General features: G+C 70.2%; 205 protein-coding genes, 5 tRNA genes and 2 pseudogenes (1 of these 212 cut by a window edge). 60 read left to right on the top strand and 152 right to left on the bottom strand.

Going from position 1 to position 230,686, the window contains the following annotated elements:
* From ABD355_RS33775 to ABD355_RS33790, 4 genes are all read right to left on the bottom strand, one after another.
* On the bottom strand, positions 1–386 hold a 386-nt coding region (locus ABD355_RS33775), incomplete at its 3' end, for a WXG100 family type VII secretion target (protein WP_344404713.1).
* Positions 387–639: 253 nt separating this feature from the next.
* A complete protein-coding gene (locus ABD355_RS33780; protein WP_344404714.1) occupies positions 640–888 on the bottom strand; it encodes a WXG100 family type VII secretion target in 249 nt (82 codons plus the stop codon).
* Between the two features lie 384 nt (positions 889–1,272).
* The gene (locus ABD355_RS33785) at positions 1,273–1,569 is read right to left on the bottom strand and encodes a YrhB domain-containing protein (RefSeq protein WP_344405022.1); all 297 of its coding nucleotides are present in this window, start codon (positions 1,567–1,569) and stop codon (positions 1,273–1,275) included.
* A 90-nt stretch (positions 1,570–1,659) separates the two neighbouring features.
* Positions 1,660–2,364 (bottom strand): hypothetical protein, encoded by a 705-nt coding sequence (locus ABD355_RS33790; RefSeq protein WP_344404715.1) that lies wholly within the window; start codon positions 2,362–2,364, stop codon positions 1,660–1,662.
* A 196-nt stretch (positions 2,365–2,560) separates the two neighbouring features.
* Here ABD355_RS33790 and ABD355_RS33795 point away from each other — a divergent pair, with 196 nt between their 5' ends.
* Positions 2,561–2,755, top strand: coding sequence for a hypothetical protein (locus ABD355_RS33795; protein WP_344404716.1), 195 nt, complete (start codon positions 2,561–2,563; stop codon positions 2,753–2,755).
* A 180-nt stretch (positions 2,756–2,935) separates the two neighbouring features.
* Here ABD355_RS33795 and ABD355_RS33800 read toward each other — a convergent pair whose 3' ends face one another.
* The 4 genes from ABD355_RS33800 to ABD355_RS33815 form a co-directional block, all read right to left on the bottom strand.
* Positions 2,936–3,961, bottom strand: coding sequence for a WXG100 family type VII secretion target (locus ABD355_RS33800; protein WP_344404717.1), 1,026 nt, complete (start codon positions 3,959–3,961; stop codon positions 2,936–2,938).
* Positions 3,958–4,320 (bottom strand): hypothetical protein, encoded by a 363-nt coding sequence (locus ABD355_RS33805; RefSeq protein WP_344404718.1) that lies wholly within the window; start codon positions 4,318–4,320, stop codon positions 3,958–3,960. The genes ABD355_RS33800 and ABD355_RS33805 overlap by 4 nt, the downstream gene beginning before the upstream one ends.
* A gap of 430 nt (positions 4,321–4,750) precedes the next feature.
* Positions 4,751–5,953, bottom strand: coding sequence for a S8 family peptidase (locus ABD355_RS33810; RefSeq protein ID WP_344404719.1), 1,203 nt, complete (start codon positions 5,951–5,953; stop codon positions 4,751–4,753).
* Positions 5,950–6,639 carry a hypothetical protein gene (locus tag ABD355_RS33815; RefSeq protein WP_344404720.1) on the bottom strand — a complete coding sequence of 230 codons (690 nt, stop codon included), beginning with the start codon at positions 6,637–6,639 and terminating at the stop codon, positions 5,950–5,952. Before ABD355_RS33815 ends, ABD355_RS33810 begins: the two co-directional genes overlap by 4 nt.
* 531 nt (positions 6,640–7,170) lie before the next feature.
* Here ABD355_RS33815 and ABD355_RS33820 point away from each other — a divergent pair.
* The 3 genes from ABD355_RS33820 (at position 7,171) to ABD355_RS33830 (ending at position 8,562) form a co-directional block, all read left to right on the top strand.
* The gene (locus ABD355_RS33820) at positions 7,171–7,416 is read left to right on the top strand and encodes a hypothetical protein (RefSeq protein ID WP_344404721.1); all 246 of its coding nucleotides are present in this window, start codon (positions 7,171–7,173) and stop codon (positions 7,414–7,416) included.
* Positions 7,409–7,960, top strand: a complete 552-nt coding sequence (locus ABD355_RS33825) for a hypothetical protein (RefSeq protein ID WP_344404722.1) — start codon at positions 7,409–7,411, stop codon at positions 7,958–7,960. The genes ABD355_RS33820 and ABD355_RS33825 overlap by 8 nt, the downstream gene beginning before the upstream one ends.
* 71 nt (positions 7,961–8,031) lie before the next feature.
* Positions 8,032–8,562 (top strand): SUKH-4 family immunity protein, encoded by a 531-nt coding sequence (locus ABD355_RS33830; RefSeq protein ID WP_344404723.1) that lies wholly within the window; start codon positions 8,032–8,034, stop codon positions 8,560–8,562.
* A gap of 51 nt (positions 8,563–8,613) precedes the next feature.
* Here ABD355_RS33830 and ABD355_RS33835 read toward each other — a convergent pair whose 3' ends face one another.
* Both ABD355_RS33835 and ABD355_RS33840 read right to left on the bottom strand, forming a co-directional pair.
* The gene (locus ABD355_RS33835) at positions 8,614–8,823 is read right to left on the bottom strand and encodes a DUF397 domain-containing protein (RefSeq protein ID WP_344404725.1); all 210 of its coding nucleotides are present in this window, start codon (positions 8,821–8,823) and stop codon (positions 8,614–8,616) included.
* Between the two features lie 8 nt (positions 8,824–8,831).
* Positions 8,832–9,683, bottom strand: a complete 852-nt coding sequence (locus ABD355_RS33840) for a helix-turn-helix domain-containing protein (protein WP_344404726.1) — start codon at positions 9,681–9,683, stop codon at positions 8,832–8,834.
* A 237-nt stretch (positions 9,684–9,920) separates the two neighbouring features.
* On the opposite strand from ABD355_RS33840, the gene ABD355_RS33845 reads away from it, so the two are divergent.
* Entirely contained in the window at positions 9,921–10,328 is a 408-nt protein-coding gene (locus ABD355_RS33845; RefSeq protein ID WP_344404727.1) for an ATP-binding protein, read from the top strand.
* Between the two features lie 68 nt (positions 10,329–10,396).
* Here the strand turns inward: ABD355_RS33845 and ABD355_RS33850 are convergent, their stop codons facing one another.
* The 13 genes from ABD355_RS33850 to eccB all read right to left on the bottom strand — a co-directional run bounded on the left by ABD355_RS33850 (position 10,397) and on the right by eccB (position 22,771).
* On the bottom strand, positions 10,397–10,948 hold the full coding sequence (locus ABD355_RS33850; protein ID WP_344404728.1) for a hypothetical protein: 552 nt from the start codon (positions 10,946–10,948) through the stop codon (positions 10,397–10,399).
* Entirely contained in the window at positions 10,945–11,571 is a 627-nt protein-coding gene (locus tag ABD355_RS33855; protein ID WP_344404729.1) for a hypothetical protein, read from the bottom strand. Before ABD355_RS33855 ends, ABD355_RS33850 begins: the two co-directional genes overlap by 4 nt.
* 187 nt (positions 11,572–11,758) lie before the next feature.
* Entirely contained in the window at positions 11,759–12,271 is a 513-nt protein-coding gene (locus ABD355_RS33860; RefSeq protein WP_344404730.1) for a hypothetical protein, read from the bottom strand.
* A gap of 59 nt (positions 12,272–12,330) precedes the next feature.
* Complete coding sequence (locus ABD355_RS33865; RefSeq protein ID WP_344404731.1) at positions 12,331–12,828, bottom strand: hypothetical protein; 498 nt, start codon at positions 12,826–12,828, stop codon at positions 12,331–12,333.
* 44 nt (positions 12,829–12,872) lie between these two features.
* Positions 12,873–14,201: a hypothetical protein gene (locus ABD355_RS33870; RefSeq protein ID WP_344404733.1), complete on the bottom strand. Its 1,329-nt coding sequence runs from the start codon at positions 14,199–14,201 to the stop codon at positions 12,873–12,875.
* A gap of 72 nt (positions 14,202–14,273) precedes the next feature.
* A complete protein-coding gene (locus tag ABD355_RS33875; RefSeq protein ID WP_344404734.1) occupies positions 14,274–14,501 on the bottom strand; it encodes a hypothetical protein in 228 nt (75 codons plus the stop codon).
* Positions 14,502–15,431: 930 nt separating this feature from the next.
* Positions 15,432–16,661, bottom strand: a complete 1,230-nt coding sequence (gene mycP, locus ABD355_RS33880; RefSeq protein ID WP_344404736.1) for a type VII secretion-associated serine protease mycosin — start codon at positions 16,659–16,661, stop codon at positions 15,432–15,434.
* 198 nt (positions 16,662–16,859) lie between these two features.
* Positions 16,860–18,278 (bottom strand): WXG100 family type VII secretion target, encoded by a 1,419-nt coding sequence (locus ABD355_RS33885; protein ID WP_344404737.1) that lies wholly within the window; start codon positions 18,276–18,278, stop codon positions 16,860–16,862.
* Positions 18,279–18,317: 39 nt separating this feature from the next.
* Entirely contained in the window at positions 18,318–18,665 is a 348-nt protein-coding gene (locus ABD355_RS33890; protein WP_344404739.1) for a hypothetical protein, read from the bottom strand.
* 92 nt (positions 18,666–18,757) lie between these two features.
* The gene (gene mycP / locus ABD355_RS33895) at positions 18,758–19,957 is read right to left on the bottom strand and encodes a type VII secretion-associated serine protease mycosin (RefSeq protein ID WP_344404740.1); all 1,200 of its coding nucleotides are present in this window, start codon (positions 19,955–19,957) and stop codon (positions 18,758–18,760) included.
* A gap of 274 nt (positions 19,958–20,231) precedes the next feature.
* Entirely contained in the window at positions 20,232–20,522 is a 291-nt protein-coding gene (locus ABD355_RS33900) for a WXG100 family type VII secretion target (RefSeq protein ID WP_115905531.1), read from the bottom strand.
* Positions 20,523–20,617: 95 nt separating this feature from the next.
* Complete coding sequence (locus ABD355_RS33905) at positions 20,618–20,929, bottom strand: WXG100 family type VII secretion target (RefSeq protein ID WP_115905532.1); 312 nt, start codon at positions 20,927–20,929, stop codon at positions 20,618–20,620.
* A 264-nt stretch (positions 20,930–21,193) separates the two neighbouring features.
* Positions 21,194–22,771 carry a type VII secretion protein EccB gene (gene eccB, locus ABD355_RS33910; RefSeq protein WP_344404741.1) on the bottom strand — a complete coding sequence of 526 codons (1,578 nt, stop codon included), beginning with the start codon at positions 22,769–22,771 and terminating at the stop codon, positions 21,194–21,196.
* Positions 22,772–23,144: 373 nt separating this feature from the next.
* Here eccB and eccE point away from each other — a divergent pair, with 373 nt between their 5' ends.
* From eccE to ABD355_RS33925, 3 genes are all read left to right on the top strand, one after another.
* Positions 23,145–24,470: a type VII secretion protein EccE gene (eccE, locus tag ABD355_RS33915; protein ID WP_344404743.1), complete on the top strand. Its 1,326-nt coding sequence runs from the start codon at positions 23,145–23,147 to the stop codon at positions 24,468–24,470.
* Positions 24,470–25,315 carry a hypothetical protein gene (locus tag ABD355_RS33920; RefSeq protein WP_344404744.1) on the top strand — a complete coding sequence of 282 codons (846 nt, stop codon included), beginning with the start codon at positions 24,470–24,472 and terminating at the stop codon, positions 25,313–25,315. Before eccE ends, ABD355_RS33920 begins: the two co-directional genes overlap by 1 nt.
* A gap of 218 nt (positions 25,316–25,533) precedes the next feature.
* Complete coding sequence (locus ABD355_RS33925) at positions 25,534–28,383, top strand: SCO5717 family growth-regulating ATPase (protein WP_344404745.1); 2,850 nt, start codon at positions 25,534–25,536, stop codon at positions 28,381–28,383.
* Between the two features lie 81 nt (positions 28,384–28,464).
* On the opposite strand, the gene ABD355_RS33930 is transcribed toward ABD355_RS33925, so the two are convergent.
* From ABD355_RS33930 to rimP, 9 genes are all read right to left on the bottom strand, one after another.
* The gene (locus ABD355_RS33930) at positions 28,465–29,412 is read right to left on the bottom strand and encodes a bifunctional riboflavin kinase/FAD synthetase (RefSeq protein WP_344404746.1); all 948 of its coding nucleotides are present in this window, start codon (positions 29,410–29,412) and stop codon (positions 28,465–28,467) included.
* 161 nt (positions 29,413–29,573) lie between these two features.
* A complete protein-coding gene (locus ABD355_RS33935) occupies positions 29,574–33,212 on the bottom strand; it encodes a trypsin-like peptidase domain-containing protein (protein WP_344404748.1) in 3,639 nt (1,212 codons plus the stop codon).
* 256 nt (positions 33,213–33,468) lie between these two features.
* Entirely contained in the window at positions 33,469–34,374 is a 906-nt protein-coding gene (gene truB / locus ABD355_RS33940; RefSeq protein ID WP_344404749.1) for a tRNA pseudouridine(55) synthase TruB, read from the bottom strand.
* Complete coding sequence (gene rbfA / locus ABD355_RS33945) at positions 34,371–34,823, bottom strand: 30S ribosome-binding factor RbfA (protein WP_344404750.1); 453 nt, start codon at positions 34,821–34,823, stop codon at positions 34,371–34,373. The genes truB and rbfA overlap by 4 nt, the downstream gene beginning before the upstream one ends.
* A 32-nt stretch (positions 34,824–34,855) precedes the next feature.
* Positions 34,856–35,149, bottom strand: a complete 294-nt coding sequence (locus ABD355_RS33950; protein ID WP_030944944.1) for a DUF503 domain-containing protein — start codon at positions 35,147–35,149, stop codon at positions 34,856–34,858.
* Positions 35,150–35,293: 144 nt separating this feature from the next.
* Positions 35,294–38,404, bottom strand: a complete 3,111-nt coding sequence (gene infB / locus ABD355_RS33955) for a translation initiation factor IF-2 (protein ID WP_344404751.1) — start codon at positions 38,402–38,404, stop codon at positions 35,294–35,296.
* Between the two features lie 148 nt (positions 38,405–38,552).
* Positions 38,553–38,831, bottom strand: coding sequence for a YlxR family protein (locus ABD355_RS33960; RefSeq protein WP_344404752.1), 279 nt, complete (start codon positions 38,829–38,831; stop codon positions 38,553–38,555).
* Between the two features lie 101 nt (positions 38,832–38,932).
* The gene (gene nusA / locus ABD355_RS33965) at positions 38,933–39,943 is read right to left on the bottom strand and encodes a transcription termination factor NusA (protein ID WP_344404754.1); all 1,011 of its coding nucleotides are present in this window, start codon (positions 39,941–39,943) and stop codon (positions 38,933–38,935) included.
* 2 nt (positions 39,944–39,945) lie between these two features.
* Positions 39,946–40,449, bottom strand: a complete 504-nt coding sequence (gene rimP / locus ABD355_RS33970; protein WP_344404756.1) for a ribosome maturation factor RimP — start codon at positions 40,447–40,449, stop codon at positions 39,946–39,948.
* 349 nt (positions 40,450–40,798) lie between these two features.
* Here rimP and ABD355_RS33975 point away from each other — a divergent pair, with 349 nt between their 5' ends.
* Genes ABD355_RS33975 through ABD355_RS33985 form a run of 3 tightly spaced genes read left to right on the top strand, consistent with a single transcriptional unit; the run spans position 40,799 to position 42,701 of the window.
* Positions 40,799–41,311, top strand: a complete 513-nt coding sequence (locus ABD355_RS33975; protein WP_344404757.1) for a hypothetical protein — start codon at positions 40,799–40,801, stop codon at positions 41,309–41,311.
* Positions 41,308–41,766 (top strand): ferritin-like domain-containing protein, encoded by a 459-nt coding sequence (locus ABD355_RS33980; RefSeq protein ID WP_344404758.1) that lies wholly within the window; start codon positions 41,308–41,310, stop codon positions 41,764–41,766. The genes ABD355_RS33975 and ABD355_RS33980 overlap by 4 nt, the downstream gene beginning before the upstream one ends.
* A gap of 26 nt (positions 41,767–41,792) precedes the next feature.
* Positions 41,793–42,701, top strand: coding sequence for an aminoglycoside phosphotransferase family protein (locus ABD355_RS33985; protein ID WP_344404760.1), 909 nt, complete (start codon positions 41,793–41,795; stop codon positions 42,699–42,701).
* A gap of 22 nt (positions 42,702–42,723) precedes the next feature.
* Here the strand turns inward: ABD355_RS33985 and ABD355_RS33990 are convergent, their stop codons facing one another.
* From ABD355_RS33990 to ABD355_RS34040, 11 genes are all read right to left on the bottom strand, one after another.
* Entirely contained in the window at positions 42,724–44,178 is a 1,455-nt protein-coding gene (locus ABD355_RS33990; RefSeq protein WP_344404761.1) for a sodium:solute symporter family protein, read from the bottom strand.
* Positions 44,175–44,372: a hypothetical protein gene (locus tag ABD355_RS33995; protein WP_344404762.1), complete on the bottom strand. Its 198-nt coding sequence runs from the start codon at positions 44,370–44,372 to the stop codon at positions 44,175–44,177. Before ABD355_RS33995 ends, ABD355_RS33990 begins: the two co-directional genes overlap by 4 nt.
* Positions 44,354–45,580, bottom strand: a complete 1,227-nt coding sequence (locus ABD355_RS34000) for a M20 metallopeptidase family protein (RefSeq protein ID WP_344404763.1) — start codon at positions 45,578–45,580, stop codon at positions 44,354–44,356. The genes ABD355_RS33995 and ABD355_RS34000 overlap by 19 nt, the downstream gene beginning before the upstream one ends.
* A 104-nt stretch (positions 45,581–45,684) precedes the next feature.
* A complete protein-coding gene (locus ABD355_RS34005; RefSeq protein WP_344404764.1) occupies positions 45,685–45,933 on the bottom strand; it encodes a hypothetical protein in 249 nt (82 codons plus the stop codon).
* Between the two features lie 73 nt (positions 45,934–46,006).
* Positions 46,007–47,710 (bottom strand): proline--tRNA ligase, encoded by a 1,704-nt coding sequence (locus tag ABD355_RS34010; RefSeq protein ID WP_344404765.1) that lies wholly within the window; start codon positions 47,708–47,710, stop codon positions 46,007–46,009.
* Between the two features lie 73 nt (positions 47,711–47,783).
* Positions 47,784–48,350 carry a GNAT family N-acetyltransferase gene (locus tag ABD355_RS34015; protein WP_344404766.1) on the bottom strand — a complete coding sequence of 189 codons (567 nt, stop codon included), beginning with the start codon at positions 48,348–48,350 and terminating at the stop codon, positions 47,784–47,786.
* Between the two features lie 78 nt (positions 48,351–48,428).
* The gene (locus tag ABD355_RS34020; RefSeq protein WP_344404767.1) at positions 48,429–49,277 is read right to left on the bottom strand and encodes a GNAT family N-acetyltransferase; all 849 of its coding nucleotides are present in this window, start codon (positions 49,275–49,277) and stop codon (positions 48,429–48,431) included.
* Between the two features lie 239 nt (positions 49,278–49,516).
* Positions 49,517–50,674, bottom strand: a complete 1,158-nt coding sequence (gene ispG / locus ABD355_RS34025; protein WP_344404769.1) for a flavodoxin-dependent (E)-4-hydroxy-3-methylbut-2-enyl-diphosphate synthase — start codon at positions 50,672–50,674, stop codon at positions 49,517–49,519.
* A gap of 214 nt (positions 50,675–50,888) precedes the next feature.
* Positions 50,889–52,181, bottom strand: a complete 1,293-nt coding sequence (locus tag ABD355_RS34030; RefSeq protein ID WP_344405023.1) for a M50 family metallopeptidase — start codon at positions 52,179–52,181, stop codon at positions 50,889–50,891.
* Positions 52,182–52,189: 8 nt separating this feature from the next.
* Positions 52,190–53,455, bottom strand: coding sequence for a 1-deoxy-D-xylulose-5-phosphate reductoisomerase (dxr, locus tag ABD355_RS34035; protein ID WP_344404770.1), 1,266 nt, complete (start codon positions 53,453–53,455; stop codon positions 52,190–52,192).
* Positions 53,456–54,176: 721 nt separating this feature from the next.
* Entirely contained in the window at positions 54,177–56,120 is a 1,944-nt protein-coding gene (locus ABD355_RS34040) for an acyl-CoA dehydrogenase family protein (RefSeq protein WP_344404771.1), read from the bottom strand.
* Positions 56,121–56,420: 300 nt separating this feature from the next.
* Between ABD355_RS34040 and ABD355_RS34045 the strand changes: the two genes are divergently transcribed.
* Positions 56,421–57,437, top strand: a complete 1,017-nt coding sequence (locus ABD355_RS34045) for a LacI family DNA-binding transcriptional regulator (RefSeq protein ID WP_344404772.1) — start codon at positions 56,421–56,423, stop codon at positions 57,435–57,437.
* A 55-nt stretch (positions 57,438–57,492) separates the two neighbouring features.
* On the top strand, positions 57,493–59,571 hold the full coding sequence (locus ABD355_RS34050) for a glycoside hydrolase family 31 protein (protein WP_344404773.1): 2,079 nt from the start codon (positions 57,493–57,495) through the stop codon (positions 59,569–59,571).
* Between the two features lie 121 nt (positions 59,572–59,692).
* Here ABD355_RS34050 and ABD355_RS34055 read toward each other — a convergent pair whose 3' ends face one another.
* The 8 genes from ABD355_RS34055 to ABD355_RS34090 all read right to left on the bottom strand — a co-directional run bounded on the left by ABD355_RS34055 (position 59,693) and on the right by ABD355_RS34090 (position 71,268).
* On the bottom strand, positions 59,693–60,271 hold the full coding sequence (locus ABD355_RS34055) for a chorismate mutase (protein ID WP_344405024.1): 579 nt from the start codon (positions 60,269–60,271) through the stop codon (positions 59,693–59,695).
* A gap of 35 nt (positions 60,272–60,306) precedes the next feature.
* Positions 60,307–61,020 (bottom strand): glycoside hydrolase family 12 protein, encoded by a 714-nt coding sequence (locus tag ABD355_RS34060; protein ID WP_344404774.1) that lies wholly within the window; start codon positions 61,018–61,020, stop codon positions 60,307–60,309.
* 37 nt (positions 61,021–61,057) lie between these two features.
* Entirely contained in the window at positions 61,058–63,253 is a 2,196-nt protein-coding gene (locus ABD355_RS34065; RefSeq protein WP_344404775.1) for a glycosyl hydrolase family 95 catalytic domain-containing protein, read from the bottom strand.
* The gene (locus ABD355_RS34070) at positions 63,250–65,220 is read right to left on the bottom strand and encodes a beta-galactosidase (protein ID WP_344404776.1); all 1,971 of its coding nucleotides are present in this window, start codon (positions 65,218–65,220) and stop codon (positions 63,250–63,252) included. The genes ABD355_RS34065 and ABD355_RS34070 overlap by 4 nt, the downstream gene beginning before the upstream one ends.
* Positions 65,220–67,475, bottom strand: a complete 2,256-nt coding sequence (locus ABD355_RS34075; protein ID WP_344404777.1) for a 1,4-beta-glucanase — start codon at positions 67,473–67,475, stop codon at positions 65,220–65,222. Before ABD355_RS34075 ends, ABD355_RS34070 begins: the two co-directional genes overlap by 1 nt.
* A gap of 104 nt (positions 67,476–67,579) precedes the next feature.
* Complete coding sequence (locus tag ABD355_RS34080; RefSeq protein WP_344404778.1) at positions 67,580–68,515, bottom strand: carbohydrate ABC transporter permease; 936 nt, start codon at positions 68,513–68,515, stop codon at positions 67,580–67,582.
* Positions 68,512–69,546: an ABC transporter permease gene (locus ABD355_RS34085; RefSeq protein WP_344404779.1), complete on the bottom strand. Its 1,035-nt coding sequence runs from the start codon at positions 69,544–69,546 to the stop codon at positions 68,512–68,514. Before ABD355_RS34085 ends, ABD355_RS34080 begins: the two co-directional genes overlap by 4 nt.
* A 27-nt stretch (positions 69,547–69,573) precedes the next feature.
* Positions 69,574–71,268: an extracellular solute-binding protein gene (locus ABD355_RS34090; protein WP_344404780.1), complete on the bottom strand. Its 1,695-nt coding sequence runs from the start codon at positions 71,266–71,268 to the stop codon at positions 69,574–69,576.
* A gap of 326 nt (positions 71,269–71,594) precedes the next feature.
* On the opposite strand from ABD355_RS34090, the gene ABD355_RS34095 reads away from it, so the two are divergent.
* The gene (locus ABD355_RS34095; protein ID WP_344404781.1) at positions 71,595–74,435 is read left to right on the top strand and encodes a glycoside hydrolase family 3 C-terminal domain-containing protein; all 2,841 of its coding nucleotides are present in this window, start codon (positions 71,595–71,597) and stop codon (positions 74,433–74,435) included.
* Positions 74,436–74,539: 104 nt separating this feature from the next.
* Here the strand turns inward: ABD355_RS34095 and ABD355_RS34100 are convergent, their stop codons facing one another.
* The 3 genes from ABD355_RS34100 to ABD355_RS34110 all read right to left on the bottom strand — a co-directional run bounded on the left by ABD355_RS34100 (position 74,540) and on the right by ABD355_RS34110 (position 80,097).
* Complete coding sequence (locus ABD355_RS34100) at positions 74,540–75,985, bottom strand: aldehyde dehydrogenase family protein (protein WP_344404783.1); 1,446 nt, start codon at positions 75,983–75,985, stop codon at positions 74,540–74,542.
* 273 nt (positions 75,986–76,258) lie between these two features.
* On the bottom strand, positions 76,259–77,860 hold the full coding sequence (locus ABD355_RS34105) for a PucR family transcriptional regulator (protein ID WP_344404784.1): 1,602 nt from the start codon (positions 77,858–77,860) through the stop codon (positions 76,259–76,261).
* A 122-nt stretch (positions 77,861–77,982) separates the two neighbouring features.
* Complete coding sequence (locus ABD355_RS34110) at positions 77,983–80,097, bottom strand: ATP-binding protein (RefSeq protein ID WP_344404785.1); 2,115 nt, start codon at positions 80,095–80,097, stop codon at positions 77,983–77,985.
* Between the two features lie 249 nt (positions 80,098–80,346).
* Here ABD355_RS34110 and gabT point away from each other — a divergent pair, with 249 nt between their 5' ends.
* Both gabT and ABD355_RS34120 read left to right on the top strand, forming a co-directional pair.
* Complete coding sequence (gene gabT / locus ABD355_RS34115; RefSeq protein WP_344404786.1) at positions 80,347–81,681, top strand: 4-aminobutyrate--2-oxoglutarate transaminase; 1,335 nt, start codon at positions 80,347–80,349, stop codon at positions 81,679–81,681.
* A 221-nt stretch (positions 81,682–81,902) separates the two neighbouring features.
* Positions 81,903–82,739, top strand: coding sequence for a phosphatase PAP2 family protein (locus ABD355_RS34120; protein ID WP_344404787.1), 837 nt, complete (start codon positions 81,903–81,905; stop codon positions 82,737–82,739).
* Between the two features lie 68 nt (positions 82,740–82,807).
* Here ABD355_RS34120 and ABD355_RS34125 read toward each other — a convergent pair whose 3' ends face one another.
* From ABD355_RS34125 to ABD355_RS34155, 7 genes are all read right to left on the bottom strand, one after another.
* Positions 82,808–83,260 carry a bifunctional DNA primase/polymerase gene (locus ABD355_RS34125; RefSeq protein WP_344404788.1) on the bottom strand — a complete coding sequence of 151 codons (453 nt, stop codon included), beginning with the start codon at positions 83,258–83,260 and terminating at the stop codon, positions 82,808–82,810.
* A gap of 131 nt (positions 83,261–83,391) precedes the next feature.
* A complete protein-coding gene (locus ABD355_RS34130; protein WP_344404789.1) occupies positions 83,392–84,810 on the bottom strand; it encodes an NAD(P)/FAD-dependent oxidoreductase in 1,419 nt (472 codons plus the stop codon).
* 29 nt (positions 84,811–84,839) lie between these two features.
* Positions 84,840–85,640: an ABC transporter permease gene (locus tag ABD355_RS34135; RefSeq protein WP_344404790.1), complete on the bottom strand. Its 801-nt coding sequence runs from the start codon at positions 85,638–85,640 to the stop codon at positions 84,840–84,842.
* On the bottom strand, positions 85,641–86,564 hold the full coding sequence (locus ABD355_RS34140; RefSeq protein ID WP_344404791.1) for an ABC transporter permease: 924 nt from the start codon (positions 86,562–86,564) through the stop codon (positions 85,641–85,643).
* On the bottom strand, positions 86,564–87,715 hold the full coding sequence (locus ABD355_RS34145; RefSeq protein WP_344404792.1) for an ABC transporter ATP-binding protein: 1,152 nt from the start codon (positions 87,713–87,715) through the stop codon (positions 86,564–86,566). Before ABD355_RS34145 ends, ABD355_RS34140 begins: the two co-directional genes overlap by 1 nt.
* A 5-nt stretch (positions 87,716–87,720) precedes the next feature.
* Entirely contained in the window at positions 87,721–88,968 is a 1,248-nt protein-coding gene (locus ABD355_RS34150; RefSeq protein ID WP_344404793.1) for an ABC transporter substrate-binding protein, read from the bottom strand.
* Between the two features lie 51 nt (positions 88,969–89,019).
* A complete protein-coding gene (locus ABD355_RS34155) occupies positions 89,020–90,555 on the bottom strand; it encodes a gamma-aminobutyraldehyde dehydrogenase (RefSeq protein WP_344404794.1) in 1,536 nt (511 codons plus the stop codon).
* A 210-nt stretch (positions 90,556–90,765) separates the two neighbouring features.
* Between ABD355_RS34155 and ybiA the strand changes: the two genes are divergently transcribed.
* Positions 90,766–91,350: a riboflavin biosynthesis intermediates N-glycosidase gene (gene ybiA / locus ABD355_RS34160; protein ID WP_344404796.1), complete on the top strand. Its 585-nt coding sequence runs from the start codon at positions 90,766–90,768 to the stop codon at positions 91,348–91,350.
* 438 nt (positions 91,351–91,788) lie between these two features.
* On the opposite strand, the gene ABD355_RS34165 is transcribed toward ybiA, so the two are convergent.
* Positions 91,789–92,508: a DUF4190 domain-containing protein gene (locus ABD355_RS34165; RefSeq protein WP_344404797.1), complete on the bottom strand. Its 720-nt coding sequence runs from the start codon at positions 92,506–92,508 to the stop codon at positions 91,789–91,791.
* A gap of 107 nt (positions 92,509–92,615) precedes the next feature.
* Between ABD355_RS34165 and ABD355_RS34170 the strand changes: the two are divergent.
* Positions 92,616–93,772, top strand: a pseudogene (locus ABD355_RS34170) (adenosine deaminase); the annotation flags it as partial.
* 34 nt (positions 93,773–93,806) lie between these two features.
* A complete protein-coding gene (locus tag ABD355_RS34175; RefSeq protein ID WP_344404800.1) occupies positions 93,807–94,493 on the top strand; it encodes a glycerophosphodiester phosphodiesterase in 687 nt (228 codons plus the stop codon).
* A gap of 4 nt (positions 94,494–94,497) precedes the next feature.
* Here the strand turns inward: ABD355_RS34175 and ABD355_RS34180 are convergent, their stop codons facing one another.
* From ABD355_RS34180 to ABD355_RS34205, 6 genes are all read right to left on the bottom strand, one after another.
* The gene (locus tag ABD355_RS34180; RefSeq protein ID WP_344404802.1) at positions 94,498–96,177 is read right to left on the bottom strand and encodes an RNA polymerase sigma factor; all 1,680 of its coding nucleotides are present in this window, start codon (positions 96,175–96,177) and stop codon (positions 94,498–94,500) included.
* 1,175 nt (positions 96,178–97,352) lie between these two features.
* Entirely contained in the window at positions 97,353–97,877 is a 525-nt protein-coding gene (locus tag ABD355_RS34185; RefSeq protein WP_344404803.1) for a hypothetical protein, read from the bottom strand.
* Positions 97,878–97,924: 47 nt separating this feature from the next.
* The gene (locus tag ABD355_RS34190) at positions 97,925–98,374 is read right to left on the bottom strand and encodes a hypothetical protein (protein ID WP_344404804.1); all 450 of its coding nucleotides are present in this window, start codon (positions 98,372–98,374) and stop codon (positions 97,925–97,927) included.
* Entirely contained in the window at positions 98,358–98,849 is a 492-nt protein-coding gene (locus tag ABD355_RS34195) for a sigma-70 family RNA polymerase sigma factor (protein ID WP_115905582.1), read from the bottom strand. The genes ABD355_RS34190 and ABD355_RS34195 overlap by 17 nt, the downstream gene beginning before the upstream one ends.
* Before the next feature lie 99 nt (positions 98,850–98,948).
* The gene (locus ABD355_RS34200) at positions 98,949–99,563 is read right to left on the bottom strand and encodes a class F sortase (protein ID WP_344404805.1); all 615 of its coding nucleotides are present in this window, start codon (positions 99,561–99,563) and stop codon (positions 98,949–98,951) included.
* Complete coding sequence (locus ABD355_RS34205; RefSeq protein ID WP_344404806.1) at positions 99,560–99,937, bottom strand: LPXTG cell wall anchor domain-containing protein; 378 nt, start codon at positions 99,935–99,937, stop codon at positions 99,560–99,562. The genes ABD355_RS34200 and ABD355_RS34205 overlap by 4 nt, the downstream gene beginning before the upstream one ends.
* A gap of 218 nt (positions 99,938–100,155) precedes the next feature.
* Here ABD355_RS34205 and ABD355_RS34210 point away from each other — a divergent pair, with 218 nt between their 5' ends.
* Positions 100,156–100,821, top strand: coding sequence for a YceI family protein (locus ABD355_RS34210; protein WP_344404807.1), 666 nt, complete (start codon positions 100,156–100,158; stop codon positions 100,819–100,821).
* 29 nt (positions 100,822–100,850) lie between these two features.
* Here ABD355_RS34210 and ABD355_RS34215 read toward each other — a convergent pair whose 3' ends face one another.
* Both ABD355_RS34215 and ABD355_RS34220 read right to left on the bottom strand, forming a co-directional pair.
* Positions 100,851–102,041: a polyamine ABC transporter substrate-binding protein gene (locus ABD355_RS34215; RefSeq protein WP_344404808.1), complete on the bottom strand. Its 1,191-nt coding sequence runs from the start codon at positions 102,039–102,041 to the stop codon at positions 100,851–100,853.
* 140 nt (positions 102,042–102,181) lie between these two features.
* Positions 102,182–103,621 carry a gamma-aminobutyraldehyde dehydrogenase gene (locus ABD355_RS34220; RefSeq protein WP_344404809.1) on the bottom strand — a complete coding sequence of 480 codons (1,440 nt, stop codon included), beginning with the start codon at positions 103,619–103,621 and terminating at the stop codon, positions 102,182–102,184.
* 178 nt (positions 103,622–103,799) lie between these two features.
* Here ABD355_RS34220 and ABD355_RS34225 point away from each other — a divergent pair, with 178 nt between their 5' ends.
* From ABD355_RS34225 to ABD355_RS34255, 7 genes are all read left to right on the top strand, one after another.
* On the top strand, positions 103,800–104,318 hold the full coding sequence (locus tag ABD355_RS34225) for an Lrp/AsnC family transcriptional regulator (RefSeq protein ID WP_266961142.1): 519 nt from the start codon (positions 103,800–103,802) through the stop codon (positions 104,316–104,318).
* Positions 104,319–104,337: 19 nt separating this feature from the next.
* Complete coding sequence (locus tag ABD355_RS34230) at positions 104,338–105,702, top strand: aspartate aminotransferase family protein (protein WP_344404811.1); 1,365 nt, start codon at positions 104,338–104,340, stop codon at positions 105,700–105,702.
* Positions 105,703–105,900: 198 nt separating this feature from the next.
* On the top strand, positions 105,901–106,641 hold the full coding sequence (locus ABD355_RS34235; RefSeq protein ID WP_344404812.1) for an ABC transporter ATP-binding protein: 741 nt from the start codon (positions 105,901–105,903) through the stop codon (positions 106,639–106,641).
* Entirely contained in the window at positions 106,623–108,026 is a 1,404-nt protein-coding gene (locus tag ABD355_RS34240) for a hypothetical protein (protein WP_344404813.1), read from the top strand. The genes ABD355_RS34235 and ABD355_RS34240 overlap by 19 nt, the downstream gene beginning before the upstream one ends.
* 97 nt (positions 108,027–108,123) lie before the next feature.
* The gene (locus ABD355_RS34245) at positions 108,124–108,531 is read left to right on the top strand and encodes a VOC family protein (protein ID WP_344404815.1); all 408 of its coding nucleotides are present in this window, start codon (positions 108,124–108,126) and stop codon (positions 108,529–108,531) included.
* Positions 108,532–108,569: 38 nt separating this feature from the next.
* Positions 108,570–109,691, top strand: coding sequence for an LOG family protein (locus ABD355_RS34250; RefSeq protein ID WP_344404816.1), 1,122 nt, complete (start codon positions 108,570–108,572; stop codon positions 109,689–109,691).
* 162 nt (positions 109,692–109,853) lie between these two features.
* Complete coding sequence (locus ABD355_RS34255; RefSeq protein WP_344404817.1) at positions 109,854–110,543, top strand: LAETG motif-containing sortase-dependent surface protein; 690 nt, start codon at positions 109,854–109,856, stop codon at positions 110,541–110,543.
* Between the two features lie 62 nt (positions 110,544–110,605).
* Here the strand turns inward: ABD355_RS34255 and ABD355_RS34260 are convergent, their stop codons facing one another.
* The 5 genes from ABD355_RS34260 to rlmN form a co-directional block, all read right to left on the bottom strand.
* Entirely contained in the window at positions 110,606–111,403 is a 798-nt protein-coding gene (locus ABD355_RS34260; RefSeq protein WP_344404818.1) for a maleylpyruvate isomerase family mycothiol-dependent enzyme, read from the bottom strand.
* Between the two features lie 25 nt (positions 111,404–111,428).
* The gene (locus tag ABD355_RS34265) at positions 111,429–112,448 is read right to left on the bottom strand and encodes an ABC transporter ATP-binding protein (RefSeq protein ID WP_344404819.1); all 1,020 of its coding nucleotides are present in this window, start codon (positions 112,446–112,448) and stop codon (positions 111,429–111,431) included.
* The gene (locus ABD355_RS34270) at positions 112,449–114,050 is read right to left on the bottom strand and encodes an ABC transporter permease (protein WP_344405025.1); all 1,602 of its coding nucleotides are present in this window, start codon (positions 114,048–114,050) and stop codon (positions 112,449–112,451) included. It abuts the gene before it with no gap.
* Positions 114,051–114,094: 44 nt separating this feature from the next.
* Positions 114,095–115,171: a thiamine ABC transporter substrate-binding protein gene (locus tag ABD355_RS34275; protein WP_344404820.1), complete on the bottom strand. Its 1,077-nt coding sequence runs from the start codon at positions 115,169–115,171 to the stop codon at positions 114,095–114,097.
* A gap of 218 nt (positions 115,172–115,389) precedes the next feature.
* The gene (rlmN, locus tag ABD355_RS34280; RefSeq protein WP_030943230.1) at positions 115,390–116,496 is read right to left on the bottom strand and encodes a dual-specificity RNA methyltransferase RlmN; all 1,107 of its coding nucleotides are present in this window, start codon (positions 116,494–116,496) and stop codon (positions 115,390–115,392) included.
* 804 nt (positions 116,497–117,300) lie between these two features.
* Here rlmN and ABD355_RS34285 point away from each other — a divergent pair.
* From ABD355_RS34285 to ABD355_RS44890, 3 genes and pseudogenes are all read left to right on the top strand, one after another.
* Complete coding sequence (locus tag ABD355_RS34285) at positions 117,301–117,846, top strand: MarR family winged helix-turn-helix transcriptional regulator (RefSeq protein WP_344404821.1); 546 nt, start codon at positions 117,301–117,303, stop codon at positions 117,844–117,846.
* Positions 117,843–118,835 (top strand): DMT family transporter, encoded by a 993-nt coding sequence (locus tag ABD355_RS34290; protein ID WP_344404822.1) that lies wholly within the window; start codon positions 117,843–117,845, stop codon positions 118,833–118,835. The genes ABD355_RS34285 and ABD355_RS34290 overlap by 4 nt, the downstream gene beginning before the upstream one ends.
* Positions 118,836–119,284: 449 nt before the next feature.
* A pseudogene (locus ABD355_RS44890) lies at positions 119,285–119,774 on the top strand (phage integrase central domain-containing protein); the annotation flags it as partial.
* 115 nt (positions 119,775–119,889) lie between these two features.
* Here the strand turns inward: ABD355_RS44890 and ABD355_RS34300 are convergent.
* From ABD355_RS34300 to rpsB, 6 genes are all read right to left on the bottom strand, one after another.
* Positions 119,890–120,339 carry an SRPBCC family protein gene (locus tag ABD355_RS34300; RefSeq protein ID WP_344404824.1) on the bottom strand — a complete coding sequence of 150 codons (450 nt, stop codon included), beginning with the start codon at positions 120,337–120,339 and terminating at the stop codon, positions 119,890–119,892.
* A 172-nt stretch (positions 120,340–120,511) separates the two neighbouring features.
* Positions 120,512–121,648, bottom strand: coding sequence for a phosphatidate cytidylyltransferase (locus tag ABD355_RS34305; protein WP_344404825.1), 1,137 nt, complete (start codon positions 121,646–121,648; stop codon positions 120,512–120,514).
* On the bottom strand, positions 121,648–122,205 hold the full coding sequence (gene frr, locus ABD355_RS34310) for a ribosome recycling factor (protein ID WP_030943211.1): 558 nt from the start codon (positions 122,203–122,205) through the stop codon (positions 121,648–121,650). Before frr ends, ABD355_RS34305 begins: the two co-directional genes overlap by 1 nt.
* 147 nt (positions 122,206–122,352) lie before the next feature.
* Positions 122,353–123,114, bottom strand: a complete 762-nt coding sequence (pyrH, locus tag ABD355_RS34315) for a UMP kinase (RefSeq protein WP_344404826.1) — start codon at positions 123,112–123,114, stop codon at positions 122,353–122,355.
* A gap of 185 nt (positions 123,115–123,299) precedes the next feature.
* Positions 123,300–124,136: a translation elongation factor Ts gene (tsf, locus tag ABD355_RS34320; RefSeq protein ID WP_344404827.1), complete on the bottom strand. Its 837-nt coding sequence runs from the start codon at positions 124,134–124,136 to the stop codon at positions 123,300–123,302.
* Positions 124,137–124,293: 157 nt separating this feature from the next.
* Complete coding sequence (rpsB, locus tag ABD355_RS34325) at positions 124,294–125,193, bottom strand: 30S ribosomal protein S2 (protein ID WP_344404829.1); 900 nt, start codon at positions 125,191–125,193, stop codon at positions 124,294–124,296.
* A gap of 273 nt (positions 125,194–125,466) precedes the next feature.
* Between rpsB and ABD355_RS34330 the strand changes: the two genes are divergently transcribed.
* Complete coding sequence (locus tag ABD355_RS34330) at positions 125,467–126,030, top strand: M23 family metallopeptidase (RefSeq protein WP_344404830.1); 564 nt, start codon at positions 125,467–125,469, stop codon at positions 126,028–126,030.
* Between the two features lie 104 nt (positions 126,031–126,134).
* On the opposite strand, the gene ABD355_RS34335 is transcribed toward ABD355_RS34330, so the two are convergent.
* From ABD355_RS34335 to proS, 18 genes are all read right to left on the bottom strand, one after another.
* Positions 126,135–126,692, bottom strand: coding sequence for a TetR/AcrR family transcriptional regulator (locus tag ABD355_RS34335; protein WP_344405026.1), 558 nt, complete (start codon positions 126,690–126,692; stop codon positions 126,135–126,137).
* A gap of 74 nt (positions 126,693–126,766) precedes the next feature.
* The gene (gene whiG / locus ABD355_RS34340) at positions 126,767–127,609 is read right to left on the bottom strand and encodes an RNA polymerase sigma factor WhiG (RefSeq protein WP_344404831.1); all 843 of its coding nucleotides are present in this window, start codon (positions 127,607–127,609) and stop codon (positions 126,767–126,769) included.
* A gap of 271 nt (positions 127,610–127,880) precedes the next feature.
* Positions 127,881–129,041, bottom strand: coding sequence for a DNA-processing protein DprA (dprA, locus tag ABD355_RS34345; protein WP_344404832.1), 1,161 nt, complete (start codon positions 129,039–129,041; stop codon positions 127,881–127,883).
* The gene (locus tag ABD355_RS34350) at positions 129,038–130,663 is read right to left on the bottom strand and encodes an ATP-binding protein (protein WP_115905635.1); all 1,626 of its coding nucleotides are present in this window, start codon (positions 130,661–130,663) and stop codon (positions 129,038–129,040) included. Before ABD355_RS34350 ends, dprA begins: the two co-directional genes overlap by 4 nt.
* Positions 130,663–131,067, bottom strand: a complete 405-nt coding sequence (locus ABD355_RS34355; protein ID WP_344404833.1) for a YraN family protein — start codon at positions 131,065–131,067, stop codon at positions 130,663–130,665. The genes ABD355_RS34350 and ABD355_RS34355 overlap by 1 nt, the downstream gene beginning before the upstream one ends.
* Before the next feature lie 87 nt (positions 131,068–131,154).
* The gene (locus tag ABD355_RS34360; RefSeq protein WP_003965949.1) at positions 131,155–131,463 is read right to left on the bottom strand and encodes a DUF2469 domain-containing protein; all 309 of its coding nucleotides are present in this window, start codon (positions 131,461–131,463) and stop codon (positions 131,155–131,157) included.
* A 56-nt stretch (positions 131,464–131,519) separates the two neighbouring features.
* Positions 131,520–132,053 (bottom strand): NUDIX hydrolase, encoded by a 534-nt coding sequence (locus tag ABD355_RS34365; protein ID WP_344404834.1) that lies wholly within the window; start codon positions 132,051–132,053, stop codon positions 131,520–131,522.
* Positions 132,043–132,819, bottom strand: a complete 777-nt coding sequence (lepB, locus tag ABD355_RS34370; RefSeq protein ID WP_344404835.1) for a signal peptidase I — start codon at positions 132,817–132,819, stop codon at positions 132,043–132,045. Before lepB (ABD355_RS34370) ends, ABD355_RS34365 begins: the two co-directional genes overlap by 11 nt.
* A gap of 91 nt (positions 132,820–132,910) precedes the next feature.
* Positions 132,911–133,918: a signal peptidase I gene (gene lepB, locus ABD355_RS34375; RefSeq protein WP_344404837.1), complete on the bottom strand. Its 1,008-nt coding sequence runs from the start codon at positions 133,916–133,918 to the stop codon at positions 132,911–132,913.
* Complete coding sequence (gene lepB, locus ABD355_RS34380; RefSeq protein WP_344404838.1) at positions 133,806–134,918, bottom strand: signal peptidase I; 1,113 nt, start codon at positions 134,916–134,918, stop codon at positions 133,806–133,808. Before lepB (ABD355_RS34380) ends, lepB (ABD355_RS34375) begins: the two co-directional genes overlap by 113 nt.
* Positions 134,911–135,639, bottom strand: a complete 729-nt coding sequence (gene lepB / locus ABD355_RS34385; protein WP_344404839.1) for a signal peptidase I — start codon at positions 135,637–135,639, stop codon at positions 134,911–134,913. Before lepB (ABD355_RS34385) ends, lepB (ABD355_RS34380) begins: the two co-directional genes overlap by 8 nt.
* Positions 135,640–135,684: 45 nt before the next feature.
* Positions 135,685–136,035, bottom strand: a complete 351-nt coding sequence (rplS, locus tag ABD355_RS34390; protein ID WP_030866123.1) for a 50S ribosomal protein L19 — start codon at positions 136,033–136,035, stop codon at positions 135,685–135,687.
* Between the two features lie 134 nt (positions 136,036–136,169).
* Complete coding sequence (gene trmD / locus ABD355_RS34395; protein ID WP_344404840.1) at positions 136,170–137,003, bottom strand: tRNA (guanosine(37)-N1)-methyltransferase TrmD; 834 nt, start codon at positions 137,001–137,003, stop codon at positions 136,170–136,172.
* Positions 137,004–137,006: 3 nt separating this feature from the next.
* Entirely contained in the window at positions 137,007–137,549 is a 543-nt protein-coding gene (gene rimM / locus ABD355_RS34400) for a ribosome maturation factor RimM (protein WP_344404842.1), read from the bottom strand.
* Positions 137,550–137,643: 94 nt separating this feature from the next.
* Positions 137,644–137,883, bottom strand: coding sequence for an RNA-binding protein (locus ABD355_RS34405; protein ID WP_003973401.1), 240 nt, complete (start codon positions 137,881–137,883; stop codon positions 137,644–137,646).
* A gap of 2 nt (positions 137,884–137,885) precedes the next feature.
* Positions 137,886–138,314 carry a 30S ribosomal protein S16 gene (rpsP, locus tag ABD355_RS34410; RefSeq protein WP_344404843.1) on the bottom strand — a complete coding sequence of 143 codons (429 nt, stop codon included), beginning with the start codon at positions 138,312–138,314 and terminating at the stop codon, positions 137,886–137,888.
* 378 nt (positions 138,315–138,692) lie between these two features.
* The gene (locus ABD355_RS34415; protein WP_030943152.1) at positions 138,693–139,289 is read right to left on the bottom strand and encodes a hypothetical protein; all 597 of its coding nucleotides are present in this window, start codon (positions 139,287–139,289) and stop codon (positions 138,693–138,695) included.
* Positions 139,290–139,550: 261 nt separating this feature from the next.
* Positions 139,551–140,966: a proline--tRNA ligase gene (proS, locus tag ABD355_RS34420; protein WP_344404844.1), complete on the bottom strand. Its 1,416-nt coding sequence runs from the start codon at positions 140,964–140,966 to the stop codon at positions 139,551–139,553.
* Between the two features lie 199 nt (positions 140,967–141,165).
* Here proS and ABD355_RS34425 point away from each other — a divergent pair, with 199 nt between their 5' ends.
* Positions 141,166–142,032: an MDR/zinc-dependent alcohol dehydrogenase-like family protein gene (locus tag ABD355_RS34425; protein WP_344404845.1), complete on the top strand. Its 867-nt coding sequence runs from the start codon at positions 141,166–141,168 to the stop codon at positions 142,030–142,032.
* On the opposite strand, the gene ftsH is transcribed toward ABD355_RS34425, so the two are convergent.
* From ftsH to nsdA, 6 genes are all read right to left on the bottom strand, one after another.
* The gene (gene ftsH / locus ABD355_RS34430; RefSeq protein ID WP_344404846.1) at positions 142,029–143,981 is read right to left on the bottom strand and encodes an ATP-dependent zinc metalloprotease FtsH; all 1,953 of its coding nucleotides are present in this window, start codon (positions 143,979–143,981) and stop codon (positions 142,029–142,031) included. The two genes, ABD355_RS34425 and ftsH, sit on opposite strands and share 4 nt — an antisense overlap.
* A 50-nt stretch (positions 143,982–144,031) precedes the next feature.
* Positions 144,032–145,585, bottom strand: a complete 1,554-nt coding sequence (ffh, locus tag ABD355_RS34435; RefSeq protein ID WP_344404847.1) for a signal recognition particle protein — start codon at positions 145,583–145,585, stop codon at positions 144,032–144,034.
* Between the two features lie 95 nt (positions 145,586–145,680).
* Positions 145,681–148,128 carry a [protein-PII] uridylyltransferase gene (locus tag ABD355_RS34440; protein ID WP_344404848.1) on the bottom strand — a complete coding sequence of 816 codons (2,448 nt, stop codon included), beginning with the start codon at positions 148,126–148,128 and terminating at the stop codon, positions 145,681–145,683.
* A 27-nt stretch (positions 148,129–148,155) separates the two neighbouring features.
* Positions 148,156–148,494, bottom strand: coding sequence for a P-II family nitrogen regulator (locus tag ABD355_RS34445; RefSeq protein ID WP_003997576.1), 339 nt, complete (start codon positions 148,492–148,494; stop codon positions 148,156–148,158).
* Positions 148,491–149,828, bottom strand: coding sequence for an ammonium transporter (locus tag ABD355_RS34450; RefSeq protein ID WP_344404849.1), 1,338 nt, complete (start codon positions 149,826–149,828; stop codon positions 148,491–148,493). Before ABD355_RS34450 ends, ABD355_RS34445 begins: the two co-directional genes overlap by 4 nt.
* A 314-nt stretch (positions 149,829–150,142) precedes the next feature.
* Positions 150,143–151,633, bottom strand: a complete 1,491-nt coding sequence (gene nsdA, locus ABD355_RS34455; RefSeq protein WP_344404850.1) for a transcriptional repressor NsdA — start codon at positions 151,631–151,633, stop codon at positions 150,143–150,145.
* Positions 151,634–152,077: 444 nt separating this feature from the next.
* Between nsdA and ABD355_RS34460 the strand changes: the two genes are divergently transcribed.
* On the top strand, positions 152,078–152,734 hold the full coding sequence (locus ABD355_RS34460; protein WP_344404851.1) for a bifunctional DNA primase/polymerase: 657 nt from the start codon (positions 152,078–152,080) through the stop codon (positions 152,732–152,734).
* Between the two features lie 113 nt (positions 152,735–152,847).
* Here ABD355_RS34460 and ftsY read toward each other — a convergent pair whose 3' ends face one another.
* The gene (ftsY, locus tag ABD355_RS34465) at positions 152,848–154,050 is read right to left on the bottom strand and encodes a signal recognition particle-docking protein FtsY (protein ID WP_344404853.1); all 1,203 of its coding nucleotides are present in this window, start codon (positions 154,048–154,050) and stop codon (positions 152,848–152,850) included.
* A 304-nt stretch (positions 154,051–154,354) separates the two neighbouring features.
* On the opposite strand from ftsY, the gene ABD355_RS34470 reads away from it, so the two are divergent.
* On the top strand, positions 154,355–155,326 hold the full coding sequence (locus ABD355_RS34470; RefSeq protein ID WP_344404854.1) for an LLM class flavin-dependent oxidoreductase: 972 nt from the start codon (positions 154,355–154,357) through the stop codon (positions 155,324–155,326).
* A gap of 75 nt (positions 155,327–155,401) precedes the next feature.
* Here ABD355_RS34470 and ABD355_RS34475 read toward each other — a convergent pair whose 3' ends face one another.
* The 4 genes from ABD355_RS34475 to ABD355_RS34490 all read right to left on the bottom strand — a co-directional run bounded on the left by ABD355_RS34475 (position 155,402) and on the right by ABD355_RS34490 (position 161,723).
* Entirely contained in the window at positions 155,402–156,820 is a 1,419-nt protein-coding gene (locus ABD355_RS34475) for a sugar porter family MFS transporter (protein ID WP_344404856.1), read from the bottom strand.
* A gap of 202 nt (positions 156,821–157,022) precedes the next feature.
* Positions 157,023–160,631: a chromosome segregation protein SMC gene (smc, locus tag ABD355_RS34480; protein WP_344404858.1), complete on the bottom strand. Its 3,609-nt coding sequence runs from the start codon at positions 160,629–160,631 to the stop codon at positions 157,023–157,025.
* A gap of 223 nt (positions 160,632–160,854) precedes the next feature.
* Positions 160,855–161,058 (bottom strand): hypothetical protein, encoded by a 204-nt coding sequence (locus ABD355_RS34485; protein WP_016432419.1) that lies wholly within the window; start codon positions 161,056–161,058, stop codon positions 160,855–160,857.
* Positions 161,059–161,441: 383 nt separating this feature from the next.
* Entirely contained in the window at positions 161,442–161,723 is a 282-nt protein-coding gene (locus ABD355_RS34490; protein ID WP_266960861.1) for an acylphosphatase, read from the bottom strand.
* A gap of 168 nt (positions 161,724–161,891) precedes the next feature.
* On the opposite strand from ABD355_RS34490, the gene ABD355_RS34495 reads away from it, so the two are divergent.
* The gene (locus ABD355_RS34495; RefSeq protein ID WP_344404860.1) at positions 161,892–162,995 is read left to right on the top strand and encodes a CAP domain-containing protein; all 1,104 of its coding nucleotides are present in this window, start codon (positions 161,892–161,894) and stop codon (positions 162,993–162,995) included.
* Between the two features lie 80 nt (positions 162,996–163,075).
* Positions 163,076–163,477, top strand: coding sequence for a winged helix-turn-helix transcriptional regulator (locus ABD355_RS34500; RefSeq protein WP_344404861.1), 402 nt, complete (start codon positions 163,076–163,078; stop codon positions 163,475–163,477).
* On the opposite strand, the gene mutM is transcribed toward ABD355_RS34500, so the two are convergent.
* The 8 genes from mutM to recG all read right to left on the bottom strand — a co-directional run bounded on the left by mutM (position 163,450) and on the right by recG (position 170,735).
* Complete coding sequence (mutM, locus tag ABD355_RS34505; RefSeq protein WP_344404862.1) at positions 163,450–164,310, bottom strand: bifunctional DNA-formamidopyrimidine glycosylase/DNA-(apurinic or apyrimidinic site) lyase; 861 nt, start codon at positions 164,308–164,310, stop codon at positions 163,450–163,452. The genes ABD355_RS34500 and mutM overlap by 28 nt on opposite strands.
* A gap of 106 nt (positions 164,311–164,416) precedes the next feature.
* The gene (gene rnc, locus ABD355_RS34510) at positions 164,417–165,265 is read right to left on the bottom strand and encodes a ribonuclease III (RefSeq protein ID WP_344404863.1); all 849 of its coding nucleotides are present in this window, start codon (positions 165,263–165,265) and stop codon (positions 164,417–164,419) included.
* Positions 165,266–165,272: 7 nt separating this feature from the next.
* Positions 165,273–165,446 carry a 50S ribosomal protein L32 gene (gene rpmF / locus ABD355_RS34515; protein WP_003951102.1) on the bottom strand — a complete coding sequence of 58 codons (174 nt, stop codon included), beginning with the start codon at positions 165,444–165,446 and terminating at the stop codon, positions 165,273–165,275.
* Positions 165,447–165,448: 2 nt separating this feature from the next.
* A complete protein-coding gene (locus ABD355_RS34520; RefSeq protein ID WP_344404864.1) occupies positions 165,449–166,093 on the bottom strand; it encodes a YceD family protein in 645 nt (214 codons plus the stop codon).
* 132 nt (positions 166,094–166,225) lie between these two features.
* Complete coding sequence (locus ABD355_RS34525; RefSeq protein WP_344404865.1) at positions 166,226–167,278, bottom strand: F0F1 ATP synthase subunit B; 1,053 nt, start codon at positions 167,276–167,278, stop codon at positions 166,226–166,228.
* A 58-nt stretch (positions 167,279–167,336) separates the two neighbouring features.
* The gene (gene coaD / locus ABD355_RS34530) at positions 167,337–167,816 is read right to left on the bottom strand and encodes a pantetheine-phosphate adenylyltransferase (RefSeq protein WP_180292546.1); all 480 of its coding nucleotides are present in this window, start codon (positions 167,814–167,816) and stop codon (positions 167,337–167,339) included.
* A gap of 26 nt (positions 167,817–167,842) precedes the next feature.
* A complete protein-coding gene (rsmD, locus tag ABD355_RS34535) occupies positions 167,843–168,484 on the bottom strand; it encodes a 16S rRNA (guanine(966)-N(2))-methyltransferase RsmD (RefSeq protein ID WP_344405027.1) in 642 nt (213 codons plus the stop codon).
* Positions 168,485–168,515: 31 nt separating this feature from the next.
* Positions 168,516–170,735, bottom strand: coding sequence for an ATP-dependent DNA helicase RecG (gene recG, locus ABD355_RS34540; RefSeq protein WP_344404866.1), 2,220 nt, complete (start codon positions 170,733–170,735; stop codon positions 168,516–168,518).
* Positions 170,736–170,903: 168 nt separating this feature from the next.
* Here recG and ABD355_RS34545 point away from each other — a divergent pair, with 168 nt between their 5' ends.
* Both ABD355_RS34545 and ABD355_RS34550 read left to right on the top strand, forming a co-directional pair.
* On the top strand, positions 170,904–172,751 hold the full coding sequence (locus tag ABD355_RS34545) for an HSP90 family protein (protein WP_344404868.1): 1,848 nt from the start codon (positions 170,904–170,906) through the stop codon (positions 172,749–172,751).
* Positions 172,751–175,678, top strand: coding sequence for a tetratricopeptide repeat protein (locus ABD355_RS34550; protein ID WP_344404869.1), 2,928 nt, complete (start codon positions 172,751–172,753; stop codon positions 175,676–175,678). Before ABD355_RS34545 ends, ABD355_RS34550 begins: the two co-directional genes overlap by 1 nt.
* Positions 175,679–176,032: 354 nt before the next feature.
* On the opposite strand, the gene ABD355_RS34555 is transcribed toward ABD355_RS34550, so the two are convergent.
* Positions 176,033–177,727 (bottom strand): DAK2 domain-containing protein, encoded by a 1,695-nt coding sequence (locus tag ABD355_RS34555; RefSeq protein ID WP_344404870.1) that lies wholly within the window; start codon positions 177,725–177,727, stop codon positions 176,033–176,035.
* A 254-nt stretch (positions 177,728–177,981) separates the two neighbouring features.
* Between ABD355_RS34555 and rpmB the strand changes: the two genes are divergently transcribed.
* The 3 genes from rpmB to ABD355_RS34570 all read left to right on the top strand — a co-directional run bounded on the left by rpmB (position 177,982) and on the right by ABD355_RS34570 (position 182,530).
* Complete coding sequence (gene rpmB, locus ABD355_RS34560; protein ID WP_003993230.1) at positions 177,982–178,167, top strand: 50S ribosomal protein L28; 186 nt, start codon at positions 177,982–177,984, stop codon at positions 178,165–178,167.
* Positions 178,168–178,278: 111 nt separating this feature from the next.
* The gene (locus ABD355_RS34565) at positions 178,279–181,275 is read left to right on the top strand and encodes an ATP-binding protein (protein ID WP_344404871.1); all 2,997 of its coding nucleotides are present in this window, start codon (positions 178,279–178,281) and stop codon (positions 181,273–181,275) included.
* 34 nt (positions 181,276–181,309) lie between these two features.
* Entirely contained in the window at positions 181,310–182,530 is a 1,221-nt protein-coding gene (locus ABD355_RS34570; RefSeq protein WP_344404872.1) for an FAD-dependent monooxygenase, read from the top strand.
* Here ABD355_RS34570 and thiD read toward each other — a convergent pair.
* Together thiD and ABD355_RS34580 are read right to left on the bottom strand one after the other, a co-directional pair.
* Positions 182,505–183,311 (bottom strand): bifunctional hydroxymethylpyrimidine kinase/phosphomethylpyrimidine kinase, encoded by an 807-nt coding sequence (gene thiD, locus ABD355_RS34575; protein ID WP_344404873.1) that lies wholly within the window; start codon positions 183,309–183,311, stop codon positions 182,505–182,507. The two genes, ABD355_RS34570 and thiD, sit on opposite strands and share 26 nt — an antisense overlap.
* Positions 183,308–184,273, bottom strand: coding sequence for a thiamine-phosphate kinase (locus tag ABD355_RS34580; protein ID WP_030943058.1), 966 nt, complete (start codon positions 184,271–184,273; stop codon positions 183,308–183,310). Before ABD355_RS34580 ends, thiD begins: the two co-directional genes overlap by 4 nt.
* A gap of 206 nt (positions 184,274–184,479) precedes the next feature.
* On the opposite strand from ABD355_RS34580, the gene ABD355_RS34585 reads away from it, so the two are divergent.
* Both ABD355_RS34585 and ABD355_RS34590 read left to right on the top strand, forming a co-directional pair.
* Positions 184,480–184,713, top strand: a complete 234-nt coding sequence (locus ABD355_RS34585; RefSeq protein ID WP_003997603.1) for an Lrp/AsnC family transcriptional regulator — start codon at positions 184,480–184,482, stop codon at positions 184,711–184,713.
* Between the two features lie 20 nt (positions 184,714–184,733).
* Entirely contained in the window at positions 184,734–185,225 is a 492-nt protein-coding gene (locus ABD355_RS34590) for a DUF3515 domain-containing protein (protein ID WP_344404874.1), read from the top strand.
* A gap of 109 nt (positions 185,226–185,334) precedes the next feature.
* Here ABD355_RS34590 and ABD355_RS34595 read toward each other — a convergent pair whose 3' ends face one another.
* From ABD355_RS34595 to ABD355_RS34605, 3 genes are read right to left on the bottom strand one after another with little or no spacing between them, the layout of a single operon-like run.
* Entirely contained in the window at positions 185,335–186,492 is a 1,158-nt protein-coding gene (locus ABD355_RS34595) for a D-alanine--D-alanine ligase family protein (protein ID WP_344404875.1), read from the bottom strand.
* A 59-nt stretch (positions 186,493–186,551) separates the two neighbouring features.
* Positions 186,552–187,562: an NAD(P)H-dependent glycerol-3-phosphate dehydrogenase gene (locus ABD355_RS34600; protein WP_099931539.1), complete on the bottom strand. Its 1,011-nt coding sequence runs from the start codon at positions 187,560–187,562 to the stop codon at positions 186,552–186,554.
* Positions 187,559–188,341, bottom strand: coding sequence for a lysophospholipid acyltransferase family protein (locus ABD355_RS34605; RefSeq protein WP_344404876.1), 783 nt, complete (start codon positions 188,339–188,341; stop codon positions 187,559–187,561). Before ABD355_RS34605 ends, ABD355_RS34600 begins: the two co-directional genes overlap by 4 nt.
* A 156-nt stretch (positions 188,342–188,497) precedes the next feature.
* Between ABD355_RS34605 and cofC the strand changes: the two genes are divergently transcribed.
* A complete protein-coding gene (gene cofC, locus ABD355_RS34610) occupies positions 188,498–189,136 on the top strand; it encodes a 2-phospho-L-lactate guanylyltransferase (protein WP_344404877.1) in 639 nt (212 codons plus the stop codon).
* Between the two features lie 143 nt (positions 189,137–189,279).
* Positions 189,280–189,483, top strand: a complete 204-nt coding sequence (locus tag ABD355_RS34615; RefSeq protein WP_344404878.1) for a hypothetical protein — start codon at positions 189,280–189,282, stop codon at positions 189,481–189,483.
* 89 nt (positions 189,484–189,572) lie between these two features.
* Here ABD355_RS34615 and ABD355_RS34620 read toward each other — a convergent pair whose 3' ends face one another.
* The 4 genes from ABD355_RS34620 to leuC all read right to left on the bottom strand — a co-directional run bounded on the left by ABD355_RS34620 (position 189,573) and on the right by leuC (position 192,883).
* Entirely contained in the window at positions 189,573–190,220 is a 648-nt protein-coding gene (locus tag ABD355_RS34620; RefSeq protein WP_344404879.1) for an HU family DNA-binding protein, read from the bottom strand.
* A 137-nt stretch (positions 190,221–190,357) separates the two neighbouring features.
* Positions 190,358–190,588, bottom strand: a complete 231-nt coding sequence (locus ABD355_RS34625) for an SCO5555 family protein (RefSeq protein ID WP_344404880.1) — start codon at positions 190,586–190,588, stop codon at positions 190,358–190,360.
* Between the two features lie 265 nt (positions 190,589–190,853).
* Complete coding sequence (gene leuD / locus ABD355_RS34630; RefSeq protein ID WP_344404881.1) at positions 190,854–191,447, bottom strand: 3-isopropylmalate dehydratase small subunit; 594 nt, start codon at positions 191,445–191,447, stop codon at positions 190,854–190,856.
* 5 nt (positions 191,448–191,452) lie between these two features.
* Positions 191,453–192,883, bottom strand: coding sequence for a 3-isopropylmalate dehydratase large subunit (gene leuC, locus ABD355_RS34635; RefSeq protein ID WP_344404883.1), 1,431 nt, complete (start codon positions 192,881–192,883; stop codon positions 191,453–191,455).
* Between the two features lie 188 nt (positions 192,884–193,071).
* On the opposite strand from leuC, the gene ndgR reads away from it, so the two are divergent.
* Positions 193,072–193,788, top strand: coding sequence for an IclR family transcriptional regulator NdgR (ndgR, locus tag ABD355_RS34640; protein WP_015036427.1), 717 nt, complete (start codon positions 193,072–193,074; stop codon positions 193,786–193,788).
* An 83-nt stretch (positions 193,789–193,871) separates the two neighbouring features.
* Here ndgR and ABD355_RS34645 read toward each other — a convergent pair whose 3' ends face one another.
* On the bottom strand, positions 193,872–194,381 hold the full coding sequence (locus ABD355_RS34645) for a DUF4188 domain-containing protein (protein ID WP_344405028.1): 510 nt from the start codon (positions 194,379–194,381) through the stop codon (positions 193,872–193,874).
* A gap of 83 nt (positions 194,382–194,464) precedes the next feature.
* On the opposite strand from ABD355_RS34645, the gene ABD355_RS34650 reads away from it, so the two are divergent.
* Positions 194,465–195,109, top strand: a complete 645-nt coding sequence (locus ABD355_RS34650; protein ID WP_344404884.1) for a MerR family transcriptional regulator — start codon at positions 194,465–194,467, stop codon at positions 195,107–195,109.
* Between the two features lie 50 nt (positions 195,110–195,159).
* On the opposite strand, the gene ABD355_RS34655 is transcribed toward ABD355_RS34650, so the two are convergent.
* The 6 genes from ABD355_RS34655 to ABD355_RS34680 form a co-directional block, all read right to left on the bottom strand.
* Positions 195,160–195,232: transfer RNA gene (locus tag ABD355_RS34655), tRNA-Glu, on the bottom strand.
* A gap of 44 nt (positions 195,233–195,276) precedes the next feature.
* Positions 195,277–195,348: transfer RNA gene (locus ABD355_RS34660), tRNA-Gln, on the bottom strand.
* Positions 195,349–195,368: 20 nt separating this feature from the next.
* A tRNA-Glu gene (locus tag ABD355_RS34665) sits at positions 195,369–195,441 on the bottom strand.
* Between the two features lie 29 nt (positions 195,442–195,470).
* Positions 195,471–195,543 (bottom strand) — tRNA-Glu (locus ABD355_RS34670).
* A 39-nt stretch (positions 195,544–195,582) separates the two neighbouring features.
* A tRNA-Gln gene (locus ABD355_RS34675) sits at positions 195,583–195,654 on the bottom strand.
* A 91-nt stretch (positions 195,655–195,745) separates the two neighbouring features.
* Entirely contained in the window at positions 195,746–196,477 is a 732-nt protein-coding gene (locus ABD355_RS34680) for an HAD family hydrolase (RefSeq protein WP_344404885.1), read from the bottom strand.
* Between the two features lie 89 nt (positions 196,478–196,566).
* On the opposite strand from ABD355_RS34680, the gene ABD355_RS34685 reads away from it, so the two are divergent.
* Positions 196,567–196,797 (top strand): hypothetical protein, encoded by a 231-nt coding sequence (locus ABD355_RS34685; RefSeq protein WP_344404886.1) that lies wholly within the window; start codon positions 196,567–196,569, stop codon positions 196,795–196,797.
* Between the two features lie 58 nt (positions 196,798–196,855).
* Here ABD355_RS34685 and gltX read toward each other — a convergent pair whose 3' ends face one another.
* The 3 genes from gltX to ABD355_RS34700 form a co-directional block, all read right to left on the bottom strand.
* On the bottom strand, positions 196,856–198,340 hold the full coding sequence (gltX, locus tag ABD355_RS34690; protein ID WP_344404887.1) for a glutamate--tRNA ligase: 1,485 nt from the start codon (positions 198,338–198,340) through the stop codon (positions 196,856–196,858).
* Positions 198,333–199,118, bottom strand: coding sequence for a fumarylacetoacetate hydrolase family protein (locus ABD355_RS34695; protein ID WP_115905685.1), 786 nt, complete (start codon positions 199,116–199,118; stop codon positions 198,333–198,335). The genes gltX and ABD355_RS34695 overlap by 8 nt, the downstream gene beginning before the upstream one ends.
* 127 nt (positions 199,119–199,245) lie before the next feature.
* Positions 199,246–199,434, bottom strand: coding sequence for a hypothetical protein (locus ABD355_RS34700; protein WP_344404888.1), 189 nt, complete (start codon positions 199,432–199,434; stop codon positions 199,246–199,248).
* Positions 199,435–200,037: 603 nt separating this feature from the next.
* On the opposite strand from ABD355_RS34700, the gene ABD355_RS34705 reads away from it, so the two are divergent.
* The 8 genes from ABD355_RS34705 (at position 200,038) to ABD355_RS34740 (ending at position 210,588) form a co-directional block, all read left to right on the top strand.
* Entirely contained in the window at positions 200,038–203,739 is a 3,702-nt protein-coding gene (locus tag ABD355_RS34705; RefSeq protein WP_344404889.1) for a sensor histidine kinase, read from the top strand.
* Between the two features lie 9 nt (positions 203,740–203,748).
* Complete coding sequence (locus ABD355_RS34710) at positions 203,749–204,162, top strand: roadblock/LC7 domain-containing protein (RefSeq protein WP_003973453.1); 414 nt, start codon at positions 203,749–203,751, stop codon at positions 204,160–204,162.
* 109 nt (positions 204,163–204,271) lie between these two features.
* Positions 204,272–204,667 carry a DUF742 domain-containing protein gene (locus ABD355_RS34715; RefSeq protein ID WP_030943001.1) on the top strand — a complete coding sequence of 132 codons (396 nt, stop codon included), beginning with the start codon at positions 204,272–204,274 and terminating at the stop codon, positions 204,665–204,667.
* A complete protein-coding gene (locus ABD355_RS34720) occupies positions 204,648–205,223 on the top strand; it encodes a GTP-binding protein (protein WP_115905688.1) in 576 nt (191 codons plus the stop codon). Before ABD355_RS34715 ends, ABD355_RS34720 begins: the two co-directional genes overlap by 20 nt.
* Positions 205,224–205,610: 387 nt before the next feature.
* Positions 205,611–208,910 (top strand): sensor histidine kinase, encoded by a 3,300-nt coding sequence (locus ABD355_RS34725; protein ID WP_344404890.1) that lies wholly within the window; start codon positions 205,611–205,613, stop codon positions 208,908–208,910.
* Between the two features lie 10 nt (positions 208,911–208,920).
* Complete coding sequence (locus ABD355_RS34730; protein WP_004983065.1) at positions 208,921–209,334, top strand: roadblock/LC7 domain-containing protein; 414 nt, start codon at positions 208,921–208,923, stop codon at positions 209,332–209,334.
* Positions 209,335–209,432: 98 nt separating this feature from the next.
* Entirely contained in the window at positions 209,433–210,026 is a 594-nt protein-coding gene (locus ABD355_RS34735) for a DUF742 domain-containing protein (RefSeq protein ID WP_344404891.1), read from the top strand.
* Entirely contained in the window at positions 210,007–210,588 is a 582-nt protein-coding gene (locus ABD355_RS34740; RefSeq protein ID WP_026248371.1) for a GTP-binding protein, read from the top strand. The genes ABD355_RS34735 and ABD355_RS34740 overlap by 20 nt, the downstream gene beginning before the upstream one ends.
* 174 nt (positions 210,589–210,762) lie before the next feature.
* On the opposite strand, the gene ABD355_RS34745 is transcribed toward ABD355_RS34740, so the two are convergent.
* The 3 genes from ABD355_RS34745 to ABD355_RS34755 all read right to left on the bottom strand — a co-directional run bounded on the left by ABD355_RS34745 (position 210,763) and on the right by ABD355_RS34755 (position 215,050).
* Positions 210,763–210,951, bottom strand: a complete 189-nt coding sequence (locus ABD355_RS34745; protein WP_344404892.1) for an acyl-CoA carboxylase subunit epsilon — start codon at positions 210,949–210,951, stop codon at positions 210,763–210,765.
* Positions 210,952–211,008: 57 nt separating this feature from the next.
* Positions 211,009–212,592 (bottom strand): acyl-CoA carboxylase subunit beta, encoded by a 1,584-nt coding sequence (locus ABD355_RS34750; protein WP_344404893.1) that lies wholly within the window; start codon positions 212,590–212,592, stop codon positions 211,009–211,011.
* A 154-nt stretch (positions 212,593–212,746) separates the two neighbouring features.
* Entirely contained in the window at positions 212,747–215,050 is a 2,304-nt protein-coding gene (locus tag ABD355_RS34755) for a polysaccharide lyase 8 family protein (RefSeq protein ID WP_344404894.1), read from the bottom strand.
* A gap of 158 nt (positions 215,051–215,208) precedes the next feature.
* On the opposite strand from ABD355_RS34755, the gene ABD355_RS34760 reads away from it, so the two are divergent.
* Positions 215,209–215,763, top strand: coding sequence for a YceI family protein (locus tag ABD355_RS34760; RefSeq protein WP_344404895.1), 555 nt, complete (start codon positions 215,209–215,211; stop codon positions 215,761–215,763).
* A 32-nt stretch (positions 215,764–215,795) separates the two neighbouring features.
* On the opposite strand, the gene ABD355_RS34765 is transcribed toward ABD355_RS34760, so the two are convergent.
* From ABD355_RS34765 to ABD355_RS34775, 3 genes are read right to left on the bottom strand one after another with little or no spacing between them, the layout of a single operon-like run.
* On the bottom strand, positions 215,796–216,479 hold the full coding sequence (locus tag ABD355_RS34765) for a DUF899 family protein (protein WP_344404896.1): 684 nt from the start codon (positions 216,477–216,479) through the stop codon (positions 215,796–215,798).
* A 56-nt stretch (positions 216,480–216,535) separates the two neighbouring features.
* On the bottom strand, positions 216,536–217,081 hold the full coding sequence (locus ABD355_RS34770; RefSeq protein WP_344404897.1) for a hypothetical protein: 546 nt from the start codon (positions 217,079–217,081) through the stop codon (positions 216,536–216,538).
* Positions 217,011–218,171, bottom strand: coding sequence for an FUSC family protein (locus ABD355_RS34775; protein ID WP_344404898.1), 1,161 nt, complete (start codon positions 218,169–218,171; stop codon positions 217,011–217,013). The genes ABD355_RS34770 and ABD355_RS34775 overlap by 71 nt, the downstream gene beginning before the upstream one ends.
* Positions 218,172–218,248: 77 nt before the next feature.
* On the opposite strand from ABD355_RS34775, the gene ABD355_RS34780 reads away from it, so the two are divergent.
* Entirely contained in the window at positions 218,249–218,674 is a 426-nt protein-coding gene (locus tag ABD355_RS34780; protein WP_344404899.1) for a MarR family winged helix-turn-helix transcriptional regulator, read from the top strand.
* 4 nt (positions 218,675–218,678) lie between these two features.
* Here ABD355_RS34780 and ABD355_RS34785 read toward each other — a convergent pair whose 3' ends face one another.
* From ABD355_RS34785 to ABD355_RS34795, 3 genes are all read right to left on the bottom strand, one after another.
* On the bottom strand, positions 218,679–220,031 hold the full coding sequence (locus ABD355_RS34785; RefSeq protein WP_344404901.1) for a hypothetical protein: 1,353 nt from the start codon (positions 220,029–220,031) through the stop codon (positions 218,679–218,681).
* 69 nt (positions 220,032–220,100) lie between these two features.
* On the bottom strand, positions 220,101–223,109 hold the full coding sequence (locus ABD355_RS34790) for a glycoside hydrolase family 3 protein (RefSeq protein ID WP_344404902.1): 3,009 nt from the start codon (positions 223,107–223,109) through the stop codon (positions 220,101–220,103).
* A gap of 74 nt (positions 223,110–223,183) precedes the next feature.
* Positions 223,184–223,597, bottom strand: a complete 414-nt coding sequence (locus ABD355_RS34795; RefSeq protein ID WP_344404903.1) for an ATP-binding protein — start codon at positions 223,595–223,597, stop codon at positions 223,184–223,186.
* 112 nt (positions 223,598–223,709) lie between these two features.
* Here ABD355_RS34795 and ABD355_RS34800 point away from each other — a divergent pair, with 112 nt between their 5' ends.
* Both ABD355_RS34800 and ABD355_RS34805 read left to right on the top strand, forming a co-directional pair.
* Positions 223,710–224,516: a helix-turn-helix domain-containing protein gene (locus ABD355_RS34800; protein WP_344404904.1), complete on the top strand. Its 807-nt coding sequence runs from the start codon at positions 223,710–223,712 to the stop codon at positions 224,514–224,516.
* On the top strand, positions 224,513–224,719 hold the full coding sequence (locus tag ABD355_RS34805) for a DUF397 domain-containing protein (protein WP_344404905.1): 207 nt from the start codon (positions 224,513–224,515) through the stop codon (positions 224,717–224,719). Before ABD355_RS34800 ends, ABD355_RS34805 begins: the two co-directional genes overlap by 4 nt.
* Here the strand turns inward: ABD355_RS34805 and ABD355_RS34810 are convergent.
* The 5 genes from ABD355_RS34810 to ABD355_RS34830 form a co-directional block, all read right to left on the bottom strand.
* A complete protein-coding gene (locus tag ABD355_RS34810) occupies positions 224,701–225,663 on the bottom strand; it encodes an outer membrane protein assembly factor BamB family protein (RefSeq protein WP_344404906.1) in 963 nt (320 codons plus the stop codon). The two genes, ABD355_RS34805 and ABD355_RS34810, sit on opposite strands and share 19 nt — an antisense overlap.
* Positions 225,664–225,777: 114 nt before the next feature.
* Positions 225,778–227,382: a citramalate synthase gene (gene cimA / locus ABD355_RS34815; protein ID WP_344404907.1), complete on the bottom strand. Its 1,605-nt coding sequence runs from the start codon at positions 227,380–227,382 to the stop codon at positions 225,778–225,780.
* 318 nt (positions 227,383–227,700) lie between these two features.
* Positions 227,701–228,312: a TetR/AcrR family transcriptional regulator gene (locus ABD355_RS34820; protein WP_344404908.1), complete on the bottom strand. Its 612-nt coding sequence runs from the start codon at positions 228,310–228,312 to the stop codon at positions 227,701–227,703.
* Positions 228,313–228,425: 113 nt separating this feature from the next.
* A complete protein-coding gene (locus ABD355_RS34825) occupies positions 228,426–229,463 on the bottom strand; it encodes an agmatine deiminase family protein (RefSeq protein WP_344404909.1) in 1,038 nt (345 codons plus the stop codon).
* Positions 229,464–229,499: 36 nt separating this feature from the next.
* Positions 229,500–230,686, bottom strand: partial view of an urease subunit alpha gene (locus ABD355_RS34830; protein ID WP_344404910.1) — the 3' portion only. It continues 508 nt past the right edge of the window; 1,187 of the gene's 1,695 nt are visible here — the last part of the coding sequence; its start codon lies beyond the right edge, outside the window; its stop codon occupies positions 229,500–229,502.

The following is a 230,686-nucleotide window of genomic DNA, read 5'->3' on the forward strand; positions in this document are numbered from 1 at the left end:
GTCGCCACCGCCGCCGCTTGATCGGCGATGAACGTCGCTGCCAGCACGGCCAGTTCGGCGATCACCTCGACCTTCATCCCCACGATGACGTCGGCCGCCACGTCCAGCGCGGTGGCCACGGTGTGGCAGGCCTGGATCAGCTCGCTCATATGACCGTTCGACAGCTGCGCCCACTTCGCCAGCAGCGCCTCGTAGGAGGCTCCCTGGTAGTGATCACCCAGCCGCTTGATCGTCGCGGTGGAGTCCTGATGGGTGTTGTCCACGCTCTCGGCGAACTCCCGCACATGCGAGGCAAGTTCACGGACCTTGTCCTCATTGACGTTCGGCCAGTTCACCCCGATGAACTGAAGGAACGACACCACTTCATCAGGCAGTTCGATCGCCACAACGCCCCCATCACAAGACTGCACGCTCCTGTTCATCATCGAACCTAGATCCGAGCACGCAATGAGAGAGCAAAGTGTTCGTCTCGGCACCGTGACGACTATCAGTACCGGACAGTCGGTGGTCTGTCCGGTGCCACGAGGCGCTTGACCAGCTGGCCCATCGCGTCGGTCTCCGGCCGAGGGTGGTCACCGCGGCGGCCTGGTCGGCGACGAAAGCTGCGGCCAGCGCGACGAGTTCGGCGATCGTCTCGACTTACATCGCCACGATCACATCCGCCGCCACGTCCAGGGCAGTCGCCACCACATGAGATGCCTGCACCAGTTCGTTGAAGTGTTTGTCCGAAACCGCAGCCCACTTCGCGAGCAGCGCCTCATAGGACGCACCCTCGTACGCTTCGCCGAGTTGCCGGACGGTGGCGCTGGAGGCGTTGTGCGCGCGCTCCACATTCTGCGCGAACTCCCGCACGTGACCGGCAAACCCGCGGACGTTGTCCTCGTTCACTGTCGGCCAGTTGATACCGATGACGACAGGAACGAGACCACTTCACCCGGCCGTTCGATCGCCATGCACACCCTCCCCCGCCGAATGCATGTGCACGTCAGACCGTGGCATCACGGGGTGTGTCGAGGAAACCCGGCCCTGAGGGCCAGCAACTTGGCGCTTTGAGCAGGACCCGCTTCGGGAGGTAAGCACAAGAAGGACGAGTCAAGGTGACAGGGCCACAGCTTCGACTACCTCAATCGACGCCTACCGGTGGTAGGCCAGGCGCGGGAGCCTTGGGCTCCGTGGTCGCTCCCAGCCGTCACGACCGGCCAAGCCCCCTCTATCCGACAGGAGTTCCGCCATGCCGGAAACCATGGGGGTACTCCCTGCACATTCATGGGCTCAGAAGGGCTTCCTGGGCCGCTGGCCCGTGGCCAGCCACGTCTTCGACTGCTCAGTCGTGTACGCAGAAGGAGGGAATCCGACGAACGACCCGTCCTTGAAGACGACGACCATCCGCACCATCGGCGCATGGGTGATATCCCCGGTGTCGAGGTGCTCCTGACTGTCGAACCGCACGGCCCATGCCATGTCGTGCTCGACGGAGAGTTCTGGCTGCATCACGATGGCCGGCGGGCCGTCTCCGTAAATTTCCCGCAGGTGGACACGGGCCGCCTCGACGGCTTCGTCTCTCGTCATTCTCACGATCCGATCGCTCCTTCCACAGGGCTTGATGCTTCAAGGGAACTACGCTCGCGTTGCCCAGCCACCCATGCGTCCGGCCCCCGCTCAGTTCGTCGGACGCGACAGCAACTCGGCGAAACGCGTGCCGGCGATGGCGTCCGGGGCCGCGGTGACTGACGATCCATCATGGAAGACCAGGTCGACGTGCGGCTCCGCCATACCCTTTGCGCTCTTCGCGGTGGGGACGATCTGCACGGACGCGATCTCACCGGGGGCGTACTGGAGCAGCGGATACAGCGGATCACGGCCCTTGTACGCATGGCCGAGGACCAGAAGCCTGCGGTCTGTCGCCGCTACCACGAAATTGCCGCTGTAGCCGTCCAGTTGCTCCACCGCGAGGGTCAGCAGGACCAGCCGCGCGGCTGTGGTCGACCAGTCGGCGCGCCGGTCGACGGCCAGGTGACCGATGACCTTGTCGGGCACGTACCACAGAGCGTCGGAGAGCGCGTCCCCGAGCACCTCTCCGGCTGCCTGGAACGGGTGCGCGGCCACATACGCCCAACCCGCGGCGCGTGCGAGGCCCGATTCCCTGGCCTGCTCGACCGGCGCGGATGCGGGCGGCGGCAGGCGGGGGATGAGCCGGTCCGGGGGTGTGGGGGCGCCGATCAGGTGGGCCTGGGCGGTGCCGACGAGGGTTTCGCCGGGTGCGAGGAAGGCCGAGACGCGGGCTGCGTGCTCGGCGAGACGCTGCTCACGCAGCTGTTCGATGTCGTCGGTCGTCAAGCCCAGCAGCCTGCGGATCATGCCCATGACCCAAGCCTATCCGTCGAGGCCACCGCCGAAGTGCGGGGCCGCACCTTGCTCCCACCGGCGTTGGCCTAGCCTTCCGCGGTGACCTTCTTAATGCGAGGCAGCAAGGTACACCTGCCGAAACTCCGTAGGGCGCGCACAGCCGCTGGGCCCGCTACGCGTCAGGTACGGCAACTGGCCGTGTGCCATCGTGGCCGTGCAGTCGCCGCAGATACCACCCGTCACCATCCTGCCCGACCGCGATGTCGGCGCCACGAGTTTCAAAGAGCAGATGAGCCCCCGCAGGAGCACCGACCTGCAGCGGCGGGTACCCGCACCGCCCTTGTGGGCGACCGCGCCCACGACGGTTGCGCTGGCCGTGTCCCGCGTCGTGGTGCAGGGGATCAACTAGCGGGAGTGTTCGAGGCCTTGGGGACGACGGCGCGCTTTCTCGGGGAGCTCGGCATAGCGCTTGTCCAGGCTGCCTTCGGGGAGGTAGCGGCGGGGGAGGCAATCCATTCGGACCTGGTCGTTGAAGAGGTTCGGGTGCGCGGCACTGTGCGCGCCCGACGAGGACGCAGTCGAGGCCCGCTCATCCGAAGTCCTCCTCGATGCGCGTCTTCGGGACACGGTACGGGGTCTCGTTCTTGCGGCCGTCAAGCTGACCGGCCACGGCATCGATGGCGGGGTCCTTGCTCAGCCCGTCCGTGACCGGGCTCATCGGGCCGTCGGCACCGATCACCGCTCCGACGCCGCCTGCGATGACGCCCTTCTCAGCGCCGATTACGGCCTTGACGCCCTTGGCGGCAGCGAATTCCCCGAGGTTCTCCATCGACGGGGATCTGAGCAGGTTCCCGCCTCTCTCCAGCCTGTTGCTCATGCCGCCGATCTTCCGCACGGCCTTGGCCGCCGTCCGGGCTTCCTTGAGACCTTTCTTGATCTCACTGAAAGACTTGCCGGCCTTCCTGAGCTCGCGGACCTTGTCCATCAGCTCCTTCAGCGTCCGCTCCAGGTCGGCGGAGACCTTTCCTACCCGCTCGATGAACGCGGCGATCTCGGCATCCGCCACGAGAGCGTCGGCAACGGTCGCAAGGCCGACGGTCAGGATGTCGACCACGACCATCGCGGCGAGCGAGGCGATCAGCGCCTCGATCGCCTCCCGGATGATCCCAATGATCATGTTCTCGGCGAGCTGGCAGGCCGCAGCCGCCTGGCTGATGATCTGCGCGATCTCGTCCATGTCCTTGGCGGTGCCGTCGATCGCCTCGACCACCTGGCCCATGTGCCGGCCGAACGCGTTCGACGCGACGCCTTCCCACTGCCCGGCAAGTGTGCCGCCGCCCTCACGCAGAGCGGTGCTGACCGCCCGCATCGCCTTCGCCTGGGCCTGCCACTCGTGGGCGGCCGCAGTGAGTCCGGCGAGGTTGCCGGTGACCTCCTCCAGCATGCCCATCAACCCGCTGGAGTCCAGCGCCCACTTGACGGCGCTGTCCAGACCTGCGTCCAAGCCGTCCGCAACGGGATTGTTGATCTCCGGCAGTGGGATCAGCGGCTGGTCCATGAAGTCCCGCGTCCACTTGTACGCGTCGCCGACCTGCTGGAAAGTGCCGCCGCTCACTGTCCGCCTCCGAACGAAGCGTCGATGTGATGGTCCTGGCTCTCGTAGTTCGTCGCCGAGTTCTGGAGCCCGTCACCGGCGTGGCGAAGGATCTCGAGCAGGTCGGCGAAATTGTGCTGCTCGGCCTCCACATGCTCGTGGTACGCCTCGTAAAGGTTGTGCGCGTTCGGCAGCTTGCCGAAGTCGTCCGACGAGAGCGGCACCGCCGCCAGCTTCGGCCAGATCCGCGAGATCTGCTCAATCTGGTCCTGGATGACCTTGTCGTACGCCTTCAGCGCGTCCGGATGGACCCGGAATCCTTCATCCCCCACAGCTTCTCCCTGATCACGGAACTGGCACATCGTCTCACTGGCGATCACTGAGGCTTCCGTTGGCATCGAGGTCCTGACCGTCTTCCAATTCGTCGTGGCGGCCCGGGCGGCCGAGGAGTTCGGGGCCGCCCCGCACTGGCCGGCCCTGCTGAGCCGGGCCCTGGGGCAGAGGGAGGCGAACCAGCTGCTCGCCGCCGCGTGGGCGGCCATCAAAACACGCCTTCGTGTACCTGCAGGTATTGGCGGATCTTTACCAATCTCTGTCTGTCGGCCCGTTAGGGAAGCACGATCCTTCGAGCCCGGCTCGTGCCGACACCGAAATTGCCGCATAACTGACGGACTTGAGCTCCGGCACCGCCTGTGGCCAACGCGAGCGCACCACGCATGGCCCGTAGGTCAAGGAAGCGAAAGCCCCCGCTGAACGGAAGGCCACAATGACTTCCGGCCAAACAGGAGCTTTCTGAAACCCGCCGAGGCATCAGCCTGTGAAGGACCCCTGAGGCTGCACCATACCGACCGCTCCCGCCGAGACCTTGCGCCGACCAGACAGAGCGAGGAGTACACCGCCGAGCAGAAACGCCAGTCCCACTCCGGCAGCGACCAGGCCCGTCATCCACAGGCTCTGCTCCATTGGCACGTGCTTGGTCTTCGGTGTGCCGTCCGGAGTCGCCAGGTGCTCCTTGCCCTTGTAAGCCACCGACCCTGTCATGTCCTTGGGGGGCGAGGCGGCGGCCTTGACAGCAGCGGCCGCGTTGATCAGGCCGTAGCCGAGCACAGCGCTGCCGCCACCCGCGGGACGGTGGGTGGTGGCGATCAGGACGTCGTTCACCTGGGCCGGGGTCAGCTTCGGGTTCTTCGCGTACATGAGCGCCACGACGCCGGCGGCGAGCGCGCAGGCCGGCGAAGTGCCATCGACCGGCCTGTAGCCGCCGGTGTTCGACGCGCTGATGATGGCGATGCCGGGCGCAGCCACGTCGTTGTAGGTGTGCACCGTGGAGAACTCGGCGCGCCTGCCATTCTGCTGGGTGGCGGCCACCGCGATCACACCCGGGTAACCGGCCGGGTACGACACCCCGTTGAGGACGTCGCCCGCATTGCCGGCCGAAGCGAGGACCGTCACGCCCTCGCGAGCGGCATGCGCCAGGGCGGCGGCCTCCTCCTTGTCGTAGGAGCCGAACATGTCCTCACTGCCGAGCGACATGGAGATCACGTTGGCGCCGTGCTGAACCGCGTACTCGATCCCCTGGGCGATCGGGTTGCCCTTCCGGAAATCCTCCAGCTCCTTCTGGCTGAGTTCCTCCTTGTGCTTGTCGTCGATGACGCGCACCGAGAGGATCTTGGCCTTCGGGGCCACCTTGAGGACGTCCGAGGCCATGGCGGTCCCGTGCCTTCCCCACTTCGGGTCCCCCTCCTTCAGTCCATCCTTGCGGTAGTCGGGTCCGGTGGTGACCTTGCCCTTCAGGGCGGGATGGTTCGCGTAGACACCACTGTCGAGGACCGCAACCGTCACTCCCTCGCCCTGGCTGAGCTGTTGTGCCGCGGACAAGGCGAGGGCGGTGCCTTCCCAACCAATCGGCGTGGCCGCCAGTGCCGGCGCGGTGGCCAGCGTGCACATCAGACCGGTGAGAGCGACCGCGGTGCAGGTGGCGCGTAGGATCCGGAACTTCACTGCGGGGCTCACTTCTCCAGGTTCCCGATGTTGTTGTAGACCATCTCGCTGAGGGCATGGGCCGCGCCCATCCACGGGATCTTGTCCTCGTCGTTCGCGGCGTAGCTACCGAAGTCACCGGGCAGGTTGCCCGAGGTACGGCCGTCAACCGCGCCGGTCGTGACGGCGACGGCGTACGGGAACGTGTCGTCTCCGAGGCCGTATCCGCCCATGCCGTTGCGCCGGTTCTCCTGCCACTTCGCCGCGAGCGTGCCGGGCACCGCGAAAGGCACCACGGCGGCGTCCGGGACATCCTCCTGCTCCTGGCCCTCGAGATACTCGCCCATCTTCTGGGCGCCGGTCGAGCCGGTGGGCAGCACGATGATTGCGACGGTGGCGACCATCTCCCCGGTGAGATCGACGTACGTGGCGCGCAGGACGGCCTGGCAACCGAGCCGTTTCGCAGTCTCCTTGGTCTTGCCGCTCAGCCCCTTGGCGCAGGAGGTGTCCTGGGAGATACCCATCCGACTCCACTGCGCGATCTTCCTGTCCGACGCCTTGTAGGTGTAGTTGGGCGGGTCACCAATGGTCGCCGGGAAGAGCTTCTCGACGCCCTCGTTGCGCCACACCACCGCACCGTAGGCAGAGTTGGGTATCGACTGTCGGCTGTTGCTGTACGCGTGAGCCGCGAGCGCGCCACCGCCGAGCGTGCCGAGCACGCCGAACACCCCGAGCAGACTTCCGATGACCTTGCGAGCAGCGCCACCCCCAGCCGCGGGGGGCACCGGCGCCCCGGGCACAGGGTTTCCAGGCAGATAGGGCGCGCCATACTGAGGCGGCCCCGGTTGGGCTGGAACAGTCCCTGGAGCCACCCCTGGGTGTGTCGCAGGCATGGGAGGCACGGGCGCCTGCCCCTGCCACTGCGGGGGCTGTTGCGGTTGCGGCTGCCAACCACTCTGCGGGGGCGGCTGCCCATACGGATTGCCGCTTCCCGGCGGCGTCGGGTAAGACATGAGTTCCCTCTCACAGGTCAATCTGCGAGGGAGCACGATGGGTGGTCCGGCCCTTTAGGCACAGAGCCCGCATCTCAACTGACCCGCACCCCAGGTTGCTGCGAGGCACAACTACAGCCACTCGCGCACCTTCCGGCGCCCCCGCGAATCTCACGACAGCTTATGACCTTCGCAGACGCAAGGCACATCCCGCCTGTGGAGCTCAGATAACGATCTGATTGAAGGGCTTGGCTGAGCGTGACCGATGTGACGATTCGACCTGATCGGGTCGCTGCTGGCGCACTGGCCCAGCGGGTAGCCCGCCAAGCAGCGTCGTCGATCACGCGGACGTCACCGGTCCACGCACCGGGCTACTTCGTGGCTACGGGTCCAGGGGCTGTCACGCCCCTCACCCACGCGCTGCAGCAGATACGCCAGCAGATCAAAATTCTTCCGGACGGCAATCCGATCAATATCGACATCAAGTGGTGGCGAGATGACTAACACGAGCCCGGGATCGTCCCGTCTGATCGCTACGGTGGACGCTTTGCGGTCGGCGCTGGCGGAGAGCCCCGACTTTTTCCGGTTCACTCTCGGCGGGACGATCGACGAGGAGACGGCAGCCGCTGCGGAGGCCGACGGGGTGCCGCGGGAGTTCGTGGACTTCTGTCGCGTGCTGGACGGCGCAAGCTGCGGGCCGAACGTGCAGCTCTTCAGCCTGGAGGAGGCGGAGGAGCACCAGTTCTACTGCGGGCCGGTGGTCGACTCCCCGCTGGCACTTTCCCCGGACAAACTGTTCTGCATCGGGTTGATCGGCGACACACCGGTCTTCCTCGACCGCGCGGGCGGCGGCGTCCTCGGTATCCCGGACGAGCATCGGGAGTGGGTCGACGCGGAACGCTTCGAGCAGCTCGCGCCCGGGCTGGAGGCGTTCTTCCTGGAGCGGTTGGCCACTCCGGAGTGCGCGCGGCTCGCGCTGGTCGACGACGATCTGGAGGAGTACGACGACTGGCTGAAACTGCTGTGGCGAGCCGGTCTCGCCCCCTGAACCGCCGGCGCACCCTGGAAATGGCCGGCCCCGGCCGGACGAGTGCATGACGAAAGGGATCAAGAGGACGCATGGCCACCCATGACGAGATGACGGAGCTGTTCGGCGTTGGCCACGTGGTCACGCTGGACCGTTCCGCCGCCGAGGAGCGCGGGCTGTCACAGGCTGACGCCGAGGTGCTCTGCGACGTCGGAGTGCCCAAGTACGTTGACGTCCTGTTCACCCTCGACACCGCCGAGGAGGGCCCTGATCCCTTCACCGTCGTGCCGGTGGCTGTCGGCGACGAGGAGACACGCATCCTCGTGCTGGGCGGCCCCACCGACGACCCCGCGATGCGGTACTGCCTCGACATGGAGCGCGGCTACGTGATTCTCATGTCCTTCGGAGAGGAACCACAGGCCGAGATCGTTAACCGGACCCTTGCCGACCTCGTCGAATTCCTGTACCGCTTCGCACTGCGGACCAAGCACCTGGAGCGCGCCGCGCCACAAGACCGCGGCCCGTACACCGACAAGCTCGTGGAATACCTCCGTGCCCGCGACCGGTACGCGTTCGCGCAGCCGGACAGCTGGTGGTCGATGGTCTTCGAACAGGTCGGCTGAGCCCTGGGCAGATCGGCAGGCGGCCAGCCGGGAATCCCGGCCCTCAGCACGCTACGGACCTTGGAGGTCACGACCGGGGTTGGCTTTGAGGTCGCTGATGAACGCCGTGAAGGCTCCAGCCGGGAAGGAGAGCGTGCCCCAGGTCGGGATCTTCGAGTCGCGTATCGCGACTCGGGAGTGGAAGTTCGCTACCTCTACGCAATTGTTGCCGTCGGCGCCGCCGGAGAAGGACGACTTCTGCCAGTTCTCAGGGGTGGTCACGGCTCGCCTCACAGTTCCTTCGCCAACCTGTGGATGAAGTCACGCGAACGTGCTGGTTCGAGTGATACTGCCTCCACTTTACGGAAGAGCGTTCGAAAGGCAGCAAGTTGAGCCTCGGAGTCGATGAAGGCCGTGCCGTGGGCCGTGTCGCGCAGCGCCGTGTCCAATTTCGGCACAGCCCCACCCGCGTAAGTCATGCCGCTCCAGGCTCCGCCGAAGTCGTCCAGGTCGAAGGGGATGACCCGCACGGTGACGTGGTCCGCTTCAGAAAGTTCCAGGATGCGGATGAGCTGGGTTCGCGAGGCGGCCCGGTTGCCGACTCTGATGCGCAGAGCCGCTTCGTGGATCACGGCCTCGTACGGGATAGGGGCGGGGCCCGTAATGATCACCTTGCGTGCCATGCGGTGACGGACTCGCAAGGCAAGGTCCTTCTCAGGGAGTTCGGGAACGCGGTACGAGAAGATCCCACGGGCGTAGTCCTCCGTCTGAAAGAGGCCCGGGACGTGCAGGAACTCGACGTCGAACCGGTAAGTGGCGTGGTGCTCCAACTCGGCGATATCCAGAAACGAAGCGGGCAATAGACCCTGATACTCCTCCCACCAGCCGCGCGTCCGATCAGTCGCCATCGCCACTAGGGCTTCGATCAAATCGGCGTCGGTGCAGGCGTAGTGAGCAGCAAGCCTTCGGACGCGCTCCCCGCTCACCCCTGCCGTACCGAACTCGATCTGGCTCATCTGAGCTGAGTCGGTCCCTAGTAGTGCGGCGGCTTCACGCCCCTTGAGCCCTGCAGCCTCGCGCAGTTTCCGCAGTTCCGCGCCGAGACGCTCCTGGCGTGCGGTGGGCTGTCTCCTGCGGGCCACGACTTCCTCCTTGCCCCCAACTGCCCTGGAGGCAGTGGCTCGTTCGAGGGTCAGATTACGGCAACGACTTGCACGGTCCCAAATTGTGGCTCTACCGTCAGTGACGCGACGCACACTCTGCGGATCCCGGGGTCACCGGAAGCGCACTGCTCCGTCCTGCCATGACGGCTGCGGCAACGCCACCGCCCGCCACCCGCAGTTCTCCGAAAGCCCCACCCACCGAACCGGAGTTGCCGCATGCCCGAAACCGAACCCTGGGAGTACTCCCTCTACATCCCGAACGACCCACGCGCCGTTACCATCTGCCGCCGTACCGTCCGTCTGATCCTCACGATGCACGGCCTCATCCATCACGCAGACACCGCTGAACTCCTCGCGACAGAGCTGACCGCCAACGCCGTACTCCACACCAAAGGGCCGGCCGCTCTGCGCCTGCGGTGGCGCAGCGGGGTGCTGCGCATCGGTGCCTGGGACGCCGACCCTGAGCCGCCCGAACCTCCATCGGACCTGGCCGCCTTGGTCGACGCGGAACAGGGCCGCGGCCTCGCACTGGTCCGCGCCTGCGCCGACGTATGGGGCTGGCAGCCGTTGACCAGAAACGGCAACCGGGGAAAATACGTGTGGTGCGAGCTCGCTGCCGCATAGGTCGCGTGGTCAGGTCTACCGGAGTCACCCATCCGGTACGAATAGACGCTCACCCAGGGCCGACCCACCTACGGGGTCGGCTCCGCGAGCATGGCCATCCAGCTCAGGATGCCCACGGGGATCGCGATTACGACGACATAGACCATCCAGTCGGCTACCTGCTGGCGCCGCGAGCGCTGCCTGGTATGGGATTCCCGGCGCCGGGACGCTCCGCGTGGCTTGATCGCTTGGTACGCGAGGCACCCAAGGACGGCCACGCAGACCGAAACCTGCCACAGCTCGCCCACGACGCCCCAGAACCCGACCCGCTGAATCGTGTGCGGTTCGATCCCCTGCCGTGCGTCGAACTCGGTGCCGTCCGGGTAGTCATGCCCGGTGTGTTTGAGGTGCACGTAGACGGCGTCCTCGGCGCTGCCGCCATCCGGCGTGAAGTGGCCGTCGCACTCGTAGTTGGAGTTCCTACGGCTGTTGCTGGTGTCGACGCAAGTGCCGACCTTGTACTTGCCAGGGGTGCCGTAGATACCGGCGGACAGAGCGAGGTCGGCGGTCGCCGTGACGCACCAGAAGACGGTCACGAGGGCGAGGACGACGCCGCACACCCAACCGAATGCGCGCTTCATCCGTACACCACGATGTTCGGTTCCTTCTCCAAAAGCCCGGAGATACCAGCCCGTTCAGCAAGGGCTCGGCGCTGGGGGTCGGCCTGGGCGCGCTCCTGCTTGTACTTCTCCCAGTCCGCGGGCTGCACGAAGAGCATGTCGTTGCTGCCCGGCACGATCATGACACCCCCGAAGGCCAGGTCACCGGCGAACCAAGCGCCGCCCTCCTCAGCCTCCTTGGGCCAGCGGCGCACCGTCGAGGCGTTGATCGCTCGTAGAGAAGGGGCGCCGTGCTGCCCGCGCACCGACAGGCGGACAGTGTGCACATCTCCCAGGTACTTCCACTCCGTGTCCTTCTTGGACACCCGGGTCCGGTACTCCAGGGGGTAGGTGTGCAGCACCTTCTCGCACACTTTGAACCGCGACCCGTGACGCAGTCGGAGGACGAGGAAGATCAGCACGAGCACGGCCGCAGGGGCATAGAAGGCAGGTAAGTCAGCCTCCCGGCTGACCACATGAGCCACGAACGGCACAGCGGACAGCATCAAGGCGAGAACGAGGCGCGGGGCGATGTGCCGGTACAGGAGCGTGCGGTTGTGTTCGAGGACCTGCGCGATGTCGGGCGCCTCGGACGGTTTGTTCATGACGGCGGTTCCGTCCTTATCCGAGGTCGTTGGCCCATGTCCCTCTCGTCCGCGCACGCTCGCGGTTCGCTGCCCCGTGTCAGCGCCAGCTTCGCCGACAGTGATCTCCGCGTACGGGCCGGCCCCGAGACGGATGGCCCGCTGCCCATCCGCGAAATGGGAAGCGGGCGGAAGGGGAGCATGTGTTTCACAGTTTGCCGGTGATGACTCCGCGCCAGGTCCAACCCGCGCCGAGGACGGTGTCCTGTAGCGGGTTCTTCAGGTCAGCACTGTCGAAGCGGAACGTCTCGGTCGCTTCGAGGCCACCATCCTCGCCTCGGCCGAGCGTCCAGCGCTTCGAGACCGTCTGCACCTGGCCACGTTGGGCCTCAGCCACGAAGGCCAGCCTGGGAGTGCCGTCGACCCACGTGACTTCGAGTTGCTGGTCGATGGAGCGGATCTCGTGCTTCTCCGGGACCAGGCGCATACGGACCTGGAACATTCGACTCACCTGAGTGCGGGCGAAGAAGGTCTGCCAGGCCGGATCCAGGATGCGCCACTCAGCCACCAGGTCGGCGCCTTCCGCACGGCCGTCCCGGATGACGTACGGGACGTCAGGGCGGTTGAGACCCAGCAGGGCCGCCTCCACCTCTGCCGCAGTTCGCCGGGCGACACCGTCGGCGGGGCGCCTGGTCCCGGTCAGCTTGTCGAAGAGTCCCATGAAATCAACCTTTGAGAAATCGGATTGCCGGTGCAAGATCTGCCGTTCCGCGGACGGCGCTACGTAGCTGGACTGGTGTCCGGGCGAACTGTGCGCACGAAGTCCTGGAAGTCGTTCACGATGGCGGGGTATTGGGACGCTGTGGCTGTGAGGACCAGGCGGATCACTGCCCGCTCACGCGGATCGGCAACGTCGAGCAGGGAAAGGTACACCTGTGACTGGACGAGGTGGCGGCCCACGCCGCCGATGTCCGCCGAGACGGCAAGTGTCTGTGTGAAACCGGGCGCATCCGCAGAGCCGATCTCACGACGGCCGGTGACCACGACCGATGTGGCGGCCTGGCGCAAACGCTCCACGGACTCATGGGCGATCTCGGACAGCGTCGCCCCACCCGGGCGGTATTCACCATCGATCGTGATGTTCGCGGTGAATCCGTGATCCGGTTGCGGATGCAGCGCGATGAACGCCGCCCCCGGTGCGCCGACTTCATCCGGCGGTGCGGCGCGCCAGCCTTCCGGAAGTTCGAACTCAATCGGTACGGGAAGGGGGGTGGGCATCTCAGGCGCTCCTTAACTACGGCAGGGGTCTGTGGAAGCGTGCATCAGAACACGCTGCCGATCGCGTCGCCGACCGCCCCGGCCGCATCGCCCACGGCGTCGGCAGCATCGCTCGCGGTGTCGGCGATCTTCCCTGGATCAACGGTGACCTCACACCCCACCTCGCCGCCGAGTCCGACGGCGAGGCCCACCGTCGAGCCGATGTGCCACTTGCCGTCTTCGCCCTTGCCGAAAGTCGCCTCGGCCTCGGCGCCGATGCCGTACCAGCCCTCGGCTGTCGCGCCCGCCCCAATGCCCCCGATGTCCGCTCCTCCCGCGGCGCCGACCTTCGCGCCGGCGAATGCCTCTGCGCCGGCCTGCAGCCCCTCGAGGCCAGCCCCAGCGTTGACACCGGCCTCACCGCCAGCCATGGCCTCCGTCCGTCCATACACCCCGACGGGGCCGACGTCAGCACGGCCGTGTGCCGACGCTTCGCCTCCTGCGAAGACTCCAGCCTCGCCCTTGATGCCTTCGTTGGTGATGCCACCGGCTGCGGAAGCCTTGGCGCCCGCATAAGCTTCGGCTCCTCCGTCGAGTTTCATCGCCCCCTTGGTGAGCGAACCCTCGGCGGTCGCGCGGCCTAGGTCGGCATGCGCCTCAGCTTCGCCCAGCTTCCCAGCGCCGGTGTCAGGCCCCGTAGACGATTTCCCGAGCCCGGGTCCGGTGGCGTCAGCATCGCCTTCGGCGACCCACCCGCCATTCTTCGTACGGGCTTCTTTCTTCTTCAACTCGGCTTCGCGCGTGGCCTTGGCATCGTCGAGAGAGGTGACGACCCTGGAGTTGAAGTGGGCTCGGCTTCCACCGAGATCGCGGCGGAGGGCCCAGCAGGCGGTTTCATCAGCGTCGGCGGCACGCTGGAGGACCCGTTCGATACGGCGGGCGAAGGCGTCGCAGACCTCCTGGTCTTGGCGGGTGAGGCCCTGAGTGTCGGGGTCGTAGAGGGCGCCGGCATCTTGCGAGGAATCGTTGCGCAGGGTGACGAGACCGGTGGCACTGACTTGGAGGCCCTGTTCCTTGGCCTCAACGTCGGCGAGGTGTTGGAGGTCGTTCTTCGCCTTATTCAGCTCGGCGTGCAGTGTCGTGAGGACACCGGCTATGCCCTGTGCCTCCCTGTGGGCATCCCCGAACTGCTGCTGGGCGGCACGTACATCGTTGTCAGCCTTGGCTGCCGTCAGGACCGGCTGGGTCCAGCCGGCCTGCCGGAAGGGACGGGCCACGTGATCACTGTAGGAGGAGTGCAGGCCCTTGAACTTGGTGGCCGTCTCATGCCAACGGTCAGCGGCCTCCTTGAGGTTGCTGAGGTTGAGGTGGTACAGCTGCTCGTACTTCGGCATGAGCTCGGCGAGTCCCCCGTGGAGTGGTGAGTCCTGTCAGGCTGACGCTGTGCGGTGAGTGGAGGGCCTGGTTCAACCGAAGTCACTCGCCAGAGAGTTCATGGTTTGCGTGTTCGCGGCTTCGGTGCGCTGATACAGCAAACCCGTGCCGCCGCACTGGCTGGCGAGGTTGTCGCAGCTGGCCGCGAGTGCGGAGACCTGGAAGTGCCAGGTCTCCGCCAGGTTGGTGAGTGCCCCCTCCAGCCCGCCGTCCCAGTTGCCGCTGCCGAAGTCCCGTGCTGTCGACCGCGTCTCGTCCACCGGATGAGCGCCGGCGGTTCGCGTCTGCCCTGCGATCTCGCGTGCGCCGGAGCTAGCACGATTGAGCGCTGCAGGGTCCTCAATTTCCGTCCCAGCTGCCACGACTTATCCCCAGGTCCTTTACATTCCGCATGGAGCGGAATGTATCCGCGCTCGGCGCGAACACGTCGGCAATGCCTGAGTATAGCCCTGCCCATGAGTGGGCATAGTGCTGGCCATTAATGGACTGCAGTGCGGTCTTTCACCACTGCCAGTCCAGGGGGATGACGACCGCGACACTGATCGAAATGGCACAAGTAGCCCTATATGCCCTTTGAGGTGATCCCCTGTGAACCATTCCCCACCCGGCGTTGCCGCACTCGCGCAAGACATCAACGGTACGTACAGCAAACTCAAGGCCAGAGCCTGGGCGCATGCCTTCTGGATGAACCCGACGATCGTCTTGGCAAGCTCGTCGTGGCGCTGGCCGATACCGTACTTCCAGGCATCCCTGAATTCGCACCGGGCCGACGCCGGTCCTGCTCTCTATTGCCCTGGGGGCGGAGGCTGCTGCGTGTAGGGATTGGGCTGCTGTGGAGCCTGCGCAGGGGGAGCAGGGTAGCCGTATCCCTGGTTGGGAGCTGGCGCAGAGTAATACGGCGGTTGGGCCGGGGGCATCGATTGCTGGGGCGGGTGGGCCATGTTCTGCGGGTACGTTCCGCCGCCAGGGCCTCCCATCCCGGAGTTGCGGCGACTACGGGTTACGGCGAAGACGACGACGGCGGCAATGACGGCTGCGAGGCCTACAACGCCGATGAGAAGGACGATGGCGCCCATTGAAGAGGTTCCATTCTTGTTCTCGGGAAGGTTCGCTGCGTAGTCGTTATGCATGCCGCGGAGGAACGCGATGGCCCAACATCTCCGCCGCCACCCCTGGACGGTGAGCTATTCCTACTGCCCTTGGTGCGGCGGCTGCTGGCTGTATGGGTTGGGGTTGTGCGGGTACTGCCCCGGAGAAGGTGGGGGCCCCTGGTTGGTAGCTGAACTGGGGTAAGGCTGCTGGGCAGGCGGATAGCTGGCGTACTGAGAGGAGGCGCCACCTCGTGAGCCAGGGCCACCACTGCCACCGTTTCGACGGCTTCGGACCACCACGAGGGCGATTACGCCGATCACCACGATCGCTGCAATCGCGCCAACGACGACAAGGATGCTGCTGGAAGAGGAGTCCTTCTTCTCGGCTTGGGTCGAAGAGCCCGTTGCCTTGGACGATTCGGTTGACGTGGAGGTGGAGGACTGAAGTTGGCCGAGGGGGTTCGTCTTGGGGCCGGGGGGGATGTTCATTGTGACCGCCTGGCGAGGGCGGATGATCCCGTAGCCATATTCCTCGTCAGGCGCCTTCAGTCCCTTATGACCAAGGAACGAGGCCGACTTGATTAGGCGATTGATTACTTGGCCTGCCGTGAGATTGGGATATTTTGCACGGACCAGAGCAGCGGTGGCAGATACGAAGGCTGTCGCGTCCGAAGTTCCGTCAGATAGGCTGTATTTCTGGGACTCGGTGTTATCTGCAGAGAGGACTTGAACACCAGGAGCCATCAGGGCGAGCCCTTTGCCGCTGTTAGAGCCGTTCCACCGGTTCGCTTCTTTGTCTACAGCGCCAACGGAAACAACTCCGGGAAGTGCTGCTGGCTCCTCAACGGCGACAGCACCAGTATTTCCCGCAGCGGCGACGACTACGACATCGTGGGCTTCCGCATACGCAATGGCTTCACGGCCGACTGGTGAAGTTTTGCCACCATCGGCACCGAAAGATAGATTGATGACCTTCGCGCCCTGATCGACCGCATACCGAACAGCGGCAGCCCATGCCTCATCCGGATTCTTGTCATTTTTCTTTTGGTACGTGCGAAGCGGCAAGATCTTCGCCTTCGGCGCAAGCCCGATCATGCCAGAAGAGTTTCCCGTTCCATGGCCATGCGCAGCGATAATACTTGCCATGCCCGTTCCATGGCCCGACAGATCATCTTGGGCATTGCCGCCGCCCGTGAAATCCTTCCCCTTTAGGACCTGGCCAGTTAGATCAGGATGGCTGCCATCTACGCCGGAATCGACTACAGCAACCGTCACCCCTTGACCCTGAGTTACTGCCCAGGTGTCTTTCATCGCGAATACGTCCAACACCCACTGTTGGTCTCTGACATAGTCAGCTGAGGCTGTCGAGGCCGAGGTGAGGAGCAAGGCGCCTGTCAACGCCACAACTCCTGTCGTGGACCAGACTCGCTTGAAACCCAATTCCTTGCTCCTCACTCACAGCTACGGCTGGGGGTGCCAGCCTATACATGGGCAGACGACGGCTTTCCGTCCAGCCCGCTTGTTTGCTTACTCGATGGTCCGCGGCACGTTCCGGTTGCGGTCCTCTTCCGAGATCCAGGTCTCTTCGTCCTCGACCAAGTAGTCGGGGCGGTCGCCCTGGCTGTTCTCCTTCTTGCGGCGGTCCTTGCCACCCGCCCCAGCAGCGCCGGCCTGCGTTCCACCCCGGCTGCCGTGCAAACCTGCACCGCCACCGGCGCCCTTAGTGACTCCCTTAGCCGCGCCGATCACGCCGCCACGGGCCCTCGCGAGAGCTCCACGTCCACCAGCGCTGGCACCACCTCGGCCGGCCGCGCCGAGGCCTCCGCCGCCCATGCCGCCCATACCGGCTCGCCCTCCAGCAGCGCGGCCTGCCGCTGCGCCACCGGTCATGCCCCCGCGGCCACCCGCGAAGCCGATCCCACCGCCGAGGCCGGACGTTCCACCGGGAGCACCGACGCCGGAACCTGGGGATCCGCTGACGCCGAAGTTGCCATTGCCGCCGCTGGGGACACCCGTATTAGGGCCGGGACCAGCCCCCGTCATACCGGTGGGGATGCTGTCCACATTCGTACCGGTCGTCGGAAGACTTGTCTTATTCGTCGGAAGCTGCGTGCCTCCCGTGATGCCCGGGTCACGGGGCACCGTGGGTGCTGGCTTCACGGTGGCTGTCGGGCCAGCACTCCATGGTTTACTGCCCGACTGCGAGACGCTTGGCCGGGACGCGCCGGCGCCGCTTGGGGTCACAGGCGGCGGGTACTCCACATTGCCGCTGGGCTCCTTGATGTGTCCTTTGTCATCTTGGTACGCACGGTTGTTTTGCAAGTTCCGTGTGACCCGCATGTATTGCGCACCAAGGTTCTCCATGACAGCCACGCCATTCAGTTGAGCTTCTCGGCTGGCGCCGATCTTGCCCTCGTCCTTCTGCGCAATCTGGGCGGTGGTCAACTTGCTGTCTTTGAGATCGTTGGCTACCGTTTCGCCGTTGTCCCAACTCCAGTCGCTAAGAGCGTCACCGATCTTGTCCATGGTGCTGGGTTCTTTGATCTCATCCAGTTGCTGCTTGTACGTACGCAACTGTGTGGCCGCGTCAGCCATCTGAGAGCTATTGAGATCCGCATGCCAAGCCGCATTCCGGATACTCTGCGCAATCTTGCGCGCCTCTTTCTCAAAGGCCTGGGCGGCATCGCCGCTCCAGTGCTCCAAGACATTGTCGACCGCCTTGTCGAGCACGCCAGCGATCCCCCCGTCCTGGCCTCCGGCGAGGATTTCGTTGACCTTTCCCCAGTGACGACCTGTTTCCTCAATTAGACCCGGGTCGGTACCCTCAAGCATCTGCTTGAGCTCTTTGAGTGAGTAGTCGATGAATTGAGTCTTGGTCTTGGGACGTCCCGCGATGCACATGGGCTGCTCAAGGACTGGCTTTGGCTGCTCTTTGTCACCGGCCATTTTGAACTCCTCCTCGTAGGTGATTCTCGATCCGGACTACTAGTCCCACTTGCCGCTCGAGCCCCCGGAGCCACCACCCATTTGGTGCTTGTTCGCGTACTCCTGCTCGGTGTACTTGTCTTTCACCTTGGAAGTACTCCTGCCGAACCTGTCGATCAGGTCGTGCAGCCCCTTGATCGCCCCCTCAAGGTCACTCTTGGCGTCTTTGTGGGCGGAAAAGAGCTCACCCGCCTCCAAGAACGTGCAGTTACCCCCGAACGCAGCCATCGAGATCTCGGTGTTGTACCGAGACGTCTGCCCCGCCTTATCCATATCGTCCAGCAACGTCCAGAGCTTCCGGATGACCTCATCCAGCGCGCTCAGATCAACCCGCATCCCGTCGCTCATACCCCGTTGTCCTCTCCCCTGTACCTCAAGTTGTCGGCACCGCTCGGTGCCAAGTCATCGGCCACATCGGCCGATTCGGCCGGTGTGGCCGCCTACCCGACCCGCCCAGCTCTTCCTACCCGCCGACTCCGCCAGTCCCGCACAGCCACCCCGCTCCCCGCAATCACCAGCACCGCCGCGAGCCCCGCCCCCACCACATAAATGGCTGTGCGGCGCTCCCGTTCCGCCTCGCTCTCGCCCATGGTCACCGCCATGGGGACGACCCCGCCAGAGCCGGCCTTCACCGCTGGGTCCGGGGTTGGGGAGGACGCCGGTTTTGAGTTGTCCGTCAGGGCGGCCACCGGGTCGATCACGCCCCAGCCGATGTAGCGGTTGGGGCCACGGCCCGGGCGCTGGGCCGTTTCCTCGATCCGTGTGGCGATCTGGTCCGCCGTCCAGGTCGGGTGCTTCTGCTTCAGCAGGGCCGCGACGCCCGCGACATACGGCGCCGCGAAGCTTGTGCCGTCGGCCGTGCACTGGCCCTTCTTGGGGACCGTCGAGACCATGTCGACGCCCGGTGCCGCGACGTCCACGAAGTCGCCTGCCTGTGAGAAGTAGGCGCGTTCGTCGTTGCGGTCCGAGGCGGCGACCGCCAGGACGCCCGGGTACGACGCGGGGTAGGTGTTCGCGGACTTGCCGTCGGCTCCGTCGTTGCCGGCGGCCGCCACGATCAGGGCGCCCCTCCGCACGGCTGCCGCCACGCTGTCCCGGAGCAGCTGGTTGTCCTGCTTGTCCGCGGTGTCGGAGGAGATGTTGATGATCTTCGCGCCCGAGACGGACGCGTCGTGGATCGCCTGGGCCATGGTCTTCGAGTCGCCCTGTTTGTTCTCGCCGCCCGTATAGCGGTAGGAGACGATCTTCGCGTCCGGTGCGATGCCCTCGAAGCCCGTGCCGTCGATCGGACGGGCGGCGATGATGCCCGCCACCCGCGTGCCGTGGCCCTCGATGTCCTTGTTCGCGGCACCGTCGACGTAGGTCTTGCCGGCGCCGGCCATGGCATCGCGAAGCTGCGGATTCGAGCTGTCCACGCCCGTGTCGATCACGGCGACCGTCACGCCCTTGCCCGTCGCCTGGCCCCACATCTGGTCCAGGAGGATCCGCTGGAGGGACCAGGGCGTGGACTTGATGACGTCGCCGCCGAAGACGCATTCCGTGCTCGCTGCCAGGCCGAACTTCGCGCCGCCGGAGGCGGGACCGTCGGATGCGAATACCGGCGGGGCCGAGGCGATGCAGATCCCGGTTGCCGCAAGCACGCCGAAAACCCGCTGCAGTGCGCGGGTTCCACTGTTGCGGTCGTTGCGGCTACGCGAACGGGCTCTGCGGCCCTCCACGTTCAGGCCCCTCATGATTCAGGCCCCCAGGGCTTCCTGACGTACCGATGCCGGACGTCCCGATGACGAGTGTGAAGGTTTGCTGAATTTGCTGTGTACGGGCCCGAAGCAGAGGACGGCCCAGCTGACGCCGTGGCGTCGGCTGGGCCGATTCTCTTCATCTCAGGTCCCTCATGTGCCTCGGGTCGCCGACGGCTCAGCCCCAGGTGGAGGCGTTGCTCTTCTCCGTGGCCTGGTAGTTCTCGGCGGCGCTCTGCAGCGCCGTGGAGATCTTCAGGAGGGTGTTGTGCAGGTCCTGGGCCGTCTTGTCCCACTCGGTCTGCTTGCGCTGGTAGCCCTCCTGCGCCTCGCCTTCCCAGGTAGCGGCGACGCGCTTGACCGCGGCCTCGAGGTCGTCGAGCTGCTGCTTGATGCGGCCGGCGGTGGTGCGCACGTCCGTGGAGGCGTTGGTGATGGTTGCGTAATTGACGAGGATCGACATCGTCATTCCCTTTCAGGAAGAGTCGTTAGGAAGTCGTTCGGGATCGATCAGGATCAGTGGGCCCCACAGGCCCAGTGGATCGGTCGGAGCCGGGGTACGGCTCAGCCGAAGTCCGACATGATCTTGCTGATCTCGGAGTTCTGCTGCTCTTCCGACGCGGAGTAGTTGCTCCGCGTGGAGTCCACGGCTTCCTTGATGTCGTTGAGGATGTCGCTCATCTTCTTCGCGTCCTGGTTCCAGCGCTCCTGCAGCTGGTGGTAGGACGTGGCCGCCTGGCCCTTCCAGCCGCCGGCGATCTGCTCGATGACGCCGTTCAGACGGCGGATCTCGCCCTGCAGCTGGCCGTTGACAGTGCTGATGTCACCGGAGAGCTTGGTGAGTTCGTCCTCTGTTACCCGGAACTGGCCGGCCATGATGACCTTCCCCCATGTCGTCGTTCATGTTGACTGATCCGGGAAACCTACTTGGTGCCCGGAGAAGCTTCGCACCGTTGAGCGCTGCAAACACTCTATCGTCAGCCTGTCTCACATCCACAGGCAAGACCAATCAGTTACACGGCTCACACACTTGGGCGATCATCTTGTGATCAACAACCCTGTGCGCTCAAGTGCCCGCGCATGTCCGGCCGTTGACAGTCGGCGACCGCAACCGCCGACCTGGCTACGGTAGTTGCACGGTCACTGGCTCTGTTCCTGCGACGCGCTGCCCGTGTCCAGCGTCGGGCCCTTGGGGATGAACTCCGCCCAAGTCTGCGGCACCAGTGCGGGGTTGGTGATGTCCTCGTAGCCGAGTCGCGTGCGGGCCTTGTCCGTCTCGCTCGCGTTCTGCGACGACCCGTCGGAGCCGGAGGAGGACGAACCGGCGACCTTGCCCTTCGCCGCACTGTCGTTGTTCGACGGCAGCGAGTAGCGCAGGCCCGTGTCCGTCAGCAGGTACTGCGCACCGCCGCCGCCCGCCACGCCCGTGAGTTCCTTGAAGAGCAGGCCCGAGCCGGAGGAGACGTAGGCGCTCACCGAACCGGAGACGACCTTCTTCGGGTACGCCGTTCCGGCCCAGGCGGCCAGCTGCGGCTTCTTGTCGGCGCCGAAGGTGCCGTCGTAGACGCTGCAGGAAGTGGTGCGGGCCTGGCCGTTCGCCGTGGACGCGGGGTTGGCCTGGTGCGGGACGGCCTCCGGCCAGCCCTTGTCGCCGTAGAACTTGTCCGGCGCGCCGCCGTTGGCCGCGATGATGACGTTCTGGGGGACTTTGGTGACTCCGGGCGCCTGGGCCTTGGGTGACTGCTTGAGCAACTCCGCCACGAACGGGGTGACGGAGGCGACCTTGTCGCGGAGGACCACGTAGTACTGCTTGCCCTGCGCGTCCTCCGACTCCAGTACCTGGCCCACCGTGGTCGCACCGGCGGGCAGGCCCTTGGCCGTCGTCGTCCCGCCCGCGTCCGGGACGGTCGGGAAGGTGATGGCCCCGCCGTTGTTGAAGGTGGCCAGCCACTCCTGGCTCACCGGCTGCGGCTCGGCGGACGTGCCGATGACGGCCGAGAGCAGCTGCGCCATGGTCGTCTTGTCGAAAGCCGGTCCACCCAGCAGGAATCGGTTCCCGTCGCGGTCGATCAGGTAGCGCGCACCGGTCTTACTGTCCTTGACGTACAGCGCCTCACCGGAGTCGACCTTGCCGGAATCGTCCAGCGTCTTGGCGTCTTCGGCGTTGAGGACGAAGACGGCGCGGTCGATGGAGTCGGCCGAGCCTCCAGGCGCCGGACGCTCGCACACGGCCCAGGTCTTCGCCTTCTCCGCGTCCTCCTTGGAGGGCAGGCGGTCCGGGGCGTACGGGATGCCGATGGTCGCGCCGTGCGGGATGTTGCTCTTGTCGATCTCGCTGCCGGAGACCTCGAGGACGCTGCCCTTGCCCTTGTCGAGGAGGAGCTTGGCGGAGGCGTAGTTGAGGACCGGGTGCAGCGTCGCGACCTCCTTGCCGTTCGGCGTCTTGTCGTTGATGACGACGTAACGCGTCGTGGAGTCGCTGTCGACGATGATGTACTCGCCGGGCTTGTCCCAGCCCGCCGGTGCGGCCGGCTTGATCACGCCGTAGGCGATGAAGCCGATCACCAGGACGACGCCGAGCGCAAGGCTGGGCGTCACCGTGCGCATGGGACGCGGTGCGCCTTCCTCCGAGCCGCCCGGCGACGGCGCCAGGAACGCCGCGACGGTGCGCTTGCGAGCGAAGTTGTAGGCGGCGAGCTCGTCCTGACGCTTTGCCATGGTCCCCGTTTCTCCCGTTTTGTACTGCTGCACTTGATCGTTTTGCACTGCTGCACTTGATCGTGCTCGTGCTGCTCGATCGGTTCCAAAGGCCACTTCGGCCGCGCAGGCACCTACTATGCCCTGCGCCACCGGACGCCGGTTCACCAGGTGTTGGGCCGACCCCGCATCTTCACAGAGCTTCACCACAGCGCTTCACCATGCGGGCCCGGTCCGTGAAAGGCTGGCCACCTGGGGTTTCGGTGTCCCGTGTGTCGTCTGGTGTTTCGCAACGGGTACCGTGAGCCGCCCACATGGATGTTGTGGGCCCAGCCAAGGCCCAGTGGTGGCCCCATGAGCGGCCACATAGTTCTCGAAAGGGATGTCCCGGGGGATGAGCAGCGCTACGAGCACTCGGCGCGGTCGCCGCGCACAGCAGCAACAGGGAGGGCCCGGCGACAGACGTCGTACACCCGCCGCTCCTGCCGCCCCCGCCGCCGCGTCGCCGCGCACGCTGCCCCGCCCCGGCGGTCTGGGTCCGGTGCGCCTGCAGCAGCTGATCCTGGTGGAGCTCGCGGCGGCGGTCATGCTGGCCGCCTGGGCCGCCGACACCTCCTGGCTGCTGGCCCCGGCCGGTGTCGTGGCGGTGCTGCTGCTTCTGCTGGCGGTGCTGCGCCGGGGACGCCGTCCGCTGCCCGAGTGGTACGAGACGACGCGCGCGATGCGGCAGCGCCGACGCGACGCCAAGCTGCCCGTACCGCCCGGGACCGATGCGATGCTCGCGCCGGTCGTGGAGTGCGACCCGGCCCTGCGGACGTACGGCTTCGTCTCCCGTGACAACCGCTCGATCGGCATGATCGGCGACGGGACCTTCCTGACCGCCGTCCTCTTCGTGCAGCCGGCGGACGAGCCGCTGCGGCCCGCAGCCGCCCACCGTCAACTGCCGCTGCGGCTGATCCAGGACGCCCTGGAGGTGGACGGGATCCGCCTCGCCTCCGCGCAGGTCGTGCAGCACACCCAGCCGGCGCCCGCGCCGCATCTGCCCGCGCAGTCGCTCGCCGCGCGGTCGTACGGCCCCCTGCAGGCGCAGGTCGGTTCGCCCGCGCTCCGGCTCACCTGGGTCGCCCTCAAGCTCGACCCGGAGCTGTGCCCGGAGGCGGTGCAGGCGCGCGGGGACGGTGTCCCCGGGGCGCAGAAGGCGCTGCTGCGGGTGGCGGACCAGCTGTCCAGCCGACTGGCCGGCGCCGGTTTCAAGGCGACCATCCTCGACGAGAACGAGCTGGTGCAGGCCCTCGCCACGTCCAGCTGCCTCAACCCGCGCGCCAACGCGCAGCACGGCCAGGAGGGACGGGCGCCCCAGCGCCGTACCGTCGAGGCGGTGAAGTCCTGGCGGGTCGACGACCGGTACCACGCGACCTACTGGGTCTCCCGCTGGCCGCAGTTGGGCAACGGCGGTGTGGCGCTGCCCGAGCTGGTCACACGGCTGACCTCGCTGCCGGTGCTCGCCACGACGTTCAGCATGACCCTGAGCAAGGCCGGGAACCGCGGTGTCTCGCTCACCGGGCACATCCGGGTCACCGCCCGTGGTGACAGCGAACTCGGCCAGGTGGGACGGGAGTTGGAACGGGCCGCCAGTGCCGCGAAGGCCGGTCTGGTCCGTCTCGACCGGGAACAGGTCCCCGGAGCCCTCGCCACCCTGCCGCTCGGAGGTACCTACTGATGTCCTACCCCCCGCAGACCATGCCACCGGGACAGCAGGGCCGCACCCCCGGCCGTACGACGCCGGCCCACGTGGCCTCGCCGACCGACACCGGCATGATCCCGATCATCCGGCAGCCGGAGACCCCGCAGCAGCAACGGCGCATCGTCAGCCCGGGGTTCGGGCTGCGCGGGCCGCGCCGCAACCGCCATGTCGTCACCGCCGACGAACTCGCGGCGATCAGCATGCCCATCGGCGACGACGGTGTGCTCATCGGCACCGACCCGGACTCGCAGCCGGCCGTGCTGGGCCTGTCCCGTCCGACCGCCTTCGACGTCGTCCTCGTGGGTGGTCTGTGGCTCGCCCAGGTGCTGGCGCTGCGCGCCGCCGCGACGGGCGCGCGCGTGGGCGTCGAGACCGGACGTCCGCAGGTGTGGCAGCAGTTGGCGCAGGCCGCGGGCGGCGGGCAGCAGTGCGTGACGGTCTATCCGGTGGGCCGGGTGCCCGCGCAGGGACCGTCGGTGTCGAGTCCGGTGGTACTGATCCGGGACTGCGGTGTGCGCCCGCCGCGCGGGCGGGTGACCTCCGTGCCGTGGCAGGCCGTGGTGACGGTCCTGCCCTACGTCAGCGAGCACGCGCCGCGTTGGCTGGCTCAGGCGCAGCTGGTCGGCATCCAGCGCATCTCGCCGCAGGAGATCGAGGTCGTGCGCGACACCCTGGGCGTCCCGAACGAGCATCTGCAGCACCTGCCGGCGCTGCACGAGGGTGCCGCCCTGTGGTGCACCCGCAAGCACCACAAGTTCGTGATGACCGAACCCACCGATGCGGAGACGGGCCTGCTCGGCGTGGCCCGACGGATGGACTGACGCGTCGTCGTCACCGGGGGAAGGGTGCGAACGGTGCGAACCGGCCGCACCCGTGAGGCTGTTGAGTTCGCACCCATGGGGGCTTTTCCGTCCCGCCATGTGAGTGATTAGGCTTCTGGTGGTGCGGTGACGATCGCAGTCGCGTGGGACTCGCCACTCGGTCCGCCCGGCCGCGACGACGACCAGCTCAGCAGCAGTGGCTGACCAGGAGGCAAGCAGTGAACAGGGATCGGTCCGAGTACAACGGCGGCAGCCCTTCCTCGGACGGGGACGATCACGAGGTGGACCTCACGGGCGAGTTCGAAATCGTCTACGAGCCGCCCGCCTGGTACGCCCAAAGCACGCAGGGTGGCTCCTCGTCCGGTGGCCAGCAGGACGGCGGGCGGCAATCGCCGCCGCCGCCGAGCGGGCCGCCCATCGGAGCACCCACGGGGCCCCCGGGCGTCACACCGCAGCGTCCCGCGCCACCCGCCCCCGCACCGGCACAGCCGCCCGCCCCGACCGCACCGCAGCAGCCCGCACCGCCGTCGCAGCCCACCCAGCCCACTCCGGCCCAGGGCACGGGTGGCTACGGATTCCCGCCGCAGCAGTCCGCGCCGCCCACCGCCCCGCCGGCGACGCCCGGCGGGTACGGCTACCCCCAGCAGGCGGGCGCGGTCGCCCCGCCCCAGCCCGGCCAGGACACGTCCGGCGGCGTCGCGGCACCGCAGCAGCAGCCGGCCGCGCCGCCCACCGCCGCGCCGACGACGCCCGGCGCCTACGGCTACCCCCAGCAGGCGGGCGCGGTCGCCCCGCCCCAGCCCGGCCAGGACACGTCCGGCGGCGTCGCGGCACCGCAGCAGCAGCCGGCCGCGCCGCCCACCGCGCCCCAGCAGCCGACGCCCACACCGCCGCCCGCCGCGCCCCAGCAGCAGGAGCCTGCCGCGCCGCCGGCCGCCGCGCCCGGCTTCCCCGTGCTGCAGCCGGTCGACGAGGACGCGCAGACCGCCACCCCGGCGGCGGCCGCCCCCGAGCAGCCGGAGGCCGAGCTCAACCATGTGGCCGCCGACGCCGAGGCGGCACGCCTGTTCGGCGGTGACGACGACGACGCCGAGTCGGAGGAGCCGCACGGCGACGAGCCGGAGCAGCGTGACCCCGCCGCGTCCGCGGCCGGTGCCGACGAGCCGGCCCCCGAGGCGGACTCCCCCGCCCCGGCGACGACGGAAGAAGAACCGGAGGCCGAGGTGGCGCCGGCCGCTCCCCCGCCCCCGCCCGTCGCCCAGCCGCAGCCGCAGCCGCAGCCGCAGCCCACCGCACAGGCCCCGACCCCGCCCCAGGCCGCACCGGGGCTTCCCCCGCTGCCCCAGGGCTTCGCACCCGCACACCCGGGCCAGGCGGTCCCGCAGCCGGACCCGCAGGCCGCGGCCGGTTACGGCTACCCGCAGCAGCCCGGCCGGCCCCCTGTCCAGCCGCAGCCGGGGCAGCCGGCCCACCAGGCGCCGCCGCAGGGCACGTTCGGCCCGGCCCAGCCGCAGCCCGGATACCCGGCGCAGGGCGGGCAGCCCGCACCGGCCGACCCGCGCCAGGCCGCCCAGCCGGGGCAGCCCCACCCGCAGGCCGCCGGATACGGCTACCCGCAGCAGCAGCAGCCCCAGGCCGCCCAGCCGCAGCCCGCACCGCCGCAGGCCCCCGGTTACGGCTATCCGCCGCAGCCCGAGCAGGCCGGTTACGGCTACCCGCCCCAGCAGCCGGGCTACGGCTATCCGCAGCAGCCTCCGGCACAGCCCCAGCCCCCGCAGCAGGCGCCGCAGCCACAGCCGCCCCAGCAGCAGCAACCGGGTGCGTACGGCAACCAGGGCTGGACCGCCCCGCCCGGCCCGCAGGCCGGACCCGGTGCGCCCCAGCAGCAGCAAGCCGCTCCGGGGACCCCGCTCGGCTACAACGCCGCCGTGGAGCTCTCCTCCGACCGGCTGCTGCGCAACCAGCCGAAGGCCCGCAAGAACAACCAGGCCCCCTCGCGCTTCAAGCTCGGCGCCAAGAAGGAGGCGGCGGAGCGGGAGCGGAAGCTGGGTCTGATCCGTACGCCGGTGATGTCCTGCTACCGGATCGCGGTGATCAGCCTGAAGGGCGGCGTCGGCAAGACCACGACGACCATGTCGCTCGGCGCCACCCTCGCCACCGAGCGCCAGGACAAGATCCTGGCGATCGACGCCAACCCGGACGCCGGCACGCTCGGCCGACGGGTCCGGCGCGAGACGGGCGCGACCATCCGCGACCTCGTCCAGGCGATCCCGCAACTGCACAGCTACATGGACATCCGCCGATTCACCTCGCAGGCGCCCTCGGGCCTCGAGATCATCGCCAACGACGTGGACCCGGCGGTCTCCACCACCTTCAACGACCAGGACTACCGCAGCGCGCTCGATGTGCTGGGCCGGCAGTACCCGATCATCCTCACCGACTCGGGCACCGGCCTGCTCTACAGCGCGATGCGCGGGGTCCTCGACCTCGCCGACCAGTTGATCATCATCTCCACCCCCTCGGTGGACGGTGCGAGCAGCGCCTCGACCACGCTCGACTGGCTGTCGGCGAACGGCTTCGCCGATCTCGTGCAGCGGTCGGTCACCGTGATCTCCGGGGTCCGCGAGACGGGCAAGATGATCAAGGTGGAGGACATCGTCGCGCACTTCGAGACCCGCTGCCGCGGTGTCGTCGTGATCCCCTTCGACGAACACCTCGCGGCGGGCGCCGAGGTGGACCTCGAGATGATGCGGCCCAAGACCCGCGAGGCCTACTTCGATCTCGCGGCCCTCATCGCCGAGGACTTCGCCCGTACCCAGCAGGGCTTCGGCAACCCGAACATGCAGTACCCGCAGCAGCCCCAGCAGGGCTACGCACCTGCGCAGCAGGACCCCCAGCAGCAGCTCTACGGCCAGCAGGGCGGCGCCCCGCAGCCGGGGCAGGGCTGGGGGCAGCCCCCGCAGCAGCCGGCACCGGGCCAGGGCTGGCAGCAGCAGCCGCCCCAGGACCCGCAGCAGGGGCAGCCGCCGCAGCCGGGCGCCATGCCGCCCGGCTGGACCCAGCAGTAGCGGTACGGGAATGACGAAGGGCGGCCGGTGCTCTCGGGCACCGGCCGCCCTTCGTCGTCGTAGAAACGCTTTCCGGTACGGCTAGTCGGCGACCGTCACCAGTTCGCGGCACCGCTTGACGTCCTCGGCCATCTGCTCCAGCAGGGCCTCCAGGGACTCGAACTTCGCCTGGCCGCGGACGTAGGCCAGGAAGTCCACGGCCACGTGCAGGCCGTACAGGTCGAGGCCCACGCGGTCGATGGCGTACGCCTCCACCGTGCGCTCGGTGCCGTCGAACTGCGGGTTCGTGCCGACGGAGATCGCGGCCGGCATCGCCTCGCCCGCCACGTGCAGCCAGCCGGCGTAGACGCCGTCGGCCGGGATCGCGGTGTGCGGCAGCGTCTCGACGTTGGCGGTCGGGAAGCCCAGCTCACGGCCCCGCTGCGCACCCCGTACGACGACGCCCTCGACGCGGTGCGGGCGGCCGAGGATCTCGGCGGCGCCCTCGACGTCCCCCTCGGCGACCAGGCGCCGGGTGAGGGTGGACGAGAACGGCTCGCCGCCGCCCGCCTCACCGCGCACATACAGGTCGACGACCTCGACCTCGAAGTCGTAGACCTTGCCCTGCTCGGTGAGGAACTCGACGTTCCCGGCGGCCTTGTGGCCGAAGCGGAAGTTCGGGCCCTCGACGACCGCCTTGGCGTGCAGCTTGTCGACCAGGACCTTGACGACGAAGTCGGCCGGCGACAGCTTCGAGAACTCCGTGGTGAAGGGGAGGATCAGGACCGCGTCCACACCGAGGTCCGCCATGAGTTCGGCGCGGCGGTGGTGCGGGGCCAGCAGCGGCGGGTGGCTGCCGGGGCGGACGACCTCGCTGGGGTGCGGGTCGAAGGTGACGACCACGGAGGGGACACCCAGCTCACGGGCGCGGTCCACGGCATGCCGGATGATCAGCTGGTGACCGCGGTGGACTCCGTCGTAGGAGCCGATGGTGACGACGCTGCGCCCCCAGTCCTCGGGGATGTCCTCCAAGCCACGCCAGCGCTGCACTGTGACCGCTCCTCGAACCCGTGTCCGTGTCTACCGACCTCTTACGCAGGTCTAAGGGTGCCATGCCCGGCCCGAACGGCCCGCATCGGCATGGGGGCTGTGACCCGACGCACGCCACGCGCTCCACGGGCTGTGTCGATATCCATACAGTCCCTCGCTGCTCAGACCGGCACGCGGGTGCCCGCCAGGTTTTCGATCATGCGGCGGGCGCCGGGGCCCACCACCGCCGACCAGGTCTGCGGGGTCTCGGTCAGCCAGGTGGACATGCGGGCGGCGAAGCCGGGGAGCTGCCGGGCGAGGTCGACCAGGCCGCGGTCGAAGCGGGCCGCGCCGTCCGGGGTGCGGACGAGGAGCAGTCCGGTGCGGTGCACGAGCTCGCGTGCGTCGTCGCCGGCGTGACGGGCCGCGGCGTGCAGCAGGGTGTCCAGGACGGTGGGGGCCTGTTCGTGGGTCAGGAGGAAGTCGAGGAGTTCGCGGCGCAGGACGCGGGAGGCGGGGGTGCCGGGAGCGGCGAGCACGGCGGCGAGCGCGGCCCGCACCTCCTCCGGGCCTCCGTCGAGCAGACCGGTGACCAGGGGGAAGAGCACGGCGCGGGCCTCCGGTCCCTGGTCGAGCCGCCGGTCGACGTACGCGGCCACGTCGGCGGCGGTCTCCGGGCGCCGCTCCACCGCCTCCCGCACCAGCGTGGCGACCCTGCGGGCCAGCGGGGGCGTGGTGACGTCGGCGAGCGTGCGCAGCGCCTGACCGGCGTCCGGGCCGCGCAGACGCTCACGGAAGGCGTCGAGGACCGGTTCCGGATGTGTGGTCAGGGCGGCGACCAGGGCGCTCGCCGGGAAGTGCGGGTCACCGCCGGCGAACTGCCGCAGCGCCTGCGGGAGATGGCGGGCACGTGTGCGTGGATCGCGGACGAGGAGGGCGAGCGCACCGCCGTGCAGGGTGCAGTCGGCGGGGCGGGCGAGGAGGGCGAGGGCGGCGTAGCGCAGGAGTTCGCGGTCGGCGTCGGTACGGATGTGGGGCGCGGCGCGCAGGCCGTACGCCACCGCCGCCACCCGCCGCGCGGGCCGCTCGTCGTGCGCCCACCGGTCGACGGCCCGGCAGACGGTCGACGGCTCGTCCTCCGCGAGTACGGCGAGCAGTTCGTCCGCCCTCGGGTGCGCGCTGTCGACCAGCACCTCGGTCAGGTCGTCCAGGGCGAGGTGCCGGTGGGTGTGCAGCAGGGCCTGCGCGGCCTCGGCGACGGTCGCGTGCGGGGTCGCGGGGAGCGGGCGGTCGTCGTCGAACCAGCGGGTGAGGAGGGGTTGCAGGGTGGTGGGGTCGTCGGCGAGGAGCCGGGAGACGGCGTCCAGATAGCGGGGGCCGGTGTCCTGCGGGGGGCCGTCGGCGAGGAGCAGGTGGCGCAGCAGGTCGAGGCGGTCGGTCTGCGGTAGCGGCAGGGCGGTCCAGAAGCCGGGGGCGAAGGGGCCGGCGGCGGGTGCCGGACGCGAATGGCCCTTGGTTTCCCGGGAGTTGGCGCACTCCTGACGGCGTGCGGCCACGAGACGGTCGGCGAGCCGTCGCAGGACCGCCAGGTACGGGGTGGCGTCCGGTACCCGCAGCAGGGTTTCGGTGAGGAGGCGGGCGGGCCACCAGGCATGCGGGTCCGCATCCAGGACGTTGGCCAACTCCTCCATCCTTACGGCGAGTTGGGCGGGCCCCTCCTGACGGGCGAGGAGCAGCAGGGCCTCTACGACGGGGCCGATGCGGTGGTGCGGCACGGGAACGGCGCGGGTGCCGCCGTCAGGGGTGCGGCCGTGGTGGACCAGGGTGCGCAGGGCCTCGTCGAGGTCGAGGTGCATGCCCTGCAGCCAGTCGGCGAGTTCCTCGTGGGCGAAGCGGTAGCCGCTGCCGGCGGGGACGAGCAGGCCCTCGGTGAGGACCGCGGACGCCCAGCCGGTGCCGCCGCCCAGGCGCGCGGGGGCCGCTCCCCAGGGGAACACCGCCTCGAAGGTCTTCCGGTCCAGCTCGCCCTGTCCGGGGCCGAGGCTGCGGCGGGCGGCCTCGTGGACCTGGCCGGAGACCTTTGCCGCGAGGCGGCGCACGGCGGCGCCTCGCAGGCCGTTCTCGGCGGCCAGTCTGACGGCGATGCGCAGGCACATCAGGTCGAGATGGGCCGCAAGGACGTCGTTGCGGTCCACGCGGGCGTGGGGGGCGTCCTGGAGGGCCGCGTGGATCTCCGAGAGGAGGCGGAGGGTGAGGGGGTGGCGGGCGTCGGGGGCTTCGAGGGTGCCCTCGGGGATGCGGTAGCGCGCGCGGGCTCTGCGGGCCTCGTCCTCCGTGAGGTCGCCGAGGCGCACGCAGGGGAGGTCGCCCCCGCCTCCCCTGCCCGTCCCGTCCCTGGGGGCTGCCGCCCCCAGACCCCCGCTATCGGCCTGAACGGCCTCGTCCTCAATCGCCGGACGGGCTGGAATATGCGGACCGGCGCCACAAAGCGTGCCGGCAGCGGCTGAAAAGACCTCCCAGTACTCCGCCCTGCACGCCACGATCAGGCGCGTCCCCGTCTCCCGCAGCCATTGCGCCGTTCCCTCGGTCCACTCCGGCAGGCGGTGGGTCAGGGCGCGTGGCATTTCTTCGGGGCCGTCCAGGAGGAGGAGCAGGGGGCGGTCCGCCGTGCGGGCGGCCTGGGCGAGGCGGTTCGGGCCGGTGTCGCCGAGGGCGGCCGCGCAGGTGGACTTCGCCGCCGCGACGATGCGGGCGGCGCGGGCCAGTGCCCGGGCGGCCGCATCCGCGACCGAGGTGTCGTCCTCCTTCAGGTCGGCGCCGCGCAGCCACAGTGTGGGGGCCGGTTCAGGGCCGCGGTTGCGACGGGCGGCCAGGGACGCGAGTTCGGTCGTACGACCGCTGCCCGGTGGCCCGACGAGGCCGAGGACAGTGGCCGGGCCCTGCACGAATGCGGCCAACTGCCTTGCCGCCTCCGTTCGTTCGACCGGCTCGACGCCCGTCCGGCCGACGCAGCCCTCCAGCGTCCCCGGAGGGCCGTCCTGGCCCACCGACGTGGCCGTCAGCTCCAGTACACCGGCCAGGTTGAGGTCGGCTCCGTAGGCGGGCACGGTCTCCGCGTTCCGGGCCAGCAGGTCGCCGAGCGCGCCGCTCGGTGCGATGGGGGTCCCCCCGCTCGAGCGGAGCCGAGAGTGGGGGCGGAGCGGGACCGCGAAGCCGACGTCGCGGTGGCCGGAGTGCAGTGCGGTGCCGAGGACGGCGACGACGGCGCCGGTCTCGGCGTCCAGCACCGGCCCGCCGGCCGCCCCGCCGCCCAGCCTGAGGGCGTCCCGGCCGGTGGTGCCGATGGCCAACTCCAGGGCCTCGTCGAGGAGATGGAAGCGGTCCGTCGCCGCATACGTCACGGAGGTCGCGCCGAGCACGCGCGCCTCGCGCCAGCAGCCGGCGGCGAGGCGGACGTACCGGCCGGTCTCGACCCGGTCCCGGACCGTGACCGGCAGCGGTTCGACGCCGAGGCCCTCGGTGCGTACGAGGGCCATGTCCAGGTCGGGCAGCGGGGTCACCGCGTCCGCGGTCACCAGACAGGTGCGGTCGCCGGCGGTGTGCAGGACGAGCCTGGGCAGCCCGTCGACGGCCTCGTGGCTGGTGATGACGGTGCCGTGGTGGTCGGCGACGAAGCCGGTGCCGCGGGGGCGGCCGGCGAGGTCGTGGATGCGGACCAGGGCGGCGTCGCGCGCGGCCGGTTCCCCGTCAGGGGCGTGCCCCGTTCGCGTGTCCTCCGCCGGCCGGTGTCCGCCCCCGGTCCGCGGGCCCCGTCCCGCCATGTTCGAGCCTCCCCGCCGTACATCTGTGCCCTCAGTTCGACGTTAGGGCCACGATGATCAGCGGGACAGATCACTTGGCGAACGCGCCCCCTTCCGCTCCCTCGGTTCACTCCGAGCGCCTGCCCGCACGGGTGAACAGGCGGGGGTCGGTGGATACACCCTAGGGGTGGGGGAACCGAGGGGGGACCGTGGAGCGGCGGGCACAACCCCGTGACCGCCGCTCCACGGGCAGGCGGAGCCTGTGTGTTACGGGGGCTCAGCCAAAGACGGCCAGGCTCTTCGCCTTGCCCTTCTGTTCCTCGACGAGTGCGAGGAAGTGCCCCTCGGGGTCGAAGACGGCCACCGGGCCGCCGCCCGCGTACACCTCGGGCATCTCCAGCCGTACGCCGTTGGTGAGCAGCCGGGCCCGCTTGGCGTCCACGTCCCAGCGCGGGAACGCGGCCGTGGCCGCCTCGGCGATCGGCATCACCGTGAGCTCCTGCTGGAGCGCGTCGAGCGTCTTCGCCGCGTCCAGCTTGTACGGGCCGACGCGGGTGCGGCGCAGTGCGGTGAGGTGGCCGCCGACGCCCAGGCCGGCGCCCAGGTCGCGGGCCAGGGCCCGGATGTAGGTGCCGGACGAGCAGACGACGGAGACCACCAGGTCCAGCACCGGGGTGCCGTCCTCGGCGACGGCGTCCCGGACGTCGTACACCGCGAAGGACGAGACGGTGACCGGGCGGGCCGGGATCTCGAACTCCTCGCCCTCGCGCGCCCGTTTGTAGGAGCGCACACCGTCGATCTTGATGGCGCTGACCTTGGACGGGACCTGCATGATGTCGCCGGTGAGCTTCGCGATCCCGGCGTCGACGGCCTCGCGGGTGACCTTCGAGGCGTCTGTCGACCCCGTGATCTCGCCCTCTGCGTCGTCGGTCAGGGTCGTCTGCCCGAGGCGGATCGTGCCCAGGTACTCCTTCTCGGTCAGCGCGAGGTGACCGAGCAGCTTGGTGGCGCGTTCGACGCCGAGGACGAGTACGCCCGTCGCCATGGGGTCGAGGGTGCCCGCGTGCCCGACGCGGCGGGTGCGGGCGATGCCGCGCATCTTGGCGACCACGTCGTGCGAGGTGAAGCCCGACGGCTTGTCCACGATGACAAGCCCGTCGGGCGTCCGGTTCTTCTGGGTCATTCGGCGGTGTCGTCCGTCTCGTCCTCGTCACCCGGCTTCTTGTACGGGTCCGCCTCGCCGGCGTAGGTGGCGCCGGCCGAGACCTCGCGCACCTTCTGGTCGGACTGGCGGGCCTTGTCGAGGAGGTCCTCGATGGTCCGGGCGGTGTCCGGCAGGGCGTCCGCGACGAAGGTCAGCGTCGGCGTGAACTTCACGCCCGCGGCCGCACCGACCGCGGAGCGCAGGACGCCCTTGGCGCTCTCCAGACCGGCGGCCGCGGCCGCCCGCTCCTCGTCGTCCCCGTACACCGTGTAGAAGACGGTCGCCTCCCTCAGGTCCCCGGTGACCCGGGTGTCCGTGATGGTGACGTGCGAGCCGAGCCGCGGGTCCTTGATCCCACGCTGCAGCTTCTGGGCCACCACCTCTCGGATGAGGTCCGCCAGCCTCTTGGCACGCGCGTTGTCGGCCACTGGTCCGTCTCCTTAAGTGCTTACTTCGTGCTTCAGTCTTCGTCGCTGTGGAGCCTGCGTCGAACCGAGAGCAGTTCCACCTCGGGCCGCCCGGCGACCAGCCGCTCGCAGCGGTCCAGTACGTCGGAGAGGTGTCCCGTGTCCCCGGAAACCATCGCGAGGCCGATCTCGGCCCGGCGATGGAGGTTCTGGTTGCCCGTCTCCGCCACGCTCACCGCGTACTTGCGCTGGAGCTCGGCCACTATCGGACGGACGAGAGAGCGTTTCTCCTTGAGCGAGTGGACGTCGCCGAGGAGCAGGTCGAAGGACAGAGTCCCCACATACATGTGTGTCCGGATGTCCCGCCGGTTCGGGGTACGGGCGCCACGCTTCGACGCCGATACGGGAACCGTACACGCAACGGCCGGGGCCGATCGACGGAAATTCCGTGGAGGAACTTCCCCGCCGATCGGCCCCGATCGCGTGCTGGATCAGACGCGCGGCTTCTCGCGCATCTCGTACGTCGCGATGACGTCGTCGACCTTGATGTCGTTGAAGTTGCCGAGGTTGATACCGCCCTCGAACCCTTCGCGGATCTCGGTGACGTCGTCCTTGAAGCGACGCAGACCCTCGATGTTGAGGTTCTCCGCGACCACCTTGCCGTCGCGGATGAGGCGCGCCTTGGTGTTGCGCTTGACCTCGCCGGAGCGGATGAGAACACCCGCGATGTTGCCCAGCTTGGACGACTTGAAGACCTCGCGGATCTCCGCCGTACCGAGCTCGACCTCCTCGAACTCCGGCTTGAGCATGCCCTTGAGGGCCGCCTCGATCTCCTCGATCGCCTGGTAGATGACCGAGTAGTAGCGGACGTCCACGCCCTCGCGCTCGGCCATCTGCGCCGCGCGGCCCGCCGCACGGACGTTGAAGCCGATCACGATGGCGTCCGAGCCCATCGCCAGGTCGATGTCCGACTCCGTGACCGCACCGACGCCGCGGTGCAGGACGCGGATGTCGACCTCTTCGCCGACGTCCAGCTGGAGCAGGGAGGACTCGAGCGCCTCGACGGAACCAGAAGCGTCACCCTTGATGATGAGGTTGAGCTGCTGGACCTCGCCGGCCTTGAGCACCTTGTCCAGGTCCTCGAGGGAGACACGACGCGTGCGCTTGGCGAACGCGGCGTTGCGCTCACGGGCGGCGCGCTTCTCGGCGATCTGACGGGCCGTACGGTCCTCGTCCACCACCAGGAAGTTGTCGCCCGCACCCGGGACGTTGGTCAGGCCCAGGACCTGGACCGGCGTCGACGGGCCGGCCTCGGCCACGCTGTTGCCGTTGTCGTCGTGCATCGCCCGGACTCGGCCGTACGCGTCGCCGACCACCATGGTGTCGCCGACCCGCAGGGTGCCGCGCTGGACGAGGACCGTCGACACGGCGCCACGGCCGCGGTCGAGACGGGACTCGATCGAGATGCCCTGCGCGTCCTGGTGCGGGTTGGCCCGCAGGTCGAGCGAGGCATCGGCGGTGAGGATCACGGCCTCCAGCAGGGAGTCGATGTGCAGACCCTGCTTGGCGGAGATGTCGACGAACATGGTGTCGCCGCCGTACTCCTCGGCCACCAGCCCGTACTCGGTGAGCTGACCGCGCACCTTGGTCGGGTCGGCGCCCTCGACGTCGATCTTGTTGACCGCGACGACGATCGGCACGTCGGCCGCCTTGGCGTGGTTGAGCGCCTCGACCGTCTGCGGCATGACGCCGTCGTTGGCCGCGACGACGAGGATCGCGATGTCCGTCGACCGCGCACCACGGGCACGCATGGCGGTGAACGCCTCGTGACCCGGGGTGTCGATGAAGGTGATCTTGCGCTCTTCGTCGTTGACCTCGGTCGAGACCTGGTAGGCACCGATGTGCTGGGTGATGCCTCCGGCCTCGCCCGCGATGACGTTCGTCTTGCGGATGGCGTCGAGCAGTCGGGTCTTACCGTGGTCGACGTGACCCATGACGGTCACGACCGGCGGACGGACGACCAGGTCCTCTTCGCCGCCCTCGTCCTCGCCGAACTCGATGTCGAAGGACTCGAGCAGCTCACGGTCCTCCTCCTCGGGGCTGACGATCTGAACCTCGTAGTTCATCTCGCCCGCGAGGAGCTGCAGCGTCTCGTCGGAGACGGACTGCGTGGCCGTGACCATCTCGCCCAGGTTCATCATGACCGCGACGAGCGACGCCGGGTTGGCGTTGATCTTCTCCGCGAAGTCGGTGAGGGAGGCACCGCGCGACAGGCGAACGGTCTCGCCGTTGCCGCGAGGCAGCATCACGCCGCCGACCGACGGGGCCTGCATGGCCTCGTACTCCTGGCGCCTCTGCCGCTTCGACTTGCGACCGCGGCGCGCGGGACCGCCGGGACGACCGAAGGCGCCCTGCGTGCCACCACGACCGCCCGGACCACCGGGACGACCGCCGAAGCCGGGACGACCGCCGCCGCCACCACCGGGGCCGCCGGGACGACCGGCGAAGCCGCCGCCACCGCCACCACCGGGACCGGCGGGACGACCGGCGAAACCGCCGCCGCCACCGGGACGACCGGCGAAGCCGCCGCCGCCCGGACGACCGCCGCCGCCACCGGGACGACCGCCGCCGCCGGGACCGCGGCCGCCGGGGCCACCGCCGCCGGGACGCGGGCCGGCAGCCGGACGCTGCGGCATCATGCCGGGGTTCGGACGCGGGCCGCCGGGACCGCCGCCGGGACGGGGACCGCCCTGCGGACGGGGCATACCGCCCGGGGTCGGACGCGGGCCGCCCGGAGCCTGCGGACGGGGACCGCCCGCCGCGCCCTGGGGACGCGGACCACCCTGGCCGGCACCCTGCGGACGCGGAGCGCCACCCGGGGCACCCGGGCCGCCGGGACGCGGAGCGCCGCCCGGACGGGGCGCCTGCGGGCGCGCCATGCCGGTGGAGCCACCGGAGGTGAAGGGGTTGTTGCCCGGACGGGGACCGGCCGGACGGGCACCGGGACGCGGAGCGCCGCCACCCTGGCGCGGGGCGCCACCGGGACGGTCGCCACGGTCACCACGGCCCTGGCCGCCCTGACCGGGGGCGCCGGGACGAGCACCCGGACGCGGGGCCTGGCCTGCCGGACGCGGAGCGCCCGGACGCGGGCCGGAGCCCTGGCCCTGGGAGGCGGCCGGGGCGGCGGGAGCCGCCGGAGGCGCCGTGAACTCGGGCGTGGTCGGAGCCGGGGACGCCGGGGCGGGCCGCGGCGCGGGCTTCGGGCCCGGGGTGGGACGGGGGCCGGGAGCGGCCGGCGCGGCGGGAGCCGCGGGCTTCTCGGCGGCGGCCGGCTTGGGGGCCGGCGGGCGCGGGGCGGCCGGACGGGCGGCCTGCGCGGGAGAGGGGGCTGCCGGACGAGCCGGGGCAGCCTTGCGTGCGGGGGCGGACTTGCCGCCTCCGTTGCCCTGCTGGAGGGCGTCCGTCAGCTTACGGACGACGGGCGCTTCGATGGTCGAAGACGCCGAACGGACGAATTCACCGAGTTCCTGGAGCTTGGCCATGACGACCTTGCTCTCAACCCCGAACTCCTTGGCGAGTTCGTATACCCGGACCTTAGCCACTTCGCTCCTTTTAGGTCCGGGTTGCGGCCGGACCGTCGCTACTTCATGGGCGTACTCATCGCGTGCTCATCGAGTGCTCATCGCAATCTCGACCTACTTCCAACTCGCGGGGTACCAGGGCCGCACGGAGGTTCCGCACGACCACGTCTTACGGTGTTGCCTGCTCGACATAGAGGCGCAACGCCTTTGTGTCGAGCGCTCCCGGGGCGCGCAGCGCCCGCGTGAACGCCCGGCGGCGTACCGCCAGGTCGAGACAGACCAGGGCGGGGTGCACATAAGCACCCCGGCCGGGCAGCGTACCGCGATGATCGGGGACACATGCGCCCTCGACCGCCACGATGCGCAGCAGATCCTTCTTGGCCGCTCGCTGCCTGCACCCCACACAGGTGCGCTCAGGGCATGCGCGGGCACGCGTCCGGCCAGACACCCTTAAGTCTACCTCCCCGTGGCGACCTCACCCCTTTGGGGCAAGAATCGAACAGTTCCGCGCATGCAACTGTCGTGATCTGAGCCATGCGCGGCTTGGATCTATTCCCCGCGCGGCTCTCCGCGCTGCTCCTCGGCCTGCTCGGTGTCCGGGCGGATGTCGATCCGCCAGCCGGTCAGCCGGGCCGCGAGGCGGGCGTTCTGCCCTTCCTTGCCGATCGCCAGCGACAGCTGGTAGTCCGGCACCGTCACCCGCGCGGAGCGGGCGGCGAGGTCCACGACCTCCACCTTGGAGACCCGGGCGGGCGACAGCGCGTTGGCGACCATCTCGGCCGGGTCGTCCGACCAGTCGACGATGTCGATCTTCTCGCCGTTCAGCTCGCCCATGACATTGCGCACACGCCCGCCCATGGGGCCGATGCAGGCGCCCTTGGCGTTCAGGCCCGAACGGGTGGACCGTACGGCGATCTTGGTGCGGTGACCGGCCTCGCGGGCGATCGCGGCGATCTCCACGGACCCGTCGGCGATCTCCGGCACCTCCAGGGCGAAGAGCTTCTTCACCAGGTTCGGATGGGTGCGCGAGAGGGTCACGGACGGGCCGCGGACGCCCTTCGCCACTCGTACGACGTACGAGCGCAGCCGCATGCCGTGCGGATACGTCTCGCCCGGCACCTGCTCCTGCACCGGCAGGATGGCCTCCAGCTTGCCGATGTCGACCAGCACGTTCTTCGGGTCGCGGCCCTGCTGGACCACTCCGGTGACGATGTCGCCCTCACGGCCGGCGTACTCGCCGAGCGTCGCGTCGTCCTCGGCGTCGCGCAGCCGCTGCAGGATGACCTGCTTGGCGGTGGTGGCGGCGATACGGCCGAAGCCGGACGGGGTGTCGTCGAACTCGCGGGGCTCCTGTCCCTCCTCGAGGTCCTCGGGATCCTCCTTCGCCCACACCGTCACGTGGCCGGTCTCCCGGTTGAGCTCCACGCGCGCGTGGCGGCGGCTTCCCTCGGTTCGGTGGTAGGCGATGAGGAGGGCCGACTCGATCGCCTCGACCAGCAGGTCGAAGGAGATCTCCTTCTCCCGTACCAAGCCCCGCAGGGCACTCATGTCGATGTCCACGGCTACGCCTCCTCTTCCTTCTCGTTCTTGTCCTTGCGGTTGAACTCGACCTGCACGCGCGCCTTGTCGATGTCGTCGAAGGCGAGTCTGCGGCTGGTCGCCCTGCGGCCCTTCACCCCGGGCACTTCGAGGTCAACACCTTCGTCGTCGACCTCGAGGATCCTGGCGACCAGTTCCCCGCCCTCGGCCAGCTGGAACTTCACCAGCCGGTCCACGGCGCGCACATAGTGCCGGTGCTCCTTGAGGAGGCGCTCCGCGCCGGGGGTTCCGACCTCGAGGGTGTACTCGCCCTCGCCCATCGCGTCCGTCTCGTCGAGCTTCGCCGAGAGCGCGCGGCTCACATCGGCGATCTGGTCCAGATCGGCACCGGTGTCGGAGTCGACGACCACGCGCAGCACCCGCTTGCGTCCGACGGAGTCCACTGCGATCTCTTCGAGATCCAGGCCCTGGGAGCTGACGAGCGGTTCCAGGAGCTCTCGCAGCCTCTCGCTCTGGGTGGTGCTCATCCGGGTGACTCCTCGGCCGCGTGTGCTGTTGTGGGATGGGTCGCGTGTCTGGTCAAAGGGTATCCGGTCGCAAGGTGTGTTGCCGTACACGTACGGACGTGCGGTGCCGGGTGCCTCCGGCGGTGGCGGGTCGCCCATTGGCTCGGGGGCTGTGGCCTATTGGGCGAGTGCCGGTTGTGTGTGGCTTGTCGCGCCCACGCGGCGGAGCCGCATATCGACACAGCCTCGCGCCCCTTCAGGTGGCTGTCGAGCCGGTGACATGACTGCGATGGATGCGCGGGTACCGTGATCACACGCGGGGCGCTCTTCCCGCGAGCGTGTTCGTACCAGGCCCCCGAGGACGTCAGCCGTGTCGTACCCCCCGCCCTTGCGCGCCCCCTCGGGGCCGCGCAGAAGATCCGTGCTCGCTTCGGCCGCCGGGGCCGCCCTGTTGGTGGGGTGCTCCGACGGGGAGTCCGAGAAAAGTGCCGGTGGCAGTCCGTCGGTCACGGAGAAGGCACGCGCGCGTGCGGCGCGGGACAGTGTGGGGCTGCTCGGGCGGTACGACGCCGTGATCGCCGCGCATCCCGCCGTGGCGGAGCAGTTGGGGGCGCTGCGGGCGGAGGTCGGCCGGCATGTGGAGGCGTTCGGGGGGACGGTGGAGAGGGCCGCCCCCACCGCGCCGGAATCGGCTTCTCCTTCCGCCGCCGTACCCGTGAACCAGAAGGACGCCCTCGCCGGGCTTGCCGCCGCCGAGCGGGCTCTGGCCGACCGGCGGATCGCGGCGCTCCCCGACGTGCCGGGCGAGTTGGCCCGGCTGCTGGCCTCGGTGGCGGCGGCCGGGGCGGCGCATGCGTATCTGCTGACGGAGGGTGCCGGGTGAGCCGGGAGAAGGAGCTGAAGGCCCTGCAGGCGGCGCTGGCCGCCGAGCATGCGGCGGTGTACGGCTACGGGGTGGTGGGCGGGCAGATCCGCCCGGGACGGCGTACGGAGGCCCGGGCGGCGTACGACGCGCACCGGGCCCGGCGGGACGCGCTCACCCGCGAGGTACGGGACCTGGGCGGCACGCCGGTGGCCGCGGCGGCGGGGTACGCGCTGCCGTTCCCGGTGCCGGACTCGGCCGCGGCCGTGCGGCTCGCCACGGAGTTGGAGGACCGGGTGGCCGGGGTCTACTCCGACCTGGTGCGGGCGACCGCGGGCGAGCGGCGGCGGGCGGCCGCCGGGGCGCTGCGGGAGGCGGCGGTGCGGGCGGTGCGCTGGAGCGGCGAGAGCGTAGCCTTCCCTGGGCTCGCCGAGCGGGCGGCCCCCGCCCCGGCCTCGCCGGCCCCCACGGCGTAACGCGTACTGGAAGGAACGACTCGCGCATGGTTTTCGCACCGCCGCAGCGTCTGGTCAGGGCGCTCGGTGAGACGGCACCGGACGGCGACGACTGGCTGGAGAAGCTGCCCGAGGCGGCCCGGCAGGCGGTCGAGCTGCGCGAGTTGAGCGTGGAACGGGTCCAGGTGCCCGGCGGCCGCAGCAGCCTGGTCGTGCTGGTGCGGCGCCCCGACGGGACGCCCGCCGTGCTGAAGCTGGCCCCGCCCCGGTCCCGTCCGGAGAGCGAGCGGGCGGCGCTGGCGCACTGGGGCGGTATGGGCGCCGTACAACTGGTCGAACCGTTCACGACGGAGGGTGTGTTGCTGCTGGAGCGGCTGCATCCGGATGTGTCGGTGCGGTCGTTGCCGGAGGCGAAGGCGCTGCTGGAGGCGGCGGGGACCTTGCGGCGGCTGTGGGTGGAGCCACCTGCCGACGAGGGCGCGCATGTCTTCGAGACCGTGGCCGAGCGGACCGGGCGGCAGGCCGAGGCCATGCGGGCGACCGCGTCCGGCTTCGCCGAGGTGGCCGTGCTGGTCGACGCCGCGGTCGCCGCCCGCGAGGGGCTGCTGGCGGATCCGCCCGAGCAGCGGCTGCTGCACGGGACGTTTCGGCAGAGCAAGGTGCTCGCCGGCGAGCGGATGCCGTGGTTGGCCGTGGGGCCCGATCCGGTGGTGGGTGAGTGTGCGTTCGATCTGGCTCGGTTGGTGCGGGATCGGGTGGAGGATCTGATCGCCTCGCCTGCGGGGGCGGCGACGACACGGCGGCGGGTGAAGCGGCTTGCCGAGTCGTTGGACGTGGATCAGGAGCGGTTGCGGGGGTGGACGTTGTTCCGGGCCGTGGAGTCCGGGGTGCGGGCGCTTCGGGTGGGGCGGGGGAAGGATGCGGAGCTGTTGCTCGAGTTCGCCGGGTGGCTTTGAGCAGCCGGCAGGCCGATGCCGTTCAGGGTGAGGTGGACGTGGCCGGCGAACGGGCGACGTCCCGTGCGGGGGTGCGGGTCATCAGGCGTTCGGCGGCTGCCGTCAGGGCGAGTACGGCGATGTTCGCGGCCAGGCCCACCAGGCCGGCGTTGACGTTTCCGGCCAGGTCCTTCTGCCAGAACGTCAGCCAGAGGACGACCAGTTCGCCCACGAAGAGGCCGGCCAGGACGGCCACCTTGCCCACCGGGCGGCGGGACAGGAAGCCCAGGGCGATGGCGGGGGCGAGCTGGACCGTGCCGCTGTAGGTGAGCAGGAGGAGGTTGGCGAGCAGGTCGGGGCGGTAGATGGCGAGGAGGAGGGCGAGACCGCAGGCGGCGACCACCGTGCCGTGGTTGATCCAGAACTGCTTCCGCTCGTCCCGCACCCGGGCGATGTTGCGGGCCACCAGGGACGAGATGCCGATCAGGATGCCCGCCGCCGGCACCATCGCCGTCGCGATGGCCGCGATCACGACCAGGCCCGTCGCCCACGTCGGCAGCACCTGCTTGCTCAGCGTCAGCAGGATGCCGTTGGCCGGGGTGCCCGGCTTGAGGACGAGGACGGCGGCGAAGCCCACGATGATGGGCATCAGGAGGCAGAGTTCGTACAGCGGCATCCAGGTGTAGTTGCGGCGCAGCACTTTGGGGTCACGGGCGGACATCACGGCCGGCCAGGCGTGCGGCAGACACATCAGGCCGACGCCGAGCATGCTGACCAGCATGCTCGTGGTGAACCAGACCTGGTCGGACGGTCCGGCGTGGATCGTCAGCAGCTCCGGGTGCAGCTTGTCGATGCGGTGGAACATGGCGGTGACGCCGCCCGTGAAGTGGGCCGGGACGGCGATGAGCAGCACGGCCAGGACGATCAGCATGACGACGTCCTTGAAGTACGACGTCATCGCGACTCCGTGCAGGCCCGCCCACAGCACGAAGGCCACCACCAGCGCACAGCCGATGATCATGCTGAGGGTGCCGGAGGCCGAGTCGCCGGTGACCAGCTGGACGATCAACCCCAGGCCGGTGATCTGGAGTTGGAGATACGGCAGCACGAAGACCACGCCGAGGACGGCCGCGACCGTGCCGAGCAGTTTGCTGTCGTAGCGGTCCTCCAGGTAGTCGCCCTGGGTGAGGTAGCCGCGCTCCTTGCCCAGTGACCACAGGCGCTTGGCGAGGAAGAACAGCACCATGTAGCCGATGGGGACGTACGGGAGGGCGTAGAGGGCGGCGACCCCGCCGCTGAAGGCGAGGCCTGCCATGCCGAGGAAGGTGAAGGTGGTGAACACCTCTCCGGCCTGCAGGAACCACATGCTCAGCGCGCCGAACCGGCGTCCGCCGACGGCCCATTCGGAGAGGTCGGCGGCGGGCCTGCGGCGGCCGACGAAGCCGAGGACGCCGATCAGGGCGATGCCGGTGAAGGTCATGACCAGGATCGTCGTCACTTGTCGGCCTCCCCACGGCTCATGAGGCGCTCCGTGAGGAGCAGCGCGGGTGTGCACATCACACACCACACCGCGCCCCACACCAGCATCCTGGGCAGCCCGAACCACAGCCCGCCGGTGTTGACGAACGGCAGGAACGGCATGAGGACCAGGCCGAGCGCGGGTACCGCGGGGATCAGGTGGTACGGGCGCACTGTGCCTCCTCGGCGAGACGGTCCAGCCGGCGGACGGCGAGTTCGGCGAGCAGGGCGGCGCCGTCGGACAGCACCGCGTCGTCGAAGGCGGCGAGCGGGGAGTGGTTGGTGGGGGCGGTCTCCGGGTCGCCGGTGGCGTCGGCGCCCAGGAAGACGAAGGCGCCCGGCACCCGGTCCAGGATCCGGGAGAAGTCCTCCGAGCCGGTGATCGGGTCGGTGAGCTGCTCGAAGCGCTCCTCCCCGAAGGCCTCGCGGACGGTGTCGGCGAGGAAGTCGTGCTCATCGGCGTGGTTGACGGTGACCGGGTATTCGGGGACGAAGTCGACCTCGGCGGTGAGGCCGTGGGCGGTGGCGATGTCCTGGCACAGGCGTACGGAGACCTCCGCGATGCGTTCGGCGGCGGCCGGCGAGAAGGTGCGGACGGTCGCCTCGAAGGCCGCGTCGTCGGGGATGATGTTGCGCCGGGTGCCGGCGTGGAAGGTGCCGACGGTGACCACGACCGGGTCGAACACGTCGAAGCGCCGGGTCACCATCGTCTGCAGCGCGGTGACCATCTCGCAGGCCGCCTGGATCGGGTCGAGGGAGTCGTGCGGGCGGGAGCCGTGGCCGCCGGCGCCGACCACGCGCACATGCAGGCCCGCCGAGGCCGCCATCAGCGGGCCGGGGCGGGAGGCGAAGACGCCGGTGGGATACGACGACGAGCTGACGTGCAGTCCGTAGGCGGCGTCGACCGGGCGTCCCGCCGCGTCCAGCACGCCCTCCTGGACCATGTGCCCGGCGCCGTCCCAGCCCTCCTCCCCCGGCTGGAACATGAACACCACGTCCCCGGCGAGGCTCTCGCGCCGGTCCGCGAGCAGCCGGGCGGCGCCGACCAGACCGGCCGTGTGCAGGTCGTGACCGCAGGCGTGCATGGCGCCCGCGATCCGGGAGGCGTACTCCGCGCCGGTGCGCTCGGTGACGGGCAGCGCGTCCATGTCGCCGCGCAGCAGGACGACGGGGCCGCCGGGCCCAGCGCCGCCGCGCAGCACGGCCGTGACCGAGGACAGCGAACTGCCGGTGCTGATCTCCAGCGGCAGTCCGTCCAGCGCGGCCAGCACCTTCTCCTGTGTGCGCGGCAGGTGCAGCCCGATCTCCGGCTCCCGGTGCAACGCCCGGCGCAGGACGGCCAGTTCACCCTGGAGCTCACGCGCATCGTCTCTCAGGCTCATCCCTCTCCCCTCACCCGTGCACCACCTGTTACATGTATTGCCCACGTGGCCGGAAATGATGAGGGGGCGACTCAGCGTCGTGCGGAAATGGCGGAAAACGCCGCTCAGCGGCGTCCCCGCTGCCGATGGTTTGACGGGACCGAAGAGCCGGCCACGAGCGGGTAGCCCCACTCGTCGAGGGTGATGTGTTCCGGCAGCAGCTCCGCGCACAGGCCGTATGCGACGAGGCGGTGCAGTGGGATGCACAGTGTGCTGCCAAGCGCCAGGTGGGCGAGGGTCTCGACGTTCTGCAGGAGGGCCGGGGCCCGGCCCTCCTGACCGTTCCCCTCCCATAGTGACGCTCTGTCACGCACTGCGGTCGGGGAACGGCTTGAGAGAAGCCCGTGAGCTCCCTTCAGGGGCCCAGAGACGTTCCTGAGGAGTTGCTCAAGCGGTCAGGCGGGCGATCGCCTCGTCCACCGTCAGCTCCTCGCGCTCGCCTGTCCTGCGGTCCTTCAGTTCGAGGACGCCCTCGCCGGAGCGGCGGCCGGCGACCAGGATCTTCGGTACGCCGATGAGTTCCGCGTCCGTGAACTTGACGCCCGGGGAGACGCCCGCCCGGTCGTCGACCAGGACGCGCAGTCCGGCCGCCCGCAGCTTCTCCGAGACGTCGAGGGCGAGTTCGATCTGCAGGGCCTTGCCCGCGGCGACGACGTGCACATCGGCCGGGGCGACCTCGGCGGGCCAGCACAGGCCCTGCTCGTCGGCGGTCTGCTCGGCGAGGGCCGCGACCGCGCGGGAGACGCCGATGCCGTAGGAGCCCATGGTGACGCGGACCGGCTTGCCGTTCTGGCCGAGGACGTCGAGCTTCAGTGCGTCCGCGTACTTGCGGCCGAGCTGGAAGATGTGGCCGATCTCGATGGCGCGGTCCAGCTTGAGGCCGGTGCCGCACTTGGGGCACGGGTCGCCCTCCTGGACGACGACGACGTCGACGTACTGGTCGACCTCGAAGTCACGGCCCGCGACGACGTTCCTGGCGTGGGTGCCGGCCTTGTTGGCACCGGTGATCCAGGCGGTGCCGGGGGCCACGCGCGGGTCGGCGAGGTACTTGACCTTCTCGCCGCGGCCCTGCGGGCCGACATAGCCGCGGACCAGGTCGGGGCGGCCCGCGAAGTCCGCCTCGGTGACCATCTCGACGACCGCCGGAGCGAAGTGCGCCTCGACCTTGTCCATGTCGACCTCGCGGTCACCGGGGACACCGACGGCGACGATCTCGCCGTCGACCTTCACCAGGAGGTTCTTCAGGGTGGCGGAGGCCGGGACCTCCAGGAAGGCGGCGAGGGTCTCGATGGTCGGGGTGTCGGGGGTCGGGATCTCCTCCAGCGCGGGCACGCCTTCGGCGTCCACCGGCTTGAGCTCGTAGGTGATCGCCTCGGTGTTGGCCGCGAAGTCGCAGTTCGGGCAGTCCGCGAAGGTGTCCTCGCCGGCCTCGGCCGGGGCGAGGAACTCCTCCGACTTGGAGCCGCCCATCGCGCCCGCGGTCGCGGCGCAGATGCGGTAGTCGAGGCCGAGGCGCTCGAAGACGCGCTGGTAGGCCTGGCGGTGCAGGGCGTAGGACTGGGCGAGGCCCTCGTCCTCGGTGTCGAAGGAGTACGAGTCCTTCATCAGGAACTCACGGCCGCGCAGGATGCCAGCCCGCGGACGGGCCTCGTCGCGGTACTTGTGCTGGATCTGGTAGAGGATCACCGGCAGGTCCTTGTACGAGGACGCCTGGTCCTTCACCAGCAGGGTGAAGATCTCCTCGTGGGTGGGGCCGAGGAGGTAGTCGCCGCCCTTGCGGTCCTTGAGGCGGAACAGTTCCTGGCCGTACTCGTCCCAGCGGCCCGTGGCGTCGTACGGCTCCCGCGGCAGCAGGGCGGGGAGCAGCACCTCCTGGGCGCCGATCGCGTCCATCTCCTCACGGACGATCCGCTCGACGTTGGCGAGGACCTTCTTGCCGAGGGGCAGCCACGACCAGATACCGGCCGCCGTGCGGCGGACGTAGCCGGCCCGGACGAGCAGCTTGTGGCTGAGGACCTCGGCGTCCGCCGGGTCGTCACGCAGCGTCTTCGCCATCAACTGGGACATGCGTTGGACCGGTGCGTTCGCCATGGTTCTCGTACTCCTGCTGCGTAAGGGTGATGGCAAGGAGGTTAGCCGGGGGGCCGGTTCCGGTGGAAATCGGTTAACGGCGCCGCAGGGGCAAGGGGGCGCCCATCACGGCGTACGGCTTCGGGGCGCTCGGGAAGAGGACCTGGCGGGCCAGGTCCTGGTAGCCGAGGGAGTGGTAGAGGCCGCGGGCCGGGCTGTCGGCGTCGATCGCCGACAGGATCGAGCGGGGCTCGGTGGCGCCGTCGGTGATGGTCGTGATGAGGGAGCGGCCGATGCCGCGGTTCTGGTGGCGCGGGTGGACGTGCAGCTCGGTGATCACGAAGGAGTCGTCGAGCCAGCCGTCGTGCCCCTGCGCGCGGAGGTACGGCTCGACGACCGTGGACCACCAGTGGGTGCGGTCGTTCGGCATGCCGTAGACGAAGCCGACGAGGCGGCCTTCGACGGTGGCGCCCAGTGCGCGGGCTCCCGGGTACGTCATGTGCCGCAGAACGATCTGCCGGCGTACGGCGACCTCGTCGGCGCCGAGCCCGAAGGCCACGGCCTGCACGGCGAGCGCCTCGTCGACCCGGGCGGACAGGTCGAGGGGGCCGATCACGACGTCTTCGGGATGGCGGTGTCCGTGACCGGGAAAGCGCAGCATGCCGGGGAGACTACAGGTCTCGTACGGGGCTCAGAACAGCGCTGTGAACTGCGGCTGGAAGTCCGGCCGTAAGTACGGCTAGAAGAGAACGCTCATGAAAGCGCCGACCTCCTGGAACCCCACCCGCTGGTACGCCCTTCGCGCGGGGGTGTTGAAGTCGTTGACATAGAGGCTGACGATCGGGGCCACGTCCGCCAGCGCGTAGCGGAGGACCGCGGCCATGCCCGGTGCGGCGATCCCCCTCCCCCGGTACTCGGGGGCGACCCACACCCCCTGGATCTGGCAGGCCTGGGGGGTGGCCGCGCCGATCTCGGCCTTGAAGACGACCTTGCCGTGCTCGTCGAGGCGGGCGAACGAGCGGCCCGAGCCGACGAGTTCGGCGACCCGGGCCTGGTAGAGCAGCCCGCCGTCCCCGGCGAGCGGCGAGACACCGACCTCCTCGGTGAACATCGCCACGCAGGCCGGCATGATCGTCTCCATCTCGTCCTTGCGGATCCGGCGGACGTACGGATCCGGGGCGATGTCGGCGGGCATGCGGTCGGTGACCATGAGCGGCTGGTGGGCGCGGACCTCGCGGGCGGGGCCCCAGCTGGGTTCGAGCAGGCGCCAGAGCTGGGTGGTGGCCTCGACGGGGCCGACTATGGACGAGCAGCGGCGGCCGGCCCTGCGGGCGCGGTCGGCGAAGGCGCGTACGGCGCGCGGGCCGGCGCAGATCGGGACGAGGTTGGCGCCCGCGTAGCAGAGGGAGGTCAGCATGCCCTCCTCGTAGAAGCCCCACATCTCGCCGCCGAGCCGCCACGGGTCGAGGCCCGCGACCTGGACCCGGGAGGTCACGAAGGCGTTCGCGACCGGCTCGCGGTCGAGGACGGCGAGCGCGGCGTCCAGGTCGCTCGGTTCGAGCACCCGTGAGGTGGTCTGCGTCAACACGTGCGGGCCTCACCCTGAGGTTCTGCTGATCTCCGCACTGTACCTGCGGAAGCCGGGCGGTGCCGCCCCCGTCTCGTTGTCCGGTGGGCGGTGGCTGCCGTGCCGTCTGGGGGCTGCCGCCCCCAGGCCCCCGCTTCGGCCTGCGGCCTCGTCCTCAAACGCCGGACGGGCTGAAGGACCAAGCCCCGGCCGGCGCTCGAAAGTTCCCGCAGCCCGAAATCCCCTCAGCCCTACGTTCCTCAGCCAGCCACGGAAACGGACGGCTCGCCGGACGGGGTGCCGTCGGCCTCCATCTGTTCGGCCAGCTTCATGGCCTCCTCGATGAGGGTTTCCACGATCTTGGACTCCGGGACCGTCTTGATGACCTCGCCCTTGACGAAGATCTGGCCCTTGCCGTTGCCGGAGGCGACGCCGAGGTCGGCCTCGCGGGCCTCGCCGGGGCCGTTGACGACGCAGCCCATGACGGCGACGCGCAGGGGGACCTCCATGCCGGTCAGGCCCGCGGTGACCTCCTCGGCCAGCTTGTAGACGTCGACCTGGGCGCGGCCGCAGGACGGGCAGGAGACGATCTCCAGGCCGCGCTGCTTGAGGTTCAGGGACTCCAGGATCTGGTTGCCGACCTTGACCTCCTCCACGGGCGGCGCGGAGAGGGAGACGCGGATGGTGTCGCCGATGCCCTGCGAGAGCAGTGCCCCGAAGGCGACCGCCGACTTGATCGTGCCCTGGAAGGCGGGCCCGGCCTCCGTCACTCCGAGGTGCAGCGGGTAGTCGCACTGCGCGGCGAGCTGCTTGTACGCCTCGATCATCACGACCGGGTCGTTGTGCTTGACCGAGATCTTGATGTCCCGGAAGTCGTGCTCCTCGAAGAGCGACGCCTCCCACAGGGCCGATTCGACCAGGGCCTCGGGGGTCGCCTTGCCGTACTTCTGGAGCAGGCGCCGGTCGAGGGAGCCGGCGTTCACGCCGATGCGGATCGGGGTGCCGTGGTCCTTGGCGGCCCGCGCGATCTCCTTGACCTTGTCGTCGAACTGCTTGATGTTGCCCGGGTTGACGCGGACGGCCGCGCAGCCGGCCTCGATGGCCGCGAACACGTACTTCGGCTGGAAGTGGATGTCGGCGATGACCGGGATCTGCGACTTCCTCGCGATGGTGGCGAGCGCGTCCGCGTCGTCCTGCGTGGGACAGGCGACCCGCACGATCTGGCAGCCGGAGGCGGTGAGCTCGGCGATCTGCTGGAGGGTCGCGCCGATGTCGGACGTACGGGTCGTGGTCATCGACTGCACGGACACGGGCGCGTCGCCGCCGACCGCCACGGATCCGACCTGGATCTGCCTGCTCTGCCGACGCTCGGCAACCCTGGTCGGAACGGACGGCATGCCGAGAGAAATCGCAGTCATCTGCTGTGCAACCCCAAGTCGTGGATCAAGGTCCGGTGCCGGTACAGCGGGCTCCAGGCTTCGAGATTACGGCACCGGTGCAGGCCCGGGCACGCCACCACCTCGAACACACTCGGCGGGGGGACCCCCTCGGCCGTAAACCCACTCAATGGAATGCGGCCCGGCACAAAGCGTGCCAGGCCGCAACAAACTCCGCGTGACCAGTTGGTTTTCCCTAGGTGATTTTCACGGGGTTGACCACGTCCGCGATCAGCACCAGCAGGGTGAAGCAGACGAAGACGCCCGCCACCACGTACGCCACCGGCATCAGCTTCGCCACGTCGAAGGGGCCCGGGTCCGGGCGCCGCAGCACCCTCGCCAGGTGGCGGCGCAGCGACTCCCACAGGGCACCCGCGATGTGTCCGCCGTCGAGCGGGAGCAGCGGGAGCATGTTGAAGAGGAACAGGGAGAGGTTGAAGCCGGCGATCAGCATCAGGGCCGTGGCCAGCTGCTGGGTCGGCGGGATGTCCATGGTGAAGATCTCGCCGCCGACGCGGGCCGCGCCGACCACGCCCATCGGGGAGTCGGGCTGGCGGGGGGCGCCGTCGAAGGCCGCGTTCCACAGGGCGGGGACCTTGCCGGGCAGGTCCGCGATGGAGCTGACGGCCTCGCCGAGCCGGTCGCCCATCCAGGACACCGACTCGCCGAAGTCCTGGCGGACGACGCCGTTGGCGGCGCTGAAGCCGAGGAAGCCGGCGGTGACGTACTTGCCCGGGACGACGTGGCCGGTGGAGTCCTTCTTCGCGACCTGGTTGGTGGCGATCTTCGCGTGCAGGGTCGTCTCCTGGCCCTTGCGGTCGACGACGATCGCCACATCCTTGCCGGGGGTGGCGCGGATGAGGTCGGAGAGCTTGTTCCAGTCGTCGGTCCGCACCCCGTTGAAGGACACGATCTTGTCGCCGGCCTTGAGGCCCGCGGCGGCGGCCGGGGAGGCGGCATCGGACTTCGTGCACTTGTCGCGGTTCTCGCTCTGGGCGATGACGCACTGCGAGACGGAGCTGACGGTGGTGGTCTGCTGGGTGATGCCGAAGCCCATCAGGACCGTGAGGAACAGCGCCACGGCCAGGACCAGGTTCATGAAGGGGCCCGCGAACATCACGATGACCCGCTTCCAGGGGGCGCGGGTGTAGAAGAGGCGGTTCTCGTCCCCGGGGCGGAGTTCCTCGAAGGCCGCCGAGCGGGCGTCCTCGATCATGCCGCGCCAGGGCGAGGTGGAGCGCGCGGTGATCCGGCCGTCGTCGCCGGGCGGGAACATGCCGATCATGCGGATGTAGCCGCCGAGCGGGACGGCCTTGAAGCCGTACTCCGTCTCGCCCTTCTTCCGCGACCAGAGGGTCGGGCCGAAGCCCACCATGTACTGCGGCACGCGGATGCCGAAGAGCTTGGCGGTGGACAGATGCCCCAGCTCGTGCCACGCGATCGAGACCAGCAGGCCGACCACGAAGATCACTATGCCGAGGATCATCATCAAGGATGTCATGCACGCGCCTCCGCGGCAGAAGTCGTCTGCGCCGTCAGTTCCCGGGCCCGGGCCCGTGCCCAGGTCTCCGCTTCGAGGACGTCCGGCACGGTGAGTGAAGTTCCCGTGGGCGGGGTGCCGTGCTCCTCGACGACCCTGGTCACGGTCTCCATGATCCCGTTGAACGGCAGCGCGCCACTGCGGAACGCCTCCACGCATTCCTCGTTGGCCGCATTGAACACCGCGGGGGCGGTGCCCGCGAGTTCACCCACGTGCCGGGCGAGGTTCACCGACGGGAACGCGTCATTGTCGAGCGGGAAGAACTCCCACGTCGAGGCCGTGCTCCAGTCGAAGGCCGGTGCCGCGTCGGGCACGCGCTCGGGCCAGCCCAGGCCGATGGCGATGGGCCCGCGCATGTCGGGGGGCGTCGCCTGGGCGATCGTCGATCCGTCGGTGAACTCAATCATCGAGTGGACATACGACTGGGGATGCACGACGACCTCAATGCGGTCGAAGGGAATGTCGTACAGCAAGTGTGCCTCGATCACCTCGAGGCCCTTGTTGACCAGGGTCGCCGAGTTGATCGTGATCACCGGTCCCATGGCCCAGGTGGGGTGGGCGAGGGCGTCCTGGACGGTGACGTTCGCCAGCTCGGCCTTGGTACGGCCGCGGAAGGGGCCGCCGGAGGCGGTGACGACGAGTTTGCGTACGTCGGCGCGCGTACCGGCCGCCAGCGCCTGGAACAGGGCCGCGTGCTCGGAGTCGACCGGAATGATCTGCCCGGGCTTGGCGAGCGCCTTGACCAGCGGGCCGCCGACGATGAGCGACTCCTTGTTGGCGAGCGCGAGGGTGCGTCCCGCCTCCAGGGCGGCAAGGGTCGGGGCCAGGCCGATGGAGCCGGTGATGCCGTTGAGCACGGTGTGGCAGTCGGAGGCGGCGAGCCGGGTGGCCGCCTCGGGCCCGGCGAGGATCTCCGGGAGCGGCTCCCCCGTGCCGTACTGCGCGGTGAGCGCCTCGCGCAGTGCCTCTGCGGCGTCCTCACGGGCGACCGCGACGGTCCGCACCCGCAGCCGGTGAGCCTGCTCGGCGAGGAGGGCGATCCGGCCGCCGTTGGCGGACAGGCCGGTGACCCGGAAGCGGTCGGGGTTGCGCAGCACGAGGTCGATGGCCTGGGTGCCGATCGACCCGGTGGAGCCGAGGATCACCACGTCCTTCGGGCCGGTTCCCGCCACGGGGTCGTAGACGAGATGCGGGTCGGCGAGTGGGGCTGGACTGTCGCTCATTGCTCCATTGTTGCCGAGCCGGAGCGCCGGGAGGACAGTGCGTCGCTCGGGTGGGTGGCTTGTCGGGCTCCGCGGGGGTGGGAGCGGGGTCCCTCCCCAGGGGCTGCCCGGCGGTTGATCTCGGCGTCGCGGGCCCGGCACGCGCTCCCCCGCTGCCTTGGGGATGGGCGACCCCGGCCGCGCCGTTGTCGGTCGCCGCAGCTGCACGCACGGGGGCTCGCCCGGGTCGGGGCTCGCCGGGTTCGAGGCCCGCCCGAGTCGGAGCCCTCCCGAGTCGGAGCCCTCCCGGGTCCGAACCCACTCGAGTCGGAGCCCGCCCGAGTCGGAGCCCGCCCGGGTCCGAACCCACTCGAGTCGGAGCCCGCCCGGGTCCGAACCCACTCGAGTCGGAGCCCGCCCGAGTCGGAGCCCGCCCGAGTCGGAGCCCGCCCGAGTCGGAGCCCGCCCGAGTCGGAGCCCGCCCGGGTCCGAACCCACTCGAGTCGGAGCCCGCCCGAGTCGGAGCCCTCCCGAATCGGAGCCCGCCCGAGTCGGAGCCCTCCCGAATCGGAGCCCTCCCGGGTCCGAACCCACTCGAGTCGGAGCCCGCCCGGGTCGAGACCCGCCCGGCCCGGCCGGCAGGAGCCGTTTCCGCCGGCCGACCCGATCCGCGGGACAGCCCCCGGTGAGACGCGTGAAGATCACGTACCGAGGGGGGATCCGTTCGGAAGGTGCCGGGAGGTCAGCGGATCGGGCGGTGCAGGTTCTCCTTCGCCGAGGCTCCGGGGTCGGCCGCGGCGATCCACGGTCCCTCGCCCGAGGGGTCGACGATGCCGTCCTCCAGCCACTCGTAGGTGCCCGACATGATGCCCTTGACCAGCTTGCGGTCGAGGTCGTCGGTGTTGGTCCACAGGCGGTTGAAGAGTTCCTCGACGCGGATGCGGGACTGGCGGCAGAAGACGTCGGCGAGCTGGTAGGCCTCGCGGCCGTGGTCGCCCTGGCTGCGCAGGAGCTCGGCCCGTACGCAGGCCGCGCTCATCGCGAACAGTTCGGCGCCGATGTCGACGATGCGGCCGAGGAAGCCCTGCTTGGTCTCCATCTTCCCCTGCCAGCGGGACATGGCGTAGAAGGTGGAGCGGGCCAGCTTGCGGGCGTGCCGTTCGACGTAGCGCAGATGCGGGGAGAGGTCCACGCCGTGCTTGAACTGGCCGTAGGAGACGGGTAGTTGGCCCGGACCCGCGACCAGTTTCGGGAGCCACTTGGCGTAGAAGACACCGGCGTTCGCGCCCGCCTTCGCCTTGTCCTGCAGGGATTTCTCGGGGTCGATGAGGTCACCGGCCACGGACAGGTGGGCGTCGACGGCCTCGCGTGCGATCAGCAGGTGCATGATCTCGGTCGAGCCCTCGAAGATGCGGTTGATGCGCAGGTCGCGCAGGACCTGTTCGGCCGGGACCGCCTTCTCGCCGCGGGCGGCGAGGGACGCGGCCGTCTCGAAGCCGCGGCCGCCGCGGATCTGGACGAGTTCGTCGGCGATGAGCCAGGCCATCTCAGAGGAGAAGAGCTTGGCCAGGGCACCCTCGATGCGGATGTCGTTGCGGTCCTCGTCGGCCATCTGCGAGGACAGGTCGAGTACGGCCTCCAGGGCGAAGGTGGTCGCCGCGATGAAGGAGATCTTCGATCCCACCGCCTCGTGCTGGGCGATCGGCTTGCCCCACTGCTCACGGGCCGCCGACCACTCCCGGGCGATCTTCAGGCACCACTTTCCGGCGGCCACGCAGGACGCGGGGAGCGAGAGCCGGCCGGTGTTGAGGGTGGTGAGGGCGATCTTCAGGCCCGCACCCTCCGGTCCGATCCGGTTGGCCGCCGGGACGCGGACCTGGTGGAAGCGGGTGACGCCGTTCTCGATGCCGCGCAGCCCCATGAAGGCGTTGCGGTTCTCCACGGTGATGCCCGGCGAGTTGGTCTCGACGACGAAGGCGGTGATGCCGCCCTTGTGGCCCTCGCTCTTCGGCACGCGGGCCATGACGACCAGCAGGTCGGCGACCACGCCGTTGGTGGTCCACAGCTTCACGCCGTCGAGGACGTAGTCGTCCCCGTCCGGCACCGCGCTGGTCGCGAGGCGGGCCGGGTCGGACCCGACGTCCGGCTCGGTGAGCAGGAAGGCGCTGATGTCGGTGCGGGCGCACCTCGGCAGGAACTGCTCCTTCTGCTCCGGTGTGCCGAACAGCTTCAGCGGCTGGGGTACGCCGATCGACTGGTGCGCCGACAGCAGTACGCCGATCGCCGGACTGGCCGAGCCCGCCAGAGCGAGTGCCTTGTTGTAGTACACCTGGGTGAGGCCGAGGCCGCCGTACTTCGTGTCGATCTTCATCCCGAGGGCGCCGAGTTCCTTGAGGCCGTTGATCACCTCGTCGGGGATCCGGGCCTCGCGTTCGATCAGCGCGCCGTCGACCTTCGTCTCGCAGAAGTCGCGGAGCTTGGTGAGGAACTGCTCGCCGCGCTGCACGTCCTCGGTGGACGGGGTGGGGTGCGGGTGGATGAGATCGAGGCGGAAGCGGCCGAGGAAGAGTTCCTTGGCGAAGCTCGGCTTGCGCCAGTCCTGTTCACGGGCCGCCTCCGCCACCTGGCGGGCCTCGCGTTCGGTGACGGTGGGGCGTCGGGAAGAGGGTGCGGGTGCTGCGGACATCAGGGCCACCTCGCCGCGAATCGGGATCTTGGTCGACTTTGGTTACCGACGGGTGCTACCCGATCGTATGTACCCGATTCGGGGCGAGGCCACCACCCTTTGTGCAGCCGTTCGGTGGATGTTTCTGGTACGACCTCTTCCATGGGACGACGCCTCGAAAAGAAAGCCGAGAAGAAAGCTGTCGAAGCGCTTCGACTGCCTATGGACACCCACCCTCGCTAGAGCTAGTGTCGAACCACCCCCACCCGCCCCTGTTCGCAATGCGCACTGTCGAAGCGCTTCACACGCTTGGAGAGCTGGATGGTCACCCTCGCCGAGGTCGCCCAGCACGCCGGAGTCTCGGCGAGCACGGTGAGCTATGTCCTCAGCGGCAAGCGGTCCATCTCCACGACCACCCGGCAGCGGGTCGAGCAGTCCATCCGCGAACTCGGCTACCACCCGAACGCGGGCGCACGGGCCCTGGCCAGCAGCAGGTCGAACATCATCGCGCTGATGGTGCCACTGCGCACCGACATGTACGTACCGGTGATGATGGAGATCGCCATCGCGGTCGCCACCACGGCCCGCACGCACGGCTACGACGTCCTGCTGCTGACCGGCGAGGAGGGCCCCGACGCGGTGCGCCGGGTCACCGGCAGCGGGCTCGCCGACGCGATGATCCTGATGGACGTCGAACTCGACGACGAGCGGCTGCCGTTGCTGCGCGGCACCGACCAGCCCTCGGTCCTCATCGGCCTGCCCGCCGACACCTCCGGACTGACCTGCGTCGACCTGGACTTCAAGGCGACCGGCGCGCTGTGCGTGGAGCACCTGGCGATGCTCGGCCACCGCGACATCGCCGTCATAGGAGAGGCCCCCGCCGTCTACGAGCGGCACACGGGCTTCGCCGAGCGCACCCTGGACGGACTGCGCTCGCGCGCCCAGGAGCTGGGCGTACGGCTGCTGCACCGGCCGTGCGAGGGCGGGTACGACGCCATGGCGGTCACCCTCGCCCGCATTCTCGACGAGCGGCCGGGCACCACCGGCTTCGTCGTGCAGAACGAGTCGGCGGTCGAGCCGCTGCTCGCCCTGCTCCGCCAGCAGGGCCGTGCCGTGCCCGAGGACGTGTCGGTGGTCGCGGTCTGCCCGGACCAGGTCGCCGTGCAGGCCTCGGTGCGGCTGACGTCCGTCGCCATCCCCGCCCAGGAGATGGGACGGCACGCCGTGGAGCGGCTGGTCGCCAAGCTCGACGGCCGGGGCACGGACGAAGTCGTGCTGCTCGCCCCGGAGTTGACGGTCCGGGCGAGCACGGGCCCGGCACCCTCCGGTTCTTCCTGATCCCGCTCTTCCGTGCCCTGTGCGGGCACCCTCATGTCTTTCGGGAGCACCCTTCGTGAACCAGTCTGCCGAAAACCAGCCGCAGGCCGGGGCCCAGACCCAGGTCAGCCTCGCGCAGTCGTCACCCACCGTCGGCACCTTCCGGGAGCGGGACGGCGCGCTGGAGTGGAGCGGCCGTCAGGAGACCCTCCGTATCGAACCGTGGGGCCCGGACGCGGTCCGGGTCCGGGCCAGGCTCGGCGGCCCGATCCTGGAGGGCCTGCCGGGCGCCCTGCTCGACGAGGCACCGGCCACCGAGAGCAGCGTCAAGATCGGTGACGGGGAAGGGCAGTTGACGGTCGGCGCACTCACCGTGGAGGTGAGCGCCGAGGGCCTGATCCGCTTCCTGCGCACCGACGACGGCCACGAGGTGCTGGCCGAGGAACGCGCCCACTTCTGGTGGCCGGGCTCCCGCCTCTACACCGCCGTCGGCAACGGGCACCACCGCCTGGAGCAGCGGTTCGCCGCCTACGACGACGAGAAGCTGTACGGCCTCGGGCAGCACCAGCACGGCCGCCTCGACCAGAAGGGCCTGGTCCTCGACCTGGTCCAGCGCAACGCCGAGGTCGGCATCCCGGTGCTCTCCTCCAGCCGCGGCTACACCCTGCTGTGGAACAACCCGGCGATCGGCCGTGTGGAACTGGCGCACAACGGCACCCGCTGGGTGGCCGACTCGGCCCGGCAGATCGACTACTGGATCACCGCGGGCACCCCGGCCGACGGCCAGCGCCGCTACAGCGCGGTCACCGGCCGTACGCCGATGCTGCCGGAGTGGGCGGCCGGGTTCTGGCAGTGCAAGCTGCGCTACCGCACCCAGGACGAACTCCTCGCGGTGGCCAGGGAGTACAAGCGCCGGGGCCTGCCCATCTCGGCCATCGTGTGCGACTTCTTCCACTGGACGCACCTGGGCGAGTGGAAGTTCGACCCCGCCGAGTGGCCGGACCCCGCGGCGATGGTGCGCGAGCTGGCGGAGCTCGGCATCAAGCTGGTCGTGAGCGTGTGGCCGTCCGTGTCTCCGCTGAGCGAGAACCACCCGGTGATGGAGCAGCGGGGCTACTTCATCGGCACCCAGTACGGCCCGATGGCACACGCCGACTGGCCCGACAAGCAGGTCGCCTCCACCGTCCAGGTCGCCTTCTACGACGCCACGAACCCCGAGGCCCGTGAGTTCGTGTGGTCGCGCGTGAAGGAGAACTACCTGGAGCCGTACGGCATCACGGCCTTCTGGCTGGACGCCTGCGAGCCCGAGCTCAAGCCTGGCTTCCAGGAGAACCTGCGCTACTGGGCGGGCCCCGGCCTGGAGGTCGGCAACAGCTACCCCGCGGAGAACTCCCGCACCTTCTACGAGGGCCTGCGCGCGTCCGGCGAGGACGAGGTGATCACCCTCAACCGCTCGGCCTGGGCGGGCAGTCAGCGCTACGGCGCCGCCCTGTGGTCCGGCGACATCGGCACCGACTTCCCGACCCTGCGCCGCCAGATCGCGGCCGGCCTGAACACGGCCCTCTCGGGCATCCCCTGGTGGAACACCGACATCGGCGGCTTCCACGGCGGCGACCCGGACGACCCGGCGTACCGCGAGGTCATGGTGCGGTGGTTCCAGTTCGGGGCGCTGTCTCCCCTGATGCGGCTGCACGGGTTCCGTGACCCGGGGATGCCGCTGGGGCCGGAGATGACCGGCGGGCCGAACGAGGTGTGGTCCTACGGCGAGGAGGCCGGGGCGATCCTGGAGCGGTATCTGCGGCTGCGGGAGCGGTTGAAGCCGTACGTCCTGGACGTGATGCGGGAGGCTCACGAGGAGGGGTTGCCGGTGATGCGGCCGTTGTTCCTGGAGTTTCCGGAGGACCAGGCCGCCTGGGCCGTGGACGATGCGTATCTGTTCGGGCGGGATCTGCTGGTGGCGCCGGTGCTTACGGCCGGCGCGAGCGCCCGGACTGTCCATCTTCCGGTGGGGGCCACGTGGACGGATGCGTGGACTGGTCGGACGTACGAGGGTGGTGCGACCGTGACGGTCGAGGCGCCGTTGGATCGGATTCCGCTGTTCTTGCGGGACGGTGTTCGGTTGCCTATTGCTTCGCAGGAGGAAGTGCCACGGTAGGTCGTTGAGCGACTGCGGCGCCGTCGTGGCTTGTCGCGCCCACGCGGCGGAGCCGCAAATCGATACAGCCCCGCGCCCCCGAAGGGGCGCGGTGGAACCGCACGGTCGATTGGCCCGCCTGTCAGTTCCTGCAGACGGACTCCAGGGAGCGGACCAGGGCCTTGGTGTGGAGCAGGTCCGGGTGCTTCTCGTGGTGGACCTCGATCACGGCAAAGGCGAGCTCGGGGCGGCAGGCCAGGTCCGTGCGCTCCGGTGTGGTGTCTGCGACTGCCTGGACCAGGTCCGTGTTGATGCGGTTGATGGTCTGGCGGATCACGTTCAGGTCGGGCCTGGTGGTCGGGGCCTGGTCGGGGTGGGCGGTCCAGCGCGCGTAGAGGGCGCGCTGGACGTCCTTGTTGGCCTCGATCTGGTCGCGGAAGATACGGCGGACCTCGTCGGGGTCGGCGCCGATCTGCTTCGCCTGGGCGGCGACGTTGTCGAGGACCACCTGCTCGCGGGCGGGGTCGTCGATGGGGCTGTCGGTGCCCCACTTGGCCGCGGCCACCAGATCGGCGGTGGCGAGGCGTTCGGCGGCGAGGGAGGCCACCGGGTGCAGGGGCGAGGACCAGGGGGATGCGGGTGCCGCTGCCGCGGTGCCCGGTATGGCGAGCACCGCGGCAGCGGCCGCCAGCGTGGTGCGGAGGGGGGTGAGGATCTGCATGGGGTCCATGAAACCTCACCCGGTCCGCATCAACATCAACTGCTGCTGACGCTTTCGCTGTTGACGGTGAAATTCAGGCCACCGGAGGATGATGTGATCTCGAAGCCGAACTGCAGGTCCCCGATGGTCACGTTGCCGAACCAGCCCTTGGTGTCCTTGATCCACTTCAGGATGGGCAGGATGTCGACCGTGCCGGAGGTGGAGTTGGAGCTGCGGACGAACGAGAACACGTCGTTGGAGCCGTTGTTGCCCTTGTAGACGGTCCAGGAGTGACCGCCCAGCGTGACGTTGCCCTGCGCGGTGCCGAGCGGCCCGACGGCGCCGGTCTTGTTCATCCAGAGCATGATCTCGTACCTGTGGTTGGTGTCCCAGATGTCGTACGCCGTCTCGTACGCGCCGGACGACGGGACGGTGACGTTGTAGCTGCTGGAGAGCGAACCGAGCGAGGTGATCGCCTTGTTGATCGCCTTGGTGGCGTTCGGGTAGGACTTGATGCCGCCGGTGTTGGGGTGGTCGGCCCAGACACCCCAGTTGGTGCCGGAGTTGGCCCAGATGCACTGGCTGCCGGCGCCGGAGCCCCAGATGTTGTTGTAGAGCGTGTAGCCGTTCAGGCTCGTGCTGCCGTACTGGGCGCAGGAGTTCCAGACCGCTGCGGAGGCGGGGGCGGACGCGAGGCCGACGGTGGCGCCGATGGCCATCGCCGGGGCCAGTATGGCCATGGTGACCTTGCGAAGAGAGCTCTTTGCCATGGTGTCCCTTCCATGGGTGGGGGGAATTGCGGGGTGGTTACCACGCCCCCAGGGCGAGGACGTGGTCTTCTCCGGCGACGAGGTCGAGCGGCCGGGTGCCGGAAGAAGTCCTGAGCTCGACGCGGTGGGTGCGGGTGGGGCGCAGCACCGCCGTCGTTTCTTGCGGGTTCCAGATGAGGTCGAGTTCCGCCCCGAACCGGGTGCGGAGGCCGAGGACTCGGCCCCTGGGGTACGCCTTCGGGAGCGCGGGCAGCAGGACCAGCCGGTCCGGGGTCGACTGCACGAGCATCTCGATCAGCACGGCGGGCAGGGTGTGGGCGGCGTCGGCGTTGTAGACGTCGCGGTCCGGGTAGTGCGCGCTCATCAGGGAGGCGTGGAAGAAGTCGCCGTTGAGCACCTGGCCGAGGGCGTGGGCGACCCGCTCGCCGTCGCGCAGCCGGGCGGCGACCAGGGCGTGGTGCAGATGGCCGTGCGCGGAGTCGTTCTCGGCGCCGCGGAGTTCGAGGGCACGGTGGGCGGCCGCCGCGAGGTCCGGGGTGTCGTAGGGGTTGATCTCGTCGAGCGGCCAGACGCCGTAGAGGTGGCTGAGGTGACGGTGGTCGTAGGTGTCGTCAAGGCCGGGCCACGCCCATTCGGCGAGGGCGCCGTCGGCGTTGATCCGGTGCGGCGGCAGCCGGTCGGCGAGGGCCCGCCAGCGGTCGGCGTCGGGGGTGTCCGGGTGGTACTCGGCCGCCGTCAGCAGCGCGTGCCGGGCGGCGGAGAGGTCCATGGCCGCGTTGATCGCACCCCAGCTCGCGTTCGCCGGGCGGTTCTCCGGCGAGTAGGACGGGACGACGACCAGATGGCCGTCCTTGTCGGTACGGGTGAGGAAGTCCTCGTAGAACAGGGCGATTTGGGCGAGCGCATGGGCGGTACGGGGGTTCCGGGCACCGTTCGTCTCGTCGTGGTCGACCAGCGGTTTGAGCAGCCAGTCGGCGCCCGCGGTCCACAGGTGCAGGGGGTATTCGCGGCTGAAGTGGTACGACAGCCCGGACTCGCCGTCGGTGTGGGCGGGGGCGACGACACCGCGGGCGCCGAAGACCGCACGGGCGTTCTCGGCCCAGTCGGAGAGCTGCCCCTGGATCAGGGATGCGTGGGCTGCGGTCACTTCGGGGAGGGCGGCGGCCGCTGCCGAGGCGGTCTGGAGGTTGAGGTTGGCGTCGTTGGTGAACGCCCCCGACCACGCGGTGTTCCAGTCGCCGGTCCACAGGCCGACCAGGCGGGGCGGGAGCAGGCCACTAGCGGAGAGCAGATGGTAGCGGCCGGCGGCGAAGAGGCGCTCCAGGAGGGCGGGGCTGTCGGGGCGCGTGAGCAGCTCCGAGCCGGGCAGGGCGCGCTCCGCGGGGTCCGCGTCCAGATCGAGGGTGACGCGCTCGTAGGCGGTGCGGTGCAGGGCGGTGTGGCGGTCCAGGAGGAGGGTGTACGGGTCCTCACCGGCCGGCAGCAGTTCGCGCAGGGCGCGGGCGTGGGGGGTCGTGTCCAGCTCGCCGGTGTGCCGCAGCACCCGGGTCAGCAGCAGGACCGAGTCCGCGTCCGTGACGCGTGCGCCCGGGGGCGCGAGGGTCGTACGGCCGTCCGTGACCACGACGAGCGTCACCCCGGTGTACGCCGTGTCGCTGCCGGGGTGGCGGACGCGCAGGGTGAGCAGGGCGCCCTCGGGGGTCAGGACCGCGCCGTCGCCGACGGCGAGGCCCGGCGGTGCGCCCGGCAGGCGGTGGTCCAGGGCGATGTCGAGGTCGGCCGCCGTGATGTGCTGGACGATCACGTCGTCGGCGCGGGACACGAAGACCCGGCTGCTCCAGCCCTCGCAGACCGCCTTCACCACGCCGGTCGTGAAGTCGACGGAGCGGCGGTAGCGGAGCGGCTCCCCGTCGGACGGTCTGCGCAGTCGTACCTGGAAGGCGGGGTGGAAGGGCTGGACCCACTGGAGGTCGCGTCCGTCGGTGAAGCTCTCGGCGGCGTGCAGTTCGCCCGCGAGCAACTTGTCCTGAAGGAGAGGTAGTTGGTCGGCGAGGCGGGGCGGGCGGGCGTTCTCGCCGCCGTTGGGGCGGACGAGCGTGTGGTGAGTGACGACGACCCGCTCGTCGTTCGGGTCACCGAACGCAAGTGCGCCGTGGTGACCGTTGCCGCTCAGGAAGCCGTCCTCCCAGCGGGTGGCGGGGACGGGTTCCCAGGTTCCGTGGACGATGTTCATGGGCGCAACACCATCACGCCGTACCGGCCGAGGGTGACCTCGCCCTCGACTGTCGCGCCCGTCAGCAGGTCACGGTGGGTGCCCGGCACCCGCACGGTCACCGACTCCCGCCCGTGGTTGAGCACGAAGAGCAGCTCACCGCGGCGCACCGCCTCCACCCGGTCGGGCAGTCCGTCGAGGACGGGGCGGGCGCCCGCGTCGGCCGCGATCCGGGCCAGCAGGACGCGCAGCGCGTGCGGCTCGGGGAGCGTGGAGACGTACCAGGCGCGGCCCCTGCGCAGCACGGCGGGCAGGCCGTCGAGCTCGCCGCCCTTGTACCTGGCCTCGACCGAGGCGTCCTTGGCGGCCTCGATCTCCTCCGACCAGAGGGAGCCGTGGAAACCGTCGGTCTCGGCGGTCTCGTCCGCGTCCAGCGGCCACCACTCGTGCAGCGTGCGGATACCGAACAGCTCGCGCAGCCGGGGATCCATGCCGCCGGGGCGCACCCGGTCGTCCTCGTCGGCGACACCGGTCAGGAACCCGCAGACGAGAGTGCCGCCGCCGCGGACGTAGGCGAGGAGGTTGTCGACCGCCGCGTCCGTGAGGGCGTACAGCTGGGGGACCACGACCAGCTTGAAGGCGGTGAGGTCGTGTTCGGGGTGGGCGAAGTCGGTGGTGAGGTGGGCCTGCCACAGGGCGCGGTGCCAGGTGGTGAGGACCTGGGTGTGGTCGACCCGGGTCGAGAGCCGGCCCTCGTGGGCACCGGCCCACCACGAGTGCCAGTCGTGCAGGATCGCGATGTCGTTGCTGCTGTGACGTCCCGCCACCTCATCGCTGATCTTGACCAGTTCGGCTCCGAGCTGCTTGACCTCCTGATACGTACGCCCCTCCGGCCCCGCATGGCTGACCATCCCGGAGTGGAACTTCTCCGCGCCCTGGCGGGACTGGCGCCACTGGAAGTAGCAGACGGCGTCGGCGCCGCGGGCCACCGCCTGCAGGGACCAGAGACGGCCCAGGCCGCGTGGCTTGGGGTGGTTGACGCCACGCCAATTGACCGGGCCCGCCGCCTGCTCCATCAGCATCCAGGGACCGCGGGCCTGCGAGCGGGTCAGGTCCTGGACGAGGGCGCCGTGCTGCGCACCCAGGGGATCGCGCGGGTCGGGGTAGAGGTCGACGGAGACGACGTCCTCCTCCTCGGCCCACCGCCAGGCGTCCTGCCCGGCCCACAGCGGCATGAAGTTGGTGGTGACCGGGACATGGGAGGGGCTGTGCCGGCGGACGATGTCCCGCTCGGCGATGTAACACTCCAGAAGCATGTCGGAGGTGAACCGCTTGAAGTCCAGTACCTGACCCGGGTTCTTCAGGTAGTGGGCGTGGCGGGGCGGCAGGACCTCGGCCCAGTCGCCGTAACCCTGGCTCCAGAAGGCCGTGCCCCAGGCGGAGTTGAGGGCGTCGAGTGTGCCGTACTTCTGCTGCAGCCAGCGGCGGAAGCGGGCGGCGGCCTCGTCGCCCCAGTCGTAGGTGCAGTACTCGTTGTTGATGTGCCACATGGTGAGGGCGGGGTGGCCGGCGTAGCGGGCGGCGAGGTCCTCGGTGATGGCTGCGGCGTAGCGGCGGTAGGCGGCGCTGGAGTGCGAGAAGTGCTGGCGGCCGCCCCACCATTCGGTGCGGCCGTCCTCGTCGCGGGGCAGGGTCTCGGGGTGCAGCCGGCCGAGCCAGGGCGGCGGCGAGGAGGTGGGGGTGGCGAGCACGACACCGATGCCGTTGCCGTGCATCAGGTCCATCAGCCGGTCCAGCCAGCCGAACTCCCGCTCCCCCGGCCGGGGTTCGAGCCTAGCCCAGGAGAAGACACCGAGGGTGACGGAGTTGACGCCGGCGTCCCGCATCAGCCGTACGTCCTCAATCCAGGTCGCCTCGGGCCACTGCTCGGGGTTGTAGTCGCCGCCGAAGAGGATGCGGCCGCGGGTGGCGTCGCTGAGCGCGGGCATCAGACGGGGTCTCCGTACTGGATCCCGCGCCCGTTGGTGGCGAGGTAGACGCGGCCGTGGATGCGCGGGTCACCGATGACGGCCGTGCCGATCCAGCCCCACTGGTGCCGGTCGTCGTTGATCCGCACCCAGGTCTTCGCCTCGTCGTCGGAGCGGTGGACGCCGGTGACGGTCCCGATCGTGCCGACCTGGTAGAGGGCGGGGTAGTCGGCGCCCTTCGCGGCCCTGCCGAAACCGAGACACTCCGAGGCGCCGACGCCGGCGGTCTTCGAGAAGCTCGCGCCGCCGTCGGTGGACCGGTGCAGGCCCTGCCCCTTGGCGCTCAGCCACAGATCGCCGGACCTGCCCGGTGCGGCGACCAGCTTGAACTGGCTGTCCCCGGAAGGAAGCCCGGTCGCCCGGGCCGTGAAGGTCCGGCCACTGTCGGTGCTGGCGTACAGCGTTCCCGTGTCGGTGTCGTACGCGTAGAAGAGCGCCGGATCGGCCGGGTCGGCGACCGGTGTGGCGCCCTTCGGGAAGGAGGAGACCTCGGACCAGGTGGCGCCGTGGTCCGTGGAGCGGTGGGCGGGGTACTTGGTGCCGTCCGAGTGCACGAAGACCCACAGCAGCACGCCGCCGTCGGCACTCACGGCGATCGGCCCCGGTCCGTCCTTGGCGATGGCGGGCTGGGCCTCGAAGGGCGCCCAGGTCTGCCCGCCGTCGTTCGAGCGGGCACCGTTGCCGTGGTCGCCCCAGCCGGTACGGACGACGTACGACGGCTTGCGTGCGGCCTGGGCGAGCCCCATCGCCGACCCGAACACGGGGTTGGTCGCCATGCCGCGGGAGGGAGACGCCGTGAGCCGCTCGTGGTACAGCACGCCGATGTCACCGCAGCCGCTGATCAGGTGCGCCTCGCCGGCCGGGGGTGAGATCAGCAGGCGCACGGCCGTCTCCTCCAGACCGCGGATCTGCGGGGCCCAGTTCCTCAGGTCCCGGGTGCCGTAGAGGGTGGCGCCGGTGCCGTACACGATGTGCCGGGAGTCGTACGGGTCGAGGGCGAGCGCCTGGATCCACCATCCGAACTTGGGCTTGTCGGCACCCCACTTGAGATAGGGGGTCTCGGAGACGTCGAGGACGGCGGAGTCCTTGAGGGACGTCCAGGTGCGGCCGCCGTCGGTGGTCCGGTAGAGCGTGTCGATCTCGGCCCAGCGGTTGTTGGTGGAGACGACGACGGTGCCGGGGCGGCGGGCGTCGACGGCCACGCCGCCGTACCCGAAGGTGTCGGCGGAACCTCCCCCACTCTCGGCTCCGCTCGAGCGGGCGGTGCCCCCAGTCGTGGTGCCGCCCGGGTGCACGGGGGTCACGTCGGTCCACTTCCCGCCGGCGGTGCACAGCTTGTGCACACTGCCGTCGGACTGGCCGCCCGGGCCCGGCGCGTCGGCGTACGTCACGTAGAGCTCGCGGGTGTGCCGGTCGTACGCGGCCCGGATCGGCACCTTGGCGGCCGTGCCGGTGGGCCGGCCGGGGACGGCTTCCCAGGTGGTGCCGTTCGCGGTGCGGAAGAGGTTGGCGGTGCTGCCGTCGGAGTCGCCCCAGCCGGCGTAGAGGGTGCGCCCCGCGGCGACGAGGAAGGTGACGCCCTGCCCGGAGGCGCTCGGGGTGGCCGGGAAGCCGTCGGCAGCTGCCCAAGTGGCCCCCCGGTCGGTCGACTTGAGCAGCCCGTCGTGCCGGGTGCCCAGCCACAGGGTGTCGCTGTCCCGCGGATCGACGAGCAGCCGCTCACCCGTGCCCCGCCCGTCCTCGTTGGCGCCGAGCTTGACGCCGAGGTCGGTGCGGGTCCAGGTGGCACCGCGGTCCTCGGAGCGCAGGATGGCCCCGTTGCCGGCCCAGGACTGGGTGTAGGTGCCGAGGGCGAGGTAGAGGCGGTCGGGGTGGGCGGCGTCGACGGCGATGGCCTCGACGCCGAGGAGGTTCCAGTCGTCCGCGCCGAGATGGTCGGTCAGCGGGGTCCAGCGGGCGGCCTTGTCGTCCCAGCGGTAGGCGCCGCCGATGTCGGTGCGGGCGTAGGCGAGGCCGCGGACCGAGGGGTGGAAGAGGACGCCGGTGACGAAACCGGTGCCGCCTATGACGGCGTTGCGCCAGCGGTAGGCCGGCGTGGCGGTGGCGGCCGGTGCCGCGGCCAGCGCCCGCCCGGGGAGCAGCGGAACGGCGGTGAGCGCGGCGGTCGCCGCGGTACCGGCGAGAACGGCACGTCGGCTCGGAGCGAACGCGGACATGACATACCTCGTTCTGTGCGGTGGGGAGCAACGGGAGGCTTGGGACCGCCGCGGCCGACCGCTGATGGAGGCAGGTCGGCCACGGCGGAGTCGAAAGGTGTGGCTCAGCCCTTGATGGCGCCGGTGAGCATGCCCTTCCTGAAATGCTTCTGGACGAAGGGCGACAGCACGGCCACGGGTAGCAGGGCCATCACCATGACCGCCATCTGGACGGCGAGCCCGGACAGCTGACCGGTCCTGATGGCCTGGCTCAGGCCGACCGGCGCCTCCTGCTTCTGCACGAGCTGGATCATGACGTTCTGCAGCGGCATCATGTCCTGGTCGTTCAGATAGAGCGACGCGTTGAACCAGGCACTCCAGTAGCCGACGGCGTAGAAGAGCGTGATCACCGCGAGGACGGCCCGCGACAGCGGCATGACGATCCGCCAGAGGATCCGCAGGTCCCCGGCGCCGTCGATGCGCGCGCTGTCGATGAGCTCCGGCGAGATCTCCATGAAGAAGCCGCGCAGCACCAGGATGTTGAAGACGCTGATGGCGCTCGGCAGGATCAGTGCGAGATAGCTGTCGGTCAGACCGAGGGACTGCACCAGCAGATAGGTGGGGATGAGGCCGGCGCTGAAGAACATGGTCGCCAGCAGCAGCATCAGGATCCAGCGGTGACCGAGGGACCCGCTCCGGGACAGGCCGTAGGCACACAGGACGGACACCGCCATCGAGAACAGCGTGCCGACCAGGGTGACGAGGATGCTGATGATCGCGGCGCGGGTGACCTGGCCGCCGCTGAGCAGTTCCTTGTAGGCGACGAAGGTGATGCCCTTGGGCACCATCACCAGGCCGCCCGCCTCGTTGATGGTCCTGCGCGAGGACAGGCTCGTGACGACGACGATCCACAGCGGGAAGAGGATCGCCAGGCAGGCGAACGTCAGGGCGATGCCCTTGCCCGCGAGACCGGCCTGGGAGGGCTTCTCCTCCCACGCGGGGCGCTCAGGCGCGGTCCACCGGCGCGGCCGGCTCGCCGGTTTGTCGATGACGGCGGTCACTTCTTGTACACCCCCTTCTCGCCCATGAGGTGGGCCACCTTGTTCGCGGCGAGGACCAGGCCGATGCTGACCACGCCCTTGACGAGACCGGCGGCGGCCGCGTAGCCGAAGTTCTGGTTGCGCACGCCGTTCCACCACACGAAGGTGTCGAGGACCTCCCCCGCGCCCGGTCCGACGCCGTCACGTTGCAGCAGGATCTGTTCGAACCCGACGGTCAGGGCATCACCGACGCGCAGCACGAGGAGGAGGGCGATCACCGGGCGCAGGGCGGGAAGCGTGACGTGCCACATGCGGCGCCAGCGTCCGGCGCCGTCCATCGCGGCGGCCTCGTACAGGTCCGGGCTGACCGACGCCAGGGCGGCGAGGAAGACGATGATCCCCCACCCGGCGTCCTTCCACACGCTCTGCGCGGTGAGCAGGAAGGGGAAGGTGCTCGGGTTGGTCATGATGTCGAGGCCGTCGTACCCGTGCTGCCGCAGCAGCTGGGAGAGCATGCCCGCGCCGCCGAACATCTGCTGGAAGACGGCGATGACCAGCACCCAGGAGAAGAAGTGCGGCAGATAGAGAACGGCCTGCGCGAACGCCCGCACCCGGGGCCGGACCACGCTGTTGATGAGCAGCGCGAGCAGGATCGGGATCGGGAAGAACAGCAGGAGCTGGACGATGAACAGCACGAGCGTGTTCTCGACGGCGTTCCAGAAGGCGGAGTCCTCGAAGATCTGCTGGAAGTTCTCCAGGCCCACGAAGGGGCTGTGCAGCATGGAGACGATGCCGTTGTCGCTGACGTAGGGGTCGTAGTCCTGGAAGGCGACGACGTTGCCGAGGATCGGCAGGTAGTTGAAGACCAGAAGGAGCACGACGGCCGGCAGCGTCATGAGGATCAGCAGGCGATCGCGTCTGAACCTGAGCCGAAGGCTCAGTCTGCCCGAGCCCCGTTTCTCCCGGGGGCCGGTGGCCTCCTCGGACACCACGGGGGTCTTCACCGGTGTACTGGCCTCGGCCTTGCTCCGAGGCACCGTGCTGTGGGACACAGCCGTTCTCCTTGCCTCAGAGTCTCGTCAGCTCGCCGCCGTACCGTTCTCGTCGAGGAGCTTCTTGTACCAGTCGCGCAGCTTGTCCCCGCCCTTGCTCTTCCAGTCGGAGATGGCCTGCTGCATGTCGCTGATCTTCTTGTGGCCGCGGATGATGTCGTCCTCGAGCTGCTCGAAGTCGTTGACGAGGTTGGTGTAGCGGGAGGGCTCGGTGATCTGCAGGCCCCAGAAGGACGACTTCTTGGTGAAGGCGCCCATCCGCTGCTCCCACTCGACCATCGCCCTGGTGTAGGCCGGAAGGTCGGGATGGGCGGTGGTGGCGGCGGGGCTCGCCACCATGACATAGGCGTTGACGACCTCGTTGTTGCCCCTGTCGTTCTTGACGGGGACGCCGTCCTTGAGCGTGTAGTGCGTGCCCTCGACGCCGTAGTTGGTCATCATCCACTCCTTGGTGCCGTACGGCGCCGCGGTGACGTTGGCGACCGCCAGTACGTCGCGGATGACGGACTCGGAGGCCTTCTTGTTGACGAAGGCGAAGATGCCGGCCGGGTTCTGGGCATACAGCGTCGGGGAACCCCCGTCGTGATCCCAGATGTCCATGCCCCAGACCTTGACGCCCGGGTTCTGGGTCGACAGGGAGGCCTGCTGGCCGTACCAGTTGACGATGTTGTTGTTCCAGATCAGGAACTCACCGGCGGCGAACTTGGGGGACGGGTCGCCGATCTGGCTCTTGCCCAGCTTGAAGTTGGGATGGACGACTCCGGCGGCGAACAGCTTGCGCGTCCACTCGATGGCTTCCAGGTACTGCGGGGTCTCGATGCGGTTGATCAGCTTGCCGTCGACCATGTTCCACCAGAGCGGCTTCTCCCCGCCGCTGAGCACAGCGAAGTTGCTGAACGCGGTCCACTTCATGTCGCCGCAGGCCCACCGCTTGGCCCTGGCGTTGGTGATCTCCTTGCACAGGGCCATGAACTCGTCGGCGGACCGCGGGATCTCGTAGCCCTCCTTGTCGAAGATGTCCTTCCGGTAGAGGGGCACGATGTTCGGGACGGACGAGGAGGGCATCGGCAGGCCCATCAGCCTGCCGCCGAAGATGGAGCGCTGCCAGGCGTCGCTGGGGATCGCCGCGAGGTTGGGGTACTCCTTGACCTTGTCCCCGGACAGATACGGCCCCAGGTCCGCGAACTTGCCGATGATGGCGCTGGGTATCTTGCCCAGCATGTTCCAGCCGGGGACGACGACCACGTCCGGGACGTCGCTGGAGGCGAGGACCGCGCCGAGCTTCTGGTCGTAGGTGTTGCCGTCCTGGTTGCGCCACTGGACGTCGACACCGATCAGGTTGTTCATCGACGTGTAGTACGGGTTGTCCTGCTTCGGCGGCGAGCCCCAGAACGGCGACATGATGGTGACCTTGCCGCCCTTGCCGAGCTTCTTCGGGACGGAGGTCTTGAGGGTGGCGATGTCGAGCTTGGCGGTGAAGCCCATCGACGAGCCGTTCTTGGACGGGATGTCCGGCGTCACCACATTGCTGGCCACATAGGCCGGCAGGAGCTTCTTGGCGTTCTTGCCCGACGTGGTCCCGTCGCGCGACCCGCCGTCCGAACCACCGCAGGCGGACAGCAGTGGCATCCCTCCCGCCACCGCTGCGGTGGCGACCGCTGTTGAGGCGAGGAAGCTTCTCCGGCTCGGTCCGGAGGAGGCGGAGGCGGCGTTCGGCGTCATTGCGTCAACCCTTCGTGGCGCACCTGGACACCCGGCGGAGGCCGTCGGCTGCGGTGTCGTAAGTGGAACTGGCTGAGCTGAAGCGTTTCTTCGACGAGTGAACGGAATGCGCAGTCGAAGCGCTTCGATGTTGCTGTGAGGTTAAGTGAACACACAGGGGCGCACAAGGGTCGCTTCCAAGATTCCTGCGAGGCTCAAGAGCACCCTCCTTTCGTATGCACCGCTTGAAGTCAGGGTGTTGATCTCTTGACACTCGACCCCGAGTCGAATGAGCATCGAAGCGCTTCGAAAGCATTCCCGTCGATCCAGCGCAGGGGGATCCCCACGTGACCGCACACACGCCGCACACGCCGCCTTTTCGCGATCCGCACCTGCCCTTCGCGAAGCGCATCGACGACCTTCTGTCGCGGCTCACCCTCGACGAGAAGATCGGATTCCTGCACCAGTTCGTCCCCGCCGTCGAGCGGCTGGACATCCCCGCGTTCCGCACCGGCCAGGAGGCGCTGCACGGCGTGGCCTGGATGGGCCCGGCCACGGTCTTCCCGCAGGCGGTCGGTCTCGGCGCGACCTGGAACACAGACCTGGTACGACGGGTCGGCGAGGCCGTCTCCAAGGAGACCCGCGCGATGCGCGCCCGTGACGACCGCGTGGGGCTCAACGTCTGGTCCCCGACCGTCAACCTCCTGCGCCACCCGCTGTGGGGCCGCAACGAGGAGGGCTACTCGGAGGATCCGCGGCTCACCTCGGCCATCGCCACCGCCTACACGCACGGCCTGCGCGGCGAGCACCCGACGTACTGGCGCACGGCGCCGGTCCTCAAGCACTGGCTGGCGCACAACAACGAAACGGGCCGCGACGTCACGTCCTCCTCCGTCCGCCCCCGCGTCCTGCACGAGTACGACCTGCGCGCCTTCCGCGACACGGTCGAGGCGGGCGCGGTGGCCGGCGTCATGCCCGCGTACAACCTGGTCAACGGCCGCCCGAACCATGTCTCGCCCTATCTGCGCGAGCACCTGCGGACCTGGACCGACGAGGATCTCCTCGTCTGCTCGGACGCGGGCGCGCCGTCCAACCTGGTCGACTCCGAGCACTACTTCGACACGCACGAGGAGGCGACGGCCGCGGCGCTGCTGGCCGGTGTCGACAGCTTCACCGACCACGGCACCGACGGCTCGAAGATCACCGCGCGGGTGCGCGGGGCCCTGGAGCAGGGTTTGCTCACCGAGTCGGACGTCGACACGGCCGTACGCCGCCAGCTCTCGGTGCGTTTCCGCCTCGGCGAGTTCGACCCGCGTGACGACCCGCACGCCGGCACCGGGGAGTTCGACACCCCGGCCCATCGTGCGCTCGCGCAGGAGGCCGCCGAGCAGGCGGTGGTGCTGCTGAAGAACGACGGCGGTCTGCTGCCGCTCGCCGAGGACGCCCGGATCGCGGTGGTCGGCCTGCTCGCGGACGAGTGCAAGCTCGACTGGTACAGCGGCACACTCATCCACCGGTCCACACCGCTGGAGGGCCTGTACGAGCGGTTCGGCGCGGAACGTGTGGAGTTCGCGGAGGGTGTGGACCGCGTCCGCTTCAGGACCGCTGCCGGTACGTTTCTCCAGGTTCCGGCGGCCGACGACGCCGAGGACCGGGTGCGCGGCGCCGAGGGCGCTCTCGACCCGGCCACGCTCACGGGCCGCACCGATTTGCCCCCGCTGACCACCGATGCGACCGGTACCGAGTTCGCGCTCATGGAGTGGGGCGAGGGCGTGCTGACGCTGCGCGCGCCCGACGGCCGCTATCTCTCGGTCGCCGAGGACGGCTGCCTGCGCGCCTCCGCCGACCAGCCCGGAGGCTGGATCGTCCAGGAGACATTCCGCCTGGAACCCCATGAGAACGGGCACCTCCTGAAGCACCTCGGTACGGGTCGCCACGTCTGTGTCGCCGCCGACGGCGTCAAGGTTGCCGAAGCGAACCCGGAAATCTTCGAGGTGATCATCACCGAACGCGGTGAGGACGCGGTGCGCAGGGCCGCCGCCGAGGCCGACGTGGTCGTGGTGGTCGCGGGCAACGATCCGCACATCAACGGCCGCGAGACCGAGGACCGTACGACCCTGCGCCTCCCGCAGCACCAGGAGCGCCTGCTGCACGCCGCGCGCGCCGCCAACCCGCACACGGTGCTGGCGCTGGTGTCGGCGTACCCCTACGCGTTCGACTCGGCCCGCCTCCCGGCCGCCCTGTGGACGGCGCACGGCGGCCAGGCGGCCGGCACCGCCCTGGCCAGGGTTCTCGCCGGCGACGTCTCCCCCGCCGGCCGCCTCCCGCAGACCTGGTACGCCGACGACGCCGACCTGCCCGACCTCCTCGACTACGACGTGATCGGCAGCCGCCAGACCTACCTGTACTTCGAGGGCACACCCCTGTTCCCGTTCGGCCACGGCCTGTCGTACGCGTCGTTCGCGTACGCGGACCTGAAGGCGAAGGCGCAGAGCGCCTCGGTGTCCGTCTCCTTCACGGTCACGAACACCGGAGCCATGGCGGCGGACGAGGTCGCCCAGCTCTATCTCCGCGCCGTGGATCCGGCTCTCCCGCGTCCGCGGCGCGAGCTGGCGGCACTCGACCGGGTGCGCCTGGAGCCGGGTGAGCGCAGGGAGCTCTCCTTCGAAGTCCCCTTGTCCGCCTTCGGCTTCTGGGATGTGCACCAGGGCCACTGGCGCCGTGAACCGGGCCCTTACGAACTGCTGGCCGGTGCCTCCAGCGAGGATGTGCGGCTGCGTACGACGGTGATCCTCGACGGCGAGGCGTCCGCACCGCGCCCCGTCCTGAGCCGGGGTCTGGAGGCGGCCGACTTCGACGAGCAGAGCAGCATCGAGATCGTCGACCGCACGAAGGCCGCGGGCGACGCGGTGACCCCGGTGGAGGGCAGGGCGGGTGAACTGGTCTACCGGGACTGCGACTTCGGGAAGGGCGTCAGCGAGGTGTCCGTGACGGTGGCGGGCGGGGGTGCGGTCGATGTGTCACTGGACGGGGGTCCGGTGCTCGCGTCCCTGACGCCCGAGACGCCGACGCCGGGGCCGTACGACTACACGACGGTCACCGCCGGGATCCTCGCCGAGGGTGTCCGCGACGTCCATCTCAGGCTGCGCGGCCCGCTGCGGCTCGCGCATGTCGTCTTCTCCGGTTGAGGGTCCGGAGAAGACGACCCAGGGGCCCGGCACCGGAAGGCATCGGTGCCGGGCCCCTTCGGGGAGTCTATATGAAAATGGTTCCCATTTACTAGAGGGGCAGCCTAGAGTGCGAGCCCGGTGAGGACCAGCACCCGCTCGTACGTGTAGTCGTCCATCGCGAACTTCACGCCCTCGCGGCCCACGCCGGACTGCTTGGCGCCGCCGTACGGCATCTGGTCGGCCCGGTAGGAGGGGACGTCGCCGATGACCACGCCACCCACCTCCAGCGCACGATGCGCCCGGAAGGCCACCTGCAGATCGTGTGTGAACACGCCCGCCTGGAGGCCGTACTTGGAGGAGTTGACGGCGGCGAACGCCTCCGCCTCGCCGTCCACCTTCTGCACGGTCAGGACGGGCCCGAAGACCTCCTCGCAGGAGATCGTCGTGTCGGCCGGTACGTCGGTGAGGACGGTCGGCGCGTAGGAGGCGCCGTCGCGGTCGCCGCCGGTGAGCAGGGTGGCACCGGCCTCGACGGCCTCCTTCACCCACGACTCGACGCGCCTCGCCGCGTCCTCGCTGACCAGGGGACCGACGTCGGTCTTGTCGTCGGCCGGATCGCCGGTGACCTGGGCCTCGACGGCGGCGACGATACGCGGCAGCAGACGGTCGTACACCGACGCGTCCGCGATGACGCGCTGCACGGAGATGCAGGACTGGCCGCCCTGGTAGTTGGAGAAGGTGGCGATGCGGGTGGCGGCCCAGTCGAGGTCCGCGTCGGAGGCGTAGTCGCCGAGCACGACGGCCGCGCCGTTGCCGCCCAGCTCCAGGGTGCAGTGCTTGCGCGGCACCGAGTCCATGATCGCGTAGCCGACCTTCTCGGAACCGGTGAAGGAGATGACCGGCAGGCGCTCGTCCTGGACCAGGGCGGGCATCTTGTCGTTGGCCACCGGGAGGATGCTCCAGGAGCCGGCCGGGAGGTCCGTCTCGGCGAGCAGGTCACCGATGATCAGGCCGGAGAGCGGGGTGGCGGGCGCCGGCTTCAGGATGATCGGCGCGCCGGCCGCGATCGCCGGGGCGACCTTGTGGGCGCACAGGTTGAGCGGGAAGTTGAAGGGCGCGATGCCGAGGACGACGCCCTTCGGGAAGCGGCGGGTGAGGGCGAGACGGCCCTGGCCGCCGGCGTCGGTGTCGAGGCGCTGGGCCTCGCCGCCGTTGAAGCGGCGGGCCTCTTCGGCGGCGAACCGGAAGACGGAGACCGCGCGGCCGACCTCGCCGCGGGCCCACTTGATCGGCTTGCCGTTCTCGGCGGAGATCAGCCGGGCGATCTCCTCGGTGCGCTCGACGAGCCGGCGGCTGACGTGGTCGAGGGCGGCGGCGCGGACGTGGGCCGGGGTGGCGGCGAAGTCCTCGCGGACGGCGTGGGCGGCGGCGACGGCCTCCTCGACCTGGGCGTCGGTCGGCACGCTCACCTTGCCGACCAGGCGGCCGTCCCACGGGGAGGTGACGTCGAAGGTGTCCTCGCCCGTGGCCTGGCGGCCGGCGAGCCAGAAGGCGGTGGTGGAAGTCATGTGGTCCCGGCCCTTCCGCGTTAGGGGGTGTGCAGGGTGGTCGGGTCCACGGTAGGGCGGTGGTGGTGGGGGAGTGTTTGGCCGGGGTGCCTGGGTGGGGGGTGGGGGGTGCGCCGGATTGGCGTGGTGGCGCTCCTCAAACGCCGGAGGGGCTGGTTTTCAGCCCGTCCGGCGTTTGAGGACGAGGCCGTTCAGGCCGAACGGGGGTCTGGGGGCGGAGCCCCCAGGGTCGGGACGGGAAGGGGCGACGGGGGCGGAGAAGCTGCCCGGCGGCTAGTCCGCAGACGTTGCCTTCAACGCCAGCCACAGCTCCATCCGTACATCCGGATCGTCCAGCGACCGCCCCAGAATCTCCTCCACCCGCCGCATCCGGTACCGCAACGTATGCCGGTGCACCCCCAGATCCGCAGCCGCCGCGTCCCACTGCCCATGCCGCGACAACCACGCCCGAAGCGAGGCCACCAGATCCCCCCGCCCGGTCGCGTCATGCTCGTACAACGCCCGCAGCAACCCGTCCGCAAACGCCTTCACCGCGTCATCCGCCAGCAACGGCAGCACCGACCCCGCCGCCAACTGCTCGTGCCCCACGAACACCCGCCCCCGCCGCCGGGCCACCGACAACGCCTGCTCGGCCTGCTTGTAGGCCGCCGCGGCCGCGATCGGCCCCACCGGCGCCGACACCCCGACCACCAGCTCGTCCTCCTCACCGCCGGCGGTGTCCCGCCCCGCCTCCGCCCCGCCCCGCGCGGCCTCGACCACCGCCGCGTACTCCCCGCACGCCGTGACCGCCGCACCCCCGTCCGCGGCCAGCACGACCAACCGCTCCCCCTCGGGCACGACCAGCACGGCCTCCCCCGCCCGCGCGGCCGCCGACTCCACGATCTCGGCGAGCCCGGCCAGCGGATCGCCGCCCGCGTCGGCGGCGGCCCGCGCGGCCGACTCGGCGATGATCAACCGGAAGGGGGCGTCCAGCAGCCCCCCGTACAGATGGCCCGCGACGGCCCGGGCATGGTCCGGCTCCCCCGCCAGCAGCATCCGCAGCACGGCCGCGCCGATGCGCTGTTCCGCGGCGTGCAGCGACCTCGACCGTTCCGTCGTCAGCGTCAGCAGCGCGATCGCCGAGTGGACCGCGTACCGCTCCGCTGTGCCCAGCGCAGCCGCCGTCCCCACCGCGAGCGCGGCCCGCGGTCGCCGTCCCGCCCCCAGGGAGTGCAGTTCGACGCGGTCCTCGTTGTCCGGGGGGCCGACCACCGAGGACGCCGGCGCGGGCCGCTCCCGCAGCCGCTCCACGTCCGCCGTGATCCGCGCGGCCCGCCGCGTCGCCCACTCCGGCGCGGTCGCGACGACGGCGCCCGAGGCGTCGTACAGCGCGGCCCATCCGTCGACCTGCGAGGCGAGCGCGGACAGCACTCCCTCGGGTCCGCCGGTCAGCGCCTGCTTGGTCAGTTCGCGCTGGGCGGCGAAGCCCGCCGTCACCGCCCGGTACTGGTCCGCGGCGATCGCCGCGGACACGGCCTTGCTGATGGCGAGGAAGGGCGTCCGCCGTGGCACTTCCAGAAGCGGGAGGCCCTCGCCCTCGGCCGCGTCGACCAGCGCCTTCGGGATCTCCTCGTAGTTGACCCCGACGGCGAAGCCGAGTCCGACGACTCCCGCCCCCACCAGCCGCTTCACATACCGCCGCATCGCCCCCGGATCCTCCGCGTCCAGCTTCAGCGCGGTGATCAGCAGCAGCTCCCCGCCCTCCATGTACGGCACGGGATCGGCGAGCTCGCTGGCGTGCGCCCAGCGGACCGGCACGTCGAGGCGGTCCTCACCCGCGCGCACGGTGAGTTTGAGCGCGGAGTGGTGGACGAGCGAGGCGAGTGTCGGGGGCATGAGGCCTTCAGGTCAGGTTTGCGGGGATCGGGCGAACCTTTTGATCTTTTGGCCGCCAGGTATGAACGGCCTGTGCCGATTCTGCCTCACCGTACGGTCACCGGGTCCGGTGAAGTCCAGACCTAACCCCTCAGATCCACCAGCAGCGGCGGCGCGTGCTCTCCCTTGACGGTCGTCAGCGACAGCACCGCATGTCCGGGCGGCACCCCGTGCGCCAGCTCGGACGCCGACCAACGCTCCCGTTCGACCTGCCGGACGGTCACGGCCCGCGCGGTGGGCGCCTTGCCGGTGATGACACGCCGGAGCATGTGGACGGCCTTGCCGGCCGGGGTCTCGGCGATGATCTGCCGGTCGGTGACGTCCCGTGCCTCGGTCCACTCCTTGCCCCAGACCTCGGCGAAGTCCTGTCCGTCCCACGGGGTGAGCCCGGACAGCGCCATACGGCATCCGGTGGAGCCGAGCAGCGGCCCGCGCAGCGGCCTCGGCACATCGTCCAGGGTCCGCAGGGTCAGTACGACGCCTGCGTTCCCGGACCGCAGCCGCTGGATCCCGCGCACCGATTCCGGGGTCACCACCCCCGTCGCGTCGTCCAGCACCAGGCAGGCGAACAGCGACCGGTCCTCGCGTACCGCCACGCTCGCGGTGAACTGCGCGAGCACCAGCCGCGCCAGCATCCGCGAGGCGTCCGCGTGTCCGCGCTCTGGCAGGTCGATGCGGACCCGCACCGGGTGGTCGAGGGCCTTGAGGGAGAAGGGCTTGGACTGCCCCGACGTGTCGAAGAACCCCGCGAAGGCGGGCCGGTCCAGCAGCGCCACCCGGTCCGCCAGCACCGCGGCCACATCCCCCGGGTGCCCCAACTGCCGCTCCCGGGCGTCCAGTTCCCGCAGCAGCGACTCCTGCCCGGAACCCTGCAGCGCGGTACGCAGCTCCTCCAGCGGCCCGGGCGATCCGTCCAGCAGCTGCCGCAGCTCCGGCACGGAGGGGAAGCGGCCGTGGACCGCCCGGAAGGGGCCGAGCAGCTGGGCGAGCACGGTCGTGGACCGGCGGCTGTCACTGCCCGGGTGCGGATCGGCGAGGTCCCCGACCAGCGCCTCGGCCAGCACGGCCGCGGCCTCGTCCGGGTCGCTCGTCCCGCCGTACAGGTCCAGGTCGTACACCGACTCCGGATTCCCGATCCTGACGACGACGTCGTAGGCGTCGACCGGTCCGAGCCCCGCGCCCGCCGCGCCGACCACGACGACCGCGGCCCGTCCGGCGAGGGCGTGCAGACAGAGCGACTCGGCGAGCGGCCGCACCACGGTGCCGGTCTTGCCGGAGCCTGCCGGGCCGACGGCGAGCAGGGAGGTGCCGAGCAGCTCGGGGCCGAGACCGAGACCGGCACCGCGGTAGGCGTAGGGGTTGCGGGGATCGTCGGCGGTCGTGCCGAGCCGTACCTGACCGGTCAGCAGGTCGTGCCGGGCGAGCCGGGCCGGCAGGTCGCGTTCCCCGGAGGGGTGCAGACAGGCGGCGGCGCCGTCCTTGAGCACCGCCCCGGTGAACGCGGCGAGGCTGTGCCGGCCGGTGCGCACGCCCTGCCAGGCGCGCACGATCCGGGCGTGGTCGACGTCCCGCATCAGCCCGGCCCGCGCCTCGGCGGCCAGCCGCTCGGCGGCGTCGGCGGCTCCGGCGGCGCGGAGCTGGGGCCACTCGGCGGGGTCCTGTTCGGGGGCGGGCGGGCGTTCGGCGCGGGGCGCCGCCTGGCGCCAGGCCGGCGGGCCGTAGCGGCGCCAGATCTCGCCCCAGCGGCCGAGCCTGCCGACGCCGATCATGATGACCAGGGCGATCAGCACGTAGTAGGCGTAGACGACCACGACCGAGGCGATGCTGTGCGGCTGGGCCCAGGAGTCGGGGATCATCGCGTACAGCGGGAGCAGCCACCAGCCGCCGAGGTAGCCGTTCCACAGCAGCGACCAGATCAGCCAGCCGACGAGGAACGCGATCACCGCGCCGCTGACCAGCTGGCGGGCGGGGATGAGTTCGGGCTGCTCCTGGGGCCGCGGCCGATGCCCGAACCGCCAGACGCCGGGCGGTGTCTCCGGGCGCGGCGCCCGGAGCCACGTCAGGAACGCCGAGCCGTCCGGCCGCGGCGGCACGCCGGGTGCAGCCATGGGCCTCGGCGGTACCTCCGGCGGACCTGCCGGACGCGGCACAGGATTCGCATGCGTACCCCGTGTGTCCTGCGTCCCGTCGCTGTCCATCGCCCTCGCTCCCTGACCAGCCGTTCCGTCCACCGTCAGCGGTCAATCTAACGCCCCGGCACGGGGAGTTCACCGCTTACGCGGCCGGGCCCCGCACCGGGCGCCATGTCCACCGCGGACAAACCCGAACCCCCGACAGCGCCCACATGGAGCATGCCCACCCCCCTCTCCCGGTCCTAATCTGCGAGAAAAGAAGGCAAGAGCCCGTAAGAGCCTGTGTCCAAGGCCGCACACCCCCAGGAGCCCCTCATGAGTGCACTTCCGCAGGAGCGCCGGATCGTCACCGCCATCCCCGGCCCGAAGTCGCAGGAACTGCAGGCCCGCCGTACCGCCGCGGTCGCGCAGGGCGTGGGCTCCGTGCTGCCCGTGTTCACCGCGCGCGCGGGCGGCGGGATCATCGAGGACGTCGACGGCAACCGGCTCATCGACTTCGGCTCCGGCATCGCGGTGACGTCCGTCGGCGCGTCCGCCGAGGCCGTCGTACGCCGGGCGTCCGCGCAGCTCGCGGACTTCACCCACACCTGTTTCATGGTCACCCCGTACGAGGGCTACGTGGCGGTCGCCGAGGCCCTCGCCGAGCTCACTCCGGGTGACCACGCCAAGAAGTCCGCGCTGTTCAACAGCGGCGCCGAGGCCGTCGAGAACGCCGTCAAGATCGCCCGCGCGTACACCAAGCGCCAGGCCGTCGTCGTCTTCGACCACGGCTACCACGGCCGTACCAACCTGACGATGGCGCTGACGGCGAAGAACATGCCGTACAAGCACGGCTTCGGACCGTTCGCGCCCGAGGTCTACCGCGTGCCGGTCGCCTACGGCTACCGCTGGCCGACCGGCCCGGAGAACGCCGGTCCCGAGGCCGCCGCGCAGGCCATCGACCAGATCAGCAAGCAGGTCGGCCCGGACAACGTCGCCGCGATCATCATCGAGCCGGTGCTCGGCGAGGGCGGCTTCATCGAGCCCGCCAAGGGCTTCCTGCCCGCGATCCGGAAGTTCGCCGCCGACAACGGCATCGTCTTCGTCGCCGACGAGATCCAGTCCGGCTTCTGCCGCACCGGTCAGTGGTTCGCGTGCGAGGACGAGGGCATCGTCCCGGATCTGATCACCACCGCCAAGGGCATCGCGGGCGGACTGCCGCTGGCCGCGGTCACCGGTCGCGCCGAGATCATGGACGCCGCGCACGCGGGCGGCCTGGGCGGCACCTACGGCGGCAACCCGGTCGCCTGCGCCGGTGCGCTCGGCTCGATCGAGACGATGAAGGAGCTCGACCTCAACGCCAAGGCGAAGAACATCGAGGCGGTCATGAAGGCCCGCCTCGGCGCCATGGCCGAGAAGTTCGACGTCATCGGTGACGTCCGCGGCCGCGGCGCGATGATCGCCATCGAGCTGGTCAAGGACCGTACGACCAAGGAGCCGAACCCCGAGGCGACCGCCGCGCTGGCCAAGGCCTGCCACGCCGAGGGCCTGCTGGTCCTGACCTGTGGCACCTACGGCAACGTCCTCCGCTTCCTGCCTCCGCTGGTCATCGGCGAGGACCTCCTGAATGAGGGTCTCGACATCATCGAGCAGGCCTTCGCGCGGATCTGAGCCAAGCGGAATCCCCAGCTCACACACAGGATGCGCGCCCCATGCGCATCACTGGCCCCACCCCTGGCACCCCTCGGGATTCCGGGTCCGGGGCGGTGGGCGTCAGGCCATGTGAAGAACGTGTGCGAGGTGGATGGCGGGACGCGATTCCGTCTGTCTTCCGCCCATCCGCTGCCGTAGGTTCTACCCAGATGAGAGATACACCCCGCTCACAGGGGACTGTGGGCGATTTCAGGCCGTGGCCTCCCCAGCTACGACCTGGTCGTGCCCTCGCGCACACACACGGAGCTTCCGGCTCCGGATCTCCTCACCGATCGGACAGTCGCCCGCCCCAAACCCCCCGGGGTGGGCGTCGATCCGATCTGATCGGCCGCCTCGGAACTACCCCCCCTGTTCCGGGGCGGCCGACCTCCTTTCTTCTCCTTCTCGGGCTTCCCGCCCTCCTCTTCGCGCTGATCACCTGGCAGGTCGTGTCGAGCGGCCCGCTGCTGGGCGTGGATCGGCGGGTCAGCGGCGCCCTCGCGCACCCCGACCGCTTCTCGGAACTCCTCGCCGACCTGGGCAACATCGGGGTGGCGGTGCCTGTGCTCGCCGTCGTCCTGGCGTACGTGGCCTGGCGGGCCCGTGCGGCGGGGACGTACCGCTGGTGGCTGCCGCCGCTCGCGGCCGCGCTGCTGATGGCGCTGGTCCCGGCCCTGGTCGTGCCGCTCAAGGAACTGATCGACCGCCCGGGCACCCCCCTCGTACCTCCGGCGACCGGCTACTACCCGTCCGGCCACACCGCGACGGCCGCCGTCGCCTACGGCTCGGCGACCCTGCTCCTGCTCCCCTGGCTCAGCGCGGCGTACGCCCGCCGTGCACTGCTCGCCGCCTGCGCCGTCGTCAATCTCGCCGTCGGGTTCGGGCTGGTGCGGCGCGGCTATCACTGGCCCCTGGACGTCGTGGCCAGCTGGTGTCTGTGCACGGTGCTGATCTCGTCTCTGTGGATGTTCCTGGTCCGCGCCGGCCGCGCGGGGGCCGACGCGAGTGCGGTGAGTGCGAGCAGTCCGTCTTCGTAAGCCGTCTGCGCAAGCCGTAAGCCGTCTGTGCAAGCCGTCTGTATAGACCTCTGGCCATCAGTGGTCCGTCAGCCGTCCTCCTCCCGTGCCAGACCCGCCGCCGCCTCGTGCATCGCCAGTTCGAGAAGCGCCGGGTCCGTGAGCGTGCCCGAGCCGTCCGGCGGGACCAGCCAGCGGACGCCGCCGGTCGAGCGTCCCGGGTACGGCACCACGATCCAGGTGCCGGCCCCCGCCGTACGGATGCCGGTGCCCAGCCAGCGGGCCGCGGTGCCCGGCGGCACGAAGAAGCCCATGCGGGCGTCCCCGAAGTCGACAAGCACCGGGCCCGGCCGGTCCAGGAAACGGGTGAGGACGTCGAGCGTGGCATAGCCGAGCCCGGCCGGAAGGATGAGCACGTCCCAGGCCTTGCCCGCGGGCAGCAGCGCGATCCCCAGGGGATTGCGCTCCCACTCCCAGCGGCAGGCCTCGGGATCCGGAGCAACGGACGCCAGCCACTCGACCGCCGTGTTCGCCCCAGCCATGAGGAGACCTCCTGTCTCTCCTGGACGCTGGTCGCGTCACGGGAGAGAGGGAGGTCTCCCGGCGGGCATTACGCGGGTTTCCCCGACCCACTGAAGTGATCTGGATCACAAAGTGCCGTGCATCGGGTACCTCAGCTGTCGAAACCGAGCCCGAGTCGGTCCATCGTCCGCAGCCAGAGATTGCGGCGGCCGCCGTGCGCGTCCGCGCGGGCGAGGGACCATTTCGTGAGCGCGATGCCGGTCCAGGCGAAGGGCTCGGGCGGGAACGGCAGCGGCTTCTTGCGGACCATCTCCAGCGAGGTCCGCTCCGTGGTCCGTCCCGCCAGCAGGTCGAGCATCACCTCGGCACCGAAGCGGGTGGCGCCCACACCGAGGCCCGTGTAGCCCGCCGCGTAGGCGACGTTGCCCTGGTGCGCGGTGCCGAAGAACGCCGAGAAGCGCGAGCAGGTGTCGATCGCGCCGCCCCACGCATGCGTGAAGCGGACGCCCTCCAGCTGCGGGAAGCAGGTGAAGAAGTGCCCGGCGAGCTTGGCGTAGGTCTCCGGACGGTCGTCGTACTCGCGGCGCACCCGGCCGCCGTAGTGGTGGATCGCGTCGTAACCGCCCCACAGGATGCGGTTGTCGGCGGACAGCCGGAAGTAGTGGAACTGATTGGCGCTGTCCCCGAGGCCCTGGCGGTTCTTCCAGCCGATCGACGCCAGCTGCTCCTCACTGAGCGGCTCGGTCATCAGTGCGTAGTCGTAGACCGGGACGGTGTAGGCCCGTACGCGCTTGATCAGGTTCGGGAAGATGTTGGTGCCGAGCGCGACCTTGCGGGCGCGGACGGAGCCGTAGGGGGTGCGTACGGCCATGCCGGCGCCGTACGGCTTCAGGGTGAGGGCGGGGGTGTGCTCGTAGATGCGGACGCCGAGGGCGAGGCAGGCGCGCTTGAGACCCCAGGCGAGCTTCGCCGGGTGAAGCATGGCGACGCCACGACGGTCCCAGAGGCCGGCCTGGAACGTCGGTGAGTCGACCTGTTCCCGTACCGCTTCCGCGTCCAGGAACTCGACGCCCTCGGCGAGGCCCTCGCGCTCCATCTCCTCGTACCAGTCGCGCAGTTCCCACGCCTGGTAGGTCTCGGTGGCGACATCGATCTCGCCGGTGCGCTCGAAGTCGCAGTCGAGGGAGTGGCGGGCGACCGCCTTCTCGATCTCGTCGAGGTTGCGGGCGCCCAGTTCCTGCAGCTTGTGGATCTCGTCGGGCCAGCGGGCCAGGCCGTTGGGCAGGCCGTGGGTGAGGGAGGCGGCGCAGAAGCCGCCGTTGCGACCCGAGGCGGCCCAGCCCGCCTCGCGGCCTTCCAGCAGGACGACATCCCGTGCGGGGTCGCGCTCCTTGGCGATGAGCGCGGTCCACAGTCCGCTGTAGCCGCCGCCGACGACCAGCAGATCGCAGGTCTCGGCGCCGGTGAGCGCGGGCTCGGGGTGGGGCTTGCCGGGGTCTTCCAGCCAGTACGGGACCGGCTGTGCGTCGGAAAGAGACTTCGTCCAACGGTTCATGGCGCTTGGGGCCATGATTTCAACTCCCTACAGGGCTTCTGCGACTACGCCTTTTGCTTGTTGCGGCGATTCCCGATGAGCATCGAAGAAAGGACCAACAATACGGCGACGAGGAACATCGTCGTACCGATGACATTGATCTGAACGGGCGTTCCGCGCTGTGCCGAGCCCCAGACGAACATGGGGAACGTGACGGTCGAGCCCGCATTGAAATTGGTGATGATGAAATCGTCGAAGGAGAGCGCGAAGGACAGCAGCGCACCGGCGGCGATTCCCGGGGCCGCGATGGGCAGGGTGACACGCAGGAAGGTCTGCGCCGGACCGGCGTAGAGGTCCTGTGCGGCCTGCTCCAGGCGCGGGTCCATGGACATCACGCGTGCCTTGACGGCGACGACGACGAAGCTGAGGCAGAACATGATGTGGGCGATCAGGATCGTCCAGAAGCCCAGCTGGGCACCCAGGTTGAGGAACAGGGTGAGCAGCGAGGCCGCCATGACGACCTCGGGCATCGCCATCGGCAGGAAGATCAGCGAGTTCACGGTGCCCCGCGCGCGGAACCGGTAGCGGACCAGTGCGAAGGCGATCATCGTGCCGAGGACGGTGGCGCCGATCGTCGCCCAGAGGGCGATCTGAAGGCTGATCGACAGCGAGCCGCACATGTCGGCGACACCGCAGGGATCCTTCCACGCGTCCGTGGAGAACTGCTGCCACTGGTAGTTGAAGCGCCCCTTCGGTTTGTTGAAGGAGAATACTGTGACAATGACGTTCGGGAGCAGGAGATATCCGAGTGTCAGCAGTCCCGCGATGACGACGAGATGGCGCTTGAGCCAGTTGAGGACGGACATTTAAACCAGATCCTCCGTCCCGGACTTGCGAATGTAGAGGGTGACCATGAGGAGAATCGCGGCCATGAGGATGAAGGAGAGGGCCGCCGCCGTCGGATAGTCCAGGATCCGCAGGAACTGGGTCTGGATGACGTTTCCGATCATGCGGGTGTCGGTCGAGCCGAGGAGTTCGGCGTTGACGTAGTCGCCGGCCGCCGGGATGAAGGTCAGCAGCGTGCCGGAGACCACGCCGGGCATCGACAGCGGGAAGGTGACCTTGCGGAAGGTGGTCCAGGGTTTGGCGTACAGGTCGCCGGCCGCCTCGTGCAGCCGCCCGTCGATGCGCTCCAGCGAGGTGTAGAGCGGCAGGATCATGAACGGCAGGAAGTTGTACGTCAGTCCGCAGACCACCGCGAGCGGGGTGGCCAGGACGCGGTCGCCGGAGGTCCAGCCGAGCCAGTTGGTGACGTCCAGGACGTGCAGCGCGTGGAGGGTGCTCACCACCGGGCCGCTGTCCGCGAGGATCGTCTTCCAGGCGAGGGTGCGGATCAGGAAGCTGGTGAAGAACGGCGCGATCACCAGCACCATGATCAGGTTGCGCCAGCGTCCCGCGCGGAAGGCGATCAGATACGCCAGCGGGTAGCCCAGCAGCAGACACAGCACCGTGGCCGCGGCCGCGTACAGGACCGAGCGCAGGAACTGCGGCCAGTACTCGGACAGCGCGTCCCAGTAGGTGGCGAAGTGCCAGGTGACCTTGTAGCCCTCCTCCAGGGAGCCCGTCTGCACGGACGTGGAGGCCTGGTAGATCATCGGTAGCGCGAAGAAGACGATCAGCCAGAGGATGCCGGGGAGCAGCAGCCAGTACGGCACCAGGCGGCCCCGTTTGCGCGGGGGCTTGGTCTCGGGGGCGGGCGCCAGGGGTGGCGCCTCGGTGACGGCGGCCATCAGGCGGCGTCCTCCTCGACCTCGGCGACACCGGCGTCGATGTCCTGAGTCGCGTCGAGGCCGAAGGTGTGGGCCGGGTTCCAGTGCAGGACGACCTCGGCGCCGGGCACCAGCCGGGCGTCGCGGTCGATGTTCTGCGCGTACACCTCGAACTCGGGGCAGACGGGGCTGTCGACGACGTACTGCGTGGAGACGCCGATGAACGAGGAGTCGGCGATCCTGCCGGTGATCCGGTTGCGGCCCTCGGCGATCTCGCCCGCGTCGTCGGCGTGCGTGAGGGAGATCTTCTCCGGGCGGACGCCGACCAGGACCTTGCCGCCGGTCGTCGTCGGCGCGGAACATCGCGCCTCGGGCAGCACCAGCTTGCCGCCGCCCGCCTTGAGGACGATGTCGTCGCCGTTCTTGGTGTCGACCTCGGCCTCGATCAGGTTCGAGGTGCCCAGGAAGTTGGCCACGAAGGTGGTGTTCGGGTTCTCGTAGAGGTCGGTGGGCGAGCCGAGCTGTTCGACGCGGCCCGCGTTCATCACGGCGACGGTGTCGGCCATGGTCATGGCCTCCTCCTGGTCGTGCGTGACATGGATGAAGGTGATGCCGACCTCCGTCTGGATGCGCTTGAGCTCCAGCTGCATCTGACGGCGCAGCTTGAGGTCGAGGGCGCCGAGGGGCTCGTCGAGGAGGAGCACCTTGGGATGGTTGATCAGTGCGCGGGCCACGGCCACGCGCTGCTGCTGGCCGCCGGAGAGCTGGTGCGGCTTCTTGCGGGCCTGCTCGCCCAGCTGGACCAGCTCCAGCATGTCCTCGACCTGCTTCTTCACCGACTTGATGCCGCGGCGGCGCAGACCGAAGGCGACGTTCTCGAAGATGTCGAGGTGCGGGAAGAGGGCGTAGGACTGGAAGACCGTGTTCACCGGCCGCTTGTACGGCGGCAGATGTGTGACCTCCTGGTCGCCGAGGTGGACGGTGCCGCCGGAGGGCTCCTCCAGGCCGGCGATCATGCGCAGGGTGGTGGTCTTGCCGCAGCCGGAGGCGCCGAGCAGGGCGAAGAAGGAGCCCTGCGGCACGGTCAGGTCGAGCGGGTGTACGGCGGTGAAGGAGCCGTAGGTCTTGCTGATGCCCGAGAGGCGGACGTCGCCGCTGTTGTCTGTCGTCATCTTCGTCACGCCCCTGTGAGCTTCGCGAACTTCTGCTGGTAGGCCGTCTCTTCCTTCGAGCTCAACGAGCGGAAGGCATGGGACTTGGCCTGCATGGCCTTGTCGGGGACGATCAGCGGGTTGCTCGCCGCCGACTTGTCGATCTTGGCAAGGTAGGGAACCACTCCCGCGACCGGGCTCACGTAGTTGATGTACGCGGCGAGTTCGGCGGCCGGCTCCGGCTCGTAGTAGTAGTCGATGAGCCGCTCGGCGTTCGTCTTGTGGCGGGCCTTGTTGGGGATCAGCATGTTGTCGGTCGACGTCATGTAGCCGCTGTCGGGGATGACGTAGCCGACGTCCGGGTTGTCCGCCTGCAGCTGGACGATGTCGCCGCCCCAGGCGACACACGCGGCGAAGTCGCCCTTGGTGAGGTCCGACGTGTAGTCGTTGCCCGTGAAGCGGCGGATCTGGCCCTTGTCCACGGCCTTCTGCAGACGGGCGATCACCGCGTCGAAGTCGTCGTCGGTGAACTTCGCCGGGTCCTTGCCCATGTCGAGCATGGTCATGCCGATGCTGTCGCGCATCTCGGTCAGGAAGCCGACCCGGCCCTTGAGTTTGGGGTTGTCGAGCAGGTCGGAGACCGACTTCACCTCTGTGCCGTCGAGCGCCTTCTTGTTGTAGGCGATGACGGTCGAGATGCCCTGCCAGGGGTAGGAGTAGGCGCGCCCGGGGTCCCAGTCGGGGCTGCGGAACTGGTCCGACAGGTTGGCGAAGGCGTGCGGCAGGTTGGACGCGTCCAGTTTCTGGACGTAGCCCAGGCGGATCATGCGGGCGGCCAGCCAGTCGGTGAGCACGAGGAGGTCACGGCCGGTGTCCTGGCCCGCGGCGAGCTGCGGCTGGATCTTGCCGAAGAACTCGTCGTTGTCGTTGATGTCCTCGGTGTACTTGACCGTGATACCGGTCCGCTTGCCGAACGCGTCCAGCGTCGGGCGGTGTTTGCCGCTGTCGTCCACGTCGATGTACTCGGGCCAGTTGGAGAAGTTGATCACCTTCTCCTTCGCCGAGTGGTCGTCGGCGGACACACCGCCCTGTGTCTTGCCCGCGGCGGGGATCCCGCAGCCGCTCAGCGCCGCGAGACCGCCGACTGTGAGCGCGCCGCCCGCGGAGGCGCGTATCAGGGACCGCCGGGTCATCGCCGCCCGGCCGTTGCTCAGGCTGCGCCGCATCGCGGCCGCCACGGCCGGCGTCGGGCGGTCGGGCTCGTACTGCTCCATGCGCGTGGTGCCCTTTCGGGAGTGTGGCCGCCGGTCGTGCGGCCGGTTCGGCTAGCGGTCCCCGAAGACGGTGCGGTGCCAGTCCTTCCTGGCCACCGCCGTGTTGTCGAACATGACGTGCTTGATCTGCGTGTACTCCTCGAACGAATACGCGGACATGTCCTTGCCGAAGCCGGACGCCTTATAGCCGCCGTGCGGCATCTCGCTGATGATCGGGATGTGGTCGTTGATCCACACGCAGCCCGCCTTGATCTCGCGGGTGGCACGGTTCGCCCGGTAGACGTCACGGCTCCAGGCGGAGGCGGCGAGGCCGTACGGGGTGTCGTTGGCGAGCCTGATTCCCTCGTCGTCGCTGTCGAAGGGCAGGACCACCAGAACCGGTCCGAAGATCTCCGCCTGGACGATCTCGCTGTCCTGGGCGGCGTCCGCGACCAGGGTGGGCCGGTAGTAGGCGCCGTTCTCGAGTTCGCCCTTGGGGGCCTCGCCGCCGGTCACCACGCGCGCGTAGGAGCGCGCCCGGTCGACGAAGCCGGCGACGCGGTCGCGCTGGACGTGCGAGATCAGCGGGCCGAGGTCGGTGCCGGCCGTGAAGGGGTCGCCGAGCCGGACGGTCTCCATCAGGGCGGCGGTCCGCTCGACGAACGCCTCGTAGAGCGGGCGCTGCACGTACGCGCGCGTGGCGGCCGTGCAGTCCTGCCCGGTGTTGATGAGCGCGCCCGCGACCGCGCCGTTGACGGCGGCCTCCAGGTCCGCGTCGTCGAAGACGACGAAGGGCGCCTTGCCGCCGAGCTCCAGGTGGAGGCGCTTGACGGTGGCGGTGGCGATCTCGGCCACGCGCTTGCCGACGGCGGTGGAGCCGGTGAAGGAGGTCATGGCCACGTCGGGATGGCCGACGAGACGCTCACCGGCCTCCTTGCCGGTGCCGGTGACGATGTTGACGACACCGTCCGGAATGCCGGCGTCGGTGGCCGCCTGCGCGAACAGCAGTGAGGTGAGCGGGGTCAGCTCGGCCGGCTTCAGCACGATGGTGTTGCCCGCGGCGATCGCCGGGAGGATCTTCCAGGCGGCCATCTGGAGGGGGTAGTTCCAGGGCGCGATCGACCCGACGACACCGATGGGCTCACGGCGTACGTACGAGGTGTGGTCACCGGAGTACTCACCGGCGGACTGCCCCTGCAGGTGCCGGGCGGCGCCCGCGAAGAAGGCGGTGTTGTCGATGGTGCCCGGGACGTCGAACTCGCGCGTCAGCTTCAGCGGCTTGCCGCACTGCAGGCTCTCCGCGCGGGCGAAGTCCTCGGCGCGGTCGGCGAGTACGGCGGCGAAGCGGTGCAGCGCGTCGGAGCGCTCGCCGGGGGTGGTGGCGGCCCAGCCGGGGAAGGCCTCGCGCGCGGCGGCCACGGCCGCGTCGACGTCGTCGGGGCCGGCCAGTTCGTACGTGTAGACCTCCTCGCCCGTCGACGGGTCGACGACCGCGTGCGTACGGCCGGAGGTGCCCTTCGTCAGGCGGCCCGCGATGAACTGCGCGCCGTCCGCGAAGCGGTCCTGTGCGGGGAATCGTTCCGGGGTGGCGGTGCCCGGGTTCTGCATGTCGCTCTCCTCCGCCGTCGCCCCGTGGCTCAGGGGGCGGGTGGCGTAGCTCCAGCTCGATTTGAGTGCCGATCCTGACAGAGCTATGGCACTCCTACAAGGGATTCCGTTGTTGCCTTTCGGTTACGCGACGGAATCTGTCGACCAGGTGTCGAGTGAGCTCGGAAAAGGGGGGACGGAGTGTCAGTGGTGACTGCGAGACTCGCATGCATGGAAAAGATCACGGGGGAGTTCGCCACCGGGAGGATCGACTCCCGGGAGGCACTGGCCAGGGCGGTCCGCGCGGGAGTACGCGTCAAGTACCTCCACTTCTGGGGGCATCGGGCGCGGCCGGACGGCCGGGTGGGGCCGAGCTGTCTGAGCCAGTGGTGGCCGTCGCCGTTCACGGTGGACGGGGTGGCCTACGCGACCGCCGAGCACTGGATGATGGCGGCCAAGGCGCGGCTGTTCGACGACACGGAGGCGGAACGGCGGGTGCTGGCCGCGGGCCATCCGTCCCAGGCCAAGAAGGCGGGGCGGCTGGTGCGCGGCTTCGACGAGGCGATATGGGAGCGCGAGCGCTTCGGGATCGTGGTCGAGGGCAGCGTCCACAAGTTCGCCGCGCACGCGGACCTACGGCAGTTCCTGGTGAACACCGGCGACCGGGTCCTGGTCGAGGCAAGCCCCGTGGACCGGGTGTGGGGCATAGGCCTCGCGGCGGACGACGAGGCGGCAACCGATCCGGAGCACTGGCGGGGCCCGAACCTACTGGGCTTCGCACTGATGGAGGCACGGGAACGGCTGCGGAAGAAGTGAGCGGACCCGCCCGCGCACCCGGCCCGCTTGCGCCGGGCGGGACGAGCCAAGCTGGGCGAGGCGGAGCGGGGCCAGGCGGGCGTCCGGGCGACGCGGGCCGAGCCAGCCGAGGCAGATGCGCGGCCGCGCGAGGCTGGCGTGTAGCCGGACCAGGCAGGCGGGACAAGACGGGCCAGGCAGTCCGCCGGACCAGGCCGTTGGGACAAGCCATGCGGGCCGGACAAGGCGAGCCAAGCCAGGCCAGGCAAGCGGGCGACCGGGCGACACCAGCCAAGCCAGCCAGTCACCGAGCGACACGGCGAGGCAGGTGCGCCGGCAGGCCAGGCCCGCGGGACCAGCCGGGCCGGACTAGCGGGCGAGGCAGGCGGGTGGGCAAAGCAGCCGATCCGTCCTGATCTGCCCGTCTCGTCCCCCATGCCTCGCCGGGCGTGGCCGGTGTCAGGTGCCGGTCGCCAGTGGGGCCGAGAGGCTGGGGGCGGAGTTGTAGGAGGGACCCTCGTCCACTCTGTTCCTCTCGTCGTGCACGGCGGCGACGATCGCGATGATCATCAGGACCATCGTGGCGATGCCGAGGACGATCCCGACGATGCCCGTGATGAAGCCCGCCTGGGCCTGACCGCGGTTGTTGGCCTCGCCGCGGTCCGCCCGCCGCTTCCCCTTGACGCCGAAGACGACCGCGAGGACACCGAGGACGACGGAGACGATGCCGTAGAGGCAGAACATGCAGCAGGACAGGATGCCCAGCACCATCGCCGCGGTGCCCATCCCGTTCTGCGGGTACGGCTGCATACCGGGCCAGCCGTAGCCCTGCGGGTAGGCGGGGTAGCCGTATCCACCAGGTGCCGCCGGGCCCTGCGGCCCGACGCCGGGGCCGGTCGGCGCTATAGGCGGGGGCGGCACGGCGGACTCGGACCAGCCGTCGGGGGCGGGGGGCGCATGGCCGGGAGCACCGAACCCGGGCGGGGTGAAGCCGTCGCCCGGCAGGGACGTCACGGTGGCCTGGTCGTGCACCTGCGGCGGCTGCTGGTCCTGCGGGAGAGGCTGCTGCCCGGCCGCGGCCGGCTGCCCGCCCTTCTCCAGCGAGGTCTTGCGCTCCGGCGGCGCCCACGGGTCGTGGTCTGCTCCTGCGCCCCCGCGCGGCTCTGTCTGGTCCGCCACGTTCCGTGTCCCCCTCGGTCGATCGTCAGGCCATCGTATAAGCCCTGTCCCAGCGGTTCCGCCGCCCGGTCGGCACTTGCGCGACGGCGGCACCGCCGCGTCGGGACCCGGCCTACGATGATCCCGACCCACCGATCAGCCGATCACCCGCGTCCCGCTCGGGCCAGCCGCCCGGGGGCGCCGTTCCGGGGAGGAACCCTTGACCCAGCACCTGGGCGCTTTCGCCGCCGCGCCGCGCGACCTGCACGCCTTCATCGCCGGACTGCCCAAGGCCGAACTGCATGTGCACCACGTCGGCTCCGCCTCCCCCCGGATCGTCTCGGAGCTGGCCGCCCGGCACCCCGACTCCAAGGTGCCCACCGACCCCGAGGCCCTGGTCGACTACTTCACCTTCACGGACTTCGCCCACTTCGTCGAGGTGTACCTGTCCGTCGTGGACCTGATCCGCACCCCGGAGGACGTACGGCTGCTGACGTACGAGGTCGCCCGGGACCTGGCCCGGCAGCAGGTGCGCTACGCCGAGCTGACCGTCACCCCGTGGTCCTCGACCCGCCGCAACATCGACGAGCGGGCCTTCATGGACGCCATCGAGGACGCGCGGAAGGCGGCGGAGGCAGAGTTCGGGGCGGTGCTGCGCTGGTGCTTCGACATCCCCGGCGAGGCCGGTCTCGAGGCCGCCGAGGAGACGACGCGGCTCGCCACCGACGACCGGCTGCGGCCGGAGGGCCTGGTGTCGTTCGGGCTCGGCGGACCCGAGATCGGGGTGGAGCGGCCGCAGTTCAAGCCGTATTTCGACCGGGCGATCGCGGCGGGGCTGCGCTCCGTGCCGCACGCGGGCGAGACCACGGGGCCGGAGACGGTGTGGGACGCGCTCACCCATCTGCGGGCCGAGCGCATCGGGCACGGCACGAACTCCTTCCAGGACCCGAAGCTCCTCGCGCACCTCGCCGAGCACCGGATCCCGCTGGAGGTCTGCCCGACCTCCAACATCGCCACGCGCGCGGTCCGCAGCCTCGACGAGCACCCGATCAAGGAGTTCGTGAAGGCCGGGATCGTCGTCACCATCAACTCCGACGATCCGCCGATGTTCGGGACCGACCTCAACAACGAGTACGCCGTCGCCGCACGGCTGTTGAACCTCGACGCGGAGGGCCTCGCCGCGCTCGCCAAGAGCGCGGTCGACGCCTCCTTCCTCGACGAGGCCGGCAAGGCCGCGATCCGGGACGAGATCGACACCTACACCTCGGCCTGGCTCGCCCCCTGACGCCGTCCAGCAGGACGGCCTCCACAATGGGGCCATGCAGAACGTGACCGCCGTGGCCCATCGCGGCGACCCCTACCGCGTCCGCGAGAACACGATCGACTCGCTGCGTTCCGCGCTCCGACAGGGCGCGGACGCGGTCGAGATCGACGTACGGCTCACCAGGGACGGCGTGCCCGTGCTGCTGCACGACGAGACGCTGAAACGGCTGTGGGAGCACGAGCGGCCGCTCCGCTCGCTGTCCGCTGCCGAGGTGCGCGGTCTCACCGACGGCGGGGTGCCGACGCTCGCAGAGGCGCTGGCCGCCACCGACGGCACCCGGCTGATGCTGGACCTGCCGGGGCTGCGGGACGTGCGGGCGGCGCGCCGCATCGTGGATGCCGTACGGGAGGCGGAGGCGGCCGACCGCGTCTACTACACCGCCGACGCCACCGCGATGCTCGCCGTCCGCGCCGCCGACACCTCCGCCGAGATCGCCCTGACCTGCACCAGCCTGGCGCCGCCGCGCCCCGCGCTGCTCGCGGCGGTGAAGCCGCGCTGGCTCAACTACCGCTTCTCCCTGGTGGACCGCGACCTGGCCGCCCGCGTCCACCACGACGGGTATCTGCTGTCCGTCTGGACCCCGGACACCCGCCGCTCCATGCGCCGCCTCATCGACCTCGGCGTCGACTCGATCACGACCAACCGCGTCGACGTCCTGTGCGCCCTGCGGGGCGGCGGCTGAGCGGCTAGACCCGTGAGCGCTGGGCCACCGTCGCCGGGTCGGACGGGGACGCACGGGTGACGTACTGCGGGACCGGGGTGTCGTCCTTGCCGGTGTCGCGGACCAGGCCGTAGCGGATCGCGCCCTGGGCGGGGCCGGTGGTGATGTCCTTCTCGACGGCGTCCCAGGTGGTCGGGAAGACGTTCAGGTTGTAGTCGGCGCCGCGTTCGTTCACGGTGAGGGTGACGCGGCCGTCGAGGTAGAAGTACTCGTTCTGCCACATCTGCTGGGTGCCGGGCGGCAGCACGTCGAAGCCGGTCGCCTTGCTGCCCATGCCGGTGGCCGTGGGATCGGTGGTGCTGACGCGGTCGTCCATACGGCGGCCGCCGCCCGAGGCCACATGGAAGAGCCTGCCCTTCAGACCGGTCCAGCTCGGCGGGACCAGGCCGCCGGGCCGGTACTGCGGTTCGAGCTGCCAGCGGACCAGGACATAGCCCTGGCCGGTGAGCGTCACGCCGTCTCCGCGATGGGTCATGGTGGCGTGCGCTCCGCCGGTGCTGGTGATGCCGGAGGCGGGCCGGTGCGGGAGGGCGGCGGGCCGGGTGTCCGGGGCGGGCGCCTTGTCGACGGCGTCGACGACGCTGCCGTACAGCTCGTTCTTCTCCTTCGTCTTCGTCACCGAGGGGGACGGGGAAGGCGTGGGCGGGGCGGACGGGGGCGGCGGGCGGTGGGTGCTCGACGCCGTGGGGGTGTTGGAGGCGCGCGGGGGCGGACTGTGCGGGGTCTGGGTGACGACGTAGGCGCCGCCCGCGACGATGGTCGCGCTCGCCGTGACGGCGACGGCGGGCTTGGTCAGGACGCCGAGTACCTTGGCGGACCAGCCGATCGAGCCGGCGGCCACGGTCGTCTTGCCGCCGAGGGCCAGGGAGAGCGTGAAGCCGACCGGGACCGGCACGAGGGCGATGCCGGCCAGGAGCCGCTCCGCCGGTACGACCGACTCGCGGCTGTCGCCGCAGTAGGCGCAGCCCCTGATGTGGCGGGCCAGGCGCTTGCGCCAGACCGAGTCGGGCCGCCCGTCCCAGCGGCCGGTCAGCTCCCGCAGCTGCGGGCATGCTCCGTCGAGCGCACGCACGATGCCGCGGGAGGTCTCCAGGCGCTCCTTCATCCGCTGGACGCGTACGGCGGCGTGCTGCCTGCTGATGCCGACGGCCGCGGCCAGCTCCCGCCGGGTCAGCTCGCCCGCGACCTCCAGCCACCACAGCGACAGCAGCTGCCGGTCCTCGTCGTCCAGCCAGCGCACCGCCTCCGCGACCTCGCGCCGCTGCCCCTCCAACTGCAGCCGCAATACGGTGAGTTCGGCGAAGTCGGTGGCCTCCCGGGCGGCGCCCTCGTCCAGTTGCCGAGGGGACCTTCGGCGCGCCCGGTCCCGTATCTGCCGCATGGCGATCGCCATCAGCCAGGACCGGAAGCTGTCCGGGTCGCGGAGCGAGCCGAGGTTGTCGACGGCGCGCAGCATGGTCTCCTGGACGACGTCGTCGACGTCGGCGTGACCGTTCAGGGCACGCCCGACGACGTTGTAGACCAACGGCAGCCAGCCCGTGACGAGATCGTCCAGTGCCTGCCGGTCACCGGCCTGTGCTGCCGCGATGGTGGAGCGCCACTGATGCCCGGCCCGCTCGTCCACGTACGTCCTCTCCCGGGTCATATGCCGCTGGACCGCACCTTCTCAGCCGTACCGGGGGTGGTGGCTATGTCGGGGATCACAGTGGGCGCCGGGCGCTGGCGGGGCATGTGGGGGCTCCCGGGTGTGAGAGGAATGCGGGACGCGAGAGGAGACGCCGTGGAGACGGGCGGGATAACACTTTTTTCGCCGAGCCCGGCCGACGGTCGCCGCCCGCGGCCCGTCCGGCCGCACGCCGCGACCGCCGGACTCCCGAACGCGGACGTCACCGCCGCGCTCCTCAGGGCCGGTGACACTTGCGGCAGCGCGGACGGGCGACGAATACCCGATTCCGGCCGGATCGACGACGATGCACCCGGCCGCCGGCGGATCGCGCTCCCGGCGGTCAAGCGGCAAGCACCGGGCCGGCGAGCGAGCCCGGGCCAACGGTCGGCGCGGCGCCTCCGGCCCGACCCCGCGGGCCTGTACGCCGCGACCGCCGGACTTCCGGCGCTCAAGCAGCCGGCGCCAGCGTGGTGATCGGGCCGGGCGAGGCGAGCCCGGGCCTACGGCGGGCACCCCTCTCCGCCCGCCACGTCCGGCCCGACTCCGCAGGCCTCCACGCCACGATCGGCCGACTCCCGGCACGCACACAGCGAGCGCCCGTGCGCTGTCCGGGCCAACGGTCGGCACCCGTCTCCGCCCGCCACGTCCGACCCGACTCCGCAGGCCTCGACGCCACGATCGGCCGACTCCCGGCACGCACACAGCGAGCGCCGGTGCGGTGTTCGGGCCGACGGTCGGCACCCGTCTCCGCCCGCCACGTCCGACCCGACTCCGCAGGCCTCCACGCCACGATCGGCCGACTCCCGGCACGCACACAGCGAGCGCCCGTGCGCTGTCCGGGCCAACGGTCGGCACCCGTCTCCGCCCGCCACGTCCGACCCGACTCCGCAGGCCTCGACGCCACGATCGGCCGACTCCCGGCACTCGCACAGCGACCGCAGGGGCGCTGTCCGGGCCAACGGTCGGCACCCGTCTCCGCCCGCCACGTCCGACCCGACTCCGCAGGCCTCCACGCCACGATCGGCCGACTCCCGGCACTCGCACAGCGAGCGCGGGTGCGGTGTTCGGGCCGACGGTCGGCACCCGTCTCCGCCCGCCGCGTCCGGCTCGGCTCCGCAGGCCCCTGCACGCCGCGACCGCCGGGCTCCCGGCGCTCAAGCAGCGAGCGCCCCTGCGGTGTTCGGGCCGGTGAGGGTCTCCAGCCGCTTGATCTTCTTCCGTACGACGTACAGCGGGATCACCCCGAAGACCCCGAACGACATGTCGATCACCGACCACCAGAAGGGGATCCCCCGGAGCGGTCCGCAGATCAGGGCGAGCGGGACGATCCCGGCGCAGGCGATCATCGCGAACTCGACGACCCAGATGTTGCGGACCGGGTCGCGATAGGGGCCGTAGAAGGCAACCGCGATGACGAGGTGGGCGAAGGCGAGCCAGTCCGTGCCGTAGAGGAGGAAGGGGTAGTCGGCGTCGGCGGTGTCGAGTCCGTGCCGTACGCGCTCGATCCAGTCCATGAGGGCGGGGACGTGGTCCGGGACGGACAGCGACCTCAGCACATCCTCGGTCCAGCGCAGTTCGTGGACCAGGGGGAAGGCCGTGGCGCCGCTGAGCACGAGGCAGACGACGAAGAAGGCCAGCCAGGCGCGGATGCCCTTCAGCAGGGCGGCTCTGTCGCTCATGGCAGCAGCGTACGCCCGTTGTTGAACGTGTTCAAAACTGTTGTCGGTCACCTGCTGGAGGGGATGGCACCTCCGATACGGGCCGACTGCGCGACCGTCGGCACGGAGCTTGCGGACGGCTGGGCGGTGCGGGGGGCCGGCGGGCGGCCGGGGGCCGTGGAGGCGCTGGCGCTGGGAGACGGAGTGTCCGGGGCGGGTGCGGCCTTCGACGGGGGCAGCGTCGAGGGGCTGCTCGCGGGCGGCGGGGCGAGAGGGACCACCGGGGAGGTCGGACCGGCGGAGCCGGTCAGATGCAGGGGCAGCGCTACGAGTGCGGCGACACCGCAGGTCAGGGCCGCTCCGGCAGCCGCGCGCAGGAGACGTCGGCGGGACGCGCCGCGGCGGATTGCCTCGTAGCGGCCGGGGGGTGCGCCGAGGTACTCGGCAGGGGGCCGCAGGAGGACGGTGAGCGGGTCCTCGGGGTCGAAGTCCGGGCCCTCGTCAGAGTGTGTGATCAAGGCTTCTCCTCAGGTGGGCACGGAGCAGTTCGCGGGCCGTGTGGAGGTCGGCCTTGACGGTTCCTTCCTTGCGTCCGGTCAGCACGGACACCTCCCGGATCGGCATGTCAGCGTAGTAGTGCAGCAGGATCGGGACGCGCAGTCGTTCCGGGAGGGACTGCACGAGCAGCCGTACCGAGGGGTCCGTCTGTTCGGGGTGCGGGGCCACCGCGGCCTCCGTGGTCGCCCGGCGCACGGCCCTGCGTTCGCGCTCCAGCTTGCGCCAGTGGTCCCGGACGAGGTTGGCCGCGGTGACGTAGAGGAAGCCGCGCGGCTCCGCCACGGACGTCCAGCGGGCCCAGAGCCGGGTGAACGCCTCCGAGGCGATCTCGTGGGCCGTCTCGTCGTCGTCGACCAGCCGGCGGCACCAGCCGGCGAGACGCGGATAGAGGGCGGCGAACAGCTCGGACGCGGCCTTCTCACGGGACCGTTTCAACGTTCTCCAGGGTCGTGGGGGCACTCGTAGGGGCGCTTGTGGAAGAAGACCCCGGGCCGACGGCGTACGTTCCGCCGGCCCGGGTTCCGGGTGGCCGGGTCAGGGGGCGGCTGAGCTCAGCACCGCGAAGACGATCACGTTGTCGAGGTAGCCGTCACCGGTCCGCTTGCCGCCGCAGGTGATGAGCCGCAGCTCCGGCCGGTTCACGTTCCCGTAGACCTCGCTCGACGGGAAGTGGGCCTTGGACACCGTGCGGACGGCGGTCACGGCGAACACCGCAGCCGTGCCGTTCTCCAGGCGCGCCACGATCTTCTCGCCCCGGTGCAGCTCCCCCAGACGCCGGAAGACTCCGTCCCCGTAGGCGCCGACCGTGACATGGCCGAGGATCACCGACGGACCGGTCTGGCCCGGCGTCGGGGAGTGCTCGTACCAGCCCGCCCGGTCGTGCGCCGCGATCGGCGGCACCTGCACGCTGCCGTCCGCCGCCAGTCCCAGCTTCATCACCGGGGTGTCGACCCCGATGGCCGGTATCCGGAGCCCGACCGGGATGGATCGCCCCACCGCGGACACCGGCTTGGCGGACCTGGCCGGGGGCGGCGCGGAGGCGGACGGCGTGCTCGTGGCGCTGCCGGTGGTGGCGCCGGGGCCGCCGCAGGCGACGAGCAGTGCGGCCAGCGCCATGGCGGCGAGGGCACGCCCGGAGCGCGGACTCATGCCCCGTTCGCCTGCCGGCGGCGTACGAGGAAGACGGCGCCGCCGCCGAGGACGACGGCCGCGGCGGCACCGCCGCCGACCAGCGCACCCGTGTTCGAGGAGTCCGAAGTCGTCGGCGGCACACCGGTGTTCGGCGCACCGCTCGGCACGACGGAGACCTGGCCCGAGGACGGCACCCGGGTCGGAGCCGCGCTCGGCACGGCACTCGGTGCGGTACTGGCGCTGGGCCGCGCACTGGGGGCGGAGGTGGGCGCCTGGGAGGCGCTGGGGACGGGGCTCGGGCTCGTCTTCGCCCCGTCGGCGAACGCGGGCAGCGCGCCCGCCAGCACGGCGGTGCACGCAAGTGCCATGGCACTGAGGCCGGTTCGGCGCATGAATCGCTCTCTTTCGTCGGTCCGTCCGGTGGTCGACCGGTGGACTGCGTGACTGATCGAGCGGAGAGACGAGGCAGCACAGAGGCGGGTTGCAAAGAGATGGCAAAGCCGCTCGGTCGCGGGATCCGGCTCATTGATCGGGGAATTGGTGACGACCGTGTGCGCGGGTCTTGAAGGTGGCTTGCGGCCGTTCTTGTCATGACGTAGGTACGTGAACCATGAACCTTTTCACCCGTGCTGCGTCTCTGCGCCGCCCGGCTCCCCCCACCGCCACCGCTCCGCAACGCACCCTTGAGCGCCCGGCGTTCGCCCCCACAGCGAACCGCGCGGACCCCGCTCTCGCGGCGCTGACCGGAGAGTGGGTGATCGACCCGGCGCACAGCCGTATCGGTTTCTCCGTCCGCCATGCCATGGTGACCACCGTGCGCGGGGCCTTCACCGAGTACCAGAGCCGGCTCTACTTCGACGGCCGCGATCCCTCCCGTTCACGGGCCGAGATCGTGCTGTCCACGGCGTCCGTCGACACCGGCGTGGAACAGCGCGACGCGCACCTGATCGGCCGTGACTTCCTGGACGCGGCGAACCATCCGCGGATGCGCTTCGTCAGTACGACGGTCCAGCTCGTCGAACCCGACGTCTACCGCATGAACGGCGAGCTCACCATCAAGAACACCACCCGCCCCGTCGACCTGGAGCTCACCTACATCGGGCACGTCGTCGACGCGTTCGGGGACGAGCGGGTGGGCTTCGACGGCACGACCACCATCAACCGTTCCGAATGGGGCCTGACGTACAGTCAGAAGCTGGCGGAGGGCGGTGCCATGGTGAGCGAGAAGGTACGCCTCCAGTTCGACATCGCCGCCATCCGGACGCTGCCCGCCTGACCGGGGGCGGCGCCCGCCCGCCCCGCGCCTCACAACCCCACGATCTTGTTCCACCTCTTGGCGAACTCCACCCGCTCCGTCGACGTGATGTCCCGGGCGATCACGAGCCGTTTGCGCATCTCGGCGTCCGGGAAGATCAGCGGGTTCTGGGCGAGGGCCGCGGTGTCCTTGTCCTTGGCGGCCGCGAGGACGTCCTGGGCGGCGGGGACGGGGCAGACGTAGTTCACCCAGGCGGCGAGTTCGGCGGCGACCTCGGGCGCGTAGTAGTAGTCGACGAGCCGCTCGGCGTTCCTCTTGTGCGCCGCGCGGTCCGGGATCATCAGGGAGTCGGCCCACAGCTCCGCGCCCTCCTCGGGCACGACGAAGCGGATGTGCGGGTTGTCGGCCTGGAGCTGGATGACGTCGCCGGAGTACGCCTGGCAGGCCAGGACATCGCCGCTGACCAGGTCCTTGGTGTAGTCGTTGCCGGTGAAGCGGCGGATGTGGCCTTGGGCGACATACTTCTCGACCTGGTCGCAGACCTGGTGGAAGTCGGCCGCCGTCCACCTGGTGATGTCGACGCCGTTGCCCTGCATCAGCAGCGCGAACGCCTCGTCCAGGCCGGACAGCAGGGTCACCCGCCCCTTGAGGTCGCTCGCCCACAGGTCCGAGACATGGCGGATCTCGCGGCCGAGCCTGCGGCGGTCGTACGCGATACCCGTGATGCCCGACTGCCACGGCACCGAGTACCTGCGGCCGCGGTCGAAGGCGGGCGAACGCAGCTGGGGGTCGAGGTGCTCGGCCACGTTCGGCTGCCCCGCCCGGTCCATCTCCTGGACCCACCCGAGCCGCACGAACCGCGCGCACATCCAGTCGCTCATGACGATCAGATCGCGGCCGGTCCGCTGGTGGTTCATCAGGGCGGGGCTGATCTTGCCGAAGAACTCGTCGTTGTCGTTGATCTCCTCGGTGTACTCGACGGAGATCCCCGTGCGCTTCTCGAAGGCCGCAAGTGTGGGCCGCCGGTTCGGGTCGTGGTCGTCGGTGTCGATGTACAGCGGCCAGTTCGCCCAGGTCAGCCGTTTGTCACGGGCGGACAGATCGGCGACGGCACGCTCACCGGGCCGCACATACGCGGCGGGCACCCCGCAGCCGGCCAGACCGCCGAGCACCGCACCACCGCCCAGCGCGCGCAGCAGGGACCGACGGGAGCGGGCGGAGGTCTTCGGCGTGAGGGGCATGGGCGCAGCATGCCGTCCCTGCCTGTACGCCGACAATCGACGCAGCGTCGAGTACGCCCGCACCGGGCGGACACCCTGTCGAACGGCGCGGCCCCGGACGGCAGTTGATCCGTCCGGGGCCGCGTGTCACGTCGTGGTGACTAGGCGTCCAGCGAGGTCATCACGTGCTTGATCCGCGTGTAGTCCTCGAACCCGTACCCCGACAGGTCCTTGCCGTAGCCGGACTTCTTGAACCCGCCGTGCGGCATCTCCGCGACCAGCGGGATGTGCGTGTTGATCCACACGCAGCCGAAGTCCAGCTTCTTCGACATCCGCATCGCACGGCCGTGGTCCTTGGTCCACACCGACGAGGCGAGCGCGTACTCGACGCCGTTGGCCCACTGGACGGCCTGGTCCTCGTCCGTGAAGGACTGGACGGTGATGACGGGACCGAAGACCTCCTTCTGGATGATCTCGTCGTCCTGCTTCAGCCCGGAGACCACGGTCGGCGCGTAGAAGTAGCCCCTCTCGCCGACCTGGTGACCGCCGGCCTCGACCTTGGCGTGCGCGGGCAGCCGCTCGATGAAGCCGGCCACCTGCTTCAGCTGGTTGGGGTTGTTGAGCGGGCCGAACAGCACGTCCTCGTCGTCCGGCTGCCCGGTCTTCGTCTCGGCGGCCGCCTTGGCGAGCGCGGCCACGAACTCGTCGTGGATGCCCTCCTGGACGAGGACGCGGGTCGCCGCCGTACAGTCCTGGCCGGCGTTGAAGAAGCCCGCGACGGAGATGTCCTCCACGGCCTTGGCGATGTCGGTGTCCTCGAACACGACGACCGGCGCCTTGCCGCCCAGCTCCAGGTGGACCCGCTTGAGGTCCTTGGACGCGGACTCGGCGACCGACATGCCCGCCCGCACCGAGCCGGTGATGGAGGCCATCGCCGGGGTCGGGTGCTCGACCATCAGCCGGCCCGTGTCCCGGTCACCGGTGATGACGTTGAAGACGCCCTTGGGCAGGATCGACCCGATGATGTCGGCCATCAGGACGGTGGACGCCGGGGTGGTGTCCGAGGGCTTCAGCACGACCGTGTTGCCCGCCGCGATCGCCGGGGCGAACTTCCACACGGCCATCATCATCGGGTAGTTCCACGGCGCGACCTGCGCGCAGACGCCGACCGGCTCGCGGCGGATGATGGACGTCATCCCGTCCATGTACTCGCCGGCCGAGCGGCCCTCCAGCATCCGGGCCGCACCCGCGAAGAAGCGGATCTGGTCGACCATCGGCGGGATCTCCTCGGAGCGCGTGAGCCCGATCGGCTTGCCGGTGTTCTCCACCTCGGCCGCGATGAGTTCCTCGGCCCGCTCCTCGAACGCGTCCGCGATCTTCAGCAGGGCCTTCTGGCGCTCGGCGGGGGTGGTGTCGCGCCAGGCAGGGAAGGCCGCGGCGGCGGCCGCCATCGCGGCGTCCACATCCGCCTGGCCGGACAGCGGCGCGGTCGCGTACGCCTCGCCCGTCGCGGGGTTGACCACCTCGGTGGTCCGTCCGTCGACGGCGTCCCGGAATTCACCGTTGATGTAGTTGCGCAGACGACGCAGCTCGGTGCTCACTGCCGGCCTCCTGTCAGGTCTGATCTGTTTCGGCTGTCCAATGACTGAGACACCCACCCTAATCCGCGCCCCCACGTTTTCAACACCCCCAGTCGCATCAAGACTGCGAAATCCGCAGGTCTCAGTCACGTAAACAACGAATTTCATCGGTCCGCCCTTGCGGAACCGTCGAGACGTCGTGCACAGTGAGGTCGTGGCCAGTCGAAGCGCAGAGCAAAGGGACTCGTCCCGCGAGTCCAGGAACGGCACTCCCCATCTGGATGCCGTCTCCCTCGCCATCATCGAACAGCTCCAGGAGGACGGCCGCCGGCCGTACGCCGCGATCGGCAAGGCCGTGGGCCTGTCCGAGGCGGCCGTGCGCCAGCGCGTCCAGAAGCTGCTCGACCAGGGCGTGATGCAGATCGTCGCCGTCACGGACCCGCTCACCGTGGGCTTCCGCCGGCAGGCGATGGTCGGCGTCAACGTCGAGGGCGACGTGGAGAAGATCGCCGAAGCGCTGACTGACATGTCGGAAGTCGAGTACGTGGTGATGACCGCGGGCTCGTTCGACATCCTCGCCGAGATCGTCTGCGAGGACGACGACCACCTGCTGGACGTCATCAACAAACGCATCCGGGCGCTGCCCGGCGTGCGCTCCACCGAAAGCTTCGTCTATCTGAAGCTGAAGAAGCAGACCTACATGTGGGGAACCCGATAACCGTGAGGACCCGATAACCGTGAGCTCCAAGGACCTCAGCAAGACCGCGTACGACCACCTGTGGATGCACTTCACCCGCATGTCCTCGTACGAGAACTCCCCCGTGCCGACGATCGTGCGCGGCGAGGGCACCTACATCTACGACGACAAGGGCAAGCGCTACCTCGACGGTCTCGCGGGCCTGTTCGTGGTCCAGGCCGGTCACGGCCGCACGGAGCTCGCCGAGACCGCCTTCAAGCAGGCGCAGGAGCTGGCGTTCTTCCCGGTGTGGTCCTACGCCCACCCGAAGGCCGTGGAGCTGGCCGAACGTCTCGCCGACGAGGCCCCGGGCGACCTGAACAAGGTCTTCTTCACCACCGGCGGCGGCGAGGCGGTCGAGACCGCCTGGAAGCTCGCCAAGCAGTACTTCAAGCTGGTCGGCAAGCCCACCAAGTACAAGGTCATCTCCCGCGCGGTCGCCTACCACGGCACCCCGCAGGGCGCCCTGTCGATCACCGGCCTGCCGGGCCTGAAGGCCCCCTTCGAGCCGCTGGTCCCGGGCGCGCACAAGGTCCCGAACACCAACATCTACCGCGCGCCGATCTTCGGCGACGACCCGGAGGCCTTCGGCCGCTGGGCCGCCGACCAGATCGAGCAGCAGATCCTCTTCGAGGGCCCGGACACGGTCGCCGCGGTCTTCCTGGAGCCGGTGCAGAACGCCGGCGGCTGCTTCCCGCCGCCGCCCGGCTACTTCCAGCGGGTGCGGGAGATCTGCGACCAGTACGACGTGCTGCTGGTCTCGGACGAGGTCATCTGCGCCTTCGGCCGCCTCGGCACCACCTTCGCCTGCGACAAGTTCGGCTACGTCCCGGACATGATCACCTGCGCCAAGGGCATGACCTCGGGCTACTCCCCGATCGGCGCGTGCATCGTCTCCGACCGCCTGGCCGAGCCGTTCTACAAGGGCGACAACACCTTCCTGCACGGCTACACCTTCGGCGGCCACCCGGTCTCCGCGGCGGTCGGCCTCGCCAACCTCGACCTGTTCGAGCGCGAGGGCCTCAACCAGCACGTGCTCGACAACGAGGGCGCCTTCCTGTCCACCCTGCAGAAGCTGCACGACCTGCCGATCGTCGGCGACGTCCGCGGCAACGGCTTCTTCTACGGCATCGAGCTGGTGAAGGACAAGGCCACCAAGGAGTCCTTCAACGACGAGGAGACCGAGCGCGTCCTGTACGGCTTCCTCTCCAAGGCCCTGTTCGACAACGGCCTGTACTGCCGTGCCGACGACCGCGGTGACCCGGTCATCCAGCTCGCCCCGCCGCTGATCTCCAACCAGGAGACCTTCGACGAGATCGAGCAGATCCTGCGCGGCACGCTGACGGAGGCCTGGACGAAGCTCTGACCTCCCGGCGGTTCAGCCGTTTATACGGCCCGGGGTGCACCCGTACGAGTGAGAAGGGTGCACCCCGGGCCGCGTGCTGTCCGGCGTCGGCGCCCCCGCTCCTTAGCGTGCCTGGTAACCGATCGGCCCTGTCCTCGTTCCCCCGCACGGGGGAACAAAGATCACGGGAACCACAGATCCGAACCGAGGTGTACGCCCATGGAGGCCCCGCCGGACAACGACGTGCTCTGGGCACGCTCACTGCATTTCCAGCACAGTGACGGCTCGCCCGCGCTCAGCGGCGTCTCGTTCGGTGTCCGGGAGGGCGAGATCCTCGCCGTCAGCGGCCCCCGGGGCAGCGGGAAGACGACCCTGCTGCGCTGTCTGTCCGGCCTGGTGACGGCCCAGCGGGGCGAGGTCTGGTTCAACAGCGTGCCGGTCCACACCATGGCCCAGCCGGCCCGGGAGCGGCTGCGCCGCGACCGCTTCGGCTGGATCGACCCGGCCCCCGTGCTCGTACCCGAACTGAATGCCTGGGAGAACGCCGCCCTCCCGCTGATGCTGCGCGGCACCAGCCGCGAGCGCGCTCGGACGGCCGCCCTGGAGTGGCTCGAACGCCTCGACGTCGGCGACCTGTCCCGGCTGCGGCCGCACGAGATGAAGCAGGCCGAGCGGCAGCGCGTGTCGATCGCCCGGGCCCTCGCCCAGGGCCCCACCGTCCTCTTCGCCGACGAGCCCACGGCCCCCCTGCACCGCGCCGACCGCGCCCACGTCCTGCGCACGCTCACCACGGCGGCCCGTTCGCACGGCATCACGGTCGTGGTGGCCACCCACGACCAGGAGACCGCGGCCATCGCCGACCGCACGCTGTCGCTGCTGGACGGCCGCTGCGTGAACACGGTCCACCTGCCGCCGGTGGCCGAGACGGAAGGCCGGGCCCCGTGCTCGCTCTCCGTCTGACCCGCGGCGCCCACCCGGCCGTACAGCTGCGCCGCCTCCTGGTGGCGGTGGCCTCGGCCGGCACGGGCTTCCTCCTGCTGTGCGCCCTCGGTTACGCGATGAGCCATCCGCAGAACCCCGGCGGTTCGGCGCTGCGTCTCGCCTGGTGCCTGACCCCGCTGGCCGCCACCGTGCACTTCGCGGTGGCGGTGGCCCGCACCGACCCGGCCACGAGACCCCGCGGCGGCCTCTCGGCCATCGGTCTGGGCCCGTTCCGTCTGATGGCGGTGTCGGCCACGACGACGGCCCTCTCCTGCACGCTGGGCTCGCTGCTGGCCCTGCTCGTCTTCCTCGACCTCCGCGGAGACCTCACGGGCGTCCCGTTCGACGGCGCGGCCTCGGTGTTCCTGGCCGCCGACCAGCCACTGCCCGTCCCGGCGGCCCTGACCCTGCTGGCGCTGATCCCGGCGACCGCGTCGGCGACGGTGGCGCTCGTCCTCCTCCCACGGGACGCCAGGCCGGCCGCGGCACGGGCGGTGGCACGGCACTACGGCCGCTTCGGGGCATACGGCCGGACGGTGGCACGGGAGACCTTCGGGACGTACGGCCGCTTCGGCGCCCGCCTGCGCACCCAGCCCACGGGCGGCCGTACGGCCGGGTCGGCTCCCGAGCCCGAGACAGGCGGCACCCCGCCGCCGCGGGCGAGCGACCCCGCCCCCACGGCACCGCCCCCGGGCGACGACTCGACCGGTGCTCAGCCGGACGCCGACCACTCCCCGCCCCTCCCTCCGGCGCCCGGCAGCACCCCCTCGGGCCTCCCCTGGGGCGTCTCCGTCCTCACCGCGGGCCTGGCCGTGCAGGCCTACGCCACCCGGGCGTCGACCACCCCCGCGCCCCGCCTCCCCGGCGGCCTTGCCACCGGCGCCCCCGCGGTCCTCCTCGGCTGGGTGCTCACCGCCCTCGGCCTCGCCGTCGCCGGCCCCGGCCTCGCCCATCTGTGCGGCCGCCTCCTCCAGGCGGGGCGCCCCGGAGCCCTCCGGCTGCTGTCCGGTCGGGTCCTCATGGAGGAGGCCACCCGCATCGGCCGCCCCCTCGGCATCGTCTGCGCGGTCGCCTCCGGCACCTACGCCATGGCCGCCCTCTACGAGACGAGCACCCCCGTCTTCGGGCCGCTCACCACCCTCGGCACGCTCCTCGTCTCCGGCTGCACCGTCGCCACGCTGCTCACCGCCGCCGTGGAGGCCAAGCACGCCCGGGCCGAGACCACGGCAGCCCTGCTGCGCCTCGGTGCCCCCGCCGCGATGCTGCGCAGCGCCGCCGTCCTGCGGGTGGGCGCACTGCTCGCCCTGTTCGTCCCGCTGACCCTGATCGTGGCGGAGCTCGCGGCCCTGCCACTGGCCCGCTGAAAATTCGTACGCCCGGATTTCCCGGGAACCGATGAGTTCCGCGCGGGCCCCCGGTCTACCCCTGCGAACAGCACGCATCCGATGGGAGAGACCTCACATGTACCAGCAGATGATCTTCGTGAACCTGGCCACCGACGACGTCGAGGCGTCGAAGAAGTTCTTCACGGAGCTCGGCTACACGATCAACCCGCAGTTCAGCGGCGACGACTGCGCCTGTGTCGTGATCAGCGACACCATCATCGCGATGCTGCTCAGCAAGCAGCGGTACGCGGACTTCACGAAGAAGGAGATCGCGGACTCGACGAAGACCAGCGAGGTGCTGATCTGTCTGAGCGCCGAGAGCCGCGAGAAGGTCGACGAGCTGGTGGGCAAGGCGGTCGCGGCCGGCGGCACCGCCAACGACGACGTCCAGGACCACGGCTACATGTACGGCCGCTCCTTCGACGACCTCGACGGCCACAGCTGGGAGGTCGTGTGGATGGACCCGGCGGCGGTCCAGGGCTGACCGGAAACTCCGGGGAACGGCGTGCCTAGCATGGGCCCGTGCAGACGAGCCCGGCCCATGCGGCCCACCACGACGAGCGTGAGATCGAGACGCTCGAGGACTTCGACGCGACGGTGTCGGCCCGCGGCACCCTCGCCGGCTACCGCGTACAGGCCGTCGATCTGACGGACCGTACAAGGGAGTTGCTCACCACCGACACCGCCGAGGCGGTCTTCCTCGGCTGTCCGATGCGGGAGGAGGCGGCGACGAAGGTCCGCGCCGACGGAGCGCTGGTCTTCCCGCCGGTCCCGCATCTGCCCTTCGACCCGTACCGCGGGCACCTGTACAAGCCCGACGAGCTGTTCGCCTCGCTGGAGAAGGGGTACGAGCAGACGCCGGACGCCCTCGCCTACGCCTGGTTCCAGCGCACCAAGGCCGATGGCGACATATTCGCCTCGATGCTGCGTGCCGTGCACGACGACTCCATCTCCGACGCCCTGGACGAACTGCTGCGCGGGGCGCGGGTGGTGGGTGTCATGGGCGGTCACGCGATGGCACGCGGGACGGACGCGTACGCCGGTGCCGCGCGCCTCGGCCGTGAGCTGAGCCGCGCCGGGTTCACCGTGGCGACCGGTGGCGGCCCGGGAGCGATGGAGGCGGCGAACCTGGGCGCGTACGCGGCGCCGTACGAGGACGGCATGCTGGAGGAGGCCTGCCAACTCCTCGCGAAGGCACCGTCGTTCGTGCCCTCGATCACCGAGTGGGCCCGCGCCGCCTTCGAGGTGCGCACCCGCTGGCCGAAGGGCAACCACTCCCTCGGCATCCCCACCTGGTTCTACGGCCATGAGCCGCCGAACCCCTTCGCCTCGCACATCGCCAAGTACTTCGCCAACGCCACCCGCGAGGACGGACTGCTGGCCCGCTCGAACGCGGGTGTGGTCTTCCTGCCGGGCGCCGCCGGGACCGTACAGGAGATCTTCGACAACGCGACGCCCAACTACTACGAGTCGCGCGGCGAACCGACGCCGATGGTGCTCGTCGACCGCACGCACTGGACGGAGCACCTGCCGACCTGGCCCCTCTTGCAGTCACTCGCCCGGGAACGCTCGATGGAGTCCCGTATCGCCCTCGTTGACCGGATCGAGGAGGCTCCGGCGGCGCTGAAACGTCTCGGCGGTTAATAAGAGCGTAAAGCCAATGACCCTGGTACGCCTGCGCATTGACACTCCTTATCGAACGCTTATAAACCTTTGAGTCTCCTGGGGAGTGTGAGGCTTCACCTCCACTGTCGCTTCACGTCCCTCGTCAACCCCCCGCAGTTGCACCTCCCGTGAAGGGCAAACGTGTCCATATCCCGCCGTACCGCACGTCGTTCCGTGCAGATCCTGGGCGTCGCCGCCGCGTCCTCCGCGCTCGCGCTGAGCGCTGCGGGCTCCGCGCTCGCCTGCAACATCAATGAGTTCTCCGCCGAGGCCAAGTGCGTCGGCGGCAAGGGCGTCATCAACGTCACCGACGTCGACGCCTCCGGTACCCCCGCCACGGTCACCGTGTACCTGGAAAACAACGGTGCCGACGTGAAGACGGTCGGCTCGAAGGACGTCACCGGTTCCCGCGAGGGTGTCACCATCACCTTCGACGAGAACTGGTCGCCGAACGCCGAGTACCGCATCCGCGTGCAGGCCGGGCGCGACAAGGACCACCTGATCGTCGACAAGGACATCACGCCGAACCTGACGACCCCGTCCGAGGGCTGCTCGAAGGGCGAGTCGACCCCGCCTGCGACCCCGGCGCCGTCGGAGTCCGCCTCGACCCCGGCCGAGTCCCCGAGCCCGACCCCGTCGGCTTCGGAGAGCGCCCCGGCCGGCACCTCGTCCAACGCCCCGTCCCCGGCCGCCGGTGACTCGAACCTCGCCGAGACCGGTGCGAACTCCAACACCGGCCTGATCGCCGGTATCGCCGGCGCGCTGGTCGTGGTCGGCGGCGGCGCCGTCTTCTTCGGCATGCGCCGTCGTGGGGCGAACAGCAGCCGCTGACGCCTCCCGCAGAACAACACCGTGGCCCGTCCCCGTATCCCCGGGGGACGGGCCACGGTCGTTCACCCGAAGGTCGCCCGCTCCAGCCAGAACTCCAGCAGCTTCCGGTCGCCCAGGATCTCCAACTCGGGGCTGTCCAGGGGCAGTCGGCGGTAGAAGGCGAGCAGCACGGAGGTGAGGGGCCCACGCAGGGCGACGGTCGCCTTCCCGTGCGCCCGGCGCCAGCCGACGCCGTCCTCCCCGATCTCCACGACCCACTCGGCGTTCAGCTCGGCGCCGGTGTCGGTGGCATGCAGATGGATGCTGCGGGCGGAGCCCCGCAGCTCCTTGGCGGCCTCGTGCGGGTCTGTACGCTGGATGTACTCCACGATCTCCAGCCACTCGTCGATCGCGTCCGCGGCAATGTCGGGGGCCACTTCGTACGGCAGCCCCGCGGCAAGCGTGGCGTCGGCCCGGTGCACGGTGATCTCGTGGGCCATGCGGCGGGCCCAGAAACCGGCGGTCTGGGGTGCGGCCCAGCCCCACACCTTCGCGTCGGGCCCGGCCTCGCGCAGGGCGCCCACGGCCAGTTCGCCGGCCTCCGCCAGCCATGCGTCGAGGGCGGCGGCGTCACCCGGGGCCTCGGGGCCGTCGCCGCGGGGTACGTCCTCGTCGGGGATGTTCTCCTGTGCCCGGGTGCGCACCAGCGTCCCGGACCAGCGCAGGGCTCCGCCCATGTGCAGGACGAGCATCTCCAGGGTCCAGTCCGGGCAGGTCGGCACGGTCGCGCTCAGGTCGGCGCCGCTCGTCACCACCGCCCTCAGCTGGTCCACCTGATGGGCGATTTCGTCGCAGTAACGATCATGCTCAAGAAGTGTCATCCCGCGCACCCTATGCGCGAACCCCTCAGCCGAGCACCACGATTTCGGCCGCGTCGAACTCCACCCCGACCGCCTCCCCGACCTCCGGCGCCTCCCGCAGCGCCACCGCCGCCTCGATCCGCGGCGCCTCCTCCGGCTGCACCTGTACGGCGACATGGGTGCCCTTGAAGGTGCGTGCGGCCACGGTGCAGCGCAGGCCCTCGTCGGCGGGGACGAGCCGGACACCGGCGGGCCGCACGAGCAGCGTGCGCGTGCCCTGTGGGGCGTCCTGGGGCACCGGCAGCTTGCCCCAGGGGGTGTCCGCGGCCTCGCCGCTCACCATGCCCTCGACCACGTTGTCGAAGCCGAGGAAGCGGGCCACGAACTCGTCCGCGGGACGCTGCCACACCTCCAGTGGCGTACCGGACTGGGCGATCCGCCCGTCCCGCATCACCACGACCCGGTCGGCGAGCGCGAAGGCCTCGCCCTGGTCGTGTGTCACGGCGAGGACGGTGGTCCCCAACTGCCCGAAGAGTTCCCGGAGTTCGACGACCAGTCGCTCCCGCAGCGAGCGGTCGAGCTGGCCGAGCGGCTCGTCCAGCATCAGCAGCCGCGGGCGGGGCGCGAGCGCACGGGCGAGCGCGACGCGCTGCTGTTCACCGCCGGAGAGCGAGGCGACGGCCCGGCGTGCGGCGCCCGGCAGCCCGACGAGGCCGAGCAACTCCCGTACCCGCTCGCCCTGTCGGGGGCGCGTGGCGCCGTGCATGCGCAGCCCGAAGGCGACGTTGCCGCCCACGTCACGCTGCGGGAACAGCTGATGGTCCTGGAACATCAGGCCCACCTCCCGCTTGTGCGCGGGCACGCCCGACTGGTCGCGTCCGTCGAGCAGCACCCGCCCCGAGGACAGCGGCTGGAGCCCGGCCACCGCCCTCAAGAGCGTCGACTTGCCGCTGCCGCTGGGCCCGAGCACGCACACGATCTCGTGTTCGGCGACATCGAGGCCGACGGCGTCGAGCACGGCCCGCCCGCCGAACCGTACGGTCGCGTCCTCAAGGCTCAGCAGCATCTAGAACTCCCCGCTCCGGTCGGTGCGCAGCCGCTCGAGGACCAGCAGCGCCACCGCGCACACCACCATCAGAATCGTCGAAAGGGCCATCGCCTGCCCGTAGTTGAGGTCGCCCGGCCGGCCGAGCAGCCGCGCCACGGCGACCGGCAGCGTCGGGTTGTCCGGTCGCGCGATGAACACGGTCGCCCCGAACTCCCCCAGTGACACCGCGAACGCGAACCCGGCCGCCACCAGCAGCGCCCGCCGCACCATCGGCAGGTCGACCTCCCGCCACACCCGCCACGGCGACGCCCCGAGCACGGCCGCCGCCTCCCTGAGCCGCGCGTCCACGGCCCGCAGCACCGGCAGCATGGTCCGTACGACGAAGGGGGCGCCCACCAGCGCCTGCGCGAGCGGCACCAGGATCCATGAACTGCGCAGATCCAGCGGCGGCTTGTCCAGCGCGATCAGGAAGCCGAAGCCGACGGTCACGGCGGAGACGCCCAGGGGCAGCATCAGCAGCGCGTCGAAGCCACGGACCAGCCGGCCCGCGTCCCGGCGCGCGAGCGCCGCGGCGGCCAGACCGCCGATCGCCACGGCGATGGCGGTCGCGGCGAGAGCGTACTGGAGCGAGTTGCCGACGGCCTGGATCGGCGGCACGAGGAAGGTCCCGTCGTCGTCGTGGGTCAGTGCCCGGTAGTAGCCGAAGCCGGAGGCGCCGAGGGACCGCTGCACCAGCACGGCGAGCGGCAGCACGAGCAGCACGAGGACGGTGGCGAGGACGGTGGCCAGCAGCGCCCACTGCCCGGCCCCGCGCGGCCGCCGCGCCGTGATGTTCGCGTCCACCAGCCGCAGGGCGGTCTCCCGCCGCCGTACGGTCCAGGCGTGCACGGCGAGGATCGCGCCGACGGCGGCGAACTGGACGATCGTGAGCACGGCGGCGGTGGACAGGTCGAAGATCTCCGAGGTCTGCCGGTAGATCTCCACTTCCAGGGTGGAGAAGGTCGGGCCGCCGAGGATCTGCACCACGCCGAAGGAGGTGAAGGTGAACAGGAAGACCATCAGCGCGGCGGCGGCCACGGCGGGCGCGAGCGCCGGCAGGGTCACCTTCCGCCAGGCCCTGAACGGTGACGCGCCGAGCATTCGCGCCGCCTCCTCCTGACGCGGGTCGAGCTGCCCCCACAGGCCGCCGACGGTCCGTACGACCACGGCGTAGTTGAAGAAGACATGCGCCAGCAGGATCGCCCAGACGGTGGTGTCCAGCCGTACGCCCCACAGCTCGTCGAGCAGTCCCCCGCGCCCGACCAGCGCCAGGAACGCCGTACCGACGACGACCGTCGGCAGCACGAACGGGACGGTGACGACGGCTCTCAGCACCTGCTTGCCGGGAAAGTCGAGGCGCGCGAACACATAAGCGCCGGGGAGCGCGACCAGCAGCGTGAGTGCGGTGGAGGCGAGCGCCTGCCAGGTGGTGAACCACAGGACGTGCCGGATGTCGGACTGTGTGACGACGTCCGCGATCCGCCCGAGCTGCCACTTCCCGTCGACCTTGAGCCCGCGCGCCACGATCGCGGCGACGGGCCAGGCGAAGAAGGCGGCGAAGAACAGGGCGGGCACGGCCATCAGACCGAGCCGCACCGCGCTCCCCGTACGCCTTTGGCGGACGGCTACTTCAGTACGAGTGACGTCCACGACTTGACCCACTGGTCACGGTTGGCGGCGATCTTGCTCGGGGTCATGGTCTCGGGGTCCTTGGCCGGCTGCCCGTACTTCATGAACTCCGGCGGCACCTTGGCGCCCTCGATCACCGGGTAGACGAACATGTTGAGCGGCATGTCCTCCTGGAACTCCTTGCCGACCAGGAAGTCGATGAACGCCTTCCCGCCCTTGGTGTTCCGGGCGTTGCTGAGCAGTCCGGCGTACTCGATCTGCCGGAAGCAGGTGCCGTACGACGTTCCGATCGGCGCGTCCTTCGGCTTCGGGTTGCCGTAGATGACCTCGGCGGGCGGCGAGGAGGCGTAGGAGACGACGAGCGGCCGGTCCGCCTTGGCCTTCTTGCCGCCCGCGGACCCGGAGAACTCCTCGTTGTAGGCCTGCTCCCAGCCGTCGACGACCTTCACGCCGTTCGCCTTGAGCTTCTTCCAGTAGCCCTGCCAGCCGGTGTCGCCGTACTTGGCGGCCGTGCCGAGCAGGAAGCCGAGCCCGGGCGAGGAGGTGGAGGCGTTCTCGGTGACGAGGAGGTTCTTGTAGGCGGGCTTGACGAGATCGTCGAACGATTGGGGCGGCGCCAGCTTGTGCTTGCTGAAGTACGCCTTGTCGTAGTTGACGCAGATGTCACCGGAGTCGATCGGTGTGACCCGGTGCCCCGCCTGGTCGACCCGGTACTGCGCCTGGATGCGGCCCGCGCCCTTCGCCTCGTACGACTGGAACAGCCCGTTGTCGAGCGCCCGCGAGAGCAGGGTGTTGTCGACGCCGAAGAAGACGTCGCCCTGCGGGTTGTCCTTGGTGAGGATGGCCTTGTTGACGGCCTGCCCGGCATCGCCGCTCTTGAGGACCTTGACCTTGTATCCGGACTGCTTCTCGAAGTCCGCGAGGACGTTCTTCGAGACGGCCCACGAGTCGTGGCTGACGAGGGTCACGGTCTTGGAGTCCGACGAGCTTCCGCTGCCGGACGACGTCCCGCACGCGGACAGCGTGATCAGGCCGAGGCCGACCGCGGCGGCCACGAACGTCTTGGTGTGCACTGAATTCCTCCTGGCTGACCAGGAAGAGACGCGGCCCTGCCCGGGAGCGCCGGAGCATTCCACCGGCTCCCGGGCAGGGCGCAACAGCTCGAGTGAAGACCGAACTTCCTACCCAGAATGACCTGGGCAAGGTTCAGAGGGTCTGCGGCCCGGTTGCCGCACTCTCAGCGCTGTGGCGCTCCCCTGTCGGAATATGAAGATGTACGTACGGGCTCAGGTTACCGCTCGGTGGCCGCGAGCTGACCGCAGGCCCCGTCGATCTCCTGGCCCCGGGTGTCCCGGACGGTCACCGGCACACCATGCGCGGCGATGGCTTCGACGAAGGCCTTCTCGTCCTCGGGCCGGGAGGCGGTCCACTTCGAGCCGGGCGTCGGGTTCAGCGGGATGAGGTTGACGTGCACGGGCTTGCCGCGGAGCAGGCGCCCGAGCCGGTCACCGCGCCACGCCTGGTCGTTGATGTCGCGGATGAGCGCGTACTCGATGCTGAGCCGCCGCCCGCTCTTCTCGACGTACTCGAAGCCGGCGTCGAGGACCTCGCGCACCTTCCACCGCGTGTTGACGGGGACGAGGGTGTCGCGCAGCTCGTCGTCCGGCGCGTGCAGCGAGATGGCGAGCCGGCACTTGAAGCCCTCGTCGGCGAACCGGTGGATCGCGGGCACCAGGCCGACGGTCGAGACGGTGATGCCGCGCTGCGACAGTCCGAGCCCGTCGGGGGCGGGATCGGTGAGCGCCCGCACGGCCCCCACCACGCGCTTGTAGTTGGCGAGCGGCTCGCCCATCCCCATGAAGACGATGTTGGAGAGCCGGGCGGGCCCTCCGGGCACCTCGCCGTCCCGCAGCGCCCGCATCCCGTCGACGATCTGGTGCACGATCTCGGCGGTGGACAGGTTCCGGTCGAGCCCGGCCTGCCCGGTGGCACAGAACGGGCAGTTCATCCCGCACCCGGCCTGCGAGCTGATGCACATGGTCACCCGGTCCGGGTAGCGCATCAGCACCGACTCGACGAGCGTCCCGTCGAACAGCCGCCACAGGGTCTTGCGTGTCGTCCCCTGGTCGGTCGACAGATGCCGTACGACCGTCATCAGCTCGGGAAGCAGCGCCTCCTGCAGCTTGCCGCGCGAACCGGCCGGGATGTCGGTCCACTCCGCCGGGTCGTGCGCATACCGCGCGAAGTAGTGCTGCGACAGCTGCTTGGCACGAAACGGCTTCTCGCCGATCTCGGCCACCGCTTCCTTGCGCTCGGCGGGCGTGAGATCGGCAAGATGCCGCGGCGGCTTCTTGGCTCCGCGGGGGGCGACGAAAGTGAGTTCTCCGGGCTTAGGCATGGCTGTACCAGTGTCGCAGATCGAATCGAGTGACCTGGGGCTGCGAGCCGGGGCATCTGTCACTGGCGGTCGTCATCCGTCGCCGCTGAGCGGCCTCGGACGGCCCACAGACGGCCCGAAACTCTCGGATCATCCAGCGTCTGACCAGCTAGCATCGCTGCCGGTCCAGGGGACGGGGGCGCCATGGCAGTCGGCCGCAAGGGTTCGCGACGCATCGTCGTCGACGGCACGACTTACCGCTGGCGTCTGCGCCGCCGGCCCACGTACGACCAAGCGCTCTGTGACCGGCCGTGCACATACGCAGTGCAGCACGCGGACACCCCGGGCACGACCCTGGTCGTCACCACGAATCAGCCTCATGCCAGCAACTGGTTTGGCGCGCCAAGTGCCGCGGTTCTCCCCAGCGACGTCGCCGCCGCTATCGCGTCGGCTCTCCGTCAGGGGTGGTCCCCTACGCAGCAGGGCTCACCTTTCCACCTGGACCAGTCCGAAGGCTTCGCGGCCGGCCCCGGCGCTGCACGCAGCTGAGCCACTCTTGGCCAACGGGAAGCCAAGCGCTTAGAAGCTTGGTTCTTGTATCCCTGCAACGCGTCCGAGCTGCTCCGATGGATGACTGGGCGCCGCCGGACGCGAAGCTTGGACACGCACCGACAGACGTGGACGCACACTCGCGTGGTTGCTCGTGAATTTGGCAGGCTGCCAGTTCGGTCATGCGGTCACGATCTGCACGCGGGCTGCCACGCGATCTACCCGACTGGGTAGTCGAACGAGACACTCATGCATGAGTCATGCATGATAGATGTCATGGGTACGGATTCCATCGCCATGGACGGCCGGACGGCGAACCTGCTGGGTGCCCTGGTCACCGCTTTGGGTGACGCTCAGCGGACGGCGAGCGAGGACGCGTCGGGGCAGAGCGGGGCCACCCCGGCCGCCCTCACCTACCTGTTGCAGGAGCCCGGCGCCGGCATCGACCAGATCTCCGGCCCGCTCGGTCTGACCCAGTCCGCCGCCACCCGGCTGGTGGACCGGCTGGAGCGCGACGGCAAGGCGCGACGGGAGCCGGGCGCCACCGGCCGGAAGGTGTCCGTCTTCCTCACGCCGGAGGGCACACGTGAGGCCGAGCGGCTGCTGGAGCTGCGGCGCGGTCTCATGGGCGACGCGATGTCCGTGCTCCGGCCGGACGAGAGAACCGTACTGACCGGCCTCATCGAGCGGATGCTGGCCCATCTGACCACCGACGCCGATCACGGACAGCGCATCTGCCGCATGTGCGCCCTGGACGAGTGCCCCAAGCAGTCGTGCCCGGTCGACACCGCGGCCGCCGCCCGGACGAAAGGACCGTCATGAACAGGACCTTCCGGCTGCGGCCGGGTCACAGCAGGTTACGGACAGGCGCCGTGGTCGGGCTGCTGCTCGTCACCGCCGTCTGGGGCGCCACGTTCCTGGTCGTCAAGGACGCCACCGTCGGTATGCCCGTCTTCTCCTTCCTGACCTGGCGGTTCGCCATCGCCGCCGTGGTGATGGCCGCGATTCGCCCGTCGCTCGTCCGCCGTGTCGATCGCGGCACACTGGGGTGCGGAGCGGCGGCCGGTTTCCTGCTGGGCATGGCCTTCATCCTGCAGACCCTGGGCCTGCAGCACACGTCGGCGGCCGTCAGCGGATTCCTCACCGGCCTCTTCGTCGTCCTCACCCCGCTCCTGACCTGGCTGCTGTTCCGCCAGCGCCTCTCGCCGCTCGCGTGGACGGCGGCACTGACCGCGACCGCCGGCCTGGCGCTCATCACGCTCAGCGGCGTCTCGTTCGGCTCGGGAGAGGCGCTCACCCTGCTGTGTGCCGTCTGCTTCGCGCTGCATCTGCTGGCATTGGGACGCTGGTCCCCGGGACGGGACGCCTACGCGCTCACCGTGGTCCAACTGGCCACCGCCGCGCTGATGTGCCTGATCGGCACCGTCCCGCACGGCGTGCGGGTCCCGCACGACGCCGGTGCCTGGACGGCGGTCCTGGTCACGGCGGTGCTGGCCTCGGCCTTCGCCTACATGGTGCAGACCTGGGCGCAGAAGCATGTGACGGCGACCCAGGCCGCGGTGATCCTCACCATGGAACCGGTCTTCGCGGGCCTGTTCGCCGTGCTTGCAGGCGGCGAGCGCCTCACCCTCTCCACCCTGGCCGGCGGCGCCCTCGTGGTGACGGCGATGTTCCTGGTCGAGGTTCCCGGAGCGACGTCCGAGACCTCCGCGGCCGACGAGCCGTCAGCCGGATCCGCAAGTCCCACCGACCGGACACCCGAAGGGCATGGGGTTGCCGCAGGTCACCGCTTTAGGAGCGAGGTCAGGTGATCAAGGGCGTGACCTGCGCTGTCCTGGTCTTGGTGGATCTTCGTTAGTCCATCCCTTGGGCGCCCTGGTTCCCCGCTTGTTCTGGCACGGCTGTGGCACGGGCGGGGGAGCCATCTCACCAGATATGACGGAGGGGTTCGGGCCGGACCCCGAACCCCTCGCACCAAGAGCGCGTCGAAGGCTGGCGGGTACCTCCGCCGTGGCGGAATGCTCTTGATGGGCGCGCCCTGACATTGTCACCGGCGGGCTGCGGCACGAGGCGACTGTAGCGGCCCGATTGTCATGATCGCCAAACGGTCAAGGGCGATGCCTTGTACGGAAGTTGTCGCGCATCTGAGGCTGATCACGCGGTCGGCGGAGTCTCAATGGTCAAGGACCGGTGTACCGGCGAGGTCGCCGCCGACGCTGACACGGGCGCCACGCTGATGACCGTGGACGTGATGTTCGTGGTCGCGTCGGACATGTCGCGCGGCCGGACATCGACCCGCGCGCGGCCCGGACCACCTTCAAGAGCTACTCCGAGAAGTGGCTCAAGGCCCACACCGCCGACGTGTCCAGCCGGTCGTGACCGAACAACGGCTGCGTCTGCACGCGTTCCCAGTCCTCGGTACGCGCCCGCTCGACTCCTTCCGCCCCGAGCACATCCGCGGACTCATCAGCGCCCTGGAGGCGAACCCTGCCGTGAGCGACGTGTACGCGCGCAACATCTACGGCGACGTTCGAGCGGTGCTGAGTGCGGCCGTGGACGACGGTCTGTTGCCTCGTAACCCGTGTTCCGCGAAGTCCGTGCGCCCTCCGAGCGCTGAGCGGCGTCGCGTCGTGCCGTGGCTGCCGACCCAGGTGCTCGCCGATCGCGAGGCGCTCCCGGAGCGGTACCGGGCCATGGTGGACACGGGAGCGGGGTGTGGACTCCGGCAAGGAGAGATCATGGGCCTGGCTGCGAGCGGCAGACGGCCCAGGGACGGCCCCAGGGTCAGACCTTACATCTCGTTCACGGAACCACTGCGGGGGAAAGTGCCCCCTCCAGGTGGCCTGCGACGGCTGCAAGGCGTGCCTAGGCGGTGGTGTGCTCCAGCTTGTCCTTGAGCAGTTGCTCGTTGCGCGGCATCTCCTTGCGGACCTGCGGGCGGATGACCAGGGGGAGCAGGACCTTGCCGATGCCGTGGCCCTCGAAGTCGAGGTCCATGGTGACGTGGGTGCGGCGGCCGTCGTCGAGGGGCGTGATCTCGCCGTGGAAGTTGCCCCGGACCGGGCCGTCGATCCCGCGCACGGTCCAGGAGCGCTGCGGCTCGTACTGGGTGCACTCCATGGTCATGGGGACGTCGCGGCGGCCCATGTGGCGGGTGACGCGGACCCGGGATCCGAGTCCGAAGGGGCGGTCGTCGAGCTGTTCGGTGGCGACCGCGCTCAGCTGCCACTCCGGCAGGTGCGAGGGATCGATCATGTACGCCCAGACATCCTCGGGACGGCGGTCCACGTCGAACTCTTCATGGATGGCGGACATGGCGCCTCCTCTTCGGGAGATCCCCTTTGAGGGCTTACACCGGAATCGTCCCACTCGGCCGACCGGTCCGCCATCGTCCGAGAAGCGTGGAGCCCCCACCCTCGGAAGGGCGGGGGCTCCATACATCACGGCCGGTCAGCCGGACCCCACGAACAGCAGCATCGCCCTGCCCTCAACCGCTCCCGACGAACAGCACCATCAACAACCACACCACCGGCGCGGTCGGCAGCAGGGAATCCAGCCGGTCCATGATGCCGCCGTGGCCCGGCAGCAGCGTGCCCATGTCCTTGATGCCCAGGTCCCGCTTGATCATCGACTCGCCGAGGTCGCCGAGAGTGGCGCTGGCCGCGACCGCGAGGCCGATGATCAGGCCCTGCCACCAGGCGCCGTCGTCGATCAGGAACTGCATGCACAGCGCGCCCGCCACCATCGCGAAGGTGACTGCGCCGAGCAGGCCCTCGCGGGTCTTGCCGGGGCTGATGCGCGGGGCGAGCTTGTGGCTGCCGAAGCGCCAGCCGACGGCGTACGCGCCCGTGTCGCTGACCACCGTCAGCAGAAGGAAGGTCAGCACGCGCCAGGGGCCGTCCTCGGCCGTCAGCATCATGGCCACGAACGTTGCCAGGAAGGGCACGTAGAAGGCCGCGAAGACGCCCGCCGTGACGTCCTTGAGGTAGCCCTCCGGTGGCTCCGTCATGCGCCATACGAGGACGGCGAGCGCCGTGAGCGCCATGGCGACCCACGCGCCCTCGGCGCCCCGCACATAACCGGCGACGACCATCGCTCCGCCGCCGAGTGCCAGCGGGACCAGGGGCGCCTTGATGCCCTTGCGCTCCTGGAGGCGGCTGGTCAGCTCCCACAGGCCGACCACGACGGCGACCGCGATCACGCCGACGAACACGGCCTTGACGATGAACAACGACGCGATGATCACTACACCGAGCGCGACACCGACGCCTATGGCCGCGCCCAGGTCGCGGCCCGCGCTCTTCTTCTGCGGGCGGGGCGCCGGCTGCGGGGCGTCGGGCATGGGCTCCGGATTCTGCTGCGCCGCCGGGTAGGGCGGCGACTGAGGGGGTTCGTCGCGGAACAAGGGGCCGCTCAGCCGAGCGGCCCCCCGGTCGTCATCCTGGTCACCGCCGTACGCGGGTACCTCGGGCACGATGGGCATGGGGCGAGTCTGCTGCGCCTTGGGCGCATCGTACGCGGGACCCGCCGGGGCTTCCCCCTGGACAGGTCCCTGGTCGGACGGCCCCCAGTACCCCGCCTGCGACCCGGTGTGGGGCGGCGTTCCCCAGGAAGAGTCGTTCATCAGACCTCGAGCAGCTCCGCTTCCTTGTGCTTCAGGAGCTCGTCCACCTGAGCCACGTACTTGTGGGTGGAGTCGTCGAGTTCCTTCTCCGCACGGCGGCCCTCGTCCTCGCCGACCTCGCCGTCCTTGATCAGCTTGTCGATGGCGTCCTTGGCCTTGCGGCGCACGGAGCGGATGGACACGCGTGCGTCCTCGGCCTTGCCCTTGGCGACCTTGATGTAGTCGCGACGGCGCTCCTCGGTGAGCTCGGGGAACACCACCCGGATGATGTTGCCGTCGTTGCTCGGGTTGACGCCCAGGTCGGAGTCGCGGATCGCCTGCTCGATGTTGCGCAGCGCCGTCTTGTCGAACGGGGTCACTACCGCCATGCGCGGCTCCGGCACGGAGAACGAAGCCAGCTGGTTGATCGGCGTCGGCGCGCCGTAGTAGTCGGCCACGATCTTGTTGAACATCGCCGGGTGCGCACGACCGGTGCGGATCGCGGCGAAGTCCTCCTTGGCGACCACGACGGCCTTCTCCATCTTCTCCTCGGCCTCGAGGAGGGTCTCTTCGATCACCACTTGCTCCTGCGTGTCTTGAGTAGGCCCGGCTGCTGTTCCATAAGCGTGGGGGCGGCGGCCGGCTGCGTCGCGTCTTCTTCCTGCACGGTTCCCGACCTGCGGGACATTGTCCATCCCCCGGTCAGGGTCCGTGGGTGTTGCTGGTCAGTCCCGGCTGCCGTGGTCACCCACAAGCGTGCCGATCTTCTCACCCTTGACGGCGCGGGCGATATTGCCCTCGGCCAGGAGCTCGAAGACGAGGATCGGGAGCTTGTTGTCGCGGCACAGCGTGATCGCGGTGGCGTCGGCGACCTTGAGGTCGCGGGTGATGACCTCGCCGTAGCCGAGGGAGTCGAACTTGACGGCGTCCGGGTTGCGCTTGGGGTCGGAGTCGTAGACCCCGTCCACGCCGTTCTTGCCCATCAGCAGCGCCTCTGCGTCGATCTCCAGGGCGCGCTGGGCGGCGGTGGTGTCGGTGGAGAAGTACGGCATGCCCATACCGGCGCCGAAGATGACGACCCGGCCCTTCTCCAGGTGGCGCACGGCGCGCAGCGGGATGTACGGCTCGGCGACCTGGCCCATGGTGATGGCGGTCTGCACCCGGCTGTCGATGCCCTCCTTCTCCAGGAAGTCCTGGAGGGCGAGGCAGTTCATCACGGTGCCGAGCATGCCCATGTAGTCGGAGCGGGCACGGTCCATGCCGCGCTGCTGCAGTTCGGCGCCGCGGAAGAAGTTGCCGCCGCCGATGACGACCGCGATCTGCGCCCCGTCCCGTACGACGGCCGCGATCTCGCGGGCGATCTTGTGCACCACGTCGGGGTCCACTCCCAGGCCCCCGCCACCGGAGAAGGCCTCACCGGACAGCTTCAGCAGGAACCGGCCGCGTACTTTGCCGTCGTCGCTCTTCTGGGGCTTGGTGGTGGTCATGGAGATCCCGCCTCTTTCACGTGTTGCACATACGAAGAAGGCCATTGCCGCTGGGGTGTTGGCATCCCATGCTCGGCAATGGCCTCCTCGTCAGATCTGCTGTCGTCCGGCACGCGCGTGCGTGCCGGACGGCCGGACGGCTGCACTCGACCCTATCGGGCCGAGACGCCGATCGCGGCACGGACTCAGATGCCGACCTTGATACGCGTGAAGCGCTTCAGGGTGACACCGGCCTCGTCCAGGACCTTCTGGACGGACTTCTTGTTGTCGAGCGCGTACGGCTGGCCGAGCAGCGTGGCGTCCTTGAAGAAGCCGTTGAGGCGACCCTCGACGATCTTCGGCAGGGCGGCCTCGGGCTTGCCCTCGGCGCGGGTGGTCTCCTCGGCGACGCGGCGCTCGGACTCGATGACCTCGGCCGGGACGTCCTCCTTGGAGAGGTACTTCGGCGCGAAGGCGGCGATGTGCTGGGCGACGCCCTTGGCCAGGTCGGCGTCGGCCTTGTCCAGCTCGACCAGGACACCGATCTGCGGGGGCAGGTCGGGCATGGTGCGGTGCATGTAGGAGAAGACGAAACCGTCGGCGAACTGCGCGAAGCGGTCCAGGACGATCTTCTCGCCGAGGTTGGCGTTGGCCTCGTCCACGAACGCCTGGACGGTCTTGCCGGCCTCGATCTCGGAGGCGAGCAGGGCCTCGAGGTCGGCCGGGGAGGTCTTGGCGACGTGCTCGGCGATCGCGTTGGCGACGGCCTGGAACTTCTCGCCCTTGGCGACGAAGTCCGTCTCGCACTTCAGCTCGACCAGGACACCGGAGGTGTTGTCGTCGGCGATGAGGGAGACCACGGCACCGTTCTCGGCGGAGCGGCCCTCGCGCTTGGCGACGCCCTTCTGGCCCTTGATGCGGAGCGCCTCGACGGCCTTGTCGACGTTGCCCTCGGCCTCGTCCAGCGCCTTCTTGCAGTCCATCATGCCGGCGCCGGTGAGCTCACGAAGCTTCTTGACGTCGGCGGCGGTGTAGTTCGCCATGAGTCTGTGAATCTTTCTCGAAGTCTGGAAGATCGAAGATCTACGGGGTCTACGGCCCCCATGTAGCCGGGGGCCGCTGACTCGCCGCTGACCTACGGGTGAACGGCGGGGGCGGACTTCACGCCGCCCCCGCCGTCAACCTCTGACGCTGACGGGGTCAGGCCTGCTCGGCGTCCGCGGCCGGAGCCTCGGCGGCCGGAGCCTCAGCCGCGGGGGCCTCGGCGGCGGGGGCCTCGGCAGCGGCCTCGGCCGGCTTCTCGGCGGCTTCCTCGGAGTCGGCCTTCTTCTCGCCCTCGAGCAGGTCGCGCTCCCACTCGGCGAGCGGCTCGCCCGCGGCCTTCTCGCCCTTGTCGCCGGTGGCGACGCGCGAGCGGCTGATGAGGCCCTCGGCGACGGCGTCGGCGATCACACGGGTGAGCAGGGTGACGGAGCGGATCGCGTCGTCGTTGCCCGGGATCTTGTAGTCGACCTCGTCCGGGTCGCAGTTGGTGTCGAGGATCGCGACGACCGGGATGTTGAGCTTCCGGGCCTCACCGACCGCGATGTGCTCCTTCTTGGTGTCCACGATCCAGACGGCGCTGGGCACCTTCTGCATCTCGCGGATACCACCGAGGGTCTTCTCCAGCTTGGCCTTCTCGCGCGAGAGCACGAGAAGCTCCTTCTTGGTCAGACCCGAAGCGGCGACGTCCTCGAAGTCGATCTGCTCGAGCTCCTTGAGGCGCTGCAGACGCTTGTAGACGGTGGAGAAGTTGGTGAGCATGCCGCCCAGCCAGCGCTGGTTGACGTAGGGCATGCCGACGCGGGTGGCCTGCTCGGCGATGGCCTCCTGCGCCTGCTTCTTCGTACCGACGAACATGACCGTGCCGCCGTGGGCGACGGTCTCCTTGACGAACTCGTAGGCGCGGTCGATGTACGACAGCGACTGGAGCAGGTCGATGATGTAGATGCCGTTGCGCTCGGTGAAGATGAAGCGCTTCATCTTCGGGTTCCAGCGACGGGTCTGGTGACCGAAGTGGACGCCGCTCTCCAGCAGCTCCCGCATCGTGACGACGGCCATGGCCGTATCTCCTTGAGTTTCTCGGTTGTGCCGCGGGGACCGGACGGCTCCCGCGCCTGACGCCCGCGATGCGCCTTGCCACGAGGGACCGAGAGGCGCTGACACCGACCGCGTGGCGGCTCGATGTCGGGGCGTGCGAAGTCGACCCGGTGACCCGGATCGCCAGAAGAAGTGTACGGGACCCGCGAGGCACCGGGTGACGCCGCTGTCCACAACCGGGGAGTAGTCCACAGCTACCGGCCGTGATCGGGGGCGGCGCGGGAGGCTTCTCGCATGCGAGCGAGGCGATACGTGCAGATGACGTGGGCGGCACTGCTGGGACTGGCGTTGACCGCCCTGTCCCCCTGGGCCTGGGCGGACGACCCGCCCCCTGCCCCGGACCCGCCGGTCCCTGCCGTCGGCCGCGCCTGGCCGGTGGGCACCCACCCCACTGTCCTACGAGGCTGGGAGCCCCCGGCGACGGTCTACGGCCGCGGCCACCGGGGCGTGGACCTGGCAGCCCCGGCCGGAACCCCGGTGAGAGCGGTGGCAGCCGGCCGCGTCTTCTTCGCGGGCCGGGTGGCAGGCCGCGGCGTGATCTCCGTACAACTGACGGCCACGAACCTGCGAACGACCTACGAACCGGTGACGGCCTCGGTGCAAAAGGGCGACGAGGTGACGCCGGGCGAGGTGGTGGGGACGGTGGAACCGGGATCCGGCCACTGCACGGTCACATGCGTGCACTGGGGCCTGCTGAGGGGCGACACCTACCTGGACCCCTTGTCCCTGCTCCCGCCGTGGCTGCTGCACCGGGGCCCGTCGAGGCTGTTGCCGGTCCTGGGGGTGCCGCTGCCGTAGCCTGCGGGCGATCGTGCCGCTCGGGGCGGCTCCCGCCCCAGAGAGAGGCGGCACCCCGCAAGCGCGGGCCGGCGACATGCCCCCGAGGGCAACCCGCAGCACCGTCAGCCGCGAACTCCCCGCAGCGCCATGGCCACTGCAGCCTCAGTGATCGCCGAAGGCTCCTCCGCCGCCCCCAGCTCGATCCGCCGCACAGCCGCGTCCACAATCCCCTGCACCAACATCGCGGCCAACCGGGGCGAAGCATGCCCCATCTCCCCGAGCGCCTCGACGATCATCGCGACCAGCCCCCCGTGCGCGGCCCGGATCTTCTCCCGGGCCCCCGCATCCAGCTCGCTCGCGGAGATCGCCACCACGGCCCGATGCCGCCGGTCCCCGACCAGCACCAGCTGCTGGCGCACATACGCCTCGACCTTGCCCTCGGCCGACCCCGCCCGCTCCATCGCCGCCGAGACCTCCGCGGCCCACACCGGGAAGTCGACCGCGCACAGTTCCTCGACGACGGCCGCCCGGGAGCGGAAGTACTCGTACACGGACGACCGTGCGAGCCCCGTCCGCTCGGCGAGGGCCGGGAACGTCAGCGCCTCCGTCCCACCCTCGGACAGCAGAGACCGGGCCGCGTCCAGCAGGGCGGCTCGCTGCATCGACCGGTGTTCGGCCACCGAGGCCGCTCGAATCCTTGGCACGTCAACCACTTTACGGACGGACCACCCCTGACGGGAGTGAGTCGGGCCGCTCAGCGTCCGAAGCTCGCCAGCTTCGCCCGCAGCTGCAGCACCGACTTGGTGTGGATCTGGCTCACCCGGCTCTCGGTCACGCCGAGCACGTTCCCGATCTCGGCGAGCGTGAGGCCCTCGTAGTAGTACAGCGTGACCACGGTCTTCTCCCGCTCGGGCAGGGTGTTGATCGCCCGGGCCAGGAACCGTCTGAGCTCCCGGTCCTCGGCCACCTCCACGGGGTTGTCGGCGGCGGTGTCCTCCAGCGTGTCCATCACGCTGAGCCCGTCCCCGCCCTCGCCCCCCACGTGCAGCAGCTCTTCCAGGGCCACCACGTTGGCCAGCGACAACTGGCTGAACACGGCGTGGAGTTCATCGACGGGGATGCCCATCTCGACGGCCACCTCGCCCTCCGACGGTGTCCGTCTCAGACGCGCCTCCAGGGTCGCGTACGCCCGCTCCACGTTCCGCGCCTTCTGCCGCACCGATCGCGGGATCCAGTCCAGAGCCCTGAGCTCGTCGATCATCGCGCCCCGGATCCGGGTGATCGCGTACGTCTCGAACTTGATCTCCCGGTCGATGTCGAACTTCTCGATCGCGTCGATGAGCCCGAAGACCCCGGAGGAGACGAAGTCGGCCTGCTCCACGTTGGGCGGCAGACCGACGCTCACCCGTCCCGCCACATACTTCACCAGCGGCGAGTAGTGCAGGATCAGCTGCTCCCGCAGCCGCTCGTCGCCCGTGTCCTTGTACGACCGCCACAGCTCGTCGAGCGTCGAGGGAGCGGGCGGCCGCACGCTGCCACCGTCACGGGCGGCTGGGGGGATCGCCGCCCGGTCGGACCCGGAGGTGTGCTGGGGCATTCGTCGCCTTGTGCCGTTCTGCCGTGAAGTGGGGGTGCCTGGGTGAGCTGTCGGTCTGGTGTCGAGATGCCGGTCTGTGCCGGAATCCTCGTGAGCGTAGCGTGACTGAAGTGTCGCGGTGCGCGAAGACCGGCGCGGAACGGGTGCGCAGATACGTTCCGCAGGACGCCCCACAGAGTCATGACGATCGCTGTGCGTGACCGCCGGAGGACGTCAACTACGCGCATTTGCACAGGTGTCAGGCTTCCCCCGGACGGCCGAACACGCTCGGTCAACACGGACTGCGACCCCCGCGGACGGAGATCATCGCCTGGCGTGTCAACTTCCAGCCGTCGCCGTGTCGTTCGACGTAACCGAGTGATCGGAGTTCGTACAGTCTCGCGATCGCGTCGTCCTGCGTGGTCTGCGCACCCCGCGCGATGTCACCGGGCGGCGCCGAGCCGCGGCCGGGCAGTGCGGCCAGGACGCGGCGGGCGCCGGGCTCCAGCAGATCGCGGGGCAGCACGGGTCCGCGCCGGTCCGGGGCGAGCTGGCCCATGTCGCCGACCAGCTCGACGACTTCCGCGGCGTCGGTGACGAGCACGGCGTCGCCCCGCAGAAGCTCGTGCACTCCGGCGGACAGGCCGCTGGTGGCCGGCCCGGGCACGCCCATCGTGTGCCGCCCCAGCCGCTGCGCGGCCCGTGCCGTGACCAGCGAGCCGCTGCGGTGCGCGGCCTCGACGACCACGGTGCCCCTGGTCAGGGCGGCGATCACCCGGTTGCGCACGATGAATCTGCTCGGTGTCGGGTGATCGCCGGGCGGCAACTCCCCGATCACCAGTCCCTGTTCCGCGATCCTGCCGAGCAACTCGGTGTGTCCGCGCGGGTAGGCCCGGTCGGCCCCGCAGGCCAGCACCGCGACGGTGGCACCCCCGGCGCCGAGGGCGCCCCTGTGGGCGGCGCCGTCGACCCCGTAGGCGCCGCCGGACACCACCACCCAGCCGTGCTCGGCGAGCCCGGCGCCGAGCGTGGCCGCCATGTGCGCCCCGTACTCGGTGCAGGCCCGTGCCCCGACGACGGCGACGGATCTGAGCGCCCACATCCGCAGACTGGCCCGTCCCCGCACCCACAGGCCCACCGGCCGGGCGTCCCCCAGGTCGTCGAGCTGCCCGGGCCACTCGCCGTCCCCGGGCGCCACGAACCGCATGTCGGCCTGCTGGGCGGCGGCGAGATCCCGCTCGGGCTCGGCCTGCCCGGCCCGGTCCAGCAGCCCCGCCCACCGCTTGTCGGTGATGCCGACGAGCTGCGGCCCGCCCTCGCGCAGCCGTCGCGCCACTTCCACCGCGCCGAGTTCCCGCAGCCACCGCCCGCCGACCTCGTCCCCCGGTTCGAGCACACGGCTGAGAAGGACACGGGCGAGCAGCTCGTCGGCCGGACTGTCACCGGGGCTCATGTCAGCGCCCCGATGGCCATGGGCACTCCGCGCGGCACGCCGGTGCGCAGTTGCAGCGCCAGGGCGACGTCGGTCGCGTCGGGCCGGTCGTGGCCCACGAGGTCCGCGACGGTCCAGGCGACGCGCAGCACGCGGTCGAGCCCGCGGGCGGTCAGCACGCCCCGCTCCAGATTCCGCTCCGCCTCGTCCATCGCACCGGCCGCGGCGTGCCAGCGGCTGCGCAGCTCCCGCCCGGGGACCTCGCTGTTGGTCCGCCACGGCGTGCCCACGAGCCGGGCCGCCGCACGCTCCCTGGCCGCCCGCACGCGGTCGGCGACCGTCGTGGTGGACTCGCCGCCGGCGCCCCGCTGGGTCAGCTGGGCGCGGGTGACCCGGTCGACCTCGACGCGCAGGTCGACCCGGTCGAGCAGCGGGCCGGACAGCCGCGCCTGGTAGCGGCGGATCGCCGAGGGCGGACACTCGCAGAAGTCGTCCGCCTGGGAGAAGCGGCCGCAGGGGCAGGGGTTCGCCGCGAGCACCATCAGGAATTTCGCCGGGAACCGCACGACACCCGCGCTGCGCGCGATCACCACGTGCCCCGCCTCCAAGGGCTGCCGCAGCGCGTCGAGGGCGTGGCTGCTGAACTCGGGCGTCTCGTCGAGGAAGAGCACGCCCCGATGCGAGAGCGAGACCGCGCCGGGTCGTGCGATGCCCGGGCCGCCGCCCACCAGCGCCTGCATGGTGGCCGAGTGGTGCGGGGCGCAGTAGGGAGCGACGTCGATCAGGGGCTTGCCCGGCGGCAGCAGACCTGCCACCGAGTGCACCGCCGTGACCTCCAGGGACTCCTGCCTGCCGAGCAGCGGGAGGATCGCGGGGAGCCGCTCCGCGAGCATGGTCTTCCCGGCGCCGGGCGGGCCCTCCAGGAACAGATGGTGGCCGCCCGCCGCGGCGACCTCCACCGCCGTCCGCGCCGAGATCTGGCCCACCACGTCGGCGAGGTCATGGCCCTGGTCGTGCTGGGCGGCGCCCAGGCTGTGCATCCCCGTGGCCGCGCCCGTGCCGGGCACCCGCAGACCCGCGAGCAGCGGATCGGGACGGCCCTGCTCGTCCGGTTCCTCCTCGGGTACCGGCTCGTCCGCCAGGACGGCGATCAGCTGGCGCAGGCTGCGCACGCCCAGGACGGAGACACCGGGCACCAGCGAGGCCTCGGCGGCCGCGCACTCGGGCACGACCACCTGCTCGTAGCCGGCGTCCGCCGCGGCCAGCACCGCCGGCAGGATGCCCCGCACCGGCCGGACGCGGCCGTCCAGACCCAGCTCTCCGATCATGACGATGTCGGCGAGCACCCGTGGGTCGATCCGCTCGCAGGCGCCGAGCACGGCGCAGGCGACGGCCAGATCGAAGCCACTTCCGGCCTTCGGCACCGAGGCCGGGCTCAGCCCCACCGTCAGCTTCTTCTGCGGCCATTCGCCGCCCGAGTTGACGACGGCCGCCCGCACCCGGTCCCGGCTCTCGCTCAGGCTCTTGTCCGGCAGCCCCACCAGCGTGAACGCCGCCACCCCCGGCTCCAGATCCGCCTGGACCTCGACCACCACACCCTCGACGCCGACGAGCGCCACCGAGCACGTACGCGCGAACCCCATCACGCCACCCCCCGCGCGTGTTCGACCACAGGTGCGCCGCGGTCGGGGAGCACGACGCCCACCAGGTCGATACGGACGCCGCCCGGCGGAGCCCCGCCGTGTTCCTGCGCCCAGCGTTCCGCCAGGCCGCGCAGGCGCTGCGCCTTCGTCGGCGTGACCGCAGCCATCGGGTGCTGGAAAATGCCCGCCCTGCGGGTCTTCACCTCGCAGACCACCAGGACGTCCCCGTCCCGGGCCACGATGTCGATCTCACCCGTCCTGCCCGAGCGCCAGTTGCGCTCCAGGACCGTCATACCGGCGTCCGCCAGCCGCCGCGCGGCCAGATCCTCGCCGTACCTGCCCATGGCGCTGCGTTGTGCGTTGCGTGTCCTCATGTCGGCACCACCTCCGGCGCCAACCGTCACGCATCCGCTCCCACCAAGTGGATCTTGGTGGACTACTCGGCGGTTGTGGACAAACTCGTCACCCACACGAGCGACCTACCGTGGCCGTCAGCCGCCCGGCAGCTCGAGATCGCTCTTGTTCAGCTCCTCGATGTTCACGTCCTTGAACGTGAGTACCCGCACCTGCTTCACGAACCGAGCCGGCCGGTACATGTCCCAGACCCAGGCGTCCGCCATCGACACTTCGAAGAACACCTCGCCCTGGACCGAGTGCACCTGCATCTCGTAGTCGTTGGTCAGGTAGAAGCGCCGCTCGGTCTCGATCACGTATTTGAACAGACCGACGACATCGCGGTACTCCCGGTAGAGCTTCAGCTCCATCTCGGTCTCGTACTTCTCGAGGTCCTCGGCGCTCATGGCAGCTTCCCCTTCAGCCGTGCGATCCCACCATTGTGCGCCAGTCCCGTGAGCCCCTAGACGATTTCGGGGTCAAGGGTCACGGGGCCGGCCGGGGGACCTTCGTCGAGCAGCCTGCACAGCAGCTCGGCGAGTCTGGTCGGGTACACGGTCTCATGCGCCCGGGCAAGTTCCCGACACGTCCACCAGCGTGCTCCGGCGACGCTGCGCCGCTCCAGTTCCGTGAGGCCGGTGGCCCCGGGCACCACCCTGGACGTGTCCCTCGTACGGGCCAGGTAGTACCACTCGTCCTGGTCCCAGCGGCGGCCCGCGAACGGGAACGAGCACATCCGCCGCCACAGCACCGGGCCGAGTTCGACATCGGTGATGCCGGTCTCCTCGGCGAGTTCCCGGAGAGCGGCCTCCTCACGACTCTCGTCGCCCTCCAGTCCGCCGCCGGGCGTGAACCACCAGTCGTCGGCCGGATCGTCCGGCTCATGGCCGTGCAGGAGCAGGATGCGGTCCTCGGGGTCGAGCAGCACCACCCGGGCCACCTTGCGCAGCCCGCCCCGGTACGAGTCCTCGTACCCACCCGCAGCCTCAGCGGGCACCCACGGGCTCCGTCCGCGCACGGGTGCGGCGCCCGCCCGTCCGCTTGGCGATCGGGCCGTACGCGCCGCCGCCGAGGACGAGCACGGCGCCGGCCACGATCAGGGTGACGATGGTCCGCAGCGGGCCCGGCTGGGAGAGCACGCCGAGGGTCTCGAAGCCGGTGGGGCGTTCCAGCATGCCCTTCATGGGCCAGACGACGGCATCCACGCGGGCCGTCACGGCGGAGCGCGCGACGGTGCCCTGGGCGGCGTCACTGAGGTGGGCGGAGGAGTCCAGCGACCCCTGGCGCTCGTCGCCGAGCAGGAACAGGCGGCCCTGGGGGACCTTCACGGTCGGGATGTTCTTGTCCTCGACGACGCTGCCCTTGAGGTAGCCCTCGTCGATCTGCTTGCCGTTGACGGTCAGCTTGCCGTTCGTGCAGCAGGAGACCGTGTCACCGCCGACCGCGACCACGCGCTTGACCACGGAGGCGTTGGTCACCCAGGACTTGTCGTTGAACACGACGACGTCGCCCCGGCGGATCTCACTGCCGTCGACGCGCTGGGCCAGGACCCGGTCGCCGGCGTCGATCGTCGGCGTCATCGAGGTGGTCGGCACGGTGTACGGCCGGTAGACCACCGCTCCCCAGCCGAATCCGCCGAGGAACAGCACAATGCCCAGTGCGACGGCCAGTCCGGACAGTCGCTGTCCGGTCCTGCTGCCCACCGGGCCCGTGCTCTTGCCACCGCTGCGCGGGGCCGTACGCGTAGTGCTCTCGCCACCCATGGGTCCGCACCCTACCCGGCAGTACCTGACCCGGTCAGCCCCTCATGGCCGACCGAGGTCACAGCTGCACCAGGGCTTCACCAAGGCACGGTCAGGCGGAGTGCTCCGCGTCCGCTTTGCGGGGCTCGGCCGCCGCGATCTTCCTACGACGCCACAGGGCCGCCGGAACCACCCCGGTCAGGGCGAGCGCGTTCGGGGCGGCCGTCAGGGCGGCGGACGCCGAGGACTGGTCGTTCAGTCCCGGCTGGTCGAAGGTGTCCGGGATCGGGAGGGTGTCCCAGCGAGTGATGGGCCAGGCGATGACGATGGCACGTCCGACGACCTTGCTCACCGGAACCATGCCGTTGTGCTTGTCGCTCTGGTTGTAGCGCGAGTCCCGCGAGTTCTGACGGTGGTCGCCCATGACCCAGATGTAGCCCTTGGGGACCTTCACCGTGAACTGGCCGCCCTGGTCGTCGACGCTGCACGGGGTGTTGCCCGCGTACACGAACGACGCGTCGTTGAGCGCCTTGCCGTTGACCCTGAGCGGGCCGGAGCCCTTGCAGGAGACGGTGTCGCCGCCGACGCCGATGACGCGCTTGATGAGGTCCTTCTCTTCGGCGGACGGCATCAGGCCGATCCAGCTGAGGGCCTTCTGCAGCGGGTTCGGATTGGCCGTGGGCTCGCCCGCCAGCCAGTTGTCCGGATCGTGGAAGACGACGACCTCGCCACGCTCCGGCTTCGAGCCGAACCAGGGGGTGAGTTTGTCGACCAGGACCCGGTCGCCCTGCTGCAAGGTGTTCTGCATCGAGTCCGAAGGGATCGAGAACGCCTGCACCAGGAACGTCTTGATCAGCAGCGCGAGCACGAGCGCGATGCCGATCAGGATGGGCAGCTCCTTCCAGAAGGAGCGTTGCTTCTTGGACTTGGGGGGTGTCCCGTCCGACCCCTGTTCCTCGGTCCGGTTCCGCTCGCCCGGCGTCCTGCCGTCGTCGGTCGCCCCGGAGTCACTCCCGGAGGTCACGGCGCTGTCCGCGGCCGGGACGGCTGCGGAAACCCCTTGGACGGGCTGTCCGCGGTGCTCCTCGCCGTCGTGTCCGGACCGTGCGCCAACCGCCACATCCCCCACGCCAACTCCTTACTCTGTGCCGCTGCCTGCCCCAGACGCGGTGCAGGCCCACCACTCCCATAACGAGCGGGAGTTCCGCAGGGCTCGGGAGTTGGACCGTTCCGTTGAAATAGTCAGGAGCAACCCTATGCGACAGCTGCGGGGACGCGGTCGTCCCCGACACGGAGTTGGAGACGGAGGAGAAAGTTTTAGGTTCTTTCAAGGAGGTCCAGTGGCCGAAGGGCCAGGCGATGACCATCGCCCGTCCCACCACGGAGTCCTCCGAGACCGTGCCGCCGTACGGCGTGTTCTGATGCGCGCGGGAGTCCGCGGAGTTGCCCCGGTGATCGCCCATCACCCACAACCGCCCCTTGGGGACGGTGATGTCGAACGGCTGTGTGGAGGGGGCGTTTCCGGGATACAGATAGTCGCCCTCGGTCAGGGGAACGCCGTTGACGGTCACCCGCCCCTGCGTGTCACAGCACTTGACGTGGTCGCCGCCGACGCCGATGACCCGCTTGATGAGGTCCTTCTCGTTGTCGGACGGCAGCAGGCCGATGAAGGTGAGCCCCTCCTTGACCTGCTTGACGACGACGGGGTCGCTCTTCTTGGTCGTGGTCTGCTCGCCCGCGAGCCAGCCGCCCGGGTCCTTGAACACGACGACGTCCCCGCGCTTGGGCTTCGAGCCGAACCACGGGGTGAACTTGTCGACGAGGACACGGTCGCCGATCCGGATCGTCTGCTCCATGGAGCCGGACGGGATCACGAACGCCTGGACGAGGAACGTCTTCAGGACCAGGGCTATGAGGACCGCGACGCCGACGAGGAGGGGTATCTCCTTGACCGCGCTGCGCCTGCGCTTTCGTTTGACCTTGCGCTGCAGCTTGCGCCGCTCGGCGCGGGTGCGACCGCCGCCCCCGGCCACCGGTCCGGAGGCGCGTCGGGAGCCGGTGGGCAGCAGCCCGTCGGCCGGGCCGCTCGCGACACCGCGCGGTTTGCCACGGTTACCCATGCGCACCGTCCGCGGCGGGCACGCGCGCGTAGGCGCCGGGACGCTGCAGGCGGGTCCAGTGGGCGCTGGGCCAGACGATCCAGTCGGCGCGTCCGATGACGTCCGAGACGGGGATCATGCCGCCGCCGGGCGAGCCCAGGTGGTCGCGGGAGTCGCTGGAGTCGCTGCGGTGGTCGCCGAGGACGAAGAGGGTGCCGTCGGGCACGACGACGGTGAAGGGCACCGTGGAGGGGCTGTCACCGGGGTGGAGGAACGTCGACTCGTCGACCGACCGGCCGTTCACCTCGATCCTCCCCTCCCTGTCGCAGCAGACCACATGGTCTCCCCCTACGCCCACGACGCGTTTGATGTAGTCGGCGTTGCCGAAGTACCCGGTGCCGTCGAACACGACGACATCGCCGCGCCGCGGCTCGGCACCGAAACGGTACGCCAACTTATTTACGAGAACGCGGTCGCCGATCCTCAACCCGTTTTCCATGGATCCGCTGGGAATCTGGAATGGTTGGACCACGAAAGTGTTGAGGAGCAGCAAAAACACCAGGCAGACGAGGAGCGTCAGACTGATCCGCCCCCCGGGCAACAAGTCGGCGACCCGCGACACCAACGCGAAACGCGACCGTCCCTCCGGCCCCTCTGTGTCCGAGATCTCCCGGGAGACGTCCTCGGAATCGGAAGGGCGGGAGGAGCGGTCGCGCTCCGTGTGCTGTGCTTCGGTGTCCATCGGGGCCAGATGCTATCCGGCCCCGGTATGAACGCCTGCGCGAGCTCAGCTGTCGCGCTTCTCCTTGATCTTCGCGGCCTTACCGCGCAGCTCGCGCAGGTAGTACAGCTTGGCGCGACGCACGTCACCGCGGGTGACGAGCTCGATCTTCTCGACGATCGGGGTGTGCACCGGGAAGGTGCGCTCGACGCCGACGGAGAAGGAGACCTTGCGGACCGTGAAGGTCTCGCGGACACCGGCGCCCTGGCGGCGGATCACAACGCCCTTGAACTGCTGCACACGGGAGCGGTTGCCCTCGATGACGCGGACGTGGACGTTGACGGTGTCACCCGGGCGGAAGGCCGGGACGTCGCTGCGCAGCGACGCGCTGTCGACGGAGTCGAGCAGGTGAGACATTTCGTCTGCTTTCTTCGCCCATGCCACAGGTCATAGGCGGGAACTAGGTTTTCCAGGAGGATGCTGTCCGTGTCGGGGCGGGCGTCGTGTCCCCCTGTGGCAGGGGCGCACGCCGGACGACGCACAACAGCGGCCTATTCTTCCACGCCCTCGGTCCTGCGCCAAAATCGGCCGTACGGCTCCCCCGCCGGGTCCGGGGCCCAGCCCAGGATGGAGAGCATCTCGCGGTCCTTCTTGTCGAAGGCCTTGGGGTCGCAGCGCTCGATCAGGTCGGGCCGGTTGGCCGTCGTACGCCGCAGGGCCTCGTCGCGGCGCCAGCGGGCGATCTTGCCGTGGTGGCCGCTGAGCAGCACGTCGGGGATGCCGCGGCCGCGCCACTCGGGCGGCTTGGTGTAGACGGGGCCTTCCAGGAGGTTGGCCATGGCGCCGGGAGCGAAGGAGTCGTCGCGGTGGGACTCGGCGTTGCCGAGGACGCCGGGCAGCAGGCGGGCCACGGCCTCCGTGATGACCAGCACGGCCGCTTCCCCGCCGGCGAGGACGTAGTCGCCGATGGACACCTCGTGGACGGGCATGCGGGTGGCGTACTCGTCGATCACCCGGCGGTCGATGCCCTCGTAGCGCGCGGGTGTGAAGATCAGCCAGGGGCGCTCGGAGAGCTCGACGGCGAGTTCCTGGGTGAAGGGGCGGCCGCTGGGGGTGGGGACGATCAGCGCGGGCGCGTGCGAGCCGGTTTCGTAGCCGTCCGCGAGGGCCGAGTCCAGGGCGTCGCCCCAGGGGTCGGTCTTCATGACCATGCCGGGGCCGCCGCCGTACGGGGTGTCGTCGACGGTGTTGTGGCGGTCGTAGGTCCACTCGCGCAGATCGTGCACATGGACGTTCAGCTGTCCACGCGCGCGTGCCTTGCCGACGAGCGAGACATTCAGGGGTTCCAGGTACTCGGGGAAGATCGTGACGACGTCGAGGCGCATGTCTTACGACTCTTCCCGGGTGGTCACGATCTCCGCCTGGTCGTCGATCAGGCCGGGCGGCGGGTCGATGACCGCCTTCTGCTCCTCGAGGTCGATCTCCGTGACGATCTCCTCGACGAAGGGGATCAGGACCTCGCTGCCGTCCGGGCGCTCCACGATGAACAGGTCCTGGGAGGGCAGGTGCGAGATCTCGGTGATACGGCCGACCTCGACGCCGTCCTTGGTGACCACGTCCAGGTCCATCAGCTGGTGGTCGTAGTACTCGTCCTCCTCCTCGGGGAGCACCTCGGGGTCCACCTCGGCGATCAGGAGGGTGTTGCGCAGCGCTTCGGCCGCGGTGCGGTCGCGTACGCCCTCGAAGCGCAGGAGCAGGCGGCCGCTGTGGACGCGGCCCGTCTCGATGGTGAGCGGACCCGCCGAGGCGGGATCGGTGGCGAGTACGGCGCCGGGTGCGAGCCGCAGTTCGGGCTCGTCGGTACGGACCTCGACGGTGACCTCGCCCTTGATGCCGTGGGCACGGCCGATCCGTGCGACTACGAGCTGCACTTCCCAGGATCTCCTGTCGTAACGGCTGGTAACGACTACGGGCCGGGGACGGCGCAGTGGCCCTCCCCGGCCCGAGCCGGTGTTGCGTTTGGCGTCAGCGGACGTGGTCCACGTCGACGAGGTCGACGCGGACACCGCGGCCGCCGATGGCGCCCACGACGGTACGCAGAGCGCGCGCGGTGCGGCCGTTGCGGCCGATCACCTTGCCGAGGTCGTCGGGGTGGACCCGGACCTCGAGCACACGGCCGCGGCGCAGGTTGCGCGAGGCGACCTGCACATCGTCAGGGTTGTCGACGATGCCCTTCACGAGGTGCTCGAGAGCCTCCTCGAGCATGCTCAGGCCTCGGTCGGCGCAGACGCAGAGGACTCAGCAGCAGCCTCGTCCTTCTTCTCAGCCTTCTTCTTCTGGGTGATGGCCTCACCCTTGCCCTCGTCGTCGCCGCCAAGGGCCTCGAACGACGGGCGCGTGGCCTTCTCGGCCGGCTGCAGCAGCGGCGCCGGGGCGGGCTCGCCCTTGAACTTCTGCCAGTCGCCGGTCTTCTTCAGGATGGCGAGCACGGGCTCGGTCGGCTGGGCGCCGACACCGAGCCAGTACGCCACGCGCTCGGCGTTGACCTCGATGCGCGAGGGGTTCTGCACCGGGTGGTACAGACCGATCTCCTCGATCGCACGGCCGTCACGACGGGTGCGGGAGTCGGCGACGACGATGCGGTAGTGAGGCGAACGGATCTTGCCCAGACGCTTCAGCTTGATCTTGACTGCCACGGGAGTGGGTTCTCCTGGTTTTGACGTGGTTGGGCACGGCGAGATTGCCGCGTGGGGTTGCGGTACCCGAGTGCCCGATGGACGCGTCAGCCGGAGGCGAGAGGGTTCCTGTGCGGCTGTCGAGTACAGCTAGCCATTGTGCCACACCCTGCGGGTCGCTTTTGGCCGAGGGGGGCGAGCCGCGCCTGGGCATGGCTGAGGGGCACCCGGCGCCGCAGGTGCCCTTGGGGTGGTCGCGCGGACCGGCGCCACGGGGTGCCGTCTGCGTCCACCCGTGCCGCGCCAGCGGCACGACTGCCCGCAGACGGCGGTCGGCTCCCCGCGCGCGGTGCTCCGGATTCCGGCAGCCACGAGATGCCGGTGCTCCAGGACCCGCGCTTATGCAGCTCCCACGACCTCCGGGATCCGGAACGGCTTGCCGCAGCCGCCGCAGACGATCGGCGCCTGGGCCAGCACCGACGGGACGACCCGTACGTTACGGCCGCAGTCGCACACCGCCTTCACTCGCACCCCGCCCCCGGACGAGCCGTGCCGGGCCGCCGGGCCGCGGAAGCTCTTCGGGGTGTCGGCGGAGGTGGCTGCCGTGTGGGCCTTGAGGGCGCGCTGCAGCCGCTCGATGGTCGGGCGGTAGCGGCGCTTGGCCTCGGGGTTGAGCGTGACCAGTGAGAAGCCGCTGCTGGGGTGCGGTTCCTCGGGGTGGTCCAGGCCCAGCTCCTCGGCGATCGCGAGGAATCTGCGGTTGTGGTACCGGCCGGCGCGGGACGTGTCGCGTACGCCGCGCGCGGCGGCGATGCCATGGACTGCCTCATGGAGCAGTCGCTCGAAGGAGAGCTCGTGACCGCACGCGGACGACGACTCTCCGATCAGGGACTCTGGCGCGGCAAGGTCCGGCAGCTCGGGGTGGTACCGCTGAATGTCGGCCCACGCCTCTGCCAGCTCTGCGGCGAGAACAGGTGGTGTCTGTGTCGTGCTCACGTAATGACAACGAGCGGGGCCTCGAATGTGTTCCTATTCCGGGCCATCCCAAATAATTTGCACGTACCCGTCAGTTGCCGCTGATGCGTCCCGACGAGGGCGGGTGCGCTGATCTGCGGAGAAACCTCACAGCTCGTCCCAAGCCGGTACGTAGCCCGCTCTACGACCCGGCGCGTAGACGGTGTCCACGCGCCGGTGCGGGGGTGATCCGCAGGTGCGCAAGGGGCGTTTCGGTCGCGTCCACGGCGGAACGGCCCTGTATCAGTAAGCGCGCGCGACGACCGCGACGTTACCGGGCGCGTCGTCGGCCGCCGGCACCGACCCGTCGGCAGCGACCAGACACCGTACGGTCACCGCGTGCGCGGCCAGCCTGGCCTCGCCTTCTTCGCCGAGATCCGCCCAGGGGATGCGCGCCCAGCCGCCGGCGCCGACCGCCTCGACGGCTTCCTCGATCGTCGACACGTCGGCCGTACGGGACTCGCGGCGCTCGCGGGACTCGGCGAGCAGGAGCGCCTGGTCCTCCTCGAGGATCGCGGGCAGGAGCGGCACGAGGGAGTCGACCGGCACCGGCTCCTTGCCGCCGGGGATGCGGCGGGCCAGCATCGCCGTGCCGTTCTCCAGGTCACGGGGCCCGACCTCGATGCGTACGGGCACGCCCTTCAGCTCCCAGTCGACGGCCCGGCGCCCGAAGGGGGTGTCGGTGCGGTCGTCGACGTGGACACGCAGGCCCGCTGCCCGCAATCGGTCACCGAGCTCACGGACCTTGGCCAAAACCGCCTCCTCGCCCTTGATCGCGAGGACGACGACCTGGATCTGCGCGAGCCGCGGCGGGACCCTGAGGCCGTTGTCATCTCCGTGAGTCATCACCAGGGCGCCGATCATGCGGGTGGTGGAGCCCCAGGAGGTCTGCCAGACGAGCTCCTGCCTGCCGTCCCTGGACAGATACCGGGTGTTGAAGGCCTTGGCGAAGTTCTGGCCCAGCTCATGACTGGTGACCATCTGGAGCGCCTTGCCGTCGCCCATCATGCTTTCGAGGGTGAGGGTGTTGACGGCGCCGGCGAAGCGCTCCTTGGCCGTCTTGCGGCCGGAGACGAAGTCCGTCGCGAGGACCTCGGTCAGGAAGTTCCCGTAGACGTGCTGCTGGATGTGCGCGGCGAAGTCGCGGGCCTCCTCGTACGTGGCGTGCGCGGTGTGGCCCTCCTGCCACAGGAACTCGGTCGTACGGAGGAAGAGACGGGGCCGCAGTTCCCAACGGACCACGTTCGCCCACTGGTTGATCTGCAGGGGCAGGTCGCGGTAGCTCTGCACCCACTTCGAGAAGTAGTCGTTGATGATCATCTCGGAGGTGGGGCGGACGACCGCGGGCTCCTCCAGTTCCTTGCCGCCGCCATGGGTGACCACGGCCAGCTCGGGCGCGAAGCCCTCGACGTGGTCGGCCTCCCTCGCGAAGTACGACTGCGGGATCAGCAGCGGGAAGTACGCGTTCTGGGTGCCCGTCTCCTTGATCCGGGCGTCCATCTCCGCCTGCATCCGCTCCCAGAGCCCGTACCCGTACGGTCGGATCACCATGGTGCCGCGCACCGGGCCGTTGTCGGCCAGTTCGGCCTTGGTGATCAGATCCTGGTACCAGCGCGGGAAGTCGTCCGCGCGCGGGGTGAGAACGGGAGCCTTTGCCATGGGCGCGATGGTAGGGGCCCACGTTGCCGGGATGTGAATTCTTTTCGCCCGCATATGCAACCCACAAGCCGGGCCCCACTACCCCTGGACGAGCGGTCGAGTGCGGAGTTATCTGGCATACGGGGGGAGTGCGAGCGCACGTCACGGGGGCCATGGAATCGGGTACAGGGGCAACTCTCGGCGGATTGGGGCGCTTTACATGACACCTACGCTCGTGCGGCAGCACCCGTCCCCTGCGGGCCAGGCGCCCCGTGTGGACCTGTGTGCACGCGCGCGTGACTGGTCCGAGATCCAGGAGCGGATGCTGGTCCCGCTCTACGAGGCCGTCTACGAGCGACTGGAAGTGGGCCCCGGCACCCGGCTGTTGGGCCTCGGCTGCGGCAGCGGGCTGGCCCTTTTGATGGCGGCCTCCAGAGGCGCGGCGGTCACCGGTGTCGACCACTCCTCCCCCGAACGCCTGGCTCTCGCGCGGGAGCGGCTCCTCCCGGACGCGTGGGGCACGCGCGCACGTGCAGGGACCCGGATCGTCGACGGCTCGCCCGAAGACCTCGTGGCCGCGGGCGACGCGGAGACGCCCGCGTTCACCCTGGTGACGGCTTTCGAGCCGATCGGGTGTCTGGCGGGCGACTCGGAGGGGCTCGGCGGGCTGCTGCAGGCAGCGACACCGCTCGCCGGGCACGGGGCGCCCGTGGTGCTCGCCGGCTGGGGTCCGCCGGAACGTTGCACCACGTCGTCCGTGCTGCGGGTGGCCACCAGGCTGGCGGATCCGCTGCGCAGCGCGGGCAGTTGGCGCCCCGCCCTTCGTGACGACCTGGAGGAGGTCGCGCAGCGGGCGGGTCTGAAGCCCGACGGCTCCGGGCGGGTCGCCTGCCCGTTCGGGTACGCGGGCGTGGACAGCGCGGTGCGGGGCCTGCTGTCGACGGGCCTGTTCGACGCGGCGATCTCCGCGACGGACCAGGCGCAGGTGGACAAGGAACTGGCGGAGGCCCTGCACCAGTATCAGCGCCGGGACGGCACGGTGTGGATGCCGAACGTGTTCCGGTACCTGATCGCCCGCACCCCTTAGACCCCGGACGCGTCAGGCGCCTCCGCCTTTTCCAGCCGTGTGATCCCCGCGATCCGGTACGCGTCCGCCTCTTCCAGAGTCTCCCGCTCCAGCAGGGCCCGGGCGAGGGCGTCCAGTTGGCCGCGGTGGTCGGTCAGCTTGCGGCACGCCTCCTCGTAGCACTCGTCGACGATCCGGCGCATCTCGCCGTCGATCACGTCGAGGGTCTGCGGGGCGGCGGCCAGGCCGTACGCCTGCTGGGCGTCGCCGGGCAGGGCCGACAGGCGGCCGACGCGCTCGCTCATGCCCCAGCGGGCGACCATGCCGCGGGCGATGCCCGTGACCTGCTCAAGGTCGTTCTCCGCACCGGTGGTGACGACGCCGTAGACGACCTGCTCCGCCGCCATGCCGCCGAGCGCGCCGATGATCCGGCCGCGCAGGTACTCCTCGGTGTACGCGTACTTGTCGGACTCCGGTGTGGAGAGCGTGACGCCGAGGGCCCGGCCGCGCGGCACGATGGTGATCTTGCGGACGGGGTCGGCGCCGGGCTGGAGCATGCCGAGCAGGGCGTGGCCGCTCTCGTGGTAGGCGGTGCGGCGGCGCTCCTCCTCGGGCATCACAAGAGGCCGTTCGGCGCCCAGTTGGACCTTTTCCAGGGCCTCGGAGAGGTCGGCCTGGGTGACCCGCTCCTGTTTGCGCTTGACGGCGAGCAGGGCGGCCTCGTTGGCGAGGTTGGCCAGTTCGGCGCCGGTCATGCCCGGGGTCGTACGGGCGACCTGGCCGAGGTCGACGTCCTTCGCGAGGGGGATCTCGCGGGTGTGGATCCGCAGGATGGCCTCGCGGCCACCGCGGTCCGGGGGCGAGACCATGACCACCCGGTCGAAGCGGCCGGGGCGGGTCAGCGCCGGGTCCAGGACGTCGGCGCGGTTGGTGGCGGCGATGACGATGACGCCCTCCGAGCCGGAGAAGCCGTCCATCTCGGTGAGGATCTGGTTCAGCGTCTGTTCGCGTTCGTCGTGGCCGCCCATGCCGGAGCCGCCGCCGCGGGCCCGTCCGATGGTGTCGATCTCGTCGATGAAGATGATCGACGGCGCCACCTTGCGGGCCTCCGCGAACAGTTCACGCACCCGTGAGGCGCCGACGCCGACGATCATCTCGATGAACTCGGAGGCCGACGCCGAGAAGAACGGCACGCCGGCCTCACCGGCGACGGCACGTGCGAGGAGGGTCTTTCCGGTGCCGGGCGGGCCGGCGAGCAGCACGCCCCGGGGCATCTTCGCGCCCATCCTGCGGTAGGCGTCCGGGTTCTTCAGGAAGTCGACGACGTCGTTGAGCTCACCCTCGACCTCGTCGATGCCCGCCACGTCCTCGAAGGTCGTGCGCTGGGCGCCCGGCTGCAGTTCGACCGGTTTGGGCGGCGCCTTGCGGCCGAGCATTCCGCCCGCGCCGCCGAGCCCCGTGTTCATCCGCCGCGCGACGAAGACCCATACGGCGATCAGCAGCAGCATCGGGGCCAGCGAGATCAGCAGATTGGCCAGAAAGCTGCGGTGCTGGACGACCGGTTCCGCCGTCACGGTGACGTTGTGCTTGGTCAGGTCGTCCCAGATCTTGTCGCTCGCGAACGTCGGCCGCTCGGTGCTGAACTTGGTGTACTTGCCGCCGCCGTGCGGGCTCTTCTGCCCCTTCTTGAGCTGGCCCTGGATCGCATTGCCCTTGGCGTAGATCTTGCTGACGTTGCCCGCGTCGACCTGCTTGCTGAACTCGGTGTACGAAATCGTGGGCTCGTTGCCCTCGTTGAAGAACGACAGGATCAGATTCGCGATCAGATACACGACCAGCGCGGTCAGGATCAGGCTCCACCAGCCGCCGCGCATCTTCCGACCGCCCGGTGGCCTCGGCGGCTCCTCGGGAGTGCCCTCGGTACGCCAGGGCTGGTCGGGCGACTTGCGCGGCGGGGCGGGGTTGGTCATAAGCGGACGTTACGACAACGCCCCGCCCCTGGCACGCGCACCGGGTGAACTCAGCCCATGAACTTCTTGAACTCGTCCGGGAGCTCGAAGTCCTGCGGCGCCGGCTGACCCGGCACACCGAAGGCGCCTCCGCCCTGAGCGGCGGCGGCCCGGCGGGCGGCCTCCTCCTGCTCCTGCTGCTTGCGCTTCATCGGGTTGCCGGAGCGCTGCTTGCCCTTGGCCTTCTTCGGCTGCTTCCTGGCCCGGCCGGCACCGCCACCCATGCCCGGCATCCCGGGCATACCCGGCATACCGCCACCCTGGGCCATGCGGGACATCATCTTGCGGGCCTCGAAGAACCGCTCGACGAGGTTCTTGACCGCGCTGACCTCGACGCCGGAACCCTTGGCGATACGGGCCCGGCGCGAACCGTTGATGATCGTCGGTTCCTGGCGCTCGGCCGGGGTCATCGACTTGATGATGGCGGCGGTGCGGTCGACGTCCCGCTCGTCGATGTTGTTGATCTGTTCCTTGATCTGGCCCATGCCGGGCATCATGCCGAGCAGCTTGGAGATGCTGCCCATCTTCCTGACCTGCTCCATCTGGGCCAGGAAGTCGTCCAGGGTGAAGTCCTGGCCCTTCTTGGAGGCGAGCTTGGAGGCCATCTTGGCGGCCTCTTCCTCGCTGAACTCCTTCTGCGCCTTCTCGAACAGGGTGGCGAGGTCACCCATGTCGAGGATGCGGCCGGCCATCCGGTCGGGGTGGAAGACGTCGAAGTCGTCCAGCTTCTCGCCGTTGGAGGCGAACATGATCGGCTTGCCGGTGACCGAGGCGATCGACAGGGCCGCACCACCGCGGGCGTCGCCGTCGAGCTTGGAGAGGACCACACCGTCGAAGCCGACGCCGTCGCGGAAGGCCTCCGCCGTGTTGACGGCGTCCTGACCGATCATCGCGTCGACGACGAAGAGGATCTCGTCCGGCGAGACCGCGTCCCGGATGTCCGCGGCCTGCTGCATCATCTCCTGGTCGATGCCGAGGCGGCCGGCGGTGTCGACGATGACGATGTCGTGGACCTTGGTCTTCGCATGCTGGATCGAGTCCTTGGCGACCTGGACCGGGTCCCCCACGCCGTTGCCCGGTTCCGGGGCGAAGACGGCCACGCCGGCCCGCTCGGCGACGACGCTCAGCTGGGTGACCGCGTTCGGGCGCTGGAGGTCGGCGGCGACCAGGAGCGGCGAGTGGCCCTCTTCCTTGAGGTGCTTGGCGAGCTTGCCCGCCAGGGTGGTCTTACCGGCACCCTGCAGACCCGCGAGCATGATCACGGTCGGCGGCTGCTTGGCGAACCGCAGGCGGCGGGTCTGGCCGCCCAGGATGGTGACCAGCTCGTCGTTGACGATGTCGAGGACCCGCTGGGCGGGGTACCGCGTATCGGCGAGCTCGGGGCCGAGGGCGCGCTCCTTGACGTTCTTGATGAACGCGCGGACGACGGGCAGGGCCACGTCCGCTTCGAGCAGCGCGATACGGATCTCGCGCGCGGTGGCGTCGATGTCCGCCTCGCTCAGACGCCCCTTGCCGCGCAGATTCTTGAAGGTCGCTGAGAGGCGATCGGAGAGAGTGTCGAACACGGCGGCGTCGGTCCTCGGAGTCGGGGTCAGTGTGAGCGTCTTCCAGGGTATCGGGCCGCGCAAGACAATCGTCCCCGCCCGCTCCTACGGCTGGGTCACCCCCGCAATGTCTCCTCCAGTTTCCGCGCCACGGCCGACGCCTCGTCGCCCGGCAGGGGCGCGCCCTCGGGTCCGGTCACGTAGAAGGCGTCCACGGCGTTCGCGCCCAGCGTGGAGACGTGCGCACTGCGGACCCGTACGCTCGCGTCCTCCAGCGCCCGCCCGATGCGGAAGAGCAGTCCGGGGGCGTCCTGCGCACGTACCTCGATCACCGTGGCCAGCCGGGACGCGGCCGAGGCGACCGTCACCCGCGCCGGCGGCGCCACGACACCCCGGCGGCGCGGATACGCGGCATCGCGCTCGGCGAGGCGCCCGGCGATGTCCAGGGACCCGTCCAGTGCCCGTACGAGATCGGCCCGCAGCCGGGCCGCCTGGGGCAGCGAGCCGTACTCGGCGGCGACCCGCCAGTCCAGCAGCAGGACCGAGCCCTCGACGCCGTCCGGCAGGTCCAGGGTGCGCAGCTCGGCGGTGCGTACGGTCAGCCGGTGCATGGCGAGGACACCGGCCACGGCGGGCAGCACGCCCTCCTGGTCCGGTACGGCGATGAGCAGTTCGACGCCGAGCGGCTCCGGGTCACCGGAGGGCTGTTCCTCCGTCGGCGGCTCGGTCTGGGCGCGCAGGGACAGCACCGGGCTGCCGGTGGCGACCGCCTCGATGGCGAGCCGTTCCTGCTCGGCGGTGGGCGCGGCGGCCTCGGGCTCGTCGAGGACGTCCCCGGCGAGCACGGCGGCGACCCGCTTGACCAGGTCGGCGACGAGCGAGCCGCGCCAGGACGACCAGGCGGCCGGTCCGGTGGCCAGGGCGTCCGCCTCGGTCAGCGCGTGCAGCAGTTCCAGGGTGTGCTGCGAGCCGACCGCCTCCGCGACCGAGCGGACCGTGGCCGGGTCCTCCAGGTCACGGCGGGTGGCCGTGTCGACCAGGAGCAGATGGTGGCGTACGAGGGTGGAGAGCACGGCCACGTCGTCGCGGTCGAAGCCGATACGGGCGGCCACGTCCTTGGCGATGATCTCGCCGGCCACCGAGTGGTCGCCGGGCCAGCCCTTGCCGATGTCGTGCAGCAGAGCGGCGACCAGGAGCAGGTCGGGGCGGTGCACGCGGCGGGTGAACTCGGAGGCGCGTACGGCGGTCTCGATCAGGTGCCGGTCGACGGTCCAGATGTGCACGGCATTGCGCTGCGGGCGGCAGCGCACCCGTTCCCAGTCCGGAAGCAGCCGCGTGATCAGGCCTTCCGCCTCCAGTGCCTCCCAGACGTCGATGGTGGGGTGTCCGGAGCCGAGCAGGGTGACCAGCTGTTCGCGGGCCTCGGCGGGCCAGGGCGTGGGCAGGGGGCGCACGGTCGCCGCCAGGCGCCGTACGGCGTGCAGGGAGAGCGGAAGGCCGGCCTGTGCGGCGGCGGCCGCGGCGCGCAGCGGCAGGACGGGGTCGCGCTCGGGGCGCGCGGCCCGGGCGAGCACCACCTCGCCGTCCTGCTCGACCACGCCCTCGGCCAGCGGGGAGCGCTCCGGGACGGGCTTGCCGCCGCCGAGCATGGCGCGCAGCCGCGGCCGTACGGCACGCGACCGCAGCACGCGTGCCACTTCGCGCCAGGTGACGTCACTGGCGTACGAGATGACGCGTGCGGCCTCATAGACCTGCCGCAGGAGGGTGTCGGCGTCGAGCAGTCCGAGCTCGGCGGCGACCTGGTCCTGCTCCTGCAGGGCGAGCCGGTCGGTCGCCCGACCGGTCGTCAGGTGCAGGGCGTCGCGTACGTCGAGCAGTCGGCGCCGGGCGTCGTCGAGGCCCTCGCGCGGGGCGTCGGCCAGCCAGGAGGCGGCGACGGCCCGCAGGGTGGTGGCGTCGCGCAGACCGCCGCGGGCCTCCTTCAGGTCCGGCTCCAGCAGGTACTGCAGCTCGCCCTGGCGTTCGGCGCGCTCGGCGCACAGCTCCTGGAGTTCGGGGAGACGTTTCGGCGCCTGGTTGCGCCAGTCCGCCAGCACGGCCGTCCGCAGACCGGCCGTCAGGCCCAGGTCTCCGGCGATGTGGCGGGCGTCCAGCAGGCCGAGCTGGACCTTCAGGTCCTCCCCGGCCGTCCTGCGGGCCTCGGCGGGGGTGCGGACCGAGTGGTCCAGGGCGAGGCCGAGGTCCCAGACGGGGTACCAGATGCGGTCGGCCAGGGCGGCGACCGCCTTGGGGTCGCTGCCGTCGTGGAGGAGGAGCAGGTCCAGGTCGCTGCGGGGGGAGAGCTCACCGCGGCCGTAGCCGCCGACAGCGACCAGGGAGACCCCGCGCAGCCCCTCGGCGCCCGCCGCGAACAGTCCCGTCAGCCAGTCGTCCGTCAGCTCGGACAGGGCGGTACGGCGCGGCGGCCCGGACTGCGCCCCCTCGGTGAGGAGGTGCAGCCGGGCCGCCGCGTAGCCGCTGGGTCCCGAGTCTTCCGCTTCCTTGTGCACGTCCGTGCTCGACACCCAGCAGCTCCTGTCCTTCTTCTTCGGTTAGAGCGCGTCCGGGCCGCGCTCGCCGGTCCGGACCCGTACGGCCGTCTCGACCGGGAGGGACCAGACCTTGCCGTCACCGATCTTGCCGGTTCGGGCCGCCTTGACGATGACGTCGATCAGCTGCTCGGCGTCGTCGTCCTCGGCCAGTACCTCGATACGGATCTTGGGAACCAGGTCGACGGTGTACTCGGCACCGCGGTAGACCTCGGTGTGGCCCCGCTGACGACCGTAACCGCTCGCCTCGGTGACCGTCAGGCCATGGACTCCGAAGGCCTGCAGGGCCTCCTTGATCTCGTCGAGCCGGTGCGGCTTCACGACGGCGGTGATGAGCTTCATGCGTCCACCTTCTTGCTCTCCGTGGCGGCCAGGACCGAAGCGGCGGATCCGGCGATGCCGCCACCCGCGCCGCTGAAGTCGTATGCGGTCTCGGCGTGCTCCGCCTGGTCGATACCGGAGATCTCCTCGTCCTCGGTGACCCGCATGCCGATGGTCTTGTCGAGGAGGAAGGCGAGGACCGCGGAGGCGATCAGGGAGTAGGCGAGGACCGCACCGACACCGGCGCACTGCTTCCACAGCTGGGTGAAGGAGTGGTCGCCGTAGAAGACGCCCGTCGCGGTCGACTGGCCCTTGCCGGTGGCGAAGAAGCCGATGAGCAGGGAGCCGATGATGCCACCGACCATGTGGACGCCGACGACGTCGAGGGAGTCGTCGTAGCCGAACTTGTACTTCAGGCCCACGGCCGCGGCGCAGGCGACACCGGCGATGGCGCCGACGGCGATCGCACCGAGCGGGGAGACCGCACCACCGGACGGGGTGATCGCGACCAGACCGGCGACCGCGCCGGAGGCGGCGCCCAGCGTGGTGAACGCGCCGTGGCGGATCTTCTCGTAGGCGAGCCAGGCCAGCATGGCGGCACCGGTGGCGACCTGCGTGTTGACGAACATCAGCGCGCCGACGCCGTCGTCGTTGCCGAGCCACGAACCGGCGTTGAAGCCGAACCAGCCGAACCACAGCAGACCCGCGCCGAGCATGACCAGCGGGAGGCTGTGCGGGCGCATCGGGTCCTTCTTGAAGCCGACACGCTTGCCGATGACGAGGATCACGCCGAGCGCGCCCGCACCGGCGTTGATGTGGACCGCGGTACCACCGGCGAAGTCGATCACACCGAGCTTGAAGGCCCAGCCGTCGGCACCCCAGACCCAGTGGGCGACCGGGACGTAGACAACCGTGAGCCACAGGGCGACGAACAGCGCCCAGGCCGAGAACTTGACGCGGTCCGCGAGGGCGCCGCTTATCAGGGCCGGAGTGATGATGGCGAACATCATCTGGAAGACCATGAACACGAAGATCGGGATCGTGTATCCGGGCCAGAGTTCCGTCAGACCGATCTTGCTCAGGCCGAACCAGTTGGAGTCCCAGCCGATGAGGCCGTTGTTCGTGCCGAAGGCGAGGGAGAAGCCGTAGAGCACCCACAGAATGGTGACGATACCCATGCTGATGAAGCTCATCATCAGCATGTTGAGAGTGCTCTTGACGCGGACCATGCCTCCGTAGAAGAAGGCGAGGCCCGGCGTCATGATCAGTACCAGAGCGGATGCAATGAGCATGAAGCCTGTGTTCGCGGAGGACAGCTTGGGTGCCTCCGCGGCAAGCGTGATGGCTGGTGCCATCGGCGTCTCCTCGTCGTTGGTACGGCCCCGTGCGGGCGAAGCCTGAAGCGGTCATGAGGGGTGGGCCGGTTATGCGCCATGAGATTGGCGCAGCGCGGTTTCGTTGGAAGCCCCTCGTTGTTTCGCCGCCGTGACGAAGGCGCCCTGTGTGTTACGCCTCGATGAACTGCCGGATGTCGGGCGGGTCCATCGTTATCGTGGCGCAACCTTCACCGAAGGAGAAAACCGGCCACGGGCGGCCTTCCGATGACCTGGCATGGGGGAGCCGAGTCGGGCAGTTCGGGAGGGCCGGCCGCGGCCGGGGCCAAGGGTTTTCAGACCGCCTCGGCGGTCTCCGGTAGTTCGACGGCGAGCTTCTCGGTGAGGTCCACGACCTCGGCGAGATCCCCGAAATCGCGTACGGCCGTGTCCACCGTCTTTCGAATACGAGTGTTCACGCGCTCGGAGCGGACCTTCTTGGCGATGTGCATGGCCTGCTCGGCCAGCACCGCGCTGCGCTCGGGCTCACGCTGCAGCAGATGCACCGTGGCCATGCCGATCAGGTTCAGTGCATACGAGCGCTGGTGCTCGGGGTCCCGGGAGAACAGCTCGACGGCCTGCTGCATCACGGGCTCGGCCAGGGACGCGTACGTGGGGCTGCGGCCCGCGACATAGGCGAGGTCACGGTACGAGTGGGAGTTCTCGCCGTGCAGCTCGGCCTCGGAGAAGAAGCGGATCCAGTCGGGGTCCGGCTCGTCCCACTCGTCCGCGTCCGCGAAGGTGTCCTCGGCCATCCGGACCGCCCGCTTGCACTTGCCGGGCTGCCCCATGTTGGCGTAGGCGCGGGCCTCCATCGCATACAGCATCGACTGGGTGCGGGGGCTCGCGCAGTCCCGGCTGCCGTACTGCGCGAGATGGATCAGTTCCAGCGCGTCGTCGGGCCGGCCGAGGTGGATCATCTGGCGGCTCATGCTGGAGAGGATGTAAGAGCCGAGCGGCTTGTCCCCCGCCTCCTTGGCGGCGTGCAGGGCGAGGACGAAGTACTTCTGGGCGGTCGGCTGGAGCCCGACGTCGTACGACATCCAGCCGGCCAGCTCCGCCAGCTCCCCGGCGACCTTGAACAGCTTCCTCGTGGTGGCCTCGGGCTGGGGCTCCTGGAGCAGGTCCGTCACCTCGTGCAGCTGGCCGACCACCGCCTTGCGGCGCAGGCCGCCGCCGCACTGGGCGTCCCACTGCCGGAACATCACCGTCGTGGACTCCAGCAGGTCCAGCTCGGGCTTGGAGAGCCTGCCGGGCCGGCGGGACGATGCCGGTGGTTCCGGCTCCGGCTCCGACTGCGGGGCCTGGGGCGAGGGCACCAGCCAGCGCTGCATGGGCTCGATGAGGGACGGGCCCGCGGACAGGGCCAGCGAGGTCCCGAGGAAGCCGCGCCGCGCCAGCATCAGGTCGCTGCGCGAGAACTCGCTGAGCAGGGCCACCGTCTGCGGGCCCGTCCAGGGCAGGTCGACGCCGGACACGGAGGGTGACTGACGGGCCGCGCGCAGGCCGAGGTCCTCGACGGAGACCACACAGCCGAAGCGCTCGGAGAACAGCTCGGACAGGATCCTGGGGATCGGCTCGCGGGGGTTCTCGCCGTCCAGCCAGCGGCGCACCCGGGAGGTGTCCGTGGAGATGTGGTTGGCACCCAACTGACGCGCCCTGCGGTTGACTTGACGGGCGAGTTCGCCCTTCGACCAGCCGCTGCGCACGAACCAGGACATGAGCAGCTCGTTGGGGCGCTTGTCCATGCTGGTCGCGGTCGTCCCGCTTCCGCCGTTGCCGCTCACTGGAACGCCCCCATCCCTGAGACCACTTGTCGCTGAGTGCGCCAAGCCCTATCAGAATGCCGGTGAACACTGCCGCCCGTCCGCCGGTTCTCACCCTTCGAACGGGATGCCTACTTGCCTCCGGCATACCCACGAGTGCATGTGCCCCCAGGACTCGCACACTCACAGTAATCCTACGATCACCCGTCCAGCCATGGCGATCCCGGAAACGCCACCATTCGCCACCCCTTCGAATGAACTCAGTGTCGCCTCGGCGCGATTCACTTGACATAGACCAACCCGGAGTAGGCGGAGCGATGCACTCAGGGGCGTGCGCCGCCGAGTTCACCACCCGGGGCACTTCGAGCGCCGCCCGGACCACGCGGGGCCGATGCGTCCGGAACACAGGGTCACGTTCCGCATCCGCGTCGTAACCACCGACGCGTCGGACCCGTTGGAGGGGGCATGGGCTTCACGATCGGCGGCATCCGGGAGATTCGCTCCGGCGCGCGTCGGCGCGGCCGCTCCTCGGAGTGCACCGCCGTCGCCGAGTTCACGGGGCTGTGGGGCTGGGACGCCGTCCCGGGAGCCCGGGCCGCGGCGGGCGACTGTTCCTGCGGCCGGGCGGACTGCAGCGCACCGGGGGCGCACCCCCTGGAGTTCGCGCCCCAGGTCCAGGCCGGCGCCACGCTCGACGAAGTGACCAAGGCGTGGGGTGAGTTCCCCGGAGCGTCGGTCATGCTTGCGGTCGGCCGGGCGTTCGACGTCATCGAGGTGGCCGAGCCCGCGGGCCGCCGCGCCCTGGTCCGCCTGGAGCGCATGGGCCTCCCGGTCGGCCCGGTCACCGCGACCCCGGAGGGGCGCGCCCAGTTCTTCGTCGCCCCCGGAGCCGCCGCAGAACTCCCCGAGCTGCTCTACCGCATGGGCTGGGACGATCCGACCTCCCTCGACCTGCGCGGCCTGGGCCCCGGCACCTACATCACGGCCCCGCCCTCCGACCGGGGCGGTCTGGGCCCGGTCCGCTGGCTGCGGCCGCCCGCCCTGGACTCGGCCACAAAACCCCCGGCGGCACGGCTGCTGCTGGGGACGCTTGCCTATGTGGCGCATCGGTCGCGGGCGTAGGCCCCGGGTCGCCCCCCGGTCGTACACAGCGAAGCGCCCGTCTCCCAACTGCACCTTGGGAAACGGGCGCTTCTTCGGCCACAGGCCACATACCAACGTCGGTAGGTGGGGGATCACTCCCCGATAAGGGCGTCAACGAACGCCTCCGGCTCGAACGGCGCCAGATCGTCGGCGCCCTCGCCGAGACCCACCAGCTTGACCGGTACGCCCAGCTCGCGCTGGACGGCGATCACGATGCCGCCCTTCGCCGTACCGTCGAGCTTGGTGAGCACGATGCCGGTGATGTCGACGACCTCGGCGAAGACGCGGGCCTGCACCAGGCCGTTCTGCCCGGTCGTCGCGTCGAGGACGAGCAGGATCTCGTCCAGCGGGGCGTGCTTCTCGACGACACGCTTGACCTTGCCGAGCTCGTCCATGAGCCCGGTCTTGGTGTGCAGGCGCCCGGCGGTGTCGATGAGGACGACGTCGGAGCCCATCTCCTTGCCCTCCTTCACCGCGTCGAAGGCGACGGAGGCGGGGTCGCCGCCCTCCGGCCCGCGCACGGTGTGGGCGCCGACCCGCTCGCCCCAGGTCTGCAGCTGGTCCGCGGCGGCGGCACGGAAGGTGTCGGCGGCACCGAGGACGACGCTGCGGCCGTCGGCGACCAGGACGCGGGCGAGCTTGCCGGTGGTGGTGGTCTTGCCGGTGCCGTTGACGCCGACGACCATCACGATGCCGGGCTTGCTGGTGGCGGGCTCGGTCCTCACCGTGCGGTCGAAGTCGGTGCCGACCAGCTTGAGGAGCTCCTCGCGCAGCAGGCCGCGCAGCTCGGCGGGGGTGCGGGTGCCGAGCACCTTCACCCGCGCGCGCAGGCTCTCGACCAGCTCCTGGGTGGGGGCCACGCCGACGTCGGCGGTGAGCAGTGTGTCCTCGATCTCCTCCCAGGTCTCGTCGTCGAGGTGCTCGCGCGACAGGAGCGCGAGCAGCCCCTTGCCGAGCGCGTTCTGGGAGCGGGAGAGGCGGGCGCGAAGGCGGACCAGGCGTCCGGCGGTCGGCTCGGGGACCTCGATCTCGGGGATTTCGAGGACGGGCGGCTCCTCGACGGCGACCGGGGCCGAGCCGTCGGGAAGATCCACCTCCTCTATCGTCCGGCGCGGTTCGTCGCGGGGTGTCTCGGCCTCGTCGCCGACGTGCGGCTCGGCCGGAGGGGCGGTGATGTCGGGCGCGGCGGGCGGCGGCGGGGGCAGCGACTTCTTCCGTCGGCTGCCGATGACGAGCCCGCCGAGCGCGCCGAGCACGACCACGGCGATGACTAGGGCAAGGATGAGGATTTCCATAACACGCTCCAGTATGGCGTGACCTCCCCCTCGGCCGTTCGTCGTCCACGCGGGGCTATGGTCCCCTCCGGGCCGGGCCGGCCCGCGGTCCGACCTCGCGTCGACCGGAAGCCCTCAGGGGCGGAGTCACAACGCGTCCAGTACGGCTGGACTCGTCGGGTACGCAGAGGAGCGTCCCCAGGGGGTGTCACGGCCCATGCGGTGGGCCGTGAGACCCCCTCCTTACGATCGGAAGGCGAGCCTCTAGCAGTCTGACGCCCCGTCAGCTATGGTCCCCGCACACCGCCCGGTGAAGGGGGACCCCATGCCCGTCACAGTCGTACGCTTCAACCTCGTCGAACCCGGCGCCACCCCCGCCTCGCTCGCCGCCCGCTACCGGGCCGCCCTGGAGATGGCCGCGTACGCCGACGAGCACGGGATCACCACCGTCCAGACGGAGGAGCACCACGGCGTCGACAACAACTGGCTGCCGTCGCCGTTCGCCTTCGCGGGGGCGGTCTTCGGGGCGACCCGGCGGATCGCGGTCACCGTGTCGGCGGTGATCGGCCCGCTGCACGACCCGCTGCGGCTGGCCGAGGACATCGCCGTGCTGGATCTGCTGAGCGGCGGGCGGCTGGTGACCGTCGCCGGGATCGGGTACCGGCCGGAGGAGTACGCCCAGTTCGACGTGGACTGGAAGCGGCGCGGCAGGCTGCAGGACGAGCTGCTGGAGACGGTGCTGAAGGCGTGGACCGGGGAGGAGTTCGAGTACCGGGGCCGTACGGTACGGGTCACCCCGCGCCCCTTCACCGAGCCGCACCCCCTGCTGCTGGTCGGCGGCTCGTCCAGGGCCGCGGCCCGGCGCGCGGCCCGCCTCGGCCTCCCCTTCTTCCCCAGCGCGCATCTGCCGGAGCTGGAGGCGTACTACAAGGAGCGGCTCGTCGAGTACGGCACCGAGGGCTGGACCATGATGCCCGCGGCCGAGACCCCGCTGCTGCACCTCGCCGAGGATCCCGACCGGGCGTGGGCCGCGTACGGCGAGCACTTCCTGCACGAGGCGCGGACGTACGCCTCCTGGCAGTCCGGCGACATCCGTTCTGCGGTGAAGTCGGCGGCCACGAGTGTGGACGAGCTGCGTGCGGAGGGTGTCTACCGGATCCTGACGCCCGAGCAGTGCGTGGAGCAGGGGCTGGACAGCCTCGTGCTGCATCCGCTGGCCGGCGGGATGCCGGTGGACGAGGGATGGCGCAGTCTGCGGCTGCTGTGCGAAGACGTACTGCCCCGGCTCGGTGGATGAGCCGGGGCAGTACGTCCTAGGGGTGTCGAGGAGCGGGCAGCGGGGACTTGGCCCGGCTCCTCGAGTTCAGGGGGCTCAGCCCATCTCCTCCAGCGCCTTGCCCTTCGTCTCCTTCACGAACTTCAGGACGAACGGGACGGAGAGCGCCGCGAAGACCGTGTAGATCACATAGGTCGCGGAGAGGTTCCAGTCGGACAGCGACGGGAAGCTCGCGGTGATGGCCCAGTTGGCGATCCACTGCGCGGAGGCGGCCACGCCCAGGGCGGCGGCGCGGATCTTGTTCGGGAACATCTCGCCGAGCATGACCCAGACGACCACACCCCAGGACAGGGCGAAGAAGAGCACGAAGACGTGCGCGGCGATCAGGGCGGTCCAGCCCTGCGCGGCCGGCAGCTTGCCGTCGACCAGGTGGTACGAGAAGGCCCAGGCCTCCAGCGCGAGACCGACGACCATGCCGATCGAACCGATCAGGGCCAGCGGCTTACGGCCGATCCGGTCCACGAAGACCATGGCGATCACGGTGCCGACGATGTTGATGATCGACGTCGTGAAGGAGTAGAAGAACGAGTCCGTCGGGTCGACGCCGACCGACTGCCACAGGGTCGAGGAGTAGTAGAACGCGACGTTGATGCCGACGAACTGCTGGAAGACCGAGAGGCCGATGCCGATCCAGACGACCGGCTTGAAGAAGAAGCCGCCGCCGAGCAGGTCCTTGAAGGCCGACTTGTGCTCGCTCTTCATCGCGTGCTCGATCTCGTTCACGCGGGCGTCCAGGTTGCCGTGCTCGCCCTCGACCTCGGAGAGGATCTCACGGGCGCGCTCACGCCGGCCGACGGAGATGAGGAAGCGGGGCGACTCGGGGATGGCGAAGGAGAGCAGGCCGTAGAGGACGGCCGGGATCACCATGACGCCGAGCATGACCTGCCAGGCCTCCAGGCCCATCAGCTTGCCGCGCTGGTCGCCGTCGGCGGCGTTCAGCAGACCCCAGTTGACCAGCTGCGAGATGGCGATGCCGATGACGATCGCGGCCTGCTGGAAGGAGCCGAGACGGCCGCGGTACGCGGGCGGGGCGACCTCGGCGATATAGGCGGGGCCGATCACGGAGGCCATGCCGATGGCGAAGCCGCCGACCACACGCCAGAGGGCGAAGTCCCACAGCGCGAAGGGCAGCGCCGAGCCGACGGCGCTGACGGTGAACAGCACGGCGGCGATCTGCATGACCCGGATGCGGCCGATCCGGTCGGCGATGCGGCCGGCGGTCGCGGCACCGATGGCGCAGCCGATCAGGGCGATGGCGATGACCTGGGCCAGGGCCGCGGAGCCGATCCCGTAGCGGTCCCTGATGGCCTCGACGGCGCCGTTGATCACGGAGCTGTCGTAGCCGAACAGGAAACCGCCCATCGCGGCCGCCGCCGCGATGAAGGTGACGCGCCCGAGGTGCTCGGGACGAGCCGTTCTGGCTCCTGACTTCTGTGCCTGCGCTGTGCTGGTCACGTTCAACTCCTCGGGCCACCGGCAACGCTGCCGGGTGGGGGACCCTTCCCGGTAGGTAGTACCTGAAGGTAAAAGCAACGTTGCCGAGACTATGCCTTCAAGTTTCGAAGTCAAGGGGTCATGCCTGTGACTTTTCAGCGCACTTGTGACGGGAATGTGTTCAAGTCTTGAAAGGATTGCCCAGCGCAGCCGCGCGCTGAGGTCAACGCAACCGCTGGCTGATGACCTTCGACACACCGTCGCCCTGCATGGACACGCCGTACAGCGCGTCGGCGACCTCCATGGTCCGCTTCTGGTGCGTGATCACGATCAGCTGCGAGGCTTCCTGCAGCTCCTGCATGATGCGGATCAGCCGCTGCAGATTGGTGTCGTCGAGCGCGGCCTCGACCTCGTCCATGACGTAGAAGGGGCTCGGCCGGGCCTTGAAGATGGACACCAGCAGCGCGACGGCCGTGAGCGAGCGCTCACCACCCGAGAGCAGCGACAGCCGCTTGACCTTCTTGCCCGGCGGACGGGCCTCGACGTCGACGCCCGTGGTGAGCATGTTGTCGGGGTCGGTCAGGACCAGCCGCCCCTCACCGCCGGGGAACAGCCGGCTGAAGACGCCCTCGAACTCACGGGCCGTGTCCCGGTAGGCCTCGGTGAAGACCTGCTCGACGCGTTCGTCGACCTCCTTGACGACCTGGAGCAGGTCGGCGCGGGTCTTCTTCAGGTCTTCGAGCTGCTCGCTGAGGAACTTGTGGCGTTCCTCCAGCGCGGCGAACTCCTCCAGGGCGAGCGGATTGACCTTGCCGAGCTGCTGGTAGGCCCGCTCCGCGGCCTTGAGGCGCTTCTCCTGCTCGGCGCGGTGGAAGGTCTTGGGCTGGTTGCGCGGGTGCTCGGGATCCTCGGGCAGCTCCTCCCCCTCGGCGGGCGGGGAGGGCGGTACGAGCTGGTGCGGGCCGTACTCGGACACGAGCCCGGCCGGCTCCACGCCCAGCTCCTCCAGCGCCTTGGTCTCCAACTGCTCGATCCGCATGCGCTTCTCGGCACCGAGCACCTCGCCGCGGTGGACGGAGTCGGTCAGCTTGTCGAGCTCGCCCTTGAGGTCGCGGCCCGCGTTGCGGGCGGCGGTCAGCTCCTGCTCGCGCCGCGCCTTGGCCGCGTCGGCCGCGGTGCGTTCCTCCTCGGCCCGGGCGAGGGAGACCTCGACATGCGCGAGCAGCTGGCGTGCACCGGAGGCGACGGCTTCCGCCACGGCCGCCTCGTGCCTGAGGCGCGCCCGGCGCTGTTCGGCACGCGCGCGTGCCTCGCGTTCCGCTCGGGCGGCGCGGTCGAGGGAGTCGGCGCGGCCGGCCAGTCCTTTGACACGCTCTTCGTGCGTACGGACCTGAAGCCGGGCCTCCATCTCGGTCTGGCGGGCGTTGGCGCCGTCGGCGGCGAGACGGTCCCGTACCGAGGTGTCCGGCTCCTCCTCGACAGGCATCTCCTCGGCGACGGCGAGGCGTTCTGCGAGCACCTCGACCTCTTCGAGGGCCTTGTCCAGCGCGTCCTGCGCCCGCGCGGCGGCGGCGACGGTGCGCTCCGCTTCGCCCGCCGCGCCCCGTGCCTGTCCGGCGAGCCTTCCGAGCTGCTGGGCCACGGCCGACTTCTCCCGGTCGGCGGCTCTCCGCTTCTCCCCCAGCTCCTCTACGAGCGTTGCGCATTCCCTACGGCGCTCGGTGGCCGCGTGCTGTGCCTCGGTGAGTTCCTCGCAGCGCACGGCGAGCTCTTCCAGCTCGGCGGCGGCCTCGTCGACGGAGGCCTGCACCTCCAGCAGGCTGGGTGCGCCGGCGGAACCGCCGTGGGCGAAGTGGGCGCCGAGGAGGTCGCCTTCGGCGGTCACTGCGGTGAGGTGGGGGTTCGCGTATACGAGGTCTTCGGCGGCTTCGAGGGTGTCCACTACGACGATGCCGTGCAGTAGGCGGCGGACGGCGGGCATGAGGTCGGAAGGGCCGCGGACGAAATCTGCCGCGTGCGGTTGTTGGGCGTCTGCGGCTTCGTTGTGGCTGGTCGCGCCCTGCGGCGGAGCCGCATATTGATACAGCCCCGCGCCCCTTTGGGGCGCGTCCGGCGCCCCCGCCAACAACAGCGACGCACGTCCGCCGTCCTGCTTGCGCAGCAAGCGGATCGCCTCCGCTGCGGCCGACGGGGAGGTCACTGCAAGGGCGTCCGCCGCCGCGCCGAAGGCCGCCGCCAGGGGGACCTCGTACCCGGGTGTGATCGTCAGCAGTTCGGCAGCTGGGCCGAGCAGACCGGAGAGACGATCCTTCGCCCCCAGCAGCACGCCCGTGCCGTCCTTGCGCCGCAACCCCATCGCCAGCGCTTCATGCCTGGCCTGGGTCGCAGCGCGCTTGCGTTCCGCTGCGGTGGCCGCCTCGCGGGCAGCGGTCAGGGCGGCCTCCGCCTCCGCCAGCTGCTGCTTTGCCGCGATGTGCTGCTCGCCCAGTTCCGCGTCGCCCGCGTCGAGGCCGTCGACCTCGGCCTTGAGCGCCTCGTACTCCTCCTGGGCCACGAGGGCCCGCTCCTGTGCCTCGTCCCGGGCCGCGGCCAGGCGGTCGATCTCCGCCTGGGCGGAGGCGGCGCGCGAACGGGCCGCGCCCACCTGCCCGTTCAGCCGGGCGAGGCCCTCGCGGCGGTCGGCGATGGCGCGGGCGACGTCCTTCAGCCGCCGTTCTTCCTGCGTGAGTGCGCGTTCCAGCTCGGCCCGGTGCGCGACCGTGTCCTCCAGGGCCCGCTCGGCCGCCTCCAGAGCGGCCTCGAGCTCGGCCTCCTGCTCACGGATACGGGCGGCCTCACGTTCCATGTCCTCGGGGTCGCGGCCCCGCCGCTCCTCCGGCGGCGCCGACGTCGCGCTCTTCACCCGCGCGTCGGCCAGTGAGATCGTGCCGCGCACCCGCTCGGCCAGCTGCGACAGCTCGTACCAGGTCTGCTGGGCCCGCTGCAGCCGGGGAGCGAGCTGCCGTACCTCGTCCTCCAGGAGCGCCTCGCGCTGCAGCGCCTTCTTCAGCTCCTGCTCGGCGGCTTCCTTGCGTTCCTTGAGCGCGGCCTCGTCCGCGACCTCGGCCTTCAGTGCCTCCCGCAGCCGTACGAGATCGTCGGCCAACAGCCTCAGGCGCGCATCCCGCAGATCCGCCTGGATCACGGCCGCCCGTCGGGCCACCGCCGCCTGCCGGCCCAGCGGCTTGAGCTGTCTGCGCAGTTCGTCGGTCAGGTCCTGCACGCGTGCGAGGTTGGCCTGCATCGCGTCGAGCTTGCGGAGGGCCTTCTCCTTGCGCTTGCGGTGCTTCAGCACGCCCGCGGCCTCTTCGATGAAGGCCCTGCGGCCCATCGGATCCGCGTGCAGGACCGAGTCCAGCTGGCCCTGGCCGACGATGACGTGCATCTCGCGGCCGATGCCGGAGTCGGAGAGGAGTTCCTGGATGTCGAGGAGCCGGCAGGTGTCACCGTTGATCTGGTACTCGCTGCCGCCGTTGCGGAACATGATCCGCGTGATGGTGACCTCGGCGTACTCGATGGGCAGTGCCCCGTCGGAGTTGTCGATGGTGAGGGACACCTCGGCGCGGCCCAGCGGCGGGCGCCCGGTGGTGCCGGCGAAGATGACGTCCTCCATCTTGCCGCCGCGCAGCGACTTGGCACCCTGCTCGCCCATCACCCAGCTCAGGGCGTCCACGACATTGGACTTGCCCGAGCCGTTCGGTCCCACGACACACGTGATGCCCGGCTCGAACCGGAGCGTGGTCGCCGAGGCGAACGACTTGAACCCGCGGAGGGTCAGGGCCTTGAGGTGCACGCCGCTGGACTCTACCTTCCGCCGGTATCCCACACGATGAAGCCTGGCGACCCCGCGGTTTCACCCTTGAACATGCAGGGCACACCAAACGTTAAAGAGGGTGAAAGGATGTGCGGGGGAAAGAAAGAAGGGACGCCGAAGCGTCCCTTGCAAACTCTAACTCTGACAACTTAGCGGTTGATACGGGCGGCCCAACCACTGCTGTCGTGGTTCGATGCAGTGATCAGGTGAGCGCAGGCTCCGCCTGGTGTGCGTCGATGCTCTCCATGATCCTGTCGTGAGAAGCGGCAGCCGCGAGCGCGTCGTTCTCCGCCTGGATCCGTACGAGCTCGGATTCCAGGTCCTGGACGCGCTGCTGGAGCCGTCGCATCTCGGCGAGGAGTCGAGGGTCGGAGCCGCCGACGTAACCGAGAAGCGCCTTTGCCATGATGGATGGTCCTCCACACTGAGTGACCGACCGAAGCGGTGTGGGTCGTGAGGGATTCGCACCCGCGGTGCTTGACACTATGGAGTTCATGCTGCCGTTCATCCATGCCAAACAGCTAAGGTGCGCGGGGTGCTTTCAGCGTCTCACCAAAAAGTTTGACGGTCAACACGATCACGCCCTGTATTGGCGGGCAACCCGGGGGCGCGCGGCCTGAAGGCGGCGGCGCTGCGACTCCTGCGGGGCCCTCAGGGCGTGGCGATCATTCTTGGGTGCGCAGCCTGCCACGACAAGCGCTTCTTGGCAACCACCAGGCAATTTCTGCTCCGGGCACCTGCCGGTGGCATGTCCGTCCGCTTTCACCGGGGCTGCTTTACAGAATCGGCTCAGCGGATGGCGAAGCCGTCGTACCCCCCTCGGGGTGTGTCCCAGATCTCGGTGACACCGTCGACGCGGCCGGGCGTGTCGTCTCCCTGGAGCCAGCCCAGGAGCCCTTCGCACCGCTCCCGGGAGCCCTCGGCGACCACCTGGACCCGTCCGTCGCCCAAATTGAGAGCAAAACCACTCAGGCCGCCGAGCTCAAGGGCCTTGGCCCGTGTGAACCAGCGGAAACCCACACCTTGGACGCGTCCCCGCACCCAGGCGACCAGCCGCACATCCTCGCTCATGGGTGCAACCTAACCGGCCAATGTCTCTCGGGACACATCCTCCTCTGACGCCATGCGGTACCGTCCCCACCCAATGAATCTCATATGAAACTCACTCGATGGGGTGAGTTGGATCACTCCGCAAGATCATATGGGACACGTTGATCGCAAGACGAGGAAGGCCAAGACATGGGACGCCACCGACGCTCCGCCGCCGGCCGCGCCGCCACGGGCCGCGCCACGGGGGTCACAGGTAGGGACGGCTCGTACGCGAGCAGCTACGACCCCCAGCAGTACTCGTACAGCTACGACCCTCCGGAGACCGGCGCGGACGACGAGCGGCCCACTCTGGGCACCGCCCCCTATCTGCACTCCACGGAGTACGCCGAGGCCTCCGCGAGGAGCGCCGCGTACCTGTTCGCCACCGAGGACGACTACGCGACGGTGTTCCCGGAGCACGGGTTCGCGCCCGACAAGGGCTCCCGGCGCGGAGGGGTCCGGCGCCGCCGGAAGAAGGCCGTGACGCCGGTGCGCACCGGTCTGCTCGGGGTCTCCGCCGCCGTCGCCATCGGTACGGTGGCGGTCGCCACGGGTGCGATGCCCGGCCTCGACAACTACAAGCTGGGCGGCAGCGGCAGCTCCGACAAAGTGCAGGCCGCGAACACGCCGACCAACTCGGCGACCGAGCAGGGCGGCACCTCCGGCAGCGCTTCCGGCCGCGACCAGGGCTCCTCGACGAGCCGCGACGCCGACCGCTCGGCCTCCCCCTCGCCGAGCCCCTCGACCTCCTCGGCCGCGCCGACCGAGGCGCCGAAGAAGCCGACGGCCACGCCCACCCGGACGCCGCAGACCACGCCGGCGCAGAAGGAGACCCAGCCGCCCACGCGGACCCCCGCTCCGGTGACGGTCTCCGCGGCGGCGGCCGCCGAGGCGGAGGTGCTCAAGCTGGTCAACGAGGAGCGGTCCAAGGTCGGCTGCAGCGCGGTCTCCGCCAACAGCACCCTGTCCCAGCTGGCGGAGAAGTTCAGCGACGCCATGGCCGCCGAGGGCTTCTTCGACCACACCGACCCCAGCGGCGCCTCGCCGTGGGACCGGGCGGCGAAGCTCGGCATATCCAACCTCGGCGGCGAGAACATAGCCCGGGGCCAGGCCGATGCGGCCGCCGTGATGCAGGCCTGGATGAACAGCCCCGGTCACCGCGCCAACATCCTGAACTGCGACTTCAAGACGCTGGGCGTCGGTGTGCACTTCGGGTCGGGTGGCCCTTGGTGGACGCAGGACTTCGGCTACTAGGCCGACATCAGCGGCCAGGTGCACTAACTCTCGGTTAGTGCAACCTGTCGGTTAGCGCTGCGCTCAAGTACGCTTGAGGTATGGACACCACGCAGGAGCTCATGGAGGCGGATGACCTCCCGTACAACGTGTTCGCCAAGGCCTGTCCCTCGCGCGGCACGCTGGAGCACGTCACGGGCCGCTGGGGCGGCCTGACGCTCTGCGCCCTGTTCGAGGGTTCCCTGCGCTTCAACGAGCTGCGCCGTCGCGTCGACGGCGTGAGCGAGAAGATGCTCTCCCAGACCCTGCACGCGCTGGAGCGCGACGGCCTGGTGCACCGCGAGGCCCAGCCGACGAACCCGCCCCGCGTGGACTACGAGCTCACCCCGCTCGGTCGCGAGGTCGCCGAGCGGCTGCTGGCCCTCGTCCAGCTGCTGGAGGGCCGTATGGACGACGTCCTCGCGGCCCGCGAGCGCTACGACACCACGCGCGGCGGCCTCTGACACTTCGGGCAGAAGTAGCTGGACCGGTTCATCCAGGGGCGCCGCCGCATCGGCGTGGCGCACCTCTTGCAGGGCAGGCCCTCGCGGCCGTACGCGTCCAGCGACCGGTCGAAGTAGCCGGACTCCCCGTTGACGTTGACGTACAGGCTGTCGAAGCTGGTGCCGCCCACGGCGAGCGCCTGGTTCATCACATCCCGTGTGTGGCCGAGGAGTTCGGCGGTGCGCGGGCGGGTGAAGCTCGCGGTGGGACGTTCGTAGTGGATGCGGGCGCGCCAAAGGGCCTCGTCCGCATAGATGTTGCCGACTCCGCTGATCAACGACTGGTCGAGCAGGGCCCGTTTGATGGTGCTGCGCTTGCGGCGCAGCGCCTGGTGGAAGGCCTCGTCGTCGAACAGCGGGTCGAGGGGGTCGCGTGCGATGTGCGCGATGACGTCGGGCAGGCCCTCGGGGGTGTTGTCGTGCAACGACAGGCCGCCGAAGGTGCGTTGGTCGACGAAGCGGAGTTCGGTGGCAAGGTCGTCCGCGAAGCGCACGCGGATCCGGAGGTGCTTCTCGTCCGGGGCCGCGTTCGGCTGGACCAGCAGCTGGCCGCTCATGCCGAGATGGGCGAGGACCGACTGGTGGGTGTCCTCCAGGGGCAGCCACAGGTACTTGCCGCGGCGGCTGGGGACGCCGATGCGGTGGCCCTTGAGGCGGTGCGCGAAGTCGTCGGCGCCGGCCACATGACGGCGTACCGCACGCGGGTGCAGCACCTCGGCGTCGGCGACGACGCGATGGGCGACCCACCGCTCCAGACCGCGCCGGACGACCTCGACCTCGGGCAACTCGGGCATCGGGACCCCCGTACGGGCTGTGGATGAGCCGAGCGCCCGCCCCGGGGAGGGACGGACGCTCGGGTCGCTGTTCGTCAGAAGGAGACGTCCGCCGGTGAGACGTCGGTCAGGCGGAGACGGACGACGGTCCTTCGCCGTCCTGGGCGGCTTTCTCGGCTGCGGCCTTCTCGGCCGCCACCCTGACGCGCTCGTCCGCCGCGGCCCGGATGGACCGCCACGCGGATTCCGCGGCCTGCTGCTCCGCCTCCTTCTTGCTGCGGCCGGTGCCGGTGCCGTACGAGACGCCTCCGACGCGGGCGGCAGCAGTGAAGGTCTTCTCGTGGTCGGGGCCGGTCTCCGTGACCAGGTACTCGGGCACGCCGAGGCTCTCGGTCGCGGTGAGCTCCTGGAGGCTGGTCTTCCAGTCCAGGCCGGCTCCGAGGTTGGAGGACTTCTCGATCAGCGGGTCGAAGAGCCGGTGGACGAGTTCGCCCGCCGCTTCGAGACCCTGGTCGAGATAGACAGCGCCGATCACCGCTTCAAGGGTGTCGGCGAGGATGGACGCCTTGTCCCGGCCGCCCGTGCCCTCTTCGCCCCGGCCGAGCCGGATGAAGGAACCCAGGTCGAGCCCGCGGCCCACCTCCGCCAGCGCACGCGAGTTGACCACCGCGGCCCGCAGCTTGGCCAGCTGGCCTTCGGGCAGGTCGGGGTGGGTGCGGTACAGCGTGTCCGTGACCACGAGACCGAGCACGGAGTCCCCGAGGAACTCCAGCCGCTCGTTGGTCGGCAGACCGCCGTTCTCGTACGCGTACGAACGGTGGGTCAGCGCTCGCACCAGAAGGGCGGACTCGAGCTTGTACCCGAGCCGCCCTTCCAGAAGCGTGTGGGACGAGGCTGTGTTGTCCGACTTTTTCCTGGCGGTTGGGTCCGCCTTGGCGTCATCCGCCTTCTTGGCAGTGGACACGGTGCCTCTCACCAGCCGCTCAGACCTCGAGGACCTGGCGCTTGTTGTAGGTGCCGCAAGACGGGCACGCGATGTGCTGCTGCTTGGGCTCGTGGCAGCGCTCGCACGCAACCAGGGTGGGGACCGCAGCCTTCCACTGCGACCGGCGGTGGCGCGTGTTGCTGCGCGACATCTTCCGCTTCGGAACAGCCACGGCTACTTCTCCTGCTTCTCGTCGACGCCCGCTTCGGCGCCGCTCATCTCGTCCTTCTCGCCGTCTCCGAGTGAACCGGCGAGTCCCTGCAGTGCCGCCCAACGGATGTCGACGGCGTCATGGTGGTGGTCCGGGTCGTCCGCCAGCCGCGCTCCGCACTCGGAGCACAGACCGGGACAGTCTTCCTGGCACACCGGCTGCATCGGCAGTGCGAGCACCACCGCATCGCGCAGCACGGGCTCGAGGTCGAACAGGCCGTCCTCGATGAAGAGCCTGTCCTCGTCTTCCTCGGCGTCGTCGGCCGGCTCCGCTTTGGGGCGGCCCCGGTCATCGGCGTCAGGGTACGAGAACATCTCCTGGAATTCCGCTTCGACGTCCAGCTGAAGCGGCTCCAGACACCTTACGCACTCCCCCTCGGCCTGTGCACGGGCGGTGCCTGTGACAAGCACCCCTTCCATGACCGACTCGAGACGGAGTTCGAGCTCCACCGGGGCGCCTTCCGGCACTCCGACGACTCCCGCGATACCGAGGTCCTTGGGAGCGTCGACCGTGCGGGTCAGGCGCTGCAGCGCACCGGGCCGCCGCCCCAGCTCGTGTGTGTCGAACACGAGAGGCTTGCGGTGGTCGAGGCGGGCGTTCAGAGCCATTCCTGCTTTCGGTCTTCCAGCTCAGGGGGACGCTGCCCTTCGGTGTCCCCGGGCAGCGCTGATCGCGGACGTACACGCGACCGAAGAGCCAGGATACTGGACCTTTCGCTCACGGCCCAATCCGGTGGCTGCTTACTGGCCGCGCCCCTGTTCGTAGGCTCTCAGCTGCTCGGGCGTGATCATGCCGGTGTCGAAGAGGCTGGTCTCGTCGAGGGCGTACGGCTGGTGCGCCTGCTGCGTCTGGTGCCCCTGCTGCGCCTGGCCCGGGTCGTACGCCGCCTGCTGGGGGTCGTAGCCCTGGTAGGCGTACGGATCGGCCTGCTGATAGCCGTAGGCGTCCTGCTGGGCGTACGCCTGCTGCTGGTACGCGCCGCCGTAGGGATCGGCCTGCTGCTGGTAGCCGTACGCCGGCTGCGGCTGGGCGTAGTCCTGCTGCTGGGCTGGCTGCTCGGCCGCGGGCTTCGGCTCCGCGACGGCGGCGAGGTCGGCCAGGTAGTCGGCGTCGCTGGAGTGCTGGAAGGACGTGGAGTCGTCGGCGAGGGCGCCGAGGTCGTCGGTGGCGATACGGCCGTGCAGCTTCTGGCGGCCGCGGCCAACGGCCTCCAGGGTCTTGGCGAGGACCGCCTCGAAGGCGCCGAGCTTGGCGTCGACGTAGGCGTCGGCGTCCTTGCGCAGGGTCTCGGGGTCGTGGCTGCGCTCGGGGGCGTCCTCGTCCTCGTAGCCCTGCTCGTCGACGCCCGGGCCGGTGCCGAGGAGCTTCTCGCGGCCGCGGCCGACGGAGCCGAGGGTCTTGGTGAGGACGACCTCGAAGTTGGCGAGCTTGGAGTCGACGTAGTCGTCGGCCTCCGCGCGGACCTCCTCGGCCTCCTGGCGGGCCTCGGCGAGGATGCGCTCGGCCTCGGCCCGGGAGCGGCGGGCGACCTCGGTGTCGGAGATGAGGGAGCCGCGCTCGGCGTGCGCCTGCCCGATGATCCGGTCGGCCTCCTGACGGGCCTGCTCGACCATCTGCTCGCGGTCGCCGATCAGCTCCTGGGCCTGGGCGAGGGAGCCGGGCAGCGCCTCGCGCAGCTCTTCGAGCATCGAGAGCAGGTCGGCGCGGTTGACCACGCACGAGGCCGACATGGGCATCGACCGGGCGCCGGAGACCGCGGCGACGATCTCGTCGAGCTTCTTCTGCACGTCCACCGTGTGCTCGCCACTCTCTACAGCTGTGTTGGAGACGGACGGGACGACTGTAGCCCCATCAGTCCTTGCGCAGGCGTTTGTTGAGGGCCTCCAGGACCATTGGCGGCACCAGGTGGGAGACGTCTCCGCCCCAGGTCGCGACCTCCTTGACGAGCGAGGAGGACAGGAAGCTGTACGTGGGGTTGGTCGGGACGAAGAGTGTCTCGACGCCCGAGAGGCCGTTGTTCATCTGGGCCATCTGCAGCTCGTAGTCGAAGTCGCTGACCGCCCGGAGGCCCTTGACGATGGCCGGGATGTCCCGTTCCTTGCAGTAGTCGACGAGGAGGCCGTGGAAGGCCTCGACGATCACGTTGCCGTACTCGGCGGTGACCTGACGGATCAGGTCGATCCGCTCGTCGATCTCGAACAGGCCCTTCTTCGACTTGTTGATCATGACCGCGACATAGACCTCGTCGTAGAGACGAGAGGCACGGGAAATGATGTCCAGGTGTCCGTTGGTGATCGGGTCGAACGACCCGGGACAGACGGCGCGGCGCACTAGTGATCCCTCGCTCTCCGGTCCGGTCATCGTGCGTCTTCGCACGTAGAGGCGGCGCGACCGTACCAAAACGTTCCCTCGCCGTAGCGACGGGCCTTGACCGCGTCGAAACCCTCGGGCCACCTGAATTCGCCGCCTCTGGTGCTGCGCTCCACGGTGACGATCGCCTCCGGCGCGAGCCAGCCTCCCGAACGGAGTGTGAGGAGAATCTCCCGAAGATCGTGATCTGTGACTCGGTACGGGGGGTCGAGGAAGACGAGATCGTACGGCGGTGCCGGCGCCGGCATCTGGATGATCTGTTCGGCTTTGCCCGCCCTCACCTCGGCGCCGGGCAGGCCGAGAGATTTGACGTTCTCGCGGATGACACGGGCGGCGCGGGCGTCCGCCTCGACGAGGAGGGTGTGGCTTGCGCCTCGGGAGAGGGCCTCCAGGCCCACGGCGCCGGAGCCGGCGTAGAGGTCGAGCACGCGTTCGCCTTGCAGCGGGCTGCCCAGGAGGGATTGCCAGGTGGAGAAGAGGCCTTCGCGTGCGCGGTCGGAGGTGGGGCGGGTGCCATTGCCTGGCGGCACGGCGAGGCGACGTCCGCCGGCTGCGCCGGCGATCACGCGGGTCATCTTCAGTTCCTTGTTTTTGGGGCGGCTACAGGTCCATTGTGGCTGGTCGCGCAGTTCCCCGCGCCCCTTTCAGGGGCGCTCCACCTCAGCCCTTGTCCAAGTACTGCTCCCTTTCCTCGTCCAGAAGGGCGCCCAGGGCCGTCCGTAGGCCGGGAAGTCCCGTCAGTTCCGGATCCGCCGCCACCACCGCCGCCGCTTCCTCCCTCGCCTCCGCGATGACCTCCTCGTCCTCGATGACCGCCAGGACGCGGAGGCTGGTGCGGGCGCCCGACTGGGCCTGGCCGAGGACGTCTCCCTCGCGGCGCTGTTCCAGGTCGATGCGGGAGAGTTCGAAGCCGTCGAGGGTGGAGGCGACCGCGGTCAGGCGCTGGCGGGCTGCGCTCGCCTCGGGCATTTCGGTGACCAGGAGGCAGAGGCCGGGGGCCGAGCCACGGCCGACGCGGCCGCGCAGCTGGTGCAGCTGGGAGACGCCGAAGCGGTCGGCGTCCATGATCACCATGGCGGTGGCGTTCGGTACGTTGACGCCGACCTCGATGACCGTGGTGGCCACCAGGACATCGGTGTCGCCGGCCGCGAAGCGGCGCATGACCGCGTCCTTGTCGTCGGGGTGCATTCTGCCGTGCAGGACCTCGACGCTCAGGCCCTGGAGCGGGCCCTTGGCGAGCTGGTCGGCCACGTCGAGGACGGCGAGCGGGGGCCGCTTCTCCGCCTCGTCCTCCGGGGATTTCTTCTTGCCGGACTTCTTCGGGTCGTCCTCCTCGTCGCCGATGCGGGGGCAGACGACGTACGCCTGATGGCCGCTCTCGACCTCCTCGCGGACCCGCTCCCAGGCGCGGGAGAGGAAGTGGGGCTTGTCGGCGGCCGGGACGACGTGCGAGGCGATGGGCGAGCGGCCTGCGGGGAGTTGGTCGAGGACCGAGGTCTCCAGGTCGCCGAAGACGGTCATGGCGACCGTGCGCGGAATGGGGGTGGCCGTCATGACGAGGAGGTGCGGGGGCTGTTTGCCCTTGCCGCGCAGGGCGTCGCGCTGTTCGACGCCGAAGCGGTGCTGTTCGTCGACGACGACCAGGCCCAGGTCGTGGAACTGGACCTTGTCCTCGATCAGGGCGTGGGTGCCGATCACGATGCCGGCCTCGCCGGTGACCAGGTCGAGCAGGGCCTGACGGCGGGCGGCGGCGCCCATGGAACCCGTCAGCAGCACCACCTTGGTGGAGTGCTCGGCACCGCCCAGCATCCCGCCCTCGGCGAGCTCGCCCATCATCTCGACGACGGAGCGGTGGTGCTGCTGGGCGAGGACCTCGGTGGGGGCGAGCATGGCGGCCTGGCCGCCGGCGTCGACCGTGGCGAGCATGGCGCGGAGGGCCACCATGGTTTTTCCCGATCCGACCTCTCCCTGCAGCAGCCGGTGCATCGGGTGCTCGGTCGCCAGGTCGTCGAAGATCTCCTTGGAGACCTTCTGCTGACCCTCGGTGAGGGTGAAGGGGAGGCGGTCGTCGAAGGCGGTGAGCAGGCCGTCGGGCTTGGGTTTGCGGGCGACCGCCGGGAGTTGGGCGTCGGCGTGCCTGCGGCGGGCGAGGGCGACCTGGAGGACGAAGGCCTCGTCCCACTTGAGGCGGGCCCGGGCGTCCTCGATGTCGGCCTTGGTGTGCGGGCGGTGGATCTTGAGCAGGGCCTCGGGGAGGGAGACCAGGCCGCGACCCTCGCGCAGTCCCTCCGGCAGCGGGTCGATGGCCTCCTGGGCGGTGGGCAGGACCGTCTGGAGGGCCTTGCCGATCTTCCAGGACTCCAGTTTGGCCGTGGCCGGGTAGATGGGGATGAGGGCGCCGGCCCAGGTCTCGACCGTCTCGTCGCTGTCGCCCCGTAGCAACTCGTAGGCCGGGTGGGCCAGTTGAAGGCGGCGGTTGAAGACGGAGACCCTGCCCGCGAACATCGCGCGGGTGCCCGGCAGCAGCTCCTTGTGCGGCTTGTGGACGCCGTTGCCGAAGAAGACCAGTTGGAGGCGTCCGCTGCCGTCGGTGATGGTGACCTCGAGGCGCTGGCCCTTGCCACGGGGGGCCTTGGCGGAGGCGAAGCTGTGCAGGCGGGCGTCGGCGACCATCGCGACCACCGTGACGTGCTCGTCCATCGGGAGGTCGGCGAGGTGGGTGAGCTGGCCGCGCTCCTCGTATCTGCGCGGGTAGTGGTGGAGGAGGTCGCCGACGGAGTGCAGGCCGAGGTGCTCGGCCATCACCTTCGCGGTGGCGGGGCCGAGCACTGACTTCAGTGGTTGCTTCAGTGGTTCTTCCAGTGCGGGCACGAGATCCATTGCACACCACGCCACTGACAATCCCGTATACGTCCCGCGAAACCCCTGGTCAGACGGCTCGTTCCGGCCTTAGGATGGCGCGCTCCGGCCATCCCCCGCGGTCACCGCCCCACCAGGGACCGCCCGACCCCGCGCCGTCGCGAACCTCCCCCCACCGGCGCTGCGACGATGGACTCCCAGACTTCGAAGTCATCCCAGCCGTCCCAGTCACCCCAGTCACCTCATACGTTCCAGGTCGACCTGCGCGGGCTGGTGGACCTGCTCTCCCATCACCTGTACTCCAGCCCCAAGGTCTATCTGCGGGAACTGCTGCAGAACGCCGTGGACGCCATCACCGCCCGGCGCGCGGAGCAGCCCGGCGCGCCGGCGCGGGTGCGGCTGTCCACGCAGGCCGGTGCCCTGCGGGTCGAGGACACGGGGGTGGGGCTCACCGAGGCGGACGTGCACACCCTGTTGGCCACCATCGGGCGCAGTTCCAAGCGGACCGACCAGATCGCCGACGGGATCCAGGAGGCCCGCTCCGACTTCCTCGGCCAGTTCGGCATCGGGCTGCTGGCCTGCTTCGTGGTCGCCGAGCGGATCCGGGTGGTCAGCCGCAGCGCCCGTACTCCGGACGCGGCGGTCGTGGAGTGGACGGCGAGCGACGACGGTTCGTACACCGTGCGGACGCTGCCGCACGAGGCGCGGCCCGAACCGGGCACCACCGTGCACCTGGTGGCGCGGGCGGGGGCCGGGGAGTGGCTCGCGCCCGAGCGGGTGCTCACGCTGGCGCGGGACTTCGGATCGCTGCTGCCGTACGACGTCCGGGTCGGCGACGAGGCGGTCACCGACCTCCCGGCGCCTTGGGACCGGGCGTACCCCTCCCCCGCCAACCGGCGGGTGGCGCTGGCGCGGCACTGTCACGAGTTGTTCGGCTTCACCCCGCTCGACTCGATCGAGCTGAACGTGCCGCTCGCCGGGATCCGCGGTGTGGCGTACGTCCTTCCGTCGGCCGTGAGCCCCGCCCAGCGGGCGAGGCATCGTGTGCATCTGAAGGGCATGCTGCTGACCGAGCGGGCCGAACAGCTGCTGCCGGACTGGGCGTTCTTCGTGCGGTGCGTGCTGGACACCGACAGTCTGCGGCCCACGGCCTCGCGCGAGTCGCTGTACGAGGACGAGACGCTGGCGGCCGTACGGGAGGCACTCGGGACAAGGATCCGGTCCTGGCTTACCGGGCTCGCGGCCGGCGATCCGCAGCGGCTGGCGGCCTTTCTGTCCGTGCACCACCTGGGTGTGAAGTCCCTGGCGCGGCACGACATGGAGATGCTGCGCACGATGCTGCCGTGGCTGCCCTTCGAGACCACCGACGGGCAGCTGTCGCTGCAGGAGTTCGCGCAGCGGCACCCGGTGGTGCACTTCACGCGGACCGTGGAGGAGTACCGGCAGGTCGCCCCGATCGCGTCCGCGCAGGGCGTCGGGGTGGTCAACGGCGGTTACACGTACGACAGCGAGCTGGTCGAGGCGTTGCCTTCGGTACGGCCCGGGACGGTGGTCGCGCAGCTGGACGCCGACACGGTGACCGCGCATCTGGACGCGGTCGACCCGGCCGAGGAGCTGGCCCTGTCCGGCTTCCTGGCGGCCGCGCGGGCGAAACTCGATCCCCTGGGGTGCGATGTGGTGCTGCGGGCCTTCCATCCGCTGTCCGTTCCCGCGCTGCACCTGGACGACCGGGCGGCCCGTCACGAGCAGGCCCGTGCCGAGGCCGAGGAGCGGGCCGACGACCTCTGGGCGGGCATCCTGGGGTCGCTCCGTGGCAGCGCCCCACGCGCGCGTCTCGTGCTCAACCACCTCAGCCCGCTGGTCCGGCGGATCAGTTCCCTCCGCGATCCGGAACTGATCGGCACCGCCACCGAGTCCCTGTACGGGCAGGCTCTGCTCATGGCGCAGCGCCCGCTGCGGCCGGCGGACGCGGCGCTGCTGAACCGGGCGTTCATCGGCCTGCTGGAATGGGCGACCCACGGGGAGGACGGCAACTGATGAGCGGAATCACGGACTTCGACTCCCTGCGCCGCGCGATGGCGGAGAACTCCGAACGGCCTGAGGGGCCGGCGCGCAACGCGCGCGCGGAGCAGCTGCTCGTGGAGGCCGAGGGGCTGGGCATCCCGCTCGCCGTGATCGAGGCGCTCGGGCACCAGCTGAAGGTCTACAACTACAGCTCCGAGAAGGACAAGATGTTCGTCCCCTTCGCGCGTCTGCTTCGCATGTGGGACGAGCGGCCCGGGGACTTCGACGAGTACGAGGTGCACTCTCTGCACTGGGTCTTCAAGTGGATGTCGTCCGGGATGCTCGACCAGCCGCATGTGCCGCTCGCCTCGATCGAGAAGTGGCTGGGCGAGATGGAGCACCGCTACCGGCTGGCCGGGCACTCGGAGCGGGCCGTGCGCAGTGCCGAGTTCAGTGTGGCGGCGCACATCGGGGACATCGCGCGGGCGGAGCGGGCGTACGCCGCGTGGCTGGCCGCCGACCGGGACAGCATGGCCGACTGCCCTGCGTGCGAGCTGCACGGGCAGGGCTGGTGGCAGGCGGAGCGGGGGCGGGACGCGGAGGCGCTGCTGCTGTGGCGGCCGGTCCTGGAGGGCGAGTTCACGTGCGCCCACGAGCCGCATACGGTGCTCGCGTCGTCCCTGGTGCCGCTGCTGCGGCTGGGCAGCACGGACGAGGCGCGCGCCAACCATCTGCGGGGCTTCCGGCTGGTGCGGTCCATGGAGAGCATGCGGGGCGCGTACGCGGACCATGTCGAGTTCTGCGCGCTGACCGGGAACGAGGCGCGCGGTCTGGAGCTGCTCGCGGAGCGGCCGGCGTACTTCACGGACACCGGGCAGCCGCGCAGCCGGCTGGACTTCCTGAGCGTGGTGACGCTGCTCATGGAGCGGCTGGACGAGGCAGGGCTGGGAGACCGTGAGGTGCCCGGACCGGCCGGCCGGAGGTGGACGGCGCGCGAACTGGCCACGCACGCGCGTGCCGAGGCGCTTGCGCTGGCGGCGCGTTTCGACGAGCGCAACGGCAATGCGTACGTCGGTGAGCGGGCACGCGCGCGTATGGCGCAGCGACCGCTGGTCGAGCGGTTGCCGCTCGGGGTGCGGGCGACGCGCCCGGTCTCGACGCCTCCGGTGGCGCCGTCGGCCGCCGTGGCCGCGGACGCGCCGGACCTGCCCGCCCTGCTGGCCGAGGCACGCCGGCTCTCGCACACCCTGCAGCCGAAGGCCATGGACGCCTGGGCGGCCGTCTCGCGCGCCGCGGAGGGCGTCGAGCTGGACGCCCACGACCGCGCGGAGATCGCCGACCACGAGGCGATGGACCGGGGTCCGGAGGGCGCCGCACTCTTCGAACGGGCCGCCCAGCTTTACGCGGAGGCCGGCGACCCCGGTGAGGCGCTGGCGGCACGCACGCGTGCGGCGTATGTACGCGCGTTGTCCGGTCAGCTGGACGAGGCGCTGGCGGCGGTCACCGAGCCGTACGACCAGGTCCTGGCGCTGTACGCCGACGACGCCACCGGCGTACGGCAGACGGCCTCCGTGCTGATGGGACGGGCGCGGGTCCTGATGCGGCGGGTGCAGGAGGCGGGCGAGCCGGCTGAGGAAACGGTTCTCGCCGAGGCCGAGAGCGCCGTGCGTGAACTGCTCGCGCTGGTCGGCGGGTACACCGGGGGCGATGTGCGGATCGCCGCGCGGGAGGCCGAGGCCCAGGCCATGCTCGCGGATCTGGCGGTGCGCGGCGGCGACCTGGAGACGGCCGTGGAGCTGTTCGGGCGGGCCACGGCCGGGTTCGTGGGGGCCGGGCTGCCGTGGTTCGCGGTGGAGTACGAGGCGCGGCTGGCCGGGCTGGCGCATCACCTGGGCGACATCTCGGGGGCGGAACGGGCGCTGCGGGCGGCCCTGGAGCACGGCGGGGCGCATCTGGAGGCGGTCGGGCGGGCCCAGCTGCATCTGCAGCTCGCCGAGGTGCTGGGTGGCCGGGGGCTGTCCGTGGAGGCCGCGGAGCACGCCCTGGAGGCGGCGCACTGGGCGGACGAGGCGGGCGAGGGCCCGACGCTCGGGGCCTGGGCGCGGCAGCAGCTCGGCGGGTTCCTGCTGCGGCAGGAGCGGTGGGCCGAGGCCGCGGAGGTGCTGGAGTCGGCGCTGCCCGATCTGAGTGCCGAGACGCACGGGGACGGCGCGGTCGTCCAGACGATGTGGTGGCTCGGTGACTGTCTGAGTGAACTGGGCGAGCACCGCGAGGCGGCCGAACGGCGGCTGCAGGCTGCGGAGATCGCCGAGGAGTGGCCCGAGCAGCACGACCACGCGACGCTCGCCCACCTCGCCGCCGAGTCGCTCGGCGCCGCCGGGCTGCCCGCCGAGGCGGACCGGGCGTACGCGCGCGCGGGCGGCCTGTGGCGCTCGCTCGGCAACGTCCACGGCCTCGTACGCTCCCTGCGCGCCCGCGCCTGGCTGGCGCTGCGGGCGGCGGACGGAACGGGCGCGGCACGGGAGCTGATGGCGGGCGCGGTGCGGGAGTGCGAGACGGCGCTGGGCAGCGCCGGTGCCGACGAGGAGGCCCGGCAGCGGCTCGTCGCCGAACTCGGGCACACCCACCGCCAGTTCGGCGACCTGCTCGCCCGCTCCGCCACGGAGGACGCCGACGACGACTCGATCCGGGCGGCACTCGAAGACGCCCTGTCCGAGGTCACCGAGGCGATCGCTGTGTTCACCTCCCTGGGTGACGACGCCCTGCACAGCCGCACCGGCGCCGAACTGGCCGCAGGCTGGCTGGAAGCCGACCTCGCCCGCCCCTCCCGAGCAGCAACCCACGCCCGTACGGTCCTCGCCGCCTACGACGACGCCGACCCCAAGGACGAGACAGCCCGGAACCGACGGGCGGAGGCGGAACAGATGCTGCAGGTGGTGGAGGAACAGAGGGCGGACTGAAGACGGAAGGCGGGGCCGGCCCAAAGCCGGGGACTCTGGGGGCGGGTCGGGCCGAGAACTCCGGTCGGCACGCGCCAGGAACCTCGCAGCCGACCCGGGCCGGAGCGGTCGGGCCGCAGCGGCAGGGGCTCGCACCCGGCAGCGGGTCGGCAGTCCCCGAACCGGCCCGGGCCGGGAAGGTCGGACTGCAGGGGCCAGGAGTCCCCTCCTCCCCCGGGGAGCCGCGGAGCCCCCGAGCGCAAGGGCCTCGTGGCCAGAGCCCCGCCGCCCACCCGGGGTCCTCGCGGTCGGCCCGGGGCAGAAGCGGACGGGGCGTCGGGACCGCCGGCGCCAGGAACGGTGGGCCCCAGGGGGCTATTCGACGCCGATCAGGAGCAGGGCTCCCTGGCGGCCGCCCTGGTAGACCACCGTGTCCACGGCGAGGTACGACTCGCGGACTCGGGTCTGGAGGCGGTCCGCGACGGAGTCGGGGGCCTCGTCGCCCAGGACCAGGGTGACCAGTTCGCCGCCGGCCTGGAGCATGCGGTCGAGGACGGTTTCGGCGGTGAGGGTGACGTCGGTGCCGATCACGGCCACGTCGCCGTCGATGAGGCCGAGGACATCCCCTGCCTGGCAGATTCCGGCCATGGTCCAGGACTGGCGCTCGGCGACCGCGACCTCGGCGTAGCGGGTCGCACCGGCCGCCGAGGTCATCGACACGACGTCCTCGTCGAAGCGGCGCTCCGGCTCGTGCACGGCGAGCGCGGCGATCCCCTGGACCGCGGAGCGGGTCGGGATCAGGGCCACCCGGATGCCCTCGGTCCGGGCCTGCTCGGCCGCCGCGGCGGCGGTGTGGCGCAGGTCGGCGTCGTTGGGCAGCAGCACGACCTCGCGCGCGTGGGCGCGCCGTACGGCGTCAACGAGCTCACCGCTCGCAGGCGGCTCCCCGGGGCGCGCGAGCACGGTGGTCGCGCCCGCCTCGCTGTACAGCCCGGCCAGGCCCTCGCCCGGCACGACGGCCACGACCGCCCGCTGTACCTGCTCCCTGGGCGGCCGCTGCCCACCGGTGGTGTGCACATCGCCGACACCGAAGTGAGTGATCCGGATCCGGTACGGCCGCCCCGCCTCGACCCCCGCCTCCACGGCGGCGCCCGCGTCGTCCACGTGTACGTGCACGTTCCACAGCCCGTCGCCGCCGACCACGACCAGCGAGTCCCCGAGAGCGTCGAGCCGCGCCCGCAGCCGGTCCACGGCCGCGTCCTCGGCCTCCAGGAGATAGATCACCTCAAATGCGGGTCCGCCCTCCTCCACAGGGGGTACACAGTCCTCGGCCACGAGGGTGCTCTCCACCACGGCCGTGTCGGTCTGCACACGCGCGTGCCCGCCGAACAGCGCGACGGCCGCCGGCGCCTCCCCCGTGAACGTCTCCACCAGCGCCGCGAGCACCGCCACCAGTCCGCGTCCGCCGGCGTCGACCACGCCGGCGCGGCCCAGCACGGCCAGCTGCCCGGGGGTCGCGACCAGTGCAGCGCGCGCTCCCTCGTAGGCGGCCCGCGCGACCGCCCCGCAGTCGCCCTCGGCTCCCATGGCCGCGTCGGCGGCCGCGGCGGCCACCGACAGGACCGTGCCCTCGACCGGGTGCGCGACGGCCCGGCGGGCGGAGTCGGCCGCGTGCCGCAGGGCGAGCCGGAGGCCGGAGCCGTCGGTGTGAGGCGTCTCACCCTCGGCGGCCAGCACCTGCGCCATGCCGCGCAGCAGCTGCGCGAGGATCGTCCCGGAGTTCCCCTGCGCGCCTATCAGCGCCCCGTGCGCCATCGCGCGCACGGCCTCGGCAAGCGAGGGCTTCCCGGCGGCCTCGGAGCCCACCTCATGCCCGGCGAAGACGGCCTCCACCGCCCCGACGGCGGACTCCACGGTCAGATACAGGTTGGTGCCGGTGTCCCCGTCGGCCACGGGGTAGACGTTGATCGCGTCGATCTCCTCGCGCGCACGGCCGAGCGCCTCCAGCGCGAGGCCGCACCAGGTGCGCACCGCGAGAGCATCGAAGAATGTCTGCGGCACCTGCGCCACCTGCGCCTCCTCAGGATCCGGACTGGACGCAGCGTAGACCCAGAGCGGGTGACCACCGGAAGAGGGCCGGGAGCGGGGCCCTGATCAGCCATGGTAGTTTCGTTGTACTGGCGCAGTCGTTGTATGCTGCTCCGGTTGCCCGATCCACATCGGGCTCTCCCCTGGCACCGCCACTCAGATCTCTGATCCTGCGATCTCGATCCCGGCATGCCGGGACTCAACCGTAAGTGCATCTGAAGTCTTTGGAGTGACCCGTGGCTGCCAACTGCGACGTCTGCGGCAAGGGGCCGGGCTTCGGCAACAACATCTCGCACTCGCACCGCCGTACGTCCCGTCGCTGGAACCCGAACATCCAGCGCGTCCGTACCGTGGTCGGCGGGACGCCGAAGCGCGTGAACGCTTGCACCTCGTGCATCAAGGCCGGCAAGGTCTCGCGCTGACGCACAGCTAAGCGCGCGGCCACTGCTGGTTCGCTGCACTGAGCCGGTCCACCTCGGTGGGCCGGCTTTTTGCTGTACCTGACAAGGCGGCGGGCCTGACAAGCTGGGCGCATGCGCTTCGGCATCCTCGGCCCCCTGGAGGCACGCACCGACAACGGCACCCCCGTCGACCCCGGAGGGCCCCGCCCCCGCGCCCTGTTGACTCTCCTGCTGCTCGACGCGGGCCGATCGGTCTCCACGGGCCGGCTGATCGACGGACTGTACGGCGCCGAGCCGCCCGCGGGGGCCGCCAACGCCCTCCAGTCGCAGATCTCCCGTCTGCGCCGGCGTCTGGCCCCGCACACGGAGATCGAAGCGACCCCCACGGGCTACCGCATCGCCACCGCTCCCGACACGGTCGACGCCCTGCGGTTCGAGCAGTTGGCCGCGCAGGCACGCACTGTTGCCGGCGATCACCGGCAGGTCGCCGCACAGCTCAGGGAGGCCCTCGCCCTGTGGCGCGGCCCCGCACTGCCCGACCTCCCGGACGCGCACGCCGAGGCCGCCCGGCTCGAGGAGCTCAGGCTGGCCGCCGTACAGGACCGGATCGAGGCGGACCTGGCGCTCGGCGGCGGCCCGGAACTCGTACCGGAGTTGCGGGCGCTGCTGTCCGCGCATCCGCTGAGCGAGCGTCTGTACGGGCAGCTGATGCGGGCCCTGCACGCGGGCGGGCGCCCCGCCGAGGCGCTCACGGTGTACGAGGAGGCCCGGCGCACCCTCGCCGACGAACTGGGCGCCGATCCCTCGCCCGAACTGTCCGCGCTGCACCTGGAGCTGCTGCAGTGCGGCGGACCCGAGCGCCGCCGCCTCCCGGTCCAGCTCACCCGTTTCGTGGGCCGCGAGGGCGAACTCACCCGGATCGCCGGCCTCCTGGCCGAGGCTCGCCTGGTCACCCTCACCGGCCCGGGCGGTGCGGGCAAGACACGGCTGGCGATCGAGGCGGCGACGCGGCACGCCGATGTCCGTTTCGTCGAGCTGGCCCCGCTCACGGATGGCCGGCAGATCCCGTACGCCGTCCTCGCTGCGCTCGGCGTGCGTGAGGGTTTCCGCACGGCCACGGCCGACAGCACGGACCGGCTGCTGGCCGCACTGGAGGAGCGCGAGCTGCTTCTGGTGCTCGACAACTGCGAGCACCTGGTCGAGGAGGCCGCCCGGATCGCCGCGCTACTGCTCGGCTCGTGTCCCGGCGTGCGCGTCCTCGCCACCAGCCGCGAGTCCCTGGGGATCACCGGCGAGGTGCTGGTCCCCGTGCCGCCGCTGCCGCCGGAACCCGCGGTGCGGCTCTTCGCCGACCGGGCCCGGGCCGTACACCCCGCGTTCGAGGCCAACGCGCGCGTGCACGGCATCTGTGCCGCCCTCGATGGGCTCCCGCTCGCCATCGAGCTGGCGGCGGCCCGGCTGCGCACCCTGACCCCGGACGAGCTGGCGGACCGCCTGGACGACCGGTTTCGCGTGCTGTCCCGGGGCGACCGCTCCAAGGCGCCCCGGCACCGTACCCTGCGCGCCGTCGTGGAGTGGAGCTGGGACCTGCTGGACGAGGAGGAGCGGGAGCTGGCGCGGCGACTGACGGTGTTCTCCGGGGGCGCGACGCTGGAGGCGGTCGAGGCGGTGTGCGCGCTGCCGTACCCGGAGGACGTCCTGGCCTCGCTGGTCGAGAAGTCGCTCCTGGAGGTGTCCGAGGGGCGTTACCGGATGCTGGAGACGATCAGGGCGTTCGCCGCCGAGGACGGACCGGACCGGGGCCACCTCAAGGACGCGCACGCCCGGTACTTCCTGCGGCTGGCCGAGCAGGCCGAGCCGTACCTCCGCAGCGGCGGCCAACTGCCCTGGCTGGCCCGTCTGGCCGCCGAGCGCGGCAACCTGGACGCGGCACTGCGCCATCTCGTACGGGCCGCCCCCGCGGACGCGCTGCGCCTGATGGGCCTCCTGTCCTGGTTCTGGCGGCTGCGCGGGCTGCACGGCGAACAGGTGCCGACGGCCCGCGAGCTGCTGGCCGCCGTGGGGGACGCGCCGCCACCGGGCCTGGAGGAGGAGTACGTGCTGTGCGCCATCAACGCGCTCTCCGCCGACGGGGACCATCCTGTCGGTCAGGACGGCCTCCTCGCGCGCGTGGACGCCGTCCTGAGCACGTACGAGGGGCCGCTGCGGCTGCCGTACGTCTTGGTCCTGTGGTCGGTCGCGGCCGGCCCGCGGCCCGGCTCCGACGACCGGGCCCTCGCCCTGGCCGGCGACGCCCCCTGGGTCCGGGCGCTGCTGGACGTCGGGCTCGGCTTCCAGGAGCAGTTCGCGGGACGGGCGCGGGAGGCCGAGGAACGTTTCGCCCGTGCACTGGCCGGGTTCCGCACCACCGGTGACCGGTGGGGTATGGCCAACTGCCTGGATCCGCTTGGGATGTTCGCCCACGCGCGCGGGGAGTCGGGCCGCGCGCTGGAGCTGATCGACGAGGGGCTGGCGTATGTGCGGGAGCTGGCCGCGCCGGAGGAGACCGCCGATCTGCTGCGCGGCCGCGGGACCGTACTGCTGCACCAAGGGGACGCGTCCGGCGCGGCGGCCCACTTCGAGCAGGCGTTGACGCTCGCGCGTGACGCCGGTCTGCCCGACAAGGTGGCGAGCGCGCGGCGCGGCCTGGGCGACACGGTCCGCCTGTCCGGGGACACGGCACGCGCGCGCGTGCACTACGAGGACGCCCTGGCGGCATGCGCGGCCAACTGGTTCAGTGCCGGCGAGACGGTAAGGATCATGGTCGGACTCGGCCGTACGGCCGCCGCCGAGGGCCACACCGGGCAGGCCCGCGACTGGTTCCGGCAGGCCGCCGAGCTCGCCGCCGAGGGGCCGGGCGACCTCGAACTCGCCGATTCCGTCGAGGCCTTGGCATCCGTCGCCGAGTCCCCTCAGCGGGCGGCCGTCCTGCTCGGCGCGGCGACCGCCCTGCGCGGCATGCGCAACGAGCGTGACCCCGATCTCGTACGCACGGAGAGGGACGTACGCGCGCAGCTGTCGCCCGAGGCGTACGACAACGCCTTCGAGCGGGGCCGAAGCCTGCGGTCAGCGGCGGTCAGCGAACGGTAGGAGGACGGTCAGCGGCGCCCCCGAAGCTCATCCCATGACGAAGACACAGAGCACGACGGACACACAGCGCCTCAGCCACCTGAACGTCCTCATCTCCGGCGCCAGCGTCGCCGGTCCGGCCCTCGCCCTCAACCTGCTGCGCCACGGCGCCCGCGTCACCGTCATCGAGAGGGCGCCCGACCTGCGCGGCGGCGGCTTCGCGGTCGACTTCCGCGGGCACGTCCACCGCACCGTCCTCACCACCATGGGCATCTGGGACGAGATCCACGCCCGCCAGACCCACATGGGCCGCCAGATCGTCGTCGACGCGAACGGTTCCCCGAAGGTGGACCTGCCCTCGGAGATGATGAGCGGCGACGTCGAGATCTTCCGGGGCGAGCTCGCGCGGATCATGTACGAGCGCACACGCGATCGCATCGAGTATGTGTTCGGCGACTCGATCGTCACACTCAACGACACGGCCGACGGGGTCGACGTCACCTTCGAGCAGGGGCCCGCCCGCCGCTTCGACCTGGTGATCGGCGCGGACGGCCTGCACTCGAACACCCGCTCCCTCGCCTTCGGCGACGAGTCGCGCTACCTGCACTTCCTCGACCACTACGTGGCGGGCTTCGAGGTCCCCAACCACCTGGGCCTGGACCGTACCGGCCGCACCTACAGCGAGCCCGGCCGCGCGATCGTGATCGGCAACTACGACGGCGACCCGGACCGCGCGGGCGCACTGCTCGTCTTCCGGTCGCAGGAGCTGTCGTACGACCGCCGGGACATCGCCCAGCAGAAGCGGATCCTCGCCGACCGCTTTGCGGGGATGGGCTGGGAGGGGCCGAACGTCCTCAAGGCCCTCGAACAGACCGAGGACCTCTACTTCGACGCGATCGCCCAGATCCACGTCGACCGGCTGACCAAGGGGCGGGTGGCGCTGCTCGGGGACGCGGGCTATGGAGCAACCATGGGCGGCATGGGGACGGGCGTGGCGATCGTCGGCGCGTACGTCCTCGCCGGTGAACTGGCGCTCGCGGGCGGCGACCACCGCACCGCGTTCGCCGCTTACGAGGCCCGGATCACCGACTTCGCCAAGGGCTGCCAGAAGACCTCCGGCAACGCGGGACCGTTCTTCGCGCCGCCCACCGAGCGGCGCATCCGCAGCCGGGACCGCATGTACCGGCTGCTCGCCTCCCGCCCGCTCGCCGCGTTCTTCAAGAAGATCACCGAGAAGTCGGCGACCAACATCAGGCTCCCCGAGTACCCCGCGTAAGGGCCCACCCGTGGTCCACGGGCCCGATCCCCCCACCGAGTGCGAACCCGGCCGCGATCGCCCCGGTGACGTACTCCTTGGCCGCCGCCACCGCCTGAGGCACGGACTGCCCCTTAGCGAGCTGCGACGCGATCGCCGACGCGAGGGTGCAGCCCGTGCCGTGCGTGTGCCGGTTGTCGTGTCGCGGGGCGCGCAGCCAGTGCTCCTCGGAGCCGTCGGTGAGCAGGTCGACGGCCTCGCCGGGCAGATGACCGCCCTTGATGAGCACCCAGCGCGGCCCGTACGACAGCACGGCCGCCGCCGCCTCGCGCAGATCCGACTCCGACCCGACGTGCACCCCGGCGAGCTCCGCCACCTCGTCGAGGTTCGGCGTCGCGACGGTCGCCGCGGGCAGCAGCTTCGTCCGTACGGACTCCAGTGCGGAGGCCGCCAGCAGCGAGTCCCCGTGCTTCGAGATGCCGACCGGGTCGACGACTGCGGGGGCATCGGTCGCGGCGATCAACTCGGCAACCGCCTCGACGAGTTCCGCCGAGGCCAGCATCCCGGTCTTGACCGCCTGTACGCCGATGTCGTCGACCACGCTCCGGAACTGGGCCCGCACGGCCTCCACCGGCAGCTCCCAAGCCCCCTGCACGCCAAGGGAGTTCTGTGCGGTGACCGCCGTGACGACACTCATGCCGTGCACGCCGAGCGCGAGCATCGTCTTCAAGTCGGCCTGGATCCCGGCCCCGCCGCCGGAGTCGGAGCCCGCGACCGTCAGCACCCTGGGCGGGGCGCTCATGACTCGATGTCCCCGAAGTGGTCCCAGCCGCCCTTGCTGGTCCACGGCGCGCCGTCCACCGTCACCTGGGGCAGCGCCGAGGGGTTGAGCACCTCGCCGATCACCTTCCAGCGGGCCGGCAGTTTCACGTCCGGCGGGAAGGTCGCCACGATCGCGTGGTCCTCTCCCCCGGTCAGCACCCACTGCATGGGGTCGACACCGACGGCCTGCCCGATGTCGTTCATCTGGGAGGGGATGTCGATCGCGCCGGAACGGATGTCGATACGGACCTTGCTGGCCTCGGCGATGTGCCCCAGGTCGGCGATGAGCCCGTCGCTGACGTCGCACATCGCGGTCGCGCCGAGCCCCGCGGCCGCCGGACCCGCGTGGTACGGCGGCTCGGGCCGCCGGTGCGCCTCCACGAAAGCGCGCGGCGAACGGAACCCCCGGGAGAGCACCGCGTAACCGGCGGCGGACCAGCCGAGCCAGCCGGTCACCGCGACCAGGTCGCCGGGCTGGGCGCCGCCCCGGGTGATCGGCTCCTGGTTGCGCAGATCGCCGAGGGCGGTGATCGACACCACGATCGTGTCGCCCCGTACGACATCCCCGCCGACCACGGACGCGCCCGCGACCTGGCACTCGTCGCGGATGCCGTCCATCAGCTCGCTGGGCCAGGTCACCGGAAGCTCGGCGGGCACCACCAGGCCGAGCAGCAGGGCGGTCGGTACGGCACCCATCGCGGCGATGTCCGCGAGGTTCTGCGCAGCGGCCTTACGTCCGACGTCGTAGGCGGTGGACCAGTCGCGGCGGAAGTGCCGTCCCTCCAGGAGGATGTCGGTGCTGGCCACGACCCGGCGGTCGGGTGCGGCCACCACCGCGGCGTCGTCGCCGGGGCCGACCCGGACCGCCGGGGTGGTGGTGAGACGGGAGGTGAGCTCCCTGATGAGCCCGAACTCCCCGAGCTCACCAACAGTGCCCTTCATTGCCCTTGCTCCCCTTCTGTCCCTGGCCGTGCCCGGTCGCGCGTCATCAGTGTCCTCGATACGGTCGAGGTGACCGTCAACCTTTGCCGTGCCTGCACCCCGGCGCGCAAGCCCCGGCCTCCGCAGGTCTCCCCGCGGCGAGCGGCGACGCGATACCGTGGCGTTCCTTTTCCCCACATGATCCTCGTGGCCGCCCTGGAGGTTCCGTGGTACAGGCGTACATCCTGATCCAGACGGAGGTCGGCAAGGCGTCGACCGTCGCCGAGACGATCAGCAAGATCCCTGGAGTCATCCAGGCCGAGGACGTGACAGGACCTTATGACGTGATCGTGCGGGCCCAGGCCGACACCGTGGACGACCTCGGACGCATGGTGGTCGCGAAGGTCCAGCAGGTGGACGGCATCACCCGCACCCTGACCTGCCCGGTCGTCCATCTGTAGCCCCCGTCTACCCTTGGCCGGTGAAGTCTTTCAGTCGCCGGCGCCCCGTTCCTGCCGGGCTTCCCGTACTCGTCCTGCTGATCGCCGCCGCGGGCTGCTCATCAGCAGACGACAGCGCGTCGGCGGCGGTTCCCTCGCCCGGGGCGAAGGTCGCTGCGCTGTGCCGGAGCCTGGACAAAGTGCTGCCGGCCAAGGTCGACGGTCTCAGTCGCCGGGATCCCGAGCCCGCGTCCGCGCTGACCGCGGGCTGGGGGAACCCGGCGATCATACTGCGCTGCGGTGTTTTGCGGCCCGCGGAGATGAGTGATCCCGAGGCCGACGGGGTCGAGGTGAACGGGGTGGGGTGGCTGTTGCAGAAGCAGAAGGACGGGTCATTCCGCTTCACCAGCACCCTGCGCAAGGCTTATGTCGAGGTGTCGATCCCTGCGAAGCGCACCGGTGATGGCATGGCGCCGTTGGTTGATCTGGCGCCTGCCATCAAGAAGGCGGTGCCGGCGGGTATTGCCGACTAATCGCCGTCGGCGGAAAGGTCATACGTCGACTGCGAGTCGTGTGGGGTTGCTCGCGCCCACGCGGCGGTAGCCGCATATCGATACAGCCCCGCGCCCCTTGCGGGGCGCTTCACCTCAGCCCGGTTGACCTGCGCAGGGCCGCCTGGATGAGCTCGTCCACCAGCTCGGGGTAGGTGAGGCCGCTCGCCGCCCACATCTGGGGGTACATCGAGATCGGGGTCATGCCGGGCATGGTGTTGATCTCGTTGATCACGAACTCGCCGTCCTCGGTGAGGAAGAAGTCCGCGCGGACCAGGCCCTCGCAGGACGCGGCCTCGAAGGCGTCCACCGCGAGCCGCTGCACCTCGGCGGTCTCCTCGGGCGTCAGCGGTGCCGGCACGATCCCCGGGGTCGAGTCGATGTACTTCGCCTCGAAGTCGTAGTACGCGTGCGCGTCCGGCGGGGGGATCTCGGACGGCACCGAGGCACGCGGCCCGTCCTCGAACTCCAGGACACCGCACTCGATCTCACGGCCCCGCAGCGCCGCCTCGACCAGGATCTTCGGGTCGTGCCGCTGGGCCTCCGCGATCGCGTCGCCGAGACCGGCGATGTCGTCGACCTTGGTGATGCCGATCGACGAGCCCGCGCGCGCGGGCTTCACGAAGAGCGGCCAGCCGTGCTCGCCGGCGAAGTCGACGATCTTCTTGCGGGCGGCCGACTCGTCCAGCTCCCACTCGCGGGGCCGGATCACCACGTACGGGCCGACCTTGAGCCCGAAGGAGGTGAACACCCGCTTCATGTACTCCTTGTCCTGGCCGACGGCCGAGGCGAGCACGCCCGAACCCACGTACGGGACGCCGGAGAGCTCCAGCAGGCCCTGCAGGGTGCCGTCCTCGCCGTAGGGGCCGTGCAGGACGGGGAAGACGACATCGACCTCGCCGAGCGCCTTGGGCACCGATCCGGGCTCGCTGACGACGACTTCGCGGTTGCCGGGGTCCAGCGGGAGCACCACGCCGCCCTCGCCCGACTCGGCGACGTCCTCCACCTCGGGCGTACGGCGGTCGGTGATCGCCATGCGTTCGGGCTCGTCGGCGGTGAGGGCCCAGCGGCCGTCCCTGGTGATGCCGATCGGCAGGACGTCGTACTTGGTCCGGTCGATGGCCTTGAGGACGGCGCCCGCGGTGACCACGGAGATCCCGTGTTCGGAGCTGCGCCCGCCGAACACGACGGCCACGCGCGGCTTGCGAGGCGGCTGCTCAGGGCTCTGGGGGAGGTTCTCGGTGCTCATATCGCGTTGAGCGTACCCGTTGGTAGAGCCCCGATACAGCGTCGACTCAGCAGGTTCGCTCAGCGTCGTTCGGGCTTTGCGCTGCGCGACATCAGCTCCTTGAGAGCGACCACCGGAGGCTTGCCCTCGTGCACGATGTCCACGACGGTCTCGGTGATGGGCATCTCCACGCCGTGCCGACGGGCCAGATCCGCCACGGACTCACAGGACTTGACGCCCTCGGCGGTCTGCTTGGTGACCGCGATGGTCTCCTGCAGGGTCATGCCCTTGCCGAGGTTGGTGCCGAAGGTGTGGTTGCGCGACAGCGGCGAGGAGCAGGTCGCCACCAGGTCGCCCAGGCCCGCGAGTCCGGAGAAGGTCAGCGGGTCGGCGCCCAGCGCGACGCCCAGCCGGGTGGTCTCGGCGAGGCCGCGGGTGATGAGCGAGCCCTTGGCGTTGTCGCCGAGGCCCATGCCGTCCGCGATGCCGACGGCGAGCCCGATCACGTTCTTGACCGCACCGCCGAGTTCGCAGCCGACCACGTCCGTGTTCGTGTACGGCCGGAAGTACGGGGTGTGGCAGGCGGCCTGGAGCCGCTGGGCGACCGCCTCGTCGGTGCAGGCGACGACGGCGGCGGCCGGCATCCGGGCGGCGATCTCGCGCGCGAGGTTGGGCCCGGTGACGACGGCGATCCGATCGGCGCCCACCTTGGCGACGTCCTCGATCACCTCGCTCATCCGCATGGCGGAACCGAGTTCGACGCCCTTCATGAGCGAGACGAGGGTCGTGTCGGGCGCCAGCAGCGGAGCCCACTCGGCGAGGTTGCCGCGCAGCGTCTGCGAGGGGATCGCGAGGACGGTGAAGTCGGCGCCGCGGGCGGCCTCGGCGGCGTCCGCCGTCGCCCGTACGTTGTCCGGGAGTTCGACACCGGGGAGGTAGTCGGGGTTCGTCCGCGTGGAGTTGACCGCGTCCGCGAGTTCGGCGCGCCGGCCCCACAGAGTGACCTCGCACCCCGCGTCGGCGAGCACCATGGCGAACGCGGTGCCCCACGAACCGGTGCCGAAGACGGCCGCCTTGACGGGCTTGCTCACGTACCCTGCCCCTCTTCCTGCTCGGCCCTCTCCTGGACCAGCTTCTGCTCGTGCGTCCTGCGCCGCTGCTCGATCCGCTCCCGTCGCGGGTCGTACGGCGTCTCGGGCGCCTTCTCGCCGCGGATCTCCTCCAGCTGGCGGGTGATGGCGGCCATGATGACCTCGGTCGCCTCCTTCAGGAGGTCCGGGGTCATCTCCTTGTCGTAGAAGCGCGAGAGGTCGACGGGCGGTCCCGCGAGCACGTGGTGGGTCTTGCGCGGGCGGAGGTTGGGCTTCTTGGCGTACGGCGGCAGCAGTTCGTTGGCGCCCCACTGGGCGACGGGGATCACCGGGCACTTGGTGGTCAGGGCGACGCGCGCGGCACCGGTCTTGCCGGTCATGGGCCACTGGTTCGGGTCCCGGGTGATGGTGCCCTCCGGGTAGAAGGCCACGCACTCACCGCGTTCCACGGCGTCGATCGCGGCGCGGAATGCGCTCAGCGCGTCCGTGGTCTCGCGGTAGACGGGGATCTGTCCGGTGCCGCGCATCGCGGCGCCGACGAATCCCTTCTTGAAAAGGCCGCTCTTCGCCAGGAATCGCGGAACCCGTCCGGTGTTGTACTGATAGTGCGCATACGCGAAGGGGTCCACATGGGAATTGTGGTTCACCGCGGTGATAAATCCGCCCTCGGCCGGAATGTGCTCCATTCCGCGCCAGTCCCGCTTGATCAGAACCACCAGTGGCGGTTTGCAGAGCACCGCTGCGAAGCGGTACCAGAAGCCGATTCTGCGGCGGGGCACGCGGACACCTTCCTCTAGGGCCTTGGGGGGCCGCACAAGTGTCGCCCCAGGCCGCCGGTCTGTCGAGAACACCGTACGCCCCGACGACGCGACCGCCAGATGGTCCGGGTGACGGCTGAGTGACAATGGCCGCGACAAGAGAGGGACGGAACACCGGTGCTGTGGACCTTGGTCATACCCCTGAAACCCCTGACGCGCGCCAAGAGCAGGCTCTCGGACACCGCGGCCGACGGGCTGCGTCCCGGACTCGCCCTCGCCTTCGCCCAGGACACCGTCACGGCGGCGCTGGCCTGCCCGGCGGTCGGGGATGTGGCGGTCGTCACGGACGACGCGCTGGCCGGCCGCGAGCTCGCCGCGCTGGGCGCCCGGATCGTTCCCGACGAGCCCCGGGGCGGCCTCAACGCGGCCCTGAGGCACGCCGTGACCGCCGTACGCGCCGCACGGCCGGGCAGCCGCGTCGCGGCCCTGAACGCCGATCTCCCGGCGCTGCGCCCCCTGGAATTGTCCCGTGTGCTGGACGCGGCCACGGAATTCCCCCGCGCTTTCCTCGCCGATGCGGCCGCAATCGGCACGACGCTGCTGGCCGCAGCCGCCGCCCAGGAATTGCTCCCGGCATTCGGCCCGGATTCCCGTGCCCGGCACCGGGCGTCCGGGGCCGTGGAGCTCACGCTCGGGGACGTGGATTCCGTACGCCAGGACGTGGACACGGGCGACGACTTGCGCGCGGCGCTGGCGCTGGGGGTGGGGCGGTATACGGCGGTGGTGTCCGCGGGACTTCTGATCCCGGGTACCTGAGGCGCCGGTGCGGGGGCGCTGCTCGCTTGGAGGTGCCGCCCTACAGGGGCGCGGGGAACTGCGCGACCAGCCACAACGCACCTGCAGTCGGCAGGCGACCCGCACCCCCACGGCGAGCCGCCGCAGGCACTACGCTGGCCGCCATGCAAGCCACCGCATACACGTACGACGCCGAGACAAGAACCGGCAGCGTGCTGCTGGACGACGGCACCCCGGTGCCCTTCGACGCACCGGCGTTCGACGCGGGCGGCCTGCGGCTGCTGCGTCCCGGGCAGCGGGTCCGCATCGAGACGGAGGGCGGCAAGGACGGCCTCCGGATCACCCTGGTGACACTCCAGACCCTCTGACCAGGCCATCTGCCCCCGAGAACACGCCGCGGGCCGGACTCCGACACGGAGTCCGGCCCGGCGCGTGAGTGCCCCTGTGCCCTTACCTCTTACCTCTTGCGGGCCGTGGCCGTCTTGGCGGTGGTGGTCTTGCGGGCCGCCGACTTCTTGGCGGGGGCCTTCTTGGCCGTCGCCTTCTTCGCCGGGGCCTTCTTCGCGGTCGCCGTCTTGGCGGTGCTCTTCTTCGCCGCGGTGGTCTTGGCGGCGCCCGTGGTCTTCGTGGCCGTCGTCTTCTTCGCGGTCGTCTTCTTCGCGGCGGGCGTCGTCTTCTTCGCCGTCGTCTTCTTCGCCGTGGTCTTCTTGGCGGCGGCCGCCTTGGTGGTCTTCTTCGCGGCCGCCTTCTTCACGGTCGCCGAAGCGCCACCGGTCAGGCTGCCCTTGGGCGCCTTCTTGACGGCGACCTCGCCGCCGCGCGGGAGCTTCTTCGAGCCGCTCACCAGGTCCTTGAAGCCCTGGCCCGCGCGGAAGCGCGGAACGGAGGTCTTCTTGACCCGAACCCGCTCGCCGGTCTGCGGGTTGCGGGCGTAGCGGGCCGGACGGTCGACCTTCTCGAACGAGCCGAAGCCGGTGACCGAGACCCGGTCCCCGGCGACGGTCGCGCGGACGATGGCGTCCAGGACCGCGTCGACAGCCTCGGCGGCCTGCTGTCGGCCGCCCAGCTTGTCGGCAATCGCTTCTACGAGCTGCGCCTTGTTCACGTCTTCCCCTTCGGAGACATTGCCAGAACGAAAGTGTTCAAGCTTTTTCGCACGTTAGGCAGATATATACCGCAAATCAAACACGAAACGGGCTAATCACCCGTGCGCCGCAACGAACTCGGCTGTCTCGAACGCGTTCAGCGGTCCTCTTCGGGGAATCGACCCTCGTCGAGGTCCGTGGTGAACGCCTCCAGACGCCTTGCCGCGTCGGCGAGATCGTGCTTGGCCGCGGCCGTAATGACCAGCAGCTTCCGGGTCAGCGCCATCCGTACGCCCTCCGGGACTTGCAGTGCGCGCACCCTTGAGTGCGCTTCCTTCAGTTGGTCCGCGACTGCCGCATAGAGCTCGAGTTGGCCGTCGTGTTCCATGCACAGATTGTGCCATCTGGGGCGAGTTGTCGCCTGCGGGGGTCGCAACTGATGCCTCAAACGGCCTTCCGGGCTTCGGCGGAAGTCGCGTCTTCACAACTCGGCTACCCCGGCAACAACCGTCGTAACGTGGGAAGTTGGGAGCAGGCCCGAGCGCGCCCGGGGCCGCTCGGGCCCGGATACAGCTGTACCCCCGATCGGGCTGATCGGGGGTACAACGGGGGTGTTCGGGTGGCTGAAACCCGACCTGCTCAGGGGCCCTGGATCAGACCTTGAGCGTCCGCGGCTTGTACGACGGGCGCTTGGCCTCGTACGCGGCGATGTCGGCCTCGTTCTGGAGGGTGATGGAGATGTCGTCCAGCCCGTTCAGCAGCCGCCAGCGGGAGTTCTCGTCCAGCTCGAAGGAGGCGGTGATGCCCTCGGCGCGCACCTCGCGGGCCTCCAGGTCGACGGTGATCTCGGCCTCGGGGTCCTTCTCCGTGAGCTCCCACAGGGCGTCCACGATCTTCTGCTCCAGAACGACCGTGAGCAGGCCGTTCTTCAGCGAGTTGCCGCGGAAGATGTCGGCGAAGCGGGAGGAGATCACGGCCTTGAAGCCGTAGTTCTGCAGCGCCCACACCGCGTGCTCACGGGAGGAGCCGGTGCCGAAGTCTGGGCCGGCGACCAGGACCGTGGCGCCCTGCCGCTCGGGGCGGTTGAGGATGAAGGTCTCGTCCTTGCGCCAGGCCTCGAACAGGCCGTCCTCGAAACCGTCCCGCGTGACCTTCTTGAGCCAGTGAGCAGGGATGATCTGGTCGGTGTCGACGTTGGAGCGGCGCAGCGGGACGGCCCGGCCGGTGTGCGTGGTGAATGCTTCCATGACTCTCAGACTCCAGCGGGCGTACGGGTCTCGGCGTCGGACAGGTCGGCCGGGGAGGCCAGGTGGCCCAGGACCGCCGTCGCGGCGGCGACCTGCGGCGACACCAGGTGCGTACGACCGCCCTTGCCCTGCCGGCCCTCGAAGTTGCGGTTGGAGGTGGACGCGGAGCGCTCACCCGGGGCCAGCTGGTCGGGGTTCATGCCCAGGCACATCGAGCAGCCCGCGTGCCGCCATTCGGCGCCGGCCTCCTTGAAGACCACGTCCAGGCCCTCGGAGACGGCCTGCAGGCCCACCCGCGCGGAGCCCGGGACGACCAGCATCCGTACGCCTTCGGCGACTTTGCGGCCCTCGACGATCGCCGCCGCGGCGCGCAGGTCCTCGATGCGGCCGTTGGTGCAGGAGCCTACGAAGACGGTGTCCACCTTGATGGAGCGCAGCGGCTGTCCGGCCTCCAACCCCATGTATTCCAGGGCCTTTTCGGCGGCGAGGCGCTCCGATGCGTCTTCGTACGAAGCCGGGTCGGGGACGGACGCCGAAAGCGGCGCGCCCTGGCCCGGGTTGGTGCCCCAGGTGACGAACGGCGACAGCGAAGCGGCGTCGATGACGACCTCGGCGTCGAACTCGGCGTCCTCGTCCGTCTTCAGCGTCTTCCAGTACGCGACGGCGGCGTCCCAGTCCTCGCCCTCGGGGGCGTGGGCGCGGCCCTTGATGTACTCGAAGGTGGTCTCGTCGGGGGCGATCATGCCCGCGCGGGCACCGGCCTCGATCGACATGTTGCAGATGGTCATCCGGGCCTCCATCGAGAGCTTCTCGATGGCGGAGCCGCGGTACTCGAGGATGTAGCCCTGGCCGCCGCCGGTACCGATCTTGGCGATGATCGCCAGGATCAGGTCCTTGGCCGTGACGCCCTCGGGCAGTTCGCCGTCGACCGTGATCGCCATGGTCTTCGGACGGGCCAGCGGCAGCGTCTGGGTGGCCAGCACGTGCTCGACCTGCGAGGTGCCGATGCCGAACGCCAGCGCACCGAAGGCACCGTGCGTGGAGGTGTGGGAGTCACCGCACACGACCGTCGTACCGGGCTGGGTCAGGCCCAGCTGCGGGCCGACGACGTGCACGACGCCCTGCTCGACGTCGCCCAGCGGGTGCAGCCGGACGCCGAACTCGGCGCAGTTCTTGCGCAGCGTCTCCAGCTGGGCCCGGGAGACCGGATCCGCGATCGGCTTGTCGATGTCGAGGGTCGGGGTGTTGTGGTCCTCGGTCGCGATGGTGAGGTCGAGACGGCGCACCGGGCGGCCGTTCTGACGCAGGCCGTCGAAGGCCTGCGGGCTGGTCACCTCGTGCAGGAGGTGGAGATCGATGAAGAGGAGGTCGGGCTCGCCCTCGGCGCGCCGGACGACGTGGTCGTCCCAGACCTTCTCCGCGAGTGTCCTACCCATCGCTTTCCCTCCGGCCGGCAAACGTCCACCGGCCCAACTAGAGATCTTGAGGAGACGGCGCCCGGCCCCAATTCACGGGCATCCGTCATCCGGCCCGTTCGGTCAGCGGGCCGCTGTGCATACAAGGGTTGCGCGTCTCACGAAAAAAGGAACTTGCGTTTCACAGAGTGAGACGTGAGTATCGTTTCATGGACAACAGTAGCGGCGTGGGCGTTCTGGACAAGGCAGCCCTTGTCCTCAGCGCCCTGGAGTCCGGGCCGGCCACCCTCGCGGGACTGGTGGCGGCCACCGGACTGGCACGACCGACGGCCCACAGACTGGCCGTGGCCCTGGAGCACCACCGTATGGTGGCACGCGACATGCAGGGCCGTTTCATCCTCGGCCCGCGCCTGGCGGAGCTGGCTGCGGCCGCCGGCGAGGACCGTCTCCTCGCGACCGCGGGCCCGGTCCTCACGCATCTGCGGGACGTCACGGGCGAGAGCGCCCAGCTCTACCGCCGCCAGGGCGACATGCGCATCTGCGTCGCCGCGGCGGAGCGCCTGTCCGGACTTCGGGACACCGTCCCGGTCGGCTCGACGCTCACGATGAAGGCCGGTTCCTCGGCGCAGATCCTGATGGCCTGGGAGGAGCCGGAGCGCCTGCACCGGGGTCTGCAGGGCGCCCGCTTCACGGCCACCGCACTCTCGGGGGTACGGCGCCGCGGCTGGGCCCAGTCCATCGGCGAGCGGGAACCGGGCGTCGCGTCCGTCTCCGCGCCCGTACGCGGCCCGTCCAACCGCGTGGTGGCCGCCGTGTCCGTCTCCGGCCCCATCGAGCGCCTGACGCGCCACCCGGGCCGTATGCACGCCCAGGCGGTCATCGACGCCGCCGCCCGCCTCTCCGAGGCACTGCGCCGCACCGGCTGACGCTCGGGGCCGTGGGAACGTCAGCGGGGAGAGCCCGCCTCAACGCCGCGGCAGGCCCTCCCCGCTCCCCCGATCCCTCCTGGTCACCCGGTCTTCTCGGCCGCCGCCTCCTGCGGCGGGCGGAAGGCGAACCGGTCCTTCGCGTACCGGCCCCGCTTCTCCAGCGGGATCTGCCCATGCGCGGCCGCGAGGCCGAAGGCCGGCATGTCCCCGTAGATCGCCTCGTACGACCCCTCCGGCACGACGTACGCCTCGTGCCAGATCCCCACCTGCCCGCGCAGCCTTCCGCTGCGCTCCTTGCGGTTGATCGCGGCCCACGCCGTGTGGTGGAAGCCGTCCGGCGCGGTCGCGTAGGCGTACAGCTTCTCCTTCGACTCCCAGTACTGCACGACGTAGTACGTGCGGGGCGAGGCCGACAGCAGCACGCGGCTGAGCAGACCCCGCGCGGGGTCCTTCGCCAGCTCCCGCAGCATGCGGAACATGCCGAGCATCACCGGCAGCCACAGATGGACGGCCCAGAAGCGGTTGATGCGCATACCGATCAGCAGGACGACGACATCGCCCTTCGCGTCGGCCGTCGTACGGGACACCATGGCCATTTCCCCCTCATTGGTGAGCAGCGCTATCCGACTGGCGATGGTTGGATAGTGCCGGTATCCGAGAAGGGGCGCAAGACATGCGGCTCGCCGAACTGAGCAGACACAGCGGTGTGTCCGTCGCGACGATCAAGTACTACCTGCGCGAAGGGCTGTTGATGCCCGGCCGGCAGATCAACGCGACCACCGCCGAGTACGACGAGGAGCACCTGCGGCGGCTGCGGCTGGTGCGCGCGATGATCCAGATCGGCCGGTTGCCGGTGGCGACGGTCCGGGAGGTGCTGGGGCATGTGGACGACGACTCCCTGCCCCGTACGATCCGCCTGGGCGCGGCGCTCTGGGCGCTGCCGCAGGTGCCGGAGCCGGACGAGGACGACGAGTACGTCCAGGCCGCGCACCAGGAGGTCGACGCGCTGCTGGACCGGCTCGGCTGGGAGAACGCCAAGCGGCTCGCGACCATCTCCCCCGCGTACCGCTCGCTGGTGGTGGCGGTGGCCGCCTTCCGCCGGCTCGGCTATGGCTGGGGGGCCGAACAACTCGTGCCGTACGCCGAGTTGATGCACCGGACGGCCGTACTCGACCTGGACCTCATGGAGACGCACCCGTCTCAGGCGGAGCAGACCGAGTTCGCCGTCCTGGGGGCGATCCTCAACGAACCGGCGATGCGGGCGCTGCACCGGCTGGCCCAGGAGGAGGAGTCGTCGCGGCGGTACGGCTTCGAATGAGCCCCGGACACAGCGAAGGCCCTCCGCCGAAGCGAAGGGCCTTCATGATGTACCCCCGACCGGATTCGAACCGGCGCTACCGCCTTGAGAGGGCGGCGTGCTAGGCCGCTACACAACGGGGGCGAGGATCTTGCAAGCGTTCAGTACTGCATCGCCGCAGATCCGAGCTGGTCTACCTGGACTCGAACCAAGACTAACTGAACCAGAATCAGTCGTGCTGCCAATTACACCATAGACCAATGTGGTTTAGACCAGTTTGTACCCCCGACCGGATTCGAACCGGCGCTACCGCCTTGAGAGGGCGGCGTGCTAGGCCGCTACACAACGGGGGCCCTAGCGATCCCGAGTTGATCGAGATCAGTACCCCCGACCGGATTCGAACCGGCGCTACTGCCTTGAGAGGGCAGCGTGCTAGGCCGCTACACAACGGGGGCCTGCGGAAAGGATCCGCGGTTACGGATGAGCTCCGCGAGCTGGCCTACCTGGACTCGAACCAAGACTAACTGAACCAGAATCAGTCGTGCTGCCAATTACACCATAGGCCACTGGAACGCAAGCCCCTGCGGGGTCCTTGTTCTAGTTCGCTCCTCCGGTTCCCGGCCTTTCGGCCCGCTCTCCGGCGGCGCAGGAAGAACATTACCCGAAGGTGGACGGGGCTCCAAAACGGGTATCGGCGCCGAGGAGCGCAGGGAGTTCGGCGAGGGAGGCGATCCGGTGCGGACCCGTGGGCGCATCACTGCTGGTGTGCAGGCCGTTGCGGTCGATCCACACCGACAGCAGTCCGGCGTCGGCGGCGCCGCGCCCGTCGATCTCCGGGTGATCGCCGACGTACGCGACCTGGTGCGGTGCCAGTTCCAGGGCCTCGCAGGCTGCCAGGAAGGCGCCGGCCTCGGGCTTGGAGACGCCGAGTTCGGCGGCGCACAGGATGACCTCGAAGCGGTCGTGCACGCCGAGGGTGCGCAGCTTGCGGTCCTGGACGGTGAGGCTGGAGTTGGACAGCACCGCGTGCCGGTGGCTGGCCGCGAGGGCGTCCAGGGCGGGCAGGACGTCCGGGAAGAGGGCCCAGGCGGCCTCGTAGTAGGTCTTGTAGCGCCGGAACCAGTCGTCGGCCTCGTCGTCGGTGAGCGCCCGGCCGAGGAACAGCCGCACACGGTCCCGCCGCTGGCCGTCGAAGGAGACCTCCCCTGCCGAGAACCGCGCCCAGTGGACCTCGGTGGCCACCCGCCACCGCTCCAGCGCCTCCGCCACGGCCCCGCCCGCGTCGAGCAGCCCTTCGGCCACCAGGTACTCCCGCATGGCCGCACGGTCCGCTCCGCTGTAGTCGAAGAGGGTGTCGTCGACGTCCCAGACCACGGCTCGGATGCTCATGATCCGACGGTAACCCCGTGGTCGGGAGCGCGTCCGGGGATCGGCGATTGTCAGGCTGGGCCGCCGCGGGGTCCTGGCACGCCGAGGTCATGACCGAGTACCGCCGGGCGCAGTTGGACAAGGCCGTGCGGATACTGGCTCGCGATCCCTTCCGGAAGACCTCCACCGCGCCGCTGGGACCGGACGCCAATCTGCGCAAGGCCTACGTGGCTCCCGGCATGGTGGTGGAGTACATGGTGGCGGGCGCGACCATGGTCGTGGTCGTACTGGAGACCTTCGACGAGAGCGCCTACTTGATCGACGAGAACGACGCCGTCTGAACATGTGGAGGGGCGGCAACCGGGTACCGGTTGCCGCCCCTCCACACGCGTCTGTGCGTTACGCGGCCAGCTTCGCCAGCGCCGCGTCGATGCGGGCCAGCGTCTTCTCCTTGCCCAGGATCTCCAGGGACTCGAACAGGGGCAGGCCGACCGTGCGGCCGGTGACGGCGACGCGGACCGGGGCCTGGGCCTTGCCGAGCTTGAGGCCGTGGGTCTCGCCGGCGGCCAGGACGGCCTCCTTGAGGGACTCGGCGGAGGTCCAGTCGGCGGACTCCAGCTTCTCGCGGGCGGTGTGGAGGAGGGCGTCCGAGCCCTCCTTCATCGCCTTCGTCCAGGACGGCTCGTCGAAGACCGGCTCGGCGAGGAACAGGAAGTCGACGTTGTCCGTGATCTCCGAGAGGACCTTCACACGGGTCTGGGCGTGCGGGGCGACCGCCTGCCACTTGGCCTCGTCGAAGTCCTCCGGCGCCCAGGGGGCGAAGGGGGCCTTGAGCCAGGGGGCGCAGCGCTCCGTGAAGTCCTTCACATCCAGCAGGCGGATGTGGTCGGCGTTGATCGCCTCGCACTTCTTGAGGTCGAAGCGGGCCGGGTTGGGGTTCACGTCCGCGATGTCGAAGGCCGCCACCATCTCCTCGATGGTGAAGATGTCCTTGTCCGCGGAGAGCGACCAGCCCAGCAGGGACAGGTAGTTGAGCAGGCCCTCCGGGAGGAAGCCGCGCTCGCGGTAGAGGTTCAGCGAGGACTGCGGGTCACGCTTGGACAGCTTCTTGTTGCCCTCGCCCATCACGTACGGCAGGTGCCCGAACTGCGGGATCTCCTTGGCGATGCCCAGCTCGATCAGCGCCTTGTAGAGGGCGATCTGGCGGGGCGTGGAGGACAGCAGGTCCTCGCCGCGCAGGACGTGGGTGATCTCCATCAGAGCGTCGTCGACCGGGTTGACGAGCGTGTACAGCGGGGCGCCGTTCGCGCGGACGATGCCGTAGTCCGGGACGTTCTCCGGCGTGAACGTCAGCTCGCCGCGGACCAGGTCCGTGAAGGTGATCGTCTCGTCGGGCATCCGGAAGCGGACGATCGGCGTACGTCCCCGGGCCTGGTACTCCTCGACCTGCGCGGCCGTGAGGTCGCGGCAGTGGCCGTCGTAGCCGGACGGCTTGCCGGCGGCGCGGGCGGCCTCGCGGCGGGTGTCCAGCTCCTCCTGGGAGCAGTAGCAGTGGTAGGCGTGCCCGGCGGCGAGGAGCTTGTGCGCCACATCGGCGTAGAGGTCCATGCGCTGCGACTGGCGGTACGGCGCGTGCGGGCCGCCGACCTCGGGGCCCTCGTCCCAGTCGAAGCCCAGCCAGCGCATCGAGTCGAGCAGCTGGTTGTAGGACTCCTCGGAGTCGCGGGCGGCGTCGGTGTCCTCGATGCGGAAGACCAGAGTGCCCTGGTGGTGCCGGGCGAACGCCCAGTTGAACAGGGCGGTGCGGACCAGGCCCACATGGGGGTTACCGGTGGGCGAGGGGCAGAAACGGACGCGTACGGGGGAGCCGGGTGCGCTAGCCACGCTTGACAACCTTGTTGGTGAGAGTGCCGATGCCTTCGATGGTGACGGCGACCTCGTCGCCGACGGTGAGCGGCCCGACGCCTGCCGGGGTGCCCGTGAGGATCACGTCGCCGGGGAGCAGCGTCATGGCCTCGGAGATGTTGACGATCAGATCCTCGATGGGATGGATCATCTCGCTGGTGCGGCCGAGCTGGCGTTGTTCGCCGTTGACCGTGAGCTGGACGGTCAGGTCGGACGCGGTCGCGAGGTCGATGCCGGTCTCCACCCAGGGGCCGAGCGGGCAGGACGTGTCGAAGCCCTTGGCCCGGGCCCACTGCTTCTCACGCTTTTGCACATCGCGGGCGGTGACGTCGTTGGCGCAGGTGTAGCCGAAGATCACGTCGGCCACGCGCTCGCGCGGGACCTCGCGGCACATCCGGCCGATGACGACGGCCAGTTCGGCCTCGTGGTGCAGTTCCTCGGAGAAGGAGGGGTACTGGATCTCGTCGCCGGGGCCGATCACCGAGGTGGAGGGCTTGAAGAAGGCGAACGGGGCGTCGGGCACCTCGTTGCCCAGTTCGCGCGCGTGCTCCGCGTAGTTGCGGCCGAAGGCCACGACCTTGTTGGGGAGCACCGGCGGGAGCAGCCTGACCTTGCTGACCGGCACCTTCGTACCGGAGAGCTCGAAGTCCGCGAACGGGATGCCCTTGATGATGTCGAGGACGAGCTCGTCCGGCTTGTCGCCCTCGACCGCGCCGAAGGCGACGTTCCCGTCGATGGAGAACCTGGCGATGCGCACGGGATCCTGCGCCCCTCACTTGAGCCGGCTGGAGTCTGACGCTCCAGGCTAACGCGGTGAGGGGGCTGCGCTTCGCGCATTTGATCCGTGCGCGGCCGCGGTGAGTGATCTACGGCCGGTGTGCGTACTACTGCGCGACGGAGGCCGTGGCGGGGGCCTCCACCAGGATGGTGCGGCGCGGGTTGGCCGTCTGGGACGGGAGGTCGACGGAGTGCTCCGGCTGCTGCGGCGTCTGCAGTGCGTCGGCGTCCTCGAGGTGCGCCAGCGTGGTGCGCCGCGGGTTGGCTATGTTGCGGAACATCGTCGTCGTCTTCACTGTTGTACGTGACCTTGTCGTCTACGGGCGCCCCGGCCGGGGCCTCGGGCCCCTCGCGCAGGCGCGGTTGTCAAAGTGTTACGTCCTGTAAAGCGTCAGGCTAAACATGCAATTCCCTCCCCAAGGCGTGAAGACTCCATGATCAGCATGTGAGTTTGCTCACGACCTGACAGGCAAAACGGTCAATTCCGGCCCCTGGATGGCCTCCATGAAACGGACATTGCCCCCCTGAAGCCACCATTCCGCTCCTGATCATGGCGACTGGGACACCGCTCCCACCTGGGCGACTCGCTCGCATAAGTCCGTTATGGACGAGATCACTTTCTACGTCCGGTAATCCCGCACTCACGTGCAGTCACGTGCGTCACGGCATAGTGCTCGGCCCTTGTTGGAGATCCGGCACTGTGCTGGAATTCCACGGACCGCCGCAGGATCGAGCCGGCGCACAGGGGGCGCGACGAGCGTCGCGTTGCGGCGAGAAGGGGGATCCAGCGCCGGTCACTTCACGACCACAGGGGGCGCATTCAGGGCGCCGCCTAAAACGCCGACACCGTGTCTTTCCGTTCACGCGGAGGGGCGCCTGGTCCAGAGGTTGCGACGCTAGTGCAGGGACGTTTCAAGAGGGATGGCAGTGCTTCGGCGGAGCCGGAGCCGCACGGCGGGACTGGCCCCAATGCCGGCAGTCCCTCCCCCCAGCACGCCCAGAACCCGGGCCCGGCACCGTCCGGCGACGGCCAAGAGCGCTCCGGGCGCCCCGGCGCGTCGGCACCTCCCGGGCCCCCCGGCTCCGCCGCTCCGGCGGTCAAGCCGCCCAGCGGTCCGAGCGGTCCGGGCTCCCGTATGGCTCTGCGCAACTGGCGCATCTCCACGCGCCTGGTGTCGCTGCTCGCACTTCCCGTGGTGGCGGCCACCTCGCTGGGCGCCCTGCGCATCAGCGACAACATGAACGACATCCAGCAGCTCGACAACATGAAGCTGCTGACGGACATGACCAAGCAGGCCACCGAGCTGGCGGACGCGCTCCAGAAGGAGCGCGACCTGTCCTCGGGTCCGCTGGCGCACGGCTCCAAGGCGAGCGACTACACGGTCAAGGGCTACCGGGACAAGACGGACCGGGCCAAGACCAACTTCATCGACTCCGCCGAGCAGATCGACACCTCCAACAAGGACGGCTCGCTCCAGGGCGTCCGCGAGAGCCTCGTCGGCGTGGTCGGCGACCTCGAACAGCTGTCGAAGATCCGCTCCAGCGCCTACCAGGCCAAGAACAACTCGACCCAGACCGTCGAGGCGTACCACCGTCTGGTCACGCACCTGCTGAGCCTCTCCCAGGACATGGCCGAGGCCACCAGCAACCCCGAGATGATCCAGCGCACCCGCGCCCTGGCCTCCTTCTCCTCCGCCAAGGAGTACGCGTCGATGCAGCGCGCCGTCCTGGCGGCGGCGCTCCCCGCGAACAACACCACGGTCGGCGACCTGTCGGAGAACGACCGGCTCTACGCGCAGTCGGCGCTGGAGAGCCAGAAGTCCGAGCTGCGCAGCTTCCGGAGCATCTACGGCACCGACAAGGCCACCGCTCTCCTCAAGCCCATCGAGGAGAACAACACGACCATCACGGCCAGCGACAAGTACGCCAGCCGTGCCCTCGCCTCCCAGAACGCCCTGGACGACCTGCCGAAGCGCTCGTACCAGGACTGGGTGGACGACAGCTCGACCAAGATCGAGCAGATGAAGAAGATCGAGCACACCCTGCTCGAGGACATGGAGCAGAAGGCCCGCGAGCTGCGTTCCGCCTCCGAGCGTGAGGCGATCATCTCCGGTGCGCTGATCCTGCTCGTGCTCGGCGTCTCCCTCGTCGGCGCCTTCGTCATCGCCCGCTCCATGATCCGCTCGCTGCGCCGGCTGCAGGAGACCGCCAACAAGGTCGCCCAGGACCGGCTGCCCGAGCTGGTCAAGCAGCTGTCGGAGTCGGACCCGCAGGACGTCGACACCTCCGTCGAGTCGGTCGGTGTGCACTCCCGGGACGAGATCGGCCAGGTGGCCGCGGCCTTCGACGACGTGCACCGCGAGGCGGTCCGCCTCGCCGCCGAGCAGGCCCTGCTGCGGGGCAACGTCAACGCGATGTTCACCAACCTCTCGCGCCGCTCCCAGGGCCTCATCCAGCGTCAGCTGTCGCTGATCTCCGAGCTCGAGTCCCGTGAGGCCGACCCGGACCAGCTGTCCTCGCTGTTCAAGCTGGACCACCTCGCGACGCGTATGCGCCGTAACGGTGAGAACCTCCTCGTCCTCGCCGGTGAGGAGCCCGGCCGCCGCTGGACCCGCCCGGTCCCGCTGGTCGACGTGCTCCGCGCCGCCGCCTCCGAGGTGGAGCAGTACGAGCGCATCGAACTGGCCGCCGTGCCGACCACCGAGGTCGCCGGCCGCGTGGTCAACGACCTCGTGCACCTGCTCGCCGAGCTGCTGGAGAACGCGACCTCGTTCTCCTCGCCGCAGACCAAGGTCAAGGTCACCGGTCACGCGCTGCCCGACGGCCGCGTGCTGATCGAGATCCACGACACCGGCATCGGCCTCTCCCCCGAGGACCTCGCGGCGATCAACGAGCGGCTCGCCTCGCCGCCCACCGTGGACGTCTCCGTCTCCCGCCGCATGGGCCTCTTCGTGGTCGGCCGGCTGTCCCAGCGCCACGGCATCCGCATCCAGCTGCGCCCCTCCGACTCCGGTGGTACGACCGCGCTGGTCATGCTGCCCGTCGATGTCGCCCAGGGCGGCAAGAAGCCGCAGCCCAAGCCGGGTCAGGGCGCCGGTTCCTCCAGTGGCCCCGCCGCCGCGCAGGCCGCCGCTGGTGTGGCCGCCGCACGGCGCCAGGCCGGTGCCGGTGCGCCCGGTGGCGGCGCCCTCGGTGCCGGCTCCGGTGGTGGTCTGCTCGGTGCCGGTCAGGGCCCGCGGGCCGCGCTGCCCGGTGCCGGCGACGGCCGTCCGGGTGCGCCCGGCGGAGCGCGTGGACCGCAGTCCCCGGCAGCCCCGCAGCAGGGCCGGCCGGCTCCCGCGGGTGCGGGTGCCGGGTTCGGTCAGGCGCCGGGTGCGCCGCAGGGTCTGCAGGCCGCGGGCATGGGTCAGGACAGCTTCGGCGGCGCTCGTGGCGCCGTACCGCCGCAGTCCTCCAACAACGCCGAGGCAGGCAACGAGCAGGGCCGCGGCCGGCGTGGCCGTCAGCCGCAGCTGCCGGGCCGTGGCGGTCCGCGTGCCGAGCTGCCGGGCGGCAACCCGCAGTCCCGGCCGAGCTGGAGCGACGAGAACGCGCAGCCGCCGGTGCCGCGTGCCTCGCTCGACACCCCGCGCGGCCACGACGAGACCTCCCGGATGCCGCGCATCGACGCGACGTCCGAGATGCCGGCCATCCCGCGGTCCGACGACCGTCAGGGCCCCGGGTCCACCTCGGAATTCGCCCGCCCCGACTTCGGTGCTCCGGCGCCGGGCAACCCGCAGCACACCGGTCAGTTCGCCGCCCAGGACTTCGGGGCGCAGCAGCCGAGCAGCAACGGTTCGCAGAACACGGGCCAGTTCGTCCGCTCGGACGTCTTCGGCGCTCCGTCCGGCCAGAACGGGCGAGGCGGCCAGAACAACCCGAGCAACCCCGCCAACACGGGTCAGTTCGCGAGCCCGCAGGCGTACGACGGCAGCTCCACGGGCCAGTTCCCCACCCCGGGCTACGACAACGGCTCCACCGGGCAGTTCGAGCGTCCGGGCGGCGACTTCGGTGCTCCGCGGCAGCCGGCTCCGCAGCGTCCGCAGCAGCGGCCCGTCCGCCAGGAGCCCGAGGCGCTGCCGCCGGCGCAGGGTCCTGGAGACGGCCGTACGCCGCTGTACGACACGCTGGAGACCAACTGGTTCCACGGCCAGCAGGGCGGTCAGCAGAGCAACGGCTCCGCACCGGCCCCGCAGCAGCCGCAGGCTCCGGCGGCTCCCGCGGCCCCGCAGCACTCCGCTGCTTCACAACGTCCCGCCACCTCTTCCTGGCGCACCTCGCCGAACGACGATCTCGTCCGGCAGGCAGAGCGTGTCAGGCAGCCGGCGGCGGGCGGCGTCACCACTTCCGGCCTGCCGCGCCGGGTGCCCCGGGCGAACCTCGTTCCGGGCACGGCTCAGCAGCAACAGCACCAAGCCGGTCCGCAGGTCTCGCGTGCGCCTGACGACGTACGCGGTCGGCTGACCAATCTCCGTCGGGGCATCGCGCAGGGTCGCCAGGCCGGTACCGGTACCGGTCAGACCGGCAGTTTCCCGAGCCCCACTCACCAGCAGGAGCGTTAGTTGAGCCAGATGAGCCAAGCGGCACAGAACCTCAACTGGTTGATCACCAACTTCGTGGACAACACCCCGGGTGTGTCCCACACCGTCGTCGTGTCCGCCGACGGTCTCCTTCTGGCGATGTCGGAAGGCTTCCCCCGCGACCGCGCCGATCAGCTGGCGGCCGTCGCGTCCGGTCTGACCTCGCTGACGGCCGGGGCCTCCCGGATCTTCGAGGGCGGCAACGTGGCGCAGACGGTCGTCGAGATGGAGCGGGGCTTTCTCTTCCTGATGTCCGTCTCTGACGGCTCGTCCCTGGCCGTGCTCGCGCACCCCGAGTGCGACATCGGCCTGGTCGGCTACGAGATGGCGCTGCTCGTCGACCGGGCAGGTGCGGTCCTCACGCCGGATCTGCGCGCCGAACTACAGGGCAGTCTGCTCCACTGACCCGCCCAGGATCCACCCCCGTCACCACATCACCGTCCGGCCGCCACAATCCCCCCACGGCCAAGAAGACGGCCAGCCCGACCGACTTGCTGTCCCGCCCGGAGGATTCATGACCCCGCCCACCGCCTCTCATGATCCGTACGCGGAGCCGTACGAGGACGAGGGCGACCAGCCACTGGTACGTCCGTACGCGATGACCGGTGGCCGGACCCGGCCCCGCTATCAGCTGGCCATCGAGGCGCTGATCAGCACCACGGCCGACCCCGCAGCACTCATGGGGCTGCTCCCGGAGCACCAGCGCATCTGCCACCTGTGCCGTGAGGTGAAGTCGGTCGCAGAGGTGTCGGCGCTTTTGTCCATGCCGCTGGGCGTGGCCCGGATCCTTGTCGCGGACCTGGCCGAGGCCGGGCTCGTCGCCATCCACCAGCCTGGTGGCGACGAGACGACCGGTGCGCCGGACGTGACCCTGCTCGAAAGGGTGCTCAGTGGACTTCGCAAGCTCTGAACCGAGTCGTGCCACCACCTCCGCCAAGATCGTGGTGGCGGGCGGCTTCGGCGTGGGCAAGACCACGTTCGTAGGCGCCGTCTCGGAGATCAACCCGCTGCGCACCGAGGCCGTCATGACCTCCGCTTCCGCGGGAATCGACGACCTCACCCACACCGGGGACAAGACCACCACCACGGTGGCCATGGACTTCGGCCGTATCACCCTGGACCAGGACCTGATCCTGTACCTCTTCGGTACGCCGGGCCAGGACCGGTTCTGGTTCATGTGGGACGACCTGGTACGCGGTGCGATCGGCGCGGTGGTGCTCGTGGACACCCGGCGCCTGGCGGACTGCTTCCCCGCGGTCGACTACTTCGAGAACAGCGGCCTGCCCTTCGTCGTCGCGCTGAACGGCTTCGACGGGCACCAGCCGTATGCTCCCGAGGAGGTGCGCGAGGCGCTGCAGATCGGTCCGGACACTCCGATCATCACGACGGACGCCCGGCACCGCGCGGATGCCAAGAGTGCGCTGATCACGCTGGTCGAGCACGCTCTCATGGCACGGCTGAGGTAACACCCAAATCAGCCATGCCGTACGGCAGTTGTCGTAGACACATCGGAGCCGGCTGTGGCCTTTGACACGGTCGGCCCCGATGTTCATAACGTTTCGGCAGAGGAATCGGGTGGCACGGCCACGCGTCGTTGCCAAACGGTCTCGCTGCGCTCACATCAGCCCCGTCTTTTGACGGGGCTCGTTCTTTATGACCGTTTTATCTGGGGCTTACATCACACGGAATCCTTGCTTTCCACTGTTTGGAAGAGCGCAGGTCGTCGTGCTGGAATGCCTGAACTGCCCAATAGTCAAAGACGTACTCGGTAGTACTGCGTACTCAATGGCGTACTGGGCTCTGAGACACTGCGGCACAACGTTGGTGCCCGCCGCCGAGAGGTTGTTGGTCGAGTGAGGCGAAGCAAGAACGGTCCCGAGCCGTCGGCCCGGGGCAACTTCACCCCGCCGCCGCGCGGAGCGGCGCCCGCCCCTGTGCCCGGTTCGGAACCGACGGCCGTACCCGCTCCGAGCGGCGGTCGTTTCTCCCCCCGCAACTGGCGGGTGCCGACCCGGCTGAACGCGATCCTGCTCATACCCGTGACGGTCGGGCTCGTCATGGGCGGCTTCCAGGTGAAGAGCTCGATCGACACCTGGCAGGAGGCGCAGGACGCGGAGAACACCGCACGGCTGGTGCGGGCCTCCCTGACCTATGCCAACGCGGTGAACAACGAGCGCGACATCACCGCGGCACCGCTGCTCAAGGGCAAGAGCGCGACCGCCAAGGACAAGGCGACGGTCGACGCGGCCCGCAAGGCCACCAACGACGCAGCCGACGCCTTCGACGCGGCGGCGCAGCACATGCCGCAGAAGTCCGGCCTGCTGCGCCGCCTCAAGCTGTTCCGCCAGGCCGAGCCGCAGCTGGCCACCCTGCGCGCGACCGCCTACTCCTCCAAGGTGCACGGAGTGCAGACCGAGGAGGGCTACGTCGCCGTCGCCCACCCCCTGATGGAGTTCGCCAACGAGCTGGGCCTGGGCACGGGCAACATCACCAGCTACGGCAGGACCGTCTACGCCATCTCGCTCACCCAGGCCGCCCTGTCCCTGGAGCGGTCGATCGGCATGCATCTGCTGATCGCGCCCGGCCCCAAGAAGGACGACCTCGCCAAGCAGCGCGTCGCCCTCTCCTCCTACGCCTACCTCGAAGGCATCGCCATCGAGGAGTACAAGGCGGGCGGCACCGAGGCGGACGCGCAGAAGCTCGTCGACCTGGAGACGAAGGCCAAGGCCGAGGGCGTGGCCCAGGCCAAGCAGGCCGCCGCGCAGGCGGCCGCCAACAACCAGGCTTACGTGCCACCGCCGTCCGACCCGACCGCCATGGTCACGGCCCTGTCGTCGCTGCAGTCCACCGACACCGGCGACCGCGCCGTGCTCGCCGCGAAGGGCATCACCGCCGAGAACTGGTGGGGGGTCACCACCCTCCGCGCCAACGTCTACCGGCAGATCCAGTCGGACATGGCCGACAAGGCCGTGAACGAGGCCTCGAACATCGCCGACAACGCCAAGCGTGACGCCCTCATCACGGGTGCCGCCGTCGTCGTCGCCCTGCTCCTGGCATTCATCCTGGCCGGTGCCGTGGCCCGCCAGATGTCCCGCTCGATGCGCCAGCTGCGCAACGCCGCCTTCGGCATCGCCGAGCAGCGGCTGCCGATGCTGGTCGACCAGCTCTCGCGCACCGACCCGGGCCGGGTGGACACCCGCGTGCAGCCCATCCCGATCAACACCCGCGACGAGATCGGCGAGGTCGCCCGCGCCTTCGACCAGGTCCACCGCGAGGCGGTCCGGCTCGCCGCCGAGCAGGCCCTGCTGCGGGGCAACATCAACGCGATCTTCACCAACCTCTCGCGCCGCAACCAGTCGCTGATCGAGGGCCAGCTGACCCTGATCACCGACCTGGAGAACAACGAGGCCGACCCGGACCAGCTGGAGAACCTCTTCCGCCTGGACCACCTCGCGACCCGTATGCGCCGCAACGGCGAGAACCTCCTGGTCCTCGCCGGCGAGGAGCCCGGCCGCCGCTGGGACCAGCCGGTCCCGCTGGTCGACGTGCTGCGCGCCGCCTCCTCCGAGGTGGAGCAGTACGAGCGCATCGAGCTCTCCGGCGTCCCGGAGGCCGAGATCCACGGCCGCGCGGTCACCGACCTCGTGCACCTGCTGGCCGAGCTGCTGGAGAACGCGACGACGTTCTCCTCCCCGCAGACCAAGGTCCGCGTCACCGCGACCCGGCTGCCCGACGGCCGCATCATGATCGAGATCCACGACAAGGGCATCGGCCTGACCGCCGAGGACTTCGCGGACATCAACCACAAGCTCGCGAACCCGCCCACCGTCGACGCGGCGATATCCCAGCGCATGGGCCTGTTCGTGGTCGGCCGGCTGTCCGACCGGCACGGCATCCGCGTCCAGCTGCGCCCCTCCGGCGAGCAGGCGGGCACCACCTCGCTGGTCATGCTGCCGGACGCGATCACCCACGGCGGTGGCGGCGAGCAGCAGCAGCCCCGCGACGAGTTCACGGTCTCGCAGATCATCCCGGAGCAGAGCTACCAGGGTGAGGACTTCAACAACGGCCTGCCGATGCGCACGGCCGCGGAGCTCGGCTTCGACGACAGCCGCTACTCCGAGATCCCGGACGACATACGCGAGCTGGACCCCGTCGGCCGCTCGCTGATGCGCGAGGAGCGCCGTGCGGCCCTGGAGGCCCAGGCGCAGGACCAGCCGGCCCAGGAGTCCCCCGAGACCTCCTACGCCGACGCGTTCGACCAGCCGTCCTACGACAACGGCCTCGGCGGCTTCCCCGAGCAGCAGCCCGGCGGCTACGACCCGCGCCCGGCCTACGACGAGCCGCAGCAGACTCCGTACGAGGAGCAGCAGCGCCCCGCGTATGACGAGCCGGCTCCGCGCCCGTCGTACGACGAGCCGTACTACGCGCCGAACGGCGGCCTCCCGCACAACGACACGTTCTCGTCGAACGGCGGCTACCCCGAGCCCTCGTATGCGGAACCCGTCCGCGAGGAGCACGCGTCCGCGCCGGAGTCCTTCCCGGCCTTCCAGGAGCGCCGCCAGCAGGACGACTGGCCGCAGCAGGACGGCTACCAGAACGGGTACTCGTCCGAGTACGCTCCCGAAACGGAATCTGCGCAGGCCGCTGACGTCAGTGAGCGTGACCGCGTAGGCTTCGACCGTCCGGGACCGGCCTCTTCCGCCGCCCACGCGCTGACCGACGCCGGACTGCCCCGCCGCGGATCGTTCGCGACAGGTGCGAACGGCACGAGCGGTGCGAGCGGTCCGAACGGCGCGCGGCACGTGAGCCAGGAGGCGCCGGCCCCCAAGCCGGAGAGCAGCGGCAACGGCACCGGCGACTGGCGTTCGGCGAACGACGCGCGCTGGCAGCAGGCCTCCGCGCTCCGGAAGCCCAAGGCGGGCGGGGTCACCTCCTCCGGCCTGCCACGGCGGGTGCCCAAGGCCAACCTGGTCGAGGGAGCCGCCGAGACCACCCCCCAGGGCGGCCCACAGGTCTCCCGCGCCCCGGAGGACGTCCGGGGCAGGCTGAGCAACCTGCGCCGGGGCGTCCAGCGCGGACGCAGCGCCGGCGCAGGCAGTGAAACGAACGGTCAGGGCTTCGGTTCTGACAGCACCTACAACCAGGAGCGTTAGTGTGAGCCCGATGAGCCAGGCGGCACAGAACCTGAACTGGTTGATCACCAACTTCGTGGACAACACCCCGGGGGTGTCCCACACGGTGGTGGTCTCCGCCGACGGACTCCTTCTGGCGATGTCCGAAGGGTTTCCGCGCGACCGCGCCGATCAGCTCGCGGCCGTCGCCTCCGGTCTGACCTCGTTGACCGCCGGTGCCTCGCGCATCTTCGAGGGCGGCAGCGTGAACCAGACCGTTGTGGAGATGGAGCGGGGATTCCTGTTCATCATGTCCATCTCCGACGGTTCCTCGCTCGCGGTGCTGGCCCACCCCGAGGCGGACATCGGTCTCATTGGGTACGAGATGGCTCTTCTGGTCGACCGTGCCGGTACGGTCCTGACACCGGATCTTCGTGCGGAGCTCCAGGGCAGCCTGCTCAACTGACAGACAGACGGTGCGTTTTGGCGTCCCGGGGCCGTAAGGTTTCGGGACGCGGCTCCACAGGGATTGGGTGCCCGGCACGGTCGGAGGAGGAGAAGAGAGTGGCAACACCCCCAGGCGGTTCGAATTCGGGCAACTGGTCGTACGGCCCTGCCCAGGGCCAGGGCGGCGGTTCCCAGAACCCGAACCGCTACAACTTCCCCTCCACCCCGAGCCAGCGGCGTCCAAACCCGTATGCGCCCCAGGGTCCGCAGGGCCCCGGTCCTTCGCCGTACGACCAGCCGCCGGCGCCGCGTATCCAGCCCGTGCAGCCGCAGCGACGCGCTCCCGAGCCGGCGCCCGCAGGGTCGTCGAACAACCCCCTGGTGCGTCCGTACGCCATGACCGGCGGCCGGACCCGCCCGCGCTACCAGCTCGCCATCGAGGCGCTGGTGCACACCACCGCGCAGCCGCACCAGATGCAGGGCCAGCTGCCCGAGCATCAGCGGATCTGCAACCTCTGCCGCGAGATCAAGTCGGTGGCGGAAATCTCCGCTCTCCTGACGATCCCTCTCGGCGTGGCCAGGATCCTCGTCGCCGACTTGGCGGAGGCGGGACTGGTCGCCATCCATCAGCCCGGCGGCGACGAGAACGCCGGCGGCCAGCCAGACGTGACACTGCTCGAAAGGGTGCTCAGTGGACTTCGCAAGCTCTAGCGGCGGTCCTTCCCGCTCCACCACCTCGGCGAAGATCGTGGTGGCGGGTGGCTTCGGCGTGGGCAAGACCACGTTCGTCGGGGCCGTCTCGGAGATCAACCCGCTGCGTACCGAGGCCGTCATGACGTCTGCTTCGGCAGGCATCGACGACCTCACCCACACCGGGGACAAGACCACCACCACGGTGGCCATGGACTTCGGCCGTATCACCCTGGACCAGGACCTGATCCTGTACCTGTTCGGCACCCCCGGTCAGGACCGGTTCTGGTTCATGTGGGACGACCTGGTGCGGGGCGCCATCGGCGCGATCGTCCTGGTGGACACCAGGCGCCTTGCCGACTGCTTCCCCGCGGTCGACTACTTCGAGAACTCGGGTCTGCCCTTCGTGATCGCCCTGAACGGGTTCGACGGCAACCAGCCGTACAACCCGGACGAGGTCCGGGAAGCCCTGCAGATCGGGCCTGACACGCCGATCATCACGACGGATGCCCGTCACCGGGCGGATGCCAAGTCGGCGCTGATCACGCTCGTGGAGCATGCGTTGATGGCTCGCTTGCGGTAAGTGGCTGTTGCGGCCACTGGGCTGCCCCGGACGGTTTTGGGCCGTCTGCGGGCAGTCTGTGGTTGGTCGCGCCCACGCGGCGGAGCCGCAAATCGATGCAGCCCCGCGCCCCTGAAGACAAAAACGCTGCAGGGCCCCTCTCCTTCGAGAGGGGCCCTGCAGCGTTGTGCGGACTCAGTGCCAGCTGTGCGGGGCCCTGAAGCCGGGCTCCCGCTCAAGGCGGCGCCAGCCGGCCTTGGGGCGGGTGTGGGGCTGGGCCTCGGAGGGGGCGGCCGCGGCGCGGGCCAGGAGGACGGCCGTGATGGCGGCGACTTCCTCGGGCTCGGCGTGGCCCTTCTCGACACGAATGTCAGGGGTGTTCATAGGTCTCAGTCTCCGTGAGAGAGGTTTCCGCGAGGGTGTCGCGGAGGGTCCGCTGGGTTACTGCGGGGGGTTGCCGTGCTTGCGGGACGGCAGATCGGCGTGCTTGGTCTGCAGCATCGCCAGGGAGCGGATGAGGATCTCGCGGGTTTCGGTCGGGTCGATGACGTCGTCGACAAGGCCGCGCTCGGCCGCGTAGTACGGGTGCATCAGCTCGGACTTGTACTCCTTGACCATGCGGGCCCGCATGGCCTCGGGGTCCTCGGCCTCTGCGATCTGTCGCCGGAAGATGACGTTGGCGGCCCCTTCGGCGCCCATCACGGCGATCTCGTTCGTCGGCCAGGCATAGGTGAGGTCGGCACCGATGGACTGGCTGTCCATGACGATGTAGGCACCTCCGTACGCCTTGCGCAGGATCAGCGAAATCCTCGGCACGGTCGCGTTGCAGTAGGCGTAGAGGAGCTTCGCGCCGTGGCGGATGATTCCGCCGTGCTCCTGGTCGACACCGGGGAGGAACCCCGGGACGTCCAGGAAGGTGACGATCGGGATGTTAAAAGCGTCACACATCTGGACAAAGCGCGCAGCTTTTTCCGATGCCTCGATGTCCAGGACGCCGGCGAGGGTCTGCGGCTGGTTGGCGACGATGCCCACCACCTGGCCGTCCAGGCGGCCCAGCGCACAGATGATGTTGCGGGCCCAGCGCTCGTGGACCTCCAGGTACTCGCCGTCGTCGACGATCTCCTCGATCACCTTGGCCATGTCGTACGGCCGGTTGCCGTCCGCCGGGACCAGGTCGAGCAGCACGTCGCTGCGCCGGTCCGCCGCGTCCGTGGACTCCACCCGCGGCGGGTTCTCCCGGTTGTTCTGCGGGAGGAGGGAGAGCAGGTAGCGGACCTCGGCGATGCAGGTCTCTTCGTCGTCGTAGGCGAAGTGGCAGACGCCGGAGGTCTCCGCGTGCACGTCCGCGCCGCCCAGGCCGTTCTGGGTGATCTCCTCACCCGTCACCGCCTTGACCACGTCCGGGCCGGTGATGAACATCTGCGAGGTGTCGCGGACCATGAACACGAAGTCCGTCAGGGCCGGCGAGTACGCGGCGCCACCGGCGCAGGGGCCGAGCATCACCGAGATCTGCGGGATGACGCCGGACGCCTTGGTGTTGCGCTGGAAGATGCCGCCGTACCCGGCGAGCGCGGAGACGCCCTCCTGGATGCGGGCGCCGGCGCCGTCGTTCAGGGAGACCAGCGGGGCTCCTGCCGCGATGGCCATGTCCATGATCTTGTGGATCTTGGTGGCGTGGGCCTCGCCCAGCGCGCCGCCGAAGATCCGGAAGTCATGGGCGTACACGAAGACCGTGCGGCCCTCCACCGTGCCCCAGCCGGTGATCACACCGTCCGTGTACGGCTTCTTCGCCTCCAGGCCGAAGCCGACCGCGCGGTGCCTGCGCAGCTGTTCGACCTCCTGGAAGGAGCCCGGGTCGAGGAGCAGCTCGATGCGCTCCCGGCCGGTCAGCTTGCCCTTGGCGTGCTGCGCCTCGGTCGCCTTCTCGCTCGGGCCGGCCAGCGCCTGCGCACGGATCTCGTGCAGTTCGACCACTCGCCCGCGCGCGTCCGTCGGCTCACCCGGCGCCTCATCCAAAACGGTCATGTAGTGACCTTACGAAGCCCACCCAAGAAAGCGAGCCGTCGACTCCGTACAGTCTCCGGCCCGTTTTCCTGGTGCCACTGAACAGAACCCTGGCGGCATGCAGGCCTTCCGACTGCTCAGAGGGCGTGCGGCTTGTAGGGGTCACACAAAGCCATCAGCTGAGAGCCAGCTCACATCGGTGAGTCGCACATGACACGCCTGGGGTAATCCGGAGGGTCGTACGGGGGCCGGCACCGAGGACTTCGACGGTGTCGTCGGCCCGCACCACCCCGCGCACCGGGTGGTTCCAGGTGATCTCGAACGGCTCACCCGTTCGGAGGGGCTCGCTCACGCAGAGGGTAGCGGTGCGGCGGTGACGGCGTACGAGGACGCTCGCGGCCGCGGAGACGGTGAGCGGGCCCGCTGTGCCGGGCGCCCAGAAGTTGGCGGCCGTCAGGCCGAGGGAGGGGATGTCGACGGCCTGGCGGGCGCTGTCGTTGGCGAGGATCGACAGCCAGTGGCGGTCGGCGGCGCGGGAGGCGACGGCTCGGCGGGAGGCGCCGGGCATGAGCAGGTAGACGTAGCCGGCGTCGGCGGGATCCGTGCCATGGTCCAGCCAGAGGGTCTGCCAGCGGCGGGTGGCCCGCTGGGTGGTGCTGCTGGTGTTGATGTCCGACCAGGCGCCGGTGCGGTCCTCGCGGAGGGTGTGCAGTTCGCCGCCGGGGACGACCCAGCCGCCGTGGCCCTCCAGATGGGCCCAGCCCCTCCCCCGTACGAACTCCTGCGTTCCGCCCTCTCCCAGGTTGCGGTTGTCCACGACGGTCTCGACCGGGACGCCGTCGGTGCAGGTGATGCCCGCGCCGAGGCAGATCACCGCGTCCGTGACGCAGAACCACGACTTGCGGGCCCGGAGCGTCGAGCCGAGGCCCTTGAGGTGCTGGCCGACGGCCGCGTACTCGCCGTCCGTCGTGCCGCCGACCCAGCGCACGTCCGGCTTGGGCGCGCCCCACTCGCCGCCCGCCTTGTCGGGCAGCGGAAGGGTGGAGACGGTGGTGCCGGGGAGGCGGTACCAGTCGACGGTCGGCCAGAACCAGTCCGTGTACTGATCGCTGCGCCCCTTCGGCCACCAGGAGAGCATTCCGGCGCCCGTGTGCCAGCCCCGCGGGTTCTCGCCGTTGCCGCACTCGTAGTACGCGATGCGGTCGCTGCACATGGCGATGCTCGCCGTGAAGCCCGGGCCGCGGTGGACGGCGCGGTCCATCGCCGGGAAGAGACGGTGGCCGACGGGTTCGGGGGCGGCCGGGACGGGCGCGTCGGCGACCGCGTGCAGCCGGGCCAGGTCGGCCACGTCGAACTGACGCCCCGTCAGGACCGGTGTCACGGTGTCCCGTTCGATCCAGCCCTTGAGGTACGCGTACCAGCGGTCCCGTTCGGCTGCGCTCGCCCCGCCGGCCAGCAGGGCGACGGCCGCGATGATGCCCTGCCCGTGGAAGTGGTCGCTGCGCATGACCTGGCGGTCGTCGCTCTTGAGGTAACCGCGGCTGATCGCACGGCCGTTGACGCAGTCCATCACCAACCCGTCGTGGATCAGGGGCGCGTAGGCGTGCTCGACGCTGTCCAGGACGATCTGCCGGTTGGGGTCGGTCACCTCCCAGGCGGATCCGGCCAGGAGCGTGAAGAGGCGGCCGAGACCGTCGAGCATGACCTGCCCGTACGTCCCCGAGTACGCGACCCGGGTGTGCTGCACGAACGAGCCGTCCGCGTACAGCCCGTCCCCCTTGGTGACGTACGGGAAGACCGGGGAGAGGGCGTCGCGGGCGAGGGTGAGCTTGGCGTCCGCGCGGCCCAGGATGCCGCGCAGGGCGACCGAGCGGCACAGGTCGACGCGGTTGGCGCCGGTGGAGGTGCCGGAGTAGTCGGTGAGCATCGCGTCGGGGATGAAGTGGTCCACGGCGGCGCAGGCCGCTGCCCGCCGGGCCTCGGTGAGGTCGTCGTGGAGGACGGCCGTGATGTCCATCAGCAGGCGGGGGCTGCCGATCTGCCATTCCCACCAGTTGCCGTAGCGGGTGGTGGAGGGGTTGTAGATGGTCGCGGAGAGGTGGTCGAGGCCGCGCAGGACGGCCGCGAGGAGGGCGGGATCGCCGGTCGAGCCGGTGCCCTGCTGGACGTAGGCCTGGGTCATGGTCCACAGGCGGCCGTAGCTCTGGGTGATGCCGGAGGGCGGGTCGTAGGGGTAGCCGGGCCAGAGGGAGGTGGGAGTGGGGGCCATGGTGGCTCGGGCGGCGCGGGCGAGGGCGCCGGTTTCGGCGAGCCGGGAGGCGTAGGGCTCCGCGGCGGGGTCGTAGCCGGTGCCGAGGGCGAGGTCGAGCCAGCGGCGGCGGAGGGCGTCGTAGGGGTCGGGGGCGGCTGCGCGGGCGGGCGGTGCGGCCGTGGCCAGGAGGGCCGCCGCGAGTAAGACGGCTCTGCGGGTGGGTCTCATGGAGCCCCTGCGGTGTGTGGTCATGCCATGGGCATCTACCACCTCAGCGTAACCACGCCAACACTTCACGGATGACGTTGAAACGCGAAGGGAATAGGTCTACGGTCGTTCCCGTTGAGTAGTTCAACGTTCAACATCCTCATGCAGGGAGCATTGTCATGGCGAACACCGACCTGACCGCACTGACCGGCGACTACGCGATCGACACGGCCCACTCCACCATCGGCTTCACCGTCCGTCACGCCATGGTCACCAATGTCAAGGGCAAGTTCCTCGACTTCAGTGGGTCACTGCACCTGGACGGCGGCAACCCGTCCGCGTCGTCGGCCTCCATCGACGTCAAGATGGAGAGCATCGACACGGGGTCGGCCGACCGGGACGGCCACCTGAAGAGCGCGGACTTCTTCAAGATCGACGAGTTCCCGACGATGACCTTCCGCTCGACCTCGGCGGAGGCCCTCGGCGGCGAGGACTACCGCATCACGGGTGATCTCACGATCCTCGGCACCACCAGGCCGCTCACCATCGACCTCGAGTTCAACGGCGCCGCGAAGGACCCCTTCGGCAACGAGCGCGTGGGCTTCGAGGGCAAGGCGGAGATCCTGCGCTCCGAGTGGGGTCTGACGTGGAACGCGGCGCTGGAGACGGGCGGGGTGCTGGTCTCCGACAAGATCAAGCTGAACTTCGACATCTCGGCGATCAAGAACGCCTGATTCCGGCACCGCAGCGGAGCCGGGGCGCGGAGTCAGTACTCGATGCTCGGGTACCAGTCTCCGCGCCCCCGCGGGGTCAGGTCCAGGAGGTGCCACACCGGGGCCAGGAGGTCGATGCCTCGTTCCTTGATGTCGTCGGCCATGCGGGGGTGGGTGGAGTAGAAGTGGCGGACCGTGCCGTCGTCGTCGCGGGTGAAGACCGAGACGGTGGAGTCCTGTTCGCCGTTCTCGTCCTCACTGCCGGTGTCGTACTTGAACGTGCTGTCGCCGCAGCTGAGCAGGCGCAGTCCGTGCCAGCCGCGGCTGCGGGCGTACCGGCGCAGGACGGGCGGATCGGCGGCGGCCGCGACGACGAAGTCGGCGTTCCTGGTGACGTGGTGGGCGACGCCGCTGAAGCCGTCGATCCACAGGGTGCACATCGGGCAGGGGTCGGTCTGCTTCTTGCCGTACATGAACTGGTAGACGATCAGCGGGCGTTCGGGGGCGCTGAACAGTTCGGTCAGCCTGACCTCGCGGACCGGGGTGTCGCCGGCGTCGAGGTCGGCGGGGCCTTCGAGGAACGTGTAGTCGTCGACGGGCGGCCCCGGCGGGAGGGCGCGGCGCTGAGCGGCGACCTTCTCCCGCTGGCGCATGAGCTCGATCTCGGCCAGGCGCAGCTCTTCGCGGGCGGCGAGGTACTCCGCGCTCTCCCCGGCCAGTCGTGTGTGCCGCAACATCGCGTCCTCCTGGGGTGGGGGTCCCCCGTGCCGGTTCTTCCACTGTAGGGCGGCGGTCACCGTCGGCAGATCTGCTGCACGGCGCGATCGATGCCGGCGAGTTGCGCCGCGGTGGGCACGACCGGTGCCCGGCCCTCGCCGCGGGCGTTGCGCACGGTCACGAACAGCAGGGGCGTTCCCTGCGGTGGCAGGGGCAGCTGGCAGTAGGCGTTCAGGCGGGTGTGCAGGATGCGGACCTGGCCGGGCAGGAGCGCGGCGCCGGGTACGGACAGGGTCTGCAGGAAGCCGTCGTAGCCCTGCCTCGTTCCCGTGAGGGTGACGGGGGCGGCGGAGGCGACGCGGAGGGTGATGCCGAGGTCCAGGGTGTAGCGCTGCGGCATCTCCACGGCGGTGATCCGGACACTGGTGGCGGCGACCGGGTCGGGCGGCGGGCGCGTGGCGACGACGTATCCGAGCAGCACGCCCAGCAGGACCGCGCAGAGCGACCCGACGACCGTCACCCGGACCCGGCGCGACAACGCCCGCCACCGCTCAGCGAGCAGCGGCCGATCGTCGCCGAAGCCCTCGACGAGTTCCCGTTCGTCCCCATCGGGCGCGGTCACCACTCCCCAAGAGTAGGAGCGCGGGCGGCCGTTGGACATCGGTCGGAGCAATCTGTGCCGTCGTCGCCCGCCTCCGCGGCACCGGCAGCAGCCACCACGCCGATGCCACCGAGAGCACCGCGCCGACGGCGATGCCCTCCAGGCGGGTCGGCAGCAGGTGCTGGGCGTTCTGGCCGAAGTAGCCGAGGAGGAGGGAGAGGGCGCAGGTCATGCCTGCCGCCCAGTAGGCGTAGCTGAGCGGGCGCAGCCACAGTGCGACCGCGAGGACGGCGAACATCAGGGCCACGGAGGCATGGCCGGTGACGCCGGCCGTCGCCACGCCCGTCGCCAGCAGGGTGCCGACGCAGGCCCCGGCGAGACGCTCGACCCCCTTGCGCAGCACGTCGTTCCGGCCGCGGTTGCCGCTGGCTGCGACGTACGCGGTGAGGACCACCCAGGGCCAGTGGTCGTCGAAGAGCAGGCGGCCGAGGGCGAAGGCGATGGCCACGCCGGCCGCCATCTGCAGGGCCATGCGCGTGCTCGGGCGGGGGTGGAGAGGAGAGCGGCGCGGCGGCTGCTCGGGGACCGGCTCGGCGCGCCAGGGCCCGTACCGGTCCGCCAGCCCCTGCACCAGCCAGACCGAGCAGCACGCCAGCGCCCCGATCAGCGCCGACCAGAACCAGGTCACCAGCCCGCTCTGTGCCTCGGGCGGCAGCGCTGGGCCCGGCACGACCAGGAGGGCGATGAGCGGGAGGGTCAGCAGGGTGCCCGCCTTCGTGGCGGCCGGGCCGTAGCGGCGGATCCAGATGGCCAGCGAGATGCCCGCGGTGAAGACGGCGGCCCCGGTCACGTAGTGGGCGGCGATCAGCCGGCCGAGGAAGATCGAGGCACCGGCCGTCACGGGCAGCACCACGAGCGCGGTGAGCCGACGGCGGGTGTCCGCGGTGCGCTGGGTCGAGGACAGGGTGAGCGACAGGGCCACCGCGAGGACGAGCACGTCGGTGTGCAGCCCGGCGGCGCCCTCCAGCACGAGGGCGGCGGCCCAGCAGAGCAGCATGGCGGTCATCGCCAGCGCTGCTTCGTACGCATTGCGTATCAATTTCGCGGTCACATCCCGCATGCTACGGGCATTCACCAGGTTCAGGTAGTAAGCATTTGCGTAATAAGTGTTCGCGTACGATCTCCGTCATGGAGCACCTCCCCGAAGCCGCCCGCATCCGCCGGGGTGTCATGCGGCTCAACCGTCGGCTGCGGCACGAGCGTGGCGCCGGGAGCCTCAGCCCCAACCAGCTGACGGTGCTCGGCCATCTGCATCGCCACGGTTCGGCCACGCCCGGCGAGGTCGCCGCGGCCGAGCACCAGCGGCCGCAGTCCCTGACCCGGGTCTTCGCCGAGCTGCAGGCGGAGGGGCTGATCGCGCGGGAGCCGGACACGGTCGACCGGCGGCAGTCCGTGCTGTCGCTGACCGAGGCGGGCCGGCAGGCGCTGGAGCGGGACATGGCCGACCGGGACGCCTGGCTGTCCGTCGCGCTGGCCTCGCTGAGCCCGACGGAGCGTGGACTGCTGGAGCTGGCGGCGGCGCTGATGGAGCGGCTGGCCGACGCGGAGGTCTGACGCCTCAGAATCCTCCGCCGAAGTCCCCGCCGCCCCCGAAGTCCCCTCCCCCGCCGTCGCCGAAGCCGCCCCCGAAGTCACCCGGGTCGAAGTCCGCGCCGGAGGTGTCCCCACCCTCGTATCCGCCTCCGAAGTCCCCGTAACCGGTGCCGTAGTCGGCCGCGTACGACGGGGTGGCCATCATGCTGCCGAGGAGGGTGCCGACGAGCAGGCCGGGCAGCAGGCCGCCGCCGAAGTAGCCGCCCGCCCAGGGGCCGTAGGCCGGGCCGGCGTCCCAGTACGGGCGGCGGCCGTAGTCGGTGTCGACCTCGCGGACGACGGGGTCGCGGCCGTCGGCGAGGCGGGTGGCGTCGGCCGCGCAGACGGGGACCTCGCGCGGAGCGCCGCCCGGGGGCGTCCAGTCGGCGTCGGCGACGGACGGGCCGTGGCGGGGGTCGAAGAAGCAGGGCGGCCGACGTTCGGGCAGCGGGCGGCCCTCGCGGCGGGCGGCGAGCAGGGCCAGCGAGAAGCGGCCGTCCTCCAGGGCCTGGGTGACGGCCCGCACGTCCTCGGGCCTACGGGCCTCGGCCATGGCGGACTTCGCCTGCTCGTAGGCGTCCAGCGCCCGTTCGTAGTCGGCGCGCATGGCGTCGTCGGCGCCCGCCTCCGCCGGGTGGAAGTCGAGGCGGTCCAGCTCCTCGCCGAAGGCCGTGATGTCCTCGTCGACCACGACCCGCAGCCGGTCCAGCGCCGCCTGCTGCTCCGCGGCCCTGCGGCGCCGGCTCCGCCTTACCAGCGTGTAGGCGCCCGCGCCGCCCGCCACCAGTACCGCGCCCGCGGTGATCAGCGCGGTGTACGACACCCCGCCGCCGGAGGAGGAGCCCCAGCCGGACGGGGCCGAGCCGCCCATGTTGGTGACGGCGCTGTTCGTGAAGTCGGTCAGCTGGGTCCTGGCGGCCTTGTCGCCCTGGACGCTGCTGACGAGGTTCTGTACGGCGGTGCGCGGCAGGACGGAGGAGTCGGCCCTCGCGTCGAAGCGGTCGCCGAGCCGGATCGCGTAGAGGCCCGTGATGCCGGTGGCGGTACGGAGGTTGCGGAAGAGGTCGGCCGTGGGGTAGCCGGCGGGGAGGACCGCGACGAAGAGCGGCTTGTCGGCGTCCTTGATCCGTTTGGCCAGGGCGTGCGCGTCGGCGGACGACAGCTGGGCGCTCGCCGCCGGATCGACGTAGACCGGGCTCTTGCGCAGGGCCTCGGCGATCGTCGAGACGCTCGTGGCGGCGGAGGCCGGCGGGGAGCCCGCCGACAGTACGGTCAGGGCGGCGAGCAGCAGGGCCAGGAGCAGCCCCGGGAGACTTCGGGTCCGTACGACGGCCTTCATGGTTCGAAGCTACCCGAAGCCTCCCAAAACTGGTCATCCGTTCAGGTGAAAGGGCGGGTGATGTCCTCCTCAGACGGCCCGGTAGGCCGTGATCAGCTTCTCCACGGCCGCCCCGTACCGTCCGGTCAGCGAGAGATGGTCCGCGTCGGCGAAGGGCTTCGCCACCGCCTCCGTCATGCCCGTGCCCGCCTTCTGCTGAACGATCAGCCGGGCCTTGGTGACGAGCGCCCGGCCGACGTCGTCCGCGCCCTTCTTCTCGGCGACGGCGGCGGCCACCGCGAGCGCCTTCAGCGTCGCCGCGCCTCCCTCGGGCACCTTCGTCAGGGTCGTCAGGCCCCAGCCGTACGGGAACTGCGGGTCGTACGCCGGGTCGCCGACGTTGATCGGCAGCTGTGCCTCGGACCTGGGCCAGGTGACCGGGAGTTGACCGGTGAAGGGGCGTTTGCCGTACAGCACGTCGGCCACCCCGTCGCCCTCCGTGCCCGGCAGCCAGGAGGCGACCAGGCCGTCGATCTCGCCGAGCCGGTCACCGATGAGCTGGGGGCGCCCGGAGACGATCAGCACCGCGCACTTCATGGCCGCGCACACCTTGTCCACGGCGGCCCGGTCGGCGGCGGAGAGCTGCAGATCGTGCCCGTTGCCGACGTCGCCGACACCCTCCGCGTACGGGGTCTCGCCGACGACGACCACACCCACGTCGTAGCCGGCCGTGGGCGCGGAGGCGTCCTTGGAGTAGGTGACGTCTCCGTCCTTGCGCATCCCCGCCAGGATCGTCGTGCCCTGGGTGTGGGTGCCGGACGCGCCCTGCCAGGTGACGGTCCAGCCGCCGGTCTGGTTGCCGAGGTCGTCGGCGTTGGACCCGGCGACGTAGACCTTCTGGTTCTTCTTCAGGGGGAGTACGCCGTTCGCGTTCTTCAGCAGGACCTGCGACTCGGCGGCCGCCTGCCGTGCTACGGCCCGGTGCGCGGCGGAACCGATCGCCGGGGCGCCGCTCGTGTCGGCGTACGGCTTCTCGAAGAGCCCCAGCCGGAACTTCTGGGTGAGGATGCGCGATACGGCGTCGTCGATCCGCCGCTCGCTGACGCGGCCGGCCTGCACCTCGGCGACGAGCTGCGCGGTGAAGTCCTTGTAGGAGTACGGCACCATCATCATGTCGACGCCCGCGTTGACGGATGTGCGCACATGGGAGGAGTAGTCGCCGGGGAGCTGGTCGATGGCGTTCCAGTCGCTGATCACGAACCCGTCGAAGCCCATACGGCCCTTGAGCACGCCGTTGATCATGTCGGCGCGGGCGTGCATCTTCACCGGGCCCTGTCCGTCGCCGAGGATGTCGAGCGAGGAGTACGACGGCATGACCGTGCCGATGCCACGGTCGACGGCGGTCCGGTACGGCGCCAGGTGGACGGCCTCCAGCTGCTGCCGGGTGACCTTGGTGACGCCCTGGTCGATGGTGTACGTGCCGGTCGTGGACGAGCCGTACTCGGTGCCGCCGTCGCCGACGAAGTGCTTGGCGGTGGCGAGGACCTTGTCGTTGTCCTTCAACTCCCGTCCGTCCGCCGGTCCTTGGAGGCCCTGGATGATCGTCTCCATGGACTCGACGAGGGCCGGGTCCTCGCCGAAGGACTCGTAGGAGCGGCCCCAGCGTTCGTCCCGGGAGACACAGAGACAGGGGGCGAAGTCCCAGGGGACGCCGGTGGCGCGGACCTCGGACGCGGTCACCGCGCCCGTCCGCCGGGCGAGCCGGGGGTCGCGGGTGGCGCCGAGGCCGATGTTGTGCGGCATGATCGTGGCGCCGACCAGGTTGTTGTGTCCGTGCACCGCGTCCACGCCGTAGATCAGCGGGATCTGGAACCGCGTTGCCTGCGCCCGCAGTTGGAAACCGTCGATCATCTTCGCCCAGGCCTCGGGGGTGTTGGGCGTGGGCGTGGACCCGCCGCCGGACAGGAGCGAGCCGAGGTCGTACGTCGCGATGTCGCCGCCGTCCCCGACGGCCCCGCGCTCGGCCTGGGTCATCTGGCCCGCCTTCTCCGCGAGGGACATTCGGGAGACGAGGTCGGCGACCCGCTTCCTGACCGGCAACTTGCCGTCCAGGTACGGCAGTCCGTGGGCGTCGATGACCACCTGCGGAGTCTCCGCCGGGGGCTTGGCGCCGGTGACCGTGAGCTTGAGCGGGATCGTCTCGGCTGCCTCGGCCGACTTGTCCCGCAGGGTCGGTACGTGAATGGTCCGCGTCGCGCCGGAGGCCGTACCGGCGGGGAAGGTGAGGGTTCCGGTGACCGGTGTGTAGTCCTTGCCGGGGTCCGCGGTGCCGCCCGTGGTCTCGTACGTGACGGTCACCGGGTCCGCGACGGGGGCGGAGCCGGTGGTGGCGAGGGTGACCCGGACCGTGGCCGTACCGCCCTCCTTCACCGGGTACACGGCGGCGTCGGTCGTGACGCTCGCCCGCAGCGACTGGTCCGCCTTGCCGTACAACTCGACGTCGTCCATGGCGAATCGGCCCTTGACGCCGACCGGGAGGGTGACGGAGTAACCCCACATCTGCGTCAGCCCGAGGACGTGGTCGATGCCTCCGACCGGCTGGTAGTCGGTCCGGTAGACGAAGTCCGTGAAGGGGATCTCGACCTGTTTCCAGCCGGTGAAGTCGTCGGTGAAGGAGGTCGTCCAGAGTTCGGAGGCCTCGCCGTTCGCACCGCCGTCCTTGATCTCGAAGGCGATCTTCTTGTCGTTGTCCTGGCCGTCCCACCAGAAGCGGATGCCCTTGTGGGCCGACCAGTCGTGGGCGGGTTCGTTGGCGGCGAAGTCGTGGGTGAAGCCGCCGTAGCCGCTGATGTCGTAGGTGCCGGTGAGGACTTTTCCGCCCTCGGGGGCGTCGGGTCTGGCGGTCAGTTGCAGCGTCGGCGGATCGTCGCTGTCGCCGCCCCAGGTGAAGATGCCCTCCGCGGGCTGGGAGGCGAAGGGGACCTCGCCCTCGAAGCGGTCGACGGGTGTGGGGGGCGGATCGTCGACCGCCTGAGCGACCGCGAGGGGTAACAGGGCGGTGAGCAAGGCGGTGGAGACGAGCAGGGCGGTTTTTCGCATGACCTTCCCTCAACTCTCTTGTCTCTCAAATGACTTAGTTCACCTCGTGAGTTAACGAGTGTCGCAGGGAACCGTCAAGACGGCCGACAGTCCCTGAACTCGCACCAGACCACTTTTCCGGGCTCTCGTTGCCTCACGCCCCAGTCGTCGGACAGCGCGGCGACCAGCAGAAGCCCGCGACCGCGCTCCGACTCCGGCGTGACGTCCGGGGTGCGGATCTCGCCGGGGCCGCTGTCCTGCACCTCGACGCGGAGTACCTCAGCGGTGTCGAGACTCAGATCCAGCCGGAAGCAGCGGCCCGGCGGGACGCCGTGCAGCAGGGCGTTGGTGGCGAGTTCGCTCACACAGAGCAGTACGTCGTCGCTCCGCCGGGTCAGCCCCCAGTCGGCGAGGGTGATCCGGGTGAGGTCCCGCGCCACGGCCACGTTTCTGCGGTCGCGGGGGTAGAGGGCGGTGCGGGCGCGGAGGAGTTGGGGATGGGCGTTCATGGGGCGACTGTCACAGGGAGTGACTATGGTTGGGCAGTGAGTGAGGTCGTAGTTCTGATTACTACGAGCTCAGTACGAGGCATTCCGGTGCGTACGGGGGAAGAGGTCGGCCATGTCGAAGAAGGTCAGTGCGTGGCAGGTGGTTGGTGCGCTCGTGGCGCACTTCCGGAGGGAAACCCATCTGACGCAGGAGCAGTTCGCCGAGATGGCGAGCATTCACGTCGACACGGTGCGGTCGATCGAGCAGGGGAGGCTGGCCCTCCAGCCGGACCGTGCGGAACAGTTCGACGAACTGCTGGCGACCAAGGGGGCGTTGGCCCTGCTTGTGGCGCGGATGCCGGTGCGGGAGAAGGTGGTGCAGTTCGCGCAGGGGTACGTGGATCACGAACAGGAGGCGCTGAGCATCCTGTCGTACCAGAGCCTGATGGTTCACGGACTGCTCCAGACCAGGGCATACTGTCGCGCCGCCTTCGACGCCCGCTACCCCGCCCTCGGCAACGAGACGGCCGAGCAATGGGTGAACGCCCGCATGGAACGGCAGTTGGTCTTGGAGCAGGAGCGCCCTCCGGTATGCCATTTCGTGCTGGAGGAGAGCATCCTCAAGCGCCAAGTCGGAGGTCCAGAAGTGATGCGGGAGCAATACCGGCGGATCCTGGAGTGCACGGAACCCGTCCACATGAGCTTTCAGATCATGCCCATGGACCGGATGCCCCACGCCGGACTCGCCGGACCCATGACCTTGCTGAAAACCCGCGATCACGCGGACCTCGTCTACCTGGAAGTACAGCGCGCCAGCTTCCTCGTCGACGACCCCAACGAGGTCAATGACTATCAGCTGAAGTATGGAATGCTGCGGTCACAGGCGCTCTCGCCGGATGAGAGCGTGCGCCTCGTCGAGGGATTGCTAGGAGACCGATGAGCACCGCACTGCAGTGGTTCAAGTCCAGCTACAGCAGCAATGAGGGCGGCGAATGCATCGAGGTCGCCACGCAGCCCTCCGCCGTCCACATCCGTGACTCCAAGAACACCGGCCCCAACCTCACCGTGGCGCCCCGCACTTGGGCGGCCTTCGTCGGGCTCGCTCGGCAGGAAGGGCGCAGCATCTACGCGTCCAGCGTGTAGAGGGAGTCTCCGCTGACCACGTGGACGAGGCCACCGGCCACCACCAGGGACCGGAGGTTGTCGCCCGCCTGCGCCTTCCAGCGGACCTGGCCGTCGTCCGCCCCGACCGCCCACACCTGCCCCGTTCTGGTGCCGAAGTACACCTTGTCGTCGGCCACCACGGGTGAGGAACGGATGACACTGTCGGTGGTGACGAACCATCGCGCCTCGCCGGTGGCCGCGTTCAGGGCGTACAGGTGGTCGACGCCGTCGGCGATGTAGAGGGTGTCGCCGTGGATCGTCGGCGTGCTATCGAAGCCACCGCGGGCGAGGTGGGGCGTCACCGACCAGCGTTGCTCGCCGGTGGCGGCGTCCAGTGCGTACACCTCGCGTTGCAGTCTTCCGCCCAGATACAGCGTGCCGTCGTGGACCAGGGGCGTGACGGCCCCGCGGACGGGGGTGAGCCGCTGCCGGCGGACGGCGCCCGTGGCCGGGTCGAGGGCCCGGACCGTTCCCCTGTCGTCGACGACGTACAGCGTGCCGTCGGCCAGCACGGGCCCCGCCCAGTTCACGCCGCTGCGCCGGTACTTCAGCCGCCAACGGCGGCGCCCGGTCGCCGCGTCGAAGGTACGGAGGTGGCGGCTGCCGTCGACGTGGTGGACCAGGCCGTCCGCGACGACGGGCGGCGTCAGCGAGACGACGGAGGTCCGCCTGCGCCAGCGGACCCGGCCGTCGGCGGTGTCGAGAGCGAAGACCCTTTTCCCGCCGTACCTGGTCTGGCCCGCGAAGTAGACGGTGCCACCGGACACGGCGGGAGGCGCCAGGTGGCCGATGTCGCTTTTGTACCACCGGACGAATCCGTTGGCCGCCTCCAGCGCCCACACGCTGAGGCCCACCACGTAGACGGTTCCGTCGTGGACACAGGGCACCGAGGCGTTGGGGCCGACGAACCTCCACCAGCGCACGGTTCTGGTCCCTGTTGCCATGAGAGCCCCCAACTGGCCTGTTCCGGCGCACCGTTGCCGACACAGTACGGCGGGAGCCCTCGCCGAGCGAAGGCCCCCGCCCGACCGACGGAGTTACTCCGCGGGCTCCACCCCGGCCCGCAGCAGTCCGTACGTGTAGGCGTCCTCAAGTGCCTGCCAGGACGCGGCGATCACGTTCTCCGCGACACCGACCGTGGACCACTCGCCGGAGCCGTCGGACGTCGAGATGAGGACCCGGGTCGTGGACTCGGTGCCGTGGACGCCCTCCAGGATGCGGACCTTGTAGTCGACGAGTTCGAGCTTGGCCAGCTGGGGGTAGATCTTCTCCAGCGCCACGCGCAGGGCGCGGTCGAGGGCGTTGACCGGGCCGTTGCCCTCGGCGGTGGCGACGATGCGCTCGCCCTTGGCGTAGAGCTTGACGGTGGCCTCGTTGGCGTGGGTGCCGTCGGGGCGGTCCTCGACGATGGCCCGCCAGGACTCGACCTCGAAGTAGCGCAGCGGCCTGCCCTCGACCTCGCCGCGCAGCAGCAGCTCGAAGGACGCGTCGGCGGCCTCGTAGGTGTAGCCCTTGAGCTCGCGCTCCTTGACGCGCTCGACGACCCGGCCGACCAGCTCACGGTCGCCGCCGAGGTCGACGCCGAGCTCCTTGCCCTTGAGCTCGATCGAGGCGCGGCCCGCCATGTCGGACACGAGCATCCGCATGGTGTTGCCGACCAGCTCGGGGTCGATGTGCTGGTACAGGTCCGGGTCGACCTTGATCGCGGAGGCGTGCAGACCGGCCTTGTGGGCGAAGGCCGAGACACCGACGTAGGGCTGGTGCGTGGAGGGGGTGAGGTTGACGACCTCGGCGATGGCGTGCGAGATCCGGGTCATCTCGCGCAGCGCGCCCTCGGGCAGGACCTTCTTGCCGTACTTGAGCTCCAGGGCGGCGACGACCGGGAAGAGGTTGGCGTTGCCGACGCGCTCGCCGTAGCCGTTCGCCGTGCACTGGACGTGGGTGGCGCCCGCGTCGACGGCGGCGAGGGTGTTGGCGACCGCGCAGCCGGTGTCGTCCTGGGCGTGGATGCCGAGCCGGGCGCCGGTGTCGGCGAGGACGGTCGAGACGACGGCCTGGACCTGGGCGGGGAGCATGCCGCCGTTGGTGTCGCAGAGGATCACCACGGACGCCCCGGCCTCGGCGGCGGCCCGTACGACGGCCTTCGCGTACTCCGGGTTGGCGCGGTAGCCGTCGAAGAAGTGCTCGCAGTCGACGAAGACCCGGCGGCCCTGCTCACGCAGGTACGACACGGTGTCGCGGACCATCTCCAGGTTCTCGTCCAGCGTCGTCCGCAGCGCCAGTTCCACATGCCGGTCATGGGACTTCGCGACCAGGGTGATCACCTCGGCGCCCGAGTCCAGGAGCGCCTTGACCTGCGGGTCCTCGCTCGCCCTGGCGCCGGCGCGGCGGGTGGCGCCGAAGGCGACGAGCTGGGCGTGCCGGAAGTCGATCTCCTGCCGGGCGCGGGCGAAGAACTCGGTGTCCCGCGGGTTGGCGCCGGGCCAGCCGCCCTCGATGAAGCCCACGCCGAAGTCGTCCAGGTGCCGTGCGATGGCCAGCTTGTCCGCGACGGTGAGGTTGATTCCCTCACGCTGCGCGCCGTCGCGCAGGGTGGTGTCGAAGACGTGGAACGAATCGTCGAGCTCGCTGGTTGCGGTCATGGTGTTCAAGGCTCCTGCTGTTGGATCCCGTCGGATCACGGTCGTTACCGGAATGACCGGCTCCACCGTCCTCAATGATCCCTCGCGCTTTGCTCCCGGCTGAAGGTGGGCCAGAAAAGCGAAAAACCTCTCGCGGGTGCGAGAGGTCTGCGCGCGGGTCGAGGACGACGGTGTCCACCCGTACCTGGTCGTACGTGGCGGTCACTGCGGACCGGCGCGCCTGCTGCCAATAATCATGGCGAACGAGAGCACGGGGGCAGTCTGGCACAACCCGCCCCCGTGTTCACTGTCCGTCTCAGGATGCGAGCACTGTGCTGATCACGGCAGGTCCGCGAGCAGGCTCTCGTCCAGGAACTCCCGTACGTGGCCGAGCACCTGCGCCCGGTCCGTGCCGCGCAGCCCGACCGCCACATGGATGGAGAAGCCGTCCAGCAGGGCCCGCAGGCGGGTCGCGTAGCGGTCGGGGTCGACGCGGCGGAACTCCCCCCGCGACACGCCCTCCGCGATCAGCGCCACCAGGTCGCGGTGCCAGACGCCCTCGATGGCGGCCTGCCGGTCGCGGGCGGCCGATTCCGCGGCAGCGCTCTGCGAGCGGTTCCAGACCTCCAGCCACAGCGTCCAGTGCGGGTCGCGGTGGCCGTCGGGCACATACAGGTCGACGTAGGCGTCGAGCCGCTCGCGGGCCGTGCCGCCGCGCGCCAGCAACCGTCCCCGCGCGGCGCCCAGCCGGCCTTCGCTCCACTCCAGGGTCTGCAGCAGCAGCTCGTCCTTGGTGCGGAAGTAGTAGAGCAGATGCCCGCTGCTCATCCCGACCTCACGGCCGAGCGCCGCCATGGTGAGCTTCTCCAGACCGCGCTCGGCGATCATGTCCATGGCAGCCGCAAGGACCTGCTCGCGCGGCGGGGCGGGGGTGCGGCGGGGCGCGCTCATACGGCGACCACCCGCACGGGATGCAGTGGCTCGCTGAGGCGGCGGGCGCAGGCCGCGTGGACCAGGACGTTCACCCGTATGTTCTACCTGACCGAGGTGCCCGGCGTGGGCCGTCAGCGGACCTTCGGCTGCTGCTGGGTGATGCAGTGGATGCCGCCGCCGCCCGCGAAGATCGTCCGGGCGTCCACGAGGGTCACCGTCCGTTCCGGGAAGAGCCGGCGGAAGATCCCGGCGGCGATCTCGTCGCGCGGGTCGTCGAAGCCGCAGAGCACGACGCCGCCGTTGCAGAGGTAGTGGTTGATGTAGGAGTAGTCGGCCCAGTGGCCCTCGGCCTCCAGCACGGTGGGCGCCGGGACCTCGACGACCTCCAGGCTGCGGCCCCGCGCGTCCGTCTGCGCCCTCAGCAGCCCGATGACCTCCTTGGTCACCTCGTGGTCCGGGTGCGCCGGGTCCGGCTGGGAGTGCACGACCACGACACCGGGGCGTGCGAACGCGGCGACGATGTCGACATGGCCGAGGGTGCCGAAGCCGTGCGGGGGGTAGTCGCCGGTGAGACCGCGGGGCAGCCAGATCGCCTTGCGGGTGCCCAGCAGGCCGTGGATCTCCGCCTCGACCTGCTCCTTCGTCCAGCCAGGGTTCCGCTCGGGGCCGAGCTGCACGGTCTGAGTGAGCAGGACGGTCCCCTCGCCGTCGACATGGATCGCCCCGCCCTCGTTGACCAGCTTCGAGGCATACGTCCTCGCGCCCGCGAGGTCCGAGACATACGCGGCGATCTTCGCGTCGTGCTCCCAGCGGGCCCAGCCCTGGGCTCCCCAGCCGTTGAACGTCCAGTCGACTGCGGCGAGTTCAGGCCCGTTCGTCAGGAACGTCGGCCCGATGTCCCGCATCCACGCGTCGTCCAGCTCGCGCTCGACCGTCTCGACGTCCGGGCCCAGCAGCGCCCGCGCCTGCGCCGACTGTCCCGGTCCGCACACCACCGTCACCGGCTCGAAGCGACGGACCGCACGGGCGACCGACGCCCAGGCGGCGCGCGAGGCGGCGAGGTCCTCCGGGTCGTCGAAGGTCGTGTTGGGCCCCGGCCACGCCATCCAGGTGCGCTCGTGCGGGGCCCATTCGGCGGGCATGCGGAAGCCGTCGGCGGCAGCAGACATCGAAGGTCCTTGTCGGAGGATGGATCGGAGGAAGGATCAGAGGAAGTAGAGGCGGTTGAGGGAGACCGAGTCGGCCGGCTGCGAGCGGATCGGCTCTCCGTCGAGGGTGACCAGACCGGTCCGCTGGTCGACGTCCACCGCTCCGGTACGGGAGTTGAGCCTGAGGTCGGCCGGTCCGATGCCGCGGGTGCCGCGCACGGCGACCCTTCTGCGGCGGGTCGGCATGGTGTCGTTGCCCTGGTCGAGGGCGGCCTGGGCGACGAAGGCGACGGAGATCTCGGCGGGTGTCGCGCCGTGCGCCCCGAACTGCGGCCCGAGGACCAGCGGTTCACAGGTGTCCGTCGCCGCGTTGGGGTCGCCGACCACGCCGTACGCCGGGAAGCCGGACTTGAGGACGAGCTGCGGCTTCGCCCCGAAGTACTCCGGGCGCCACAGCACGATGTCGGCGAGCTTGCCGACCTCGATCGACCCGACCTCGTGCGAGAGCCCGTGCGCGATCGCCGGGTTGATGGTCAGCTTGGCCATGTAGCGCAGGACGCGCTCGTTGTCGTGCTCGTCCGGGGCGCCGAACTCGGCCTTCATCTTCCCGGCCATGGCGAAGGTACGGCGGACGGTCTCGCCGGCCCGCCCCATGCCCTGCGCGTCGGACGAGGTGATGCCGATCGCGCCCAGGTCGTGCAGCACGTCCTCGGCACCCATGGTCCCGGCGCGGATGCGGTCGCGGGCCATGGCGGCGTCGCCGGGCAGGTCGGTCTTCAGGTCGTGGACGGAGACGATCATGCCGTAGTGCTCGGCGACGGCGTCCCGCCCGAAGGGGAGGGTGGGGTTGGTGGAGGAGCCGATGACGTTCGGGACACCCGCCATCTTCAGGACGTTGGGGACGTGCCCGCCGCCGCACCCCTCGATGTGGAAGGCATGGATGGTCCGCCCCTCCAGCACCCGCAGGGTGTCCTCCACCGACAGGCACTCGTTCAACCCGTCGCTGTGCAGGGCCACTTGGACGTCGTGCTCCTCGGCGACACGCAAGGCGGTGTCCAGGGCACGTGTGTGGGCGCCCATGTCCTCGTGCACCTTGAAGCCGCTCGCGCCGCCCTCGGCCAACGCCTCCACCAGGGGCGCGGAGTGCGAGGACGAACCCCGCCCCAGAAAGCCGATGTTGACCGGCCAGGCGTCGAAGGCGTTGAAGGCGTGCCGCAGCGCCCACGGCGAGTTGACGCCGACCC

Origin of the sequence: Streptomyces longisporus, assembly GCF_039532765.1 — a bacterium.
In the GTDB taxonomy this organism is placed as follows: Bacteria; Actinomycetota; Actinomycetes; order Streptomycetales; family Streptomycetaceae; genus Streptomyces; species Streptomyces longisporus.

Bases quoted from the DNA above. Each gene is read 5' to 3' on its own strand.
- ABD355_RS33785 (WP_344405022.1), bottom strand. From the start codon at position 1,569: ATGACGAGAGACGAAGCCGTCGAGGCGGCCCGTGTCCACCTGCGGGAA.
- ABD355_RS33790 (WP_344404715.1), bottom strand. From the start codon at position 2,364: ATGGGCATGATCCGCAGGCTGCTGGGCTTGACGACCGACGACATCGAA.
- ABD355_RS33825 (WP_344404722.1), top strand. From the start codon at position 7,409: ATGACTAACACGAGCCCGGGATCGTCCCGTCTGATCGCTACGGTGGAC.
- ABD355_RS33830 (WP_344404723.1), top strand. From the start codon at position 8,032: ATGGCCACCCATGACGAGATGACGGAGCTGTTCGGCGTTGGCCACGTG.
- ABD355_RS33845 (WP_344404727.1), top strand. From the start codon at position 9,921: ATGCCCGAAACCGAACCCTGGGAGTACTCCCTCTACATCCCGAACGAC.
- ABD355_RS33850 (WP_344404728.1), bottom strand. From the start codon at position 10,948: ATGAAGCGCGCATTCGGTTGGGTGTGCGGCGTCGTCCTCGCCCTCGTG.
- ABD355_RS33855 (WP_344404729.1), bottom strand. From the start codon at position 11,571: ATGAACAAACCGTCCGAGGCGCCCGACATCGCGCAGGTCCTCGAACAC.
- ABD355_RS33860 (WP_344404730.1), bottom strand. From the start codon at position 12,271: ATGGGACTCTTCGACAAGCTGACCGGGACCAGGCGCCCCGCCGACGGT.
- ABD355_RS33865 (WP_344404731.1), bottom strand. From the start codon at position 12,828: ATGCCCACCCCCCTTCCCGTACCGATTGAGTTCGAACTTCCGGAAGGC.
- ABD355_RS33870 (WP_344404733.1), bottom strand. From the start codon at position 14,201: ATGCCGAAGTACGAGCAGCTGTACCACCTCAACCTCAGCAACCTCAAG.
- ABD355_RS33885 (WP_344404737.1), bottom strand. From the start codon at position 18,278: ATGGCCGGTGACAAAGAGCAGCCAAAGCCAGTCCTTGAGCAGCCCATG.
- ABD355_RS33890 (WP_344404739.1), bottom strand. From the start codon at position 18,665: ATGAGCGACGGGATGCGGGTTGATCTGAGCGCGCTGGATGAGGTCATC.
- ABD355_RS33900 (WP_115905531.1), bottom strand. From the start codon at position 20,522: ATGACGATGTCGATCCTCGTCAATTACGCAACCATCACCAACGCCTCC.
- ABD355_RS33905 (WP_115905532.1), bottom strand. From the start codon at position 20,929: ATGGCCGGCCAGTTCCGGGTAACAGAGGACGAACTCACCAAGCTCTCC.
- eccB (WP_344404741.1), bottom strand. From the start codon at position 22,771: ATGGCAAAGCGTCAGGACGAGCTCGCCGCCTACAACTTCGCTCGCAAG.
- eccE (WP_344404743.1), top strand. From the start codon at position 23,145: ATGAGCAGCGCTACGAGCACTCGGCGCGGTCGCCGCGCACAGCAGCAA.
- ABD355_RS33920 (WP_344404744.1), top strand. From the start codon at position 24,470: ATGTCCTACCCCCCGCAGACCATGCCACCGGGACAGCAGGGCCGCACC.
- ABD355_RS33935 (WP_344404748.1), bottom strand. From the start codon at position 33,212: ATGGCGGGACGGGGCCCGCGGACCGGGGGCGGACACCGGCCGGCGGAG.
- truB (WP_344404749.1), bottom strand. From the start codon at position 34,374: ATGACCCAGAAGAACCGGACGCCCGACGGGCTTGTCATCGTGGACAAG.
- ABD355_RS33950 (WP_030944944.1), bottom strand. From the start codon at position 35,149: ATGTATGTGGGGACTCTGTCCTTCGACCTGCTCCTCGGCGACGTCCAC.
- rimP (WP_344404756.1), bottom strand. From the start codon at position 40,449: ATGAGCACCACCCAGAGCGAGAGGCTGCGAGAGCTCCTGGAACCGCTC.
- ABD355_RS33985 (WP_344404760.1), top strand. From the start codon at position 41,793: ATGGTTTTCGCACCGCCGCAGCGTCTGGTCAGGGCGCTCGGTGAGACG.
- ABD355_RS34000 (WP_344404763.1), bottom strand. From the start codon at position 45,580: ATGAGCCTGAGAGACGATGCGCGTGAGCTCCAGGGTGAACTGGCCGTC.
- ABD355_RS34010 (WP_344404765.1), bottom strand. From the start codon at position 47,710: ATGGCGAACGCACCGGTCCAACGCATGTCCCAGTTGATGGCGAAGACG.
- ABD355_RS34015 (WP_344404766.1), bottom strand. From the start codon at position 48,350: ATGCTGCGCTTTCCCGGTCACGGACACCGCCATCCCGAAGACGTCGTG.
- ispG (WP_344404769.1), bottom strand. From the start codon at position 50,674: ATGACTGCGATTTCTCTCGGCATGCCGTCCGTTCCGACCAGGGTTGCC.
- ABD355_RS34030 (WP_344405023.1), bottom strand. From the start codon at position 52,181: ATGATGATCCTCGGCATAGTGATCTTCGTGGTCGGCCTGCTGGTCTCG.
- dxr (WP_344404770.1), bottom strand. From the start codon at position 53,455: ATGAGCGACAGTCCAGCCCCACTCGCCGACCCGCATCTCGTCTACGAC.
- ABD355_RS34040 (WP_344404771.1), bottom strand. From the start codon at position 56,120: ATGTCCGCAGCACCCGCACCCTCTTCCCGACGCCCCACCGTCACCGAA.
- ABD355_RS34045 (WP_344404772.1), top strand. From the start codon at position 56,421: ATGGTCACCCTCGCCGAGGTCGCCCAGCACGCCGGAGTCTCGGCGAGC.
- ABD355_RS34055 (WP_344405024.1), bottom strand. From the start codon at position 60,271: ATGCAGATCCTCACCCCCCTCCGCACCACGCTGGCGGCCGCTGCCGCG.
- ABD355_RS34060 (WP_344404774.1), bottom strand. From the start codon at position 61,020: ATGGCAAAGAGCTCTCTTCGCAAGGTCACCATGGCCATACTGGCCCCG.
- ABD355_RS34065 (WP_344404775.1), bottom strand. From the start codon at position 63,253: ATGAACATCGTCCACGGAACCTGGGAACCCGTCCCCGCCACCCGCTGG.
- ABD355_RS34070 (WP_344404776.1), bottom strand. From the start codon at position 65,220: ATGCCCGCGCTCAGCGACGCCACCCGCGGCCGCATCCTCTTCGGCGGC.
- ABD355_RS34075 (WP_344404777.1), bottom strand. From the start codon at position 67,475: ATGTCCGCGTTCGCTCCGAGCCGACGTGCCGTTCTCGCCGGTACCGCG.
- ABD355_RS34090 (WP_344404780.1), bottom strand. From the start codon at position 71,268: ATGACGCCGAACGCCGCCTCCGCCTCCTCCGGACCGAGCCGGAGAAGC.
- ABD355_RS34100 (WP_344404783.1), bottom strand. From the start codon at position 75,985: ATGACTTCCACCACCGCCTTCTGGCTCGCCGGCCGCCAGGCCACGGGC.
- ABD355_RS34105 (WP_344404784.1), bottom strand. From the start codon at position 77,860: ATGCCCCCGACACTCGCCTCGCTCGTCCACCACTCCGCGCTCAAACTC.
- ABD355_RS34110 (WP_344404785.1), bottom strand. From the start codon at position 80,097: ATGGACAGCGACGGGACGCAGGACACACGGGGTACGCATGCGAATCCT.
- gabT (WP_344404786.1), top strand. From the start codon at position 80,347: ATGAGTGCACTTCCGCAGGAGCGCCGGATCGTCACCGCCATCCCCGGC.
- ABD355_RS34125 (WP_344404788.1), bottom strand. From the start codon at position 83,260: ATGGCTGGGGCGAACACGGCGGTCGAGTGGCTGGCGTCCGTTGCTCCG.
- ABD355_RS34130 (WP_344404789.1), bottom strand. From the start codon at position 84,810: ATGGCCCCAAGCGCCATGAACCGTTGGACGAAGTCTCTTTCCGACGCA.
- ABD355_RS34135 (WP_344404790.1), bottom strand. From the start codon at position 85,640: ATGTCCGTCCTCAACTGGCTCAAGCGCCATCTCGTCGTCATCGCGGGA.
- ABD355_RS34140 (WP_344404791.1), bottom strand. From the start codon at position 86,564: ATGGCCGCCGTCACCGAGGCGCCACCCCTGGCGCCCGCCCCCGAGACC.
- ABD355_RS34145 (WP_344404792.1), bottom strand. From the start codon at position 87,715: ATGACGACAGACAACAGCGGCGACGTCCGCCTCTCGGGCATCAGCAAG.
- ABD355_RS34150 (WP_344404793.1), bottom strand. From the start codon at position 88,968: ATGGAGCAGTACGAGCCCGACCGCCCGACGCCGGCCGTGGCGGCCGCG.
- ABD355_RS34155 (WP_344404794.1), bottom strand. From the start codon at position 90,555: ATGCAGAACCCGGGCACCGCCACCCCGGAACGATTCCCCGCACAGGAC.
- ybiA (WP_344404796.1), top strand. From the start codon at position 90,766: ATGGAAAAGATCACGGGGGAGTTCGCCACCGGGAGGATCGACTCCCGG.
- ABD355_RS34175 (WP_344404800.1), top strand. From the start codon at position 93,807: ATGCAGAACGTGACCGCCGTGGCCCATCGCGGCGACCCCTACCGCGTC.
- ABD355_RS34180 (WP_344404802.1), bottom strand. From the start codon at position 96,177: ATGACCCGGGAGAGGACGTACGTGGACGAGCGGGCCGGGCATCAGTGG.
- ABD355_RS34185 (WP_344404803.1), bottom strand. From the start codon at position 97,877: ATGAGCGACAGAGCCGCCCTGCTGAAGGGCATCCGCGCCTGGCTGGCC.
- ABD355_RS34200 (WP_344404805.1), bottom strand. From the start codon at position 99,563: ATGAGTCCGCGCTCCGGGCGTGCCCTCGCCGCCATGGCGCTGGCCGCA.
- ABD355_RS34205 (WP_344404806.1), bottom strand. From the start codon at position 99,937: ATGCGCCGAACCGGCCTCAGTGCCATGGCACTTGCGTGCACCGCCGTG.
- ABD355_RS34210 (WP_344404807.1), top strand. From the start codon at position 100,156: ATGAACCTTTTCACCCGTGCTGCGTCTCTGCGCCGCCCGGCTCCCCCC.
- ABD355_RS34215 (WP_344404808.1), bottom strand. From the start codon at position 102,041: ATGCCCCTCACGCCGAAGACCTCCGCCCGCTCCCGTCGGTCCCTGCTG.
- ABD355_RS34235 (WP_344404812.1), top strand. From the start codon at position 105,901: ATGGAGGCCCCGCCGGACAACGACGTGCTCTGGGCACGCTCACTGCAT.
- ABD355_RS34245 (WP_344404815.1), top strand. From the start codon at position 108,124: ATGTACCAGCAGATGATCTTCGTGAACCTGGCCACCGACGACGTCGAG.
- ABD355_RS34260 (WP_344404818.1), bottom strand. From the start codon at position 111,403: ATGACACTTCTTGAGCATGATCGTTACTGCGACGAAATCGCCCATCAG.
- ABD355_RS34265 (WP_344404819.1), bottom strand. From the start codon at position 112,448: ATGCTGCTGAGCCTTGAGGACGCGACCGTACGGTTCGGCGGGCGGGCC.
- ABD355_RS34270 (WP_344405025.1), bottom strand. From the start codon at position 114,050: ATGGCCGTGCCCGCCCTGTTCTTCGCCGCCTTCTTCGCCTGGCCCGTC.
- rlmN (WP_030943230.1), bottom strand. From the start codon at position 116,496: ATGCCTAAGCCCGGAGAACTCACTTTCGTCGCCCCCCGCGGAGCCAAG.
- ABD355_RS34285 (WP_344404821.1), top strand. From the start codon at position 117,301: ATGGGTACGGATTCCATCGCCATGGACGGCCGGACGGCGAACCTGCTG.
- ABD355_RS34290 (WP_344404822.1), top strand. From the start codon at position 117,843: ATGAACAGGACCTTCCGGCTGCGGCCGGGTCACAGCAGGTTACGGACA.
- ABD355_RS34300 (WP_344404824.1), bottom strand. From the start codon at position 120,339: ATGTCCGCCATCCATGAAGAGTTCGACGTGGACCGCCGTCCCGAGGAT.
- ABD355_RS34305 (WP_344404825.1), bottom strand. From the start codon at position 121,648: ATGAACGACTCTTCCTGGGGAACGCCGCCCCACACCGGGTCGCAGGCG.
- pyrH (WP_344404826.1), bottom strand. From the start codon at position 123,114: ATGACCACCACCAAGCCCCAGAAGAGCGACGACGGCAAAGTACGCGGC.
- tsf (WP_344404827.1), bottom strand. From the start codon at position 124,136: ATGGCGAACTACACCGCCGCCGACGTCAAGAAGCTTCGTGAGCTCACC.
- rpsB (WP_344404829.1), bottom strand. From the start codon at position 125,193: ATGGCCGTCGTCACGATGCGGGAGCTGCTGGAGAGCGGCGTCCACTTC.
- ABD355_RS34330 (WP_344404830.1), top strand. From the start codon at position 125,467: ATGCGAGCGAGGCGATACGTGCAGATGACGTGGGCGGCACTGCTGGGA.
- whiG (WP_344404831.1), bottom strand. From the start codon at position 127,609: ATGCCCCAGCACACCTCCGGGTCCGACCGGGCGGCGATCCCCCCAGCC.
- dprA (WP_344404832.1), bottom strand. From the start codon at position 129,041: ATGAGCCCCGGTGACAGTCCGGCCGACGAGCTGCTCGCCCGTGTCCTT.
- ABD355_RS34350 (WP_115905635.1), bottom strand. From the start codon at position 130,663: ATGGGGTTCGCGCGTACGTGCTCGGTGGCGCTCGTCGGCGTCGAGGGT.
- ABD355_RS34360 (WP_003965949.1), bottom strand. From the start codon at position 131,463: ATGAGCGCCGAGGACCTCGAGAAGTACGAGACCGAGATGGAGCTGAAG.
- lepB (WP_344404835.1), bottom strand. From the start codon at position 132,819: ATGGGTGGCGAGAGCACTACGCGTACGGCCCCGCGCAGCGGTGGCAAG.
- lepB (WP_344404838.1), bottom strand. From the start codon at position 134,918: ATGGGTAACCGTGGCAAACCGCGCGGTGTCGCGAGCGGCCCGGCCGAC.
- lepB (WP_344404839.1), bottom strand. From the start codon at position 135,639: ATGGACACCGAAGCACAGCACACGGAGCGCGACCGCTCCTCCCGCCCT.
- rplS (WP_030866123.1), bottom strand. From the start codon at position 136,035: ATGTCTCACCTGCTCGACTCCGTCGACAGCGCGTCGCTGCGCAGCGAC.
- trmD (WP_344404840.1), bottom strand. From the start codon at position 137,003: ATGCGCCTCGACGTCGTCACGATCTTCCCCGAGTACCTGGAACCCCTG.
- ABD355_RS34405 (WP_003973401.1), bottom strand. From the start codon at position 137,883: ATGCTCGAGGAGGCTCTCGAGCACCTCGTGAAGGGCATCGTCGACAAC.
- proS (WP_344404844.1), bottom strand. From the start codon at position 140,966: ATGGCAAAGGCTCCCGTTCTCACCCCGCGCGCGGACGACTTCCCGCGC.
- ABD355_RS34425 (WP_344404845.1), top strand. From the start codon at position 141,166: ATGACACCTACGCTCGTGCGGCAGCACCCGTCCCCTGCGGGCCAGGCG.
- ftsH (WP_344404846.1), bottom strand. From the start codon at position 143,981: ATGACCAACCCCGCCCCGCCGCGCAAGTCGCCCGACCAGCCCTGGCGT.
- ABD355_RS34445 (WP_003997576.1), bottom strand. From the start codon at position 148,494: ATGAAGCTCATCACCGCCGTCGTGAAGCCGCACCGGCTCGACGAGATC.
- ABD355_RS34450 (WP_344404849.1), bottom strand. From the start codon at position 149,828: ATGGCACCAGCCATCACGCTTGCCGCGGAGGCACCCAAGCTGTCCTCC.
- ABD355_RS34460 (WP_344404851.1), top strand. From the start codon at position 152,078: ATGGGCTTCACGATCGGCGGCATCCGGGAGATTCGCTCCGGCGCGCGT.
- ftsY (WP_344404853.1), bottom strand. From the start codon at position 154,050: ATGGAAATCCTCATCCTTGCCCTAGTCATCGCCGTGGTCGTGCTCGGC.
- ABD355_RS34470 (WP_344404854.1), top strand. From the start codon at position 154,355: ATGCCCGTCACAGTCGTACGCTTCAACCTCGTCGAACCCGGCGCCACC.
- ABD355_RS34485 (WP_016432419.1), bottom strand. From the start codon at position 161,058: ATGGCAAAGGCGCTTCTCGGTTACGTCGGCGGCTCCGACCCTCGACTC.
- ABD355_RS34490 (WP_266960861.1), bottom strand. From the start codon at position 161,723: ATGAGCGAGGATGTGCGGCTGGTCGCCTGGGTGCGGGGACGCGTCCAA.
- ABD355_RS34495 (WP_344404860.1), top strand. From the start codon at position 161,892: ATGGGACGCCACCGACGCTCCGCCGCCGGCCGCGCCGCCACGGGCCGC.
- ABD355_RS34500 (WP_344404861.1), top strand. From the start codon at position 163,076: ATGGACACCACGCAGGAGCTCATGGAGGCGGATGACCTCCCGTACAAC.
- mutM (WP_344404862.1), bottom strand. From the start codon at position 164,310: ATGCCCGAGTTGCCCGAGGTCGAGGTCGTCCGGCGCGGTCTGGAGCGG.
- ABD355_RS34520 (WP_344404864.1), bottom strand. From the start codon at position 166,093: ATGGCTCTGAACGCCCGCCTCGACCACCGCAAGCCTCTCGTGTTCGAC.
- recG (WP_344404866.1), bottom strand. From the start codon at position 170,735: ATGGATCTCGTGCCCGCACTGGAAGAACCACTGAAGCAACCACTGAAG.
- ABD355_RS34545 (WP_344404868.1), top strand. From the start codon at position 170,904: ATGGACTCCCAGACTTCGAAGTCATCCCAGCCGTCCCAGTCACCCCAG.
- ABD355_RS34550 (WP_344404869.1), top strand. From the start codon at position 172,751: ATGAGCGGAATCACGGACTTCGACTCCCTGCGCCGCGCGATGGCGGAG.
- ABD355_RS34565 (WP_344404871.1), top strand. From the start codon at position 178,279: ATGCGCTTCGGCATCCTCGGCCCCCTGGAGGCACGCACCGACAACGGC.
- ABD355_RS34570 (WP_344404872.1), top strand. From the start codon at position 181,310: ATGACGAAGACACAGAGCACGACGGACACACAGCGCCTCAGCCACCTG.
- thiD (WP_344404873.1), bottom strand. From the start codon at position 183,311: ATGAGCGCCCCGCCCAGGGTGCTGACGGTCGCGGGCTCCGACTCCGGC.
- ABD355_RS34580 (WP_030943058.1), bottom strand. From the start codon at position 184,273: ATGAAGGGCACTGTTGGTGAGCTCGGGGAGTTCGGGCTCATCAGGGAG.
- ABD355_RS34595 (WP_344404875.1), bottom strand. From the start codon at position 186,492: ATGAGCACCGAGAACCTCCCCCAGAGCCCTGAGCAGCCGCCTCGCAAG.
- ABD355_RS34615 (WP_344404878.1), top strand. From the start codon at position 189,280: ATGCAAGCCACCGCATACACGTACGACGCCGAGACAAGAACCGGCAGC.
- ABD355_RS34625 (WP_344404880.1), bottom strand. From the start codon at position 190,588: ATGGAACACGACGGCCAACTCGAGCTCTATGCGGCAGTCGCGGACCAA.
- leuD (WP_344404881.1), bottom strand. From the start codon at position 191,447: ATGGAAGCATTCACCACGCACACCGGCCGGGCCGTCCCGCTGCGCCGC.
- leuC (WP_344404883.1), bottom strand. From the start codon at position 192,883: ATGGGTAGGACACTCGCGGAGAAGGTCTGGGACGACCACGTCGTCCGG.
- ndgR (WP_015036427.1), top strand. From the start codon at position 193,072: ATGGACAACAGTAGCGGCGTGGGCGTTCTGGACAAGGCAGCCCTTGTC.
- ABD355_RS34645 (WP_344405028.1), bottom strand. From the start codon at position 194,381: ATGGTGTCCCGTACGACGGCCGACGCGAAGGGCGATGTCGTCGTCCTG.
- ABD355_RS34650 (WP_344404884.1), top strand. From the start codon at position 194,465: ATGCGGCTCGCCGAACTGAGCAGACACAGCGGTGTGTCCGTCGCGACG.
- ABD355_RS34680 (WP_344404885.1), bottom strand. From the start codon at position 196,477: ATGAGCATCCGAGCCGTGGTCTGGGACGTCGACGACACCCTCTTCGAC.
- ABD355_RS34685 (WP_344404886.1), top strand. From the start codon at position 196,567: ATGACCGAGTACCGCCGGGCGCAGTTGGACAAGGCCGTGCGGATACTG.
- ABD355_RS34710 (WP_003973453.1), top strand. From the start codon at position 203,749: ATGAGCCAAGCGGCACAGAACCTCAACTGGTTGATCACCAACTTCGTG.
- ABD355_RS34715 (WP_030943001.1), top strand. From the start codon at position 204,272: ATGACCCCGCCCACCGCCTCTCATGATCCGTACGCGGAGCCGTACGAG.
- ABD355_RS34730 (WP_004983065.1), top strand. From the start codon at position 208,921: ATGAGCCAGGCGGCACAGAACCTGAACTGGTTGATCACCAACTTCGTG.
- ABD355_RS34745 (WP_344404892.1), bottom strand. From the start codon at position 210,951: ATGAACACCCCTGACATTCGTGTCGAGAAGGGCCACGCCGAGCCCGAG.
- ABD355_RS34750 (WP_344404893.1), bottom strand. From the start codon at position 212,592: ATGACCGTTTTGGATGAGGCGCCGGGTGAGCCGACGGACGCGCGCGGG.
- ABD355_RS34755 (WP_344404894.1), bottom strand. From the start codon at position 215,050: ATGAGACCCACCCGCAGAGCCGTCTTACTCGCGGCGGCCCTCCTGGCC.
- ABD355_RS34760 (WP_344404895.1), top strand. From the start codon at position 215,209: ATGGCGAACACCGACCTGACCGCACTGACCGGCGACTACGCGATCGAC.
- ABD355_RS34765 (WP_344404896.1), bottom strand. From the start codon at position 216,479: ATGTTGCGGCACACACGACTGGCCGGGGAGAGCGCGGAGTACCTCGCC.
- ABD355_RS34780 (WP_344404899.1), top strand. From the start codon at position 218,249: ATGGAGCACCTCCCCGAAGCCGCCCGCATCCGCCGGGGTGTCATGCGG.
- ABD355_RS34785 (WP_344404901.1), bottom strand. From the start codon at position 220,031: ATGAAGGCCGTCGTACGGACCCGAAGTCTCCCGGGGCTGCTCCTGGCC.
- ABD355_RS34790 (WP_344404902.1), bottom strand. From the start codon at position 223,109: ATGCGAAAAACCGCCCTGCTCGTCTCCACCGCCTTGCTCACCGCCCTG.
- ABD355_RS34795 (WP_344404903.1), bottom strand. From the start codon at position 223,597: ATGAACGCCCATCCCCAACTCCTCCGCGCCCGCACCGCCCTCTACCCC.
- ABD355_RS34800 (WP_344404904.1), top strand. From the start codon at position 223,710: ATGTCGAAGAAGGTCAGTGCGTGGCAGGTGGTTGGTGCGCTCGTGGCG.
- ABD355_RS34805 (WP_344404905.1), top strand. From the start codon at position 224,513: ATGAGCACCGCACTGCAGTGGTTCAAGTCCAGCTACAGCAGCAATGAG.
- cimA (WP_344404907.1), bottom strand. From the start codon at position 227,382: ATGACCGCAACCAGCGAGCTCGACGATTCGTTCCACGTCTTCGACACC.
- ABD355_RS34820 (WP_344404908.1), bottom strand. From the start codon at position 228,312: ATGAGCGCGCCCCGCCGCACCCCCGCCCCGCCGCGCGAGCAGGTCCTT.
- ABD355_RS34825 (WP_344404909.1), bottom strand. From the start codon at position 229,463: ATGTCTGCTGCCGCCGACGGCTTCCGCATGCCCGCCGAATGGGCCCCG.